The 197,648-nt window shown below is 64.8% G+C and carries 168 protein-coding genes, 1 tRNA gene, 2 rRNA genes and 6 pseudogenes (2 of these 177 only partly in view); 93 read left to right on the top strand and 84 right to left on the bottom strand.

The window, feature by feature from the left end; translation table 11 throughout:
- A 23S ribosomal RNA gene (locus tag H7A87_RS18595) occupies positions 1 to 2,547 on the top strand; it begins 334 nt to the left of the window's first position.
- A gap of 127 nt (positions 2,548 to 2,674) precedes the next feature.
- A 5S ribosomal RNA gene (gene rrf / locus H7A87_RS18590) occupies positions 2,675 to 2,789 on the top strand.
- Positions 2,790 to 3,588: 799 nt separating this feature from the next.
- On the opposite strand, the gene putA is transcribed toward rrf, so the two are convergent.
- Positions 3,589 to 6,789, bottom strand: coding sequence for a bifunctional proline dehydrogenase/L-glutamate gamma-semialdehyde dehydrogenase PutA (gene putA / locus H7A87_RS18585; RefSeq protein WP_119128038.1), 3,201 nt, complete (start codon positions 6,787 to 6,789; stop codon positions 3,589 to 3,591).
- Positions 6,790 to 7,078: 289 nt separating this feature from the next.
- On the opposite strand from putA, the gene H7A87_RS18580 reads away from it, so the two are divergent.
- The 6 genes from H7A87_RS18580 to H7A87_RS18555 are packed head-to-tail and all read left to right on the top strand — an operon-like array spanning position 7,079 to position 11,819.
- The gene (locus tag H7A87_RS18580; protein WP_119128039.1) at positions 7,079 to 7,555 is read left to right on the top strand and encodes a DUF2244 domain-containing protein; all 477 of its coding nucleotides are present in this window, start codon (positions 7,079 to 7,081) and stop codon (positions 7,553 to 7,555) included.
- 16 nt (positions 7,556 to 7,571) lie between these two features.
- Positions 7,572 to 8,516, top strand: coding sequence for a cytochrome c oxidase subunit II (coxB, locus tag H7A87_RS18575; RefSeq protein ID WP_119128041.1), 945 nt, complete (start codon positions 7,572 to 7,574; stop codon positions 8,514 to 8,516).
- 39 nt (positions 8,517 to 8,555) lie between these two features.
- On the top strand, positions 8,556 to 10,160 hold the full coding sequence (gene ctaD / locus H7A87_RS18570) for a cytochrome c oxidase subunit I (RefSeq protein ID WP_065032999.1): 1,605 nt from the start codon (positions 8,556 to 8,558) through the stop codon (positions 10,158 to 10,160).
- Positions 10,141 to 10,311, top strand: coding sequence for a hypothetical protein (locus H7A87_RS18565; protein ID WP_104584137.1), 171 nt, complete (start codon positions 10,141 to 10,143; stop codon positions 10,309 to 10,311). The genes ctaD and H7A87_RS18565 overlap by 20 nt, the downstream gene beginning before the upstream one ends.
- Positions 10,308 to 10,904 (top strand): cytochrome c oxidase assembly protein, encoded by a 597-nt coding sequence (locus H7A87_RS18560; protein ID WP_119128042.1) that lies wholly within the window; start codon positions 10,308 to 10,310, stop codon positions 10,902 to 10,904. The genes H7A87_RS18565 and H7A87_RS18560 overlap by 4 nt, the downstream gene beginning before the upstream one ends.
- Before the next feature lie 39 nt (positions 10,905 to 10,943).
- A complete protein-coding gene (locus tag H7A87_RS18555; RefSeq protein WP_104535425.1) occupies positions 10,944 to 11,819 on the top strand; it encodes a cytochrome c oxidase subunit 3 in 876 nt (291 codons plus the stop codon).
- Between the two features lie 89 nt (positions 11,820 to 11,908).
- On the opposite strand, the gene H7A87_RS18550 is transcribed toward H7A87_RS18555, so the two are convergent.
- Positions 11,909 to 12,127 carry a twin transmembrane helix small protein gene (locus H7A87_RS18550; RefSeq protein WP_119128043.1) on the bottom strand — a complete coding sequence of 73 codons (219 nt, stop codon included), beginning with the start codon at positions 12,125 to 12,127 and terminating at the stop codon, positions 11,909 to 11,911.
- Positions 12,128 to 12,187: 60 nt separating this feature from the next.
- Between H7A87_RS18550 and H7A87_RS18545 the strand changes: the two genes are divergently transcribed.
- Genes H7A87_RS18545 through cyoE form a run of 4 tightly spaced genes read left to right on the top strand, consistent with a single transcriptional unit; the run spans position 12,188 to position 15,589 of the window.
- Positions 12,188 to 12,913 carry an SURF1 family protein gene (locus H7A87_RS18545; protein WP_119128045.1) on the top strand — a complete coding sequence of 242 codons (726 nt, stop codon included), beginning with the start codon at positions 12,188 to 12,190 and terminating at the stop codon, positions 12,911 to 12,913.
- Between the two features lie 27 nt (positions 12,914 to 12,940).
- Positions 12,941 to 13,516: a hypothetical protein gene (locus H7A87_RS18540; protein WP_016902808.1), complete on the top strand. Its 576-nt coding sequence runs from the start codon at positions 12,941 to 12,943 to the stop codon at positions 13,514 to 13,516.
- A 10-nt stretch (positions 13,517 to 13,526) separates the two neighbouring features.
- Complete coding sequence (locus H7A87_RS18535; RefSeq protein ID WP_104584132.1) at positions 13,527 to 14,690, top strand: COX15/CtaA family protein; 1,164 nt, start codon at positions 13,527 to 13,529, stop codon at positions 14,688 to 14,690.
- Between the two features lie 2 nt (positions 14,691 to 14,692).
- On the top strand, positions 14,693 to 15,589 hold the full coding sequence (gene cyoE / locus H7A87_RS18530; RefSeq protein WP_104584131.1) for a heme o synthase: 897 nt from the start codon (positions 14,693 to 14,695) through the stop codon (positions 15,587 to 15,589).
- A gap of 218 nt (positions 15,590 to 15,807) precedes the next feature.
- Here cyoE and H7A87_RS18525 read toward each other — a convergent pair whose 3' ends face one another.
- The 6 genes from H7A87_RS18525 to rpsU form a co-directional block, all read right to left on the bottom strand.
- Positions 15,808 to 17,388 (bottom strand): thioredoxin family protein, encoded by a 1,581-nt coding sequence (locus H7A87_RS18525; protein WP_119128046.1) that lies wholly within the window; start codon positions 17,386 to 17,388, stop codon positions 15,808 to 15,810.
- 245 nt (positions 17,389 to 17,633) lie between these two features.
- Positions 17,634 to 18,638: a bile acid:sodium symporter family protein gene (locus H7A87_RS18520; protein WP_164739088.1), complete on the bottom strand. Its 1,005-nt coding sequence runs from the start codon at positions 18,636 to 18,638 to the stop codon at positions 17,634 to 17,636.
- A 217-nt stretch (positions 18,639 to 18,855) separates the two neighbouring features.
- A complete protein-coding gene (dnaG, locus tag H7A87_RS18515) occupies positions 18,856 to 20,604 on the bottom strand; it encodes a DNA primase (RefSeq protein ID WP_119128048.1) in 1,749 nt (582 codons plus the stop codon).
- A 111-nt stretch (positions 20,605 to 20,715) separates the two neighbouring features.
- On the bottom strand, positions 20,716 to 21,666 hold the full coding sequence (locus H7A87_RS18510; RefSeq protein ID WP_119128050.1) for a YihY/virulence factor BrkB family protein: 951 nt from the start codon (positions 21,664 to 21,666) through the stop codon (positions 20,716 to 20,718).
- A gap of 248 nt (positions 21,667 to 21,914) precedes the next feature.
- Positions 21,915 to 22,361 (bottom strand): GatB/YqeY domain-containing protein, encoded by a 447-nt coding sequence (locus H7A87_RS18505; protein ID WP_119128052.1) that lies wholly within the window; start codon positions 22,359 to 22,361, stop codon positions 21,915 to 21,917.
- A 250-nt stretch (positions 22,362 to 22,611) separates the two neighbouring features.
- Positions 22,612 to 22,827 carry a 30S ribosomal protein S21 gene (gene rpsU / locus H7A87_RS18500; RefSeq protein WP_002808376.1) on the bottom strand — a complete coding sequence of 72 codons (216 nt, stop codon included), beginning with the start codon at positions 22,825 to 22,827 and terminating at the stop codon, positions 22,612 to 22,614.
- 279 nt (positions 22,828 to 23,106) lie between these two features.
- On the opposite strand from rpsU, the gene tsaD reads away from it, so the two are divergent.
- The 3 genes from tsaD (at position 23,107) to H7A87_RS18485 (ending at position 27,012) form a co-directional block, all read left to right on the top strand.
- Positions 23,107 to 24,168 (top strand): tRNA (adenosine(37)-N6)-threonylcarbamoyltransferase complex transferase subunit TsaD, encoded by a 1,062-nt coding sequence (gene tsaD / locus H7A87_RS18495; RefSeq protein ID WP_119128054.1) that lies wholly within the window; start codon positions 23,107 to 23,109, stop codon positions 24,166 to 24,168.
- A gap of 85 nt (positions 24,169 to 24,253) precedes the next feature.
- Positions 24,254 to 24,610: a dihydroneopterin aldolase gene (gene folB, locus H7A87_RS18490; RefSeq protein ID WP_024938857.1), complete on the top strand. Its 357-nt coding sequence runs from the start codon at positions 24,254 to 24,256 to the stop codon at positions 24,608 to 24,610.
- Between the two features lie 230 nt (positions 24,611 to 24,840).
- A complete protein-coding gene (locus tag H7A87_RS18485; protein ID WP_119128056.1) occupies positions 24,841 to 27,012 on the top strand; it encodes a glycoside hydrolase family 3 N-terminal domain-containing protein in 2,172 nt (723 codons plus the stop codon).
- A gap of 280 nt (positions 27,013 to 27,292) precedes the next feature.
- On the opposite strand, the gene H7A87_RS18480 is transcribed toward H7A87_RS18485, so the two are convergent.
- From H7A87_RS18480 to H7A87_RS18450, 7 genes are all read right to left on the bottom strand, one after another.
- The gene (locus H7A87_RS18480) at positions 27,293 to 28,471 is read right to left on the bottom strand and encodes a PQQ-dependent sugar dehydrogenase (protein WP_119128057.1); all 1,179 of its coding nucleotides are present in this window, start codon (positions 28,469 to 28,471) and stop codon (positions 27,293 to 27,295) included.
- Positions 28,472 to 28,815: 344 nt separating this feature from the next.
- Entirely contained in the window at positions 28,816 to 29,148 is a 333-nt protein-coding gene (locus tag H7A87_RS18475) for a hypothetical protein (protein WP_104584122.1), read from the bottom strand.
- A gap of 187 nt (positions 29,149 to 29,335) precedes the next feature.
- Complete coding sequence (locus tag H7A87_RS18470; RefSeq protein WP_104584121.1) at positions 29,336 to 29,833, bottom strand: hypothetical protein; 498 nt, start codon at positions 29,831 to 29,833, stop codon at positions 29,336 to 29,338.
- An 88-nt stretch (positions 29,834 to 29,921) separates the two neighbouring features.
- Positions 29,922 to 31,229, bottom strand: a complete 1,308-nt coding sequence (locus tag H7A87_RS18465) for an APC family permease (protein ID WP_104650020.1) — start codon at positions 31,227 to 31,229, stop codon at positions 29,922 to 29,924.
- Positions 31,226 to 32,002, bottom strand: coding sequence for a L,D-transpeptidase family protein (locus H7A87_RS18460; RefSeq protein WP_104650021.1), 777 nt, complete (start codon positions 32,000 to 32,002; stop codon positions 31,226 to 31,228). The genes H7A87_RS18465 and H7A87_RS18460 overlap by 4 nt, the downstream gene beginning before the upstream one ends.
- Before the next feature lie 400 nt (positions 32,003 to 32,402).
- The gene (locus H7A87_RS18455; RefSeq protein WP_119128059.1) at positions 32,403 to 33,500 is read right to left on the bottom strand and encodes a dipeptide epimerase; all 1,098 of its coding nucleotides are present in this window, start codon (positions 33,498 to 33,500) and stop codon (positions 32,403 to 32,405) included.
- Positions 33,497 to 34,909: an SH3 domain-containing protein gene (locus tag H7A87_RS18450; protein ID WP_119128061.1), complete on the bottom strand. Its 1,413-nt coding sequence runs from the start codon at positions 34,907 to 34,909 to the stop codon at positions 33,497 to 33,499. Before H7A87_RS18450 ends, H7A87_RS18455 begins: the two co-directional genes overlap by 4 nt.
- A 310-nt stretch (positions 34,910 to 35,219) precedes the next feature.
- Between H7A87_RS18450 and H7A87_RS18445 the strand changes: the two genes are divergently transcribed.
- The 13 genes from H7A87_RS18445 to H7A87_RS18385 all read left to right on the top strand — a co-directional run bounded on the left by H7A87_RS18445 (position 35,220) and on the right by H7A87_RS18385 (position 47,167).
- Positions 35,220 to 36,023 carry an N-acetylmuramoyl-L-alanine amidase gene (locus tag H7A87_RS18445; RefSeq protein WP_119128332.1) on the top strand — a complete coding sequence of 268 codons (804 nt, stop codon included), beginning with the start codon at positions 35,220 to 35,222 and terminating at the stop codon, positions 36,021 to 36,023.
- 108 nt (positions 36,024 to 36,131) lie between these two features.
- Positions 36,132 to 37,037, top strand: coding sequence for a hypothetical protein (locus tag H7A87_RS18440; protein WP_119128063.1), 906 nt, complete (start codon positions 36,132 to 36,134; stop codon positions 37,035 to 37,037).
- A 397-nt stretch (positions 37,038 to 37,434) separates the two neighbouring features.
- On the top strand, positions 37,435 to 38,217 hold the full coding sequence (locus tag H7A87_RS18435; RefSeq protein ID WP_119128065.1) for a hypothetical protein: 783 nt from the start codon (positions 37,435 to 37,437) through the stop codon (positions 38,215 to 38,217).
- A gap of 130 nt (positions 38,218 to 38,347) precedes the next feature.
- Positions 38,348 to 40,303: a peptidoglycan-binding protein gene (locus H7A87_RS18430; RefSeq protein ID WP_119128066.1), complete on the top strand. Its 1,956-nt coding sequence runs from the start codon at positions 38,348 to 38,350 to the stop codon at positions 40,301 to 40,303.
- 279 nt (positions 40,304 to 40,582) lie between these two features.
- On the top strand, positions 40,583 to 41,290 hold the full coding sequence (locus tag H7A87_RS18425) for a M15 family metallopeptidase (protein ID WP_119128333.1): 708 nt from the start codon (positions 40,583 to 40,585) through the stop codon (positions 41,288 to 41,290).
- 77 nt (positions 41,291 to 41,367) lie between these two features.
- Entirely contained in the window at positions 41,368 to 41,565 is a 198-nt protein-coding gene (locus H7A87_RS18420; protein WP_119128068.1) for a CPXCG motif-containing cysteine-rich protein, read from the top strand.
- Positions 41,566 to 41,702: 137 nt separating this feature from the next.
- Entirely contained in the window at positions 41,703 to 42,080 is a 378-nt protein-coding gene (locus tag H7A87_RS18415; protein ID WP_119128070.1) for a hypothetical protein, read from the top strand.
- 224 nt (positions 42,081 to 42,304) lie between these two features.
- Entirely contained in the window at positions 42,305 to 42,667 is a 363-nt protein-coding gene (locus tag H7A87_RS18410; protein WP_119128071.1) for an EF-hand domain-containing protein, read from the top strand.
- Positions 42,668 to 42,956: 289 nt separating this feature from the next.
- Positions 42,957 to 43,364, top strand: coding sequence for an EF-hand domain-containing protein (locus tag H7A87_RS18405; protein ID WP_180497046.1), 408 nt, complete (start codon positions 42,957 to 42,959; stop codon positions 43,362 to 43,364).
- 37 nt (positions 43,365 to 43,401) lie between these two features.
- Positions 43,402 to 44,160: an HAD family hydrolase gene (locus tag H7A87_RS18400; protein WP_104584110.1), complete on the top strand. Its 759-nt coding sequence runs from the start codon at positions 43,402 to 43,404 to the stop codon at positions 44,158 to 44,160.
- Between the two features lie 257 nt (positions 44,161 to 44,417).
- The gene (locus H7A87_RS18395) at positions 44,418 to 44,993 is read left to right on the top strand and encodes a hypothetical protein (RefSeq protein WP_119128075.1); all 576 of its coding nucleotides are present in this window, start codon (positions 44,418 to 44,420) and stop codon (positions 44,991 to 44,993) included.
- Positions 44,994 to 45,022: 29 nt separating this feature from the next.
- A complete protein-coding gene (locus H7A87_RS18390) occupies positions 45,023 to 45,640 on the top strand; it encodes a hypothetical protein (RefSeq protein WP_104650075.1) in 618 nt (205 codons plus the stop codon).
- A 159-nt stretch (positions 45,641 to 45,799) separates the two neighbouring features.
- Positions 45,800 to 47,167: a VOC family protein gene (locus tag H7A87_RS18385; protein ID WP_119128077.1), complete on the top strand. Its 1,368-nt coding sequence runs from the start codon at positions 45,800 to 45,802 to the stop codon at positions 47,165 to 47,167.
- Between the two features lie 987 nt (positions 47,168 to 48,154).
- Here the strand turns inward: H7A87_RS18385 and H7A87_RS18380 are convergent.
- From H7A87_RS18380 to H7A87_RS18370, 3 genes are all read right to left on the bottom strand, one after another.
- A complete protein-coding gene (locus H7A87_RS18380; protein ID WP_119128079.1) occupies positions 48,155 to 51,295 on the bottom strand; it encodes an efflux RND transporter permease subunit in 3,141 nt (1,046 codons plus the stop codon).
- Between the two features lie 133 nt (positions 51,296 to 51,428).
- Positions 51,429 to 54,677: an efflux RND transporter permease subunit gene (locus H7A87_RS18375; protein ID WP_119128081.1), complete on the bottom strand. Its 3,249-nt coding sequence runs from the start codon at positions 54,675 to 54,677 to the stop codon at positions 51,429 to 51,431.
- A gap of 93 nt (positions 54,678 to 54,770) precedes the next feature.
- Positions 54,771 to 56,012: an efflux RND transporter periplasmic adaptor subunit gene (locus H7A87_RS18370; RefSeq protein WP_104584104.1), complete on the bottom strand. Its 1,242-nt coding sequence runs from the start codon at positions 56,010 to 56,012 to the stop codon at positions 54,771 to 54,773.
- A 256-nt stretch (positions 56,013 to 56,268) separates the two neighbouring features.
- Here H7A87_RS18370 and H7A87_RS18365 point away from each other — a divergent pair, with 256 nt between their 5' ends.
- From H7A87_RS18365 to aceK, 6 genes are all read left to right on the top strand, one after another.
- Positions 56,269 to 57,585 carry a M20 family metallopeptidase gene (locus H7A87_RS18365; protein ID WP_104650034.1) on the top strand — a complete coding sequence of 439 codons (1,317 nt, stop codon included), beginning with the start codon at positions 56,269 to 56,271 and terminating at the stop codon, positions 57,583 to 57,585.
- A 169-nt stretch (positions 57,586 to 57,754) separates the two neighbouring features.
- A complete protein-coding gene (queF, locus tag H7A87_RS18360; protein ID WP_115677790.1) occupies positions 57,755 to 58,570 on the top strand; it encodes an NADPH-dependent 7-cyano-7-deazaguanine reductase QueF in 816 nt (271 codons plus the stop codon).
- A gap of 102 nt (positions 58,571 to 58,672) precedes the next feature.
- Positions 58,673 to 58,966 (top strand): LysM peptidoglycan-binding domain-containing protein, encoded by a 294-nt coding sequence (locus H7A87_RS18355; RefSeq protein WP_119128083.1) that lies wholly within the window; start codon positions 58,673 to 58,675, stop codon positions 58,964 to 58,966.
- Positions 58,967 to 59,039: 73 nt separating this feature from the next.
- Entirely contained in the window at positions 59,040 to 59,597 is a 558-nt protein-coding gene (locus H7A87_RS18350; protein WP_104584100.1) for a hypothetical protein, read from the top strand.
- Between the two features lie 388 nt (positions 59,598 to 59,985).
- A complete protein-coding gene (locus H7A87_RS18345; protein ID WP_119128085.1) occupies positions 59,986 to 62,217 on the top strand; it encodes an NADP-dependent isocitrate dehydrogenase in 2,232 nt (743 codons plus the stop codon).
- 266 nt (positions 62,218 to 62,483) lie between these two features.
- Complete coding sequence (gene aceK, locus H7A87_RS18340) at positions 62,484 to 64,223, top strand: bifunctional isocitrate dehydrogenase kinase/phosphatase (RefSeq protein ID WP_119128087.1); 1,740 nt, start codon at positions 62,484 to 62,486, stop codon at positions 64,221 to 64,223.
- 117 nt (positions 64,224 to 64,340) lie between these two features.
- On the opposite strand, the gene rho is transcribed toward aceK, so the two are convergent.
- Positions 64,341 to 66,245 (bottom strand): transcription termination factor Rho, encoded by a 1,905-nt coding sequence (gene rho / locus H7A87_RS18335; protein ID WP_180496794.1) that lies wholly within the window; start codon positions 66,243 to 66,245, stop codon positions 64,341 to 64,343.
- Between the two features lie 217 nt (positions 66,246 to 66,462).
- Positions 66,463 to 66,804 carry a thioredoxin TrxA gene (trxA, locus tag H7A87_RS18330; protein ID WP_005923050.1) on the bottom strand — a complete coding sequence of 114 codons (342 nt, stop codon included), beginning with the start codon at positions 66,802 to 66,804 and terminating at the stop codon, positions 66,463 to 66,465.
- A gap of 198 nt (positions 66,805 to 67,002) precedes the next feature.
- Here trxA and rhlB point away from each other — a divergent pair, with 198 nt between their 5' ends.
- From rhlB to rpoH, 6 genes are all read left to right on the top strand, one after another.
- A complete protein-coding gene (gene rhlB / locus H7A87_RS18325; protein WP_119128089.1) occupies positions 67,003 to 68,721 on the top strand; it encodes an ATP-dependent RNA helicase RhlB in 1,719 nt (572 codons plus the stop codon).
- 75 nt (positions 68,722 to 68,796) lie between these two features.
- Positions 68,797 to 69,483: a cell division ATP-binding protein FtsE gene (gene ftsE / locus H7A87_RS18320; protein WP_104584147.1), complete on the top strand. Its 687-nt coding sequence runs from the start codon at positions 68,797 to 68,799 to the stop codon at positions 69,481 to 69,483.
- Positions 69,480 to 70,430 (top strand): permease-like cell division protein FtsX, encoded by a 951-nt coding sequence (ftsX, locus tag H7A87_RS18315; protein ID WP_119128091.1) that lies wholly within the window; start codon positions 69,480 to 69,482, stop codon positions 70,428 to 70,430. The genes ftsE and ftsX overlap by 4 nt, the downstream gene beginning before the upstream one ends.
- 8 nt (positions 70,431 to 70,438) lie before the next feature.
- Complete coding sequence (locus H7A87_RS18310) at positions 70,439 to 71,281, top strand: response regulator (protein ID WP_164739090.1); 843 nt, start codon at positions 70,439 to 70,441, stop codon at positions 71,279 to 71,281.
- 5 nt (positions 71,282 to 71,286) lie between these two features.
- Positions 71,287 to 72,012, top strand: coding sequence for a uracil-DNA glycosylase (gene ung / locus H7A87_RS18305; RefSeq protein ID WP_115677953.1), 726 nt, complete (start codon positions 71,287 to 71,289; stop codon positions 72,010 to 72,012).
- Between the two features lie 199 nt (positions 72,013 to 72,211).
- Positions 72,212 to 73,087, top strand: a complete 876-nt coding sequence (gene rpoH, locus H7A87_RS18300; RefSeq protein ID WP_024938885.1) for an RNA polymerase sigma factor RpoH — start codon at positions 72,212 to 72,214, stop codon at positions 73,085 to 73,087.
- 137 nt (positions 73,088 to 73,224) lie between these two features.
- Here the strand turns inward: rpoH and H7A87_RS18295 are convergent, their stop codons facing one another.
- The gene (locus H7A87_RS18295; RefSeq protein ID WP_104584094.1) at positions 73,225 to 73,839 is read right to left on the bottom strand and encodes a trimeric intracellular cation channel family protein; all 615 of its coding nucleotides are present in this window, start codon (positions 73,837 to 73,839) and stop codon (positions 73,225 to 73,227) included.
- A gap of 52 nt (positions 73,840 to 73,891) precedes the next feature.
- Positions 73,892 to 75,184 carry an NAD(P)/FAD-dependent oxidoreductase gene (locus tag H7A87_RS18290; RefSeq protein ID WP_115677795.1) on the bottom strand — a complete coding sequence of 431 codons (1,293 nt, stop codon included), beginning with the start codon at positions 75,182 to 75,184 and terminating at the stop codon, positions 73,892 to 73,894.
- 118 nt (positions 75,185 to 75,302) lie between these two features.
- On the opposite strand from H7A87_RS18290, the gene H7A87_RS18285 reads away from it, so the two are divergent.
- The 3 genes from H7A87_RS18285 to H7A87_RS18275 are packed head-to-tail and all read left to right on the top strand — an operon-like array spanning position 75,303 to position 77,316.
- Positions 75,303 to 75,830 carry a hypothetical protein gene (locus tag H7A87_RS18285; RefSeq protein ID WP_119128093.1) on the top strand — a complete coding sequence of 176 codons (528 nt, stop codon included), beginning with the start codon at positions 75,303 to 75,305 and terminating at the stop codon, positions 75,828 to 75,830.
- Complete coding sequence (locus tag H7A87_RS18280) at positions 75,827 to 76,657, top strand: NYN domain-containing protein (protein ID WP_164739091.1); 831 nt, start codon at positions 75,827 to 75,829, stop codon at positions 76,655 to 76,657. Before H7A87_RS18285 ends, H7A87_RS18280 begins: the two co-directional genes overlap by 4 nt.
- Entirely contained in the window at positions 76,654 to 77,316 is a 663-nt protein-coding gene (locus tag H7A87_RS18275) for a glutathione S-transferase (RefSeq protein WP_119128094.1), read from the top strand. The genes H7A87_RS18280 and H7A87_RS18275 overlap by 4 nt, the downstream gene beginning before the upstream one ends.
- 358 nt (positions 77,317 to 77,674) lie before the next feature.
- On the opposite strand, the gene H7A87_RS18270 is transcribed toward H7A87_RS18275, so the two are convergent.
- The gene (locus H7A87_RS18270) at positions 77,675 to 79,897 is read right to left on the bottom strand and encodes a primosomal protein N' (RefSeq protein ID WP_119128096.1); all 2,223 of its coding nucleotides are present in this window, start codon (positions 79,895 to 79,897) and stop codon (positions 77,675 to 77,677) included.
- Positions 79,898 to 80,366: 469 nt separating this feature from the next.
- On the opposite strand from H7A87_RS18270, the gene H7A87_RS18265 reads away from it, so the two are divergent.
- The 4 genes from H7A87_RS18265 to sppA all read left to right on the top strand — a co-directional run bounded on the left by H7A87_RS18265 (position 80,367) and on the right by sppA (position 85,738).
- A complete protein-coding gene (locus tag H7A87_RS18265) occupies positions 80,367 to 81,410 on the top strand; it encodes a hypothetical protein (RefSeq protein WP_104650045.1) in 1,044 nt (347 codons plus the stop codon).
- Complete coding sequence (locus H7A87_RS18260) at positions 81,397 to 81,987, top strand: DUF3106 domain-containing protein (RefSeq protein ID WP_180496793.1); 591 nt, start codon at positions 81,397 to 81,399, stop codon at positions 81,985 to 81,987. Before H7A87_RS18265 ends, H7A87_RS18260 begins: the two co-directional genes overlap by 14 nt.
- A 388-nt stretch (positions 81,988 to 82,375) precedes the next feature.
- Positions 82,376 to 83,752 carry an MATE family efflux transporter gene (locus H7A87_RS18255; protein ID WP_104650046.1) on the top strand — a complete coding sequence of 459 codons (1,377 nt, stop codon included), beginning with the start codon at positions 82,376 to 82,378 and terminating at the stop codon, positions 83,750 to 83,752.
- 84 nt (positions 83,753 to 83,836) lie between these two features.
- On the top strand, positions 83,837 to 85,738 hold the full coding sequence (sppA, locus tag H7A87_RS18250) for a signal peptide peptidase SppA (protein ID WP_104650047.1): 1,902 nt from the start codon (positions 83,837 to 83,839) through the stop codon (positions 85,736 to 85,738).
- A 254-nt stretch (positions 85,739 to 85,992) separates the two neighbouring features.
- Here sppA and H7A87_RS18245 read toward each other — a convergent pair whose 3' ends face one another.
- Positions 85,993 to 86,208 (bottom strand): hypothetical protein, encoded by a 216-nt coding sequence (locus H7A87_RS18245; protein ID WP_047127474.1) that lies wholly within the window; start codon positions 86,206 to 86,208, stop codon positions 85,993 to 85,995.
- A gap of 106 nt (positions 86,209 to 86,314) precedes the next feature.
- Between H7A87_RS18245 and H7A87_RS18240 the strand changes: the two genes are divergently transcribed.
- Entirely contained in the window at positions 86,315 to 87,091 is a 777-nt protein-coding gene (locus tag H7A87_RS18240) for an SDR family oxidoreductase (protein ID WP_104650048.1), read from the top strand.
- 276 nt (positions 87,092 to 87,367) lie between these two features.
- Here H7A87_RS18240 and H7A87_RS18235 read toward each other — a convergent pair whose 3' ends face one another.
- From H7A87_RS18235 to H7A87_RS18195, 9 genes are all read right to left on the bottom strand, one after another.
- Positions 87,368 to 88,036, bottom strand: a complete 669-nt coding sequence (locus tag H7A87_RS18235; RefSeq protein WP_119128098.1) for a DUF4124 domain-containing protein — start codon at positions 88,034 to 88,036, stop codon at positions 87,368 to 87,370.
- Entirely contained in the window at positions 88,033 to 88,800 is a 768-nt protein-coding gene (locus H7A87_RS18230) for a DUF4124 domain-containing protein (RefSeq protein ID WP_119128100.1), read from the bottom strand. Before H7A87_RS18230 ends, H7A87_RS18235 begins: the two co-directional genes overlap by 4 nt.
- Positions 88,801 to 88,889: 89 nt before the next feature.
- On the bottom strand, positions 88,890 to 89,453 hold the full coding sequence (locus H7A87_RS18225; protein WP_119128101.1) for a Sua5/YciO/YrdC/YwlC family protein: 564 nt from the start codon (positions 89,451 to 89,453) through the stop codon (positions 88,890 to 88,892).
- A 9-nt stretch (positions 89,454 to 89,462) separates the two neighbouring features.
- Positions 89,463 to 91,958 (bottom strand): DNA topoisomerase I, encoded by a 2,496-nt coding sequence (locus tag H7A87_RS18220; protein WP_104584082.1) that lies wholly within the window; start codon positions 91,956 to 91,958, stop codon positions 89,463 to 89,465.
- 182 nt (positions 91,959 to 92,140) lie between these two features.
- Positions 92,141 to 93,382: an RDD family protein gene (locus tag H7A87_RS18215; RefSeq protein WP_119128103.1), complete on the bottom strand. Its 1,242-nt coding sequence runs from the start codon at positions 93,380 to 93,382 to the stop codon at positions 92,141 to 92,143.
- A gap of 27 nt (positions 93,383 to 93,409) precedes the next feature.
- Complete coding sequence (locus H7A87_RS18210) at positions 93,410 to 94,144, bottom strand: pilin (protein ID WP_119128105.1); 735 nt, start codon at positions 94,142 to 94,144, stop codon at positions 93,410 to 93,412.
- Positions 94,145 to 94,181: 37 nt separating this feature from the next.
- Positions 94,182 to 94,655: a DUF494 family protein gene (locus H7A87_RS18205; RefSeq protein WP_003484452.1), complete on the bottom strand. Its 474-nt coding sequence runs from the start codon at positions 94,653 to 94,655 to the stop codon at positions 94,182 to 94,184.
- A 43-nt stretch (positions 94,656 to 94,698) separates the two neighbouring features.
- On the bottom strand, positions 94,699 to 95,835 hold the full coding sequence (dprA, locus tag H7A87_RS18200) for a DNA-processing protein DprA (protein WP_119128107.1): 1,137 nt from the start codon (positions 95,833 to 95,835) through the stop codon (positions 94,699 to 94,701).
- Positions 95,836 to 95,906: 71 nt separating this feature from the next.
- Complete coding sequence (locus tag H7A87_RS18195; protein ID WP_104584069.1) at positions 95,907 to 97,043, bottom strand: LysM peptidoglycan-binding domain-containing protein; 1,137 nt, start codon at positions 97,041 to 97,043, stop codon at positions 95,907 to 95,909.
- A 131-nt stretch (positions 97,044 to 97,174) separates the two neighbouring features.
- Here H7A87_RS18195 and def point away from each other — a divergent pair, with 131 nt between their 5' ends.
- From def to H7A87_RS18170, 5 genes are all read left to right on the top strand, one after another.
- Entirely contained in the window at positions 97,175 to 97,687 is a 513-nt protein-coding gene (gene def / locus H7A87_RS18190) for a peptide deformylase (RefSeq protein ID WP_119128109.1), read from the top strand.
- Positions 97,688 to 97,795: 108 nt separating this feature from the next.
- Positions 97,796 to 98,719, top strand: a complete 924-nt coding sequence (gene fmt / locus H7A87_RS18185) for a methionyl-tRNA formyltransferase (RefSeq protein WP_119128111.1) — start codon at positions 97,796 to 97,798, stop codon at positions 98,717 to 98,719.
- The gene (rsmB, locus tag H7A87_RS18180; RefSeq protein WP_119128112.1) at positions 98,719 to 100,029 is read left to right on the top strand and encodes a 16S rRNA (cytosine(967)-C(5))-methyltransferase RsmB; all 1,311 of its coding nucleotides are present in this window, start codon (positions 98,719 to 98,721) and stop codon (positions 100,027 to 100,029) included. Before fmt ends, rsmB begins: the two co-directional genes overlap by 1 nt.
- Positions 100,030 to 100,076: 47 nt before the next feature.
- Positions 100,077 to 101,798 (top strand): glycosyltransferase family 39 protein, encoded by a 1,722-nt coding sequence (locus tag H7A87_RS18175; protein ID WP_119128114.1) that lies wholly within the window; start codon positions 100,077 to 100,079, stop codon positions 101,796 to 101,798.
- Positions 101,799 to 101,950: 152 nt separating this feature from the next.
- Entirely contained in the window at positions 101,951 to 103,228 is a 1,278-nt protein-coding gene (locus H7A87_RS18170; RefSeq protein WP_119128116.1) for an O-antigen ligase, read from the top strand.
- A 120-nt stretch (positions 103,229 to 103,348) separates the two neighbouring features.
- On the opposite strand, the gene H7A87_RS18165 is transcribed toward H7A87_RS18170, so the two are convergent.
- Positions 103,349 to 104,173 (bottom strand): glycosyltransferase family 2 protein, encoded by an 825-nt coding sequence (locus H7A87_RS18165; protein ID WP_104650058.1) that lies wholly within the window; start codon positions 104,171 to 104,173, stop codon positions 103,349 to 103,351.
- On the opposite strand from H7A87_RS18165, the gene H7A87_RS18160 reads away from it, so the two are divergent.
- Positions 104,174 to 105,232 carry a CDP-glycerol glycerophosphotransferase family protein gene (locus H7A87_RS18160; protein ID WP_119128117.1) on the top strand — a complete coding sequence of 353 codons (1,059 nt, stop codon included), beginning with the start codon at positions 104,174 to 104,176 and terminating at the stop codon, positions 105,230 to 105,232. It abuts the gene before it with no gap.
- A gap of 90 nt (positions 105,233 to 105,322) precedes the next feature.
- Here the strand turns inward: H7A87_RS18160 and H7A87_RS18155 are convergent, their stop codons facing one another.
- From H7A87_RS18155 to ribA, 3 genes are all read right to left on the bottom strand, one after another.
- Entirely contained in the window at positions 105,323 to 106,828 is a 1,506-nt protein-coding gene (locus H7A87_RS18155; RefSeq protein ID WP_119128119.1) for a PH domain-containing protein, read from the bottom strand.
- Positions 106,825 to 107,301: a PH domain-containing protein gene (locus tag H7A87_RS18150; RefSeq protein WP_104650080.1), complete on the bottom strand. Its 477-nt coding sequence runs from the start codon at positions 107,299 to 107,301 to the stop codon at positions 106,825 to 106,827. Before H7A87_RS18150 ends, H7A87_RS18155 begins: the two co-directional genes overlap by 4 nt.
- A 139-nt stretch (positions 107,302 to 107,440) precedes the next feature.
- On the bottom strand, positions 107,441 to 108,574 hold the full coding sequence (gene ribA, locus H7A87_RS18145; RefSeq protein ID WP_119128120.1) for a GTP cyclohydrolase II RibA: 1,134 nt from the start codon (positions 108,572 to 108,574) through the stop codon (positions 107,441 to 107,443).
- Between the two features lie 244 nt (positions 108,575 to 108,818).
- Here ribA and H7A87_RS18140 point away from each other — a divergent pair, with 244 nt between their 5' ends.
- On the top strand, positions 108,819 to 109,340 hold the full coding sequence (locus H7A87_RS18140; protein WP_115677809.1) for a GNAT family N-acetyltransferase: 522 nt from the start codon (positions 108,819 to 108,821) through the stop codon (positions 109,338 to 109,340).
- A gap of 76 nt (positions 109,341 to 109,416) precedes the next feature.
- Here the strand turns inward: H7A87_RS18140 and H7A87_RS18135 are convergent, their stop codons facing one another.
- Positions 109,417 to 110,433, bottom strand: a complete 1,017-nt coding sequence (locus tag H7A87_RS18135) for a lauroyl acyltransferase (protein ID WP_180496792.1) — start codon at positions 110,431 to 110,433, stop codon at positions 109,417 to 109,419.
- Between H7A87_RS18135 and dtd the strand changes: the two genes are divergently transcribed.
- From dtd to H7A87_RS18110, 5 genes and pseudogenes are all read left to right on the top strand, one after another.
- Positions 110,432 to 110,872: a D-aminoacyl-tRNA deacylase gene (gene dtd, locus H7A87_RS18130; protein WP_104584080.1), complete on the top strand. Its 441-nt coding sequence runs from the start codon at positions 110,432 to 110,434 to the stop codon at positions 110,870 to 110,872. The two genes, H7A87_RS18135 and dtd, sit on opposite strands and share 2 nt — an antisense overlap.
- A 107-nt stretch (positions 110,873 to 110,979) precedes the next feature.
- Entirely contained in the window at positions 110,980 to 112,854 is a 1,875-nt protein-coding gene (gene rpoD / locus H7A87_RS18125) for an RNA polymerase sigma factor RpoD (RefSeq protein WP_016902493.1), read from the top strand.
- Between the two features lie 185 nt (positions 112,855 to 113,039).
- A pseudogene (locus tag H7A87_RS18120) lies at positions 113,040 to 113,353 on the top strand (hypothetical protein).
- A 287-nt stretch (positions 113,354 to 113,640) separates the two neighbouring features.
- Positions 113,641 to 113,716: transfer RNA gene (locus H7A87_RS18115), tRNA-Ile, on the top strand.
- A 176-nt stretch (positions 113,717 to 113,892) separates the two neighbouring features.
- Complete coding sequence (locus H7A87_RS18110; protein WP_119128124.1) at positions 113,893 to 115,074, top strand: integrase arm-type DNA-binding domain-containing protein; 1,182 nt, start codon at positions 113,893 to 113,895, stop codon at positions 115,072 to 115,074.
- 370 nt (positions 115,075 to 115,444) lie between these two features.
- On the opposite strand, the gene H7A87_RS18105 is transcribed toward H7A87_RS18110, so the two are convergent.
- The 10 genes and pseudogenes from H7A87_RS18105 to H7A87_RS18060 form a co-directional block, all read right to left on the bottom strand.
- Positions 115,445 to 116,173, bottom strand: coding sequence for a hypothetical protein (locus tag H7A87_RS18105; protein ID WP_147421070.1), 729 nt, complete (start codon positions 116,171 to 116,173; stop codon positions 115,445 to 115,447).
- The gene (locus tag H7A87_RS18100; protein WP_119128335.1) at positions 116,170 to 117,879 is read right to left on the bottom strand and encodes a phosphoethanolamine--lipid A transferase; all 1,710 of its coding nucleotides are present in this window, start codon (positions 117,877 to 117,879) and stop codon (positions 116,170 to 116,172) included. Before H7A87_RS18100 ends, H7A87_RS18105 begins: the two co-directional genes overlap by 4 nt.
- Entirely contained in the window at positions 117,863 to 118,771 is a 909-nt protein-coding gene (locus H7A87_RS18095) for a cation diffusion facilitator family transporter (RefSeq protein WP_119128126.1), read from the bottom strand. Before H7A87_RS18095 ends, H7A87_RS18100 begins: the two co-directional genes overlap by 17 nt.
- A gap of 89 nt (positions 118,772 to 118,860) precedes the next feature.
- Positions 118,861 to 122,025 (bottom strand): CusA/CzcA family heavy metal efflux RND transporter, encoded by a 3,165-nt coding sequence (locus H7A87_RS18090; RefSeq protein ID WP_119128128.1) that lies wholly within the window; start codon positions 122,023 to 122,025, stop codon positions 118,861 to 118,863.
- Positions 122,026 to 122,036: 11 nt separating this feature from the next.
- Positions 122,037 to 123,020: an efflux RND transporter periplasmic adaptor subunit gene (locus H7A87_RS18085; protein WP_119128130.1), complete on the bottom strand. Its 984-nt coding sequence runs from the start codon at positions 123,018 to 123,020 to the stop codon at positions 122,037 to 122,039.
- Complete coding sequence (locus tag H7A87_RS18080; protein ID WP_119128132.1) at positions 123,017 to 124,300, bottom strand: TolC family protein; 1,284 nt, start codon at positions 124,298 to 124,300, stop codon at positions 123,017 to 123,019. Before H7A87_RS18080 ends, H7A87_RS18085 begins: the two co-directional genes overlap by 4 nt.
- Before the next feature lie 53 nt (positions 124,301 to 124,353).
- Positions 124,354 to 124,686, bottom strand: a complete 333-nt coding sequence (locus tag H7A87_RS18075) for a hypothetical protein (RefSeq protein WP_147421071.1) — start codon at positions 124,684 to 124,686, stop codon at positions 124,354 to 124,356.
- A 219-nt stretch (positions 124,687 to 124,905) separates the two neighbouring features.
- Positions 124,906 to 125,792: pseudogene (locus H7A87_RS18070) on the bottom strand (baseplate J/gp47 family protein).
- Positions 125,793 to 125,924: 132 nt separating this feature from the next.
- Positions 125,925 to 126,860 carry a diguanylate cyclase gene (locus tag H7A87_RS18065; protein WP_119128136.1) on the bottom strand — a complete coding sequence of 312 codons (936 nt, stop codon included), beginning with the start codon at positions 126,858 to 126,860 and terminating at the stop codon, positions 125,925 to 125,927.
- Positions 126,861 to 127,010: 150 nt separating this feature from the next.
- Positions 127,011 to 127,385, bottom strand: a complete 375-nt coding sequence (locus H7A87_RS18060; protein WP_119128138.1) for a response regulator — start codon at positions 127,383 to 127,385, stop codon at positions 127,011 to 127,013.
- A 52-nt stretch (positions 127,386 to 127,437) separates the two neighbouring features.
- Here H7A87_RS18060 and H7A87_RS18055 point away from each other — a divergent pair, with 52 nt between their 5' ends.
- Positions 127,438 to 128,763 carry a PAS domain-containing sensor histidine kinase gene (locus H7A87_RS18055; protein WP_232087884.1) on the top strand — a complete coding sequence of 442 codons (1,326 nt, stop codon included), beginning with the start codon at positions 127,438 to 127,440 and terminating at the stop codon, positions 128,761 to 128,763.
- 28 nt (positions 128,764 to 128,791) lie between these two features.
- Here H7A87_RS18055 and H7A87_RS18050 read toward each other — a convergent pair whose 3' ends face one another.
- From H7A87_RS18050 to H7A87_RS18005, 10 genes and pseudogenes are all read right to left on the bottom strand, one after another.
- The gene (locus H7A87_RS18050; protein ID WP_119128140.1) at positions 128,792 to 129,241 is read right to left on the bottom strand and encodes a phage virion morphogenesis protein; all 450 of its coding nucleotides are present in this window, start codon (positions 129,239 to 129,241) and stop codon (positions 128,792 to 128,794) included.
- Positions 129,229 to 129,648: a phage tail protein gene (locus tag H7A87_RS18045; RefSeq protein WP_119128142.1), complete on the bottom strand. Its 420-nt coding sequence runs from the start codon at positions 129,646 to 129,648 to the stop codon at positions 129,229 to 129,231. The genes H7A87_RS18050 and H7A87_RS18045 overlap by 13 nt, the downstream gene beginning before the upstream one ends.
- Positions 129,645 to 130,127: a hypothetical protein gene (locus H7A87_RS18040; protein WP_119128144.1), complete on the bottom strand. Its 483-nt coding sequence runs from the start codon at positions 130,125 to 130,127 to the stop codon at positions 129,645 to 129,647. The genes H7A87_RS18045 and H7A87_RS18040 overlap by 4 nt, the downstream gene beginning before the upstream one ends.
- Positions 130,127 to 130,734 (bottom strand): annotated as a pseudogene (locus H7A87_RS18035) (glycoside hydrolase family 19 protein). The gene H7A87_RS18040 and the pseudogene H7A87_RS18035 overlap by 1 nt, the downstream one beginning before the upstream one ends.
- A gap of 71 nt (positions 130,735 to 130,805) precedes the next feature.
- Positions 130,806 to 131,009 carry a phage holin family protein gene (locus H7A87_RS18030; RefSeq protein WP_119128337.1) on the bottom strand — a complete coding sequence of 68 codons (204 nt, stop codon included), beginning with the start codon at positions 131,007 to 131,009 and terminating at the stop codon, positions 130,806 to 130,808.
- A 13-nt stretch (positions 131,010 to 131,022) separates the two neighbouring features.
- On the bottom strand, positions 131,023 to 131,784 hold the full coding sequence (locus H7A87_RS18025) for a sulfite exporter TauE/SafE family protein (RefSeq protein ID WP_119128338.1): 762 nt from the start codon (positions 131,782 to 131,784) through the stop codon (positions 131,023 to 131,025).
- 24 nt (positions 131,785 to 131,808) lie between these two features.
- Positions 131,809 to 132,249 carry a TIGR01244 family sulfur transferase gene (locus H7A87_RS18020; protein ID WP_119128339.1) on the bottom strand — a complete coding sequence of 147 codons (441 nt, stop codon included), beginning with the start codon at positions 132,247 to 132,249 and terminating at the stop codon, positions 131,809 to 131,811.
- A gap of 18 nt (positions 132,250 to 132,267) precedes the next feature.
- Positions 132,268 to 132,675, bottom strand: a pseudogene (locus H7A87_RS18015) (DUF6691 family protein); the annotation flags it as partial.
- A complete protein-coding gene (locus H7A87_RS18010) occupies positions 132,672 to 133,112 on the bottom strand; it encodes a YeeE/YedE thiosulfate transporter family protein (protein WP_119128146.1) in 441 nt (146 codons plus the stop codon). The gene H7A87_RS18010 and the pseudogene H7A87_RS18015, both read right to left, overlap by 4 nt.
- Positions 133,109 to 133,990, bottom strand: a complete 882-nt coding sequence (locus H7A87_RS18005) for an MBL fold metallo-hydrolase (RefSeq protein WP_119128340.1) — start codon at positions 133,988 to 133,990, stop codon at positions 133,109 to 133,111. The genes H7A87_RS18010 and H7A87_RS18005 overlap by 4 nt, the downstream gene beginning before the upstream one ends.
- Positions 133,991 to 134,235: 245 nt before the next feature.
- On the opposite strand from H7A87_RS18005, the gene H7A87_RS18000 reads away from it, so the two are divergent.
- Positions 134,236 to 134,526 (top strand): metalloregulator ArsR/SmtB family transcription factor, encoded by a 291-nt coding sequence (locus H7A87_RS18000; protein ID WP_119128341.1) that lies wholly within the window; start codon positions 134,236 to 134,238, stop codon positions 134,524 to 134,526.
- Positions 134,527 to 135,423: 897 nt separating this feature from the next.
- Positions 135,424 to 135,648, top strand: a complete 225-nt coding sequence (locus tag H7A87_RS17995) for a hypothetical protein (protein WP_147421072.1) — start codon at positions 135,424 to 135,426, stop codon at positions 135,646 to 135,648.
- 208 nt (positions 135,649 to 135,856) lie between these two features.
- On the opposite strand, the gene H7A87_RS17990 is transcribed toward H7A87_RS17995, so the two are convergent.
- From H7A87_RS17990 to H7A87_RS17935, 12 genes are all read right to left on the bottom strand, one after another.
- On the bottom strand, positions 135,857 to 136,762 hold the full coding sequence (locus H7A87_RS17990) for an MlaA family lipoprotein (protein ID WP_119128148.1): 906 nt from the start codon (positions 136,760 to 136,762) through the stop codon (positions 135,857 to 135,859).
- A gap of 27 nt (positions 136,763 to 136,789) precedes the next feature.
- Complete coding sequence (locus H7A87_RS17985) at positions 136,790 to 137,578, bottom strand: MipA/OmpV family protein (RefSeq protein ID WP_232087883.1); 789 nt, start codon at positions 137,576 to 137,578, stop codon at positions 136,790 to 136,792.
- A gap of 119 nt (positions 137,579 to 137,697) precedes the next feature.
- Positions 137,698 to 140,787 carry an efflux RND transporter permease subunit gene (locus H7A87_RS17980; RefSeq protein WP_119128152.1) on the bottom strand — a complete coding sequence of 1,030 codons (3,090 nt, stop codon included), beginning with the start codon at positions 140,785 to 140,787 and terminating at the stop codon, positions 137,698 to 137,700.
- Positions 140,784 to 141,965, bottom strand: a complete 1,182-nt coding sequence (locus H7A87_RS17975) for an efflux RND transporter periplasmic adaptor subunit (RefSeq protein ID WP_119128154.1) — start codon at positions 141,963 to 141,965, stop codon at positions 140,784 to 140,786. Before H7A87_RS17975 ends, H7A87_RS17980 begins: the two co-directional genes overlap by 4 nt.
- An 8-nt stretch (positions 141,966 to 141,973) precedes the next feature.
- Positions 141,974 to 143,389, bottom strand: a complete 1,416-nt coding sequence (locus H7A87_RS17970) for an efflux transporter outer membrane subunit (RefSeq protein WP_119128342.1) — start codon at positions 143,387 to 143,389, stop codon at positions 141,974 to 141,976.
- A 418-nt stretch (positions 143,390 to 143,807) separates the two neighbouring features.
- Complete coding sequence (locus H7A87_RS17965; RefSeq protein WP_119128156.1) at positions 143,808 to 145,184, bottom strand: ATP-binding protein; 1,377 nt, start codon at positions 145,182 to 145,184, stop codon at positions 143,808 to 143,810.
- On the bottom strand, positions 145,181 to 145,846 hold the full coding sequence (locus H7A87_RS17960; RefSeq protein WP_119128343.1) for a response regulator transcription factor: 666 nt from the start codon (positions 145,844 to 145,846) through the stop codon (positions 145,181 to 145,183). The genes H7A87_RS17965 and H7A87_RS17960 overlap by 4 nt, the downstream gene beginning before the upstream one ends.
- A 208-nt stretch (positions 145,847 to 146,054) precedes the next feature.
- Positions 146,055 to 146,732, bottom strand: coding sequence for a phospholipase (locus H7A87_RS17955; RefSeq protein ID WP_119128157.1), 678 nt, complete (start codon positions 146,730 to 146,732; stop codon positions 146,055 to 146,057).
- Positions 146,729 to 147,532 (bottom strand): class III extradiol ring-cleavage dioxygenase, encoded by an 804-nt coding sequence (locus H7A87_RS17950; protein WP_119128158.1) that lies wholly within the window; start codon positions 147,530 to 147,532, stop codon positions 146,729 to 146,731. The genes H7A87_RS17955 and H7A87_RS17950 overlap by 4 nt, the downstream gene beginning before the upstream one ends.
- A 73-nt stretch (positions 147,533 to 147,605) precedes the next feature.
- Positions 147,606 to 148,001, bottom strand: a complete 396-nt coding sequence (locus H7A87_RS17945; protein WP_104535250.1) for a DoxX family protein — start codon at positions 147,999 to 148,001, stop codon at positions 147,606 to 147,608.
- Positions 148,002 to 148,105: 104 nt separating this feature from the next.
- Entirely contained in the window at positions 148,106 to 148,897 is a 792-nt protein-coding gene (locus H7A87_RS17940; RefSeq protein ID WP_119128159.1) for an isochorismatase family protein, read from the bottom strand.
- 30 nt (positions 148,898 to 148,927) lie between these two features.
- Positions 148,928 to 149,560 carry an NADPH-dependent F420 reductase gene (locus H7A87_RS17935; RefSeq protein WP_104535248.1) on the bottom strand — a complete coding sequence of 211 codons (633 nt, stop codon included), beginning with the start codon at positions 149,558 to 149,560 and terminating at the stop codon, positions 148,928 to 148,930.
- Positions 149,561 to 149,713: 153 nt separating this feature from the next.
- On the opposite strand from H7A87_RS17935, the gene H7A87_RS17930 reads away from it, so the two are divergent.
- The 8 genes from H7A87_RS17930 (at position 149,714) to H7A87_RS17895 (ending at position 160,413) form a co-directional block, all read left to right on the top strand.
- Positions 149,714 to 150,613, top strand: a complete 900-nt coding sequence (locus tag H7A87_RS17930) for a LysR family transcriptional regulator (protein ID WP_119128160.1) — start codon at positions 149,714 to 149,716, stop codon at positions 150,611 to 150,613.
- Positions 150,614 to 151,026: 413 nt separating this feature from the next.
- A complete protein-coding gene (gene exbB, locus H7A87_RS17925; RefSeq protein WP_147421073.1) occupies positions 151,027 to 151,806 on the top strand; it encodes a tonB-system energizer ExbB in 780 nt (259 codons plus the stop codon).
- Positions 151,796 to 152,218, top strand: a complete 423-nt coding sequence (gene exbD / locus H7A87_RS17920) for a TonB system transport protein ExbD (RefSeq protein WP_119128162.1) — start codon at positions 151,796 to 151,798, stop codon at positions 152,216 to 152,218. Before exbB ends, exbD begins: the two co-directional genes overlap by 11 nt.
- Before the next feature lie 5 nt (positions 152,219 to 152,223).
- On the top strand, positions 152,224 to 152,991 hold the full coding sequence (locus H7A87_RS17915) for an energy transducer TonB (protein ID WP_119128163.1): 768 nt from the start codon (positions 152,224 to 152,226) through the stop codon (positions 152,989 to 152,991).
- Complete coding sequence (locus tag H7A87_RS17910) at positions 152,988 to 153,548, top strand: sigma-70 family RNA polymerase sigma factor (protein WP_104535243.1); 561 nt, start codon at positions 152,988 to 152,990, stop codon at positions 153,546 to 153,548. The genes H7A87_RS17915 and H7A87_RS17910 overlap by 4 nt, the downstream gene beginning before the upstream one ends.
- A gap of 58 nt (positions 153,549 to 153,606) precedes the next feature.
- A complete protein-coding gene (locus H7A87_RS17905; protein WP_119128164.1) occupies positions 153,607 to 154,602 on the top strand; it encodes a FecR domain-containing protein in 996 nt (331 codons plus the stop codon).
- 309 nt (positions 154,603 to 154,911) lie between these two features.
- Positions 154,912 to 157,548: a TonB-dependent receptor gene (locus H7A87_RS17900; RefSeq protein ID WP_180496790.1), complete on the top strand. Its 2,637-nt coding sequence runs from the start codon at positions 154,912 to 154,914 to the stop codon at positions 157,546 to 157,548.
- A gap of 93 nt (positions 157,549 to 157,641) precedes the next feature.
- Positions 157,642 to 160,413 (top strand): pitrilysin family protein, encoded by a 2,772-nt coding sequence (locus H7A87_RS17895; RefSeq protein ID WP_180496789.1) that lies wholly within the window; start codon positions 157,642 to 157,644, stop codon positions 160,411 to 160,413.
- A 153-nt stretch (positions 160,414 to 160,566) separates the two neighbouring features.
- Here H7A87_RS17895 and H7A87_RS17890 read toward each other — a convergent pair whose 3' ends face one another.
- The 4 genes from H7A87_RS17890 to H7A87_RS17875 all read right to left on the bottom strand — a co-directional run bounded on the left by H7A87_RS17890 (position 160,567) and on the right by H7A87_RS17875 (position 163,987).
- A complete protein-coding gene (locus H7A87_RS17890; RefSeq protein WP_232087882.1) occupies positions 160,567 to 161,787 on the bottom strand; it encodes an MFS transporter in 1,221 nt (406 codons plus the stop codon).
- 293 nt (positions 161,788 to 162,080) lie between these two features.
- A complete protein-coding gene (locus tag H7A87_RS17885) occupies positions 162,081 to 162,440 on the bottom strand; it encodes a hypothetical protein (protein WP_016901165.1) in 360 nt (119 codons plus the stop codon).
- Between the two features lie 89 nt (positions 162,441 to 162,529).
- A complete protein-coding gene (locus H7A87_RS17880) occupies positions 162,530 to 162,979 on the bottom strand; it encodes a cupin domain-containing protein (RefSeq protein WP_232087881.1) in 450 nt (149 codons plus the stop codon).
- Between the two features lie 126 nt (positions 162,980 to 163,105).
- Positions 163,106 to 163,987: a LysR family transcriptional regulator gene (locus tag H7A87_RS17875; RefSeq protein WP_102597112.1), complete on the bottom strand. Its 882-nt coding sequence runs from the start codon at positions 163,985 to 163,987 to the stop codon at positions 163,106 to 163,108.
- Between the two features lie 94 nt (positions 163,988 to 164,081).
- Between H7A87_RS17875 and H7A87_RS17870 the strand changes: the two genes are divergently transcribed.
- The 4 genes from H7A87_RS17870 (at position 164,082) to H7A87_RS17855 (ending at position 166,969) form a co-directional block, all read left to right on the top strand.
- Positions 164,082 to 164,759: an NAD(P)-binding domain-containing protein gene (locus tag H7A87_RS17870; RefSeq protein WP_119128168.1), complete on the top strand. Its 678-nt coding sequence runs from the start codon at positions 164,082 to 164,084 to the stop codon at positions 164,757 to 164,759.
- Positions 164,756 to 165,754: an alpha/beta hydrolase gene (locus H7A87_RS17865; protein WP_119128169.1), complete on the top strand. Its 999-nt coding sequence runs from the start codon at positions 164,756 to 164,758 to the stop codon at positions 165,752 to 165,754. Before H7A87_RS17870 ends, H7A87_RS17865 begins: the two co-directional genes overlap by 4 nt.
- Positions 165,755 to 165,865: 111 nt before the next feature.
- A complete protein-coding gene (locus H7A87_RS17860) occupies positions 165,866 to 166,057 on the top strand; it encodes a tautomerase family protein (protein WP_119128170.1) in 192 nt (63 codons plus the stop codon).
- Between the two features lie 369 nt (positions 166,058 to 166,426).
- Complete coding sequence (locus H7A87_RS17855; protein WP_147421075.1) at positions 166,427 to 166,969, top strand: hypothetical protein; 543 nt, start codon at positions 166,427 to 166,429, stop codon at positions 166,967 to 166,969.
- 78 nt (positions 166,970 to 167,047) lie between these two features.
- Here the strand turns inward: H7A87_RS17855 and H7A87_RS17850 are convergent, their stop codons facing one another.
- Complete coding sequence (locus tag H7A87_RS17850) at positions 167,048 to 167,989, bottom strand: LysR family transcriptional regulator (RefSeq protein ID WP_119128172.1); 942 nt, start codon at positions 167,987 to 167,989, stop codon at positions 167,048 to 167,050.
- Positions 167,990 to 168,202: 213 nt separating this feature from the next.
- On the opposite strand from H7A87_RS17850, the gene H7A87_RS17845 reads away from it, so the two are divergent.
- Entirely contained in the window at positions 168,203 to 169,312 is a 1,110-nt protein-coding gene (locus H7A87_RS17845; protein ID WP_119128173.1) for an S-(hydroxymethyl)glutathione dehydrogenase/class III alcohol dehydrogenase, read from the top strand.
- A 61-nt stretch (positions 169,313 to 169,373) separates the two neighbouring features.
- Positions 169,374 to 169,946: an S-(hydroxymethyl)glutathione synthase gene (gfa, locus tag H7A87_RS17840; RefSeq protein WP_119128174.1), complete on the top strand. Its 573-nt coding sequence runs from the start codon at positions 169,374 to 169,376 to the stop codon at positions 169,944 to 169,946.
- Between the two features lie 432 nt (positions 169,947 to 170,378).
- Here gfa and H7A87_RS17835 read toward each other — a convergent pair whose 3' ends face one another.
- The 4 genes from H7A87_RS17835 to H7A87_RS17820 form a co-directional block, all read right to left on the bottom strand.
- Positions 170,379 to 171,884 carry a family 1 glycosylhydrolase gene (locus H7A87_RS17835; protein ID WP_197942521.1) on the bottom strand — a complete coding sequence of 502 codons (1,506 nt, stop codon included), beginning with the start codon at positions 171,882 to 171,884 and terminating at the stop codon, positions 170,379 to 170,381.
- Positions 171,885 to 172,037: 153 nt separating this feature from the next.
- Positions 172,038 to 173,567 (bottom strand): carboxylesterase family protein, encoded by a 1,530-nt coding sequence (locus H7A87_RS17830; protein ID WP_180496788.1) that lies wholly within the window; start codon positions 173,565 to 173,567, stop codon positions 172,038 to 172,040.
- A 95-nt stretch (positions 173,568 to 173,662) separates the two neighbouring features.
- Positions 173,663 to 174,397: an SDR family oxidoreductase gene (locus H7A87_RS17825; RefSeq protein ID WP_119128178.1), complete on the bottom strand. Its 735-nt coding sequence runs from the start codon at positions 174,395 to 174,397 to the stop codon at positions 173,663 to 173,665.
- 287 nt (positions 174,398 to 174,684) lie between these two features.
- Complete coding sequence (locus H7A87_RS17820) at positions 174,685 to 175,620, bottom strand: LysR family transcriptional regulator (RefSeq protein ID WP_232087880.1); 936 nt, start codon at positions 175,618 to 175,620, stop codon at positions 174,685 to 174,687.
- 233 nt (positions 175,621 to 175,853) lie between these two features.
- Between H7A87_RS17820 and H7A87_RS17815 the strand changes: the two genes are divergently transcribed.
- The 16 genes and pseudogenes from H7A87_RS17815 to H7A87_RS17740 form a co-directional block, all read left to right on the top strand.
- On the top strand, positions 175,854 to 176,987 hold the full coding sequence (locus H7A87_RS17815; RefSeq protein ID WP_119128179.1) for an NAD(P)-dependent alcohol dehydrogenase: 1,134 nt from the start codon (positions 175,854 to 175,856) through the stop codon (positions 176,985 to 176,987).
- A 46-nt stretch (positions 176,988 to 177,033) separates the two neighbouring features.
- Complete coding sequence (locus H7A87_RS17810) at positions 177,034 to 178,485, top strand: aldehyde dehydrogenase (RefSeq protein ID WP_119128180.1); 1,452 nt, start codon at positions 177,034 to 177,036, stop codon at positions 178,483 to 178,485.
- 111 nt (positions 178,486 to 178,596) lie between these two features.
- Positions 178,597 to 179,517, top strand: coding sequence for a transporter (locus H7A87_RS17805; RefSeq protein WP_119128181.1), 921 nt, complete (start codon positions 178,597 to 178,599; stop codon positions 179,515 to 179,517).
- Entirely contained in the window at positions 179,442 to 180,692 is a 1,251-nt protein-coding gene (locus H7A87_RS17800) for a muconate/chloromuconate family cycloisomerase (protein WP_280518826.1), read from the top strand. The genes H7A87_RS17805 and H7A87_RS17800 overlap by 76 nt, the downstream gene beginning before the upstream one ends.
- Before the next feature lie 20 nt (positions 180,693 to 180,712).
- Positions 180,713 to 181,003, top strand: a complete 291-nt coding sequence (gene catC, locus H7A87_RS17795) for a muconolactone Delta-isomerase (protein WP_119128183.1) — start codon at positions 180,713 to 180,715, stop codon at positions 181,001 to 181,003.
- A gap of 77 nt (positions 181,004 to 181,080) precedes the next feature.
- Positions 181,081 to 182,010, top strand: coding sequence for a catechol 1,2-dioxygenase (gene catA, locus H7A87_RS17790; RefSeq protein WP_119128184.1), 930 nt, complete (start codon positions 181,081 to 181,083; stop codon positions 182,008 to 182,010).
- A gap of 152 nt (positions 182,011 to 182,162) precedes the next feature.
- Positions 182,163 to 183,440, top strand: coding sequence for a salicylate 1-monooxygenase (gene salA, locus H7A87_RS17785; RefSeq protein WP_119128185.1), 1,278 nt, complete (start codon positions 182,163 to 182,165; stop codon positions 183,438 to 183,440).
- A 33-nt stretch (positions 183,441 to 183,473) separates the two neighbouring features.
- Entirely contained in the window at positions 183,474 to 184,145 is a 672-nt protein-coding gene (locus tag H7A87_RS17780; protein WP_119128186.1) for a 3-oxoacid CoA-transferase subunit A, read from the top strand.
- Positions 184,142 to 184,786 (top strand): 3-oxoacid CoA-transferase subunit B, encoded by a 645-nt coding sequence (locus H7A87_RS17775; RefSeq protein ID WP_119128187.1) that lies wholly within the window; start codon positions 184,142 to 184,144, stop codon positions 184,784 to 184,786. Before H7A87_RS17780 ends, H7A87_RS17775 begins: the two co-directional genes overlap by 4 nt.
- 11 nt (positions 184,787 to 184,797) lie before the next feature.
- Positions 184,798 to 186,003: a 3-oxoadipyl-CoA thiolase gene (gene pcaF, locus H7A87_RS17770; protein WP_119128188.1), complete on the top strand. Its 1,206-nt coding sequence runs from the start codon at positions 184,798 to 184,800 to the stop codon at positions 186,001 to 186,003.
- Between the two features lies 1 nt (position 186,004).
- Positions 186,005 to 186,787 carry a 3-oxoadipate enol-lactonase gene (gene pcaD / locus H7A87_RS17765; RefSeq protein WP_119128189.1) on the top strand — a complete coding sequence of 261 codons (783 nt, stop codon included), beginning with the start codon at positions 186,005 to 186,007 and terminating at the stop codon, positions 186,785 to 186,787.
- A gap of 41 nt (positions 186,788 to 186,828) precedes the next feature.
- Positions 186,829 to 187,674, top strand: coding sequence for a GTPase domain-containing protein (locus H7A87_RS17760; RefSeq protein WP_119128190.1), 846 nt, complete (start codon positions 186,829 to 186,831; stop codon positions 187,672 to 187,674).
- Positions 187,665 to 188,081 (top strand): hypothetical protein, encoded by a 417-nt coding sequence (locus tag H7A87_RS17755; RefSeq protein WP_119128191.1) that lies wholly within the window; start codon positions 187,665 to 187,667, stop codon positions 188,079 to 188,081. The genes H7A87_RS17760 and H7A87_RS17755 overlap by 10 nt, the downstream gene beginning before the upstream one ends.
- A 119-nt stretch (positions 188,082 to 188,200) precedes the next feature.
- The gene (locus H7A87_RS17750; protein ID WP_119128192.1) at positions 188,201 to 189,640 is read left to right on the top strand and encodes a dynamin family protein; all 1,440 of its coding nucleotides are present in this window, start codon (positions 188,201 to 188,203) and stop codon (positions 189,638 to 189,640) included.
- A gap of 263 nt (positions 189,641 to 189,903) precedes the next feature.
- Positions 189,904 to 191,109 (top strand): MFS transporter, encoded by a 1,206-nt coding sequence (locus H7A87_RS17745; protein WP_197942520.1) that lies wholly within the window; start codon positions 189,904 to 189,906, stop codon positions 191,107 to 191,109.
- 720 nt (positions 191,110 to 191,829) lie between these two features.
- Positions 191,830 to 192,301 (top strand): annotated as a pseudogene (locus tag H7A87_RS17740) (transposase); the annotation flags it as partial.
- Between the two features lie 229 nt (positions 192,302 to 192,530).
- Here H7A87_RS17740 and H7A87_RS17735 read toward each other — a convergent pair.
- From H7A87_RS17735 to H7A87_RS20730, 5 genes and pseudogenes are all read right to left on the bottom strand, one after another.
- Positions 192,531 to 192,806: a hypothetical protein gene (locus tag H7A87_RS17735; protein ID WP_119128193.1), complete on the bottom strand. Its 276-nt coding sequence runs from the start codon at positions 192,804 to 192,806 to the stop codon at positions 192,531 to 192,533.
- Positions 192,807 to 193,065: 259 nt separating this feature from the next.
- Positions 193,066 to 193,197, bottom strand: a pseudogene (locus tag H7A87_RS17730) (integrase core domain-containing protein); the annotation flags it as partial.
- A 401-nt stretch (positions 193,198 to 193,598) separates the two neighbouring features.
- Entirely contained in the window at positions 193,599 to 193,721 is a 123-nt protein-coding gene (locus H7A87_RS20940; RefSeq protein WP_255437911.1) for a hypothetical protein, read from the bottom strand.
- A gap of 943 nt (positions 193,722 to 194,664) precedes the next feature.
- Complete coding sequence (locus H7A87_RS17725) at positions 194,665 to 195,450, bottom strand: hypothetical protein (RefSeq protein WP_119128197.1); 786 nt, start codon at positions 195,448 to 195,450, stop codon at positions 194,665 to 194,667.
- A 259-nt stretch (positions 195,451 to 195,709) separates the two neighbouring features.
- Positions 195,710 to 197,648: the 3' portion of an alpha/beta fold hydrolase gene (locus tag H7A87_RS20730; RefSeq protein ID WP_197942519.1), read on the bottom strand. The gene runs 518 nt beyond the window's last position; 1,939 of the gene's 2,457 nt are visible here — the last part of the coding sequence; the start codon falls outside the window, past its right edge; the stop codon is at positions 195,710 to 195,712.

Here is a 197,648-nt window from a genome sequence, read left to right as displayed (position 1 = left end):
AAGGGCCACTCCAGTGAAGACGAGTAGGGCGGGGCACGTGAAACCCTGTCTGAATATGGGGGGACCATCCTCCAAGGCTAAATACTCCTGACCGACCGATAGTGAACCAGTACCGTGAGGGAAAGGCGAAAAGAACCCCGGAGAGGGGAGTGAAATAGATCCTGAAACCGTGTGCGTACAAGCAGTAGGAGCTCGCAAGAGTGACTGCGTACCTTTTGTATAATGGGTCAGCGACTTACTGTTCGTGGCAAGCTTAACCGTATAGGGGAGGCGAAGGGAAACCGAGTCTGATAAGGGCGCATAGTCGCGGGCAGTAGACCCGAAACCGGGTGATCTAGTCATGGCCAGGGTGAAGGTGCCGTAACAGGTACTGGAGGCCCGAACCCACGTCTGTTGCAAAAGACGGGGATGAGCTGTGATTAGGAGTGAAAAGCTAATCGAACCCGGAGATAGCTGGTTCTCCTCGAAAGCTATTTAGGTAGCGCCTCGGACGAATACTACTGGGGGTAGAGCACTGTTATGGCTAGGGGGTCATCGCGACTTACCAAACCATTGCAAACTCCGAATACCAGTACGTACTATCCGGGAGACACACGGCGGGTGCTAACGTCCGTCGTGAAAAGGGAAACAACCCAGACCCACAGCTAAGGTCCCAAATTCACTGCTAAGTGGAAAACGATGTGGAAAGGCATAGACAGCCAGGAGGTTGGCTTAGAAGCAGCCACCCTTTAAAGAAAGCGTAATAGCTCACTGGTCGAGTCGGTCTGCGCGGAAGATTTAACGGGGCTAAGCAGTGAACCGAAGCTTGGGGTGCATAAAACTTGTTTTATGCGCGGTAGAGGAGCGTTCCGTAAGCCTGCGAAGGTGGATTGAGAAGTCTGCTGGAGGTATCGGAAGTGCGAATGCTGACATGAGTAACGATAATGCGGGTGAAAAGCCCGCACGCCGAAAGCCCAAGGTTTCCTTGCGCAACGTTAATCGACGCAGGGTTAGTCGGTCCCTAAGGCGAGGGCGAAAGCCGTAGTCGATGGGAAGCAGGTTAATATTCCTGCACCTCGCGTGAGTGCGATGGAGGGACGGAGAAGGTTAGGTGTACCGGGCGTTGGTTGTCCCGGGGAAAGGCGGTAGGTTTGGATCTTTGGCAAATCCGGGATCCTTTAAGACCGAGCACCGAGACGAGCCTTTATGGCAAAGTCACTGATACCACGCTTCCAGGAAAAGCTCCTAAGCTTCAGCTCACGAAGACCGTACCGTAAACCGACACAGGTGGGTAGGATGAGAATTCTCAGGCGCTTGAGAGAACTCGGGTGAAGGAACTAGGCAACATGGCACCGTAACTTCGGGAGAAGGTGCACCCTTTTTGGTGGCTCATGCGAGCTATAGCTGAAGAGGGTCGCAGAAACCAGGCCGCTGCGACTGTTTATCAAAAACACAGCACTCTGCAAACACGAAAGTGGACGTATAGGGTGTGACGCCTGCCCGGTGCTGGAAGGTTAATTGATGGGGTCAGCCGCAAGGCGAAGCTCTTGATCGAAGCCCCAGTAAACGGCGGCCGTAACTATAACGGTCCTAAGGTAGCGAAATTCCTTGTCGGGTAAGTTCCGACCTGCACGAATGGCGTAACGACAGCGGCGCTGTCTCCACCCGAGACTCAGTGAAATTGAAATCGCTGTGAAGATGCAGCGTTCCCGTGGCAAGACGGAAAGACCCCGTGAACCTTTACTATAGCTTTACACTGAACGTTGAGTTCGTCTGTGTAGGATAGGTGGGAGGCTATGAAACTGTGGCGCTAGCTGCAGTGGAGCCATCCTTGAAATACCACCCTGTCGTGCTTGACGTTCTAACCTAGATCCGTTATCCGGATCAGGGACCGTGTATGGTGGGTAGTTTGACTGGGGCGGTCTCCTCCTAAAGAGTAACGGAGGAGCACGAAGGTACGCTCAGCGCGGTCGGACATCGCGCACTGTGTGCAAAGGCATAAGCGTGCTTGACTGCAAGATCGACGGATCAAGCAGGTACGAAAGTAGGTCTTAGTGATCCGGTGGTTCTGTATGGAAGGGCCATCGCTCAACGGATAAAAGGTACTCCGGGGATAACAGGCTGATACCGCCCAAGAGTTCATATCGACGGCGGTGTTTGGCACCTCGATGTCGGCTCATCACATCCTGGGGCTGTAGTCGGTCCCAAGGGTATGGCTGTTCGCCATTTAAAGTGGTACGCGAGCTGGGTTCAGAACGTCGTGAGACAGTTCGGTCCCTATCTGCCATGGGCGTTGGAAGTTTGAGAGGGGCTGCTCCTAGTACGAGAGGACCGGAGTGGACGAACCTCTGGTGTTCCGGTTGTCACGCCAGTGGCATTGCCGGGTAGCTATGTTCGGAAGCGATAACCGCTGAAAGCATCTAAGCGGGAAGCGCGCCTCAAGATGAGACTTCCCGGGGCACAAGCCCCCTAAAGGAACCATATAGACTATGTGGTTGATAGGTCAGGTGTGTAAGTACAGCAATGTATTGAGCTAACTGATACTAATGATCCGTGCGGCTTGACCATATAACCTCAAGTTGCCTTGGTCCCAACGAACGTTGGTAGATCATCAAACGCAAGCTACGTCACAAGTTAACTATGCGAGACTGGGCGCCTTAATCCGTTTCTTGGATGGCGACGCTCCAACCGTCTCCCTGGTGAAATTAGCGCTGTGGAACCACCCGATCCCATCCCGAACTCGGAAGTGAAACGCAGCTGCGCCGATGGTAGTGTGGCTCAAGCCATGCGAGAGTAGGTCATCGCCAGGGGCTTTACCCGAAACCCTCAGTCCATCAGGACTGGGGGTTTCTTTTTGTCCAAAAATCCGCAATGCAACCGCCAAAAACACCGCGCGAGGACGCACGCTGACCACCGCGTCCGCGTCCGCAGGCTCGACGCTCAGGCTGAGACAGGCACTGGTGGCACGACACGCGCCTGGCGCTTGTGCTCAAGCAGGACGCGCTAGCAAGGCCGAAGGGTCTGAATGTCACTGCAGAACCCGGACCGGCAAGGCGCACTCGGAGCAGGGCACCGATACCAGGACACGTACCAGGACACGTGCTTGACGCTGGGTGCCCACTTCCTGGTACTACAGCGGCATCCATCTTGCCCCGATGACCGCAAAGGCATCTGTTTATCGATCGATTGGTAGATGGTCAAAGAACCGACCAGTCAGTGCGTCCGCCAGTGAAAGCACCTGAAAATACCTGTGATAGTGCTGGCTTCCCGCTTATAGATAGGCACGAGGAGCCCGGTCGCCGGCCAGTGCCGGCAAATGGGGGCTGGTTGCAGTCCACAAGCGCCAGACTCCTGGGATCATCAGGAGCCCTGGGGACCATCAGGGCTATGCAATTCATCAAGATCGAAGTGACTCGGTGACTCGGTGACTGGCCTATTCTTGGCCGCCATGCTGCTCACCGAGACTGCATCCGATACGCATGTGCTTGGCCACATCACTTATCGCCGTCGCATGAGGCATTAGCAGGGCACAAGCCAACAAAAAACCCCGCGTGAGCGGGGTTTTTTGGTCCAATCGACTGCACTATGACGCCTGCATCGAGGCGAGGATCAATCGCCCAAGGTCAGCAGAGAGGCATTGCCGCCTGCGGCGGTCGTGTTGACGGTGACGACCTTCTCGGTAGCGAAGCGCAGCAGGTAATGTGGACCCCCGGCTTTCGGGCCGGTGCCCGACAGGCCCTGGCCGCCGAAGGGTTGTACGCCGACGACCGCGCCGATCTGGTTACGGTTGACGTAGACATTGCCCACCGCAACGCGTGCGGTGATGCGATCGATGGTCTCGTCGATGCGCGAATGCACGCCCAGGGTCAGGCCATAGCCAGTGGCGTTGATCTGGTCGATGACGGCGTCGAGCTGGTCGGCCTTCCAACGAATGACGTGCAGCACAGGTCCGAAAACCTCGCGCTGCAGCTGCGCCAGCGAGGTCAGCTCGTACGCACGTGGGGCGAAAAAACTCCCGTTAGCGGCGGCCGGATCCAGGGTGGTGGAGCCGATCAGGCGGGCTTCGCGATCCATGCGCGCTGCATGATCATCGAGGATCTTGAGTGCATCTGCATCGATGACGGGACCAACGTCGGTGGACAGGAGCGCAGGATCGCCGATCTTCAATTCCCCCATGGCGCCGGCCAGCATGGTCATGACCTTGTCGGCGATGTCGTCCTGCACGAACAGCACACGGGCCGCCGAGCAGCGTTGGCCGGCGGACATGAAGGCGCTGGAGATCGCGTCCTTGACGACGGCTTCCGGCAACGAGGACGAGTCGGCGATGAAGGCGTTCTGGCCACCGGTTTCGGCAATCAGCACACCGATTGCGGCGTCGCGCGCAGCCAGGGTGCGGTTGATGACGCGTGCGGTCTCGGTGGAGCCAGTGAAGGCAACGCCCGCCACGCGCGGGTCATTGGTCAGCGCCGCGCCGACGGTGGCGCCGTCGCCCGGCAGGAACTGCACGACCGCCTCGGGGATGCCCGCTTCGTGCAGTAGCTTCACTGCGGCGTAGCCGATCAGGTTGGTCTGCTCTGCGGGCTTGGCGATGACGCTGTTGCCGGCGGCCAATGCGGCGGCGACCTGGCCGAGGAAGATGGCGAGCGGGAAGTTCCAGGGACTGATGCAGACGAATACGCCGCGGCCATGCAACTGCAGTTCGTTGGATTCACCGGTCGGTCCGGGCAGGCGTTCGGGTGCACCGAACTGGGCGCGTGCCTGGCCGGCGTAGTAACGCAGGAAGTCGACCGCCTCGCGCACCTCGGCCACGGCGTCGGGCAGGGTCTTGCCGGCCTCCTTGACGCAGATGGCCATGAACTCGGGCATGCGCGCTTCGAGCAGGTCGGCCGCATGCTCCAGGATGGTGGCGCGGCTGGCGGCAGGCGTGCGGTTCCAGGCTGGCTGCGCGGCAGTCGCGGTCGCCAACGCCGTCTGTACGGTGGCCGGATCGGCTGGCTGCCACTGGCCGACCGTGTCGCGGCGGTCTGCCGGGTTGAGCACGGCCTGGCTGGGCGTGCTGATCACCGCGCCGGGCACCAGCGGGCCGGCCTTCCAAGGCTTGATGGCGGCATTGAGTTGCTCGGCCAGCTGCCGCAGATCGTTGTCGTTGGCGAGATTGGCGCCCATGGAATTTTTCCTGTGTTGGTTCTGGCTGCGCAGCAGATCGGTCGGCAGCGGAATCTTGGGATGCGGAATGGAGCCGAACGAGGACACTGCTTCGACCGGATCACGGATCAGCTCTTCGATGGCGACGTCCTCGTCGGTGATGCGATTGACGAAGCTGGAATTGGCGCCGTTTTCGAGCAGGCGTCGCACCAGGTACGGCAGCAGATCCTCGTGCGAGCCAACCGGTGCGTACACGCGGCAGGGCAGCCCCAGGCGATCGGCCGGAATCACTTCGGCATACAGGTCATCGCCCATGCCGTGCAGTTTCTGGTGTTCGTACACCTTGCCGCCGGAGATCGCGCGGACCGCCGCGATGGTCTGCGCGTTGTGCGTGGCGAACATCGGGTACAGCGCATCGCTGTGCGCGAACATGCGACGTGTGCAGGCCAGGTACGACACGTCGGTATTCTGCTTGCGGGTAAATACCGGATAGCCTGGGTGACCTTCGATCTGTGCACGCTTGATCTCCGCGTCCCAGTACGCGCCCTTGACCAGACGCACCGGAATCCGACGGCCGACGCGGCGTGCCAGGTCGGCCAGGAAATCGATCGTGTACGGCGTGCGCTTCTGGTAGGCCTGCACCGCCAGGCCATAGCCTTCCCATCCATCCAGCGACGGGTCGGAGAACGTGGCCTCGATGATGTCCAGCGACAGTTCCAGGCGGTCGGCTTCTTCGGCATCGACGGTGTAGCCGATGCCATAGGACTTGGCCAGTTGCGCCAGCTCGAGCACGCCCGGGACCAGCTCGGCCATCACGCGCGCACGCTTGGCATGTTCGTAGCGCGGATACAGTGCGGACAATTTGATCGAGATGCTGGGCGCTGCGAATACATCGGTGCCGACGAAACTGCCGCTGCGGCCGATCGCGTGGATGGCATCGCGGTATGCCTGCAAATAGCGCTGCGCATCCTTCATGGTCAATGCGCCTTCGCCGAGCATGTCGAACGAATAGCGGTAATCGGCGTTGTCGCCCTTGCGCGAGCGCGAGAGGGCTTCACCGATGGTGCGGCCCATGACGAACTGGTGGCCCATGATCTTCATCGCCTGGCGCACGGCCAGGCGAATCACCGGCTCGCCGACGCGGCCGATCAGACGCTTGAATGCGCCGGGCACGTCGGCACGGGTGAGGTCGTTGAGCTGCACCAGCTTGCCGGTGAGCATCAGGCCCCAGGTCGATGCGTTGACCAGCACCGAGTCGCTGCCGCCGACGTGCTTCTTCCAGTCGGCATCGCCGAGCTTGTCGCGGATCAGCTTGTCTGCGGTGTCCTGGTCGGGAATGCGCAACAGTGCCTCGGCCACGCACATCAGCAGCACGCCTTCTTCGCTGCCCAGGTCGTACTGGCGCATGAAGGCTTCGATCGCGCCCTGGTCCTGCGCACGTGCTCGGACGCGGGTGACCAGGTCGGCGGCAAGCGCCTGCACCTTGGCCTGTTCGGCGGCGGGCAGACGCGCCTGGTCGAGCAGTTCGCGTACGTGCTCGGTTTCGTCCTTGAGCCATGCGGCCGTGATCGCCGCACGCAATGCGCCGGGTGCGGCAGGCAGCTCGGGCGCCAGCAGCGGGCGCGCAACTGAGGGAGAGGCAAGCGGGTCGAGCTGAGCGTTCATGCGTAGGGCGCCTGGGAATCCGTGCTCATTCTAGAGAGCCGCGGGCTCCGCGCACTTGTGTGGAAGCGGCAGCTTTTCCGCCGTTTTGTGCACGTGGCCAGCGCAGGCCCAAGCGGGCTCGATCGTTGCCGGCCACGGGCACGGGGATCGCTGCCGGCATCGGGAAGTGATTGATTTACGCGTGTTTTTAGCTGCACTGCAGCAATTCGATGATTGCCGGAAACGCTTGCCGCCTGCGTTCGTGCGGGTCTACCATCGGGCCATTCCCGCAGTGCGCTGCGTGTTGCCAATGATCGAAGTACTGCCGTTGATGTCCGAAGGGGTCGGGACGCAGTTGCGGTTGCGGCCTCCGCGGGCATTGTCGGCCAGGCAGTTCGTGCAGTTGTTCGCAGTATTGGCGGGAACGATGTGGGTATTTGCGGGCCTGGGGTGGTGGACCGGCAATGCATTCGCGCCGGTGTTCGCCCTGTTGCACAGTGGTGTGGTGGCGCTGGCGCTGCGGCAGTTGTGGCGAAGTGGCGAGCGCGAAGAAGCGATCCGGGTGGGAGACACCGTCGTCGAGGTGTTTGCGTCCGGGCATGCGCCACCAGCGTTTCAGGCACATCCGCATTGGGTGCGGTTATCCATGGAACGCGACGACAGGGTGGTGCTGGTCAGCAGCGGCAAGCAGATCGAGATCGGAAGTTTTCTCGGGCCGGCCGAACGTGTGGAACTGGCAACTACGCTGAAACGCTTGCTCGCGGCCGCCAATGGCCGTCACCGATGACGTAAGGGTCTAGGCAATGACGCAACGCAGCAGCTGGAAGGCGACGTATTCGAAGATGGCTTTGGCGATGGCGGCGCTGCTGGGCGCACCGGCTGCCTGGGCGCAATCGGCCGACCCGAAGGAATGGCAGCTCAACATGGGCCGCGGGGTCACTCAGACCGCGCGCATGGCCTACGAGGCGCATATGGTGGCGCTGTGGGTCTGCGTGGTGATCGGCGCGCTGGTGTTCGGTGCCATGGGCTATGCGATCTTCAAGTTCCGCAAGTCCAAGGGCGCTGTGGCTGCGCAGTTCAGTCACAACACCACGGCCGAGGTGTTGTGGACGGTGATTCCGGTGCTGGTGCTGATTGCGATGGCCTGGCCGGCAACGGCCAAGCTGATCGCGATGTACGACACCCGCGAGTCGGAAATGACCGTCAAGGTCACCGGCTACCAGTGGATGTGGAAATACGAGTATCTGGGCCAGGGCGTGGAATTCACCAGCCGGCTGGCGCGCGAGTCCGATCGCATCCGCCAGAGTGGCGAGCGTCCGACCGCTGCCTCGCAACCGCATTACCTGCTGGATGTGGACAACCGCCTGGTGCTGCCGGTCGGGACCAAGATCCGTTTCGTGATCACCGCCGACGACGTGATCCATGCGTGGTGGGTGCCGGCCCTGGGCTGGAAGCAGGACGCCATCCCCGGCATCGTCAACGAGGCATGGACCAACATCGAGCAGCCGGGCGTGTATCGGGGCCAGTGCGCCGAATTGTGCGGCAAGGACCATGGCTTCATGCCGATCGTGGTGGAGGCGCTGCCCAAGGCCGAATTCCAGCGCTGGCTGGCCGCGCGTCGCAGTGCCAATGCATCGCCTGCTGCACCGGCGGGCGCCCCCGCACCGGCGCCGGTGTCCACCCCTGCAGCAACGCCTGCCGGCGAGGCTGCGCCTGCTCCGGCCGCCGCGCCGACTGCCGCTCTTTAATCGCCCGCAACCGCATCGCTTCGTAGAGGTCGTTCCGTCATGGCGCATACCGCAGTCGATCACCACGGACACCACCAGCCCGGTTTCGTCGAGCGCTGGTTCTTCTCGACCAATCACAAGGACATCGGCACGCTGTACCTGCTGTTTTCCTTCGTGATGTTCATCATCGGCGCGGCGATGAGCGTGGTGATCCGCGCCGAACTGATGCAGCCCGGGCTGCAGTTCGTCAAACCCGAATTCTTCAACCAGATGACCACCGTGCATGCACTGGTGATGATCTTCGGCGGCGTGATGCCGGCCTTCGTCGGCCTGGCCAACTGGATGATTCCACTGCAGATCGGCGCGCCGGACATGGCGTTGCCGCGCATGAACAACTGGTCGTTCTGGTTGCTGCCGGTGGCCTTCACCCTGCTGCTGCTGACGTTGTTCCTGCCCGGCGGTGCGCCGGCTGGTGGCTGGACGCTGTATCCGCCGCTGTCGCTGCAGGGCGGCTACAACGTGGCCTTCAGCGTGTTTGCAATTCACGTGGCCGGCGTCAGTTCGATCATGGGCGCGATCAACATCATCGCCACCGTGCTCAACATGCGCGCGCCCGGCATCGATCTGTTGAAGATGCCGATCTTCTGCTGGGCCTGGCTGATCACCGCCTTCCTGCTGATCGCGGTGATGCCGGTGCTGGCCGGTGCAGTGACCATGCTGCTGACCGACAAGTTCTTCGGCACCAGCTTCTTCAATGCGGCCGGCGGCGGCGACCCGGTGATGTACCAGCACATCTTCTGGTTCTTCGGGCACCCGGAGGTCTACATCATGATCCTGCCGGCGTTCGGCGTGGTCAGCGAGATCATCCCGACCTTCAGCCGCAAGCCGCTGTTCGGGTATCAGGCGATGGTGTATGCGATCGCGGCGATCGCGTTCCTGAGCTTCATCGTGTGGGCGCACCACATGTTCACCGTGGGCATGCCGCTCGGTGGCGAAATCTACTTCATGTTCGCCACGATGCTGATCTCCATCCCGACCGGGGTGAAGGTGTTCAACTGGGTCAGCACGATGTGGAAGGGCTCGCTGACGTTCGAATCGCCGATGCTGTGGGCGGTGGCCTTCGTGATCCTTTTCAGCATCGGTGGATTCTCGGGCCTGATGCTGGCGATCGTGCCGGCGGATTTCCAGTACCACGACACGTATTTTGTGGTCGCGCATTTCCATTACGTGCTGGTCACCGGAGCGGTGTTCGCGTTGATCGCGGCGGTCTACTACTGGTGGCCGAAATGGACCGGGCGGATGTACAACGAAACCTGGGCCAAGTTTCATTTCTGGTGGACGATGGTGTTCGTCAACCTGCTGTTCTTCCCGCAGCACTTCCTCGGCCTGGCCGGCATGCCACGGCGGATTCCCGACTACAACGTGGTGTTCGCCGACTGGAACCTGATCAGCTCGATCGGCGCGTTCGGCATGTTCGCCACGCCGTTCCTGATGGCCGGCATCCTGCTCGCCTCGTTACGCAGTGGCGCCAAGGCCGACGCACGGGCCTGGGAAGGCGCCAGGGGACTGGAGTGGACGGTGCCGTCGCCGGCACCGGCGCATACCTTCACCGTACCACCGGTGATCAAGCCTGGAGATCTTGCGCATGAAGACATCGGTCACTGAGTCGGCGCCGGCAGCGGTGGCGCGCCTGCTCTCGGCTGCCGAACGGCAGGCGCAACAGCGTCGCGCGGTGCGCCGCACGGCGATCACCGTCGGCATCATCGCGTTGCTGATCTACGCGGGTTTCATCGCGTCGGGAGTCATCGGGCGGTGAACGCGCGGGCGCCCGCACCTGCACCGACGGCCGGCTTGTTCAAGCTGCTGGGCGTGGTGCTGGGCGTGTTCGTGCTGACCTTTTCGCTGGTGCCGCTGTATCGCATCGCGTGCGAAAAAGTCTTCGGCATCCGCATGGAGCGCGCACCGGGCAGCACGCGTGCCAATGGCGCTGCGATTGCAGGGCCTGGCAGACGCACGGTGCGGGTGGAGTTCGATGCCGGGGTCAATTCCAAGCTGCCGTGGACCTTCCATCCCGAGCAGATGACGATGGATGTGGTGCCGGGCGAACTCAACGAGGCGCTGTATTTTGCGCGCAACGACAGCGCGCGTGCGGTGGTCGGCAGTGCGGTGCCATCGGTCGCACCGGCGCGCGCGTCCGGATACTTCAACAAGACCGAATGTTTCTGTTTTACCGCGCAGACCTTGCAGGCCGGCGAAACGCGCGACATGCCGCTGCGTTTCATCGTCGACCCTGCGCTGCCGCCGGAAGTCACCACGATCACCCTGTCCTATACATTTTATCGCAACGACACCCTGACCTCGGAGCTGCAGGGCGGTGGCGCATCCAGCGCGCCGCGCGCCGCGCCGTAATCCCTCATCCACACGCAGCACCGACACGGAAGCAACGCCATGGCCGACCACAGTCCCAATGCCGATGCGTATTTCGTCCCGAGCCAGAGCAAGTGGCCCTTTGTCGGGTCGATTGCGATGTTCGTGATGATGATCGGCGTGGCCAGCTGGCTCAACGATGCGGCATGGGGACGCTGGACGTTCTTCGTCGGCATGGCGATGCTGCTGGCGACCTTGTTCATGTGGTTTGGCGATGTCATCCGCGAATCCAATGCCGGGCACTACAACCGCCAAGTGGACGGCTCCTTCCGCATGGGGATGGTGTGGTTCATCTTTTCCGAGGTGATGTTCTTCGGCGCCTTCTTCGGTGCGCTGTTCTACACGCGCGTGCTGACGCTGCCCTGGCTGGGCGGCGAAGGCGATGGCGTCATGACCAACGAACTGTTGTGGAACGGTTATTCCGCTGCGTGGCCGACCAATGGCCCCGGCACGATCGGTGGGCAATTCCAGACCATTCCGGCCTGGGGCCTGCCGCTGATCAATACGCTGATCCTGCTCAGCTCCGGCGTGACCCTGACCATTGCCCACCACGCACTCAAGGGCGGTCGTCGCGGCGCGCTATTGCTGTGGCTGGGGCTGACCGTGCTGCTGGGCTGCGTGTTCCTGTTCCTGCAGGCGGAGGAATACATCCACGCCTACACCGAGCTCAATCTTACGCTGGGATCGGGCATCTACGGCTCGACCTTCTTCATGCTCACCGGCTTCCACGGCATGCACGTGCTGCTGGGCACGATCATGCTGGCGGTGATGTGGCTGCGTGTCGCGCGTGGGCACTTCACCCGCGACAACCACTTCGCCTTCGAAGCGGCCGCCTGGTACTGGCACTTCGTCGACGTGGTGTGGCTGGCGTTGTTCCTGTTCGTATATGTACTTTGAGAATCGGGAATCGGGAATCGGGAATCGCAAGAGCGAGCCCCTTTTTGCTTTTACGATTCCCCATTCCCCATTCCCCATTCCCAGCCGCGTCAGCGGCCGAGCCCATGCGGCTTGATCCAGCCGGTATAGATGCCCAGGATCACCACGGCGATCAGTGCGACTGAGAGGCTGATGCGCCAGGTCAGTGCGTTGACGGTACGCTTGGTTTCGCCACGGTCGGTGAGCAGGTAGTACAGGCCTGCGCCCAGGTTCCACAGGATCACGATCAGGAAGGCGACAATCAGCAACGTCTTGAGCGAATCGTTCACAACAGCCCCGGTGGTCGTCGGCGTGGTAGCGGCATTGCACGCCTTTTTGCGTCGCTTGTCATGATGCGCAAGCACACGGCGGTGCTGGGATGGTGCCTGGCCGTGCTGGTCAGCGCGGGTTTTGTGGCGCTTGGACAGTGGCAGCTGCAGCGCATGCACGACAAACAGGCGTTGCTGGAACGCGCGGCGCAGGTGCGGCAGACGCCGTTGACCCTGGTGCAGGCCCTGGCCACGCCGCACGCGCTGGCCTGGGTGAGCGGACAGGTGCGGTTTCTGCCGCAGCAGGTGCTGCTGGACAACCAGCTGCATGCCGGGCGCGCCGGCGTGCGGATCTATCAGCTTGCCGCCCCGCAGGGCAGCCCCGTCACGCTGCTGGTCGATCTGGGCTGGCTGCCGTTGCCGGCCAATCGGCAATTGCCGAGGATCACGCCGCTGCAAGGGACCCATACGCTGCAGGGGTTGCTGGGTGCGCCGCCCTCGGCGGGGCTTGCGATGGGGCCGGCGTTGTCGGCTGCCGATGCGCCGCAGACCTGGCTGGCCACGCGTCTGGATCCCAGCGCCCTGCGCAGCGCGCTTGGCAGGCGCGACATTTCGTCGCAGGTCCTGCGCCTGGATCCGGCCCTGCCGGTTGGTTACGCACGCGACCTGGAGATGCTGCCGAATACGCTTCCGCCCGCGCGGCACTTGGGTTATGCGGTGCAATGGTTCGGTCTGGCCGCAGCCGTGCTGGTCACCGCGACGCTGCTGACGTGGCGTGCGCGTCGCCGCCGTCGACGCGGGCACTGACGCCTGCGGCATGAGAAAATCGCCGGCATGACCTCCTCCACATCGGCCACGCCGCATTCGGTCAAACGCGGCCGCAGGATGCTGATTGCCCTGGCGGTGCTGTTCTTCGGCTCGATGTTGCTGGCCGGCGTGCTGCGCTTCTCCGGATGGCAGCCGGCATCGATGCGCAATCACGGCGAGTTGCTCCAGCCGCCCGCCGACCTGCGCGGGTTGGTGCCGGTGCGCGCGGACGGGCAGCCGTATGCCTGGACGCCTGCCGAACGCGTGTGGCGGATTGCGCTCGCACCGCCGGCCAGTTGCACGCAGCAATGCGTGACGCTGGCGGCCGAACTGGACAAGGTATGGCAACTGCTCGGGCATCGCGCCGACAAGGTGGAGGTGTTGTGGATCGGCACCCCGCCGGCCGGCTTGCCGCCGATGCCGGCCCTGCGTGTGCTGCGCGACGACGCGCGGCTGCGGCAGGGCTTGCCGCGTGCCGACGATGCCGCCGGCGTGCCGGTGTATGTGATCGACCCCAACGGCTTCGTGATCCTGCGCTATGCCCCGGGCTTCGACCCGGCCGGCCTGCGTGCCGATCTGGTCAAGCTGCTGAAACTGATGTGAGCCCGTTTCGATGAATCTGTTTGCGCCACCGGCATTGTTCCGCCACTTCCATCGCATGGCCTGGCTGGCTGCGCTGTTCACTGCGAGCACGATCCTGTTTGGGTCGTTCGTGCGGCTGTCCGATGCCGGCATGAGCTGCCCGGACTGGCCGACCTGCTATGGCCGCGTCACCTGGCCACAGACCAGCGACGAAGCCAACGCGCATGTGGCCAGCAAGATCCGGCCGCTGGAATCGCACAAGGCCTGGCGCGAGCAGGTGCACCGCTTCCTGGCCGGGGCGCTCGGGGTGGAGGTGCTGGTGCTGTCCTTGCTGGCGGTGCGCCGCCGCCGCATGGGCATCGCCCAGGTGGTCGCTGCCGCAGTGCTGGTGGCGTTGTCCATTCCGCTGTACATGTCCGGCTGGCACACGCTGGCGTTCGGCGTGGCGATCGCGGGCGAGGCCATCCTGCTGCTGGCGGCGCTGCGCTGGAGCAATATCGATCTGGCGCGTGCGGCGGTGCTGACCCTGGCAGTGGTGATCTTCCAGGCGCTGCTGGGCATGTGGACGGTGACGTTGCTGCTCAAGCCCATCGTGGTGATGGGCCATCTGCTCGGCGGCATGCTGATGTTCTCGCTGCTGGTATGGATGGCCTGGCGCGCGACCCACTTGCCGATCACGCTGGCCGATGCCTCGCGGCTCACGTGGCTGTTGCGCGCGGGCGTGGCGGTGCTGGGCCTGCAGATCGCGCTTGGCGGCTGGGTCAGTGCCAATTACGCGGCGCTGGCCTGTGGCGGTGGCAGCTGGTCGGCCGACAATTTCCCGCGTTGCGTCAGCCAGTGGTGGCCGCCGCACGACTTCCGCGAAGGCTTCACGCTGTGGCGCGGGATCGGAGTGGATTACGAAGGCGGTGTGCTCGATGGCGCAGCGCGTATCGCCATCCAGATGGCGCACCGGTTGTGGGCCATTGCGACGGCGCTGTATCTGTGGTGGCTGGCCTGGCGTCTGTCGCGCTCGCCGGGCATGCGCGTGTGGGCCGGTGCGCTGGCGGTGCTGGTGGCGGTGCAGGTGACGCTGGGCATGCTCAACGTCAAGTTGGCCCTGCCGCTGGAAGTGTCGGTGCTGCATAACGGCGGCGCAGTTGCGCTCCTGTTCGTGCTGGTCTCGCTGCTGGCGCGGCTGCGCGCGCCGGAGTGAGCATGGCCGTCAGCGCACGCGACTACTGGGATCTGACCAAACCCAAGGTGGTGGCACTGATCGTGTTCACCGCCTTGGTGGGCATGTTCCTGGCCATCCCGGATGTCCCGACGTGGCTGCAGGTGCGCACCGGTGCATTGGGCTTTCTGGGCATCTGGCTGGCGGCATCGGCTGCGGCGGCGATCAACCAGTTGCTGGATGCCAAGATCGACGCGCAGATGGCACGCACCTCATGGCGGCCGCTGGTGGTGGGCAAGGTGCGGCCGTGGCAGGTGCTGCTGTTTGCCAGCGTGCTGATCGTGATCTCCATGACCATCCTGGTGGTCTGGGTGAACGTGATCACCGCGGTGCTGACGTTTGCGTCGCTGATCGGTTACGCGGTGATCTACACCGTGTACCTGAAGCGGGCGACCTCGCAGAACATCGTGATCGGTGGCCTGGCAGGCGCCACGCCGCCGATGCTGGGCTGGGCCGCAGTGACCGGCTTGCCGACCAGCGCCGACTGGATCAATGCCTCGCTGCTGGTGCTGATCATCTTCATCTGGACGCCGCCGCATTTCTGGGCGCTGGCGATCTTCCGGCGTGCCGATTACGCCAAGGCGGCGATCCCGATGCTGCCGGTCACCCACGGTGTGCCGCATACGCGCAAGCAGATCCTGGTGTACACGGTGCTGCTGGCGATCGTGACCCTGCTGCCGGTGGCGGTGGGCATGAGCGGGCTGTTCTACCTGGGCGGCGCGGTGGTGCTCAACGTGGTGTTCCTCTGGTACGCCTGGCGCATGCTCGACCCGCCGGACGAGCTGTTCTCGATGAAGATGTTCGGCTACTCCATCGTGTATCTGATGGCGCTGTTCGCGTTCCTGATGGTGGATCACCTGCTGTTGCCGTGGGTGCGCTAGCGGCAGCGCAGTGAAGCCCGTCACCGCCAGCAGCCATCGCTAGACCTGCCAGGGCTGTTGGCGGAGTGAGATGGCCGGTGGCTGCAACCGGCCCATCTCGCTGGTACCCGCCGGGTGCGCGCGTGGTCGGGCATCCTGCGGCCAACCGCCAAACCGCCGCTGCGATGGTGTCAGCGTGGCCACACTCGCGGTGCGGATGGCTGCGCCGCCATGCCGGCTCAGCCCAACCAGCTGGCACATTCGCCGGTGTTCTTGCTGCCGCAGCTGCTCTGCATCTTCTGCTGCAGACGCGCCAGCACCGCATTGCCGTCCTGGTGATGCTGCTTGCTCCAGGTCTTCAAGGCAGCGCCCAGCGTGGCAAAGCGCTGCCGGGTACGTTGGCGGTAGCCATCGGGTTGCCCGGCCAGTTCGCCGATCACCTGCGTGGCAGCGGCTTCGATGCCGGCGGTGTCGTCCGGGCTGAGCCGGATCAGCCCATCCACGTACATCACGCCCCACTGCACGCGGGTGGCCGGTCCTTGCGCGCTTTCGTACGCCTTCCTGAGCCAGGACAGCGCGGTCTTCTTATCGCCGCGTTGTTCGGCCAGGTCGGCCAGTTCGGGCATGTAGTAGTAGGGCGTCTTGCTGCGCGTCAACTCGGCCAGCAGCAACTGTTCGGCGCCGCTGTTGTCGCCCACCTCGCCGAGCAACGCTGCGGCGGTGCTGATGGTGGACTGGCGTTCCTCATCGGTCCTGGCGGTGTCGGTGGCCCATCGTACGCGTTGCTGCACGGTGTCGACCACGGCCTTGGGCAGCGGCGGTTGCGCGCCCTTGGCCTCGGTCTCGGTGGGCTGACCTTGCGCCAGGCGGGCCAGCTGGATCCGTGCGTACGCGGTGCCGAGCCGGTCGGCGATCGGCAATGCGGGGTCGGCATAGATCTTGTCCAGCGCCAGATTCAGCGCGTTGGACAAGGTGGTGCGCTCGCCGGCATCGCTGCTGGCAGCGGCGACCAGCCGTGCGGGCATATAGCTCAGCGTGCCGAGATTGGCACGCACCTCTGCCGGGTCGGCCAGCACGGCTTCCAGCAAGCTGCGCGACGCCGCGCTGGCGGCCGGTGGGTGCTTGGCTGCGGTAATCGCTGCCAGGGCGAAGCTGCGTTGCAGGGCCGGCTGCGGCGCCGACCTGGACAGGCGCGTGAGCACATCGACGGCCTGTTCCGGCTTGACCAGCCGGTCATCGGTGCCCCATGCGTAGTTGCCGAGCACGGCCCAGTCGTCCGCGCTGAGTTGCTGCGGGCGCTGCAATGCGGTGTCGAGCAGTTGCCTGACGGTGCTGGTGCTCTTGGCGGCCACGCGCAATACATCGGCCAGCCGCGCGTTGTCGGCATCGCCGGCCAGGCGGGTGATCTCGCTGCGATCCGGGCGCAGCACGATGATGGTCGGATAGCCCTTAATGCCGAAGCGCTCGCCCCAGGCCTGCGCGCCCTCCGAATCGCCATCCAGATGCACCGCCACGAATTGCTGGGTGCGGGCGATGAAGGTAGGGTCCTTGAACAAGGTGGCTTTCAGGCGATTGCAGGGCGGGCACCAGGCCGCACCCCAGTACAACAGGATCGGCTTGCCGCTTTCCCTGGCCTCGGCGAAGGCATCGTCGACATCGCCCTCGCGCCAGGCAATGCTGGACGCGGGCGCCGGCGTGGTCGCTGCCCCGGTCTGCGCGGGGGCGGCCGGCGTGGCGGGCTTGTTGCAGGCGGTGAGCGTGGCCAGTGCCGCCAGCAGCGCGATCAAGGGCGGGGCAGGGCGTCGGAACGACAGCGTCATGGCAATCACCGATGGGCGTGGCAGGCAGGTGGATCGAACACTCTAGCGAGCGGCACCGTGCCAGCGGCGGAGTGCGTCATGACCGTTGTATATCTGCTTACAACCCGCAACGACACGCAGCGCGAACCGGTGTCGCGCCGGGCGTAGCGGCCTGGCGAATCCGGCGCAGGCAACCCACCGGTGGCAAGCAGCCTTTCTTGGCAGGACACGCAGCGCGGGAGGCGCCGGGTGTCATCGTGTCAGGTTCAATGCCCGCCGGCATCGGCCGGCGTCTCGCCCGGTGCGGTGCGTGCATAACGCGCGGCCACGAAGGCGCAGACAATCAGCTGCAGCTGGTGATACAGCATGATCGGCAACACGATCGCGCCCAGGCCACCGCCGGCAAACATCACCTTGGCCATCGGCACGCCGGTGGCCAGGCTCTTCTTCGAACCGCAGAAGACGATCGCGATCTCGTCGGCGCGGTTGAAGCGCAGGCGCCGCGCGATGAAGGTGATCGAGAGCATCGCCACCGCCAGCAACAGCGCGGCCGCACCGAGCACCGCGAGCAAGGCCGGCAACGGCGTCTTCTGCCACAGGCCTTCGTTCACCGATGCGCTGAAGGCGGTGTAGACCACCAGCAGGATGGTGCCCTGGTCGGTGTAACGCAGCACCGCGCGATGCCGTTCGACCCAGCCGCCGATCCACGGGCGCATGAAATGGCCAGCCAGGAACGGCACCAGCAACTGCAGCAGGATCTTGCCGATCGCCTCAGCCGGGTGCGCCATCGCGCCCTGACTGCCGACCAGGGCGCCCATCAGCAACGGTGTGAAGAACACCCCCAGCAGGCTGGAAAGCGAGGCGGCGCAGACAGCCGCCGGCACGTTGCCGCGCGCCATCGAGGTGAAAGCGATCGACGATTGCACCGTGGACGGCAGCGCGCACAGGAACAGCACGCCGATATACAGCTCCGGTGTCAGTGCAAGATGCGCGAGCGGTTTGAACAACAGCCCGAGCAATGGGAACAGCACGAAGGTGCAGGCCAGGATCAGCAGATGCAGGCGCCAATGCAGCGCGCCGGCCTTGACCGCCTCGCGCGACAGGCGCGCGCCGTGCAGGAAGAACAGCGCAGCAATCGCCACGTCGGTGACATCGTCCATGATCGCGGCGGCGGTGCCCGAGACCGGCAGGAACGAGGCGAGCGTGACCGTGCACAGCAGCGCGAGGGTGAATGGATCGATGCGCAGCCGCGCCAGCCAGTGTTTGATCATCGTGCGTATTGAGGGGGGAGCTGTCTGCAGAGTGCCATTGTAGAGGCCCGTGTGCCGCCTGCGAGTCGGATCGGCCCACACCCGGGACAGGAGTGAAGCAGTCAGCGCGGCGCTCGGCCCGATGGCCAGGATCTTGTTCAGGCGGCCATGAGCGCGTGCCTGCATGGCTGACCGGCTACGTCGGCAACAGGTGGTCTGCTCCGATTGCCCCCACGCGCTACAACGCGGCGAGCGCCTTGAACAATTCGCGCAGCTCGTACTTGTCGGTGTCGTCCAGGCCCTGCGCGCGCTGCTTGTCCTGCAGTTCGTCCAGGCGCTGCCGCAGCAATTGCTTGTCCAGTTGCGCGACCACGTCATGCAGCTCCATCGCCCAGCTGTGTTCGTCGCCGGGCAGTGCCTGGGCGGCCAGCTTCTGCAGCGCCACCAGTTCTTCGCGTTCGGCGAAGTGCTCCAGCAGCGCGCCGGTGCTGATTTCCGGGCGTTGCCGCACCAGCGCCAGCAGTTCCATCAACAGGTCGATGCCGGGCAGGCGCAGGCCGGAAAAATCTTGGTCGCCCTCCAGGCTCATCGCCAGCGACGGCCGCTGCAGCAGGATCGCGATCGAGGCGCGTACCAGGCTGCGTTTTTGCGTGGGCGCGCCCATGCGTGCAGGTGGCCGTCCTTGCGGTGCGGACGCCTGTGTCGCGCTGGTGGCGCCCACGCCGGTCAGGCGCGACAGTTCCTGCTTCATCAGATCGCCGAACGCACCTTCGGGAATCTGTGCCAGCATCGGCTTTGCGCGTTCGGCCAGCCGCGCCTTGCCATCGAGCGTGTGCAGATTGATCTCGCGTGACATCTCGTCGAAGAAGAACTGCGACAGCGGCGTGGCCTGCTTCAGGCGCTGGTCGAAGGCCTGCGCGCCTTCCTTGCGCACGATGGTGTCCGGGTCCTCGCCGTCGGGCAGGAACAGGAAGAACGCCTGGCGGCCGTCCTTCATGCGCGGCAGCACCGATTCCAGTGCACGCCAGCCCGCCTTGCGGCCGGCGTTGTCGCCGTCGAAGCAGAAATACACATCCGGCGCGTTGCGGAACAGCAGTTCGGCATGTTCGGGCGTGGTCGCGGTGCCCAGCGTGGCCACCGCCTGGGTGACGCCGAACTGGAACAGCGAGACCACGTCCATATAGCCTTCCACCACGATCAGCCGCTCGATCTTCTGATTGGCTTGGCGCACCTGCCACAGGCCGTACAACTCGCGGCCCTTGTGGAACAGCGCGGTTTCCGGCGAATTGAGGTACTTCGGCCCCGGGTCGCGGCCATCTGCCGGCGCGCCCATGATGCGGCCGCCGAAGGCGATCACGCGGCCGCGGCGGTCGAAGATAGGGAACATCACCCGGTCGCGGAACTTGTCGTAGACATGGCCGCGATCGTTCTTGGAAAACAGCCCGGCGCGTTCGAGCACGCTCATGCGGCGCGCATCGGTGCCCAGCGTGTCCTTCAACGCGCTGTAGCCATCGGGGGCGTAACCGATCTGGAAGCGCGCGCGGTTGTCGGCATCCACGCCGCGGCCGTCCAGATAGTCGCGGGCGCGTTCGCTGCCCTCGAGCTGGCGCTGGAAGAACTTGGTCGCCGCTTCCAGTGCCGAATACAGCTCGCGGCTGTCGTCCTGCTGCTGCGGGCTGCGTTGCTGGGTCTCGCGTGGGATGTCCATGCCGGCGCGCTTGGCCAGCTCGTCGACCGCATCGAGGAATTCGAGGCGGTCGTAATTCATCAGAAAGCTAATCGCGGTGCCATGCGCGCCGCAGCCGAAGCAGTGATAGAACTGCTTGGTCGGCGAGACCGTGAACGATGCCGAGCGCTCGTCGTGGAACGGGCAGCGCGCCGAATATTCCTTGCCCTGACGCTTGAGCGGCACCCGGCCGCCCACCACCTCGACGATGTCGGTGCGGGCAAGCAGTTCGTCGATGAACGCGTCGGGGATGCGGGCCATCCCGCTAGGATATCCCAGCCGCCGGCGCCCGCCGGTGTCAGTGAGCGACGGACCTCAGCGAAGCGGAGCCTGCTGCCTGCGTACGCGTGGTAGCAGGCTCCGTATGCGCCATCAACTGCGCGTCGGGGTAGCCGGCGGCTGCGGCGTGGCGCCTGGGTCGGCAGCGACCGGGGGCAGGTTCTCCGTATCCACGCCGGCCTCGCGCAGCTTGCGATGCGAGCGCACGCGCTCGTCGATCACCGCCGTCAGCAGGGCGCCGACAAAGAACACCACCGAGGCGTAGTACATCCACACCAGCAGGATCACCAGGGTGCCCATCGATCCGTACGCGCTGCCAGGGGCGGCCCTGGCGATGTACAGGCCGATGCCGTAGCGACCCAGCGCGAACAGCAGCGCAGTGATCACGCCGCCGACAAAGGCCTGCCGCCAGTTGACGGTGCGGTCGGGCAGATAGCGATACAGGAAGGCGAAGGCGAGCGAATACAGCGCCAGGGTGGTGATGTAGCCGATCGCCGGCAGCACCGACGGCAAGCGTGCGAACACCACCTGCAACGCGGTGGTGGCAATCATCGACACGATCAACAAAAAGCCCAGTGCCAGGATCACGCCGAAGGAGAACACGCGCTTCTTCAGCCACGCCATCAGCCCTTCCAGGCGCTGCTTGTCGGTGCGGAAGATCAGGTTCAGCGCGTTCTGCAACTGCGCGAACACCGCAGTGGCACCGATGAACAGCAGCAGCGTGCTCCACAGTCCGGCCAGCGAACCCACGCCGGGTTGATCGGTGGCGTTGCGGATCACCGTATCGGCCACCTCCGCCGCGCTGCCGCCAGCCAGTTGCGCGATCTGCTGCACCAGCGCTTCCTGTGCAGGCGGATACAGCGAGGCGGTCAGCCACAGCAGCAGTACCAGCAACGGTGCCAGCGACAGCAAGGCGTAGAACGACAGCGAAGCGGCCTGCGTCATCACGTCGATCTCGAGAAAGCGATTGAGCAGTGCCATCGGCAGGCTGCGCTGCAGGCGGCTCAGGTGCTTTTGCAGGTGTTCGGTTGAGAGCTTCGTCACCGGCGTGGGAATCCTTGGGCATACCGTTGTGTGCGCAGGCGTCGTGAGGCGAAGCCGGCATGCGGAATGCTTCACCCGGGCCTGTGCTGGCGAAGGTGTTCTAACAGGGCGTGTTCAAAGATCGGGTGAAAGCGGGCGCTGGATGTTGCGCGTGTGCTGCCGTTGAAACGGCGCTGCAGCCAGCCGCACGCAGGCGGCTGGTTGCGGTGCCCTGGCCATCGGGCACAGGGCGCTGCGCAGGCGAAGACTCAGCCTGCCAGATGCTGCTTGACCAGCGTGGAGACCAGGCCCATGTCGGCCTGACCGGCCAGCTTGGGCTTGAGCGCGCCCATCAACTTGCCGATATCGGCCGGGCTGCTGGCACCGGTCTGCGCGATGGCTGCCTGGATGGCAGCGACGATCTCGGCTTCGCCCATCTTGGCCGGCAGGTAGCGCTCGATCACCACGATCTCCTCGCGCTCGATCTGCGCCAGGTCGTCGCGTGCGGCGGCTTCGTACTGGGTGACCGAGTCCTTGCGCTGCTTGACCATCTTGTCGAGCACGGCGATCACGGCGGCATCGTCCATCTCGATGCGCTCATCCACTTCCTTCTGCTTGATCGCGGCATTGATCAGCCGGATCACGCCCAGGCTGTGCTTGTCGCCGGACTTCATGGCGGCTTTCATGTCATCGGTGAGCTGTTGCTTGAGGGGCATGGTGTAACTCCTGGGAGTGCGTGTGACAGATGTGCCGATGCGCCATGACAGGCGCAGTGCATCGGCAGGAAGTGGGGCCTGAGCGGCGCGGACGACCGCGGGCACTGCCGGTCGTCTTTGCAGTTGTGCAGCGCTCGCCTGGCATCGGACCAATACAAAAAGCCGGCGACGCTTGCGCGTGCCGGCTCTTGGGTTCCACCCGGTGGGCCGCGCCTTCAGCGCATGCCCCTCGGCAGGGAACCGCGTTCGATCAGTACAAGCGCTGGCGCTTGGTGACGTCGCGCGAGGAACGACGCAACTGACGCTTCACAGCAGCGGCAGCCTTGCGCTTGCGCTCCTGGGTCGGCTTTTCATAGAACTCGCGCTTGCGGGTTTCGGCCAGCACGCCGGCCTTTTCGCAGGTGCGCTTGAAACGGCGGAGCGCAAATTCGAAGGGCTCGTTCTCGCGGACTTTAACGCTGGGCATGGGTTCTCCAGATAATGGGATTTCCGTCCGGGAGCCCCGGGCGGGTGCGAGCGGACTCGCGTGACGGAATTTCCGGGTTGCCCCGGCGAGCCGCGCATTATAACGACTTGCAGGCGGCCTGCAAGCCCCCTGCAGCATGGGCGCGTGCAGGCCTGCTAAACCCTGCGCTGGCGCGGGATCGGTGGCGATCGCCCGGCTGCGCAGCAGATCGCCCCTGGCCGATCTGCGCAGGGCAAAAGCTGCGAAAATAGGCCGCATGTGCCTGCCTGCCGAGTTGCCGTGAAAGTTCTTGGGATCGAATCATCATGCGATGAGACCGGTGTGGCGGTCTACGACACCGCGCTGTCCGGGGTGCCGGCGCTGCGCGCCCACGCGGTCTACAGCCAGATCGCGCTGCATGCCGAATACGGCGGGGTGGTGCCGGAGCTGGCCAGTCGCGACCATGTGCGCAAGCTGCTGCCGCTGATCCGCCAGACCCTGGACGAGGCCGGACTGGGGATCGATGAACTCGATGGGGTGGCCTATACCGCCGGCCCGGGCCTGGTCGGCGCACTCCTTGTCGGTGCCGGCGTGGCGCGATCGCTGGCCTGGGCGCTGGATGTGCCGGCGATCGGCGTGCATCACATGGAAGGCCATCTGCTGGCGCCATTGATGGAAGACGACCCGCCGCAGCCGCCGTTCGTGGCGCTGCTGGTCTCCGGCGGGCACACCCAGCTGGTGTCGGTGAAGGCCCTGGGCCAGTACGCCGTGCTTGGCGAGACGCTGGACGATGCGGCCGGCGAGGCCTTCGACAAGACTGCCAAGATGATGGGCCTGCCGTATCCGGGCGGTCCGCAGCTGGCCGCCCTGGCCGAAACCGGCACCCCGGGGCGCTACAAATTCGCCCGGCCGATGACCGACCGGCCCGGGCTGGATTTCAGTTTCAGCGGGCTCAAGACCCAGGTGCTGCTGGCCTGGCGCGGCAGCGACCAGTCCGACACCACGCGGGCGGACATCGCGCGCGGGTTCGAGGATGCGGTGGTGGAGACGCTGGCGATCAAATGCCTGCGCGCGCTGGATGCGGCCGATTGCAACACCCTGGTGGTGGCCGGTGGCGTCGGCGCCAACAAGCGCCTGCGTGCACGCCTGCAGGAGGCGGCGCAGCGGCGCGGTGGCCGGGTGTGCTTCCCGCGGCCGGCCCTGTGCACCGACAACGGCGCGATGATCGCCTTCGCCGGCGCGCTGCGGCTGGAGGCCGGCGAGCGCGCCGACGCGGCGGTGCATGTGACGCCGCGTTGGGATATGGCTGGCTTGCCGCCGCTGGCGGCGGGGGAATCGGGAATCGGGAATAGGGAATCGTAGAGCGCTATTTCGATTCCGTTCGCGCTGCCTTGTTGTTGCTTGTGCTTCTCACCATTCCCTAATCCCCATTCCCGATTCCCCACCTATGGACAAAGTTTTTATCGAAGGCCTGGAAATCGATGCGCTGATCGGCATCTACGACTGGGAGCGGCGCATCCGCCAGACGCTGCGGTTCGATCTGGAAATGGGGTTCGACAACCGCATTCCGGCCGCCAGCGACGATATCGCCGATACCTTGAACTACAAGGCGGTGAGCAAGCGGCTGATCGAATTCGTGCAGGCATCGGACTTCGGGCTGGTCGAGACCCTGGCCGAGCGCTGCGCGGCGATCGTGCTGGACGAATTCGGCGTGCACTGGCTGCGGTTGAAGCTGAGCAAGCCCGGTGCGGTGCGCGGCGCGCAGGCGGTGGGGGTGATCATCGAGCGCGAGCGGGCCCGCTGACGGCCACCGAGTGCTGCATCGGGCGGCGCCTTCGAGCCATGCCGAGCCCCGGAGATCCACCCGGCACCGGACCAGCGGTCCACGACCACGCGACCGATCCACAGCGCCAACGCGCGGTTCAACCGGCCCCTGCAAATCCCGGATCCCGCATTCCAAATCCTGACACTTGCCCCCTCGCGGTCGCGTCAGGCTAGAATTGACGGCCATGTAAACGTTTTCTCAAGGATCTCATGGCTGCTGATCGTATCGAAACCCTGATTGCCCAGATGACCGTCGAAGAGAAGGTCGGACAGTTGGGTGTGTTCGCCGACATGGTGCGGCCGTTCGCACCGGACGTGAATCCCGAAGCCAACGTGCTCAACGCCGACGAGGTGCTGCAGCAGGTGCGCGCGGGTCGGGTCGGCTCGCTGTTCAACGGCGTCGGCGCTGCGCTGGGCGCACAGATCCAGAAGGTGGCGGTGGAAGAAAGCCGCCTGGGCATCCCGGTGATCCTGGCGGCGGATGTGATCCACGGCATGCGCACGGTGTTCCCGATTCCGCTGGGCGAAGCGGCCAGCTTCGAACCCGAACTGGCCGAGCGCACCGCGCGCGCCACCGCGATCGAAGCGACCGCCGCCGGCCTGCACTGGACCTACGCACCGGCCGTGGACATCGCGCGCGACCAGCGCTGGGGCCGTGGCGCGGAAGGCGCCGGCGAAGACGTGGTGCTGGGCGCGGCGTTTGCCGCCGCCCGCGTGCGCGGCTTCCAGGGCAGCGATCTGAAGGCCGACGACTGCCTGCTGGCCACGCCCAAGCACTTCGCCGCCTACGGTGCGGTGGCGGCGGGCATGGAATACAACACCGTGGACATCGCACCGCAGACCCTGCGCGATGTGCACCTGCCGCCGTTCAAGGCCGCCTTCGATGCCGGCGCATTGACCGTGATGTCCTCGTTCAACGACATCAACGGCGTGCCGGCCAGCGCCAACCACGAATTGCTGACCGAGATCCTGCGCGGTGAATGGCAGTTCCCCGGCGTGGTGATTTCCGATTACACCGCCGACATGGAACTGATTGCGCACGGCTATGCGGCCGATGAGCGCGATGCGACCAAGAAGGCGTTCCTGGCCGGCCTGGATCTGAGCATGCAGAGCGGTTTCTATGCCGCGCACCTGCCGTCGCTGGTGGAAAGTGGCGAGGTGCCGATGGCCACGCTGGATGCCAGCGTCCGCCGCATGCTGCAGCTGAAGGAAGCGATCGGGCTGTTCGACAACCCGTACCGCTCGCTGGATCCGGCACGCGAAGCCGATACCACGCATCTGCCCGCGCACGATGCGCTGTCGCGCGATGCGGCGCGGCGTTCGATCGTGTTGCTGAAGAACGACGGCGACCTGTTGCCGCTGAAGAAAAGCGGCCAGCGCATCGCGCTGATCGGGCCGTTCGTGCAGGACCGCGAGAATATCGAGGGTTGCTGGACGCTGTTCGGCGACAAGGACCGCTACGTGACCCTGGAGCAGGGCGTGCGTGCGGTGGTCGGCAGCGAGCATCTGACGGTGGTGCCGGGCTGCGGCCTGGAAGAGGCGCTGCCGGACGGTATTTCCGCCGCCATCGATGCGGCGCAGGCCGCCGACGTGGTGGTGCTGGCGCTGGGCGAGCCGCAGCGGTTCAGTGGCGAGGCGCAGTCGCGCACCGAGATCGTGTTGCCGCCGGCGCAGCAGGCATTGGCCGAAGCCATCGCCGCCACCGGCACGCCGATGGTGGTGTTGCTGCGCAATGGCCGCGCGCTGGCCCTGAGCGGTGCAGTGCGCGATGCCGATGCGATTGCAGTGACCTGGTACCTGGGCACGCAGACCGGTACCGGCGTGGCCGATGTGTTGTTCGGCGACTACAACCCGTCCGCGCGTCTGCCGATCAGTTTTCCGCAGGTGACCGGGCAACAGCCGTATTTCTACAACCATCTGCGCACCGGTCGCCCGGAACTGCCGACGCTGTCCGAGTACAAGGCGCGCTGGCGCGAGATGCCCAACGAGCCGCTGTATCCGTTTGGCCATGGCCTGAGTTACACCACCTTTGCCTATGCGCAGCCGCAATTGAGCAGCGCGCAGCTTGGCTGGGACCAGACGCTGACCATCACCACGCGCGTCACCAACACCGGCCGCGTGGCCGGCGAGGAAGTGGTGCAGCTGTATGTGCACGATCGGGTGGCCAGCCGGGTGCGCCCGGTGCGGGAACTCAAGGGCTTCCGCAAGGTGTTGTTGCAGCCCGGCGAAAGCGCGGACGTGACCTTCACCCTGGCGCGCGATGCGCTGGCCTTCACCAATCACAGGAACGTGTTTGGTGCCGAGCCGGGGGTGTTCGATGTATGGGTGTGCGCATCGGCCAAGAGTGGCGAGGCAGTGACATTCGAGTTGCTGGACGCCTGAGCACACCCGGGCGTGGTGCGCGCGCTTGCGTAGTAAGCAGCGCGTGCGGCTATTGCACCAGATAAACGATGACGGACGTGGCCGAAGGGCGCGCCGTCATCGGGTGACGGGTGACGCAGGCGCGTGACTGATCGGTGTTGCCACGGTGCGTGAATTCTGCGTGTGCCGCGCCATGCACCGCACCGGATCGAACGTGGCTTGGCCGCGAAAATCGTGGCCACCGCCAGCACGCGGTTGACGTGTGGCGGTGGCACGATCCCCTGGACGCACTTCCGCGCAATTACGCGTCGTTCTCGACCGCCGCCTTGCTCTTGGGCGTCAGCTTGAGCAGGCGCCCGGTGCTGCCGCTGGCTTCGTCTTCCAGCAACCACAGCGCGCCGTCCGGACCCTGTTCCACTTCGCGAATGCGCGCGCCCATGTCGTAGCGGGCCAGCTCACGCGGCTGATCGCCAAGGGACACCTGCACTAGCGCCATCGACGACAAGCCGCCGATGAAGCCGTTGCCGCGCCATGCAGAAAACTGCTTGCCGCTGTAGATCACAAAGCCGGCCGGCGAGATCACCGGAGTCCAGCTGATCTTGGGCGCGGCAAATTCCGGGCGGGTATTGTGGTCCGGGATCGGGGTGCCGTCGTAGTTGTCTCCGTTGGAGACGACCGGGTAACCGTAGTTGGCGCCGCGCTGGATCAGGTTCAGCTCATCGCCGCCAAGCGGACCCATTTCGTGTTCCCACAGGCGCCCCTTGCCGTCGAAGGCCAGGCCGAGAATATTGCGGTGACCCAGCGACCACACCTGCGCGGCAACGCCGCCCTGTGCAGCGAACGGGTTGTCGGCCGGCACGCTGCCGTCATCATTGAGACGGATCAGCTTGCCGAGATTGGCTTGCATGTCCTGGGCCGGGGTGAACTTCTGGCGCTCGCTGGAGCTGATCCACAGCTTGCCATCCGGGCCGAAGGCCAGCCGATGCCCGAAGTGACCGTTGCCGGTGACCTTGGGATCCTGGCGCCAGATCACCTTCAAATCCGACAGCGTGCCGCCGCCGGTGCCATCCAGCGTGAGCTTGGCCCTTGCCACCGCAGCGCCGCGCGTATCGCCCTGCCCGGGTTCGGCGTAGCTGACATAGACCAGGCCATTCTTGGCAAAGCGCGGATGCGCCAGTACATCGCCGAAGCCGCCCTGGCCGCCGTAGGCCACTGCCGGAATGCCGGTAATGGCGCTCTTGCGTTTGGTCTTGAGGTCAAGCCGCATCAGCGCACCGCGTTTTTCGCTGACCAGCAGGCTGCCATCCGGCAGGAAGGTCATCGCCCAGGGCTCGTCAAAATCGGCAACGGTGGTGGCCTGGAACGGCCACTGCGCCTTGGGAATGGCGGCAGCCGGCGCGATGGCAGGCGCAGCACATGCAGCAGTGGTGGTAAACAAGCTGGCCGAGCAGGCCAGGGCAAGCAGACGTCGGACAGACATGAGGTCCTCCAGGGGATGGGCGCAGTGACGTTGCAGCCCTCCCGCAACGTGTCCTGCGTTGGGTTTTCAACACCTTACACGACGCCGTCGGGGCCGCCCTTGTCGTAGATCACTCTCTGCGGAACGCGCTTATCCCGAATCGTTGTTTCACCATGAAGCGAGTTTCGGTGGCTGCATCGCATTAGGGCAGCCCGTCCGGTGCGATCGCGTGCGAAAGGACAGGCCCGATGCGGTGGGACCGACGATGCATCGCACCGTACCGCCAGCATTGGAAAGGCATCCGCCGACACTGCTGCGCGAGCTGGTGATACAACAACGCCACCTCGACGGTGGCGTTGTTGTGTTCAGGGCTTGGACTTGTTGTCGCCGGCGACGAAGTCTGCCGCATTTTCCCAGGCGCGCTTGACTGCGTGACGCGCCTTGCTCCAACTCAGGCCATCGGTGCCGCGGTTGGCTTCCCAGTCGCGGTGCAACTCCGCTTCCACCTGGTCGTAGGCACGCGCGTTTTCGCGGATACGCGCCTCGTGCCCGGCAAGGTAGGCGCCCTCGTAATCCTCGTAGCGGTCCCCTTCGGTGTAATACGATTCTTCGGTGAAGCGTTCGCGCCAATAGTTGGATACGTTCTGGCTGCGGTCTTCGTCCGGCGCACGGCCTGGAATCTGATACGGCACGTTCATGCTCGTCTCCGTAGTGAATGTGCGCCCTAACCTAGGCGGGCGGGTGTTAAATCCGTTGCCATGGCGGGTGAGGAGGGCATCAAGACATGTCGACGTCTGACAACCGCTTGCCGGCCGCGCTGTATGGCGCGCCGCGTCGTCGATGCCGCACGCGGCGCATACAAGGCTACCAGTGCGTCCACACGCATCACGTCGCAGCCGATGCGGCCTCATACGGCAGCGGCGTGGCGCCGGCGGCATTGAGGCTGGCCTCTGCGTGCTGCAGCGATGGCTCGTCGGCATCGATGATCACCAGCACGCGCCCTGCCTGGATTTCGTCCTCGAATTGACGGCGTACCGGGTCGGGCACGGTGGCGCCGATCAACGCAGATGACCAGGTGCCGACCAGAGCCCCTGCCAGCGCCATGACGCCTGCCCCGGCAATGGTGAGCCCGATCGGAGGCACGGCGATCGCGACCAGCCCGGCCACCAGGCCCGCAGCGCCACCGGTCGCGGCGCCGCGCGCTGCGGCGGGGAGAAAATCCGTCTTGGCATCCTTGCGCTCGTCGGGAATGCCTTCGAGTTCGATATCCGAACGGGCGATCAACGACAGCGCATCGTTGTCGATGCCGGCGCTGCGTGCGGCCTGCATGACGCGTTGCGCACTCTCGATATCGGGCGTGCTGTAGACACGGCGCAGTTTCATCGCAAGCTCCCATGCAGGTCAGGGCTGCAGCGTTGGACGCGCGCGGTTAGTCGTACGTGAGCGTTGCGCGAGCGTCCTGCGAAAGTGGCTATGCAGGCTTGCGCGGGAACAGGTAAATCACCCAGCCCACCAGCAGCGCCACACCGGCGGCCGCCAGGTTCTGCCAGCTGGCGCTGGCGAGCAGGCCCAGCGACAGCAGCAGCGCGGCGATGGGAATGGCCGGCCCGCCGGGCAGGCGCAAGGTGTCGGTGCGTTGCCGGTAGCGACGCGCCAGCACGATCACTGCCGCGGCCGTGCCGATATAGGCAAACAGCCGGGTGACCATCGACAGCAATGCCAGCTGCGTGAACGAGCCCGACACCGCCAGCGCCAGCGACAGCACGCCCTGGGTCAGCACCGCCGCTGCCGGGGTGTGGAAGCGCGGATGCACACGTGCCAGAAATGCCGGGCCGTAGCCGTCTTGCGCCAGCGCGAACAGAAAACGCGGCCCGAGCATGACCGTGTTGCTGGTGGTGCCGAGGATGGAAATGGTGGCGCCGACAGTGAGGATCAGTGCCAGCGCTTCGCCGCCGAAACGGCTTGCGGCATCGGCCAGGGGCGTGGGCGAGGCGGCGAGATTGGGCAGCGTGCCCTGTGCCACGACCTGGACCGCCGCATAGATCAAGGTGACGGTGACGATCATGGTGATCAGCGCAAATGGCACATCGCGACGCGGGTTGCGGTATTCGCCAGCGGCCGCAGGGATGTTTTCGAAGCCGGCATAGGCGAACAGCAGCAGCAAGGCCGCTTCGCCGAGATTGCCCAGATCGCGCAGGTCCGGTGTGGTGCCGGCAAAGGCCCACGACCAGTCCACGTAGAACACGCCGATTGCCACGAACAGCAGCAACGGCACCAGCTTGCCGATCACCAGCGCAATGCCGGTACGCGCAGCCGATTTCACCCCGATCACGTTGATGGCGGTGAGCACACCCAAAGAACCGACGACCACCAGCAGGCGCGCCCAGTGATCGGTTGCCACGGTCGGCCAGAACCGCGCGACCGCGTCAGCCAGGCCGTTGCTCAATGCCGCTGCCGAACTGATGCGGGTGAGCCAGATCATCCAGCCGATCTGAAAGCCGACAAACGGGCCGAACGCCTCACGCGTGTACAGATAACTGCCGCCCGGGGTGTCGAAATAGCTCGCCGCCTGCGCGTAGCACAACACCAGCAGTGCCACTGCCAGACCGGCCAGCAGCACTGCCCACAGGCTCATCGGCCCGAGCAGCGCAGCGGTGGCCGCCGGCAGCAGGTAGATGCCGCTGCCGATGACATCGTTGATGGACAAGCCGACGATCTGCCAGCGGCTGACCACGCGGACCAGGCCAGTGGGGTCGGGTGCGGGAGCCGCGCTGCTCATCGGCCCACCTCCTTCAACTCGGGCAACTGCCACTGGGCCTGCAGGCGTGCGTATTCGGCACGCGGCAACAGCACGAACAGCGGTGTGTCGTCGGGCTTCAACCAGGCCAGCAGGCGTTGCATATCGGCTGGCGCCATCGCAGTGCAGCCGGCGGTGAACTGGCCCGGCGTGCGCCATAGATGCGCGAAGATGCAGCTGCCGTGCCCGGGCACCGCATCGGGATTGTGCGCGATCACAAAGCCCTCGCTGTAGCGCGCATCGCCGGGATGTTGCAGGTCCAGGCGCATCGGTTCGCTCGACCCGGCCACTGCGGCCTCCCCAACCTGCGCGGCGTCGACGATACGGTTGTACAGCGGCGAGCTCGGCACATCCATGCAGTAGTGGGTGGCGCTCATCGCCTGGTACGGCATGGCGCTGTCGATCTGTTGGGCGTAACCGAAGGCCGGGCCGATCGCGAACACACCGGCCGGGCTGCGGCCGTCGCCTTCGCGCTTCTGCGGGCCTTGCGTCTGCTTTGGATGCAGGCCATCGCCCCAGGCGCTGCCGTGGCGCCCGAGCGCGACCGTAAAGCCCGGTGCGGCCGGTTGCCAGTGACCGTCCACACGGGCGAATGTCTGCAGGCGTGCCTGGGTGCTGTCCCAATCCGGCGTGGTCACCACGACCAGTGCGCGCGCCTGATTCAAGGCGTCGATTGGGCCGGCAGCGACGGCAAGGCTGCTGCAGCTTGCCAGCGCCAGCAGCGCAACGGATCGAAACACGGTGGCAAGGCGCATGCAGGCTCCGGGGGAATGGGTCTGGCAGGGTGAGCTGCGTTGAGTCGATCGGCTGTTGGCGGCGACAGTGCGGTGCCTCGACACTGCATTGCTGACCAACACCTTATCGCTACTGTACCCAGCAACGCAGCTGTGTAGTGCATGCATGCGCGATGTTCGTGTGCGTGCCTGGCGGGCCTTGGAGCGGCTGAGACCATTGGAGAGTGCGGGTATGCATGGTTTCAGTAGGGCAACCGACGAACTCTCTGGTGCGGTGCCCTCGCCGCTCGCAGGACACGCCGTGAATCCGTCCGTGGAGGCTCGTTGGCGGCATCCATGCCGCCACACGGTCCCGCAAACGGCGAGGGCACCGCGCGCTCGACCGACCGACCGACGCGGCTTGGAAATATCCAATGGCGCGTTAGCCCGGCAACAGCTCCAGCCCGCGGATGCGGCGGATCCCCAGGCCTGGCGAGTCGTCGATATGGATCCGGGCATCGTCGAAATGCACGCCGCCCTCGGTGGGATCGAACTGCCCGAGTGCAGGCGCATCCAGATCCGCCAGGGTGATGCTGTCGGCCTTGGCCACGGCCAGATGCACTGCCGCGGCCACGCTGATGCTGGATTCGATCATGCAGCCGATCATGCACGGCACGCCGTACACGGCCGCGATATCGGCAATGCGGATCGCATTGGATAGCCCGCCGGTCTTCATCAGCTTGATGTTGACGATATCGGCGGCGCGGCGCTGGATGAGGTCGATCACCTGGACCGGCGAGAACACGCTTTCGTCGGCCATCACCGGCGTGTCGATCCGTGCGCTGACAAACGCCAGCCCGTCGATGTCCGCGGCCCTGACCGGCTGTTCCACCAGTTCCATCACGACGCCGGCGTGTTCCAGCGTGCGCATGGTGCGCACCGCCTGTTTGGGCGTCCAGCCCTGGTTGGCATCCAGGCGCAGCGATGCGCGACCAGCGACAGCGGCATGCATCGCCATGATCCGTTCGACGTCCGAGTCGCTGTCCTTGCCGACCTTGATCTTCAGCGACCGATAGCCGCGTGCGAGCGCCGAGTGCGCCTGCGCCACCATCACCTCGATGGTATCGACGCTGATGGTGATGTCGGTGGTGATGCGCGGCGTGCCGCCGCCAAGCGCCTGGTAGAGCGGGGTGCCGAAGCCCTGCGCCCACAGGTCGTAGAGCGCGATCTCCACCGCCGCCTTGGCGCTGGTGTTGCGCTCCAGCGCGTGTTGCACCAGCACGCATAGCCGGTTGAGATCGGCCACGTCCTGGCCGATCAACGCCGGGCCGATGCAATGGCTGATGGCGGCGATGATGGCGCCGTGCGTATCGCCGGTGATCGGCGCGGTGGCCGGCGCGGCGCCATAGCCGATATGGCCGCTATCGGTCTGCAGCAGCACCACCACGTCCTCGATCGCCTGCACGGTGCGGACCGCTGTCTTGAACGGGGTCTTCAATGGCACGCGCAGCATGCCGAGGCGAAAGCCGGTGATCTTCATGGGGAGCCAATCGGTGCGATGCGTTGGATGCGGGTGATGTGATCGACGAACGGCGTGCCGTCGCTGGCGAGCAAGGGCAGCAGCGGCGTCACCGACACGCCGTTCAAGCGCGAGCGCTGCACGCTGCCGGCCGCGTCGCGGTAATGGGCACCGGCCACATCATGGATCACCCATGGTGCGCCGTGCTCGTGTCCGATCACCAGCATCACATGACCGGGGATATAGATCAGATCGCCGACCTGCAGCCGTGCAAGTTGCTGCAGGCGCTGCGGCAGTGGCGCCTGCGTCTGGAACGGAACGCCGAGCAGTGCCGGACTGCGTGCCTGGTCGCCGGTATTGCGTGGCAATGCGATGCCCAGGCTGCGATACACATCCAGCACGAACCCACTGCAGTCGCGCGCATCGTAGTCGTTGCCCCAGCCATAGCGTTCGCCGAGGAACTTGAACGCCTGCTGCAGCAATGCCGCAGGCGTGGCCGGCAGCGGGCCAAGGCGCACGTCGGCGCCGCGCGGAATCAGTGCCGGCACCAGCTGCAAACGCCCGTCGCTGCCGCGCAGCGGCAACTGCACGACGTAGGCAGCCTGCGGCAGCTGCCCGTTGACCGGCTGTTGCGGCGGCCAGTCGCCGAGCAGCGGCACGCTGGTGCCCATGTCCAGCGTCAGTGCGGAGACGGCCGGCACGTCCGGGGTGTAGGCGCTCTGCACGCGTGCGCCGGTGACCAGCAGCTGCGGGCGGCGGCGTGCGTAGCCCAGCACCTCGCGACGCGTGCCCAGGGCAATCCGGTCGGCAGCAATCCAGGCCGCATAGTTGGCCGCCAGCACGAAGTGCCATGCACCATCGGCGCTGGTATGCAGCACTGCCACCGGCGTGCCGGGGTAGAGCGCCGATTCCTGGAAGCGGTCGATATCGTGGTCGTCGGTGGTGCTGAACACGCGCTGCGCGGTGGGGAAGGTGCGCAGTGCCGCGCGCTGCACCACCAGTGCGAACCGTGGCGCGACCTGTGCGGGCAGCGCCTCCAGTGCCAGGGCCTGGCGCAGCGTCGCAAGGTGCGAGGCATCGATGCTGCGCCCATTGCTGTCGTAGAGCGCACGCGTCGGTGTGGCCGACCGTGCTTCGATGCGCGCGCGCACCTCGGCCGCGGGTAGCACCTCGGCCAGCTGCGACAGGTCGTGCATGGAGCCATCGTCGCGCAGCAAGCGCGCATTGAGGCTGGCAATCTGCGCGGCCGTCATGCGCAGCGTCTGCGCGTTGCGACTGCGCTGGATCCAGTAGTCGGCCCCCAACTGCGCATCGCTGGCCGCAAATGGCGCGGTGTGCGGCGTTGGGGTGGCAGGGTTTGCCGCAGCGGCACCGCAGGGCAGGCCGATGACCAGCAGCAACAACGTCAGCAGGCAGCGCGACAATGGCATGAAGAAGACTCTTGAGGGGTGCAGCGACTGGCGAGAAATCTATGCAAGGAACCACGGCCGCAAGCGCCGTGTGGAGGTGCGAGGGCTGCGCCGGTTTGTAGTGTACGCATGCACACGTATCCCTGGCGCGGCTTGCATGGTGCGGGGCGCTGGCCGGGTTCGGAGGTGCCCGCGCAGCCGCCTGCCTGTCGCCTGCCGCAGCGGCGTGACGCACGCCATCGCCCGCCGGCAGATAATGGGCGCCTCGCATGCGCGGCCCATCGGGGCGCAGGTACAGCGCAGGCCCTTGTCGTTTCGCCAGGAGAATCCGATGTCATCTGCTTCCACGCCATCGCCATCGTCGTGGCTACGCGCCGCGCTGTGTCTGGTGGTGCTGTCATTGGGCGCGTGTGCGCACGCGCCGCAGCGCAATCCGCTGGCCCGGTGGGTGCCTTCGCCCAATTACGACGCACGGCGGCCGATCCTGATCGTGCTGCACTTCACCGACCAGCAGTCGGTGCCGCAGAGCCTGGGCACGCTGCGCGGGCGCAATAGCGGCGGTCGGGTCAGTGCGCACTATCTGATTGGCGAAGATGGCACACGCTATCAACTGGTCAGCGACGACCAGCGCGCCTGGCACGGCGGTGCCGGGCGCTGGGGCACCATCACCGACATCAACTCCGCCTCGATCGGCATCGAGCTGGACAACGACGGCAGCGAGCCGTTCGCGCCCGCCCAGATCGACAGCCTGCTGGTGCTGCTGGAGGACCTGTGCACCCGCCTGCGCATCCCGCGCACCCAGATCGTCGGCCACGAAGACGTGGCCCCGACCCGCAAGAACGACCCCGGCCCGTTGTTTCCGTGGAAACGCCTGGCCGACGCCGGCTTCGGCCGCTGGCCTGCCGCCGATGCCCCCGCCGCGCCGGCAGGTTTCGATCCCTGGCAGGCGCTCGCCTTGCTCGGCTACAGCCTCGACGATCCCGCCGCCACCCTGCAGGCGTTTCATCATCACTACCGCAGCAGCGACGCCCGCACGCTGGATGCCGAGGATGTGCGCATCCTGCATGCGTTGACCGGGCCAGCGCTGCGGCAATTGCAGCTTCCGTCGGTGCCCATCGAACCGGATGCGCCGTAGCAATCCAGCGTGATCATTTTCCGTCGCCCTTACGAGCGCTGCGTGTACTGGATCCCGACCCTATTCTTGGTAGCATCCGCTCGCCCAACCCTTGAAGGACGTCGTGTGATGAGGCTAGGAAAGACCGCCCTGTGGGCCGCCACGATCCTGATGGTCGGCGGCTGCACCAAGACACCCGACGCAACGCCCGGAGACGTGCAGGCACCGCCCTCGCAGAGCGCTCCTGCTGCTGTGCCAGCGGCGGCGAGTCCTGCCACGGTAGACGCCGAGGTGCCGGCGCCCGGGCATGTGCTTGCCGATATCTATGGGATGAAGGGCGACGGATCGGAGTCGTACACCATCGACAACGGCGCCTTGGCCAGCTTCTGGTACGGCTACCGCTTCGACCTTGGCGGCAAGCAGTACTACACCGGCTTCGCCAACGCGGGCCCCGGCAAGTACAGCAAATCCGAGGAAGAGGACTCTCCGGACCCTGCCGTCGGCGTCAGCATCAGCCAGGCGACCTATGTGCTGGACGATGCCGGTGGCAAACCGGCATGGGTGCTGTTCCATGCGCAGCAATGGGCCGGCGATTTCGGCGGCAACGAGAAGGCCGACACGCTTGACCAGAAGCGCAAGCCGCAGCGCACCGAGACCAAGGATGGCCACCTGCTGCTGGCGCTGCCGACCACGCGCTTCGCCAATGGCGTCAGCAGCTTGGGTTTTGCGCTGTTTTCCTTCGATCCGAACAAGAACGACATGGGCGACTACAAGGGCTGGGTTTATCTGGGCACCGTGGCCACCGGCGAAGACAACAGCGCGGCCTGCGACGATGAGGGCAACATGAAGTGCGCGTCCAGCACCGGCACGCTGAGCTTCGAACCCGGCGGTGGGTCGATGCCGACTCTGCGTGTGGCCATGAGTGGCACCGCCATTGCCGGCCCCGGTAAGGTCCGCAGCCTCGGCGCCGCCGACGTGGTCACCTATACCTACGACGCCGCCAAGCACCAGTACACACCGCCGCTGGATCGCTGAGCCTTCTCGCGTGCCGATCTATTACGGCATGCGGGATGCGGAATGGCCGGCAGGGCCGGCTGGTTTCGGGTGCGGGAACTGGATAGATTCGCCCACGGGGCCTGATGATCAGGCGAGTCATTCGCGAGCGGCAATGGATGCTGCACTCGCCCGAAATGCCGGAGCGGATCGCCGGCTTGCGGTTTGCCATGCGCGAATCGCCATCACCGCCCCTGCCTTGGGGCCGGATCGCAATTCACCGTTTTCTGTCCGAAGCCGCGTCTGCGACAGCTGCGTCTCTGTAGGGCGGGCCATGTCCGTGATGCGTAGCAGGGCGGCTTTCCGGATAACGCGGCATGGTGTGTCGGGATTGCACTTGTGTTTCCGGCCTCTTCAACACTTACAGGATGTTCTGCACATGTCCAACGACACTCAAGTAGCCGTCACGACCGTGGCACCACCCTATCCGGGCAGCGTGCTCTACCTGATTTATGGGATGGATGGGGACGGCGCGCTTTCGTACGAGATCGATAACGGCGCTGTTGCCAGTTTCTGGCATGGCCAGCATTTCGATCTAGGCGGCAAGCATTACTACACCGGTTTCGCCTATGCCACGCCCAACAAGTACGGCAACGACGAAGCCGAGACCGTTCCGGATCCGGGCGAAGGCGTGTCGATCAGCCAGGCCACGTTTCTGTTGACCGCGCCGGACAACGAGCGGCCATGGATGCTGTTCCACGCGCAACAGTACGTGGGGCGTTTCGGCGGCTACGAGCGCGCCGACGCGGTCGACGAAACGCGCAAGCCGCTGCAGTACATCCTGGACAACGGGCACCTGCTATTGGCATTGCCGACCTCCAACTTCGACAATGGCGTCACCAGTTTCGGCTTTGCGCTCTTTACCTTCGATCCGCACAAGAACGACCTGGGCGACTACCAAGGCTGGATCTACCGTGGAACGGTTGCGGCCGGCGAAGACAACGAGGTCAGCAGCGACGAGGAAGGCATCGTTCCGCACGTCTCCAGCATCGGCACATTGAGCTTCCAGCCGGTGCCCGGCGAGCGGATGCCTGCCGTGCAGGTGGCGTTGCAGGGCACCGTCATTTCCGGCCCTGGCCGGGCGCGCTTGCTCGATGCATCCGACGCGGTGGTCTACGTGCATGACCAGGCGAGTGGCCAGTATCTGCCGAGAGCAGTCTAGCGAACAGCAAGAACCCGCGACCTGCAACACCGAACAGTCTTGTTGACCGTACACTAATTAGCTCATGGACGAGCTCGGTTGACCTTGTCGGCGCCCAGCGCCGTATATCAACCTCAAGGAGTAACACGAGATGGCACGCGATTACACGAAGGCCGAGAACCTCGACATCATCGAGCGTGAGGCCAGGGAACGGCATATTCCGGTCGACGATTTCATGCGTTTCGCCTATATCGAAACTGGCGGCAGGTTCGACGAGCAGGCCAGCCGTGGCCCGAACAGCGCCAAGGGCCTGTTCCAGTTCACTCCGGGTACCGCTGCGGCCTACGGCATCAGCGGCCGCGAACTGGATGCGGTGGCCAATACCGATGCCGCGGCGCGTTTATATCAGGACAATGCGAGGTCGCTGACCCGCCAACACGACAAAGACAATCGTCCGTACCTGTCCGGCAAGCCGCAGCCCGACGGGCTGGATATGTACATGGCGCACCAGCAGGGTGCTGCTGGTTATCGGTCGATCCAGGAGGCGGTTGCCAACGGCAGCTTCGCACGCGGAGACACGCGCGCGAACATCATCAATAACGTGCCGCGCGAAAAGGATGCGGCGGGTGCCAAACAGTTCGAGGCTTACACCGGCAGCTCGCTGGCCGAGTTCAAGAAGCTGTCCGATCAGGACATGGCCAAGACCTTTCTGAAGTATTGGGACACCAAGTTCGACCACATCGCCATCCCGGAAAAGGGCATCAAGCCGGTTGCCGAGGGCCAGTCCCAACAGCCGGCTGCGCCGGCCCGCGTGCAGTCGCATCCGGCTGCAGCGGCCGGGCAGGACAATCAAGACGCAATCAAGCTCACCGCCGCGTATGAGATGGGCATCAAGTACGACGATGTGAAGTACGCGATCAATATCAAGGGCCACAGGCTCTCCCACCCCGGCGTGGACGGCAAGCACCTGGAGCAGGGCTACATCGACTGCTCCGGCTGGGTGTCTGAGTTGCAGAACGCCACGATGCGGGAGATCAATCAGAAGGCCGGTCGCGATGTCTTCGGCCGCCAGGACATGCTGGTGCAAGGAATGACTGGCTCCGGCGGCATTGTCAAGAAAGCGTTTGATAATTCCGGCGTGCTGCTACAAGGCCAGGACGTCTTCAAGCCCGGTGCGCTGAAGGAAGGCATGGTCATCGGGGTGGATGCCAGCCGGAATTCGGGGCATGACCACTGGAAGGGCATCGACCACATCCTGATGGTGGTGCGCGACCCGAAGAGTGGCGAGCTGCAGGTCAGCCAGTCCAGCGGCACAAAGGGCGTCAATACCATGCCGTTGGACAAGTACCTGGCCGACAACCAGAGCGCCAGGTTGTTTGCATCCGATCCATTCGCCAAGGCGCGCGACCTGCTACAGGACAGGCAACAGACACAGTCACAGAATCAGGACCATCAAACGCGCACATCGTTGCGACCGGGCGAGCAAGGTGCGGATGTAAAGGCAATGCAGCAGGCCCTGATCGAACTTGGGATGAAGGACAACAGTGGCAAGTTGCTGTCCGGCACCGGCTTTTACGGCGACAAGACCAAGGAAGTGGTGGCAAACCTGCAGCGCGAGAAGGGTCTGGATCCAACCGGTATTGCCGACAAGGCCACGCTCGAAGCGCTGGGCAAGCAACAGGGCCAGACTCGGAATAGCGGCGAGGCCAAGCTCCCCGCTTCTGCCGCTGTCGAAGCGCAACGTCCAGTAGATCCTTTGGTCAAGCAGGCAATGGACCATCTTCAGAAGCATGGGTCGAATGGCGGCTTCAATAGTCGGGACGAAATGCAGCGTGCCGCCGGTCAAATCGCATTCGAAGCCAAGGTCAGTGGGATGTCGCGTATCGACGAGTTGGTGCCTAGCACCAATGGCAAGGGATTGATCGCGGTGGAGCGCAATCCCAACAACCCGCTCGATGTGAATCGTGCCTACGTGGACAAGCAGCAGGCCGCATTGGTGCCGCTGGAGCAGAGCCAGCAACAGCTCACAGCGGAGACGCAGCGGCAGAGTCAGGAGGATCAGCAGCGCACGCAGACCACCCACACGCAGTCGGGTCCTGCGCGCTAGGTACGTCTAGTCAGGTTGCGAGTCCGTGAGATAGCGATCGCCAGCCCGGCATTCGACCGGGCTGGCGATCACGCAGGAGGTTGAATCTCGTGTGGACGTGCTGATGGCTGGTGCAGCAATCCTGTATGTCGGTCCCGAGCCGTTGTTCGTAAAGCGACCCATACGCTTTGCTTGTTCGAGCGCTTCTGTGCAGGCACTTTGCCTGTCGTGGCTTATGCTTGGCGCATGACGCAAGCACGATCCCCTGTTGACCTCATATCGCACCACCTTGCATGCACCCTGCAGCGCATCAGATGGCAGGTGCCCGCGCTGCTTCTTCTCTGCGCAGTCCCCAACGTGCAAGCGGCTCCCATCCTCTCGCCGGCAACGACCGCCGCACAAGCCGGTCTGGTCAATGTGCAAGACCTCGCGCCGGAAATCGTGGTGGACATGCGTTATGCGGGCAGCAACAACTTCACCGGGCGCGTGGTGCCGGGGTATCTGGCGCCCACCTGCTATTTGCTGCGTCCGGCCGCGGAGGCCCTGGCGCGGGTGGCGCGGTCGCTCAAGCCCCAGGGCTATCGACTGCAGGTGTTCGATTGCTACCGGCCGGTGCGGGCGGTGCAGGCATTCGTGGCCTGGGCTGCGGATCTGCAGGGCCAGTCGACCAAGGCGCAGCACTACCCGCGCGTGGACAAACGCGCGCTGCTGGGGGACTACATCGCCGAGACCTCCGGGCATAGCCGCGGCGCAACGCTGGACCTGGGGCTGCTGGACTGCCGGCACGGCCCATGCCAGCCGGTGGAGATGGGCACCGAGTTCGATTTCTTCGATGCGCGTGCGCATACCGATGCGCGCGACATCAGCCCGGCACAGCGTGCCCACCGCCAGCAGCTGTTGCATGCGATGGCGGCGGAGGGGTTTGCCAATTATCCGATGGAGTGGTGGCACTTCACGTTCCGCCCCGAGCCGATGCCGGAGACCGCGTTCGATGTGCCGGTCAACTGAATGACGCGCCGCAGGCGGTGACGCGGCATCGCACTATCCCTGTTGTCCATTACTCCAAGCCGCTGCAAGGAATTGCCATGTCCGACCCGGAACGCTTTGTCGATATCGCCTGCCCGTATTGCGGGGAGTGGATCACCCTGACGCTGGATCTGACCGGCGGCGACCAGCATTACATCGAAGATTGCCAGGTGTGCTGCAAGCCGATCTCGGTCAGCGTGCAATGGGACGAAGAAGGCGAAGCGCAGCTGCGTGCGCGCGGGCAGGACGATGCGTGAGCACGGCGTGTCGCGGGATCGGGCAGCTGGATCACCCGGCCCAGCCTCGTTCGCATCACCGCTCGCGCCTGCGGCTCTGGCCGGGATCCATCCCCCGCAACCGCTAGACTGATGCGCCTGCTGCCTGGATCGTCACGATGAATCTGCCTCTGCACTTCGGTCTGCTCGGTTCATTGGAGGCTGGCCTGATCGCGTTGGTGCTGGGCGTGCTGGTCTTCGCAGCGGTCGAGCACCTCGGCCGGCGTCTGCACTTCAGCCACGGGCACACGCTGGGCATTGCCTGTCTGCTCGCGGTCGCCATCGGCGGCGGTTATGACATCTGGAATCTCGTCTATACCAGCATCGTGCGGCTGGAGTCGCCGCTCTACGCGCGTCTGGCACTGGCCAGGATCCACGATCCGAATGAATTGGGATCGCGCGTGGTGCTAGAAGTGGCCGGGGCGATCGCGGGCGTCGTGGTGGGTTGGAAACTGTTCAGCTCCGGCAGCTGGGACGACGAGGCGCCGCCTACGTAAAACCACGCGCTGAAATGCGGCGTGGTTCGCATATTTCCATGCATTGAATGCGGTGCTTCTGTTTGGCTCACCGATGTCTAACAGACGGCTAGACGCAAACATTCGGCGGGTGGTTAAGAGGATGTTTTGCAGGAAATTGCGGCGGGTTTTACGTTCATTCGGGCTGGGTAAGGTGGGGCCATGTGCGGCGACACCGCGCATTCCCAAGCCAAGGAGACCACCCAATGAAGAATCGCAACCGCACCTCGCTGCTCGCCGCCACCGCCGCTCTTGCCGCCGCCCTGGCGCTGCCGGCCATGGCGCAGAGTACGCAGCAGGATGCCGCCGCGACGTCGGCCCAGTCGGGAAGTTCTGCCACCACTGCAGCGCAGCCTGCGCAATCCGGCGGCGGCCAGACCTGGGCGAGTGTCGACACCGACAGCGACGGCGCCATCAGCGCGCAAGAGGCCCAGGTCAACGCCGGGCTTGCGCAGATCTTCAATGACGCCGATTCGGACAAGAACGGCAAACTGACCCCAGATGAATACAAGGCCTTTGTCGTCAAGCAGCAGGGCGGCGCCGCGGCAAGCGGGTCGCAAGGCAACTGAGGGAGGAGTACGCACGCAGTGAGTTCGTTTGCTGACAGTTCTTTCGATATCAGGAGGCAGCTTCCGCAGTCGCAGTTGTTTGATCAATGGTTCGATCCGCAGCATTGCTGTCAGATGCCCGGCTCGAGCATGTACTTGAGCAAATAACAGCATGACCAGGTAACAGGATGGACACGCGGGAGCGATCTGCCAGGGTCGCTCCCGTTTTCTTTACGTGCGCCGCGCTACATTCGCCGGCCCGTCTCCTTGGCACATGCCCATGCTGCCGCGCATTGCCCTGTTAATCGGCCTGTCGAACCCATTGGGGGCCCTGGCGGCGCCGCCAGAGTTGCCGCCCGCCAACCCGCCGCGTGCGGGGTCTTCCAGCGCAGGACCGGCAGCACCGGTAATGGCGCCGTTGCCGATCGACCCACCGTCGCCTGCCACCACGCCCTTGCTACCGGCCGACGCTGCGGCGCCATCGGCTGCCAAGGGTGGGGCAGAGGCCGCGCTGGTGCCGCAAGCCGGCACGCTGGCGCCACGCACCTTCCGCAGCCTGGACAGCGATGCCGATGGTGCATTGACCCCGGCCGAAGCAGGCGCCGACCCCGTCCTGCGCGAGAATTTCGCCGGCTTCGACAGCAATGGCGATGGGCGCCTGTCGCGCGACGAATTTGCCAGCTACCAGCCCGGCCCGGGCGATGCCGCAGGGGATTGATCGCAGCAGCGCTCCAGTGCGCTGCTAAACTGTCGCGATGAGCTCTCTTGCACAGCGCGACGGCCAGGCGATCCAACTGGTCGGCTTCGACGGCGACGATACCCTCTGGAAAAGCGAGGACTATTACCGCACTGCCGAGGCGGATTTCGAAGCGATCCTGGCTGCGTATCTGGATCTGGGCGACAGCCGCATGCAGCAGCATCTGCTGGCGGTGGAACGGCGCAATCTCAAGGTGTTCGGCTACGGCGCCAAGGGCATGACGCTGTCGATGATCGAGACAGCGATCGAACTGACACAGGCGCGCATCGATGCACGCGACATCCAGCGCATCGTCGAAATCGGCCGGGCCACGCTGCAGCACCCGGTGGAGGTGATTGCCGGCGTGCGCGAGGCGGTGAGCGCGATTGCCGCCGACTATGCGGTGGTGCTGATCACCAAGGGCGACCTGTTCCATCAGGAGCAGAAGATCGAGCAGTCCGGTCTGGCCGATCTGTTTCCGCGCGTGGAGGTGGTGTCCGAAAAGGATCCCCACACCTATGCGCGCGTGCTGGGCGAGTTCGACCTGCCGGCGCAGCGCTTTGTGATGATCGGCAATTCCCTGCGCTCGGACGTGGAGCCGGTGCTGGCCATCGGCGGCTGGGGGATCTACACCCCGTACGCGGTGACCTGGGCGCACGAGCAGGAGCACGGGGTGGCCGCCGACGAACCGCGCATGCGCGAAGTGCCCGACGCCGCCGGCTGGCCGGCGGCGGTGCACGGCCTGGATGCACTGGCCAGGCAGCACGCGCTAAGCTGAGCACCGCGGCACGCGTCTGCGGGTATGGGGAGCGGCCGCGGCCGCTTGGGATACCTGCTCCGTATCGACTCGCCTTAGGTCGTCGCACCGCCGTGGTAGTGGCTGGATTTTCCACGTCGGCTGCAGGAGCCAGGGGCGGGCGTGACCGAGGCGCCGGTTTGCAGATGCTATGAATCAACATGCGGGCGTATCGCAGTGCCCGCCAACAGGACGTTCCGGCCACCAGGCGTGCGTGGCCGACCTTGGAGGGATTGCCCATGAACATGTTGTCCGTCATCCATCATGCAGTGCTGGCCGTTGCGCTGGGGCTGCTTGTGGGCGCCACGCCGCTTGCGGCGGCCGAGCTGGAAGAAGAAATCATCAACCCGAGCGAGGTGATCTTTCGCGACGGGCAGCCGTACTACGACGATGCGGGCGACTATGTGCGTCTTCGCACGCGCAAGGTGGGTGGGGAGACCGTGTATTTCCGCATCGTCCGCTTCGACCGAGAGCAAGGCTATGTGGATGCGCACGGCCAGAGCATCGCGACATTGCAGTCCCGCCCGACTGCGGGCGATCGCGCTTCCGCGTTTTCGGCCGATCGATATTCCGATGCCCGATACGGCGGTGCCTATAGCGGTTATGGCTATGGCCGTGAGCTACGGTTTGGTGCATCGCGCAACCGTCCGTATGGGCAGATCTACTACGGCAACGGCCTGTACGGGCCGGACCCGTACAGCAGCCCGCACAACCGCGATGCGCGTCAGCGTTACATCGGTCCCGGTTACGTGGGCTCCTGCGACCTGAGCGGCTGCCGCGAAGTGCATTCCATCGGCTTTTACGATCTGCGCTGACACGCGTGTGGCCTGACACCGGCGCGTGCATGCGGCATCATCGGGGCATGCCTGCCTTCCGCTCACCTCGGTTGCGATCGCTGCCACTGCTGGCTGCCCTTCTGGCTCCGGCGCTGGCAATGGCACAGGGCGTACCGGCGCCGGCTGCCGGCATCCCGGCGCAAGAGGCTGCGCCGGCGGTGATGCCCGGCACCGGCGATGCGTGGGTGGACCAGCATCTTGCCGATATGGGCAGCTATGCGCAGCGCTATCCCGACAGTTTCATCGATGAGGTTGCCCGCTATACCGAGACCCCGCGCGGCTATGTGCAGGCGCTGTTGCAGGTGCATGGCTGGCATGCCGGCGACATCTACTTCGCCTGCGCGTGGGCGCACACGGTGCAGCTGTCGTGCCGCGAAAGCGTGCGCGCCTACACGCGCGACCATCATGACGGCTGGGAGGGCGTGATCACGCGGCTGTCGGTGGCACCGGATAACGCGCATCTGCGCGCGCTGCGGCATGCCATCGTCGCCAGCTACGACCGCTGGGAACGGCCGATCACCCTCGACGCACTCCTCCGTCGCCAGCTCGGCGATCATGCGCAGCGGCTGGAGGCTGCGCGCGAGGCCAGCGAGGCGGCCGACGCCGCAGCGCAGGCGGGGTTGTAACGCGGCGCAAGGCGCTTCGCCGGAGGCGGGCGTGCTACGGCCGCGGCTGTCTGCGCGGCAACGCGCGGGCGCGATGCTGCCGTGCAGCTGGTCGCCGTGGGGCGCGGTCGGCGAGAATGCGGCAACGCCGGCGTTGGCCGGCACTGCCAAGACCAGCCCATGCGCGATACCGTGTTTGTCTCCCCCGATCACATCCGCAGCCTGTTCGCGCAGGCGATGTCGGACATGTATCGCGCCGAGGTGCCGTTGTACGGCGACCTGATGGCGCTGGTGGCGCAGGTCAACGCCGACACCCTGAGCGCCGATCCGGCCCTGGCCGCGCGCCTGCAGCGCAATGACGAGCGTGCACGCCTGGATCTGGAACGGCATGGCGCCATCCGGGTCGGCACGGCGCAGGAACTGGCCACGCTGCGGCGGCTGTTTGCGGTGATGGGCATGCATCCGGTGGGGTATTACGATTTGTCGGTAGCGGGCGTGCCGGTGCATTCCACCGCGTTCCGCCCGATCGACGAGGCGGCGCTGTCGGCCAATCCATTCCGCGTGTTCACCTCCTTGCTGCGGCTGGAATTGATCGAAGACGCCGCACTGCGTGCGCAGGCGGCGCAAATCCTGGAGCAGCGGCAGATCTTCACTGCCGCTACGCTGGAGCTGATCGACCAGCATGAGCGTCACGGTGGACTGGAGGCGGCGCAGGCGCAGCAGTTCGTGGCCGAAGCGCTGGAAACCTTCCGCTGGCATGGCGATGCCACGGTCTCGCTGCCGACCTACCGCGCGTTGAGCCAGGCGCACAAGCTGATCGCCGACGTGGTGAGTTTCCACGGCCCGCATATCAATCACCTGACGCCGCGCACGCTGGATATCGATGCGGCGCAGGCGCAGATGCAGCGCGCCGGTATCGATGCCAAGGCGGTGATCGAGGGGCCGCCGCGTCGGCGTGTGCCGATCCTGCTGCGCCAGACCAGCTTCAAGGCCCTGGAGGAGCCGGTGCGCTTTGTCGGCGACAGTGGGCAGGCCGAGCACGGCACGCATACCGCACGCTTCGGCGAGATCGAACAGCGCGGACTCGCACTGACCCCCAAGGGCCGCGCGCTGTACGACGCGCTCTTGGCGCAGGCCCGCGACAGCGATGGCGCGGGCAGCACCGGCACCGATTACGCCACGCGCCTGCAGACCGCGTTCGTGGCGTTTCCCGACGACGAAGCCGTGCTGCGTCAGGAAGGCCTGGGCTATTTCCGCTACGCGCTGACCGAGGCCGGACGTGCCGACCCCGCGCAAGTGGCGGCACTGCCGGCAGAAACCGCGATTGCGCTCGGTCTGCTCAGCGCCGATCCGATCATCTATGAAGACTTCCTGCCGGTGAGTGCGGCCGGCATCTTCCAGTCCAATCTCGGGGGCGCCGAGCAACGCGCCTACGCCGCCCATTCGAGCAAGCGCAGCTTCGAACAGGCGCTGGGCGCGCAGGTACACGATGAGTGCGCGTTGTACGCACAGCTGGAACGGGCGTCGCTGCAGGCGTTGCTGGTGTAGCGGTCCCGCCGCGGCGCGTGCATGTGCAGGCCTGCGATCTGCCGGCCCTGTCGCGCGTGGCGTGGGGTGATCGCGCGGTGCACATTGCAAGGATGTGCGCCGCTGCGGATTCGGATGGCGCACTCCCGACGTCAGGCCAGGAAAGCAGATGAGATTCCGCTCAGCAGCGGCGTCTGGATGCGGTCAGGTGGGCTCAGGCCAAAAGCTTGGTGAGTCGAGGGCGCGATGCCCTCACCACGCCGCAAGTACGTCCATGTAGGCGCGGTGGCGGCATCCATGCCGCCACACGGTCCCGCAAGCGGCGAGGGCACCGCACCAGGACGTCGGTCGGTTGTCGGGTCAAAAAAAGCCATCGCAACGCCTGCTCTGGGAACGCCGAGACGGTTGCCGTCGACGTGTTGAAACCTCGCGTCTGCTCTGCCCGTCTTGGGAGGCTGAGTGGGCGCGCCGTTACCGAACAATGCGCGTCATGCATTGCCTGCACCATGCGCACCGACCATCTCGATGGGTCCTTGCCCGCGCACCGTCGCGGGACCTTACGCGGCATGGATGCCGCGTAAGAGCCTACAGGGACGTACTTGCGGCGTGTCCTGCGATGGTGGGCGGGCAAGGGCCCCGCAGCCAACCCACAGATCAGCCACTCTAGGACTGATCCATCAGTACTGCCCAATCACACCAAGACATCCAAAAATTCGACTCTTAGCATCGTTTGAGTTCAGTCAACGCCGAGCACGTCGAGGGCGAGGTGTCCTCAGCACTTGCGGAACACGCCGCAAGTACGTCCATGTAGGCGCGGTGGCGGCATCCATGCCGCCACACGGTCCCGCAAGCGGCGAGGGCACCGCACCTGCCAACGTGGTCGTGTACCGATGGGAACCAGAAAGCCTACGCCATCCATATGGCGGTGAGCTTAGTAAAAAAACAGCCCGATCTGTTACCCAAACAAAGACCGCACGCGTCTGGCGGGGTGCGGTCTTTTGAGCAGGCTCAGTGCGCCGAGGTTGCCGGGCGCCGTGCCGCCGCGCGCTCGGCGCGGCGTGCACGCGCGCGTACGCGCCGCGCCTTCCAGCGTTCGCTCAGGCAGGAGAAGATCACGTACAGCGCCGGGGTGCTGAGCAGGGTCAGGCCCTGCGAGAAGATCAGCCCGCCGATCATCGCGATGCCCAGCGGGCGGCGCAGTTCCGAGCCTTCGCCCAGGCCCACCGCCAGCGGGACTGCGGCCAGGATCGCCACCATCGTGGTCATCATGATCGGGCGGAAGCGCACGATCGAGGCTTCGCGCGCAGCCGCGCGCGCATCCATGCCGTGCACGCGCTGCGCCACCAGCGCGAAGTCGATCATCATGATCGCGTTCTTCTTGACGATGCCGATCAGCAGCACCAACGCGATCATCGAGATCACCGACAACTCCGTGTTGGTGAGGAACAACGCCAGCAGCGCGCCGACGCCGGCGGCCGGCAGCGTGGACAGGATGGTCACCGGGTGGATCAGGCTCTCGTACAGCATGCCCAGCACGATGTAGACGGTGAGCACCGCGGCCAGCAGCAACACGCCCATCGAGTTGGGGCTGAGCTGCACGTTGAAGCTGTCGTCGCCGCTGAGGCGGATGCCGTCGGGCATGCGCAAGCCCTCCACGGTGGACTTGATGATCAGGTCCGCCTCGCCGGTGCTCACGCCCGGTGCGAGGTTGTAGCTCAGATCCATCGTGGTGTACTGGTTTTCGTGGACGATCTGCGGCGGCGCCAGCCCGGGCACCTGGGTGGCGACGGAGGTGATCGGCACCATCAGGCCGGCGCGGTTGGGCACGGACACCTGATCCAGCGCCTTGGGCGTTGCCGTCTGCGAGGGCAGTGCGTTGACCACCACGCTGTACTGGTTGAGATCCGAATAGATGGTGGAAATGGAGCGCTGACCGAACGCGCCATACAGCGCGCCATCGATGGCACCGACCGAAATGCCCAGGCGCGCGGCCTTGGCCCGGTCGATCACGATGTTCTGGCGCAGGCCCGAGGTATCCACGTCGGTACCGACATCGCGCAGGCGCGGATTCTTCTTCAACGCGGCCTGCAGTTTGGGCAACCATTCCTGCAGCTGGGCCAGGTCGTTGCCCTGCAGCGAGACACGGTACTGCGCGCCCTGGCTGGTGCCGCCACCGCCGTCGCTGGGCAGGTCCTGGATCGCGCGCAGACGCAGATCCAGATCCGGGTAACGGTCGGCCTTGGCGCTCAGGCGCGCGACCACTTGCGCGGTGGTCTCGCGGCGGCCTTCGTCGCGCTTCTTCAATTCGATGTTGAACGACGCACTGGAACCCTGGCGACCGGAACCCAGCCGTGCACCGACGGTCTTCACCGCCGGGTCGGCCATCAACATGTCGGTGATGCGGCGCTGGCGGCTGACCATGTCGGCAAACGACACCGTCGCGCTGGAATTGGCGCGGCCCCAGATCAGGCCGGTGTCCTGCGCCGGGAACGAGCCCTTCTTGACCGCACCGCCGAGGAAGACGGTGGCGGCGATCAGCAGCAGCGGCGTCAGCGACAGCAGCAAGGCGTGCCGCAGCGAGAAATCTAGCGCCACCGTGTACACCGCGAGCATGCGCTCGTGCAAGCGGTCCAGCCAGGCGCCGAAACGGCTAGGTTTTTCCGGTTCGGTGTGCGCGGACAGAAAGCGGCTGCACAACGCCGGCGTCAGGGTCAGCGACACCAGCATCGACACCACGATCGCCGCCACCAGGGTCACGGTGAACTCGCGGAAGAACGCGCCGATCATGCCGCTGGCAAACAGCATCGGAATGAACACCGCCACCAGCGAGGCAGTGATCGACACGATGGTGAAGCCGATCTCGCGCGCACCGGCCAATGCGGCATCCAGGCGTGGCATGCCTTCGTCCAGATGCCGCATGATGTTTTCGATCACCACGATCGCATCGTCGACCACAAAGCCAATGGCGATCACCAGCGCCAGCAGGCTGAGGTTGTTCAAGGTGAAGCCCAGTACGTACATCACCAGCGCCGAGCCGGCCAGCGACAGCGGCACGGTGACCGCCGCGATCAGCGTCGGGGCCAGGCGGCGCAGAAACAGTGCCATGGTCAGGATCACCATCACCAGGCTGATCATCAGCGTGGCCTGCACCTCGTGCAGCGAGGCGCGGATGGTCGGGGTGCGGTCGAAGTAGGGCGTCAGCGTGGTGCCGGGCTGCAGGTAGGCGCGCAGCTCGGGAATCTGCGCCTTTACCTGGTCCACGGTTTCGACGATGTTGGCGCCGGCGCGGGTGAAGGCATACATCACCACCGCCGGCTTGCCGTCGAACCAGGCCGCCTGGTAGGCGTCCTGCTGGCCGTCGTAGACGGTGGCCACATCGCCCAGCCGCACGATGCGCCCGTTGGACTGGGTGGAGATTGCCAGCTGCGCGAAGTCGGCGGCCTTGGACACCGAATCGTTGGCCACGATCGCCATGGTGGTGTTGCCGTCGGACAGAAACCCGGTCGGCGAGGTGACGTTGGCCGCGCGCACCGCATTGCGCAGGTCGTCCGGGGTCAGGCCCAGCGCATTGAGCGCACGCAGGTCCACGTCCACGCGTACTGCCGGCGTGGAGGCGCCTGCGATGTCGACCGAACTGATGCCGGTGATCTGGCGCAGCCGTTGCGCCAGCAGCGAGTCGGCAACGTTGTAGAGCTCATCGGCCGATTGCGTGTCCGAGGTCAGCGCGATGGCGATGACCGGGTCGTCGTTCGGATTGGCTTTCGAATAGATCGGCGTGCCGAGCCCGGACGGCAGGTCCGACTGCGAGGAGTTGATCGCGGTCTGCACGTCCTGCGCGGCCGAATCGATGTTGCGATTGCTCTGGAACACCAGCACCACCAGGCTGCTGCTCTCCGAACTGGAGGAGCGCATGCGGTCGATGCCGGGCAACTGGCCCAGGTGGCGTTCCAGTGGCGCGGTGACGGTGGAGGCCATGGTGCTGGCATCGGCGCCGGACTGCGTGGCGTGCACGAAGATCACCGGAATCTGGATGTTCGGCAACGCCGCCACGCCCAGCCGCAGGTAGCACATCAATCCGATCACGAACAAACCGATCGCCAGCAGCGCGGTGCCGATCGGGCGCTTGATGAAGGGCGCGGAGATGTTCATGGGGTGACTGCCGGGAATCGGGAATCGGGATTCGGGAATCGGGAAAGGCAACAGCCAGCGCGGTTGCCATACGCGCGTGCGGCAAGGCGGTGCCGTGGGCAGGCAGACCGATCAGCGATGACGCCATCGGTCATCATGCCGGGCGCTCCGAGGTGGAGGCCGGGGGCACGCCGTCGCGGCGGGCGGCACGCCGTGCGCGCCAATCGCGTAGCCGCTCGCCGGCACGTTCCATGTACAGATAGATCACCGGCGTGGTGTACAGCGTCACCAGCTGCGACAGCAGCAGGCCACCGACGATGGCGATGCCGAGCGGACGGCGCAGTTCCGAGCCGATGCCGGTGCCCAGCGCCAGCGGCAGCGCGCCCAGCATCGCCGCGGCGGTGGTCATCATGATGGGGCGGAAGCGCAGCAGGCAGGCGCGGCGGATCGCCTCGTGCGCGTTGGCGCCTTCGCGGCAGGCGTCGATGGCGAAGTCGATCATCATGATCGCGTTCTTCTTGACGATGCCGATCAGCAGCACGATGCCGACGATGCCGTCCACCGACAGGCTCAACCCGCACAGCATGAGTGCCAGCAGCGCGCCGACGCCGGCCGGCGGCAGCGTGGAGATGATCGTCAGCGGATGGATGTAGCTCTCGTACAGCACGCCCAGCACGATGTAGATCACCACGATCGAGGCCAGCAGCAGCCAGACGATGTCGGTCTGGCTGCCGGTGAATTCAGCCGCCTTGCCGACGAACTGCGCGTGCACCTGGGTCGGGATCTTCAGGTCCTGGCGCGCCTGCTCGATCGCCGCCACTGCCTGCGACAACGAATGCCCCGGTGCCAGATTGAACGAGATGGTGACCGCCGGCAGCTGCTGCTGGTGGCTGACCACCAGCGGCGTGTTGGTGACCCTGGCCTCGGCCAGTGCGGCCAGCGGAATGATGCTGCCGGCACCGACCACGATGCCGGTGTTCTGCGCGCCCACGCCGGTGGCGGTGGACGAATTGGACGAGGTCAGCTGGCCGAAGCTGGTCGCATTGGTGCCGGTCAGCGCGCCGCTGCCGTTGCTGGCCACCGCCAGCTGATTCATCAATGCGGTGCTGCTGCGGAATTCCGGCGCCACTTCCAGCACCACCCGGTACTGATTGAGCTCGGTGAAGATGGTGGAGATCTGGCGTTGCCCGAAGGCGTCGTACAGCGTGTCGTCGATGGTCTGCATCGGCACGCCGAGCATGCTGGCCTTGTCGCGGTCGATGCTCAGTTCCAGCGCACGGCCCTGGTTGGCCAGGTTGTTGTCCACGTCGGCCAGCTCGGGCAGCTTGCGCATCGCCTCGGTCATGCGCCCGGCCCAGGTGGCCAGCTCGCTGCTGTCCACGTCCGATATCGAATACTGGTATTCGGTGGCGGCCACGCGGGTGTCCAGGGTGACGTCCTGCACCGGCTTGAGGAACAGCGCCACGCCCGGAATGCCGGCCACCGCCTTTTGCAGGCGCGGCAGCACCTCGTCCAGGCCCTCGCGGTCGCCGCGCGTCTTCAGCACGATTGCCAGCTGGCCCTGGTTGATGGTGGGGTTCATGGTGCCGGCGCCGATGAAGGCGGCCACGCCGGTCACCGCCGGGTCCTTCTGCAGCGCCGCGGCGACCGCCTGGGTGCGCTGCTCCATCTGCGGGAACGCCACGTTCTGGTCGGCCTGCACCACGCCGGTGATCAGGCCGGTGTCCTGCTCGGGCAGCAGGCCCTTGGGGATCGCCACGTACAGCACCACGGTCAGCGCCACTGCGCCGATCGCCACCGCCAGGGTCAGCGGCTGGTGCGCCAGCACCCAGTCCAGGCTGCGTTCGTAGGCGCCCACGGTGCGCGTCCACAGGTTGGTCTTGCCGGCGGCGGCGGCGCGTTCGTGCGCGTCCTCGCCTTCGGGCAGGGCGTCGGGCTTGAGCAGGTAGGCGCACATCATCGGCGTCAGCGTCAGCGACACCAGCATCGAGATCACCACCGCAATCGACAGCACCCACGCAAACTCATGGAACAGGCGCCCGGTCACGCCCGGCATCAGCAGCAGCGGCAGGAACACCGCCACCAGCGACACGGTCAGCGACAGCACGGTGAAGCCGATCTGCCTGGCGCCTTCTTCGGCCGCTTCCCGCCCGCTCTTGCCCTGTTCGATGTAGCGCACGATGTTCTCGATCATCACGATCGCATCGTCGACCACGAAACCGGTCGCCACCACCAGCGCCATCAGCGACAGGTTGTCCAGCGACATGCCGGCAAACGCCATCACCCCGAAGGTGCCGGCCAGCGACAGCGGCACCGCCACCGAGGGAATGATGGTGGCCCACAGCCGGCGCAGGAACACGAAGATCACCCCCACCACCAGCGCGATGGTCAGCACCAGGGTGAACTTCACCTCGTGCACCGAGGCGCGGATGGTTTCGGTGCGGTCGGAGAACACCTCCAGGTGGACGTCGGCCGGCAGCACCGACTGCAGCTGCGGCAGGATGCCGCGGATCTGCTCCACCGTCTGCACGATGTTGGCGCCGGGCTGGCGCCGGATTTCCAGCAGCACCGCCGGCTTGCCGTCGGCCCAGGCGGCGAGCTGGTCGTTCTCCACGCCGTCGACCACGTTGGCCACATCGGCCAGCCGCACCGGGCGGCCGTTGCTGTAGCTGATGATGGTTTCGCGGTATTGCGCCGCGTCGGTGAGCTGGTCGTTGGTGCCGATGCTGTAGGACTGGGTCTTGCCGTTGAGCGACCCCTTCGGCGCGCTGACATTGGTCTGGGTCAGCGCGCTGCGCAGCGACTCCATGGTCAGGCCCATGTTCGACAGCTGCGCCGGATTGACCTGGATGCGCACCGCCGGGCGCACGTTGCCGGCGATCGACACCAGCCCCACGCCCGGCACCTGCGACAGGCGCTGGGCCAGGATCGCATCGGCATAGCGGTTGACCTCGCGCAGCGGCAGCGAGTCGGAGGTGAGCTTGAGGGTCAGGATCGCCGCGTCGGCCGGATTGACCCGGTTGTAGACCGGTTGATACGGCAATGACGAGGGCAGGGTGGCCTGACGGATCGCCGCCTGCACATCCTGCGCGGCGATGTCGATGTCGCGGTCCATCGAGAACTGCAGGATGATCGTGGACAGGCCTGCCGACGAATCGGAGGTCATCATCTGCAGCCCGGAAATCTGCCCGAACTGGCGCTCCAGCGGCGTGGTCACCAGCGAGGCCATGGTGGTCGCGTTGGCGCCGGGATACTGGGTGGTGACCACCAGGCTGGGTGCATCGATTTCCGGCAGCGCCGAGACCGGCAATTGCCGGTAGCCCAGGATGCCCAGCAGCAGGATGCCCGCCATCAACAACGAGGTGGCGATGGGACGGCGGATGAAGATGGTCGAAAAGCCCACGGGGGGTGTCCTTGCTGAAGACGTCAATCGATGCCGGCGCGCATGGCGCCGATGCGCACCGGTGACGGAAGTCCCGTCGCCGGTGCGCGCGAGTTAGCGCGGACCGCCGCCGCCGCGTCGGCCACCGGCGCCGCCATGGCTCTTGTCCTGCGCGGCCTTGAGTTCGGCCTCGGTCGGCTCCGGCGGGGTCTCGCCGGGCTTGAGCGCACTGACCTTGCTGCCCGGCTTGAGCCGGAACTGGCCTTCGGTGACTACCCGCTCGCCCGGCTTGAGCCCCTTGGTGACCTGCACATGGCTGTCGTCCACTTCCACGCCCTGCACCACGGTGCGCATCTGCGCGGTGTTGTCGCTGCCGACCACGTAGACGTAATCGCCGTCCGGGCCGCGCTGTACGGCCTGGGTCGGCACCACGGTGCCGCCGGAGATGGTGCGCAGCTGCAGGCGCACGTTGACGAACTGGCCCGGCCACAACGCGTTGTCGGTGTTGGCGAAGATCGCACGCGCACCGAAGGTGCCGCTGTCGGCGGCGATGCGGTTGTCGATCACCTCCAGCTTGCCGTCGCCGCTGATCACGTGCGCATCGCCGCGATCCAGCGCCGCCACGTCCAGCGGGGCAGCCGCCTGGCCGCTGCGCACCGCCTGCAACTCGCGCTCGGGCAGGTTGAAGGACACGTAGATCGGGCGGATCTGGGTCAGGGTGACGATGGTGGAGCTGGCGCTGACGATATTGCCCACGTCCACGCCGCGGATGCCGGCAATCCCGTCGATCGGCGCGGTCACGCGGGTGAACTGCAACTGCACCTGCGCCGAGCGCATCTGCGCATCGTTGGCCGCCACCGCCGCCTCGTACTGCGCCACCTGGTTACGCTGGGTATCCAGGTCTGTGCGCGAGACGTACTGCTTGTAGGCCGGGTCGTTGGAGCGCTGGTAGTTCACCCGCGAGGTCGCCAGCAGCGCCTGGTTCTGGCGCTTGGCCGCCAGTGCCTGGTCGTAGCTGGCCTGCAGGGTGCGCGGGTCGATCTGCGCCAGCAGCTCGCCCTTCTTCACTTCCTGGCCTTCCTTGAAGTTGAGGCTCATCAGCTGGCCGCCGACCTGCGGGCTGACCGTGACCGTATTGAGCGCGGTCACCGTGCCCAGCGCGCTGGCGTAGACCGGCACATCCTGGGTGGTGGCGGCCACGACCGTGACCGGCACCGGGCCGCTGTTCTCGGTGCCATTGCCGTCCGGCGCGTCCGCCCGCTTGCCGTGGTTGCCCCCGCCGAACATCCGCATGGCGACGAACACCACGACGAGCACCGCTACGACCAGCAGTGTGATCTTCCAAAAACGCGACATGCGACAACTCCTGATGGCGGGCCGGGCGCTGGTGCGACCGTGGGGCGGCTGTGCGCAGCATATCGTTGCGGTCAGGCAATTGAGCGTTACTGAAGTAACGGCTCGCCGGGCGAAACGACCGCAGCGTTCACGGATGCAGTGCAGCGGCAACGCGCCAGGGCCGATGCGGTTGACCGCAGGACTGAATCGAGCCCCACTGCCGCCCGCCGGGCACGCGCCTGCACTACATTAAGCAACCATCTTCAGAGGATTGCCGATGCGCCACTCCCGCCTGCTGACCAGCGCCTTGCTGCTGGCCCTGCCCACCCTGGCCGCCGCCCAGGCTGCGCCCCGGCCCGAGGTGCAGGCCGCTGCCGCGCCGTTGCAGACCAAGCTGGTGCAGTGGCGCCGCGACTTCCATCAGCACCCGGAACTGTCCAACCGCGAGGAACGCACCGCCGCCACCGTGGCCGCGCAGCTGCGCAAGCTCGGCCTCAAGCCGCGCACCGGCATCGCCCATCACGGCGTGGTGGCCATCATCAAGGGCGGCAAGCCGGGTCCGAAGATCGCCTTGCGCGCCGACATGGATGCCTTGCCGGTCAAGGAGCAGACCGGCCTGCCGTTCGCCTCCAAGGCCACTGCCGAGTACCGCGGCGAGCAGGTCGGGGTGATGCACGCCTGCGGCCACGACGCCCACACCGCGATCCTGCTCGGGGTGGCCGAGGCGCTGGTGGGCATGCGCGAGCAGCTGCCGGGCGAAGTGATGCTGATCTTCCAGCCCTCCGAGGAAGGCGCGCCGGGCAACGAGGAGGGTGGCGCGTCGCTGATGCTCAAGGAAGGCCTGTTTGCCGACTTCAAGCCACAGGCGGTGTTCGGCCTGCATGTGTTCTCCAGCGTGCAGGCCGGCAAGATCGCCGTGCGCAGTGGCCCGCTGATGGCGGCCTCGGACCGCTTCGCGATCAAGATGATCGGCCGCCAGACGCATGGCTCGGCACCGTGGAACGGCATCGATCCGATCGTGGCCAGTGCCGACATGATCGGCGCTGCGCAGACCGTGGTCAGCCGCCGCGCCAACCTGTCCAAGCAGCCGGCGGTGCTGAGCTTTGGCGCGATCAAGGGCGGCATCCGCTACAACATCATCCCCGACGACGTGGACATGGTCGGCACCATCCGCACCTTCGACGAAGGCATGCGCCAGCAGATCTTCGCCGATCTCAAGACGGTGGCCGAGCACACCGCCGCCGCCCACGGCGCCACCGTCCAGGCGCAGGTACCGGACCAGCCCGGCAATCCGGCCACCGTCAACGACCCGGCGCTGACTGCGAAGATGCTGCCCAGCCTGCAGGCCGTGGTCGGCGCCGACAATGTCTACGAACCGCCGTTGCAGATGGGCGCCGAAGACTTCTCGTTCTACGCCCAGCAGGTGCCGTCGATGTTCTTCTTCGTCGGCTCCACCGCCAAGGGCATCGACCCGGCCACCGCACCCAGCAACCATTCGCCGCAGTTCCTGCTCGACGAATCGTCGCTGGATGTGGGCTTGCGGGCGCTGTTGCAGGTGTCGCTGGATTACCTGCATCAGGGGCAGGCGGGCTGAATCGGAGTGGGAATCGGGAATCGGGAATCGTGTGCAGTTGCACGGTTCCCGTTGACCGGTGGCGATCCATTGGGCGGCGGGCTGCTCGGAGCGGCCTGCTGCTGTCGCCAGCGCGCTCCCGCGTCTGCCATATACCTCACGGCCAGCCCGCCCGGCCTAAAATGGCACGATGAATACCCCAGAAGATTCCACCCTCGGCCGTGAGGTTGCCTACCCCAGCGGCTACGATCCGTCGCTGCTGTTTCCGATTCCGCGCGCGGCCGGGCGCGAGGCGATCGGCCTGCGCGGGGCCTTGCCCTTCATCGGGCGTGACCGCTGGCATGCCTATGAACTGAGCTGGCTCGATGCGCAGGGCAAGCCGTGCGTGGCCACTGCCACCTTGCACGTGCCCTGCGATTCGCCGTCATTGATCGAATCCAAGTCGCTCAAGCTGTATCTCAATTCGCTCAACGCCACCCGCTTCAATAGCGCTGAAGCGGTGCGCACGCGCATCGCCACCGACCTGTCCACGCGCGCCGGTGCCGACGTAGCGGTGGAATTCGGCCTGCCGCCGATCGATGCGGTCGGCGAGGGCGAATCGATCGACACGCTGGACGTCAGCATCGACGACTATGGCCCGCCCAATGCCGCGTATCTGTCGGCGCACGCGCAACCGGTCGCCGAAGAAGTGCTGACCTCGGCCCTGCTCAAATCCAATTGCCCGGTCACCGGTCAACCGGATTGGGCCAGCGTCACGCTGCGCTACCGCGGCGCGCCGATCGACCGCGAAGGCCTGCTGCGCTATCTGGTGAGTTTCCGCGACCACGCCGAGTTTCATGAGCAATGCGTGGAGCGGATCTTCCATGACGTGCTGCTCCGCTGCGCGCCCGAGTGGCTGGTGGTCGAAGCGCGTTACACCCGACGTGGCGGGCTGGACATCAATCCCTTGCGCAGCTCACCCAGCGTGCCGACACCGCTGTCGATCTTCCGCGACCTGCGCCAGTAATCGCCGCCACTGCAGGATCGCGCCAGCTTCACGGTGGCGCGATCCACGCTTAACAGCGCACCGCGCACCCTTCAGGCATCGTGATGCAAAGGGACTGCGGCAATGAATGTCGACAAGAAAGCAGATTTCTCCAACGTGACCTCCTCGGTCGACAGCACCGCGGAGGTTGCGCCTGCGGCGGATTTTTCCAACGTCCGCACCAGCGTGCAGAGCACCGCGCAGCTGGTTGGCGAATCGGTCACCGTGCAGGCGGGCGACAGTCTGTCCAGCATTGCCAAGCGCCATTACGGCGACGGCAACCTGTGGCCGCGTATTTTCGAGGCCAACCGCGAAACGCTCAAGGATCCGGACAAGATCTTTCCCGGCCAGGTCCTGCGGTTGCCGCCGAAGGCCTAGGCGCTCCGCGCACCCACTTCTCGAATCCACTTTTCGAAACCCACTTTTAGCTTGATCTTCCGGAGATTGATCCATGCGTACCAAATCCGTTTCCAGCACCCTCGCCATCGCGCTGGCCGGCGTGCTTGCCTTGTCGGGTTGCAGCAAGAAGGCCGACGACGACAGCGTGTCCAAGGATCCGACTTCCGGCGCCGCTACCGAAGCGATGCCGGGCCCGGCCGCAACACCGCCGGCAAGTGACCAGGCCGGCCAGAGCACCGCGACCGGCGCCGCCAGCACCGACAGCGCCGCCACGGCTGGATCGGCAGTCGCGGTGTCCAGCGTGGTGGTCGGCACCGAGGCCGCTGCCGACAAGAGCGTGACACCGTCGGCCAGCATCGGGGCCAAGAGCACCATCATCGTGTCGATCAAGACCGACGGCAGCGCCAGCAACGTGCCGGTGTCGGCCAAGATGACCTACCAGGACGGCCAGGTTGCCGGCGAACAGACCGCCACGCTCAATACCAGCGGAGCCGAGACCACCAACCTGAGCTTCAGCAAGCCCGATGGCTGGCCGGCTGGCACCTATACCGTGCAGGCGATGGTGGATGGCAAGCCGGCCGGTACGCCGCAGACCATTACGGTGAAGTAAGCGCGCCGACAGGCGGGCATCTGGCACATCGCTGGCAGCGACGGCCCGCAAGGCAATTCTTGCGGCTGTTTGATGAGGCGGGAGATGGCGCGCAGCATGCTTGACTCGCTACATGACGCAGCAGGGCGCGATCGCAAGGTCGCGCCCTTTTGCATGGATGGCCTGTTCGTTACAGCTGCATCCATTGCATTGGCCGGGTGGCGGGACGGAGCATCCGCCTGTGGTCGCTTTACCCGGGCGCGGCTCAGACGCGACAATGCCATGCTGATCCATTGCCGCGTTCCGCGCGCAGGCCGATCGGCGTGCCATCAGCGACCTGCTTCGCGCACGCCAACGCCGGTGCCGTGAACACTGGCGCTCCTTCCGACCACACGAGCCCTCGCACCTTATGTCGAAGACACCGAAGATCATCTACACGCTCACCGACGAAGCACCGTATCTGGCCACGCAGTCGCTGCTGCCGATCATCGATGCCTACACCAATACTGCCGGCATCGTGGTCGAAACCCGCGATATCTCGCTGGCTGGCCGCATCCTGTCGCTGTTTCCCGAACACCTGACCGACGCGCAGAAGATCGCCGACGACCTCGGTGAGCTGGGCGCGCTGGCCACCACGCCGGAAGCCAACATCATCAAGCTGCCCAACATCAGCGCCTCGGTGCCGCAGCTCAAGGCCGCCATCGCCGAACTGCAGGGCCAGGGCTATGCGCTGCCGGCGTATCCGGACACGCCCAAGGACGATGCCGAAAAGGACATCAAGGCGCGCTACGACAAGGTCAAGGGCAGCGCGGTCAATCCGGTACTGCGCGAAGGCAATTCCGACCGCCGCGCACCGCTGTCGGTGAAGAATTACGCGCGCAAGCATCCGCACCGCATGGGCAAGTGGAGCAGCGATTCGAAGTCGCACGTGGCGCACATGGACGAGGGCGACTTCTTTGGCAGCGAGCAGTCCACCACCGTGGCCGCTGCCGGCGCGTTGAAGATCGCGTTCGTCGGCAACGACGGCAGCAGCAGCGTGTTGAAGGAAAAAGTCGCGGTCAAGGCCGGTGAAATCGTCGATGCCGCCGTCTTGAGCAAGCGCGCGCTGGCCAGCTTCATCGACGCGCAGATTGCCGATGCCAAGGCCAAGGATGTGCTGTTCTCGGTGCATCTGAAAGCCACCATGATGAAGGTCTCCGACCCGGTGCTGTTCGGCGTGGTGGTCGGCGAGTTCTACAAGGACACGTTGAGCAAGCATGCCGATGCGCTCGCGTCGGTCGGCTTCGATCCCAACAACGGCATCGGCGACCTGTATGCACGCATCGCCACGCTGCCGGAAGCGCAGCAGGCGCAGATCAAGGCCGATATCCAGGCCGAATACGCGCAGCGTCCGGCCCTGGCGATGGTCAACTCCGACAAGGGCATCACCAACCTGCATGTGCCCAGCGACGTGATCGTCGATGCATCCATGCCGGCAATGATTCGCGACTCCGGTCAGATGTGGAATGCCGAAGGCAAGCTGCAGGACACCAAGGCGGTGATCCCGGATCGCTGCTACGCCGATGTCTACCAGGCGGTGATCGATGACTGCAAGGCGCATGGCGCATTCGATCCGTCCACCATGGGCTCGGTGCCCAACGTCGGCCTGATGGCGCAGAAGGCCGAGGAATACGGCTCGCACGACAAGACCTTCCAGCTTGCCGCCGCCGGCACCGTCAAGGTCACCGACGACACCGGCGCTACTGTCTTCGAACATGCGGTGGAAGCCGGCGACCTGTGGCGCATGTGCCAGGTCAAGGACGCGCCGATCCAGGACTGGGTCAAGCTGGCCGTCGAACGTGCGCGCCTGAGCGAGACGCCTGCGGTGTTCTGGCTGGACAAGGCCCGCGCGCACGATGCGCAGGTCATCGCCAAGGTTGAAACCTATCTGAAGGATCACGACACCAACGGCCTGGATATCCGCATCCTGCCGCCGGTGGAAGCGACCACCTTCTCGCTGGAGCGCATCCGCAAGGGCCAGGACACCATCTCGGTCACCGGCAACGTGCTGCGCGATTACCTCACCGACCTGTTCCCGATCCTGGAGCTGGGCACCAGCGCCAAGATGCTGTCGATCGTGCCGCTGATGGCCGGTGGCGGCCTGTTCGAGACCGGTGCCGGTGGCTCGGCGCCCAAGCACGTGCAGCAGTTCGTCGAACAGAACAGCCTGCGCTGGGATTCGCTGGGCGAGTTCCTGGCCCTGGCCGCCTCGCTGGAACATCTGGGCAACCGTTACGACAACCCGTCGGCCACGGTGCTGGCCAAGGCGCTGGACGTGGCCAACGGCCAGTTCCTGGACAACAACAAGTCGCCGGCGCGCAAGGTCGGTGAACTGGACAACCGCGGCAGCCACTTCTATCTGGCGATGTACTGGGCGCAGGCCCTGGCTGCGCAGACCGAGGACACCGCCCTGCAGGCCAAGTTCGCACCGCTGGCCAAGGCCCTGACCGAGAACGAAGCCACCATCGTGGCCGAGCTCAACGGCGCCCAGGGCAAGCCGGTCGAGATCGGTGGCTACTACCACCCGGACCTGGCCAAGGTCAGCGAGGCGATGCGCCCGAGCAAGACCTTCAACGACGTGTTGGCCACGCTGAAGGCCTGATCCGGCGCACCTGTCGGCGGTGTGTGCAGCGATGCGACAGGCAGGGCCCGCCTCGATGAGAGGCGGGCCTTGTCGTTTCCGGCGTTTGCGTGCAACCGCGAGAACGCGGTCGTTGCGTGCCAGGTCTCACGACCTGGCAATGCCTTGCCTGCGAGGGGTCCTGCGCCTCGTTGCGAGCGGCCTGGGCATTTGGCCCACTGTGCGCCTGTTCGATTGATCCTTGCTCTCGGCTGCACGCCGCAACATGCGCTGGGTACACTGCGGCCATGAGCCAGCTCCCGTTACCGCCGCAGTCCGAGCGCCGTGCGCTGGCGATCGCCCATGCCGTGTACGACGCCTTCGAGGACTACCACGCCCGGTTTGCCGAGATCACCGCACGCGCCAAACAGCGCTTCGAAACGCGCGACTGGAGCGGCGCACGTGATGACGCGGTGGCGCGGATCGCGCTGTACGACCAGTACATCAGCGAATGCATGCTGCGCCTGCGCGCGGTACTGCTGGGGCAGGCGCACGATCGCGCGCTGTGGATGCGCGCACGCGTGCATTACGCCGCGCTGCTGCGCGGGCTGATCGATCAGGAGTTGTACAAGACCTTCTACAACACCCTGACCCGGCGTTACTTCGGCACCCACGGCGTGGATGCCGATATCGAATTCATCGCGCTGGATATCGAGCCGACCGATGCGATCACCGTGCCGGTGGCGCGGCATACGTATGCGGTCTCGCCCGGCCGGCTGACCGACATGCTGGTGCGCGTGCTCGGCGATTATTCCTTCAACGTGCCGTATGCGCATCGCACCCGCTGCGCGGCGGCGATCGCGGTGCGCCTGCTAGACGATCTCGCGCACTGGGGCGAGCACCCGGTGCGCAGTGTGGAACTGCTGGAGACGGTGTTCTATCGCGAGCGCCGCGCCTACTTGGTGGGCCGGGTGTTCGGCGAACATCGCTTCTCGCCCTGCGTCATCGCCCTGGTCAACGACGCCGCCGGCCTGCGCGCCGAAGCGGTGCTGACCCGGCGCAGCGATGTCGCGCAATTGTTCAGCAACTCGCGAAGTTACTTCCAGGCCAATCTGTCCACCGTCGGCGATGCGGTAGTGTTCTTGCGCAGCCTGCTCACCCACAAGCCGGTCGACGAGCTGTACACGATGCTCGGGCGCGCCAAGCAGGGCAAGACCGAACGCTATCGCACGTTTTTCAGCCATTTCCAGGCACATCCGTCCGAGCAGCTGGTGCATGCCGACGGCACGCCCGGCATGGTCATGGTGGTATTTACGCTGCCCAGCTATCCGCTGGTGTTCAAACTGATTCGCGACCGCTTTGCCTATCCCAAGACCATGAGCCGCGCGCAGGTCGAAGGCAAATACGAGCTGGTGTTCCAGCTCGATCGCATCGGTCGCTTGCTGGACGCGCAGCCGTATCGTTTCCTGCGGTTTCCCAAATCACGTTTCTCGCCAGCGTTGCTGGAAGAGCTGCAAACCAGCTGTGCGACGAGCCTGAGCGAAGATGGCCAGGACGTGCTGATCGCGCTGTGCTACGTGCAGCGCCGCCTGCGCCCGCTCAATCTCTACCTGCGCGAACAGCTGCCCGAAGCCGCGCATGCGGCCGCGCTGGACTACGGCCAGGCGATCAAGGACATGGCGCGCAACAACATCTTTCCCGGCGACATGCTGCTGAAGAACTTCGGCATCACCCGCCATCAGCGCGCGGTGTTCTACGACTACGACGAGCTGTGCCTGATCACCGAATGCACCTTCCGCGACTGGCCCACGCCCACCACCTACGAAGAACAGATGGCCGCCGAGCCCTGGTTCCATGTCGGCCCGCGCGACGTGTTTCCCGAGCGCTTCGCGCTGTTCATGGGCCTGCCGCCCTCGCAGCTGGAAGCGGTCAAGCACCTGCACCCGGAGCTGTTCGACCCGCAATGGTGGCGCGACCTGCAAACCCGGCTGCGCGAGGATGATTATCCGGACACGCCGCCCTACGCGGACTCGCGTCGTCTGGCGTAGCCGCCCGATGTCGACCTGCAAGGCATGGGCCATGCGAAGTGCCTGCCCGTACAAACCCCGTACCCACAAAAAAGCCCCGCAATGCGGGGCTTTTTTGTATCGAGAATGCCGACCGGATCAGCGCTTCATCGAACTGAAGAACTCGTCGTTGGACTTGGTGGTCTTCATCTTGTCCAGCAGGAATTCCATCGCCGCGATTTCGTCCATCGGGTGCAGCAGCTTGCGCAGGATCCAGATCTTCTGCAGCAGCTCCGGCTCGATCAGCAGATCTTCGCGACGCGTGCCCGAGCGGTTGATGTCGATCGCCGGGTACACGCGCTTTTCGGTGATGCGACGATTCAGGTGCACTTCGCTGTTGCCGGTGCCCTTGAACTCTTCGTAGATCACCTCGTCCATCTTGCTGCCGGTTTCCACCAGCGCCGTGGCGATGATGGTCAGCGAGCCGCCTTCTTCGACGTTACGGGCCGCACCAAAGAAGCGCTTGGGACGGTGCAGGGCATTGGCATCCACACCGCCGGTGAGCACCTTGCCGGAGCTGGGCACCACGTTGTTGTAGGCGCGTGCCAGGCGGGTGATCGAGTCGAGCAGGATCACCACATCCTTCTTGTGCTCGACCAGGCGCTTGGCGCGCTCGATCACCATCTCGGCGACCTGCACGTGACGCGCGGCCGGTTCGTCGAAAGTGGAGGAGATGACCTCGCCGCGCACGGTGCGCTGCATTTCGGTCACTTCTTCCGGGCGCTCGTCGATCAGCAGCACGATCATGTGCACTTCGGGATGATTGCTGGTGATGGCCGTGGCCACCTGCTGCATCATCATCGTCTTGCCGGCCTTGGGCGGGGAGACGATCAGCGCGCGCTGACCTTTACCCTGCGGCGCCATCAGATCCAGGATGCGGCCGGTGATGTCCTCGGTGGACCCATCGCCACGCTCCAGCCGGAAGCGCCGACGTGGAAACAGCGGGGTCAGGTTCTCGAACAGCACCTTGTTCTTGCTGGCTTCCAGCGGCTCGCCATTGATGGTGTCGACGATCGACAGCGCGAAATAGCGTTCGCCGTCCTTCGGGAAGCGGATGCGGCCGGACAGGTGATCGCCGGTGCGCAGGTTGAAGCGACGGATCTGGCTGGGCGAGATATAGGTATCGTCCGGGCCGGCCAGGTAGCTGGCTTCTGCGGCACGCAGGAAGCCGAAGCCGTCGGGCAGGATTTCCAGCACGCCGTCGGCGGCAACGCCCTCGCCGTGGCGGGTCAGCACCTTGAGCAGGGCAAAGATCACGTCCTGCTTGCGCGCGCGCGCCACGCCTTCCTGGATGTTGAGCTGATCGGCGATATCCAGCAGCTTCTGCGCCGGCATCCGCTTGAGATCGCTCAGCGAATAGACCGGGAAGCCTTCCGGCACGGCCGGGTGCGGGCGCGCGACGAACGGCTCGTTGCTGCCATCCGACGAGGGCATGCCGCCGCCACCTTCGTTGCCGAAGCGGTCGCGCCCACGGTCACGGCGGTTGCGGAAGCGGTCACGGCGGTTGCCCTGCTGGTTCTGGCCCTGGCCTTGCGGGTTCTGGCCGCCATTCTGACCCTGGTCCTGGCCCTGACTTTGCGCCTGGGGCTGACCCTGGTTCTGGCCCTGGCCCCGGTGTTGCGCCTGATTCTGGTTCTGCTGCTGCTGCGCCTGATTGAAGCGCTGCTGCTGCGTCTGGCCACCCTCGCGGGAGTCGCCATGGGTGTTGTCGTTGCCCTGGTTGCCCTGGTTGCCCTGGTTGCCCTGGCTGGCGCTGGGGGCGTTACCGGCGTAGGAGGCGCCATCGCCGGACGTCTGCGCCGGTGCCGGGTCGGCAGCGTGCGACGGTGCCTGCGGGGCACGTGGGGTCTCGGGTGCGGGGCTGGCGGGCAAGGGCAGGTTGGGCTGCTGCGCGCCACCATCGTCGGTGGCAGCGGCGGTCTTGCTCACGCGCGGCTTGCGCACGCGCTTCTCGACAGGAGCGTCGACGCTGCTCCCGGTATCGGAGGAAGGATGATCGGACAAGTGCGTGATTCCTCGCTAAGAGTGCGAGCGCCCGGCTGGGGGGCGAACTTTAGGTGATGGGAGTCTAGAAGAGGTTTCTAGAGGGGTACGTCGGCGCACGAACGTGCTCCGGATCGACTGACACTATCACCGCTGCGCGCAACCGCGCAAGCGCCTGCCTCAGCAGGATTTAACTGCTGGCGCATCACGGGGCGCCCATCGCTGGACGCCCACTCGCTCAGGCGGCCGCGCCGCCCAGGGTCTTGTCGATCATCTGGGTCAGCTGGCCCTTGCCAACCGCACCGATCTGGGTGGCCTGCACCTGCCCGTCCTTGAACAGCAACAGCATCGGGATCGAGCGCACGTGGTACTTGATGGCTAGGGCGCGGTTCTGGTCCACATTGACCTTGGCAACCTTCAGTCTGCCCTGGTATGTATCGGCCAGATCGTCCAGCACCGGGGCGATCATCTTGCAGGGTCCGCACCACTCGGCCCAGAAATCCACCAGTACCGGTTCGCCGGATTGCAGTACAGCTGTATCGAAGTCGGCATCGCCGACATGTTGAACCTTATCGCTCACGTTGGGTCTCCTGGAAACCAAAACGGCCCGCCCGAACGGGCAGGCCGCTACATTGCGTTAAACTGGGGCATTGCGCGACTGAATCAAGTGTCAGTCCTGAAGCCGCGCTGTCCGCCACAACAGCCGCAGTTTGCGACGCTGTCGGCATCGATGCAAGCCGCGCCCGGGCTGCCCAGGGCGCCTCACGAAGACGGAATAATGAGCGACAAACCGCTGACCGATTTGACTTTTTCCACGTTCGACCTGCATCCGGCGCTGATCACCGGGCTGGAGAGCGCCGGGTTCACCCGCTGTACCCCGATCCAGGCGCTGACCCTGCCGGTCGCGCTGCCGGGCGGCGATGTCGCCGGCCAGGCCCAGACCGGCACCGGCAAGACCCTGGCGTTCCTGGTGGCAGTGATGAACCGCCTGCTGATCCGCCCGGCGCTGGCCGACCGCAAGCCGGAAGACCCGCGCGCGCTGATCCTGGCGCCCACCCGCGAGCTGGCGATCCAGATCCACAAGGATGCGGTCAAGTTCGGCGCCGATCTGGGCCTGCGCTTTGCACTGGTCTACGGCGGAGTGGACTACGACAAGCAGCGCGAGCTGCTGCAGCAGGGCGTGGACGTGATCATCGCCACCCCGGGCCGGCTGATCGACTACGTCAAGCAGCACAAGGTGGTCTCGCTGCACGCCTGCGAGATCTGCGTGCTGGACGAAGCCGACCGCATGTTCGACCTGGGCTTCATCAAGGACATCCGCTTCCTGCTGCGGCGCATGCCCGAGCGCGGCACCCGGCAGACCCTGCTGTTCTCGGCCACGCTCAGCCATCGCGTGCTCGAGCTCGCCTACGAGCACATGAACGAGCCGGAAAAGCTGGTGGTCGAAACCGAGACCATCACCGCCGCACGGGTGCGCCAGCGCATCTATTTCCCGTCCGACGAAGAAAAGCAGACCTTGCTGCTGGGCTTGCTGTCGCGTAGCGAAGGCGCGCGCACCATGGTGTTCGTCAATACCAAGGCGTTCGTCGAGCGCGTGGCGCGCACGCTGGAGCGGCATGGCTACCGGGTCGGCGTGCTGTCGGGCGATGTGCCGCAGAAGAAGCGCGAGTCGCTGCTCAACCGCTTCCAGAAGGGCCAGCTCGAGATCCTGGTCGCCACCGACGTGGCCGCGCGCGGCCTGCACATCGACGGCGTCAAGTACGTCTACAACTACGACCTGCCGTTCGATGCGGAAGATTACGTGCACCGCATCGGCCGCACCGCGCGGCTGGGCGAAGAAGGCGATGCGATCAGCTTCGCCTGCGAGCGCTATGCGATGAGCCTGCCGGACATCGAGGCCTATATCGAGCAGAAGATCCCGGTCGAGCCGGTGACCGCCGAGCTGCTGACGCCGCTGCCGCGCACCGCGCGCGCGCCGGTGGAAGGCGAGGAGGCCGATGACGACGCTGGCGACAGCGTGGGTACGATCTTCCGCGAGGCGCGCGAGCAGCGGGCCGCCGAAGAGCAGCGTCGCGGCGGTGGTCGCAGCGGCCCGGGCGGCGCATCGCGCAGCGGCAGTGGCGGCGGTCGTCGCGACGGCGGCAGTGCCGATGGCAAGCCGCGTCCGCGTCGCAAGCCGCGAGTGGAGGGCGAAGCCCCGGCAGCGGCCGCGCCGGGCGAAACGCCGGTGGTTGCCGCCGCGTCGGTCGAGGCACCGTCCACCATCGTGGCCGATGCCGAGCGCGCGCCGCGCAAGCGGCGCCGTCGTCGCAACGGCCGCCCGGTCGAAGGGGCCGAGCCGGCAGTGGCTTCCACACCGGTCGCCGCACCTGCGGCACCGCGCAAGCCCACCCAGGTGGTCGCCAAGCCGGTGCGCAGCGCCGCCAAGCCGTCCGGCAGCCCGTCGCTCCTGAGCCGCATCGGTCGTCGCCTGCGTTCGCTGGTCTCCGGCAACTGATTGCTTGCGGCTTCAATCGCATCGCCGGGCTCCGGCGATGCGACGCAAGCGCTGGCGCTCCGGCATAATCGCTGGATGACCGTTCTGCGTTTCGACAACGTCAGCAAGCACTACGCCGGTGGCCACCAGGCGCTGACCGATGTCAGCTTCGAAGTGGCCGATGGCGAGATGCTGTTCGTGACCGGCCACTCCGGCGCCGGCAAAAGTACCCTGCTCAAATTGATCCATCTCAGCGAGCGGCCCAGCCAGGGCACGGTGCTGCTGGGCGAGCGCAACCTGCTCAAGGTACGCGGCCGGCAGATTCCACTGCATCGTCGTCAGGTGGGTGCGGTCTACCAGGACCATCGCCTGCTCAACGACCGCAGCATCGCCGAGAACGTGGCCTTGCCGTTGATCCTGCGCGGCACCCGCCGTGCCGAGATCGGCAAGCGCGTGCGTTCGGCATTGGAGCGGATCGGGCTGGCCCATCGCGAGAAGGCGCTGCCGTCGCAGTTGTCGGCCGGCGAGCAGCAACGCGTGGGCATTGCCCGCGCCATCGTCGGCGAGCCGCGCCTGCTGGTGGCCGATGAGCCCACCGGCAATCTCGACCCGGCACTGGCTGCCGAAATCATGCAGTTGTTCGCCGAGCTGCCGGCACGCGGTACCAGCGTGCTGGTGGTCAGTCACGACCTGGCCCTGCTCAAGCAGATGCGCAAGCGCGTGCTGATCCTGGACCACGGCCGGCTGGTCGACGACATCTCGCCGCAGGATCTGGCCGAATGAGCAAGCCCGCCAATACCGAAGCCGTCGCCCCCTCGCGGTTCGGCGTGTGGATCGACCACCATCTGCACAGCATCGCCTTCAGCCTGGGGCGGGCCATGCGCAAGCCCTGGGCCACCTTGCTGACCATCGTGGTGATGGCGCTGGCGCTGGCCTTGCCGCTGGGGCTGTCGATCGCGCTGGACAACGTCAAGTTACTGGCCGGCAGCGTGCAGCAGTCGCGCGAGATCAATCTGTTCCTGAAGGTCGAGATCGGTGCCGAGGCCGCGCAGGCGCTGGCCGGTGAACTGCGTGGCCGCCCGGACGTTGCCCAGGTCACGTTGCGCACGCCGGCGCAGGGGCTGGCCGAGCTGCGCGAGAGCGCCAAGCTCGACGAGGCGATCGACGCACTCGGCGACAACCCGCTGCCCACGCTGTTGATCGTCACGCCCACCGAGACGGCCGACGATGCGCAACTGGCCGGCGCACTGCACGCCTTGCCGCAGGCCGACCAGGTGCAGCACGACGCGCTGTGGCGCAAGCGCCTGGATGGCTGGCTGCATTTCGGCGAGCGGCTGGTGCAGGTGCTGTCGGCACTGCTGGGGATCGGCGCGGTGCTGGTGGTCGGCAACACGGTGCGGCTGGATATCCAGTCGCGGCGCGAGGAAATCGGCGTGCTGCAGTTGCTGGGCGCCAGCGATGGCTTCATCCGGCGCCCGTTCCTGTATCTGGGTGCCTGGTACGGGCTCGGTGCCGGCGCCGTGGCGCTGGCGCTGATCGCCGCCTCCGGGCTGGCGCTGCGCGCGCCGTTGGCGAGCCTGGCCGACAGTTACGGCAGCTCCTTTACCCTGCACGGGCTGGATCTGCTGCATTCTGCGATGGTGCTGGTCGGCACCCTGGTCCTGGGCTGGCTGGGCGCCTGGCTGGTCACCGGTCATTTCCTTCGCCAGACCCGTCCCACCGAGACCTGAGGCCTGCCATGCATCCACCAGATCTCAAGCATCTGATCAGCGACGCGCCGCGCGTGATGGTGGTCGATGGCTCCAAGCTGGTGCGCAAGCTGATCGCCGATGTGCTGCAGCGGGATCTGCCCAACGTGCAGGTGATCGGCTGCTCCAGCATCGCCGAAGCGCGCCAGGCGCTGGAAGCCGGTGCGGTGGATCTGGTCACCACCTCGCTGTCGCTGCCCGACGGTGACGGCCTGACGCTGGCGCGCAGCGTGCGCGAGGCGGCCGGCCAGGCCTATGTGCCGGTGATCGTGGTCTCCGGCGACGCGCAGCAGCATCTGGTGGAGCGTCGCTTCACCGAGTACGTCACCGACTACTTCGACAAGGCGCTGGGCCACGAAGCCCTGGCGACCTTCATCCGCGGCTATGTGCAGCCCGAGCCGGTGGTCGGCGCGACCGTGCTGTACATCGAGGACAGCCGGGTGGTGGCCGAGGCGACCAAGCGCATGCTCGAGCGGCAGAGCCTGAAGGTCATCCACGTACTCACCGCCGAGGACGCCTTTGCGCTGCTGACCGCCGAATCGCTGGGCCGCACCGAACGCCGCATCGACGTGGTGCTGACCGACGTCACCCTGAAGGGCGAGCTCAACGGCCGTGACGTGGTCGAGCGCATCCGCATCGATTTCGCCTACGGCAAGCGCCGCCTGCCGGTGCTGGTGATGACCGGCGACACCAATCCGCGCAACCAGTCAGAACTGCTGCGCGCCGGCGCCAACGATCTGGTGCAAAAACCCATCGAAGAACGTCTGCTGGTGACCAAGGTGCTGTTCCAGCTGCGCCTGGCACGGCTCGAGGACCAGGCCGTCACGCTATGACCGAAGTGGCAGAAGTGGAAGCGCGTATCCAGCTGGAACCGTCATGGAAGGCGCGGGTGGGCGATTGGCTGCTGCGCCCGGAGATGCAGGCGCTGTCTGCATTCCTGCGCCAGCGCAAGGCGGCCGGGGCGCGGGTGTTCCCGCCGGGTCCGCAGATCTTTGCCGCCTTCGACGCCACCCCGTTCGAGCAGGTCAAGGTGGTGATCCTGGGCCAGGACCCGTATCACGGCGAAGGCCAGGCGCATGGGCTGTGCTTTTCGGTGCTGCCTGGCGTGCCGGTGCCGCCGTCGCTGCTCAACATCTACAAGGAGATCCAGGACGACCTGGGGATTGCGCGGCCGGACCATGGCTATCTGATGCCGTGGGCGCGCCAGGGCGTGCTGCTGCTCAATGCGGTGCTGACGGTGGAGCAGGGCCGGGCCGGCGCGCACCAGAACAAGGGCTGGGAAGGCTTTACCGACCACGTCGTGGAGACCCTCAACCGCGAGCGCGAAGGCCTGGTGTTCCTGCTCTGGGGCAGCTATGCGCAGTCCAAGGGCAAGGTCATCGACCAGGCGCGCCATCGCGTGTTCAAGGCCCCGCATCCGTCGCCGTTGTCGGCGCATCGCGGCTTTCTGGGCTGCCAGCACTTTTCCAAGACCAACGAACACCTGCAGCGCCGCGGGCTGGGCCCGATCGACTGGTCGCTGCCGCCGCGCAACACGCTGGACACCACTTCGGCCAGCGGCTGAACGGCGCTGGCGCCGTTGCATTTCGCGACGTGGTTGTCACGGTCTGCGCAGGGCGGCGGTGGTAGCGTAGGAGCCAGAATTCGGAAACTGCGCCGTAGAACGACGGCGATGCCAAAAGCCCGAACGTCCTATAAATGGAACGCTGGGAACTCTTCCTGTACCCGGCAGTCCAATAGTTCGACTGCTAAGATGGTGCCCTATGAACCAGATTACCTCGACTGCCCTTGTGGCAAACAATCTCCCGATTCCCAGTGCGCTCGGTTCGCTGGACGCCTACATCGGTGCCGTGCACCAGATCCCGGTGCTGTCGGTCGATGAGGAACAGAATCTTGCCCGTCGCTTCCGTGACGAGCTGGATCTGGATGCCGCGCGCGAACTGGTCCATTCCCACCTGCGCTTCGTGGTGCACGTCGCTCGCGGCTACAACGGCTACGGCCTGCCACTGGGCGACCTGATCCAGGAAGGCAATATCGGCCTGATGAAGGCGGTCAAGCGCTTCGACCCGGAAATGGGCGTGCGCCTGGTCAGCTTCGCAGTGCACTGGATCCGTGCTGAGATGCACGAGTTCATCCTGAAGAACTGGCGCATCGTCAAGGTCGCCACGACCAAGGCGCAGCGCAAGCTGTTCTTCAACCTGCGCAAGTCCAAGACCCGCCTGGGCTGGCTCAATGCCTCCGAAGTGACGGCCGTCGCCAAGGACCTGAACGTCTCCGAGCGCGAAGTGATGGAGATGGAGTCGCGTCTGTCCGGTCGCGATATCGGCTTCGATGCCTCGTCCGACGAAGACGACGATCACGGCCCGCCGTCGCCGGTGAGCTACCTGGTGGCCAACGACGAAGATCCGTCGCAGGCCTACGAGCGTCACGACAGCGAAGACAATCAGCTGCAGTTGCTGCGCGAAGGCATGGCCGGCCTGGACACGCGCTCGCGCGACATCGTCAAGCGTCGCTGGCTGGATTCCGACTCCAAGGTGACGCTGCAGGAGCTGGCCGACGAGTACGGCGTGTCGGCCGAGCGTATCCGCCAGATCGAGGCGAACGCGCTGAAGAAGATGAAGGCACTGTTCGTGGCCTGATCCTTCGATCATGCCCCAGGTGTTGCACAAACGGCCCGGTTTTCCGGGCCGTTTGCATGTGTGGTGCTGGCGATACATCGCGTGCGAAGACACGTGGTTGTCCACTGCTGATCGACCACGCACTGCGGCCGCCCGCATCACTCCGGCAGGCGCGCCACCGGCAGGTGCCAGCCGTAGCGGATGGCCATGAAACGCAGCCCGAAACAGACCAGCGCGCCGGTCGCCAGCGACCAGGCCTGCGGCACCTCAAGCACGTGCCCGATCGCGACCAGGCCGCCGCCGGCCAGCGCGGCGACGGCGTACAGCTCGGCCTGCAGCACCACCGGCGTACGCGCCACCAGCAGATCGCGGGCGATGCCGCCGCCGATGCCGCTGAGCATGCCCAGCAAGGTCGCGCTGAGCGGGCTGAGCTGGTAGTCGAGCGCCTTGCTGGTGCCGTAGACCGCAAACAGCGCCAGCCCGGCCGCGTCGAACAGCTGCACCGGGTTGCGCAGCCGTTCCACCGCCGCATGCCAGTAGAAACCGGCCACGCCGGCCAGGCAGGCGACCAGCAGGTACTGCGGATGCACCAGCGCCGCTGGCGGGGTGGCGCCGATCAGCACATCGCGCACGATGCCGCCGGACACCGCCGCCGCGCATGACAGCACCAGCACGCCGAACAGATCCAGGCGATTGCGCACCGCCACGGTGGCGCCGCTGAGGGCGAACACGAAGGTACCGAGCAGATCCAGCAGGAACAGGAGAGTGGCCACGATCAGACCGTCGCATCAGGCCGCACAGCATCGCGTACGGCCCGTAGCGCTGTCATCCGTCCTTGCTGCTGGGCGGCGGGTCGTCGGTGGCGCCGCCGAAGATGATGCGCGCGGCACGCTGGTAGCTCCAGTACGCCATCGCCCAGTTCACCAGCACCACGAAGCGGTTGCGGAAGCCGATCAGGAAGTACACGTGCGCGGCCAGCCAGAACCACCAGGCCACGATGCCGGAGAGCTTGAGCTTGCCGACATGCACGATGGCGGCCATGCGGCCGATCGTGGCCAGGTTGCCGTAGTCCTGATAGCGGAAAGCCGGCGCAGGCTGGCCGCGATGGCGGGCGCGGATCGCCTTGGCGATGTGCTTGCCCATCTGCTTTGCCGCCGGTGCCACGCCCGGCACCGGGCGGCCGTCCTGCTGGACCGCGGCCAGGTCGCCGCCGACAAAGATCTCCGGGTGGCCGGGCACGCTCAGGTCCGGCTGCACCAGCACGCGGCCGGCGCGGTCCAGCGGCACGCCGAGCGTGCGCGCCAGCGGCGATGCGGCCACGCCGGCGGCCCACACCACCGTGCGTGCAGGCACGAAGGTGTCGCCCAACTGGTAGCCCAGCGCATCGATATGGGTGACCGGCGTGCCGGTGTGCACTTCCACCCCCAGGCGCTCGAGCTGCTTGCGCGCCTTGGCGGTGAGATCGTCCGGGAACGAGGGCAGCACGCGTGGGCCAGCTTCGACCAGGCGCACGCGTGCCTGTTGCGGGTCGATATGGCGGAACTCGTTCTTGAGCGTGTGGCGGGCGATCTCGGCCAGCGTGCCGGCCAGCTCGACGCCGGTCGGGCCGCCGCCGACCACGGCAAAACTCAGCCAGGCCGCGCGTGCGGCCGGGTCGGATTCGGCTTCGGCACGCTCGAAGGCGAGCAGCAACTTGCGCCGCAACACCAGCGCGTCGTACAGCGTCTTCAGGCCGGGCGCGTGCTCGGCCCATTGATCGTTGCCGAAGTAGGCATGGGTGGCGCCGGTAGCCAGCAGCAGCATGTCGTAGCCGAGCGCGTTGCCATCGGCGAGCACCACTTCGCGGCGGGCCGGTGCGATTTCGGCAACGTCGCCGAGCAGCACCTCGACGTTGCGCTGTTCGCGCAGGATGTGGCGCAGCGGCGCGGCAATATCCGGTGCCGACAGGCCGGCGGTGGCGACCTGATACAACAGCGGCTGGAACAAATGGTGGTTCTGGCGGTCGATCAGGGTGATGCGGATGCCAGGATCGTCGAGCGCGCGGGTGGCCCATAAGCCGGCAAAACCGCCACCGACCACCACCAGGTGCAGCGGAGCTTGGGAGGGGGAAGTAGTCATCGTCAGGTCTGATGGAATGCGACGCGGGCGCATCAGCATGCCGCATCGGCAATGAACATGACGCCTGAAGGCGTCCCGCCTGCGGCATCATGTCGCATCTCATCGACCTGGTGACCGCATGCCGGCATTACCCCCACCGTTGCCACCACCACCTTCTTCGCCCGCGATGGCAGCGGCTGCCGCGCGGACGCCCGGAAAGCAGGTCAGTGGCGTCACGATCGGGCTGATCGGGCTGGGGGCCTGCGTGGTGCTGTTCGGCATGGTGGTGCTGGGCGCGCTGGGCTGGCTGATCGTCTTCGGCTGGTCGCTGTTCGCGGATCAGGCACGCGCCGCACTGCAGGACGATGCGGTGGTGCAGGAACAGATCGGCCGGATCCACACGATGCGGGTGGATCTGGTGCGCACCGGTCTGGCGCCGGGCGCCGACGATTTCGTGTTCACCGTGGAGGGCGATCGCGGCCGCGGCCGCGTGCATGCCACCTGGGTCAGCGGCGGGGCCGAGCGCGAGATCCTGAGCGATGGCGTGCTGACCATGCACGATGGCAGCCAATACACGCTGCCATCGGCCGATGCCGACGCCACCGAAACGGACGACGCAAGCGACACCGCCAGCGACACCGACTCTGCCGACACCTTCGAGGAATGACCATGATCGACAATCCCGACAAACGCATCGCCCTGCTGATCGATGCCGACAACGCGCCGGCCGGCAAGATCGACGTGGTGCTGGCCGAAGTGGCGCGCTATGGCGTGGCCAACGTGCGCCGCGCCTACGGCAACTGGAAGAGTCCGCACCTGAAGAACTGGGAAGCGGCGCTGCACGAATATGCGATCCGGCCGATCCAGCAATTTGCCTACAGCTCGGGCAAGAACGCCTCGGACATGGCGATGGTGATCGATGCGATGGACCTGTTGTATGCGCGCAACCTGGATGGCTTTGCGATCGTCTCCAGCGATGCGGACTTCACTCCGCTGGTGATGCGGCTGCTCACCGATGGCATGAAGGTGTATGGCTTCGGCGAAAAGAAAACCCCGGCGCCGTTCGTCAATGCCTGTTCCAAGTTCACCTATGTCGAAGCGCTGGGCGAGCAGGCGGCAGCGGCCAGCGACACCGCCGCCGGCCGCAAGGACGCCACCGCGCTGCGCGGCGACACCCGGCTGGTGCAGATGCTGCGCAATGCGATCGACAGTGCCTGCGAAGACGATGGCTGGGCGCATCTGGGTGCGGTGGGCAAGCAGGTGGCCAACCAGGCCTCGTTCGACCCACGCAACTACGGCTATCGCAAGCTCAGCGACCTGGTGCGCGCGATCGGCTTGTTCGACATCAAGCAGGACGAGCAGGCCCTGTGGGTGCGCGATGCGCCCAAGGGCGGGCGGGCGAAAACAGCGCAGCCAGCGGCCGCTCTCGCCACGCAGGCGACTTCCACAAAGCGCCCGGCGCGCACCACGCCCAAGCCGGCAGCGGGGAAATGACCATGGCTGACGCTGCAACGCCATCGGCTGCAGGGAACGGCCCGATCACGCTATGGGGGCGGCGTAATTCCAGCAATGTGCGCAAGGTGCTGTGGTGCGCCGAAGAAGCCGGGCTGTCGTATACCTCCATCGAAGTCGGCGGTGCGTTTGGTCATAACGACACGCCCGCCTATCGCGCGTTGAATCCCAACGGCCTGGTGCCGACGCTGCAGGATGGTGAGTTGGTGCTGTGGGAGTCCAACGCGATCGTGCGTTACCTGGCCGCGCAATATGCGCCGGCCCTGTATCCGCAGGCGCCGGCCGAACGCGCGCTGGGCGATCGCTGGATGGACTGGACCACCTCGACGTTTGCCGGCGTGTTTCGCGACCTGTTCTGGGGCGTGCTGCGCACACCGGAGGCCGAGCGTGATCCTGCGCGCATCGCCGCGGCGCTGGCGCGCTCGGGCGAACTGCTGGCACGCGCCGATGCGGCCCTGGCGCAGCAGCCGTATCTGTCCGGCGTGCAGTTTGCGATGGGCGATATTCCGCTCGGCAGCTTCATCTACGCCTGGTTCGAAATGCCGATCGAGCGCCCCGCGCTGCCGCATCTGCAGGCGTGGTATCAGCGCTTGCGCGCGCGGCCTGCCTACCAGCGTGGCGTGATGACCGCGCTGACCTGAGTGTCGGGTCTGCGCGCAAGCCAGCGCGGTGCATGGCAGGCAGCACGCGTGCCGCCGACCTCACACGCTGCTGCAAGGCAGTCGGCCCCGTGCACCGCGCGTCCCGGCAGCTCACGTTGTCTGTAGGAGCGCACCCGGGCGCGACGGCATCGCCGGTAACGCCGCGTCGCGCCCGGGTGCGCTCCTACAACGCACGATCCCACCGCGCGGCTTGCTGGCCTCGCGTTGTGTGTAGGAGCGCACCTGGGCGCGAGGGCATTGCCGGTAACGCCGTCGCGCCCGGGTGCGCTCCTACGGAGCGTGGGCGCATTGGCTAGAACGTGAGTCTAGTAGCAGCGCGGTGCGCGATACGCCTGCACTAGTACAGATCGATCGGATCCACATCCAGCGACCAGCGCACGCGCCGCGCCTGCGGTAGCGCATGGATCGCCGGCAGCTGCGCGTCCAGCAGACGATGCAGCGCCGAACGCTGTTGCGCGGACAACAGCAACTGGGTGCGCTGGAAACCGGCGCGGCGCGGCATCGGTGCCGGCATCGGGCCGTAGCATTCCACTGCGGCAAACGCGGGCGACTGCGTGGTGGTGTCCGCCGTGGTCAGGCCACGCACCGCCAGCAGGAACTGGTTGGCCGCTGCCACATCCTTGGCTTCGGCGCGGAACAGCGCCAGATGCGCGAATGGCGGAAATCCCGCAGCCTGGCGCTGCTGCAGTTCGGCATCGGCAAAGGCGTGGTAGCCGCCGTTGACCAGGGTCTGCAGCAAGGGATGTTCGGGGTGGTGGGTTTGCAGCCAGACCTCGCCGGGACGGTCGGCGCGTCCGGCGCGTCCGGCCACCTGGATCAGCTGCTGGGAGAGTTTCTCGGCGGCACGGAAGTCGGCCGAGAACAGGCCTTCGTCGATGCCGACCACCACCACCATGGTCAGCCGTGGCAGGTCGTGGCCCTTGGCCAGGATCTGGGTGCCGACCAGGATGCCGGCGGCGCTGCCCAGGCGCGCCAGCTGGGTTTCCAGCGCGTCGCGGCGCTGGGTGGTGCTGCGGTCGATGCGCACCACCGGAAAGTCCGGGAACGCCTCGGTCAGGCGTTCTTCCAGCCGCTCGGTGCCGATGCCTTGCGGCTGCAGCGCCAGGCTGGCGCAGGCCGGGCAGGCCAGCGGTGCGGGCTGGCGCGCGCCGCAGTGGTGGCATTGCAGGCGCCGGCCACCGGCGTGCACGGTCATCGGGGTCTGGTGCAGCGGCGTGCTGCAGCGCTGGCAGGCGGCGGTCCAGCCGCAGTCGTGGCACAGCAGCACCGGCGCATAGCCGCGGCGGTTCTTGAACACCAGCACCTGCTCGCCGCGCGCCAGGGTGGCGCCAATGCCGGCCAGCACTTCCGGCGACAGGCCGTCCTTGAGCGGGCGCTTGCGCACGTCGAGCACGCGCACGCGCGGCGGACGCGCCTCGCCGGCCCGACGCGACAGGCGCAGATGCTGGTAGCGGCCGGAATAGGCGTTGTGCAGGCTTTCCAGTGATGGCGTGGCGCTGCCCAGGATCACCGGCACATCCAGCGCCTTGCCGCGCACCAGCGCGAAGTCGCGGGCGTGATAGCGAATGCCGTCCTGCTGCTTGTAGCTGCCGTCGTGTTCTTCGTCGATCACGATCAGCCCGGCATTGGGCAGCGGGGTGAACACCGCCGAGCGCGTGCCGACGATCAGCTTGGCTTCGCCGCGCCAGGCTGCCGCCCACACCCGCGCGCGCTCGCCATCGGACAGCCCCGAATGCAGCGCGTGCACCGGCACGCCCAGGCGGGCGCGGAAGCGGCCCAGCGTCTGCGGGGTCAGGCCGATCTCCGGCACCAGCACCAGCGCCTGGCGACCGGCCGCCAGGCAGTCGGCGATTGCCTGCAGGTAGACCTCGGTCTTGCCGCTGCCGGTGACGCCGTCGAGCAGATAGGTGGCAAAACCGCGCTGCGCACGGATGGCGTCGGCGGCGGCCTGTTGTTCGTCGTTGAGCTGCGGGCCGCTGCCGGGGCGGGGCGGGATGCTGTCGGCCGGCACCGCCACGCGCGCGGCATAGTCGCGTTTGGCCAGGCTGCGTGCGGCCTCGCGCCATTGCGGCAGCAACGGGTCCAGCTGTTCTTCGCCCAGCGCACCGGGCAGCAGCAGGGCGGCCAGCAAGGCGGGGCGGCTGCCGGCGCGCAGGCTGGCGGCGCCGGTGCGCCCGGCCTCGGTCAGTTGCCAGGCCCAGGCATGGGTCTCGGCCAGCGGCTCGCCGCGGCGCAACGGGCCGGGCAGGGCGCTGGACTGGGCCTCGCCCAGCGGGGCGTGGGTATAGCGCGCCAGCCATTGCAGTGAACGGGCCAGCTCGTCAACCAGCAGCGGAGCGTCGTCGCACCATGCCAGCGCCGCGCGCAGCCCCTCGGCGGAGGCCAACTGCCCGATCTCCACCACCACCCCGACCAGCTCGCGTGGCCCGAACGGCACCCGCACCCGGCAGCCGACTCGCGCCGGGTCGGTCAGCGGGGCCTCGGCCGGGGGCAGATAGTCGAACAGTTGGGGCAGCGGCACCGGCAAGGCGACGCGCAGGGTGGCGACGGTCGAAGACATCCGGCCAGTCTACCGACCCTGTCCAGTACCCGGCACGGGCCTGCCGATGGCGCCGGATCGGTGCGCGGGCTTACAACGTGTTTGTGTGACCGAAGTGATAAATCCGACGTAAACCTATGTGAGGGTTAAGGAAACGGGTTTATCCACACTGCCTGTGGATAAGCCTGTGAATTAGTCTCGTGCTCCACGCTGTGAAGGCGGATTCACTAGCCTCTGCAACCTGTTGGACATTTTTTAGCCAATCGGCTTAAAGCCATCAGGATCAATAACTTAGGCGTGAAACACGAATGCAACAAAGAAAAATCAACAGTTGACAGACGCCTGCGTATCGGCATGTCTGCCGCTGTGCACAACCCGCGTCGATGACGGCGGTCGGCGGCAGCGGAGCGCAGCGTAGCCGGGTCGATCTGTCAAGCCATCGGCGGGGGCCGATTGCGTCGGTATCATGCCGGCCGATGCTGGAGTTCTCATGACCGTAGTCCCCGACGCCCCTGTCACCCCTGCCGCGTTGTCAGCGTTTTTGCGCGGTGTCGAACGCCGGGGTCTGGTGCTCGCACAACTACAATGTGGCGATGGCGCGGCGGCCGAGCGGGCCTTGGCGGCTGCGTTGCGGGCGTTCAGCAGCCAGGCGGCGGGTCGCCCGATGGCCGGCTGGCCGATGCGCTTCTGGAGCCTGCTGGCAACCGCCCCGCCGCTGCGACGCGAGCCCATGCCGGGGACCTGGTTGCCTCCGTTCACCGCACTGGGGCGGATGCAGACCACCGACCGCCTGGCGCTCCTGCTGCGTATCGTCGCCGGGCTGGAAGAAGAACCCGCCAGCGAGGTGCAAGGCATCGAGGTGGGGGCCTATCGACAGTCCCTGGCCCGCGCCTGCCCGCGCGATGCGGCCGGCAACCCGGACGCGCAGGCCTGGCGGGTGCTGGCCGAGGCGGCGCAGCAGGAGTTGCGCGACCTCGGCCCGGCCCAGGTGAGCCGGCTGGCACAGCTGCGTGAGTCGGCCCTGGCCGGCATGCCGTTGCAGCCTGCCGCGGCCGCGCCCGTGGCTGCCACCGCCGAGGCGCGGCGCCCGGCCGCACCGCGCGCCCGGCCTGCCCGCCAATGGCATTGGCCACGGATCGACCGCCGCCACGCCGGCATCGTGCTGGCTGTGCTGGCATTGGCGCTGCTGCTCGCGGCGCTGGGCTGGTGGTGGACGCATCGCCGGCCGGCGCTGCCGCCCGAGCCGGTCTCGCAGGCCCCGGCCGGCGTGCTGCACGTCACCGATGCCGCGCCGGTGCTGGTGGAAGACCTTCCCGCCGCCGACCTGCCGGACGCGGTGGCAAACCCCGGCCTGGATCCGCGCGACCAGGCGATGCTGGCCGATCCGGACCTGGAACTGGCGCGTTCGGCCGATTTCTACGCCTGGTACGCGGCCGGGCATCCGGTGCCGGCCGACGAATCCGGCGCGCATGCCACTGCCGCCACTGCCCAGCCTGCCGCCGCCGCCCTGGAGACCGTCGATGCCGACAATTAAGTGGTGCGGCCTGCTGGCGTTGGCCGCGGTCGGCATGGCCGCAGCGCAAACCCTGCCGGCGCCGTTGGAAGAAGGCAGCGCGCGCGCGCCGGCGCCCGCGGCCTCCACGCCCGCAACCCCGAGCGCCGCGCAGCAACGCGCGCGCTGGGACGCATTGACGCCTGCGCAGCGGTCCGAGCTGCGCGCCCGCTATGCGGCCTGGAAGGGGCTCACCGCCACCGACCGGGTGGTAGTGCGGCAGGCACGCGAGCGTCTGCATGGCTTGCCCGACGACCAGCAGCGCGCGCTGCGCACGCAGTTCACCGCGATGGATCGCCTGCATCGCGATGGCTGGCGCCTGGGCTCGCAGCTGGGCGCGTTCTATCCGCAGTTGCAGCCCTTGATCGGCTATGTGCCACCAGCGCAGCGCGACACGTTGCTGGCGGCGCTGCGCAGCCTGGATGCCGGGCAGCTGGAGCAGTTGGCGGTGCTGGCACAACGCACGCCGCCGCAGGAGCGCGATGCCCTGCGCGACGCCCTGCTTGCGCAGGCACCGGCAACGCGCAGCGCCTGGTTGAAGCGCCAGCTGGCGCGCTAAGCGGCAGCGGCGGGACGGCGCCGGCGCACCGGCCCCCGCGCTGGCGTCGTCTCCACGCGTGCTCGGTGCCCATCCTCGATGCCGCGCACCGAGGCGGATACGGCGTGGAGGGCATGCAGGGCTGCCGTCTTCGGCAGTGCAGTTGCCCAGGGGGCGATCGTCACGCCGCAGGACATCGACTCCGCTCGTGCCTGGGCATCCGGGTCCGGGGGGCCGGCCACCACGTCCGCCTGACGTGGCGCATCTGCCGGCCCGTGTGTTCCCGGCGTGGCGTGGTCTTTCCGGCGACCAACTGCCCATCCCGGAAGTCCGGGTAAGATAGCGGCCCCACGCGACCCGGTGCCAGCGCCTCCCGGCACGGCCGTAGTCAGCGCAGCGATCGGTTTTCATGTCTGTCTCTTCTGCACCCACCTCCGCGACGCCGCGCTTCGCCGCGGAAGTGCGCACCACCGGCCTGCTCGCATTGCCGCTGGTGCTCGGCCACGTCTCCACCGGCCTGATCGGGTTTGTCGACAACGTCATCGCCGGCCACCACGGCACCGCCACGCTGGCGGCGGTCACCATCGGCACCTCGCTGCTGTGGCTGCCGATGCTGGTGCCGATCGGCACGCTGATCTCGTTGACCGCCTCGGTCTCGCAGCTGCGCGGTGCCGGCCGCGAGCACGAGATCGGCCCGCTGTTCCGCCAGGCCCTGTGGCTGTCGCTGGGACTGGGTGCGGTGATGTTCGCGTTCCTGAGCGCGGTGCCGCCGCTGCTGCCCACCTTCGGGATTGCGCCGGACATCGTGCCGGGCGCAACCGACTTCCTGCACGCGGTGCGCTGGGGCGGGCCGGCGCTGACGTTCTACTTCTGCATGCGCTACCTCAGCGAGGGCATGCACTGGACCCTGCCGACCATGCTGCTGGGCTTTGGCGGCCTGCTGGTGCTGGCGCCGCTGGGCTATGCATTGACCTATGGCAGATTCGGCTTCGCCGAGCACGGTGCGCAAGGCCTGGGCATGGCCTCGGCGATCACCATGTGGGTGCAGGCCAGCGTGTTTGCGCTGTATCTGTGGCGCTCGCGTCGCTTTGCGCATCTGCAGTTGTTCGCCCATCTCGAGGGGCCGCGCTGGCGCGCGATTGGCGACCTGTTGCGCACCGGTCTGCCGATCGGCATCACCGTGCTGATGGAGGGCGGCCTGTTCATCGTCACCGCCCTGTTGATCGGCCGGCTCGGCTCCACCGAAGCGGCCGCGCACCAGATTGCGATCAACGTCGCGCAGCTGTGTTTCATGATTCCGATGGGCGTGGCCGAGGCCACCACCGTGCGGGTCGGGCATGCGGTCGGGCGCGGCGATCCGCTGGGCATGCGGCGCGCGGCCTGGGCCGGCTACGCCATCGTGCTGGGCACCCAGGCCTTGTCGGCCAGCGTGCTGTTGCTGGGCCACGATGCCATCGTGAGCGTCTATACCGATGACGTGGCGGTGGCGGCGCTGGCGTCGGTGCTGCTGCTGTTTGCCGCCACGTTCCAGTTTCCCGATGGCATCCAGGTGCTGTCCAGCGGCGCGCTGCGCGGGCTCAAGGACACCCGCGTGCCGATGTTCCTGGCGATGTTCTCGTACTGGGGTGTCGGCATGCCGATCGGCGCCGGGCTCGGCCTGGGGCTGGGCTGGGGACCGCAAGGCATGTGGATCGGCCTGATCCTGGGCCTGACCGTGGCGTCGGTCCTGATGGGCTTGCGCTTCCGGCAGACCAGCCGGCGACTGACTGCCGGCACGACCCCCTGACTTCCAGCGCATGCCGCGCGCGCCACGCAGCCGGTATGCTGGACACCATTGAATTGCATGCAGCGTCTTTCGACGGAGTTTTCCATGAACCACCCCGTGCGTCGCAGTCCCATCGCCAGTTTCTTCGTCGGCCTTTGGGATGTGATGAATTTCACCCGGCGCCTGATCTTCAACCTGGTGTTCTTCGGTTTTCTGTTCCTGATGCTGCTGCTGTTCGTGGTGGCGATCGCGCGGGGCGACGGCACCAAGCCGCTGGCCGAGCGCACCACCCTGGTGATCAACCCCGAGGGCACGCTGGTCGAGCAGTTCAGCGCCGATCCGGTGAGCCGCTCGCTGGCCAAGGCGGTCGGCGACAAGAGCGCCGAGGAAGTGCAGCTGCGCGATCTGGTGCGGGTGATCGAGGCGGCCGGCAAGGACCGCAAGATCGAGCGGGTGGTGTTGAACCTGGACAAGTTCCAGCCGGCCGGTTTCGCCTCGCAGCGTGAAGTGGCCGCGGCGCTGCAGAAGCTGCGCACCTCCGGCAAGCAGATCGTCGCCTTCAGCGAGAGCATGAGCCAGGGCCAGTACCTGCTGGCCGCGCAGGCCAACGAGGTCTATCTCGACCCGATGGGCAGCGTGCTGCTGGAAGGACTTGGCCGCTACCGGCAGTACTTCCGCGAAGGCCTGCAGGACAAGCTCGGCGTGGACGTGCATCTGTTCCGTGTGGGCGAGTACAAGTCCGCCGCCGAGCCGTACATCCTCGATGCCGCGTCGGCCGACGCCAAGGAAGCGGACCTGTTCTGGATGAATGACGTCTGGCAGCGCTACCTGGCCGATGTCGGCACCGCGCGCAAGCTCAGCCCGGCGCAGCTGAGCGCCGGCATCGATACGCTGCCCGAGGGCGTGACCGCCGCCGGTGGCGACCTGGCCAAGTTCGCGCTGCAGCAGAAGCTGGTCGACGGGCTCAAGACCCGCGAGGAAGTCGATGCGCTGCTGACCAAGCGCGGCGTGGCCGACAGCGATGCCGACAGCGGCTTCCGCAACATCGGCTTCAACGACTATCTGAGCCAGCTGCAGGCGCAGCGTTCGGCGATGGACAGCCGCCCGCAGGTGGCCGTGGTGGTGGCCGCCGGCGAGATCAGCGGCGGCGAGCAGCCGGCCGGCCGCATCGGTGGCGAGTCCACCGCCGCGTTACTGCGCCAGGCGCGCGACGACGACGAGGTCAAGGCGGTGGTGCTGCGCGTGGATTCGCCCGGCGGCGAGGTGTTTGCTTCCGAGCAGATCCGCCGCGAGGTGGTCGCGCTCAAGCAGTCCGGCAAGCCGGTGGTGGTGTCGATGGGCGATCTGGCCGCCTCGGGCGGCTACTGGATCAGCATGAACGCCGATCGCATCTATGCCGACCCGTCGACCATCAGCGGCTCGATCGGCATCTTCGGCATGGTGCCCAACCTGACCCGCGCGCTGGACAAGATCGGCGTGCACACCGATGGCGTGGGCACCACGCGGTTTGCCGGCGCCTTCGACATCACCCGTCCGCTGGACCCGGCCGCCGGCCAGGTGATCCAGGCGGTGATCAACAAGGGCTACGCCGACTTCACCGGCAAGGTGGCGCAGGCGCGCCACCAGTCGGTGGACGCCATCGACAAGGTCGCACGCGGCCGTGTGTGGAGCGGTGCGCAGGCCAGGCAGCATGGTCTGGTGGACGCGTTCGGCGGCATGTCCGAAGCGGTGGCCGATGCGGCCAACCGCGCCAAGCTGAGCCGCGGCAAGTTCCGCGTGCGCTACGTGGAAAAGCCGGCCACGCCGTTCTCGCAGTTCATGAGCGGATTTGCCGGCAGCCGCATGGGTGCCTGGATGCTGGGCGATTCGGGCATGGCACGTGCATTGCTGGCGCGCTCGCTGCCGGAAGTGGACACGCAGCTGCGCTTCGTCGAAGACGCCGTGCACGACAGCAAGGCGGGCGGCACCCCGGTCAAGTCGCTGGCGTACTGCTTCTGCGGGTTCTGACGCGGCACGATGCCAGCTGACACGACAACGCCGGCCACGTGCCGGCGTTGTCGTGTCAGCGCTCAGGCGACGCGCGATGCGGGCGCGCCAACGACGCAAAAAACAGATGGCAGAACGCATGGCGCCACGGTCGAGCGAACTTATGCGTGTTGGCCGTGCGCACAGGTGCAGTGCTCGCCTGGCGCGCAATCGCCTGCGCGCACGTGCATTGCTGCTTGGACACAAACGCGCGTGTGTCAGGCAGCAGGCTTCGGTTACTGCGTGGCCGCGTCGATCGCCTTGCGTTGATCGTCTGCGGCCTGGTCGCTTGCTGCCTGCACCGCATGTGCCTTGTTCAACGGCTGCTGGATGTGGTCGCGCAGGGCGGTGGCCTGTGGCTCGGGCTTCTGCTCGGTGGGCGCAGGTTGCGGTCGCTGACACGCGCCCAGCAGCAGCATCAGGCTGGTGGCAAGAATCCAATGCCGTTTCATCGTCGTGACCTCGCTCGGGGTGGCGGTATCCTAACGCCGGGGCCATCGTTGCGCGTCAACTGCGCTGCGGCGGCCGTTTCCTGCGTCTTGAAAGAGGATCACCCACGTGACAACCCATCGTTGGCGGCTGGATGGACAGACCGCGCTCATCACCGGTGCCAGCGCCGGCATTGGCTTTGCCATCGCGCGCGAATTGCTGGGCTTCGGCGCGGATCTGCTGATGGTGGCGCGCGATGCCGATGCCCTGGCGCAGGCACGCGACGAGTTGGCCGAGGAATTTCCCGAACGCGAGCTGCATGGGCTGGCCGCCGATGTGGCCGACGATGAAGAGCGTCGCGCGATTCTGGACTGGGTGGAAGACCACGCCGATGGCCTGCATCTGTTGATCAACAATGCCGGCGGCAACATCACCCGCGCGGCGATCGATTACACCGAGGACCAATGGCGCGGCATCTTCGAAACCAACGTGTTCGCCGCGTTCGAGTTGTCGCGTTATGCGCACCCGTTGCTGACCCGCCACGCAGCATCGGCGATCGTCAACGTCGGCAGCGTCTCCGGCATCACCCATGTGCGCAGCGGCGCGCCCTACGGCATGACCAAGGCCGCGTTGCAGCAGATGACCCGCAACCTGGCGGTGGAATGGGCCGAAGACGGCATCCGCGTCAACGCGGTGGCGCCGTGGTACATCCGCACCCGTCGCACCTCCGGGCCGTTGTCGGACCCGGATTACTACGAGCAGGTCATCGAACGCACCCCGATGCGCCGCATCGGCGAACCGGAAGAAGTGGCCGCCGCCGTCGGCTTCCTCTGCCTGCCGGCAGCCAGCTACATCACCGGCGAATGCATCGCAGTGGATGGCGGCTTCCTGCGCTACGGGTTCTGACACGTCTGCATGCATGGTCACGCGGACAGTGCCCATGCATGGCATCGGAAGATGCGCAGACATGCGCCGGCCCGTCGGCGCGCCACTCCTCTAGGTTTTTGCCAGCCGCGCCTGCACGCTAGGCTGGCGACAGCGAGGATGCCCGCGTGCGCCGCGGCGCAATGCACCGCGCCTGCCAACTGGTGATGGTGACGGTTGCCGGTGGCTTGAAGAATCAGCCCGGTCAGCGCAGTGCCGGTACATCGACTGACCTGCGCCGGAGCGCCGCTGCCGGCATCACGGCGTGGCGGATGGATGCGCGCAGCGGCTTTCGTCCAGCACCCGGCGCATCTGCACGTAGCGTTGCTTGCGCTCGGCCGATTGCGCCTCGTCGGAGAAACGCCAGGTGGATTCGGCCTGCTCGGCACGCTGGCGCCAGGCCTCGCACAGGCGCTGGTCCGGCACCGGCGCGCAGCGATCGGTGACCACCTCGCAGGCGCTGCCGCCGCCGGTCGCCGGACCGCCGGCCAGGTTGGTGGTCTGCATCGGCAGGCAGCGCGTGGCCGGCTCGCGGTCTTCGGTGAAATAGCGCCCGTTGTCGTGTGCGGTGCATTCGAACAGGGGCGGGGGTGGCAGCGTGGATGTCGAGGGCGCGGCAGGTGGCGTCGCTGCCACCGGTGCTGGCGTCGCAGCCGGGGCGGAGGCAGGGGCCTCGGTCTTGGGGGTGGCCTGCGGCTGCGCAGCGGGCGCTGTACGCGCCGGCGCCGCTGCGCCCGATCCCCCCTGCGTGAACGGCACTGCGGCCGGTACCGTCATCAGCTTCTTCTGCTGCTGCATGCCTTTCGGGCACGGCATGTTCTGCACGGTGAGCGCGCCGGCCGGATCGGTGCAGCGGTAGATCGCCACTTCCTGTGCGTTGGCCAACTCGGCGCTCGCCAGCAGTGCCACCCACAGCCAGCGCCTCATGCGCCGCCGCAGTCGCGCTGCAGACGCGCGTCGATGCCGCGCTGCTCGCGGCTCAGATCCTGGCGTTCGCTCTGCAGGGCGTTGTTGTAGCGGCGGATCAGTTCCCAGCGACGGTCGGCCAGGCGCGCGCAGACTTCCTGTTCGGGCAGGGCATGGCATTCGTCGCGGATCTGCACGTTGCCGTAGGGCACGATCACCGTGCCGCCGTGGCCGCCGCCGTTGTAACCGCCGTGGTAGCCGCCGCCTCCGAAGCTTGCGCTGCCACGCAGGCTTCCCCCCCGTCCGGAGCTTCCCTGCACCGCACCCGCCGGGCGTGGGCTGACCGAGATCGGCGGACGCTGGATGCCGCCGCCGCTGACCGGCGGGCCAATGCCATTGCCCACATAGGCCGGGCCCCAGGTGGGCACCCAGCGCGGATTGCCTTCCGGGCTGTCGCTGGTATAGCGCTCGCCCTCTTCGGTGGTGCACTCGTACATCGGCTGCGGCGGCTGCACGGTGATGATGCGCACCTCGCGCGGCGGCTGCGTGGCGACGGCGGCCGGGGCGGCGTCGGCGCGCTGCGGTCGCGGCGGCGGATCCTGCGGGCGCTGCAGGTCCATTACCTGCTGGCGCCCGCTGCTGCACGGCGCATCCTGCAGGGCGACGGTGCCGGTGCTGCTGACGCAGCGGTAGATCCGCACATTCGGATCCGGTTTGCTGGCGGTGCTGGCCGCCGACGCAGGCAGCGTGGTGGCCAGCAACAGAAGGGTCAGGACGGTACGCATGGCCGCAGTGTGCGCGTCTGCCGGGCTATGGGCAAAGGGTGGAGGCGGTGTGCAGGCAAGCGCGCCGACAGGCGGCACGTGTTCACTGCTCAGTCGCGCAGGATCTGTCCGCTGCGGGCATCGCGGATCTGGGTCGGTTGCGCCAACGCGCCCACCTCGCCATCCATCACCCCGTCGATGCTGGCCAGCAGGGCCGGGTCCAGCGCCTGGCGGCTGCGCGCGGGCGGTTCGCCAGCCAGGTTGGCGCTGGTGGAGACCAACGGGCCGCCCCAGGCCGCACAGAGCGCGGCGACCAGCGGATGCGCGCTGATGCGCACCGCCAGCCCGTCGTGCGCGCCGGTCACCCAGCGTGGCGCCTGGGCGGTGATCGGCAGGATCCAGGTATGCGGCCCCGGCCAGCTGGCCAGCACCTCCTGCCTGCGGGCCGGCGCCAGCGCGTCCATATCCACCCACGCGTGCAGCACATCCACGCTGGCAGCGACCACGATCACGCCCTTGTCGACCGGACGACGCTTGATCTCCAGCAGCCGCAGCACCGCGGCCTGCTGGCGCGGGTCGCAGCCCAGTCCCCACACCGCTTCGGTGGGATAGGCGATCACGCCGCCCCGGGTCAGGGTGGCGACGGCGCTGTCCAGGCTGAGCATGTGCTGCATGCGGCGCCCTTAGCCTGCGGCCTTGCTCACGGTCTTCTTGACCACGCGCTTGGTGGCCTTCTTGGCAGCGGCCTTCTTGGCCGGCGCCTTCTTCGCCGCCGTCTTGGTGGCGGTTTTCTTGACCGCGGTCTTCTTGGCGGCGTCCTTGGCCTCCTTGGCCGAATCCTTCACCGCGTTCTTCTTGAGCGTGGCCTTCTTGGCGCCGAAGCCCTTGCGCACCGGCTTGCCGGTATCGGCCAGCAACTGCTGCACTTCTTCGAACGTCAGCGTGGCCGGCTCGCGATCCTTGGGGATCTTGCCATTGAGCTTGCCATCGCTGATGTACGGGCCGAAGCGGCCATTGAGCACCTGGATGTCGCTGCCTTCGAAGTCCTTGATCACGCGGTTGCGCGCGATCTCTTCCTTCTCCTCGATCAGGAACACCGCGCGCGCCAGGTCGATGGTGTACGGGTCGTCTTCCTTCTTCAGCGAGGCATAGACGCTGCCGCGGCGCGCAAACGGGCCGAAGCGGCCGATGCCGACGCTGACGTCCTGGTCCTTGTCCTGGCCCAGCGCGCGCGGCATCTTGAACAGTTCCAGCGCGTCTTCGATGGAGATCGAATAGATGCTCTGGCCCGGCCGCAGCGAGGCGAAGGTGGGCTTCTCCTCGTCTTCGACGGTGCCGATCTGCACCATCGGGCCGAACCGGCCGATGCGCGCGCTGACTTCCTTGCCGCTGACCGGGTCGGTGCCCAGCACGCGCACGCTGCCGGCGTCGGTCTTGTCCAGCGAATCCTTCTTGTCCTCGACCAGTTCCTTGAACGGGCCCCAGAACTTCTCCATCAACGGGATCCACTCTTCCTCGCCGCGCGAGACCGCATCCAGGTCGTCTTCGAGCTTGGCGGTGAAGTCGTAATCCACGTAGCGGGTAAAATGCCCGGACAGGAACTTGGAGACGGCGCGGCCCACGTCGGTGGGACGGAAGCTGCGGCCTTCCATTTCCACGTACTTGCGGAACTGCAGGGTCTGGATGATCGAGGCGTAGGTCGACGGCCGGCCGATGCCGTATTCCTCCAGCGCCTTGACCAGCGCCGCTTCGGTGAAGCGCGGCGGCGGCTGGGTAAAGTGCTGGTCGGTGACGATGCGGTCCAGCGGGATGTTGTCGCCGGCCTTCATCAGCGGCAGCTTGCGGCCTTCGTCCTCGTCCTCGCTGCTCTTGGTGTCCTTGCCTTCTTCGTAGACCGCCAGGAAGCCCGCCACCACCACGGTGGTGCCGCTGGCGCGGAACACGTGCTCGCTGCCGGCCGACAGATCGACGCTGACGGTGTTGAGCGTGGCCGGGATCATCTGGCAGGCCACTGCGCGGCGCCAGATCAACTCGTACAGGCGACGCTCGTCATCGGACAGGAAGCGCGCCACCTGCGCCGGGGTGCGCAGCGCCGAGGTCGGACGCACCGCCTCATGCGCTTCCTGCGCGTTCTTGGATTTGGTGGTGTAGGCGTTGGGCTGGTCCGGCAACGAGGCGGTGCCGAAATCGCGCGCGATCACATCGCGGATTTCCGCCAGCGCGTCCTGCGACAGGTTCACCGAGTCGGTACGCATATAGCTGATCAGACCGACCGAGCCTTCGTCGCCCAGCGCCACGCCTTCATACAGTTTCTGCGCCACCTGCATGGTCTTGCGGGTGGTGAAGCCGAGCTTGCGCGAGGCTTCCTGCTGCAGCGTGGAGGTGGTGAATGGCGGGGCAGGGCGACGCTTGCGCTCCTTGCTGGCCACATCGGTGACATGCAGCACGCCTTGGGCGGCCTGCTGGATGCGCAGCCGCGCCGCTTCTGCGGTATCGCCGTCGGTGACGGTGAACTGCTCGAACTTCTGCCCGTCCAGCTTGATCAGGCGCGCATTGAACGGCTGCGACGGATGCCGGCAATGCGCATCGATGGACCAGTATTCGCGTGCGATGAAGGCTTCGATCTCTTCCTCGCGCTCCACGATCATGCGCAGCGCCGGCGACTGCACGCGGCCGGCCGACAGCCCGCGCTGCACCTTGCGCCACAGCACCGGCGACAGGTTGAAGCCGACCAGATAGTCGAGCGCGCGGCGGGCCTGCTGCGCATCGACCAGATCGGCCGCGATCGCGCGCGGCTTGAGCATGGCTTCCTTGATCGCGCGCGGGGTGATTTCGGTGAACACCACCCGCTGCATCGTCTTGTCCTTGAGCAGCCCGCGCTCTTTCAGGATCTCGGCGATGTGCCAGCTGATCGCCTCGCCCTCGCGGTCCGGGTCGGTGGCCAGATAGATGTCGTCGGCGCTCTTGGCGGCGCGCGCAATGGCTTCGACATGCTTCTCGTTCTTCTCGATCAGGTCGTAGCGCATCGCAAAGCCATTGTCCGGATCGACCGCGCCCTCCTTGGGGACGAGATCGCGCACGTGCCCATACGAGGCCAGGACGGTGAAGTCCTTGCCGAGGTATTTATTGATCGTCTTGGCCTTGGCAGGCGATTCGACGATGAGCAGGTGCTTGGGCATGGTGGCGAATTCTTTGGGCAGGGCCCGGGGGGCGGGTAGCGTGGCCTAATTGGCCGGTGGAGGGAAGCAGATCGCCTGTTTCCCACACGTCAACGCCCGGGAAACGAGCCCGGGCGTTCAGTTCTCTTATTAGAAAGATCACGGCGGACGCCGCCGTGTCAAGCGGCCAGTGCCGCGAACTGCTAGTTCTGGCTCATTCCGATGGCGGTCAGCAGGAAGGCCAGCGCCACGACCGAGAACACCAGCAGCACCGCATAAATGGCCAGGACCACGATGGTGACCGTATCCAGCCCCCTGGATTGCCGCTCCGGGTGATCGGTGAAGGCCCAGCGGTCCACCACCAGGGTGTCGCAGACCTTGTCGTGCGGGGCCTGCTTGCGCGCGGTCATGCCGGCCATGAACGCCGCCACGATCGCGCCGATGCCCAGGGTGAGCACGCTGATCAGCATGTAGGCCAGATAGCGCAGCACGTTGCGCCAGAAACCGACCCGGCCGCCGTCGCCGTCGGCGCGCACCAGCTTGATGCCGCAGGCGAGCTTGCCCAGGCTGGCCTGATGCCGGCTGGACTGCATCCAGGCGAAATACAGCGTCGGGATCGCCAGGCCGATGCCATAGGACAGCACCAGGATGGCGGTGCCGAGTGCGCTGCCGTCGTCCAGCGCCGAGCCGGAATCGCCCCGGGTGGTCGCCAGCGCCACGACGAACACCAACGGAATCACGATCAGGTACACCGCAAAGCTGGTGATCAGGCTGTCCAGGATGCTGGCGGCCACGCGCCGCCACAGTCCGGCGTAGACAACCGGGGCCTCATGCAAGGCAACGGTGGCTGCAGGCGCGGCGGCAGAGCCCCAGGCATCCGGAACCGGCCCGCCGGCGGATGGATGCGACGAGGTAGAGGCCGGCGTAGGCGCGTTAGCGGTGGTGGTCAGGATCGGGTCTGGGGCCGCTGGAGTTGTGGCCGCGTCTGCCGGCGTGGTGGCCCACGCCACTGGATCGACCGGTGCAGCATCTGCCGGTGCAGCGTGCTCGCGCGCCGGAAGCTGCTGGTGATCGGCCACCGCATGCTGATCGGCAAGGCCGGGTTCGATCTGCCCAGGCGCAGCGTCCGCAGTGCGGGCGGCAAATGACGCGGCTGCGGCAGGCGTACCGCCCGCCGCGCCGCTGGCCGGGTCAACCGTCGCCTGCGGCGCGCTGCGCGGAACGTCCGGGTCCGCATCGGCGGTCGGCGCGGGATGCATCGGCACCGCGGTGGCGACGTCCAGCTCGGCCGCGACCTCGCCAAGTGTTACCCACTGCGGCAAGCCTTCGCGCCAGACCAGGCTGGATGCATCGATCAGGCCGTCGGACAGGCGCGCGCGAAGCGTGTCCGTGTCCACCGGCCCCTGGCGCTCGCGTTGTGCGTCGGCGTAGTACCACTGCGTCATTGAAGTCCCCTTGGGTAAAGCGATTGACTAGCCGCGGCAGTCCGGCGGCAGTTGGTCGTCGTCGATCTCGGAGCTGCACTGCCAGGTGCCGGCGTCCGCGTCGAAATCCAGCCACAGCGCCTTGCCGTCGATCCTGGTCATTGTCGGCGCATGCAGCAGCGCCTCGACGCCGCATTCGGTGGTGTCGAAACGGCCGATCTGCACGCTGGTCAGCACCTCGTTTGCATACCGCTCGGGCGCGAGGAAGCCGGCATCGCCATTGACCGGGCAACGGCCTTGCTGGGCGAGAAACCCGGCGATCTGCGGCTTCAAGGGCGCCAGCGCCGTAATCGCCCGGGTGACCTTGCTACGCGCGGTGTAGTCCTGATACGCCGGCAGCGCGATCGCAGCCAGGATGCCGATCACCGCCACCAGCACGAACAGGCCCACCACCGCGCCTAGCACCAGCGCCAGCGGCCAACCGGGCCCATTGCCGGGTAGGCGCTGCGCTGACGACGGGGACGAACTGGCGGCTGCGGCGTGAACAGCCGCAGGCGGAACCGGCGGCAGCGGCGGCGGCAGCACTGCGGTGCGCATGGCGGTGGAAATCGGGGGGCCGAGCTCGTCGGCGCATGCTGACAGCGGCACCCATCGGGCAAATCCTGCGCGCCAGACCAGGGTGTCCAGTGCGATCGCGTGATCGCGATACAGCGCCAGCAAGGCCTCGCCGGCCACCGGGCCACGCCGATGGCGGTTGCCCTCGGCGTAATACCAACTGCTCATTGCCGTCCCCTCGCACGCTTCCGTTGCGGCTTCCGCTTCAGTGTACGGGTTCAGGCTCGTCCAGGAACATCTGCGTTTCCATCCAGGCATAGGCCGCCTCGGCGCCCGGCTGGTTGAACAGCACCATCAAGACCACCCATTTGAGGTCGTCCAGGTCCAGTTCGTCCTGATCCAGCGCCATGGCGCGGTCCAGCACCAGCTCGCGCTGGTCGGCGTCCAGGATGCGGTGTTGTTCCAGGAACAGCAGAAATCCACGGCAGTCCACATCGAGCTTGTCCAGCTCCGGGCCGTGATAGATGCGTACAGGTCCATCGACATGCGGGCGCGCGACACTGGGCCGCTGCTCGGAGAGCGCGTCCAGCCAGTCGAAGGCTTTGCTGATTTCTGCGGGACTGAAACCGGCCTGGATCAGGCCATTCTGAAGCGAGTCACGGTCGCGGACCAGGTCCGCATCTTCGCTGAAATAATGTTCGAAGAGGTACAGCAGTACATCAAGAATGCTCTCTTTCATTGCCCCTCGGCCTGCGTCGCGCGACGCTGTGGAGGTGAAGAAACTAGGGATTGCGGGTATAGCGACCGTGCTCGGCGACCACGTCTCCCTCCAGTTCCATGATGAGCAGCATGGAGGACAGCGCGGCGGCCGTCAATCCGGTGCGTTCGACCAGGGAATCCATAGGGGTTGGGTCGTGGCCCAGCGCCTGCCACAAGCGCTGGTAGTCCGGATCCGAGCGCGCCGTGCCGGCTTGCGGTGGTGTCCTGGCCTGATCAGTGGGGGCGGCCAGGCGCTGGCGCAAGGCGTCTGCCAGTTCGCCCGACAGCAGGCGCAGGCCGTCGATGATCTGGGCCGGCTCCTGCGCCAGGGTGGCGCCCTGCCGGATCAGGTGATGGCAGCCGCGCGCGAGCGGATTGTGCAGCGAGCCGGGCAGGGCGAACACCTCGCGCCCGGCCTCCGCCGCCAGCCGCGCGGTGATCAGCGCACCCGAGCGCATGGCTGCTTCCACCACCAGGGTGCCCAGGGCCAGCCCGGCGATGATCCGGTTGCGGGCCGGGAAGTGTCCCGCGACCGCCCCGGTGCCGGGCAGGTACTCGCTGACCACCGCACCACGCGCGGCGATGCGATCGCGCAGGCACTGGTGATGCGCGGGATAGGCCACATCCGTGCCGGTGCCCACCACCGCCACGGTGATGGCGTCGCTGCGGGCAAGCGCGGCCTCGTGTGCGATCGCATCCACGCCGGCGGCCATGCCGCTGACGATGGCCAGGCCGGCGCCGGCCAGGCTGGATGCGAATGCGCGGGTGTGGTCGCGGCCGCCGGCGGTGGCGGAGCGGCTGCCGACCACGGCCACGCCCGGGTGCCAGAGCGCGTTCGGGTCGCCGTCCACGAACAGGGCCAGCGGCGGGTTGACGATGTGGCGCAGCAGGGCGGGGTAGTCGGGGTCGTTGAGGCCGATCAGGTGATGGCCGGGCTGCTCGCACCAGTGCAGGGCGGCGTCCAGGACGCGCGCATCGGGCGCCTGCAGGCGAGCCGCTTGCAGATCGTCGCAGCCGGCGGCACGCCAGGCCTCGTGCCCGGCGACCAGTATCTCTGCCGGGCTGCCAAAACAACGCAGCAGTGCGCTGCGCGGCGGGCTGCGGCCACCCGCCATGAGCAGGATCAGGACTGCGCGCAGGTCGGGAGTGGTGAGAGCCATGCCTCAAGCCTGGACCGCAAACGACGACGGCGCCCTCGGGCGCCGTCGCATTACCGCATCGGAATTTTCGCTTACTGCGCGTCGGGATGCTTGACGAAGTAGCCCAGGCCGGTCGGCTTGACGCTTTCCATCACCAGCGCATAGCTGACCTTGTCGAAGGTGCGGAACACCATCGCGTGCGAGGCGTATTCGTCGGGCAGGCCGACGGTGGAGCCGGCCGGGCCGCTGAAGTCGTCGTCGGTCCGCGAGAAGCGCGAATGCTTGACGCGGTCGCTGACCGTGCGGCCCTTGCGCCAGATCGAGAACACCGTGCCGTTGTTGATGCCTTCGCGGGCGCCGCCGGAGATGGCGATCACATCGCGGGTACCGCCGACGATGAAGGCATCGGAGATGGCCAGCACCCGCAATTCGGTCTGCAGCGCCTGTTCCGACGGCGGATGCGGGATGAACTGCAGGTCGTACGGCTGCGCTTCGACGGCAACGATGCGATCGCCGGCGCGCACTTCGCGGCCGCTGTCCTGCAGCAGCAGGGTGGCCGCCTTGGAATTGCCGCCCGCCGCGCTGCGCGTGATGGTGCCGACGTTGACCTGTGCCAATTCGTAGCCCAGGAACTCGCGGCGCGTGCTCGGCGCGATGTAGTTCTTCCAGATGTTGCCGGCGCCCGCGGTGATGTTGCCGGCCGCATCGAGGTCTTCGTTGTGCTTGGGCAGGCTGAACTTCACGGTCGGGCGCACCACCGCAAAGCGCTGGCCCGGCTGTGCATCGTCCAGGCCGACCACATAGGCCACCTGGCCGGTGGTGGCGCGCGCGCGGCCGCCTTCCAGGCCCACCACGTACGGCAGTTGGTCGAAGTCATCGGTGACGCGCAGGTTCTTCAGGAACGGCTCGACCTCCGCCAGCGGAATCGCGTTGATCGGCGCTTCCTGGCGCGGGCCGGGCTGGACGGTGCCCTTGGCGACGCGATCCAGGTAGGCCAGGCTGATCACGTCGCCGGGGTAGATCAGGTGCGGATTCTGGATCTGCGGGTTGGCCTGCCAGATTTCCGGCCACAACCACGGCTTCTGCAGGAAACGTCCAGCAATGTCCCACAGGGTATCGCCCTTGCGGACCACGTAGGTGTCTGGATGTTCGCCCACCGCTTGCGCGGCAGCGTAGGTCGCGACGGTCAGCATCGCCGCAGCGACGACCGTACGAAGTCGGTTCAACATGAGTGCCTTCTTGCCTGATTCCCCAACAGGTCCGCGCACTATAGTCCAGAAACCGGGGCGTCACGCAAGCATTGCGCTAGAATGACAGCGTCTTGCCGGCGCAGCGCCGGTGTTCCCAGACGGGTAATCCCATGGCTTTGCTCCCTATCCTCGAATTCCCCGACCCGCGGCTGCGCACCAAGGCCGTGCCGGTCGATGCTGCCGAGCTCACCAGCCCGGCATTCCAGGCCCTGCTCGACGACATGTTCCAGACCATGTACGAGGCGCCCGGCATCGGCCTGGCCGCCAGTCAGGTGGACGTGCACAAGCGTTTCATGGTGATCGACGTCAGCGAGGAGAAGAATCTCCCGCAGGTGTTCGTCAACCCGGAAATCGTGAGCAGGCAGGGCGAGCAGGTGTATCAGGAAGGCTGCCTGTCGGTACCGGGCATCTATGCCGATGTCGCCCGCGCCGATGCGATCACCGTGCGCTATCTCGACCGCCAGGGCAAGGCGCAGGAATTGAGCACCGATGGCCTGCTGGCGGTGTGCATCCAGCACGAGATGGACCATCTGGACGGCAAGCTGTTCGTCGATTACCTGTCGCCGCTCAAGCGCGAGATGGTGCGCAAGAAGCTGGCCAAGCAGCGTAAACACGTGGCCTGACGGCCGGGATTTGGGACTTGGGAGTCGGGATTCGCAAAGCCGGTTCTCTCACCGATTGCCGAATCCGCCGTTGCGACTCCCCAATCCCCACTCCCGAACCCCCGCCCTATGAGAATTGTATTCGCCGGTACGCCGGATTTTGCCGTCGCCTCGTTGCGCGCCGCCGCGCAGCGGCATGAAGTGGTGGCGGTCTATACCCAGCCGGATCGGCCTGCCGGCCGTGGCCGTGGGTTGACGCCCTCGCCGGTCAAGCTGGAGGCGATCGCGCGCGGCATTCCGGTGTTGCAGCCGCAGACATTACGTTCGCCCGAGGCACTGGCCACGCTGCGCGCGCTCGATGCCGACCTGATGGTGGTGGTGGCCTACGGCCTGATCCTGCCCAAGGCGGTGCTGGCCGCGCCGACCCACGGCTGCTGGAACGTGCATGCCTCGTTGCTGCCGCGCTGGCGTGGCGCCGCGCCGATCCAGCGCGCGATCGAGGCCGGCGATACCGAAACCGGCGTCTGCCTGATGCAGATGGAAGCCGGGCTGGATACCGGCCCGGTGCTGCTGTCGCAGCGCATCGCAATCGGCGAGCAGGAAACCGGCGGGCAGTTGCACGACCGCCTGGCCGCGCTGGGCGCGCAGGTGCTGTCCGATGGCCTGGGCCTGCTGCGTGCCGGTATCCGTCCGGTGGCGCAACCGCAGCCGGACGAGGGCGTGACCTACGCGCTCAAGCTGGACAAGGCGCAGGCGCGGCTGGACTGGGCGCAGCCGGCGCAGGAACTGGCGCGGCGCGTACGCGCGTTCAATCCATGGCCGGTGGCCGAGGCGCTGCTGGCCGGCGAGCGCGTGCGCCTGCATGGCGCGGTGGCGCTGGAGCTGGCGCATCAGCAGGCGCCGGGCACCCTGCTCGCCGCCAGCAAGCAAGGCATCGACATCGCCTGCGGGCAGGGCGCGCTGCGGGTGCGCGTGCTGCAGCGCGAGGGCGGCAAGGCGATCACCGCTGCCGACTACCTCAACGCACGCCGCGACCTGCCGGCGCTGCGCTGATGCCGGCAGAGACCGCAATGGCGGGCGTGGGCTCGCGTCTGGCCGCGGCACGGGTGCTGACGGCCGTGTTCGACCAGGGCCGCTCGCTCAAGGCCGAACTGGCCGCGACCTTGCCCGGTCTTGATGATCCACGCGACCGCGCGCTGGTGGAGGCGATCTGCTTTGCGGTGCTGCGCCGCCGCCCGGCCTACGACGTGGCATTGCGGCAATGGCTGGAACGCCCGTTGCCGCCGCGCGATGCCGAACTGAAGGCGCTGCTGATGGCCGGCTTCGCCCAGCTCGACGTGCTGCAGCTGCCCGCGCATGCGGCCTTGTCGGCCACCGTGGACGCGTGCCGCGCGCTGGGCCGGCCGCGTCAGGCCGGCATGGTCAACGCAATCCTGCGGCGCGCCCAGCGCGAGGGGTTTCCAGCGGTATCCGCCGATGCGGGCTGGCCATCCTGGCTGCGCAAGCAACTGCGCGCCGATTGGGGCGACCAGGCCGAGACCATTTTCGAGGCAAGCGCGCAGATGGCGCCGATGTGGCTGCGCGTGCAGCGCTCGCGGATCGACCCGGCCGGCTATGTCGCAGGCCTGGCCGCGCTGGGCATCGCCGCCGAAACGGACGCGGTGTTGCCGGATGCGGTGCGTCTGCACGGCGCGGTGCCGGTGAGCCAGTTGCCGGGCTTTGCCGAGGGCGATGTCTCGGTGCAGGACGGCTCCGCGCAGCAGGTCGCCGATGCGCTGGTGCTGGCGCCGTCTGCGCGTGTGCTCGATGCCTGCGCCGCGCCCGGTGGCAAGGCCGCGCATCTGCTGGAGCGCCATCGCGGCCTGCAGCTCACCGCGCTGGATGTGGATGCGCGCCGGCTGGAGCGGGTGCAGCAGACCCTGCAGCGCACCGTGCCGGGCGCGCAGGTGACCCTGCACGCGGCCGATGCGGCCGAGACCGCCGCATGGTGGGACGGCCAGCCGTTCGATGCGGTGCTGCTGGATGCGCCGTGTTCGGCCACCGGCGTGGTGCGCCGTCAGCCGGACGTGCTGTTGCATCGCCGTGCCGACGATATCGACGCCTTGTGCGCATTGCAGGCGCGTCTGCTCGATGCCAGCTGGCGCACGCTGCGACCGGGTGGGCAGCTGCTCTACACCACCTGTTCCCTGCTTGCGCGCGAGAACCAGGTGCAGGTGGATGCCTTCCTGCAACGCACTGCCGACGCACGGGCGCAGCCGCTGGGTGCGCAATTCGGGCATGCGGCCGGTGCCGGACGGCAGCGTTTCCCCGGCGAGCGGCACTGCGACGGTTTTTTCTACGCGCTTTTGCTAAAAGCGTCCTGACCGCGCGCCGAACCCGGCGCTCCACCTCCGCACCCACGCCATCCGTCATGCTCAAGACTCGTGCTTCCAAGGATTTCTGGCTGCTGGCCATCACGGCTGTGCTGGTGATCGGTGCCGGCCTGGGACTGCGCGACCCCTGGCCGTCGGACGAGCCGCGGTTTGCGCTGGTTGCCAAGCAGATGGTGATGAGCGGCGATTGGTTGTTCCCGCATCGCGGCAACGAGCTGTACTCGGACAAGCCGCCGATGCTGATGTGGCTGCAGGCGCTGTTCTACACGCTGCTGGGCAACTGGCGGGTGGCGTTCCTGCTGCCGTCGCTCCTGGCGGCGCTGGGCACGCTGGCCTGCGTGTACGACCTCGGGCGGCGGCTATGGACGCGGCGCGTGGGGGCCTATGCGGCCTGGATGCTGCTGTTCACGCTGCACTTCACCTTCCAGGCCAAGAAGGCGCAGATCGATCCGCTGGTGGTGTTCTGGATCACCCTGGCCAATTACGGATTGCTGCGCCATCTGTTGCTGGGGCCGGACTGGCGCTGGTGGACGCTGGGCTGGTTCGCCGCCGGGCTGGGCGTGATCACCAAGGGGGTCGGCATCATCGCCCTGCTGATGCTGATCCCGGCCGGCATTGCGGCGGCGCGCGGCTGGCCGGGCGTGCGCGTGCATGTGCGCGATCGGCGTTTCTGGCTGGGGCCGCTGTTCTTCTTCATCGCGATCCTGTTGTGGTTCGTGCCGATGATGGTGACCGCGCTGACTGCCGGCCAGCCCGAGTACCGCGTCTATCTCAACGACATCCTGCTGCGCCAGACCGCCAAGCGTTACGCCAATTCCTGGGATCACGCGCAGCCGGTCTGGTACCACTTCAAGGGCATGGCCACGATGTGGCTGCCCACCATCCTGTTGCTGCCCTGGGCGATCCCGGCCTGGTGGCGCCGGCTCAAGCGACGCGATGCGCGCTATCTGTTGCCGCTGGCCTGGTGGCTGCTGGTGCTGGTGTTCTTCACCATTCCCAGCGGCAAGCGCGATGTGTACATCCTGCCGGCGCTGCCGATGTTCTGCCTGGCCCTGGCGCCGCTGGCGGCAGGCCTGCTGCGCCGTGCCGGGGTGCAGCGGCTGCTGTTCGGATTCGTGGTGCTGCTGACGGTGGCCTTCGTTGCCGGCGGTGCGGCGATGCTGATCGGGCACCCGGGGTTCGAGCAGAAGATCATGGACAGCCGCGGAGTCGGCAGCGAGGCCACCGACCCGCTCGGCTGGCTGCTGCTGGCGGTGGGCCTGTGGGGCGTGGCCAGCCTGTTGCTGCTGCGGGTGCGCCGTTCCGCGCTTGCCGCCGCATCGCTGCTGGGCGCGTGGTGGGTGGCGTTCGGGTTGGTCTGCTATCCGATCTTCAACGATTCCAGTTCGGCGGGCGCGGTGATGCGCGAGGCCGGGCGCCGGATCGGCCCGGATGCGCAGCTCGGGCTGGTGGCCTGGAAGGAGCAGAACCTGCTGATGGCCGACCGCCCCGCGCAGACCTTCGGCTTCAAGGTGCCGTGGGAGCAGCAACTGCAGCGTGCGGTGGCCTGGCAGGCACAAGACCCGGAGCAACGCTGGCTGATGGCGCAGGAGACCGCGCTGCTGGCCTGCGTGGACCGCAGCCGCAGCCAGATGGTGGGCGTGGCCAACCGCCGTCGCTGGTGGCTGGTACCGGCCGATGCCGTGCACGGCAGCTGCGTGGCAAGTGCCGAGCAGCGGGCAGTGGAAGCGCAGGAGCAGGGCAACCTGGACACCGAATGAGCCGGCGCAGCACAGGTTCCGGCCACGATCGGCGGCGCGTCAACGCCGCCGCCGGCCGTCGTCTAGCATGGATTCATGCGGGACACCGTTAGCTTGGCCGGCGTCGCTGACGCGTGCCGCCCGATTCACCCCCATTCGCCACCGATGTCTGAATGAATTCCTTGCCCACCCAGCCCGCTGCACTTTCCTCCTCGGCCCCCATTGCATCACCGGCAGGTGTGGGCATTGCCGAACTGGGTGTCTTTGCGTTGACCGCGCTGGTGGTCAACATGCCGAGCGGCTTGCTGCCCTTCGGGCTGTGCCTGCTGCTTGGCTCGCTGGTGGGCTGGCGCAGCCTGCGCGCAGGCGTTGCCATGCGCCCCTGGTCGCTGCGCGCGCTGGGGTGGTTGGCCGCAGCGGTGATCGCGATGTCGCTGCTGTCGATCGTGCTGTTCGAACACGGGCTGCGCGATGTCGACAACCGCTCGCGCTTTCTGGTGCTGCCGTGGGCGGCGGTGTGGGCGTACGCACTGCAGCCGCGCCAGATCTGGCTATGGCGCGGCGCATTGGCCGGCGTGTTCGCGGCAATGGTGATCGCCATGTTGCAGGTGATGAACGGGGCCCCCCGCGCCGAAGGCTGGACCAATGCGATCGTGTTTGCCGATATCGCGCTGATGCTGCTGGTGGTGGCGGTGTTCTGCCGTCCGGTTGGCCACGTGCGCTGGCTGGTGGGCGCGGCCATCGCCACGGTGGTGGTGATCGTGCTCAGCGGCAGTCGCGGGGTGTGGTTGTCGTTGCTGGTGACCCTGGGCGTGCTGATCTGGGGCGCGCCCTGGCATAGCGCACGCCTGCGCTTGCTGACCTTCGTCGGCGGTGCGGTGCTGGCGGTGGGCGTGGTGCTCAGCGTGCCGGCCTTGACCGAGCAGATGCGCCTGGGCGAGTTGCAGAGCGACCTGCGGCGCTACGAGGTCGGCGACAGCGACTCGTCTGCCGGTGCCCGTATCGAGCGGCTGCACGTGGCCTGGGATACCTTGCGCGCGCATCCGCTGACCGGCATCGGCGTCGGGCGCTTCGACGATGCGATGCGCGAGCTGCCGGTGTGCGCCGGCGACACCTGGCTGCTGCGCTGTCATCTGGGCCATGCGCACAACGATCTGGCCGAGTGGGGCGCCACCCAGGGGGTTCCGGGGCTGTTGTTGTTGTTTGCGGTCTACGGCGTGCCGTTGTGGATCTTCGTGCGGCTGCATCGACGCAGCGGCCAGCGCCAGTTCCGCGGGCCGGCAGCGGCCGGTGTGATGATCGTGGTGAGCTATGCCCTGTGCGGACTGACTCAGTCGATGTTTGCGCACCAGGTGTCGGCCAGCTTCTACACGGCGATGGTCGGTGTGCTGGTCGGCCTGGCAGCGCGCCAGGCGCAGGCATACTCGGTGCGAGCGGCCGACAAGGCCTAGCGAGCGGCCTTGCGGTGGGTGATGGGCTGGGCCCCATCATCGGATAGATGACTGTTGGCTCGAAGCGCCGACCTGGCGGCGGGCGCAGCCGTCGCGGCGGTCGCATGCGGGTCGCTGGGTTCAGCCGTCGCGGCGATCGTCCACGCGCGGCGGATCCTGCACCGGTTGGTTGTGCTGCAGCAGCCATAACATGATGGTCTTCTGGCGCACGTAGTTGGCGCGGACATAGGCGTAGATCAAGCCGTGCCAGCCATCGCGAAACCCGCCACGCAGCAGGTAGCCGCGCCAGAAGCGCCAGGCCGGTGCCAGCACCAGCTTGCTCCAGGTCGCACGCTTGCCGCGCGCGTAGTCGTGCTCGGCCATCATCTGCGCGTAGCGCTGGGTCTTGGCCAGTTGCTGCGCCAGCGAGCGGTAGGGGTAGTGGATCAGGTCGCCCGCCAGGGTCATGACCGCCCCGTCGACACTGGCCGCTTCGTGGATCTCGCGCTTGCCGCGCCAGCCGCCGCGGCGTCGATCGAACAGGCGCAGCACCCGATCCGGATACGCATTGCCATGGCGCAGGAACCGGCCGAAATAATCCGACAGCCGTGCGAAGCGATAGCCGGCCGCACCGGCAAAACCGCCATCGCGCGCGGCAATGATCGATGCCCGCAAGCCATCGCTGACGCGTTCGTCGGCATCCAGGCACAGCACCCAGTCATGGCTGGCCTGCGCCACGCAGAACGCCTTCTGGCTGCGATAGCCATCGAAGGTACGTTGCAGGACGCGTGCGCCATGTGCGGTGGCCAGCGTCACGGTGGCATCGGTGGAGCCGGAGTCCACCACCACGACCTCGTCGCAGAACGCCAGCGAGCGCAGGCAGTCGCGTAGGCGATCGGCCTCGTTGAACGCGATAATGCAGGCGCTGATGCGCGGCCGTTCGTCGGGTGCGGTCGAAGAGGACATGTGATGGCTCAATACCTGCTGTTCGCAACGGAGCGTTACGCGTTGCCTATTCTGGCGCCATTGGCGCAGGCATTACAGGCCCGCGGGCACGCCGTGTCGGCCTGGTTCGAGGGTGGCGCGCGCGGGCTGGTGCTGCCGGATGTGCGCCAGGTCGGCCTGCGCGAGGCGCTGGCATTGCGCCCGCAGGCGGTATTCAGCGCGGCCAACTGGGTGCCGCCGTTCATTGCCGGTGCCAAGGTGCAGCTGTTCCATGGTTTCAACGTGCAGAAACGCGAAGACAACCGTGGGCACTTCCGCGTGCGTGGACTGTTCGATCTGTATTGCACCCAGGGCCCGGCCACCACGGCGCCGTTTCGCGCACTCGCCGCGCGCGAAGGGCATTTTGCGGTGGTCGAAACCGGCTGGCCCAAGCTCGACCCGGTGTTTCGCGACGATGGCGGACGCAGCGCGGCACTGCGCGCGCCCGCCAACGGGCGGCCGGTGATCCTGTTCGGCTCCACGTTTACCGAGCGCTTGAGCGCCGCGCCCGCGCTCTACGAGCAGATCGCCGCCGATATCGCGCGCGGTGCGCATTACTGGCTGCTGACCCTGCACCCGAAGTGCGCGCCGGAGCTGTTCGATCGCTATCGCGCGCTGGCCGGGCCGCATGCATGCTTTGTCGAACCCGAACAGGTCATGGCCGCGCAGCGTGCGGCCGATGTGCTGGTGTCGGATACCTCATCGATCGTGTCCGAGTTCGTGGTGCAGCACAAACCGGTGGTGACCTTCCGCAACCGCGTGCCGCAGCCGCATATGCTGGACTTCCAGCAGCCCGGGCAATTACCGCAGCAGCTGGCGCGCGCGTTGGCGCCGGATGCGTCGCTGCGCGATGCGCTCGCCCGTTATGCCGATGCGATCCATCCGTACCGCGACGGGCAGTCGTCGGAGCGGGTGATTGCAGCGACCGAGGACTTCATCGCGGGCAAGCTCGGTCCACTGCGGCGCAAGCCGCTGGGCGCGGTGTGGCGCGGCCTGCAGATCCGCCGCGAGCTCGGATACTGGGGTCCGTCCCGGCGCTGAAACCGGGGTTTGATCAGTGGCTCCAAGTGGCTGCCTATCAGCAGTCTTCAACCAATCCCGAATCCCCAATCCCGATTCCCGATTCCCAACTCACCAACGCAACCTGCGCCGCGTCAACGCGGCACCCAACCGGGCCTGCAGCGCCTGCGCCTGTGCCAATGGCACAAAGCGCAGGCGCAACCCCGGGCCGGTCGGGCTGGCGCCGGCTGTGTCCAGCCACAGCGTTGCGGTGCCGGACAGGCGATCCAGCGGCGAGCGTTGCAGTTGCAGCGCCTGCAGCTTGTCCAGCTCGGCCAGCCGCCACCAGCGTTTCCACCAGCCGCCGCGCACGGCGACAAACCGCGCATCCACCGCATAGCCCATGCGGTGCACCTGGCGATGCGCCTTGAACGCACTCCACGGCAACCACAGCAGCAACCACGCCGCCTGGTTGCCGAATTGCCAGGCCAGGCCACCCGCCAGCGGCAGCAGCACCAACAGCGTGGGCAGGCTCAATCGCCACCAGCAATGCGTGGCGATCGCCTGCCACTGCGCAGGCGGCCAGGCAATCCCCGGCAGCAGGCGCTGCAACAAGGCATCGCAGCGCTGCGGCTCGGCGATCGGCGCAAGCTCCTTCAATGCGCTGCCTTCGCTGTCGGCGGTGCCGGCCACGGCGGTCTCCACCCGCAACTGGCGACGGCCGAACAGGCGATGCAGGCGGCTTTCATACAACGTCCACGACTGGATGCGCCGCAGTGCCACACTGCTGCGGATGCGCGTCAGCAGGCCGCGCTCCACGGTCAGGCGGCGCTCGGATTGGCTGAGATGAAAGCCGTGGTACTGCGCCACCGCCAGGGCCACCGACAAGGCGCGCATCGCGATCAGCACGGCCAGGGTGCCGAGCACCACCAGGGTCGCGGCGACGGCCGTCCCCGGATGGACCTGGCTGACATAGCGGTACGCCAGCTCGCCGTTGTGCTCGACGAAGTTGGACACCGTGCGGCGCGGGATCATCTGGTAGATCACGCCGAAGCTGGCAGCCACCACCACCATGCCGCGATTGGAGATCAGCCCCAGCCGGATCACTTCGCCCAACGGCAGGCGCAGCAAGCTGTTGCTGTCGGCCTCGGGCTGCGGCGTACTGGCGTCGGCATCATGTGTGCGGCGACGGATCAGGTCTTCCAGCGCCAGCGCCTGGTCCAGCCGCAGCACGCGCATTTCCGCTTCGGGCTTGTGGCCACCGGCCGATTCCAGGCGCACTTCGGCCACCCCGGCCAGCCGGTGCAGCAGCGATTGATGCACCACCACGTTGTGGATGCGCGCGAACGGGATATCGCGCCGGCTGCGTTCCAGCAGCCCGCTGCGGATCGCCACGCCATCGGTGCCGATGCGGTAGCGGTAGGTGAAATAGCGCAGCACCGAGATCGCCACCAGCACCGCCATCACCACGCCGGTGGCGATGTGGTCGGCCGAGTCGCGGCTGCCATCGCGGCTGCCGAACAGGATCAACGCCGCCAGCGGAATCAGGAACTGGCGGATCTGCTGCAACAGCACGAACACCCACGACAACGGATGCAGGCGCTGCTCGTCCTGGCCGGGATGTTCGATGGCACTCACAGCGCGTCGTCGTCGTGATCGAGCTGGCGGGCGAGGCGGTCGCGCAGGCGTTCGGCATCGCCCTGATCCAGGCCGGACAACGCCACCGCGTTGAGCCGGCTGCCGGCGGTATGCACCACCAGCGTGGTCAGCCCGGTGGCGCGTTCGATCGGGCCGCGGCGCAGGTCCACGTGCTGCACGCGCGAAATCGGAATGCGCGTGTCGCTCTGCCAGAGATGACCGCGTTGCAGCGCCAGCCCGTGGTGGTCGAGTTTCCAGTGGGTGAGCCGATGCCGCTTGACCGCGAACCACGCGCCCAGCAGCGCGGCAACCGCGGTCAGGCCCAGCACCAGCGGCCAGTGATGCCAGGCGTGCAACCCCGTGGCGGTCACGCCGGCCGCGATCAGCCCGGCACATCCGCCGCCCAGTGCGCCGTTGACGCCGGCCACATAGGCCCCGCGCTGCGGTAGCGGTTGCCACTGCGTGTGGTCCACGGCCGGACCCTCTGCCGGCGCGGCGGTGACGATGACCTCGGGGTGCGGCGGTGGAGCGTCGTGCACAAGGCTGGCCTGCAGAAGCGGTGCGCAAGCATAGCCGGGCGCCGAGGGCGGGCGCATCCGGCGCTGGCGGCGCTTACTGCGCGGCCAGGATCAGCGCGTCCACATCCAGCGCATGCCCGGCGCGCGCGGCCTTGGTGCGCAGGTACTGCTCGTTTTCCGCAGTGATGTCGCCGGTCACCGGGATGCGGTCTTCGACCGCGATACCGGCCGCGCGCAGGCGCTCGGCCTTGGCGGGATTGTTGGTCAGCAGCCGGATCCGGCCGATGCCCAGGCCGCGCAGCATCGCCACCGCGCTGCTGTAGCGGCGCTCGTCCGGGCCAAAGCCCAGTTGCGCGTCGGCGTCGATGGTGTCCAGGCCGGCATGCTGGTAGCCGTACGCGCGCATCTTGGCGGCGATGCCGGTGCCGCGGCCTTCCTGGTCCAGATACAGCAGCACGCCGCCGCCGAGGTCCTTCAGCTTGGCCAGGCCATGGCGCAGCTGGTCGCCGCAATCGCATTTGAGCGAGCCGAACAGATCGCCGGTCAGGCAGGAGGAATGCACGCGCACCGGCACTGCGGCCGACAGGTCGGGCTGGCCGACCACGATCGCCACCTGGTCGCGCTGCGCCACCCCGCCGCGAAACACCACGAACTCGCTCATCCCCAGCCCGCGCAACGGCACCGGCGTGCGGGTGACCAACTCGTAGCCGGCAGCGGCGGATGTAGCGCAACCGCTGGCCAGATCGTCCAGTGCCAGCGACTGGCAGCCGGCGAAGGCGGCCTGGTCATCCGCGTCGTGCAGCTCCACCGCCAGCATCGCCGGCAGCAGCAGTCCCAGCCGCGCGATCTCCACCGCGCCTGCGTCCAGCGCATCGCCCGCGGTCCACTGCGTCGGGACCGGGGTGTCGCGCAGGTAGGCCAGGGCCGCGAGCTGGTCGTAGTCGTGCTCGGCCAGTGCCACGCGTGCGCCCTGCGGGGCGTTCAGGCCCAGCACCTGGGCACGGGTCGGGGTGACGAACAGATAGTGCCGCCGCTGCGCCGCACGTGCGAAGGCCGCATACGACTGCGCGGTGCTGCTGTCCAATGCCAGTACCGCGCGTGCCTGCCCGTTGGCCGCGGTCAGCAGCACCGGGCGGCCGGCGCGCAGCTCGGAGGCGGCGCGCTCGCAGCGAATCGCCGCCGGATCACCGAAGGCCTGTGCGCTGGGGGAGGGGACGGGGCTGCTCATGCACGACTCCAGATGGGGATTGCCACGGCCGCTTCAAGGCGGACGCTGCCGCGGCCACTGCCTGCCGCATGCAGCCATTGTCGCGTGGTTCGCAATCGCCAGTCGCCACGGCCGGGTGGAACGCTGCATCCAGCGCCCGCCGTTTGAGTTGCACGGCAGGCGTGGATTGGTTGCATGCCGGCTGCGTTGTTCATCGCCGGGCAATGCCTTTTAATCCCCAGACCCCCTGCCCGTATCGGATCCCATGTCTCTTATCGACTGCAGCGAAGACCGCCACGCCAGCGCCATCCTGGACATCTTCAACGACGCCATCGCCACCTCCACCGCGTTGTACGACTACAAGCCGCGGCCGCCGGAAAGCATGGTCGGCTGGTTTGCCACCAAGCGTGCAGGCGGCTTTCCGGTGATCGGGGTGGAAGCGGCCGACGGCAGCCTGATGGGCTTTGCCAGCTACGGCACCTTCCGCGCCTGGCCGGCGTTCAAGTACAGCGTCGAGCATTCGGTCTACGTGCACCGCGACCATCGCGGCAAGGGCCTGGGACGCCTGCTGTTGCAGGGTGTGATCGCGGCGGCAGAACAGCGCGGCGTGCATGTGCTGGTCGGCGGCATCGATGCCAGCAATCAGGCCAGCATCGCCTTGCACGAACAATTCGGCTTCACCCACGCCGGCACCGTGCGCGAGGCCGGTTTCAAGTTCGGGCGCTGGCTGGACCTGGCGTTCTATCAGCGCATCCTGGCCACCCCGGCCGATCCGCACGACGATTGAGCCTGTGGCGGTGGTTGCCGACGCCGCAACGGCGGCGGTGCTTTGCGCAAGCGGATCTGTCTGCAGCCCGCCGCGGTCAGTGCGGATGCCGCTCGGTCGCATATGGATTGGCCTCGCCGCTGCCCGGCGGGCGTAGCGTGTAGCGCTTGTAGGTCCATTGGTACTGCGCCGGGTCGCGCCGGGCGATCTGTTCGATGCCTGCGTTGAGCGCGCTGGCGGCGCGCACCGGGTCGGCGTCGGCCACTGCCGGGTCAGCCGGCTGCACATGCAACGCGAATTGCAGGTCGCCACCGGCGCGTTCGCACCAGCCATACAGCACGATCGCGCCGGTGCGCTCGGCAAGCCGGTTGACCAGGGTCATGGTCAGGGCGGGGATGCCGAAGAACGGCGCAAACACGCCATCGCCCATTTTTGGCTGCTGGTCGGGCAGGATGCCGACCGCACCGCCGTCCTTGAGCACCTTGAACAACTGCCGCACTGCCGGGCCTTCGGCACGCACCTGGCGCACGTTGTCGCCGCCACGGGCCAGTTGCAGGAAGCCGTCCACCGTGTTCGATTCCGGCGGGCGGTAGACGATGGCGATCGGCCCGCGTTCGGACAGCCACTGGTTGAGCAGCTCCCAGTTGCCGAAGTGCGGTGCGGCCACGATGACGCCGCGCCCGGAGGCCAGCGCCGCGTCGTAGAGTTCCTGGCCATTGCGCTGCAGCCGCGCCAGGTTCTCGGCCGGCGGGCGGGTCCAGGTACGCAGCACTTCCAGCGTCTGCCGCGCGGTCGACCGCAGCACCTGCGCATGCAGCTGCGCGCGCTGGCCGGCATCCAGTTCCGGGTACGCCAGCTCCAGGTTGCGGCGTGTCACGCGGGCCTCGCGTGCATCGAGCTTGCGCCAGCTCCAGGCCAGCGCATCGGCCACACGTTTGAGCAGCGGCCACGGCAGGCGGCCCACGGTGGCGGCGGTGGCGTAGAGCAGGCGGGCACGGACATCGGGTTTCATCTGCGCAATTCTAAACAGCGCGGCCGGCCAAGGCCCGCGCGTGACAGCACGGGCGGCGCTGGGCATGCTGCGCGGCACGGTTTGCTGCCTGAGAGTGCCCATGCTTGCGCTGATCCAACGTGTCACCCGCGCCGCAGTCACGGTCGATGCGCAGACCGTCGGGCAGATCGGTCCCGGGCTGCTGGCGCTGGTCGGGGTCGAGCCCGGCGACAGCGACGCGCAGATCCGGCGACTGGCCGAGCGCCTGCTCGGCTACCGCGTGTTCGCCGACGACACCGGCAAGATGAACCACTCACTCGCCGACACCGGCGGCGGCCTGCTGCTGGTCAGCCAGTTCACCCTGGCCGCGGACACCCGTTCCGGCAATCGCCCCGGCTTCAGCACGGCGGCGCCGCCTCTGGAGGCTGAACGGGCGTTCAATCAATTGGTGGCGATCTGCCGGCAAAAACATCGCGGCGGGGTGGAAACCGGGCGCTTCGGAGCCCATATGGTTGTCGACCTGGTCAACGATGGCCCGGTGACCTTCCTTCTCAGACCCTAGAAACCCACGTCCACCAGCGGTCCTGTCTTGAATCCGGCAGACCGGGCTTCACGCTGGTATAATGCTAGGTTCTCTTTCCAATCTCAAAGCCGGTGGCGCGAGCACTCATGGCCAACGAACGTCCTGCCCAGCAATCCGACATCAAGCTACTGATCAGCAAGGGCCTGGAACAGGGCTATCTGACCTACGCCGAAGTCAATGACCACCTGCCCGACGACCTGGTCGACCCGGAGCAGATCGAAGACATCATCAGCATGATCAACGGCATGGGCATCGATGTCCATGAAGTTGCGCCCGATGCTGAAACCCTGTTGCTCAACGATGGCAACACCGGCAACCGCGAGGTTGACGACACCGCAGCCGAAGAGGCTGCCGCCGCGCTGACCGCGCTCGACACCGAAGGTGGCCGCACCACCGACCCAGTGCGCATGTACATGCGCGAAATGGGCACGGTCGAGCTGCTGACCCGCGAAGGCGAAATCGCCATTGCCAAGCGTATCGAAGAAGGCCTGAGCCAGGTCCAGGCAGCACTGGGCGTGTTCCCGCTGTCGACCGAAATGCTGCTGGCCGATTACGAAGCGCACAAGGAAGGCAAGAAGCGTCTGGCCGAGATCGTGGTCGGCTTCAACGACCTGATCGAAGAAGCCGACGCCGCCGCTGCCGCGCTGGCCGCCGCCGGCCCCGTCGCCGTCGACGAAGACGCGGTCGATGAAGACGACGACGAAGATGGCGATGACGACGCTGCCGAGGAAGAGGCCGGCCCGACCGGTCCGGACCCGGTGGAAGTGGCCACGCGCATGGAGAACCTGGCCAACGAATACGCCAAGTTCAAGAAGATCTATGCCAAGAACGGCGCCGAGCACAAGCTGGTGGTCAAGGCCCGCGAGGACATGGCCGCCATCTTCACCACGCTCAAGCTGCCGCTGCCGCTGACCGATGCGCTGGTCACCCAGCTGCGTGGCGTGGTCAACGGCATCAAGGACCACGAACGCAAGGTGCTGCACCTGGCCACCACCGTGGCACGCATGCCGCGCAAGGATTTCATCCGCTCCTGGGAAGGCAACCAGACCAACCTGGAATGGGTGGAAGACGCACTCAAGCGCAAGCAGAAGTGGTCGTCGGCGCTGCGCGACGTCAAGGACCAGATCGTCTCCGAGCAGCAGGGCTCGATCGAGATGGAGAAGGCCAACTACCTGACCCTGGGCGAGATCAAGGAGATCAGCCGTGCAATGGCCTATGGCGAAGCCAAGGCACGCAAGGCCAAGAAGGAAATGGTCGAGGCCAACCTGCGCCTGGTCATCTCCATCGCCAAGAAGTACACCAACCGCGGCCTGCAGTTCCTCGACCTGATCCAGGAAGGCAACATCGGCCTGATGAAGGCCGTGGACAAGTTCGAATACCGTCGCGGTTACAAGTTCTCGACCTATGCAACGTGGTGGATCCGTCAGGCCATCACCCGTTCGATCGCCGATCAGGCGCGCACCATCCGTATTCCGGTGCACATGATCGAAACGATCAACAAGTTGAACCGCATTTCCCGCCAGATGCTCCAGCAGTTCGGCCGCGAGGCCACGCCGGAGGAGCTGGCCAAGGAAATGGACATGCCCGAGGACAAGATCCGCAAGGTGATGAAGATCGCCAAGGAGCCGATCTCGATGGAAACCCCGATCGGCGACGACGAGGATTCGCATCTGGGCGACTTCATCGAGGACACCAACGTGGAGTCCCCGATCGACAACACCACCAACATCAATCTCTCCGAGACGGTGCGTGACGTGTTGGCCGGGCTGACCCCGCGCGAGGCCAAGGTGCTGCGGATGCGCTTCGGTATCGACATGAATACCGATCACACGTTGGAAGAAGTCGGCAAGCAGTTCGACGTCACCCGCGAGCGGATTCGTCAGATAGAGGCCAAGGCGTTGCGCAAGCTGCGTCACCCGAGCCGTTCGGAGCAGCTGCGCTCGTTCCTGGACATCGACTGATCCAGTCGTCGTACCGGTGCAGTGATCACACAACAGCCCCGCACTTGCGGGGCTGTTGCGTTGTGGGGCGTATGGCAGGCTATGCTTGTTGGGTGGACGTTTGCCGAACCAAGGTGCGTCGGGGAGGGCGCAGCTGACGTTCACGCCTCGGCGACGAAGCCAGACAGCGGCGCAACATGAAGCCGATGTTTGTTCCAGGCTCACGTGACGTTCTAGCCGTGGCTTCTAAGTTGATGGACGAATGGAACGAGGCCGTCGTATGAGCAGGCAAAGCCGGTTTGAAACCACCACATACCGCGAGCACGAGATTCGCGTACGCGCCGAGCAGGCGTCCCCTGGCGCCAGGTGGACGCTGTGGGTCGACGTGTATGCATTGGGCGGCAAACGCCAGCCACGCATCAGCGGCCGGGAAGCGGGCTGGGAGACCTACCAGGAAGCCATCGCGCAGGGATTCCGCGCGGGCCGGCAGTTGGTCGATGCGCAGCTTGAGGTGGCTTAGAGGCTGAGATTGGGGAGTGGGGATTCGGGGAGTGCTGGGGTGCTGATTGCTGGGTGCCTGTAGCTACCGGATCTTGCACTGCCAATGGTGGGCAACGCCCACTGACCGCGTCCAGATTCAAGAGCCCGGCTTGCGCCGGGCTTTTTTGTGCGGGCAAGCGCAGGTGGGTGCCGGCGCTTGTCCCTCATCGACGCCGGATGTCAGCAGACAGCGACGCGCGCGGACAGGTAAACTTTCGCCTCAGCTGGACGGTCCGACATGCTCCGCATCTCGCCACCCACCCTGCCGGGCCTATAGCTCAACGGTTAGAGCAGAGGACTCATAATCCTTTGGTTGAAGGTTCGAATCCTTCTGGGCCCACCAAATTTCAGTTCAGGAACGTCCGGCGTAGTCCAGAAAGTTCACTAGATCCAATGAAATCGCTGGAATTTTGTCTTGCGAGGTCCAGCTGCATCCAGTTGCATCCATACGTGAAGTGAGTCAAGCTGTGAGTCGTCTTATTGCGTTTTGCCTGCCCGACTCACAGGTGCTTGACTCACATGCTGACAGATACAAAGCTTCGCGCGCTGAAACCTAGGGATGCTGCCTTTCGGGTGGCCGACTCAAACGGCTTGTGTATTGAGGTGCGTCCCACTGGTGCAAAAGTTTGGCGGTATCGCTTCCGTTATGCAGGCAAGCCAAGCATGGTGACCATCGACGAGTACCCGGCGCTCTCACTGATGCAGGCCCGTGCAGAGCGCGACAAGCTACGCATGCTGCTAAAGGGCGGGGCCAATCCAGCCCATGTCGCTCGAGTTGAGCGAGCCGTGCAAGCAGAGCGTGTAAACACTACATTCGGAGCCATTGCGCTTGAGCTACTGGCCAAGCGAGCTAAGGAGGGTTTGGGGCCAGGTTCGGTAAAGCGAGAGCGCCGTTTGATCGAAAAGGATTTGGCTTTTATTGCTGACATGCCTATCACTGACGTCAGTGCTCCTGTTCTTCTGACTGCTCTAAGGAAGTTGGAGCAGAGGGGTGTGGTGGAGACTGCCCACCGGGCACGGTCTCATGCAGGACGAGTTTTCCGGTACGCGATTGTGACGGGCAGGGCTCAGCGAAATCCTGCTGAAGATCTTGTGGGTGCATTGGAGCAGCCGCAAACCAAGCACTTCGCAAGCCTGACCGAGCCTGCGCGAATTGGCGAACTTATGCGCGCGCTGTGGGCCTATCGGGGCTCGCCTGTGACCTGTGCGGCCCTCAAGCTGGCTCCCATGCTTTTTGTGCGCCCTGGCGAACTGCGGCAGGCCAAGTGGGCGGATATTGACCTGGAAGCCGGTGAGTGGCGCTATGTCACTAGCAAGACCAAGACCGCGCACGTTGTTCCTTTGTCTGCGCAAGCAGTGGAAGTGCTTAAGGAACTGTGGCCACTAACCAAGCGCAGCGACTATGTGTTTCCCGGCGTACGTAGCGTCGATCGCCCCATGAGCGAGAACACGGTCAATGCAGCACTTCGCAACTTGGGTTTCGATGGCGAAACCATCGTCGGCCACGGCTTCCGTGCGATGGCGCGCACCGTGCTTGATGAAGTTCTGGGGTTTCGCCCAGACTATATCGAGCACCAGCTCGCGCATGCCGTGCGTGATCCATTGGGGAGAGCCTACAACCGCACGGCGCACCTGCCAGAGCGCAAGAAGATGATGCAGGCTTGGGCGGATTACTTGGACAGTATTAAAGCATCCATCTAGCCCGCTTTTATTCCAACGTTAACGTCTTTCGAGGTAACTGCTGCAAGACTTTTAACACTGCAGCTTATATAGCAGTAAAAATCAACGATTTCATAGCGCTATCCAGGGGGGGGCTTGTAACGCGCCGTAACTCGTGTATCACCCACCTCGTTCCCTGGCTAGGTGGGCCATGTTGAGCCACTCACTTAATACCGACTAGGCGGCGCGTGGGCCTGCAGTTTTGACCGGCCTTCCCACATCACTCTACCAGCTTATCTCCTAGACACTATGTCAAACTCCAGGCCAGCCCGATAAATGCCGCGCCGAGTACTTTCTAATACCCTTGGCAATCTAAGCATTCGTATTGAGTCATAAATTTGGTAAGAGAGGGTCAGTGATGGCGCTTTCTTGAATTATTTTTGGAGTGGGGCGATGGCTTATATGGAAGATTTATTTTCCTATTCGCCACGAGTGGAGCGTAGCCTTTGTGGAGATCGGTGATGATCTTTGCGGCTGAAGGTGATGTGTGTAAATTTCCTATAGTAAAAATATAGGTGAGTTGCCTAGTTCCCGCATACATCGAAATCGCGGCAGCAACCATTGTTATGTAAAACCAGATTGACTCGGCTAAATTTAGTCCACCAATTGCGATTTGCATTGTTGTAAAAAAAACATACCAAAGTGTAGCTCCGCAAGAAAAAAACGTAGCAAGAGCGAACCCGCATTTCGTTCGTGTTTCTGTCTTATAGACCAGCAAGAATGCAAGTCTAACCGCGCAAATCAGAAGAGCTATCGAAAACCATGCGGTGAGCTGTACAGTCGCAATTGGAGAAGTGAAATTATATCTCCTGATCAGAAAAATAGCTGCAAGCGCAACAATAAAGGTTGCTACGTCAGCCCAGAATCGACTATAAACCATTCGCAAATACCCCAGCTTGCCGCGCCTCCATAATGTAATGGCGTCCGCCATATGGACCGTAATAAGGCTCCAAAAGATGCCCCCCATCAGGACAGAAGTGAATACCCAAAGTAGATGTACATTGTGCGCAGTTACCAACGGTGTAAAAGATGCAAATCCCCAGAGGCTTGAAATAACAAGCGTGATAAAAGCCGCTCTCATGGCTGATCCTTGCCAGTGTAGGTGCGTGATGCGCATCCTCCGAACAGGTCAAGCTCCTTGGAATAGGCACTCGTAGACACATCCATGAGTCCCAGCGCCGAGTGAAAGAGGTTATCGTGAGTGGCAGGCTGTAACGCCCGTTGCCGCACGCACTGCATGTTCAAGCCCCGCCATTGAACCATTCCTGGTGACAACCAGGCCACCATCGGAACTTTCATCTGCGTGTCTGGTGCGATGGCGTAAGGCAGTCCATGCAGATACAGGTTGCTTTCGCCAAGTGATTCTCCGTGATCGGAGACATACAGCAATGCGCTGTCGACCGTATCGATTGAAGCAAGCATCTTTATCGCGCGGGAAACTAGTTCATCCGTCGCCAAAATTGCGTTGTCGTAAGCGTTGATAACCTCTGGACGTGTGCAGTCTCCGAGATCGGCACTTCTGCAGTCGGGCTTGAACCGGCGTAGTCGCTCCGGATAGCGCAAGTAGTAGCTTGGGCCGTGGTTACCTAGTTGATGCAATACGATCACCATGTCTTCCTGGCTTGAACGCACGCGCTTTTCAAGACCGTCAAGAAGTGCCAGATCACCGCAGTCATCATTCGGGCAAGCAGCTATTTGGTTTCTTGGTGTTACCTTTTCAAACGGCAAACCATCGCAGACCCCTTTGCATCCGCCTTGATTGTCTCTCCAGAGCGTTTGGATACCAGCTCTCGATAAGATATGCAGTAGGGAGTCCGAACGCTTTATCTCATCTTCGTTATAGCTTGCCCTCCCTTTAGCCGAGAACATGCATGGCAATGAGACCTCGGTGCTTGAGCCACATGCGCGCACATCTGGATAGTTGACGACATCGAGTTTGGCAAGTTCCGGAGTCGTTTGACGCGCATATCCATTCAGACCCCAATTGGAAGCACGCACGGTCTCCCCGACCACCAGCACAAGCACGTGTGGCTTCGGCTCAGGGTCATGGCCAACCAGATGAGCATCCGGTGCCACAACACGCCTCGGGCCAGTGTCAACAGAGAGTTCCTTTGCTGCAATGCGTATGCTGGAGACAGCAACGTTCGCAGGAGCCACCAGATGGCGGAGCTCCCGATTGTTTCGCATCAGCGCGCTGACGTCTTTGAAGCTAATCAATGCGGCAATGATGACCAGCATGAGCGCCACTGCAATCGACCCGAACATGGCAACGGTCGATCGCAGAATCGATAGCCCTCTTAGACGTGTCGACCAGATAAATACGAGTGGAGCTATTGCATAGGTGATGACATGCAGAAGCAGGGAAGATGTGATCAGGTCACCAGCTTCAGCTGCGTTTGTCTTGAGGATGTTGCGTACCATGCTGACGTCAAAATAGATCGAATAGCGATCAGAGAAGAAAGACGTAAAGACAGCGGCCAATAAAAAAACAGTTAACACAGGCTTGGTTGCGCCCTTCCAGCACAGTGGACGAACTAGAAGCACATTGATGCCCACCAGGATCAAGGCTAGGCTAAGCGCACTTTCCCATCCTCCATGATCAGAAAACGCGCCTGTGGCTGCGGTGGCTCGCCAGAATGCTTGATTGAGTGCCGCTGCCGTGTACATAGCAACGGCCCAGACAAGCCAGTCCGCCGAGAGCAATGGACGCCAGCTAGACGTTGCTTCTGTGTTGATCCTGTTTCTGGTGCGTAGTCGTTGAAGGACGGAACTAAAAATTGCTGTCATGACGTGCTCCTGAGCCATCACATGCCACACATTCGACTTGTAGGGTCAGCTCGTAGACGCCGAGAACAGAGCGGACGATGCCTGCCACTTCGCAACGAACTCGGTCCAAGGCATTGACATCTTCTTTGACGACAACATGCGCGGTCACCACAGTCTGGCGAGAAGCCAACGACCAGATATGCAGGTTGTGAATAGAGTCGACATCGGCATGTGCCTGCATCGCTCTTTCCAAGGCCGTGATGTCGACATCAACAGGCACGCTCTGCATCAGAACGCGTCCGGCCGCGCTTATGAGCGTCCAGGTTCTCGGCAACACCCACAATCCGATGAGCACCGCAATGATGGGATCGATAAGTGTCCAGTTGGTCCAACGAATGACGAGCGCACCGATGATGACGCCCACCGATCCAAGCATGTCGCTCCAGACCTCAAGATACGCACTCTTTAGATTTAGCGAGCTGCCACTTCCTGACTTGAGCAGACGCATCGCGATGAGGTTAACGATAAGCCCGCTGATGGCGACGAAAAGCATGCCGGTGGATGCGACATGTGGTGGTTGTCTGAAACGAGTGATTGCTTCCCAAAGAATGTAGCCCGCAACCAGGAAGAGTAGGGAGCCGTTGACCAGCGCGCCCAGCGACTCTACGCGACCGTAGCCATAGCTTCGCTTCTTGTCAGCTGGCCGCCTGGAGATACGCAGAGCGAAAAGGGACACGGCAAGCGCAATCGTGTCGGTCAGCATATGCGCAGCATCGGAAATCAACGCAAGACTGTTGGTTAAAAGACCACCTACTATTTCGGCAGCAAGAAATAGCGATGTGAGTCCGAGCGCCCACCATAGCGGCTTCTCGAAGCGGACTTCGGAGCCTGCGTGGTCGTGATTGCCACTCATGAGTATTCTCCTGGACGCCTAGGTGGCGTTTGCTTTGGGTATGGCAGAGCACCCATCGCGGAAATCGCGATGGGTTAGGACACTGCTGATTAGACTTCCGCTGCCTTTTCTCTTGTGGCGCGGCTGTGTACCCACCGATACAGAATAGGCAGGACGACCAGCGTTAGCAGCGTCGAAGATACGATTCCGCCGATCACCACAGTGGCAAGTGGTCGCTGAACTTCCGAACCGGCGCCGACGTTGAGTGCCATCGGCACAAACCCAAGTGATGCCACCAGCGCTGTCATCAATACGGGCCTTAGCCGACTCAGCGCCCCGTCGCGGACCGCAACGGGCAACGGATCGCCTTTTTCCCGCAGTCCTCGAATAAAACTGATGAGTACCAAGCCATTGAGAACCGCTACACCCGACAGTGCAATGAACCCGATGCCTGCGGAGATGGACAACGGAATTCCACGCAAACTGAGCGCAATGATTCCACCCGTAAGCGCTAGCGGAACGCCGCTAAAGACGATTGCGGAGTCTTTGACCGAGCGAAATGCCCAGAAAAGCAAGGCAAAGATGATGACGAGTGTGACTGGGACAACGATCGCCAATCGCTTACTTGCCGAACTCAACTGCTCGAAACTGCCCCCGTATTCGATCCAATAGCCCGTCGGCGTCTTGACTTGGGCATCAACCACATCTTGAAGCTCGGTGACAAACCCACCTAGATCACGGTCGCGGACATTCGCAGTGACCGCAATTCGCCGCTTACCGTTATACCGATTGATCTGGTTTGCGCCCTCGCTTCGAATGACCTTGGCAACTGCCGCAAGTGGAATGGTCTGGGGTCCGCTAGATTCCGAGCCTGACAGGGCATCCTTATAGGCCTTGAGTGGAATGGGCAACGACTCGATGGCACTGGGGTCTTGCCGTAACGCTTCCGGCAAACGGACAACAATGTCGAATCGGCGATCGCCTTCGAAGAGTTGTCCGGCGACTTGGCCGCCTACTGCTGTCGCAACGGTTTTTTGAATATCGTCGGCACTGAGTCCGTAGCTCGCCAGTGCCATGCGGTTAGGAATAATCGATAGCAGCGGCAGTCCGCTGGCTTGCTCCACACGAACATCTGCAGCACCCGGAACATTTTTTGCGACCGCTTCCACTTGCTGCCCGATCTTGAGCAGCGTGTCTAGGTCATCTCCATAGATGTTGATGGCCACGTCCGACCTGACTCCCGAAATGAGTTCATTCGTGCGCATCTGGATCGGTTGCGAGAACTCGTAATTGTTGCCGGGGATGCTATCCACCAGTTGCTCGACCTGTGCGACGAGATCGGCCTTGGGCTTGTCCGGGTTAGGCCACTGGTCACGTGGCTTCACCATCACAAAGGTATCGGCGACCGAGGGCGGCATCGGGTCAGACGCCACTTCTGCAGTGCCAATCTTCGAGAACACCCGGTCGATTTCAGGCACTTTCAGAAGTCGTTGCTCCAGTTGTCGCTGCATGCCCACCGATTGCGTGAGGCTAGTCCCCGGGATGCGCATGGCTTGCAGAGCAAAGTCGCCCTCATCCAGGCTTGGGACGAACTCGCTCCCTAGCCTGGTTACAAGTAAGCCGCTGCACACGAGCAGGGCAATGGCTCCAACGGCCACCCACTTTCCACTGCGCAGGCTGAGATCAAGCAGGGGTTCGTATCCTTTGCGGAAGCGTGCCATCAGCCAGTTTTCTTTCTCCTCCACCTTACCGCCCAGTGCCAACGCAATGGCAGCAGGAACGAAAGTAAGCGCAAGGACCATGGCGCCCGTCAATGCCAACACCACCGTGATCGCCATGGGATGGAACATCTTTCCTTCCACACCTGTTAGCGCAAAGATCGGTAGATAGACGGCGGTGATGATGCCGAGCCCGAACAAGCTGGGCCTGATGACTTCTGCTGTGGCGCTGGCGGTAATCTCAAAACGCTCGGCGAGATCCATTTGCCGTCCGAGCTGGTGTTGACGCTCGCCAAAGCGGCTCAGGCAGTTCTCGATGATGATCACGGCGCCGTCAACGATCAAACCAAAGTCAAGCGCACCCAAACTCATGAGATTGGCCGAGATCCCGCCGCGCGCCATGCCGGTTAGGGTGAAGAGCATCGCCAGTGGGATCACTAGAGCGGTGATCAACGCGGCGCGAAAATTCCCGAGCAATAGAAACAAGATGACGATGACCAACACAGCGCCTTCGGTCAAATTCTTGGTCACGGTTCCGATGGTGCGATCAACCAGGGCTGTGCGATCGTAGACGGGTGTCGCTTTGACGCCATCAGGCAAGCTTTTCTCGGCATCCTTGAGCTTGGCTGCCGCTGCTTGCGCGACGTCACGGCTGTTAGCACCGATCAGCATCACGGCGGTGCCGAGCACGACTTCATGGCCATTTTGCGTTGCCGCACCCGTGCGTAGTTCGGCGCCGTCTGCAACTTGCGCCACATTTCGCACACGAATGACCGCACCGTCTCTCTTTGCGACCGCGATCTGCTCGATGTCACGGATGTCCGCAACTTGGGCGGGAATACGCACCAAGAACTGCTCACCATTGCGCTCGATGTAGCCTGCGCCAACGTTTTGATTGTTGAGCTGCAGAGAGTTGACGACGTCGTCGAGCGTTAAACCAAGAGACCTGAGGCGAGCGGGGTCTGGCGTGATGTGAACTTCACGTTTGTATCCGCCAAGTGTATTGATCTCGGTTACACCGGGGATGTTGCGCAGTTGCGGGCGGATGATCCAGTCTTGGAGCGTCCGTAGATCGGTGGCGGTGTAAGGCTTCCCGTCAGGCTTTCTCGCCTTCGGGTCGGCGTCGACGGTGTAGGAGAAGATTTCTCCCATGCCGGTTGCGATCGGGCCTAGTGTTGGCTCGATGCCGGCTGGAATTTGCGACTTCACCTGTTGCAATCGTTCGGACACCTGTTGCCTGGCGAAATAGATGTCCGTGCCGTCTTTGAAGACCACTGTGATCTGAGACAGACCATAGCGGGAAATGGATCGAAAATGATCCATCTCAGGAAGGCCCGCCATTGCGGTCTCGATGGGGTAGGTCACCCGCTGTTCGGCTTCCAAAGGCGAGTAGCCAGGTGCAGCCGTATTGACTTGCACCTGGACGTTGGTGATGTCTGGTGTGGCATCAATCGGTAGTTGACTGAAACTCCACACACCGATGGCAATCAGCAGCACCGTCATGGCCATGACGAGCCAGCGCTGACTGATCGAGATTCGAATGATTCGTTCGAGCATGTCAGTTCTCCTCAATGCTCGTGCGATGCGCCGGACTTCTCGATGTCAGCCTTGACGAGATAGCTCTGTTCGACCACGACCTGATCGCCAGCCTTGAGTCCTTCAAGCACCTCCACCTGTTCGGTATCGCCTTCGCCGAGCCTGACCGCATGTGCCGTGTAGGTGTCCCCGGTTCGCACGAACACTGCCTGGCCACCATCCAGCGTTTGCATCGCCGAACGCGGCACCATCAACGCGACATTACGGTTGCTGATCGCGATTTTTGCAGTCACGGCAACGCCAGGCCGCCACTGCCCGTCCAGGTTCTGCAGCGTTGCACGGGCGGTGGAGCTTTGACTTGCAGCGCTTGCTCCTGGCAGCACCCCATCGATCGTTGCTTGTGCACTCGTGCCGTCATATAAGCGCGTAACTACGACGCTTGATCCAGGCACCACCGAAGCCATTTGCGCACCGAACACGCTGAGATCTGCCCAGACCTCGCTCAGATCGGCAACATCGAACAGTACCTGTCCTTCCGCTGCGCCACCGCCGACCTGCGCCTGGCGCGTCAGCACAACACCACTGATTGGTGCGGATACGGAATAGGTGGAAAGGCTGAGGTTGCTTTCGATGCTTGCCATGGACTGCCCCGCTCTGACACGGTCACCCACATTTGCGCGCAGTGATCTGATGCGCCCCGGATAGCTCGCCGTGACTTTCGCATCGCTGCCATCGATTGCCGCGATCTGACCCTGCACTTCGAGTTCGATCGCAATGGCACCTGGCCCGGCCGCGACAACTCTGATGCCGTTTGCATCAGCCTCTTTACGAGCAATGCGTGTGGACTTGGGCGCTTCGTCCTGACCTTCTTCTTCGCCATGCGCCTCTTTTGCTTGTGGCTTGCTGTCAGCGGCTTCTTTATCGTCCTTTGCCTGTGGTCCGCCGCAGCCGGTCAACTGGGCGGCGATTGCGAACAAGAGCATGAGCGTGAAGGTATTCTTTCTGACCGGTTTCATGGCTGCGAGGTTTCCTTGGCGTTGGCGCCTGCTGTCGCCATTAATGGCTGACCAGTCAGTCGCTGAATTTCGATGAGAGAGGATTGGGCGGAAATGGCTGCCTGCAGCTGACGTCTACGTGCTTCGATACGTCTGTCTTGCAGCATTCCCCACTCCATGTAGCTGATCGCTCCGGCCCGCCATGCGCGATCTGCCGCTTTCTCAGCTTCCGCAAGGCGAGGAAGAACATCGGTGTCGAGCCGATTGACCTCCAGGCGCGCGATTGAGTAGTCGCCATGGGCAGCGGACAATGTAGAGAGCAGGCGAACCAGTAGCGCTTCACGCTCGACATCATTGAGGGCCAGCTCTGCTTCAGCCGAGCGAATTGCTGGCTGTGCACGGTGACCGGTTCCAATGGGGATACTCAGCCCCGCAATGACACCCACCGCGCTATCGCCTCGGAGTGCGCGTGCACCGATTTGCCATTGCGCGTCAGGACTGGCCTCGGTTCGAGCCAGGCGCACCTGAGCTTCAAGAATCCGTTCTTCACCTGCTACTTGAGCAAGTTCGGGATTGGAGGTCAGATAGTCGCTCAGTTGCTTGAAGTCACTCAGGGCAGGCAGTCGCATTGGATCGCCGGACACCAGGCCGGCCGCCGCTTCTCGCTGATTCCACAGAGCCGCGAGATTTTGTCGCGCCCAGCGCTCGGCTTGCGCTGCCCGATCACGATCAAGCTCTGCTTCTGCAAGGGCCGCCTTTGCTGTCAACACGACCGACTCGGGCGATGCACCTGCCTCCAAACGACGGCGTGCCGCATCGACGGTTCGCCTGCGCTGCTCGATGTCCAGATCAGCGATTTCTCGCTGTCGGATGGCTGCGGTGATCGCGAGGTAGCGGCGTGCCGTTTCTGCCAACAGGTCCAGGCGTGCGATTTCACGCTGAGGAGCTAACGCATCAATGCGTGCTATTGCCAGGGTCCGGCGGGCATCGAGCTTGCCGCCACGCTCCAAGATGCCCGAAAGCGTAACGGTCAGCTCTGCTCGACCAAACGTCCGGTAGGGGCCGGTGCCCAAGACATTTTCAAGCGTTGCACCCAGCATCATTTGTGGACGTTGGCCTGCGCGTTCGGCATCCGCAGTCAGGACATCACGTTGTCCATCGACCAGGCGTAGGTCGGGGTGGGTCTTGGCAACGCGCTGAACCGCGTCGTCAAGTGTCAAATCTTGGGACAGCGATCGATCCTGCGCATATAGCGCAGGCACGACCGCTAAGGCGGCTACTGCCGCCAATCGCAACCACATAGGAACTCTCCGATAGCGAAATGTAACGAAACCGCCAAAGGGCGGCGCAGTCGTTACAGCGCTATTGGGGGACGAATATCCGAGGAGGCTGGAAACGACACAGCCAGAGTCTTTATGGTTTGAGGCTGGACCGCAGGCACCTGCATGGCATGCAAAATCAGCATCGCCGGCGTCACCGCAGTCAGATGGCCACAGCAGTGTGAGGCATGCATGAGTGCGTCAAGCAAATCGCCTGCCTGTGGATCGCCAATAGGAGATGTTTCACCTTCGCTGCCTTGAGTGCTGGGGCTATACAAATGGTCCCCAGATACAAGGAAAGCTTGGTGCAAGTCTGCCACCGCAGCGAGGACCGGATTGGACAGCACAGCGATCAGCAGCAAAGCCATGGCTGGGAGGCGGAGCAATCGACCAAGGCGGTGAAGCATACGGTTCATATTTCGATGACCATACGGGTTAATAACGCCGTTACACAATCTCAACCGGCTACGCATACATCGTCGATTAATCTTGAGATGTTCAGGGTCGAGCTGGTGCTGTGCTTACAATCGACCAGCGTGTGAGCCTGTCTTATCGCGGAGGTCCTGTTTTAGCTTTTAACGGTATTTTCAAAGCGCTCGACAGCGCTTTGATGCAACATGCCGACCGATCCAAGTTGTCGATAGTCTGATCCGGATGTCCGATGCAGGGGAGTTCAGCTCAACACGCTGCACGCCATCGGCGAACAGCTTGGCCTTGATCGCTGACTCGGGCACGTCACGGCCGATGCGGTGAGCTTCGTCCAGATACGCCTGCAGGCTGCGCATTGCCTCGCGCATGACGACTGCCGAGTCGGGCCGGCGTAGGTGTAGACGCGCCCACGAATGGCGTACGGGACAATCTGAGCGGTCTGGACCGTGACACTGTCGGTCAGCGGGCGCACGTCATCGTTGGTGAGAATCGAAGTGACCTTCTCCGACAACGCCTGTGGAGCCGTGCCATCGCCGGTGCGCGATTGGACCGTGACCAGGACTTGGCCAAGCGCGGGGCTTGTGGCGCTGGCGTCCATGACATCGGCCGCTGCGCTGAGTGCGTGATAGATGTAGGCGCCCTCGGGGCCGGCAACGCTGAAGCCCTCCGGCGCAAGCTGGATCCGGCGGCGGAAGTCCACGTCCGACTCGTAGGTCGGTGTAATGCCGTTCTCCGGTTGGCCCGGATCAAGCATCAGGCGCGCAACACCGAGTAGCGCTCCCAGGTGATCGAGGTTGGTGCCGGTGGCGAAGGCAAGCATGGTCTGCTGGGCCTTGTCGTTGGCGCGCTGGCGAATTAATAGCTCGCGGGCCGCGAACAGCTGCAGGAGCTTATAGACAGGGTCGGCTTCGGTGAGCGCAGAAAATTCTGGAAGCAGCTTGCGGAATTGCGCGAGCGCCTCGGCAAAAATCGTCTCAAAGCTTAGCGTTTCGACCAGATCTGGAGCTTGGAGCTTTGAGAGATCAACTGCTGTAAAAGAAGCCATGAGAAGAGTACTGGCGGGCTTGGATCAATCCTCCCCGGGCGCCGTACTTCTTCTCATTGCAATAGCATGTACATAGGTGAATTACAAAACAGCGCGACCTATGACGATGCAAACAGCAACTGCCAGATAAGCTTAGACTGAAATTTCTTCTGCTGATGTAATTCCGCTGCTTTGCGAGCTTGCTCGTTTGAGTGCGCCGTCTAAGCTGTCGAGTTGGTCCATATCCTTGAACCAACTTGCGCCCCACTTTGATTTGAGCCCGCTCGCAATCAGAGAGGAGCGGATACGTCGAGCAACCGATAGTAAACCTGCCTCGCTGATGCCGGGCAGGTAGATCGCAAATTCCCCCGGCGCCAGATGCCCAAGGCCATCTTGTGGACGCGTTGCCGCTTGTAGGAGTCGAGTAGCAATTTCGATCTCTTTCCTCGTGCCTACGTCATTGCCTGCGCTACTGACATCCAGATCGAAAAGTAAGATGCCACCTTGTTCGTTGCGATGATGTTCTGCGGCACTCTGTAGCAGGACCTGGAAAGAATTCAAGTCGTAGAGGCCACTCAGCATGTCAACCTTTTTTTCATCGCTCACAAGGGCGGTAGGTTGTTCTTCTGACAGGTGCTGCGCCCAGGAGCTGGCAAGTACACGCCCGAAGGTCTCAGCCACCGGTAAAAAATGCACGAGCTCATCGTCGGCAATGTGCTTGTCGATGCCACACAGCATGCCTTCCATCTTTCCAGGAATTCTGATCGGCACGCCAAGGTAGCTTGCAATACCAAGCTCGATAGCAATCGGCGCTTCGGCAAGGTAGGTGAGCTTTCCCAGATCGGGCGCACATTGGGGCCCTCCCATACTGATGACCCTTCGGCACACCGATTCCGACCACGTCAGAAATTGATCAACTTTCAATCCAAAGCTTGCGTCAGTGCACGCCCGGATGATCCAGTAGTCGTTCTTGACCTCTGCGAACAACCAAGTTTTTAGCGGGGTGAGCCGAGCAAGACAATCTAAGAGATCGCCGATCGTCTCACTGGTGGAGGTGAACGGAAGCTGCGTTTTGAGAGAGCCGGGCATGCGTGTGCTCCAGAAGATCCCCTCTTATCGGCGAGCTTCGTCAATTCTGCAGGCACGGAGTGCGACGCCCACTCAAGCGGACGCGACCGCCGTCAGTGCCGCGCTCTCCGTACGATGGTTTCATTGGCTACGTCGCAAGTTGTCCAGCAGTCAGTGAAATGGAGCCTGCATCGCATGTTGGATTCCGTTTAGCAGGACCTCACGCGAGTAAGGCTTTCGCAGAAATTGTGTGCGATCGGGCAGCTTCTGCGGACAAACTGCTCCGGAGGTGAGGATGGCTGGCGTTAGTACGCCACATGCTCGAAGGTAGGCAACCAGGCCATATCCATCCAATTCTCCGGGCATTTGGATGTCGCTAAAAATCAATTTGATTCCAGGCTCGCTATGCAGTCGCTCCAAAGCCTGTGAGGGATCACAGGCAGTAACGGCTGAGTACCCCATATCCATAACTAGTAGCGCGGCAAGCTCGAGCAAAACGGGATCGTCGTCCACGATCAAAATTAACAATTTATTCTTGGTGGGCATGCAACTCGAGCTCCGTGATTGTGTGTTGATGTCCCGAAGCGACCGGCGCACAATGAGCCGACTTCACGCCTATCTCACAACTATGAATTCGTTAATTCCTGATAGGCAAGACTGGTGCCGAAAGGTTGTTGAGCTTTCGGCGGATTCCATCAAGTGTTTGTCGCTGTCTGGAGAGGTGCTTTACGCCAACTCTCACGGCATGGCTCGGATGAGTAACGTAGTCGCCGAGCCAGGGATTGGTACGCAATGGACTTCGCTATGGTCAGCAGAAGTGCAACCACTTGTACTTAATGCGCTTGAGTCTGCCAGAAAAGGCAAGTCTTGTGATTTCGAGGTCCAATGCGTTAATGCTCATGATCGGCATCAATATTGGCATGTCTCAACGAGTCCACTGTGTGACGATGGAGGTGAGATTAATGCTGTGCTTGTTGTCAATCGTGATATCACAGCGCGTCGCTTAGCGGAATTTGCGTTGGAAACCCTAAAAAATAGCCTCCGCGACTCAAATCGGCAGATGCCCGCACGGCTTAACGATGACCGACAAAGCTTCGATGGAGTTGAGTTTCCTGCGAGCTCTACAGCGCCAGGAGAGGAGACCGAGCCCAAGGGCGATAACCTGGCTGAGCTTGATATCGCTAAAGCTGCGCGACGAGTTGCTGAATCGGTTGCCGAGCAGGCTCAGAAAGGCGAAGCCATTGGGCAGTTGCTCGCGGGAGTTGTGCACGATTTGAACAATGTTTTACATGCATCGCGCAGCGCGATAGGGCTTGTCACCAGTCGAAGGAAAATTGGAAGCCGCGATATGCAGCTTTTAAGCATGGCGGAGAAAGCGTTAGATCATGGCGCGGCGATGTCTAAACGCTTATTGAGCTTCGCCGCGAATCATCCATATGTGGTTGAGCAAACAGATCTTGGTGCCTTGACGGCGCAGATGATGCCCCTGCTTACACAAGCAGTGGGCTCTGGTGTCAAGTTGGAACTTTTGCCCTGTACCGAGACATGCATCGCTTTGATGGATCCTCACCTGGTGGAACGTGCCCTCATGAATCTTGTCATCAATGCAAGGGACGCCTGTGGGGATGTTGGTCTCATCTGGGTCGTTGTCTCGACCAGCTCTGTTTCAGAAACTGACGCGAATCTCCATCGTGCTGCAGGGGACTACATAAGCGTTTCGGTTCGTGACAATGGCGAAGGCATCGCACCTGCGGTGCGAGCCAGATTGTTTGAGGCGTACTTCTCCACCAAACCCAGCGGAAAAGGAACAGGTTTAGGGTTGGCGCAGGTCTATGGTGCGGTCCGCCAAGCTAATGGTCATGTCGACGTACAATCTGAACCTGGCCATGGTGCCTGCTTCACCATGAGTTTTCCTAGGCTATAACGGTCGCATTGCAATGCGAGTGCGGTTCTCACTTTGTTAGATGTTCGGTTAATAGATCACCGATAAGTGAGCGGTCGCTTGGTGCAAGCCCGAGTAATTGCCGCCGCGGATAAGTCACCCTTGGCCCGCCTAATCGGATTTGATCCGTTAACCCATCTTGGTGCACACGTGCGATGCGCGCCACGCGTCCGACAAGCCCCACACTCACAGCGTTGGGGCTGGCGCTGACTTTGAAGAACTTGGCTTGCCGCAGCTTGGCAAACATCTTGGCGCGTTTGACGCGCCCGTACTTGTCACGTAGCTGCTGCTTGCGCGGCGCGTACGGCGAGCCATCCGGCGCCTGCTGCTTGCCAATGCGCTGGCTCTGCGAACGCCGAAGTTCCGCTCCGATCTTACGAGCCAGCGTGCGACGTTCGCCCGGCTGCAGGTGTGCCAGCAGCGGCGCGGCCCAGTCCTCCAGTGCGGTCAGCTCATCCATGTCGGATCGAGCTGCGGCTCAGGCGCATGCGTCATGTCGTAGCCGCCACCGTCCTTCGCGGTCACGACCACTCGTTCGGTCAGCGGCAGCTTGATCGACAGATCCACCGCGTCGTTGGCGAGGATGTCGGCCTCGAAGGCAATCTCGCCACGGCGCGACGAGTTGGACAGCAACTCAGATTGATTGACCTGCACCCATTCCAGCAGCGGCAGCATCACGCTGTCGGGATGGCCGGCATAGTCGGTCAGGATCAGGTTAAGCGTGTACTGGTACTCGAACGACAGCCCGGGCTGGAACGTGCTGACCAGGCTGCCGGCGTCGATGAATACCAGCAGCCGATCCGCATCGCGCGCCAGGTCCGGCAGTGCCGCGACCAGATGCGCGCGCAGGCTGGCAGGCTTGATCACGGCGCCGGCTCCGGTGCGTGCAGGTCGATCCAGCCCTGCAGCGCGCTCAGCTGCGTGGCAGTGGCGTGGCAGCTGTAGTTGTCTGCAACGGTACCGGCAATGCCAGAGAGCGTAATGCCTTCGGCCGGCGCATCAGGATCTCCGGTGGGCGGCCCGGCAGGGTTGCCCGTGGCGGCGTCGTGCAGCCGCACAAAGCCAGCAGGGATAGCGCAAGCAGCATCGGCGTTCTGGGTGACATAGATCGGAACCTCGCGGGTGATGGTGGCGCCTACCTCGTGCACGACTTGCACGCGATCAACGAACCTGGTCACAGTTCGGACTGAATTTTTTTTGCTGTCGCGTTCGGCAATGGCTGAATTTTTTTCAGCTAGAGCTTGGTCGCGTGCTATCTCTGCGGCACTGACACGCCGCTCCTGCCACACGCAGCCACCGACGAGCAGCGCAATCAGCGCTAGCAGGATGATCAGGCGCGTGACCATCAGCTCACGCCCAGGATTTGCAGGGCGCGCTGCGTGCGCGTGACGCGATCGCTGTGGCCTTCGGGCAAGCGCTTGGCGCGTGCGTTGCCCAGGTTGATCTTGCGGCCCAGGCCCAGCACATCGCCGGCATCGGCCAGGACGTTCAGCCCGTTGTCTTGCCGGTACGCCGCCGCACCCAACGCGCTTGGCTCGATCTGCAGCAACAGGTCGGGTTGGTCTTCGACGGGCAGGCCTATCAGCTCACCGATACGGCGGTAGTTGCCACGGAAGGTGTGCTGCATCGGGCCACGGCCCGGTAGCGGTGACCGTCGCCGCTGGCGGCATTGCCGTTGCCCAGGCGGTCGGCGTAAACGAAGTTGGCCAGGCCGGCAGGATTGCGCAGGAACTTGGGCGCTTGCGCCGACGTGATGCGTGCGACGGAGACTTCCAGCAGCCGGGTGCTGGTCGTGTAGGTCAGGCCTTCTTCCATGCGCGGCAGGCTTAGGCTTTCGTGGCCGACCTGGCCGAGCCAATGCGCGGCGCGACGCTTGGTGGTGATGCCAAAGCGGTTGGCAGCGGCAAGCAGTGGGCCGTGCCAGCGCTGTGCGCGTTGCGTGGAGCACTGCATGATCGAGGCGAGCTAGGTATCGGTAAACATCAATCGACCTTCAGGATGCGCGCCACATTGCCCTGGGCGCGTTAGGTGAGCACCGCCAGCACGATCAACGTGCCCAGGTGCCAAAGACTGACTTGCGAGCCGGCGCCGGCCAGCAGGATGTGCAGCGCCTGGCCACCACTGCTGGCGATCAGCAACCACGCGCACCAGCCCGCGCCGCGTCGATGGCGCGCATCGACGGGCCGGTGGTAGGTAAGCGGGCGGACGCAGATGGCGAGCCGCGGCAGGTCCGCTGCGGTGTCAGAGCACCCGCCAGAGCATGTAGCCTGCAGTGATGAAGATGAGGAGTGCAAATGCGTTGTTGAGTGATCCTCGGTATGCGGCCAGTGCCGTAGCTGCGCGTGCTCCTGCGACGCCTCCTGCGCTGCCGGCGACGATCAATGCTGCAGCGAGTGACCAGTTCACCAGCCCGGAGTGCGCGTAGTTCAGCGCGGTGGTCAGACCGAAGGCGGAGACAGCCACGAGCGAGCTGCCTACCGCTGCCAGCATTGGCATGCCGGTGGCGGTCATCAGGCCTGGCACGATAAGGAACCCTCCACCGATGCCAAAGAAGCCGGAAAACCCGCCGGCGATCGTCCCCAGCCCGATCAGCGCGGGCGCATTGCCCTTGCCGAGTCGGGCATTCGCATCCTCCTGTATGTTGCGCCTGCGCAGCATGCGCAAGCCGATCACCACCATCAGCACTGCGAACAGGGCCAGCAGTCGCTGTCCGTCGAAGGCCTTGCCCAGGGTCGAGCCGAGGTAGGCGCCGGCGACGCCGGCCAGGGCGAAGACCCAGGCACACGGCCACCTGACGTTGCCATGGCGGGCATGCACGAACAGGTTGGAAAGCGCGTTGGCCGCAACCGCCAGCGCGCTCGTCCCGATGGCCACATGCGGATTATCGACACCGACCAGGTAGAGCATCAACGGGACAGCGAGAATGGAGCCTCCGCCGCCGACCAGCCCCAGCACGAAACCGATCAGAATTCCGGAGAGCCCGCCCAGCGCCAGCTGCAGCAGTGAAAGGGTCTGCATGGTCAATGGCTACTCAGGGCTGGACGACGCGTCGCAACGAAGGCGCGGAGTGAGGGCGGAAAGGTCGTAACCTGCGCCGTAGGCGACGGACAGGACCTGGTCGGTCGTAAGTCCGGCAGTGCGTACCTGCCCAAGAGCCCACAACGACGTCGAGCGCGTACCGGTCCTGCAATAGGCGGTAACCGGAGCTGGCAGCTGCTGCAGCAACTCACAGAACTCCCGCACCTGGCAATCAGAAATGGCGCCAGCCACGACGGGCAGATAGGCGAAGCTCATACCTGCGCGCGTGCAGGCTGCCTGCATGGCCAGGTGATCGGGTTGGTTCGGCTGCTCGCCGTCTGGCCTGTTGCAGACAACGCTTGCGACACCCTGTCTGGCCAGCGCGGGGAGATCGGCAGGACGCAACTGATCGGTCACGAGCAGATCGGGTGAGAGCGATCGAAGTTTCATGGGGGGGCCTTTCCTGCGCGTGCGGTGGAGGAGTGCGTGGAGAAGTACTCCGGCCACCAGGGACGCAACAAAGACCAGTGCGAACGCCTGGCCGGTCGCCAGCAGTGCGATGGCCGGGCCCGGGCAGAGCCCGGCCAATCCCCAGCCGATGCCGAACAGCGCTGCACCGATAACCAGCCTGCGGTCGATCTGCCGTTGCCGCGGCAGCTGCAGTGCCGCAGCAAGCACGGGGATGCTGCGTGCGCGCACCCATCGATAGGCGATGGCCGACGGGATCAATGCGCCCGCCATCACCAGCGCCAGTGACCAATCCCAGGCGCCGAAGACATCAAGGAAGGCAAGCACGCGCGCAGGATTGGCCATGTCCGACACCACCAAGCCCAGTCCGAACAACGCCCCGCAGAGAAAGGCGGTCAAACGGATCATGCGCCGGTTCCGGCGGCGAGCCGCACGACCGTCACCGTTGCCATACCCAGCAGCATGAACACGGTAGTGGCGACGATGGAGCGCGGCGACAGTCTTGCCAGTCCGCTTACCCCGTGCCCGCTAGTGCAGCCAGCACCCAGGCGGGTTCCATAGCCAACTAGCAGGCCAGCTAGGATCAGCACCGGTGCGCCGGCGCCAGTCAAAGACGCAAGCGCAACTGGCTTGATCGCCAATGCCACACTTGCGCTGGTCAGAAGCCCGGCCAGGAACAGGGCGGACAGCGAACGCGCGCCGCCAGCCTGCAAGCCGAGCGCGTCGGCGAGCAGACCGGAGATGCCAGCGATACGGCCAACGAGCAGTAGATAGGCGCCCGAGGCGATACCGATCATCAGGCCGCCGATCAGGGGCAAGTACCATGCAAGCGGGGGCAGAGTCATAGCAGGTCCAACGGCAGCTTCAGGTAACGCACACCGTTGTCGTCCGGCGCGGGCATATGGCCGGCACGCATGTTGACCTGCACCGACGGAAGGAGCAGTCGCGGCATGGGGAGGGTGGCGTCGCGCTTCTCCCGCATCTCGACGAACATGTCCTCGGAGACCCCCTCATGCACATGCACATTTGCACTGCGTTGAGCGCCGATCGTAGTTTCCCAAGCAAACCGGTCCCGGCCGGCGGCCTTGTAGTCGTGGCACACGAAGACACGGGTAGCGTCCGGCAGACCCAGCAACCGCTGGATGGAGCGATAGAGCTGGCGGGCTGAGCCACCCGGAAAATCGCAGCGGGCAGTGCCGTAGTCCGGCATGAACAAGGTATCGCCCGGAAACACTGCATCGCCGATGACGTAGGCCATGCACGCTGGCGTGTGGCCAGGAACATGCAGAGCCACCGCCTGCAGATTTCCTATGGCGAATGCTGCACCGTCGGCAAACAGATGGTCGAACTGACTGCCATCGCGATTGAAATCCGCACCAGCGTTGAAAATGTTGCCGAAGGTGTCCTGCACGCGTGTGATGTGCGCGCCGACAGCAAGCTGTCCGCCCACCTGTTGCTGCAGCCACGGCGCAGCCGACAGATGGTCGGCGTGTGCATGCGTTTCGAGCAGCCACTGCACCTGCAGGCCCTCGTCACGTACGTATTGCACGAGTGCCGCAGCGGAGTCGGTTGCCGTTCGGCCGGAAGCCATGTCGAAGTCGAGTACGGTGTCGATGATCGCGCAGGCCGACGAGCGAGGATCTCGGACCACATGGCTAGCGGTAAAGGTCGCAGGGTCAAAGAACGTCCTCACCTGCGGTGCGGGTGCGTCGCCGGTGAGGATGCCGCCGACGAGGGCACCAGCCGTTTCCAATGAGGCATCTGGTACGGAAGACCTACTCACGTTTAAAGCACCAAATAGATATGAGATAATAGTTTCATACTTTCACTAACATTGCAACTATTGTGTGTTTGCGTCTTCGTTCGTTCAGTCGCCGCAGAGCTTAGCTATTACCCTAGTGCACCCTGATCTGCATTGCTCCGCGACTCGTGACCGAAACCACTCTTACCGTCAGTGATCTTGCCGCCATGAAGGAGCGCGTGCCGGAAGTGGCCGAGCTGCTACGCTTCATTGCCACGCCGTCACGCCTGTTGCTGCTTTGCCAGTTGTCCCAGGCCGAATCCACCGTCAGCGGCCTGGAAGCGACAACGGGCATACGGCAGCCTGCGCTGTCACAGCAACTGGCTGACCTGCGGCAGCGGAAATTAGTCCTTACTCGGCGCGAGTCCAGATCCATCATCTACCGCTTGGCCGACCCAAAGGTGGCTGCATTGTTGAGCGCCATGCATGCAATCTTCTGTGCGGACACTGACCAGTAGGATCATCGCTCTAGAAAATTGCAGTCCAACATTTTGACTGCAAGACGTAGCTTCCGGCACCTGCGGCCCAAAGCACGTCTGCGCTTCGAAAAGAGAGTGCTACTCGTAGAACCCATCTCTGGTACGCCTTTTTCTAGAGCATCAGAGCGCCTCCCGGGCAATGACATCAATCAATATGGCGTTTGGGGTTGTCTCACTATATTGGAAACTTCCGTGAAAGAGTCATGGCTATGGGTAAGCTACTACAGTTGTGGGAGCGATTAAGACTCCGGCGTCGGCTGTTTTTGTTGTAGCATCAACTTGTCGCGGTGATGGCTAGTGCCGTAGATGCAATTGCCAGACTCTAGAGTATTGCGCGACAACTGCAGGTATGTAGTATCGAATACTCTTGCCTAAAGATCGCCGTAGTAGAAAATTTTTACATTTAGAAATTTAAATTTTTGCAGAGTATGCTTTTCTGCAGTCCGGGGGCTGCAGGTCTTATCTACTTGTTTAAAATTTGTAAAATGCATTCCTGTAGTAGCGGGAATAATAAAAAAATCATTCCGGTGCCCGCAACACACGCCAGCCAGCGCAGATGGATTAGGCGCCTGCGTCGAGAGTTGTAGTGGCAGAGGTCTGGTAAATCATGCCAAGCCTGGTGATTTTTAGCGAAATTAATTCTCACCGATGGTTTAATATATTTTTTTGACGGCATGGTGCGCTCCAGTCAATGCAAAGCAATGACGCAGTAGTCAATTGGATGCCAAGTATTCCGGATGGGCGTGTACAAGTGCAGATTTCTGTAGGGCATGTAGGGACGATCTTACAGTGCGCGATATGCCTATGTTTTAAGGGTTTTTTGGTTTGGTCTTGGCAATAGGTGTCTGTTCAGGATCGGTAGGAAATTAATCGCATATGCGCAAGTTTATTTCTTCGCGCCAGACGCATGTGCCGCTGTTCGGCATTTCATATTGTCGTGCGCGAGTCGGTCCATTTTTGCCTTTGCTGACCTGGAATCGGCTTTTTATTACTGCGCTAGAAAAATTCCATAAATACCGTCGCCTTGCTCCTGGCTTCAGGTATTTGCCGCAACCTGAAGTCGTAAATGATAAGTTTTTAACTTATTCTGCCGAGCTCTAAGGCGTGTCGTGTAAGTTGACCAGCCAGTCAGCTAACGAAATATGAGATGGGTTGCTGGCGCGTACTGGCAGGTGTCTTTAGTAATGCCATTCTGACCAGCCAAAATACATACTGCTGCATCTCTGAACGAATGTAGACAGCCGATTGTCGCGCCCCTCAAAATGAAGGGCGCGACAAACACGGTGCTTCCGGTCTACGCCAGTCTCGATTAATCGACGCGCTTGCCCCTTAGATCCTGCTCAATCTGATGATTACGCCGTTGCGCCCAGGTGTCACGTACGAAGGCATAGTCATCTGTTGCTTCCCGGCGCATTTTGTCCATCGGGAGCAGCTGCGCACGCACGTCCACTAGCTGCATGATCTGCAATTTGTCTGCGACGCTTGGATTGTCGATCTGGTTGATAACGGAGAGTTGCTGGTCCCCGAGGCCGCCGAAGGCATCACGCACCGTGCGCGGCCCCATAATCGGCATCACAAGATAGCGTGAGTTCCGCCACCCCCAAGTAGCGAGGGTCTGACCGAGATCCTCGCCATCAGGCTTGGGCAAGCCGATGCGTCGCGCTGGATCAAACACGCCGCCGATACCTGCGGTTGAGTTGACGACGAATCGTCCAAGCGATTGGCCGGCTTCGCCTGGGCGGCCCTGCAGTAGTTGATTCAAAGCGGTGGTAGGGAGACGAAGGTTTCCAAAAAGCCGCGACACGCCTGCCTGCACTGGATCCGGCGTGATCTTGTCGTAGCCGATCGCTACGGGCCGGAAGACGAACTTGTCAACCACGCTGTTAAAGCCATGCATTTTGCGGTTAAAGCCTTCCCATGGATCGCGCACTGGCTGGCTGTACAGCGTCTCAGCGTCCTGTTCGGCTTGCGTGATTATTTCGGGACCACTGCCGACCGTTGGTGGCGGCGTCGGCTGGGCAGCGGCGTCCACAGCGCTCAGTGCAGCGCTCCCCTGCATCTCTTCGTGGCGCTCCTGTAGGGTGTGATCCTGGGGGGCAATCGGCATCGCCGTGTTGTCCGGTACGCTTTCAATTGTCTGCTTGCCTGTATTGCCCGCATGGGCACCTGTGCAGAACGCAATCGCTACGAGTAGTAGGGGTTGAAGGTTTTTCATTACAATCTCCTTGGGGAAATTATTTTGTTAAAAGCGGTACGCGTAACCGAGGGCGATCGTCGTACTGGTAGTCTTGTCCACTAGCGGGCTGTCCTCGATGGTGCTGCCTACGCGTGTGGCGCCAAGATCGATGAACATGGCGTGGTGGCGTGATGGAAGGTAATCCATGCGTAGGCCGAACTGAATATTGGTTGTTGCTGTGCCTTCGTAAAATGGCCGCCCAGCCAGCGCTTCGGATTGCCGAACGCCGTAGTAGTAGTCAACGAATTTGTCATCAACCCATTCGGCAGCGAGGCGCGGCGTCAAGCCGAACTTGCCAGCCGAAAATCGCCGATCTATTTGAACTTTTGCCCGCGCGCCCTTGCTATTGCCCATGGTATCGGCGAGGACCTCAGCACTGAGATTGGCAAGCTCGGTTTTCCAGATAAGTGCTCCGCCGGCCCATAAACTACGGCTGCGGTCATCCATTCCCGTCATAAAGGGTGAATCATCAGCGTTATAACCGTCACCGGATAAGCGAACGCGGGCACGCAGTGAAAGGTTATCAGTCGAGAAAAACTTGAAATCTAAGACCGGGACCGTTGCACTGATCCACTTGCTTTCGTAAGAGATAATGGGAAGGGGAAATATCTCGCGATCAAAGTCGCGATAGGGCTGGTCTAGAACGACGGCTCCTATGCCCGCTGACCACCGAGCACCTTCTCGGGTATCTTGTGCGAGAGCGGAGGGCACCCAGGCAGTGGCGAGCGCTGTGGCGGCGATGAAACTCCGCGTCCACAATGCATGTTGGCGACGCGAAAACTGATGATGAGACATGGTCTGCTCCTTTCTGTGGCGGTTTGGGGGGATATCGCGGTGAAGCGGGGCCGCTTGGCTCCGAAGAACGTGTGCGAGGTGTTCGCCTGTTAGGTATGTCATCAAAGCGTGCCGCAGACTCATGGACGCCCCCCAGAGATCGAGCCTTCCGACGCTGGTAAGCCGTCAGTCGCGGATGGCTTTAAGCGATGGGCGAGCCAGCTCTCAAGGTCGTGGATGTAGCTGAAAACTGCGGGCACTATCACTAGGCTCAACAAGGTGGAGGTGATCAGGCCGCCGATCACCGCGATTGCCATGGGCTGGCGGAAGCTGGCATCCGAACCTAAGCCGAGCGCGATCGGCAACATGCCGGCGATCATCGCGACCGTTGTCATGACGATGGGGCGGGCGCGTTTGTGGCAGGCGTCGAGTAACGCATCGATCAGCGGAAGGCCATGCTCATTGCGCGCGAGTACCGCGTACTCGACCAGCAGGATCGAGTTCTTGGTGACGATGCCCATCAGCATCACCAGGCCGATCATCGAAGGCACGTCGAGCTCGCTGCCCACCAGCAATAGAGCGATGAACGCGCCGCCCAGAGATAGCGGGATCGCCGAGAGTATCGTGACGGGCTGGAAGAAGTCTTTGAACAGCAGGATCAACACGCAGTACATGCACAGGGTGCCGGTCACGATCGCCCATACCAGGCCGGATGACAGTTCCGCAGCTACTTCGGCATCGCCCGTCTGCATCAGCGAGACGTTTGAGGTCATGTTACGCACGGAGGGCATTGCATTGGCGATGGCGATGGCCTCACCCAGAGAATGGTTGCCCAGTTCAGCGGTCACGGTGACATAGCGCTTGCGGTCGTAGCGGTCGATCTGTGCCGGCCCACTTTCCATGGCGAGAGTAGCCACGCTGGAGAGCGGGACCAGACCATCACGCGAGACCACGCGCAAGGCAGACAGTGCGGCGATGTCCTGGCGCACGGCGTCGGGGACGCGCACCCGGATGCCTATCTGGCGGTTGTCCAGATTGAGCTTGGACAATTGGGAGTCGAAGTCGCCGCTGGTGGCCGTACGCATCAGTTCGCCGATGGCGGCACTGCTCACGCCGTGTTCGGCTGCCCGGTTGAGATCCGGCCGTACCACGATCTCGGGGCGCTCCAGGCTGGCCGTGCTGCGCACACCGGACAGACCGGCTGCCCGGAGTTCCCGGGTGAACGTGTCCACGGTGGTGCTGAGCGCGCCGGCGTCATCGCTGGCGAGGATCATCTGCAATTGCTCGCCAGAGCCGCCGCCGACTGTGAAGCGCGCACCGGGGACGTTCTCCAGTGCATCCCGCACGGCCCGTTCGATCTCGGACTGGATGGCGCGCTCTTGGCGAGCGGTCAGCACCAGCGTGAGCTCGCCCTTGCGCACGTCGCTCACCTGCGTATCGCTTCCGCTCTCGGCGGCCCCGACAGTGGTGAAGACGCTCTGGACGCCGTGCAACTGGCCAACCGCAGCGCGTACCCGCTCGGCAGTGGCCACGGTGTCATTGAGCGCACTGCCCGGTGCCAGCTCCAGCGTCACCGTGGTGAAGCCCCGGTCCGACGGGGGTACCAGCCCCGTGGGGATGAAGGGCAGCAGCGCCATCGAGCCGACGAAGAAGGCCGCGGCCGCGGCCATGGTCTTGCCACGATGGTGCAGGCTCCAGTCCACCACCTGCAGGTAACGGCTCATTAGCGGGCCGTCATGCTTGTTGGCCGCGTGCATGCCGGGCTTGAGCAGCTTGGCGGCCATGATGGGGGTGATCAGGCGCGCCACCATTAGCGAGGCGAGCACAGCGATGACCGCTGTCCAGCCGAACTGCTTGAAGAATAGGCCCGGCACGCCACCCATGAGCGTTGTGGGCACGAACACCACCACCAGGGTCGCCGTGGTGGCGATCACTGCCAGCGCGATCTCGTTAACCGCGTCGGCCGTGGCCTGCATGGTCGGCTTGCGCATGCGCCGGTGGCGCTCGATGTTCTCGACTTCGACGATCGCGTCGTCTACCAGAATGCCGACGACCACCGCCAGTGCCAGCAGCGTGAGGGTGTTGAGCGAGTAGCCCAGCCACCACATCGCAGCGAACGCGGGCAGGATCGACAGCGGCAGCGCCGAGGCAGCAACCAGCGTGGCGCGCCAGTCGCGCAGGAACAGCCAGACCACCAGCACGGCCAGGAGCGCCCCCTCGTAGAGCATCGCCATCGAACCCTTGAACTGTTCGAGGGTGTAGGCCACGCTGCCTGAGACCGGGGTGATCCGCAGGGATGTGTGCTGGGCCTGAAGCTGCTGCAGTGCTTCGGCCACCCCTTCGGCGATGCGGGTTTCGTCGAAGCCCTTGGTGCGCTGGATGCTGAAGCCGATGACGGGCTTGCCGTCCAGAAGCGCCGCCTGGCTGCGTTCGGCGGCGGTGTCACGCACCGAGCCCACCTGATCCAGGCGAACCTTGCCGCCGGTGGCGAGAATGACCGGCATAGCGCGCAGTTCGTCCGCCTGCCGCACCGTGGCCACTGTGCGCAGCGACTGCTCTTCGCCGCCCAGTTGGCCGCGTCCGCCAGAGGAGTCCTGCTGGGTGCGGCGCAACGCGCGCGAGACATCGGCTGCGGTGACGCCAAGCGCATTCATCTGCACCGGGTCGACGTCGACGCGGATCTCGCGCTGCACGCCGCCCAGCCGCTTGACTCCGCCCACGCCCGGCACATTGAACAAGGTCTTGCTCAGCGTGTCGTCCACGAACCAGGACAGCGCGACCTCGTCCATGGTTTCGGAACCGACCGAATAGGTCAGGATGGGCCTGCTGCTGACCGTCTGGGCACTGACGGCCGGCTGTAGCAGATCCGTTGGCAGGTCCGAGCGCACCCGGTCGACGGCATCCTTGGTCTCGATCAGCGCGTCGGACAGCGGCTTCTCCAGCTCGAATTCGGCCTGGAGATGGACTTGGCCCTCGGTGATTGTGGTCCGCGTGTGGCGTAGTCCGCTGAGCGTGGCGATGGAGTCCTCCACCTTGCGCGCAACTTCCGTTTCAAGCTGGGCGGGTGCCGCACCGGGTTGGGAGAGCGTCACATTGATCGAGGGCAGATCCATGTCGGGTAGCGCCTGGATCGGCAACTGGTGGAAGCCGTACAGGCCCGCCAGCGTCAGCAGCATGAACAACAGGACGGCCGGGATGGGGTTGCGTAGGGACCATGTCGCGAAGTTCATCGCAGAGCTCCCGATGCGGCCGAGCCGGCAGTATTGGCCGCGTCGGATCCGACCCGCACCGTGTCGCCGTCGGCCAGCAGCCCGGCGCCCTGGGCAACGATGCGTTCGTCGGCCGCGAGCGGATCCAGGATCTCGACCTCGGCCCCCTGGCGGCGGCCAATGGTGACCGGCCGCGCCTCGACTTTGGATTCGTCGCCCGTTCCGGCCAGGCGGAAGACGATGCTGCGGCCGTCACGCACCACCACGCTCGTTGCCGGCAGCACCTGCGCCGCGCTGGGCGCGAGCGCGATACGACCGTTAACGTACATACCGCCGCGCGCCAGGCTGCCCGGCTCGATGTCCGCATAGACCAGGCCCAGCCGCGAGCGCGTGTCCAGCAGCGGCGCGATTTGACGTACGCGCGCCTTGGCGGACCGGCTCTGTGGCAGTTGCAGCGTCACGTCCTGGCCGACGGCGATGCTGGCGATCTGCGTGGGGGTGAACTCGCCCCGCCATTCGAGCCTTCTCTGGCGCACCAGGCGGAACAGCTCCTGGCCATTGTTGGCGACCGCACCCAGCGTGGCGATACGGTCGCTGATCACGCCATCGTCCGGCGCTACCACGTCTGCTTGGCGCAACTGCACGCGCTTGCCCTCCAGTTGGGCCCGCGCGGTGATGACCTGGGCCATGGCAGTATTGGCCTCGGTGACGTAGCGCTGCACCTCCTGATCGCTGATGCCACCGCTGCCTTTGAGTTGCAGCGCACGGGTGCGGTTGGCATCGGCCTGCGTCGCCACGCCTTGTGCCTGGGCCAACGCGGCCTGCAGTTGCGCCTCCTCGGCGCGGAGCGTGGCCGTGTCGAATCGTGCCAGGAGTTGGCCGCGACGCACCACGTCACCGACCGCGACCTCGAGCCGGTCAATCCTCAGGCCGGACGTCTGCGCGCCGATGATGGCTTCCTGCCAGGGGGCGATTACGCCGCTGGCTTCTATTGCGCTGGCCCACTGCACCCTGCGGGGAAGTGTGGCCGTCACCGACAGCGAAGCCTGGCTGTGAGCCGGGGCCGGCGGAGCGGCGCGCGACATGACACCCCAGGCGGTGGCACCGAGCAGCACCAGGGCGGCACCGGCAACGGCGGCCCATATAAGCCGGCGGCGGCGTGATGCCGCCGCGGCTATGATGGGCTTAGGAGATGGCATGGACGTAGTCATGACAGCGCGCCGCTCGGCGTGGCCGCCGTGGCGTGGCCCGAGGCGCGGACCAGCGCGATCCAGGCGCGGTTGCTGTCGTATGCAGCAGCGATGGCGCTGTCCTGGGCGTCGGCGAGCTGGCGGCGCGCATCTTCAACCTCGAACAGGCTCACGGCACCGGCGTTCCAGCGCGCCTGCGTCGCGTCAAGCACGCGCTGTGCGGCGGTGACGGCATCCAGCGTGCTGCGTCGGCGCGCGGCGGCTGATTCGATCGCGGCCATGGCGTTCTCGACGTCCTGTGCGGCGGCGCGCACCACCAGACGCAGATTGGCCTCGGCCGCACGATGGCGGGCTTGGGCAGCAGAGACATTGGCCGCGCCGCGGCCTCCATCGAAGACTGGTGCAGCAAGCGTCGGGCCGAGCGACCAGACGGTCTCTCTCACGGACTGCCCTGCGGCCCGCAACCATTGCCCACTGAGCGCAGCCGCCAGATTGAGCCGGGGAAGGCGCTCGGCGCGCGCGACCGCGATCTCCGACCATGCCGCAGCCGCTTCGCGTTCGGCAGTGACAACGGCCGGGTGGGCCGCGAGTATGGTGGCCGGCATGGCCAGTTGGACGACAGGAGTCGGCGGGATGGCCGTCACCAGTTGTGCCACGCCGGCCGCCTGAGTGTCCATGGTAACCACCCCTTGCACTGTGGCGCGTGGCTGACCGGTGATGGCGACCAGTGCATTGATGTGACGTGCGCAGGTTTCCTGGCGCGTGGCCACCGTCGTGCGCGCGCTGGCCAGACCGCTTTGCGCCCGAGCCTCTTCAATGGGCGCGACGAAGCCGGTATCCAGCCGCTGGCGGGTCAGTGCCAGGGTCTTTTCGCGCGAGTCGATTTCCTCGTGCAGCACGGCAATGGACAACTCGCAGGCGCGCAAGTCCAGCACCAGGTCGCCGATCTGTGAGGTCAGGGCCAGCCTGGCCGCCTTAGCATCGGCATCGCGTGCCTGGATCCTCAGTCTGCCGGCCTCCACTGAGTTGCGCACCCGGCCGAAAAGGTCGATTTCCCAGGACAGCCCGGGGCCGACCCCGCTCTGCGTGCTGAGGATTGTGCCGCCTGATGCACTGTTGATGTTTAGGCTGCGGCCCCGGGTGGTGTTGCCGTTGACATCCACCGAAGGTATCCGTTGCCCTGAGGTTGTCCCGAGCAGGGCACGGGCCTCGTCGACCCTGGCAATGGCTTGCGCAACGCTAGGACTGTCGTTGAGAGCAGCTTCTGCCAAGAAATCAACCGCCGGATCCTTAAGTTGGCGCCACCATGCTTCATCGCTGGGCATGGGTATTGCCGCCTCCGGAGCGGGCATTGTCCAAGCCTCGGGCGCCTCCAAACGCGTCGACTGATAGGATCCCTGGGTCGTACACCCCGTCAGTAGAGCCAGCAGCATCACCGTGCCCCGTGACCTACCGCGGAGCAGAGCGTGGCCGTCGGAGAGCCCCGTCCGACAACGCAGGTCCTGCGACGCGGTGAAACTCGGTTTCTGGAGATGCGAGCGGGGCGAGAAGACAAACTCCCGTCGCGTGAGGCAACTCAGGTGCGTCCGCCTGCCTGGGCTTAGTCTGCAATCCAGCATGAACCTTCCGATTTCTTGGCGCGTCAAGGCGGTGTGCCGTAAGACGTATGGTGCCCAAGCGGAATTAGGAGGTTTTTATAGTTATTAAGAATTTTTTAAAAATCAGGTCATTTAACGCACGGGGGGCAAGCTAAAGTCGCATCCTTGATTCGAGGCAGGATTTCCATTGGGCCATGGTGGACAACGTTCCACCAATCGCGGCTGGGGCTGCTGGATCAGCTGAGCCCGGAACCTAGACGATGCTCGGGAAAATGACACGCACCGTGAGCCCCCGGTCTTCCAGGCCGGTGTCGGTGCGGATTACAGCGTTGTGAGACTCTGCAATACCTGCCACGAGTGATAGGCCGATACCGCTACCCCGCACAGGTGTACCCGCGACCCGGTAGAAGCGTTCGAAGATGGCCTCGTGTTGCTCGGGCGGAACGCCCGGGCCGTCATCTGCAACTTCCAGATAGACCATCGAGTGCTCCGAGTCGCGACCATCCGGCGCTTGGTTGCCGCAGCGCACGAGCACATTGCCGCCTTCGCTGGTGTAGCGCATGGCGTTGTGCATCAGATTACGTAGCAATATTCCGATTTCATCGATGTCGCAGGAAATTCTGCAGGGTTCAACAGCGAGGAACAGCGAGCGCCGATTCTGGCTCGCATAGATCTCGAACTCTCGAGCAACGTGGTGTACTAGCTTATCCAGATCCGCCGGAAGGTGTTTGGGAGCCTTGGCACCGGCGTTGATGCTTGCAAGATCGAGCAGCTGCTCGCTCAGTCGAGTGCTACGGCTGGCAACTATCAGCAGTTTTCTTAGTGCTGCATCCTTGTGTTGAGGGTCGGTGGCTCGCAGCGCAATCTCTGCCTGGGCCTGCAAGGCTGACAGCGGCGTGCGAAGCTCATGAGCCGCATCTCCAATAAAGCGCCGTTCCCCTTCGATAGCCTCGTCGAGTTGCTCGAGCACATGATTAAAAGAATCGACCAATGGATGCAGTTCCCTTGGCAATCGATCTAGCGGTAAGGCGGTGAAATCGAAGCGACGACGATGACGCATCGCAGCGCCTAGCGCTCGTACGGGTCTGAGCGCTGACTGGCTCACGAACCACATGACGACACCCGCTATGACAAGCAGGACCGTTGCGAGGGCTAATGCGTGAGCTGCTTCATGGCGCATGTCCGCATCTACGATGCTCTGTAGATTCCCCACCTGTACAGTCACGCGTCCGGTGCTATCGGATGCGGAATACACGCGCCATTCGTGGTTCTCGACGCGGGTAGAGGCCGCACCATCAGAGAAGTCGGGTTTAAGGGGCAACTCTGGGGAGCCGGGCGTGTTGGCGACCATTCGATTACGATCAATCCAAATTTGAAACACCAACTGTTCGTGTTCGGCACCGGAAATTTCTTTCAATTTGAGGCCTGGCCTACCTCTTCCGTTGAAATTACTGTCTGCGGGAATTGTCACCAAAAGTTGGGTGGCAATCGCACGGAGCTTCTCATCCCACGTGCTGGTACGGTTAAGTGAGAGCTGCGTGAGCACGACTCCGAGCACTATCGTCCAGCACAGCGCGATAACCGCGAAAATCACGAGAATGAGCTGTGCGTTGAAAGAGCGCGACTTCAAGCGGTCGGCTGCCCGATGACGTAGCCAAGTCCGTGGACGGTGCGGATTAGATTTTCTCCAAGCTTACGTCTTAGCTGATGGATGAAAACGGCGATTGTGTTGCTCTCGACATTGCTCGATGTTCCATAGACGACGTCGTGAAGTTGATCGCGGGTGAGAACATGTCCAGGCCGCTCGATCAGAGCAAGTAGGGTGCGGTACTCGTGGGCGCTGAGAACGACTTCGGTGTTAGCCTTGGTGACGACGCGTTTGCTACGATCAATACAGATGTCGCCGTGAGTGAATACAGGCACGACACGCCCCTGACTACGACGAATGACAGAGCGCACGCGCGCCCAAAGTTCATCAAATTGAAATGGTTTGACTAAGTAGTCGTCGGCGCCGGCGTCTAGGCCAACGATGCGCTCGCTTAGCTGACCGCGTGCGGTAAGGATCAGCACCGGCGTGGTGTCATAACGCCCTCGCATAGCGCGCAGTACAGATAGACCAGAATCGCCTGGTAGACCAATGTCCAGTAGCACAGCTGCATAGGCGTGATCCACCAGCGCGCTGCGCGCTGAATGTGCGTTGACGACATGGTCGATGTTCCATCCGCTCTGGCGCGCAGCATCGCAAATAGACTCTCCCAGCATTTCATCATCTTCGATCAGGAGGAGGTTCATGCAATAAACATTCATTTTGGCGGCGGCCTTTTTTGCAATCATGTAGTGAATTTGTTAATAATTTTTTAAAGTCTCTCAAGTTTCCACGTTGTGTGTTCGATTTATCAATGCATGTGCAAGTTGTTTTTGTTTCGCGAGGCGAGATCAGGTTCGCTTGCTGCAACTCGATGAGCCGAATGCTTACCGCATGGCCGAGAGGACGTTATCGCTACCCAAGGATGCGGTCCACCCAGTTAAGGAAATCGCGCTGCATAGGAGCCGGGATGCCATGGTCGCCTGTATATAGGCTGATCTCATGTCTCACTCCGACCTCGTCGAGCAGCACGTCGGCCTTGTAAGCCCAGTCCACGCTTAGTTTGGTGTCGTCGCGGCTATGTCCGATGAATGCCTGGACGGCCGACAGCGCGCCGCGATCAGCGATTTGGGGCCTGATTTCGGGGAGAATGCGGCCAGACAGGATGCCGAAGCCCCTAAGCAACCTGGGCTCGGTCAGGCCAACGCTTGCGCTCATGATACCGCCTTGGCTGAAGCCGGCCACCACGGTCTGCGCCGGTGCCATTGCATATACCGCCTGCACCTGCGCAATAAAGTTCGCTAGCAGTTTACGGCTTGCTTCGGCGGCCTCCAGATCCGGGCGCGGTCCCTGCGGCCCGAACGACACTTGGAACCAGCCGTGTTGGTTCGTACCCAAGGTCAGGGGGCCACGGACCAAGACGACGAGCGTATCAGTGGCCAGCTCCGCACCAAGCGGCGCCAGGTTGGTTTCGTTGCCGCCCACGCCATGGGCCAGGATCAGCAGGCGCTTGGCGGGCGCGTTTTTTACGACGCTGGCTCGGAACGGCAGCGCCAAATCGGTACGCAGATCGGACCAAGTGATGTTGCTCATGCGGCATCCTCCATTGCGTCGGTGTGAACCCCGAATCCGAAGGAATCCATCGACAGGACGCCGTAGGTCATTCCGCCCCGGATCAGGCTGCGGGATTCATTGGGGACGCTTGCACCCACTGCCACCAGCAGCGGCAGGTAATGCTCCTGGGTGGGATGCGCACGTCCTGCGTGTGGTGCCTGTGTGCGGTAACGCAACAGTGCCGCGTCATCGCCTCGCGCGATGGCCGCCGCGATCCAGTCCGCAAATTCCTGGGCGTATTCCGGATCCCGCACATCGCTGCGGAACTCGTACAGGTTGTGGGTGAGGCTGCCGGAGCCAACGATCAGGACACCTCTGTCCCGTAAAGGTGCCAGGGTCCGGCCCAATCGTAATGCGCCCTCGGCGTCCATAGTGCGGGGCAGCGAGACCTGCAGGACCGGCACGTCTGCATCAGGCTTCAAATAGCGCAGCGGTACCCAGGCGCCGTGGTCCAGGCCGCGCTGCGAGTCGATCGTTGCCGGCAGGCCTGCCTGGATGAGTAGGTCGACAATGTCGGCGGCAAGATCCGGCGCGCCGGGCGGCTCGTACTTGAGCGCATAAAGGGGCGCCGGGAATCCGCCGAAGTCGTGGATGGTCGCCGGCCTGGCCCCTCCTGCGACACGGATGCCGATGGTCTGCCAATGGGGGGATACCACCACGATCGCGGACAGATCGCGCAGCGATGTGCCGAGCTGCTGGAGATTGGGGCCGAGCACACCCGGTTCGATGGCGAACATCGGTGAGCCGTGGGAGATGAAGAGCGAGGGAGCTCGTGTCATGGGGATGCTCCAAGATTGGCGGGCGCCTGGAGCGCCCGCACGCTGCATGAGGGTGTGTTCCGGATCGAGCGTCTTACGACGCCTGACCGTTGCGGCGGCTTCTCATGCCGTCGATGCTGAACTCGCCTGCGCCATTGGCGGCCAGCAGCAGGAAGCCGCCGGCCATCGCGATGTTCTTCCAGAAGCTGATGGCCTGCATCGCATCGCCGAAGTCGGCATGGAAGACCGCTGCGGTCGCTACCGAGAAGACCGCCAGGGCGATGGCGATCCAGCGCGTGAATAGGCCTGCGGCGATGGCGAGGCCGCCACCAAGCTCCAGCAGGATGACTAGCGGCAGCAGCGCGCCCGGCACGCCCATTGTTTCCATGTACTGCTGGGTACCGGCGTAGCCGGTGATCTTTCCCCAGCCGGAGATGACGAAGAGCAGCGAGAGGCCAATGCGGCCCAGCAGCGAAAGGGGGGCGTTCATTTCAGTGTCCTTGAGATGTGGCGTGCTGGCGAAGGTCAGAGCAGTTCATGCCTTCGCCAAACGCGGTGGTGAAGGTCCGCGCCGGCGGACGCGGACGCATTGCCTTACTTGATCATGCCGAACGGATCGGGCACCGGACGCTTCGCCGGATCGGCGTTGTTCCAGAACTGCTGGACGATCCAGCCGTACTCGGGCAATCCGTCGATGAACGGCGGCAGCATGTCGTTGCCCGAGGGCAGCTTCCAGTCGGCTTGCAGTTCGGCGCCCAGGGCGTAGACGGTATTGAGCTGCGCGCCGGCAGCCGTCATCCGATGCATCGCGGCCTCGGCCTCATACTTGCTCCAGGCCCCGGAGGCATCGACCACCGGATGCACCAGGTAGCCGTCGTTGACCATCGACAGGGTCGGCAAAGTCACGCAGGTTCCGAGCGTCACTCCCGAGATGATGATGTGGCGGCGCCCGGTCCGAGCAACCAGGTCCTCCAGCGCAGCACGGAAGGTCGGGTCTTCGTAGGCGTTGATGATTCCTGTGCGGCGATAGATCGGCTGGTCGTGGAGGAGCTCCTTCAGCTCCGGCAGTAGATCGCCGTTCTGCCACTGAGCATTGGACGAAGACAGCAGCGTTGGGATCTTCAACGCCCTGGCCATCTGTGCCAGCGCCAGCACATTGGCCTTGTAGCCGGACGCTTGCGCAAAGTCGCGGACGCTGGCCATGAGGCCGATCTGGTGATCGATGAACAGCATGATGCTGTTGTCCGGAGCGGGCTTTTCGTAGACGGCGCGTCCGGCCTTGAGGGCATCGGCCGCACTTGTCCTGAGCGGCAGCACCTGGTCGCTGATGGGGCTCACGATGTCGGCGGGACGCTGTTGAACGGTGGTCTGTGCCGGTTCGTTCATGGTCTTCTCCAGAGTGAAGGTCGTTCCGAATCAGTTGCGATGGATCCAAGTGGGCGCGATCTGCGTGCCCTGACCAGCGCCATAGGCGAAGTAGATATTCAGCCCGGCCAGCGGTTCCAGGTACCGCGCGTTCTTCAGTCCGCCAGCGTCGACCGGCTGGAAGCCGATGCTTTCGGCAAGTGCCCGCACGGTCTGCTTTGCGCGCTCATCGTCACCGGCGTAGAAGACCGGCACGGTCTGACCCGCTGCGAAGACCGGGCCTTCGGCCAGTACCTGGGCAAGCACGGTATTGAACGCCTTGACCACGTGGGCATCCGGCAGCGCCTTGGCAATTTCTTCGGCAGCCGAGCTGTCGTAGCCCAGGGTCAGGCCCATGTAGTCGGCCGTCAACGGGTTGGTAATGTCGATCACGACGCGGCCTTCCAGCGATCCGAGCGCTTGCAGCGCCGGGACGGCATCGGCGTAGCCGGTGGCGACGATGACGACCTGGGAGTCGCCCAGTGCGTCGGCGGGTGCCAACGCGGTTGCGCCGGGATGCGCGGCGGCCACTGCCTGAGCCTTGCTCAGGTCGCGTGCGGCGATACGGACCTGATGGCCTGCGGCGGTGAGCTGCTTGACGAAGCCTGCGCCCATATTGCCGGCACCGATGAGAGTGATGTTCATAGTGATCGTCCTGTCGAGAGAGAGAAACAGAGGGCTCGGGATTGCTTGGTCCCCAGCAGCCGACAGCGGTATCGGCTTGAGACGAACTATATTGGCGGCGTCAAATGAGATAAATTGCTATTCGATAGATAAATTGTTCCGAATAAAGAGACTATGGATCTGCTCCAAGCCATGAAGACCTTCACCGCGGTGGTAGAGGCCGGTAGCTTCGTGCGGGCTATGGAGGTGGTAGGGCTGTCCAAGCCGGCGGTGTCCCGTCACGTCAATGAATTGGAAGGGCATCTAGGCACGCGCCTGCTGCAGCGGACGACGCGCCGCCTGTCGCTGACGGGGGAAGGCCAGGCCTACTACCAACGCTGCAAGGACATCCTGCTTGCTGTCCAGGAAGCCGAGGCCGAGGTAGGGGCCAGTGCGCTGCAGGCGCAGGGTCGGTTGCGGATTGGCGCGCCGCAGACCTTCGGGGCGCTACATCTGGCCGCGCTATGGGGCCGATTCGCCGCACGCAATCCGCAGGTCACGCTGGATATCGTGTTGTCCGACCGCGTGATAGATCTTGTCGAGGAAGGCTATGACCTTGCGGTGCGCATTGCGCGATTGTCCGACTCAAGCTTAGTCAGCAGGCGCCTTGCTCGAACGCGTATGGTGCTGTGTGCTTCGCCGGATTATCTCGCCGAGCGAGGAACGCCGCAGCATCCGCACGAGCTCGCCCGGCACGATGTGATCTCCTACACGTACTGGTCGTCCGGCGACATCTGGAGCTTTCAGGGGCCCCAGGGCGAGGAGACGGTGCGCACGCATTCGCGTATCCACGCCAACAACGGCGATACCTGCCGGGCGGCGGCCTTGGCGCATCAGGGGATCATCCTGCAGCCGGACTTCCTGGTGTATGCAGACCTAGACAGTGGTGCGTTGGTCGAGTTGATGCCCGAGTTCCGCGCGGCGGAACTGGGCATTTTTGCCGTCTACCCCACGCGCAAGCAATTGCCGTTGAAGGTGCGACGGCTGGTAGATTTTCTGGTCGACGCATTACGCGCGCCGCCTTGGACGCATTGATCGTGCAGGACCCATGCGCCTCCACAGCGTATGCAGTGCTGGCGAGATGGAACCGGGGCTGCCGCGATTGCTTGCGGGAGGTGCATGAGAATTCCTCGATGTCCGCAGGTGCATCGGCCATTGTCGAGCAAAAGCCGGCACGCCGATACGGTGGTGATCCGGCTGGTCATGAGCCTGTCCGATCTCCAGGACACCGGCGCGTCGTTGACCCGGTCGCACGTCGAGCATCCACTGTCTCAAATTTGAATGAGATTTTAGATCTTGTGCGAAATATCTCGTACTCGATTGTCAATACGCAGCCGTTCAAGCATTACGGTTAGGAACAGGTCGCATGACGCAGCCGGCGGCGAGCGAGCACCGGCGCGGCTTGCGGGGCGCGTGCAGCGTACGCAGACATCAGCCAGGAGTAAGCCTTGAAGCACAGTCGTGTCGTAGTCCCACTGCTATTGGGCTGGTTGGCCTCGCCGGCCTCGGCAGCGGTCAGGCCTGGACTGACGCACGATCTGACGGTCGCCGCGATGTTCCAGCAGGCGGACTGGGTGGTGAAGACAGTCATGGGTGTGCTCGTGTTGGCTTCGGTCGCCACGCTGAGCATCTGGATCTACAAGACCTGGGAGATCGTCGCCTGTCGCCGGACCATCGCCACGGCATTGAAGTCCCTGTCGAGTTACGGCGAGCTGGCCAGCTTCGCGCAACTTCCGGACCCGGTCGCCGCTGCGATGGTGCAGGTCGCCATCGGCGAGCTGGAACGATATCCGGCCGGGCGGCGGCATGTGTTCGCAGAAGGCATCAAGGAGCGCACGGCCGCCCGGATCCAGCGCGTGGAAGCCGGCCAGCAGCGCAGGCTGTCGCGCGGTGCCAGCGTGCTGGGCAGCATCGGCGCTGCGGCGCCGTTCATTGGCCTGTTCGGTACCGTGTGGGGCATCATGAACGCTTTCATCGGCATTGCGCACTCGCAGACCACCAACCTTGCGGTAGTTGCGCCTGGTATCGCCGAGGCGCTGCTGACAACGGCTTTCGGCCTGGTGGCGGCGATCCCGGCAGTCCTGGTTTACAACGCAGTAACGCGTGCCATCGCCGGCTACCGCGTACGGATGAATGATGCTGCGACACACGTCATGTGCTTGCTGAGCCGGGAGCTGGACAGCGAACTGGACGCGCGACGCACGCCGGGGCCAGGCCATGTCATTTAAGCTTGATTCCGGAGACGAGCACGACACCGGCCTGCACGAAATCAACGTCACGCCCTTCATCGACGTGATGCTGGTGCTGCTGATCATCTTCATGGTGGCTGCGCCGCTGGCAACGGTGAACGTGCCTTTGGAGCTTCCGGTGTCCAGCGCCCAGGCGCAGCAGGAACCGCAGGAGCCTGTGGTGGTGAGCCTGAAATCGGACCTGCGCGTGTACGTAGGCGAGACCGAGGTGGAGCGGTCGGCACTGGGCGCAGCACTACATACCCTGCTTGGAAGCGATCGCGATGCGCGCGTGTTCCTGCGTGCCGACAAGACGGTCCCATACGGCGATTTGATGCGCCTGATGAATGTGTTGCGTGAGCAGGGCTACCAGAAAGTGGCCTTGGTCACTCTGGACCAGACGGAGATCTAGGCACGATGCGCCAGCGTGGGGTTTCCGATTCGACCCGCTGGGCGGGCAGCATCGCCAGTGCGTTGCTGCTGCACGGCGGCGTAGCGGCGCTGATGTTGCTCGATTTCGTCGCGCAGCCCCCTGCACCTGTCGCAGCGCCGTTGGCGGCGATGACGGTGGAGCTTGCGCCATTGCCTGCGGCACGGGAGCACCAGCTCACCGAGAAGCCGCCTGGACCGGAGCAGATCGAGTCGCGGGTGCAGCCCAAGCCGCAGCCGCGTGCGTTCGATCCGCCGCCGGAGGTCAAGACACATCCGCCTCCGGATGCATTGGCGGCCAAGCTCGAAGACAAGCCGGAAGCCGAGCAGGTGACGGGGGCTGACCGCACTACCGCCGTGCCGTCGAGCGTGGCCCCGGCCGTGGCCGATGCTGCGCTCCAGGCGCCGGTTCAGGGCGTGGCCAGCGAGAACGCCACGGCCGTCATCCAGAGCTGGGAGAACCGGCTGCTGACCCACCTTGAGCAGCACAAGCGCTATCCCGGTGCCGCGCAGCGGCGCCGGCAGGAAGATACGGTCTATCTGCGCTTCACGATGGACCGCAGCGGCAACGTGCTGCAGTGGACCATCTGGCGCAGCCGCGGCTATGCGTTGCTGGATGCGGAAGTAGATGCGCTGATCCGGCGCGCCGCGCCGCTGCCGCCGCCGCCGCCGGAGATGACCGGCAACACCGTCGAGATGATCGTGCCCGTGGAGTTCTTCCTGCGCCGCCAGCTCGCCCAGGGACGGGGTCCATGAAATGGCGACGCGCCGAGCCGGCGGCGGCCGCAGCGAGCGAGGCGGTGTTGGCCGGTGCGTTGACGACCGAGGAGCTGACGCGGATCTTCATCGAGATCCGGCCGAGCCTGGAAAGGGTCATCGAGCGCCGCATCCTTGACCGCCATACCGCACAGGATCTGGCGCAGGACATCTATCTCCGCCTCGGGCGGGTTTCCAGCCTGCTGTCGAGTGAAGAGGCGGCGCGAAGGTATCTGATGCGCATGGCCGTGCACGCGGCGCTGTACCACATGCGCAGCGAAACCAATCGGGTGAAACTGCTCGCGGGCGCGTTGACGTTGTTCGAAGGGCATGTCGAAGAACCTGAAGAACACGCGCATGCGCGCGACCAGATGAATCTGATCGAGGCCACGCTTGCCGAGCTTCCGGCAAAGTGTCGCGACGTGCTGTACCTGACCCGCATCGAAGGCCTGCCGCGCGAAGAGGTTGCCGCCCGGTTGGATGTTTCGCTGAGTTTGGTAAACAAGTACGTGCTGCTTGCTCTGAAGGCCTGCGCACAGAAGCTGGGCGAGAGATGAACGGACACAGGCCCCTCTTGTCAGTTTCGGGCTCGCTGGGCGTTAGAGGAACAGGCAGATGAGTAACGACGACACAATGCGGACGAAGATGGAGTTGGGTGCCAGCGATCCGATGGATCAGGCGCTCGCGTGGGTTTCACGTATTGCCACGGGCGAGGTCGACGCCGATGCACTGGCCGAGTTCGAGCGATGGCGCGATTCGGACGCCAGTCACGAGAAGGCGCTGAACAAGGCTCGGCACTTGTGGCTGATGATCGGAGAGCCCTTGGAGGCGCAGTACGCGCCGGTGATGGCGAGTCTTCCTGCCTCCGCAGCGCAACGGCGCCAGGTCCGGACGCGACGCCGTTGGCGCCGTCCGGCGCTGGCGACTGCGGCAGCATTGCTGCTGGTCGCAACGCTGGGGGGGCAGTGGCAGCGGGACTGGCGATTCGACCAGACCACCGGCATCGGCGAGCAGCGGACCCTTGCCCTGGCCGATGGCAGCACCATGTGGTTGAACACCGGCAGTGCCGCCGACGTGCGTGTCGATGGGAATCGGCGCCATATCGACTTGGCACGCGGCGAAGCCTACTTCGACGTGGCCCACGATCCGCAGCATCCGTTCACCGTGGATGCCGGCGGCGGCCAGGTCACGGTGCTGGGCACGGCCTTCGGCGTTCGCCGCGAAGGCAGAGAGGTCGTGGTGACTGTGCAGCGAGGCAAGGTGCGAGTCGCCAGGGAGGGGGGCGGCGCCGTGTTCGTCACCGCGGACGAGCGCGTTCGCGTCCATTCCGGCGAATCGGCGCCGCACATCGAAGCGGTCAACGCGGAACAGGCGCTGTCCTGGCGCACTGGACGCCTGCAGTTCGAGAATCGCCGTATCGGCGAGGTGCTGGACGACCTCAAGCGCTACGACCGGCGTCTGGTGCTGGTCAGCTATCCGCACGCCAAGCAGCAGCGCGTGAGTTCGATCGTGGACCTGGCGCGCCTTGACGAGTGGTACGACACGCTGGAGCAGTCCTTGCCCATCAAGGTGACCCGCATCGGGCCGATCGTCTGGATCCACACATCCTGACGCACGCGCTCGGGTCCGCGCGGCCACGCTGAGCGACCGGTCCGTTCGCCGGAATTTCAGGTCGGCGCGCCCACCAGGCAGCGCCCCGGGTCGAGCGCGATCGCGGTTGCCTCACCGTTGTCCAATTGTCAACTTCGGCCTTCTCAAGCATTACCCCTTTAAGAGATCCGGCCGCGCGTGTGAGGCGCACGGATCGGGCTCGGGTTCGTCCGGATGGCACTACCGGAGCGTGATCGACGATAACCATGGGGAAAAGGGATGAGGCAAAGAGCTTTCAGCGCTTCACAGGCTTGGGTTTTCGAATGGATGGTGCAGCGATGCGCGAAGGGCACGCTGGTGGCAGTTGCAGCGGCAGTGGGTGCCTTCACCTGGGGCGTGGCGCCGGTGGCTAGCGCTCAGGAGACACTCGCGCAGCAAGGGCAGACGCGCGATTTCGATGTGCCTGCCGGACCGCTCAGCAACGCCTTGCTGCGCTTCGGCACCCAGTCCGGCCTTCAATTCAACGTCGACAGTCGGTTGACCGACGGCAAGCGCACCGAGGGCCTGCAGGGCAGCTACTCCATCGAGGGGGGCCTGACCCGGTTGCTGACGGGAAGCGGCATGACCTTCCGGTTCGCCGGCCCGCGCACGGTGGTCATCGAGGAGATCCCAGACGCCGGCAGCACGCGCATGCTCGGCCCGCTGCGTGTGGAGGGCGATGGCAGCAGCCGGGCCATGGCTGGCATCAATGGAAGCACGGACGTGACCGCCACCGAGGGCAGCGGCAGCTACACCAGCGACGCGCTGGGCATCGCCAGCAAGATCCCGCTGTCGATCAAGGACACGCCGCAATCGGTCAGCGTGGTCACGCACGAGCGCATCGTCGAGCAGAACCTCACCGATTTCTCCGCGCTGATGGCCCAGAGCGCGGGCGTGAGCACCATCACCGGCAGCAACGGCCCGCTGGAGGCGGAGTTCTATTCGCGGGGCTTTCGCATCCAGCGCCTGCAGATCGATGGCGGCGCGCCGCTGGACATCGCCTCCACCACCAGCTTCGGCATGGTGCCGCAGTTGGACATGGCGCTGTACGACCATGCCGAGATCCTGCGCGGCGCCGATGGCCTGTTCAACGGGTACGGTGCGCCGGGCGGGGTGATCAGCCTGCTACGCAAGCGCCCGCTCGACCATCGCCAGGTGGTCGTGGAAGCCCAGGCGGGAAGCTGGAGCAACTACCGCACGACGCTGGATGCGACCGGTCCGCTGGGGCTGGACGGAAAGCTGCGTGGACGCGGCATCCTCGTCTGGCAGGACCAGAACTACTTCTACGACATCGCACGCAACGAGAAGACGGTGGTCAACGGCGTGCTGGAGTACGACCTGACGCCGTCCACGCTGGTCAGCGTCGGCGCCAGCCGTAGCTGGCAGGACGCACTGCCGTTCGCCGGCGGCCTGCCGCGCTACGTGGACGGCAGCGACCTGGGCCTGTCGCCAAAGACCTGCTTCTGCTTTCCCTGGAACAGCTACGAGTTCGACACCACCGAGCTCTATGGTCAGGTGGAACAGGCACTGGGCCAGCACTGGGGCCTGAAGCTGAACGTCACGCGGACCAAGCAGGAGCGGACCTGGACCTACGGCGTGGTCGGCGGCGCGGTCAATCCGGGGGTGCTGACGGGCCCGCAGATGGATCAGATCAAGGAGGACGGCGCCAGCGAGCAGATCGCTGCCGACCTCACGCTCAATGGCACCTTCAAGCTGTTCGGCCACGAGCAGCAACTGGCCGTCGGCGCCAACTACATGAAAGCCGATGGTGCCGGGTTGACCCGTTACGTCCCCTTGGATTCCGACAGCGTTCCGGTCAACGTCTTCGGCTTCGATCCTTACGACCCGGCCTACGCGCAGGCCGGCGCGATGGCCGCGTATCAGCGCTATCCAACCTACCTGAGCCGCCAGACCGGCGCCTACGCCAACCTGCGCCTGACGTTCTGGGGGCCGCTGCACCTGAACATCGGCATGCGCTACAGCACCCTCGAGTCCCGGGAGGTGCTGGACAGCATCTGCCAGGATCCGTCGGGGTGCATGGACTGGCTCGGCGACGATATCTGGGCGTTCGGGCAGGTCTACGACACGTATCCTTTCGAGTACTCCACCAACAACATTAGCTGGCCTCCGAACGTTTCGCTGAGCTACGACGTGACCGACGACGTCACGGCCTACGTCGGCTACAGCGACATCTATGTCGAGCAGTCGCTGCTGCTGGGCCACGACGGCAAAACGGTCGATCCGATCACCGGCAGCAATATCGAGGCAGGCGTCAAGTGGGCAGCGCGCGATGGCCGGTTGAACGCCACGCTGGCAGCCTATCGTATCGAGCAGAAGGACTTCGCCTCCCTGGACGGTGACCTGAGCACGCCCGACGGCGGTACCCATTTTTGCTGCTACATCACCAACACCGATCTTAAGCGGGTGAGCCGCGGCGTGGATATGGAAGTCACTGGCGAGATCCTGCCTGGCTGGCAAGTCGCTGCCAGTTACACGCGCAACGAGAACGAGGAAACCGGTGAGCTTTCGACTCAGAACGGATTGCCGCTGCAGAGCCGGCTGCCCAAGCACCTGCTCAAGCTCTGGACCAGCTACCAATTCCAGGGTGGCGGCTGGCTGGGCCGGCTCAACGTCGGCGGCGGCGTGAACGCGCAGAGCCGCGGCTACTACAGCGGGGTGGCATGCCTGGCGGTGGACCGGGTGACCGGGGCGTGCACGGGTGGAACTGCGGCGTTCGATTTCCAGCAGCCTGGCTACGCCGTGGTCTCCACGCGCGCGGCCTTGCAGCTCGACGAGCGTTGGACGGTCGCGCTCAACATCAACAACCTGTTCGACCGGACCTACTACCAGACGGTCAGCAATTCCTCGGGCGGCAACTGGTACGGCGAGCCCCGCAACTTCACCGTGTCCCTGCGCGGAAGCTTCTGACGCAGTTCCCCCCTTAGGCCTGCCTTCCGCGCTTACCGAACGCAGGTCACTTTTCAACGATTGGCCCTGATGCGGCCGTGGAGTCCTATGCCGATGTCTCGTTGTTCCCTGCTGCTTGCCTGCTTTTTGTTTTTGTCCACCGACGCGGGTGCGACCACACCCGACAGCGTGCGTACTGCGCTGCCTCCAGGGGTGACCACGGGAGCCAGCGTTGAGGGCATCAGCGAGTACCACCTGGCCAACGGCCTAACGGTCCTGCTGTTTCCCGATGCCAGCGCTTCATCGACGCTGGTCAATGTCACCTACGCGGTGGGTGCGGCACATGAGAACTCTGGCGAAAGCGGCATGGCACATCTGCTCGAGCACCTGCTGTTCAAGGGCACACCCACCGTCGCCAACATCGCTGCGGAATTCAAGCGCCGGGGCATCACCTTCAACGGCACCACCGGGCAGGACCGTACCAACTACTATGGCTGGTTCTCTGCCAACGAGCAGACGCTGGACTGGCTGTTGATGGCGGAAGCCGATCGCATGGTCAACGCCAACGTTGCGCGGGAGCAGCTGGATAGCGAGATGACCGTCGTCCGCAACGAGTTGGAGATCGGCGAGAACAAGCCCACGAGCCTGCTGCTGCAGCGCATGACCTCCCAGGCCTTCCTGTGGCACGCCTACGGCAAGAGCGTGATCGGCAATCGCGCCGACGTGGAGAACGTACCGATTGAGCGGCTGCAGGCCTTCTACCGCACCTGGTACCAGCCCGACACGGCCACCGTGATCGTGGCCGGCCGATTCGACCCGCAGCGCGTCCTTGCCACGGTGCAGCGCACCTTCGGTGCCGTGCCACGCCCGAGCCGGACACTGCCGGTCCGGTACACCGTCGAGCCGGCACAGGACGGCGAGCGCGAGATCACCGTCAGGCGGGTCGGGGAACTGCACCTGATCGCCCTGGGGTACCACACACCGGCAATGGCGCACCCGGACGCCGCAGCGCTCAGGGTGCTGACCAACATCATGGGCGCCGTGCCCGGTGGTCGCCTGCACAAGGCGCTGGTGGTTCCCAAGCTGGCGGTCAACAGCGACAGTGCAGTGGACAGTTTCCTGGAGCCGGGACTGGCCGGCTTCTATGCCACGCCCATGCTCGGCAGCGACCCGGCACAGGTGGAGCGTGTGCTGCTCGATCAGGTCGAGGGACTGGCGGCACATCCCTTCAAGGAGGAGGAAGTCGCAGCAGCGAAGCAGAGACTCGGCAACATGTACGATCGTGCCAGGGACAGCAACGTACTGGGCGTGGCGAACGCGCTTTCAGAGTCCATCGCCGCGGGCGACTGGAGGCTTGGATTCGTGTATCGCGATGCCATTGCCAAGGTCACCGTCGTCGATGTCAACCGAGTGGCCCGAAAATACCTGGTACCGGCCAACCGCACCCTGGCGCGCTTCATCCCGAGCCCACAACCCGAGCGCGTCGAGATCCCTGCCGCTCCCGACGTCGCGAGCCTTGTCTCGCGCTACAAGGGACGGCCTGCGGTGGCCGCCGGCGAGGTATTCGACAATTCTCCGGAGCATATCCAAGCCCGGACACGCACAATGACACTGGGCAAGGGGTTGAAGGTCGCGCTCCTGCCCAAGCAGTCCCGCGGCAATCGCGTTTCGGCCGAGCTGATGTTCCACTTCGGCGACGAACGGTCCATCGCCGGGCGCCAGGACGCTGCCAGCTTCGCCGGCAATCTGCTGATGCGCGGCACGCGCACGATGACCCGCGAGCAGATCTCCCAGCGCTTCGACGACCTGAAGGCGCGGGTTTCCGTGCTCGGTGCCGGCCAGATGGCGTACATCGGCATCGATACCGACCGTGACAACCTGCTGCCGGCCCTGCGGCTGGCGGCAGAGATCCTGCGTACGCCGTCTTTCCCGGAGGATGAATTCGAGCAGATCCGCTCGCAATCGATCACCGGAATGGAGGATCGCAAGCGCGAGCCGGGTCAGATCGTCGACTATGCCATGCGCAAGTATTTCGATCCCTGGCCGTCCGGGCATCCGCGCGCTGTGCGCTCGCTGGATGACGAGCTGGCGGGCGTCAAATCGGTGAAGCTGGAGGACGTGAGGGCTTTCCATCGCGACTTCTATGGAACCGCCGACGGCGAGGTCGTCGTGGTGGGCGACTTCGACGAGGCGCAACTGCGACGGGAACTCGATGCGCTATTCACCGGCTGGACCTCGCCCAGGCCGTTCGTTCGTACACGCGAACCGTATTTCCAGCCCAGCAAGGCCGTCCGCGAGATGTTCGAAACCCCGGACAAGGCCAACGCGGTGATCGTCTCGCGCAGCAATTTCCCGATCCAGGTCGACGATCCCGACCACCCTGCGCTGCTGGTCGCCGCCCGCGTCTTCGGCGGCGGCGCCAAGGCCTCGCGCCTGGGCGACCGCATCCGCGAGCAGGACGGCCTGAGCTACTACGTCGGCAGCGGGGTGATCGTCAGTCCGGAGGACGACAACGGCGTGTTCTACATGCAGGCCACTTCGGCCCCGGAAAACATGCGCCGGGTCGAGGGGGCGATGCACGAGGAGCTGCTTCGTTTCATCCGTGAGGGTGTGACCGAGCAGGAACTGGCCGACGCCAAGGCCGCCCTGCTGTCGTCCTACCTGGAGGCTCGCGCCACCGATGGCAGCATCGCCTCCGGGCTGCGCCTGAATCTCTACCTCGGCCGCACCATGCGATGGGACGCGGACTTCGAGCGCACCATCGCCGGGCTGACCGTCGAGCAGGTCAACGCTGCGATCCGGCGGCGCCTTCACCCCGAGGCGATGAGTACGTTCGTGGCCGGCGACTTCGCGGGTGCGAAGCGACGCATGGCCGGCGCAAAATAGCCGCGTGCGGCGTGCCTTCGAGCGGTGTGCGCCACGGTCTCCGGTGGCAGTCTGGCAGCATCGGCCGGGCGGGTCGGCTTGCCGCCGGTCGACCGGTGGACGTTCCGTCGCGATGGAGAGGGGCGCGCCCAGATGGTCGAACCGCCCTGGGCCTCATTGGGCCCGCTTGAGTCGGGCCGGGGCCAGGGACCAGAGGAGCAGTGCGACCAGCGCCAGGGTGGCCCCCACCAGGCCGGTCGAGGCCCAGCCCAGCCCGGCCGAGACCGCCAGCCCTCCGCACCAGGGGCCCAGTGCGTTGGCGACGTTGAAGGCGGCCTGGTTGGCGGCCGATGCCAGCCCCTGCGCGCCGCGCGCGACGTCGAGCAGATGGATCTGCAGGATCGGGACCAGGGTCCCCATCGTGCCCACCAGCACGATTCCGGGGATGACCGAAAGCGGGGACCTGACTGCCAGGGCATAGATCAGCATGGCCGCGATCGCGCCTATCAGGCTCATCGTCGCCGCGCGGCTGCCGTGTCTGTCGAACATCCAGCCGCCAAGCTGGGCGCCGATCATCGAGCCGGCACCGAAGGCGGCGATGCCGAACGGAATCCAATGGTCGGAAACCCCGGTGACTTGGAGCATCGTCGGCGCCATATAGCCGAAGACGCAGAACATCCCGGCGAATCCCACCGCACCGATGCACAGGGTCAGCCAAACCGCGGGCCTGTTGAAGTCGCGCATTTCCGCCAGCGCACCGGCCTGCGGCCGCTGCTGGCCGTCGCGCGGGAGCGCCCAGGCCAGCAGCGCAATCGTGATGAGCGCGCCGCCAGCGACCATGTAGAACGCATAGCGCCAACTCAGCGCCTGGCCGATGGCCACCGCCAGCGGATTGCCGACGAGCAGCGCCAGGGTGATGCCCAGCATCACGCGTGCCACGGCGGCACCGCGCTGCTGGGGACGGCTGACGGAGGCTGCCACCAGCGCCGCCAGGCCGAAGAAGGCGCCGTGCGGAAGTCCGGAGACAAAGCGGAAGAACACCATCCAGCGATAGCTGGGCGAAAGGCCGCTGAGCAGGTTGGCCGCCGCATAGGCCGCCATGAGCACGATCAGCATCGTCTTGCGACTGACCCGGCCTGCGATCAGCGCCAGCGTCGGCGCACCGACGACGACGCCGAGGGCATAGATGCTGATCAGGTGGCCGACCGTCTGCTCGGCGATGCCGAACTCGCGCGCGACATTCGGCATCAGCCCCATGATGGCGAACTCGCTGATGCCGATCACGAAGCCGCCGACGGCAAGTGCGGAGATGATTGCCGCATATTTACCGTGGCCAGGGACGGCGGAATCGCCGTTTGTATTGGAAGTGGGAGCTGGAGGGAACTGCGATTGCAAGGACAACGTCCTCACCGAAAAAGGGGCGCAGGCGGCTAGGCGCAACGCTCGTTGCGACGTGGCAGCACCCGTCCTTGGTGGTGCATTCACGTCCCGATAAAACTGTCGCGTTACCGCAGTTGTTTGATCAGGGGGAGCTCATGTCGCGGCGGAGGGGCGGCTTTCCTGTGCACCAACGCGGGCAGCCGCGAAAATGGGGGGGCGAAGCGAATTCCGGCAGCAGGCACGTCGCCTGATAGCGGCGGTTGAACGCGGCTAACCTTCCAGGGGGCGGACGAGTTGCATCTGTGCCGTCAATCGAAGCGATCAAAGCCTGCGAAAGGCTTCATGTAGACGGCGCCGAAGGCATCCAGCCGCTTGCGGATCTCGGCGTCGGGCTCACCGTAGACGGTCAGACGTGCGAATTGCACGTGCTCGACGAACGGCTGCGCAAACGGTGCGAAGGTGATGTCGACGTGGGGCACCACGGCTGCGGCATGGTAACGCTCGACGATATGGGCCACCGTTCCATCGTCGCTGAAGCTGTACTCGTACAAGAGCGTCCCCGGGTCGGCCTGGGTGGCGGCGACGGCTCTGCTGACGATGTCCTTGAAGCCTTCCAGCTTGCCAGGGAGGATGTTGAGTTCGAATACGCAGGTGATTTGGTCTTTCACGTCGATGGATCCAGCTGAGCGCCGTGCCAGGCACGCATGGTCACTGGCAGAGCGAAGGCAACATAAAGGGGTAGAGCGGCCAGGCGCGCCTACTTGGAGAATTCGGGCTCGCCGCCTTCGACTGGGATCGACAGCGGCGTGTCCTTCGTTCCCGCATAGGTCACGATGACCTCGGCGGGCGCTTCCTCGGTCAGTCCTCGATGGACGACACCAACGGCTTCGGGGAACGCTTGGCCTGCATTGATCCGGTACTTCTTGCCCGTGGCCTGATCCTCGATCAGCATGTGTCCAGAGACCACGTAGGCAGCATTCGGCACCACGTGCGTATGCCAGGGCAAGGTGGCATGCGCGGGGAACTTGATCCGCAATACGGTCAGTTGCGGGCGCCCTTGTGGATAGCTGGCATAAGGCGCGCCGGTGATGCCCTTATCCGATTGGATGAGCTGCTCCGACTGGGGTTTGGCGTTTTCCGCCATGGCCGACGGTGCGACAACCATGCTGACGGCGCCCAGCATCGCCAGCGAGTTAAAAATTTTCACGGCAGATCCCTGCTTTAATTAAAGTGTGCAGGTACGGTATGACCCGGTGGCCTGAAGATAAACAGCAGAGCCAACCCATGACTTGAAACGAAACGACTGCAATAAAGGGCGCAAAAGCGTGCGCGCTCAGCCGAAAGCCTCTACTGCGAAGTCCAGGAAGCTGCGCAGCTTCGGTGTGATGCGCCTATCAGGCGCATAGAGCACGTGGAGGGGCCGCGTAGGGACCCTGTAATCAGGCAGCAGTTCGATGAGCCGACCGTCCGCCAGCGCCTCGCGCACCAGCTCCAACGGCTGCAGCAGGACGCCCAGCTCTGCCAGCGCTGCGCACAGTAGCGGTTCGCCATGGTCGACCATGAGGCGGCTGGCAATAGGAATACTGACGTGACCATCAGGACCGTCGAAGGCCCAATGGGTACGCAGCTCGGTATGCGAAAAGCCGAGGCAATCGTGCTGTTGCAGATCCCACGGCGTTACCAATGGCGCATGTGACGCCAGGTAACCCGGCGACGCGCATAGCACTAGCCGATAAGGCGCCAGTTGCCGGGCGATCAAGCCGCTGTCGGACAGGGTGCCGACCCGGAACACGGCGTCGTATCCCTCGTCGATCAGGTCGACCGCACGGTTGCTGAGCGTCAGGTCCACCTCGACCTGCGGGTGCATCTTCATGTAATCGGGCAGGCGAGTCGCCAGCGTACGCATGCCGAAACTGACCGGTGCATTGATGCGCAGCTTGCCGATCGGCAGCGCCCGGGTCTCTGCGGCCAGATTTTCGGCGGCATCCACCTCGGCAAGGATGATGCGCGCGCGTTCGTAGAACGTGCGGCCAAAGTCGGTGAGGCTTTGACGACGGGTCGTCCGCGACAGCAGGCGCACGCCCAGGCGCGATTCCAGCCCCTGCACATGCTTGCCTACCAGTTGCGACGACATCTGCAGGGACGCACCGGCTGCGCTGAACGAGCCCAAGTCCACGGCTTTGACGAAGACAGCAAGACTGGTCAGGCGATCCATTGGAAAAAAAAAGTTTCAAATGATGGTGCATCTTAGTCATTTATCGCGTTGTTGGTCAGGGTCACGATAGCGCTCCATATTTGTCGGAGGACGTATGAAGTACGCCGTCATCGGAACCGGCAGCATCGGAACCGCCTACGCCCATGTCATGGCCGACGCCGGATTGGAGGTGGTCATTGGTGACCACCAGCCAGAAATGGCTGCAGCGCTCGCCAGGCAGATCGGTCGTGAGAGCGAGGGGGGTGGCATCGCCGCAGCGGTGAAAATTGCCGATCTGGTGCTGCTCGCGCTGCCGTATCCGGCGACCATCGCGGCGCTTGCCAACCTCGGCGACTTGGCCGGCAAGGTTCTCGTTGATCTCTGCAACCCGATCAGCTCCGACAGCCAGGATCTGCTGATTGGCTTGACCGACTCGGCGGCCGAGGCGTTGCAGGCGGCCAAGCCACGGGCCTTCGTAGTCAAGGCCTTCAACACGATAGCCGCGCAGTTGGTTCCTGTACCGGCGCGCAGTAGCAGGAAGCTGCAGGTCTTCGTCGCCGCCGACAATCCCGGCGCCAGGGCGGAGGTTCAGCACCTGGCGTCGCTGCTGGGATTTCTCCCTGTCAACGCCGGCGGGCTGCGCAACAGCCGGCTGCTGGAGTCGATAGGGCTGCTGAACGTTCAGCTTGGACATGTGCTGGATGGCGGGACGGGCTCCGCCCCGGTGTGGACCAGCGCCTTGCCAATTCCTCGATCTTATTCATCAACTCGCATAGAGGTATCACCACCATGAATCGACCGCTACTTGCCGGTGTCTGCGCGGCAGTGCTCGCCTTTGCATGCGGCAGCGCGTCCGCCGCGCCGGCATTGCAGGTCCTCGGCAAGGACTACACGTTCCCGAACCAGCTCGACGGCGTGCCGCACAAGCTGTCCGATTTCCCCGGCCTGCAGATCAACGACTTCACAACATCCGACGGCGTCAGAATCAATTATTGGGAGGCGGGCAGCGGCAAGCCGCTGATATTCATTCCCGGTTGGTCTGCGAATGGTGCCGAGTACATCAACGTGATGTACCTGCTAAGCAAGCATTACCATGTTTACGTGATCGATCCTCGCAACCAGGGGCTTTCGCAACGGGCGGAATACGGCGGCCGGATCTCCCGTTTCGCGATGGACCTCAAGGAGTTGTCCGACCACCTCCATTTGAAGAAAGCAGATTACGCCGGCTGGTCGATGGGTGCTTCTGTGCTGTGGAGCTACATCGACCTGTTCGGTACCGGCAGCATCCGCAAGGCCGTGTTCGTCGACGAGCCGATTTCAATCTATTCGCATGCCGATTGGTCCGAACAGCAGCGCCTTGAGGCCGGTGGCACCACTACCGACCCGGAGCGTATGGTGGCGGGCTTCACCACAGGCGCTCCGCTCAACAGTCTGGTCACCGACCTGCGCCCCTGGGAGCGCGCGATGGCCAAGGATTCGCCTTATTACGTCAATTCCGAGGGGTTCTCCGCCGCTTTTATCAAGAATGATCCACAGGCGATCAGCAGGGTGCTGTTCGACCACGTCACCAACGACTGGCGTGACGTGATCCAGCACAAGATCGATGTGCCGGTGGCAATCTTTTCAGGCGAATACAGCAACAATTTGCCGAGCCAGCGCTGGATGCATGGTGTCATCCCGGGTTCGGAGTTGTTCGTCTATACCAAGGAAGAGCAGGGCGATCACTTCTTGATGTTCAAGAATCCCATCAAGTTCACTCAGGATCTGAGTGCATTCCTGGATCGCTGACATCCCTGGCCGGACGCGCCGCTGTGGTGCGTCCGGCCGAAAGAGTGCAGCCGGGTGCCAACTGGGTGCGCCATCTGCAGGTCCTTCCACCCAGTCAAAAGGAGTCATGTCATGCCCGTCGCACGTATCACCTGGTTTGAAGGCAAGGACCACAAGGCCAAGGCCGCTGTGGCCGCCGATGTCACAGAAAGCATCGTCAAGCACACCGGTACCGATCCGAGGTACATCTACGTAATCTTCGAAGACGTCAAGCCGTCCGACTGGGCGGGCGAGGGTAAGCTGTTCGGCGGCGAGCCCGGCTGATCGGTTACGGCCCCGCAACGGTGCGGGGCTCGGCGTTGGGGCGCCCGGTGTATCAAGCGCCGGGCATCCTCCTGGCAAGTCCCACGGGCACCGGGTGGCCACGGCTGGAGAGGAACTGCGCCAGTACGGTTTTTAGTGCGTCCATTTCCGCCGACTGATCGTCGTCGCGTTGGTACAGCCCGCGCTGCAATGGCGCTCCGGAGTACGTCCGGCTGGTTGCCATCGCCGGCGCGGCGCTGCTGGTGCTGCTGATCTACCAGCAAACCATCCATGGGAAGCCGAACGCCGAGGCATGAGGCGCGGCGACAAACTTGATCACGGCGGCTACGCGTCCGTGTACATTCTCTGCGACATCCGGATCGTAGACCTTTGACCATGGCCACCCGCCACCCCATCGCCGATGTCGACCCCGCCCTGGTGCAGGTACAGCAAGATGCCGGCCCGGATGAGGGCGCGGTGCTGCTACGGATCGGATCGGCAACCAGCGAATTGCTGGTCGGTTGCCGGGGGCGTGTCGAGGGAAGATTGCTGCAGGTTGGTGTCCAGACTTTGATCGATGGCTGCTTCAACGGAACGTTTCCGAACGCATCGGCACTGGAAGTGGCGATCGCCACCGTCGAGGACGAGGTCATGAAGGACTGGGGACTGCCGCCCCTGGCCGACCACCTGTTGTATGCCGATGAAGCGCTTTTGGAGGTGGTGCTGGCATCGGGGTTCCGGATGGTGGCGGGCCGGGTCGAACTGGATCTGCAGGCCGTGGAAGGGTTGTTCGGACGCCTGGCCGCCGTCAGCTACGGCAGTACCGCCCGCCAGCAGGGCCTGCCACACGACGCCGATTTTGCGGCAAGGCTATTGATCCTGCGCGAGATCCTTCACCACATGCGGTTCATCGGCGTTGCGCTGTCGTGCTAACCGGCATTACACGCCACCTCGTCCCGCTGCTATGCCGACCGCTGTGGGCGCGGCGGGTCCGTTGACGCTGCCGGACATCTAGGTGCCGGTGTCCGCCGTAGGGGGAGCTTCACGTTTTTCCAGCGACGGCAATGTGGCAACCGCGGCGTGCAGCTCGTCGAACACTGCGCGGATCCGCGCCGGCACCGGCCCACGCTGGGGGCGGTAGACATACAACCCCCAGGCCGCCGGCTCCACGTCCCGCAAGACCCGTACCAGCCGGCCCTCGGCGATGTAGGGGACGGCCATGTAATCGGCGAGCTGGCCAAAGGCGATGCCGGCCAGCACGGCGCCCATTTCCATATCCGCGTCATCGGCAGTGAAGGCCGGGGAGGTCGGGCTCCACTGTCGCCCAGCCTTGAAGTACCAAGGCCACGGACGCCCGGTGTTGATGTCCAGCGAGGCGGTGATGGGCAACGCGCCCAGCGCATCGATATCGGCCGGTTCGCCGAGGCGCGCGAGCAGCTCCGGCGCTGCCACCGTGTACAGCGACATGTTGGCGGCCTGGCGCGCGACGAAGCGGCTGTCGTGCATGAAGCCGACCCGCACGCCCACATCGATGCCCTCGTCGACCGCATCGCTGATTCGGTCCGAAAGCCGCACATCCAGGGTGATCGCGGGGTGGCGTCGGGCGACGCGCTGCAGCGCCGGCAGCACTGCCCGCGTGCCGAGGCTGTGCGGTGCGCTGACCCGGACGATGCCGGTGACCGCTTCGTCACGGTCGGGGCGGCTTGGCTGCCAGAGCTGCTCGAACTGATCGAGGGTCGGCCGGATCCGCTTCAGCAGCGCTTCGCCGAACGCGGTGATCCGCACCTGGCGCGTACTGCGGTGGAACAGTACTTCGTCATAGTGCTTCTCCAGGACCTTGATGGCCCGAGTCACGCCCTGCGGCGAGGAGCCCAGCCGGACCGCCGCATCGCGGAAGCTGGTCGACTCAGCGGCGCTGCGGAAGATGCGCAGCAGTTCGAGCTCATTTTGCATGGGCGGACCGGGGAGTGGTTCTAAGGAGTTCCATTTTGTGGAATTTTGAAATCTAGTTAATTCCATATGCGAGCACTTTCCGATTCCGGATACTGGCACCCGTTCCGATCGCCCCCATGTCGTCAGCCCACGCGCCCGCGACGGACGCTTCAACGACTTCGATCCAGACACTCTGGATCCTACAGGCCCAGCACCCCCCACAGGAGATGGCTAATGAAATCACGTGCCGCAGTTGCGTTTGGACCGGGCGAGCCGCTCAAGATCGTCGAGATCGACGTCGCCCCGCCGAGGAAGGGCGAAGTGCTGGTGAAGATCACCAGCACCGGCGTTTGCCATACCGATGCGTTCACCCTGTCAGGTGACGACCCGGAAGGTCTCTTTCCGGTCGTGCTCGGCCATGAAGGTGCCGGCGTGGTGGTCGAGGTCGGCGAGGATGTCACCTCGGTCAAGCCTGGCGACCATGTCATCCCGCTGTACACCGCCGAGTGCGGCGAGTGCGAGTTCTGCAAGTCCGGCAAGACCAACCTGTGCGTGGCGGTGCGCGCCACCCAGGGGAAGGGCCTGATGCCGGACGGCACCACGCGCTTCTCCTACAACGGCGAGCCGATCTACCACTACATGGGCTGCTCGACGTTCAGTGAGTACACCGTGGTGGCCGAGGTTTCGCTGGCCAAGATCAACCCGGAAGCGAATCCGGAGCATGTCTGCCTACTCGGCTGCGGCGTGACGACCGGCATTGGCGCGGTGCACAACACCGCCAAGGTGCAGGAAGGCGACTCGGTCGCAGTGTTCGGCCTTGGCGGCATCGGCCTGGCGGTGATCCAGGGCGCGCGCCAGGCCAAGGCAGGCCGCATCATCGCCGTAGACACCAACCCGGCCAAGTTCGAACTCGCCAAGCAGTTCGGCGCAACCGACTTCGTTAACCCAAAGGACTTCGACAAGCCGATCCAGCAAGTGATCATCGAGATGACGGGCTGGGGCGTGGACCATTCGTTCGAGTGCATCGGCAACGTCAACGTGATGCGCGCGGCGCTGGAATGCGCGCACCGCGGCTGGGGCCAGAGCGTGGTGATCGGCGTCGCCAGCGCCGGCCAGGAGATCTCCACCCGTCCGTTCCAGCTGGTCACCGGCCGTCGCTGGATCGGTAGCGCATTCGGTGGAGTCAAGGGCCGCACCCAGCTGCCGGGCATGGTGGAAGACGCCATGCGCGGCGAGATCGATCTGGCGCCGTTCGTCACCCACACCATGGGGCTGGAAGCCATCAACGAAGCGTTCGAACTGATGCACGAAGGCAAGTCGATCCGCTCCGTTATCAATTACTGAATCCCGTACAGCTTTCGCCTGCCCCCCGGGGGCTGAAGCAACCCACAGCGAGGAAATAAACATGGCTACATCCATCCATCCGTCCGTCGACACCGGCGTTGTTGCAGGTCGCTCCGGTTTCAACGGTGGAACGCTCCGCTGCCTGTGCGCGCAGGACGCCGTCGAGGTCAAGGTCGACACCAACGTCGCCCACAACCATGTCTGTGGCTGCACCAAGTGCTGGAAGCCTGAAGGAGCGGTGTTCTCGCTGGTCGGCGTGGTGGCACGCGACAAGGTGAGCGTCACCGCGAACGCCGACAAGCTGGAAATCGTCGACGAGACCGCGACCATCCAGCGTCATCGCTGCAACGCCTGCGGCGTGCACATGTACGGCCGCATCGAAAATACCGAGCACGCGTTTCATGGCCTGGACTTCATCCACGTCGAGCGCTCGACCGAGGATGGCTGGGAGGAGCCGCGCTTTGCCGCATTCGTTTCGTCGATCATTGAGGGCGGCGGCGCCCGCCCGGAGCAGATGGATGGCATACGTGCCCGCCTCGACGAGCTCGGCCTGCCACCGTACGACGTGCTCAACCCGCCGCTGATGGATACGTTGTCCGCGCATACCGCGCGTCGTAACGGCGTCCTTGTCTAAGCGCGCGAGTCCCCCGCGGCAGCGTGATGCCGTCGCGGGATATTCTGCGGCAATCGCCAGTACCAGGTAGCCGTGCAATCCATGCGTGCATTCAAAGCAGAGGATGAAAAGGACCGTAATCGGCAACTCGATCGGGTGTACGCAAGCAGTCGTCAACATCCACGCGGGCTCGTCCAGCAGCGCGGTTAAGAACGCGGTCGTATCGAGTGGCATCGTGATGGCTGCGGAGATTGTTGGCGCCGTCGAGCTGGACTCGATGGCGCTGCTCGCTGGCAGCGGGCCATGAGCTCTCACATCTTCGTACTCGGTTTAGCACTATGCGCACAGACCTTTTGCGCAACGCCACGCCGAGGACCCGCAGTTCAGTTTCGGCACCTGGAAGGGCGCCTGTGGTGGGACCGCCACCATAGGCCGCCGTCGTGGTGCCAGGGCTCAGTCTTCCGGGCAACTCATGCCTGTCGGCGAGCCGGCCTGGATGATGCGCGCATATGTCTTTGCGCTTTCCTTGGAGATCCGCGCCTGGGAATCGAAATCGACGTAAATCATGCCGAAGCGGCTGCCGTAGCCGGACAGCCATTCGAGGTTGTCGTGGCTCGACCAGACGTGATAGCCGCGTACGTCCGCGCCCTTGGCCATTGCCTTTTGCATCGCGGCGACGTGGTCGACGATGTAACGACAGCGGCGGACATCGTTGATCACGCCGTTCTTCAGAACATCGTCGCCGGGAAATCCCGCGCCATTCTCGGTGATGTAGACCGCCGGATTCGCGTACTCGATGCGTATGCGGTCGAGCACGGCGGTGAATTGGTCCGGGCGTACCGGGCCATTGAAGGCGGCGTCGGTTAACGGCGGGATGAAGCTCTCCGCGCCGTATCCCTGCGTACCGGCGCGCTGCCGCACGAACAGCGGCGCGTAATAGTTGATGCCCAGGAAGTCGAGCCCAGCTGCGGTCACCTGCGCGGCATCGCCGGGATGCACGTCGATGTCGAGCTTCATGTCCGAGGCCAGCTTGAGGACGTCGGCGGGATAGGCTCCCTTGTACAGGCCGTCGAGAAACCAGCGGTTGACGATACCATCGGCCAAGGTAGCGGCTTGCGCATCGGCTCGGGTCGCGCCCTTGTCGGTGAGGATCGGAAACAGCGGTAGCGCAACGCCTAGCCTGCCATGGTAGCCGGCCTGGTTGAACTCGCCCTTGGCCGCGGCCGCGGCCAGCAGGATGTGGTTGAAGCGACGGAGCGACACCTGCAGGTGGTCAGCGTCCGGCACGAGCAGAAACGGCCCCGGCCTGCCGGCCAAGCGCTCGGCGACCGTATTAGTGTAGGCGCTCTCGACCAGTGGCTCGTTGACGAGTACGTAGAGGTTGACCTTGTCGTGGAAGTTGTCGAAGACCACCTTGGCATAGTGCGCATACCAGTCGATTGACTCCCGATTGTCCCAGCCGCCGGCCTTGGCTAGCGACTCGGGCATGTCCCAGTGGTAAAGGGTCAGCATGGGTTCGATGCCTGCTGCGCGCAGGTCATCGATGAAACGTCGATAGTGCGCGACAGCCCGCATGTTCACCTTGCCGGTGCCATCGGGAATGATGCGCGGCCAAGCGACGGAAAACCGGTAGCTGGTCAGGCCCATCCTCCTGAATAGCTCGATGTCCTTCAGGTATTGGCGGCGATCGTAGAAGTTGATCGCGGTCCTGCCTGAGGCGTTGTTCTGGCCGAGATGTTCATCATCCAGGTAGACGTCCCATATCGACTTGCCGCGGCCTTCGGCCGACGTGGCGCCTTCGACCTGGAACGCGGCCGATGAGGCGCCCCAGAGGAAGGGCGCGCTGCCTGGGTGCTCGGCGTCGCCGGTGTGTTCGGCCGCTGCCGCCGGACCGGCGGTACTCGCTGCCAGCCCTGAGGTGGCAATGATGCCGGCGGCTAGGAGAATCATGTTTCGCATGAGGTGGTCTGTCCTTGTCCGATTCTAGTCGGTCTTCTCAACACGGGGAGCGATGATTGCTGCATGCGTGCCGCTCAGACGACAAGTCGCATCTGGGAACATCGCTTGGCGCAACATCCCGGCATGCGTGGTGGCCTGGTGCTGGGTGCTGGCTCAGAACAGCGTCAACTGCACGCCGCCTTCGATCACGCCCTCGTAGAACGCGCGCTTTTCCGGCGTGAGCATCGGCGCCATGTGCGAGTCCGTCCCGATCACCATCATCGAAGGCGCTGAGTCCCGATAGGCCTGCCACTTTAGAAGGTCGCCGCCATTGGGGTCGCCGTGCTTGACGAAATTGATCCAATAGCTGGACATCTGCGCAGACAATGCCTTGTCGTTGGCGGCGAAGTCGCGGCCAGGCGATCGATCGAGCGTTGCCAACGCGTAGGGGACTTCCGAAGTGTGAAAGCTCCGCCATGGGCCGGAACCCGGCTCGACGTGGTTGAACAGATACATGAAGATCGGGTGCTGGCTGGTCGCGGCGCGTCGGCGGGTCCAGGCCCACGTGGAGGCCAGGCCACGCTCGCGCCGGATCAGGCGATCCAGGTCCTTGAGGTCGCCAGGCTGGTCGACGAGATAGACTGCCTTGGCCTTCGCCGCCATCGGGCCGAACAGCTGGTCGATGTCCGATTGCAGTTTTTCGGGGGTGTCGACAGGCAGGCTGAAGGCCTCGTCGGCGTTCATGCCCGCCAGGATCGGCGTATCGAGATAGGTGTCAGCGGCGCTGCCGTAGGGATCGACCGGGATGAAGCCGCCATCGATCACCGGCGCGAACCGCAGCATGCTCGCGGCCGGGCCGAGCCTCTTCTCGGCGTCCACTAGCTTCTGCGCCGGAAGTGCGCGCAGCTGCTCAATGCTGGTGACACCGGCGGCCGCGGCCAGCCGCACGCCCACGTCTTCGGCCTGCTTCAACGGCTCGGGCGGACGCCCCATGCCCGGACCGCTTTCGGAGATCACCCGCGCAAACAGGCCTTTCGCGGCCGGACTCACCATCAGGTCGTGGATGGCCATGGAGCCGGCCGACTGGCCGGCGAGAGTGATCTGCTCGGGATCACCACCCAGCGCCGCAGCATTGTCGCGTACCCACTTCAGTGCGGCCACGATGTCGCCAAGGCCATAGTTGCCGGAGCCGATGCCCTCCTGCGACAGTGCGGGATGGGCGAGAAAGCCGAACATGCCGACGCGATAGTTGATGTTGACAAAGATGACGCCCTTGGCCGCCACCGCTGCGCCATCATAGATCGGCACCGCGCCGGATCCGGAGCTGAAGCCGCCACCATGGATCCAGACCATGATCGGCAGCTTGCCGGCCTGGGGCCGGGAGGGACGCCATACATTGAGGTAGAGGCAATCCTCGCTGACCTTGCCGCTCACCTGGTACTCGGAACTCCACGGCCCGAAGCCACCGGAAATTTCCTGCTGGCAGCTGGCGCCGAAGCGCGTGGCCGCGCGGACGCCTTTCCATGCGGGTGCCGGCGCAGGCATGCGCCAGCGATTGGCGCCCACCGGCGGAGCGGCGTAAGGGACGCCCAGATAGGCGTCGACTCCGTTGGAGCGTGTCCCGTGCAACGCCCCCTGCGCCACGTGCAGTGTCGCCGCATGGGACGCGTGCGCACCAAGCAGCGCGCACAGGAAAAGCAGCATCGACGCTGCGAGCCGTGTTGCCGTCATGGGTCATCTCTGTTCGGCTGGCGGTGAATCACAGGAATCCGGCCTCGCAGCCGGAGTCTTGCAATGGATTACCAAGGCAGCGTCTTGCCCAGATGGGTGAAGGTGCCGGTCGGGCCGTCCGCGTCCAACAGGGCCATGTCTACGCTGCTCTTGGCGCCGGTGGGGATGTCGATCTCGCCCTGGCCGCCGTTCATGTCTGTCTGCACGTAGCCCGGGTGCACCGCATTGACCTTGATCGGGGTGTCGCGCAGCTCGTAGGCTAAGTGCACGGTCCAGGCGTTGACCACGCTCTTGGACGCGTTGTAGGCCGGGATCTTGAAGTTGTAGATGCCCGAGGCCGGATCGGTATGCAGTCCAAACGAGCCGAGCTGGCTGGACAGATTGACGATGCGCGCCGCCGGGGCGGCCCTGAGCAGCGGCAGAAATGCCTGGGTCACTTCGACCACGGCGAATACGTTTGTGTCGAAGGTTTCCCGCCAGCAGGCCAAGGTCTGCTGAGACGGCGCCTTGTCCGGGGCATCGAGCAATACGCCGGCATTGTTCACCAGGATGTCGAGCTTGCCGAAGCGCGCGGTGACGGCGGCGACGGCGGACTGGATGCTTGCGGTCTGGGTGACGTCGAGTGCGATCGGCTCGACCGACAGGCCTTCTGCCTTCAGCGTGTCCGCGGCGGTGGCGGCGCGTTCCAGGCTGCGTCCGGCTAGCAGAACCAGGACACCGGCCTGGGCGAGCTGGCGGCTGGTTTCCAGGCCGATGCCGCGGGTGGCGCCGGTGACCAGCGCGATCTTCTGATGGGTTGTCATCGCAATTCCTGTCTAAGAGGGTGTGCACGTCCCCGGCAACTGCGCTTGGGTCGAACGACCAGTGCTACGGGGAACAGCGTCAGGCGTGAGCCAAGCGCCTCACTGTAGGGCAGCGGTCCTCCCGAATAAATTGCCGTGACCCTCAGGAGCTGAAACCGCCCGTTTGCAATTGCAGTGTTGAGCGAGGGTCTGCTTCCCGCAGCGTGGGGCCTGCCCAGATTCTCTCCGAGGCCGGGCCAAGCGGCCGCTTTCTACTGCTGTCCCAGGATCGGCTTTCCGAGGCAACACTAGAAATCCGGGATGACGTTGTAGGCGGGCTCGAGCCAGTCGGGACGTTCCTGGTAGAGCGATCGGGTCACATCCTTGATGACCGCGATGACCGGATCCTCGTCGCGGCTGCGGTAGTTCATAACGATGGGACTCATCGCGTCGGCGTCCGCCACCGGCCGGTAGACCAGCGACGGCCTCAGGTGGCGGGCGGTGGCTGGGATCAGGCAGGCGCCGCTGCCCGCGGTGACGAGAGCCAGGGCCGTTTGCAGCTCCTTGACCTCGTGCACTTCCTGGGGACGCGCGCCATGTTCGCGCAGCAGCGACAGCACCTGGTCGGCGTAACTCGGTCGTGGCTGGCTTGGATAGACGATGATGTCCGAGCCATCCAGCTCCAGCAGCCGGACCGGCCCGGATTTCCGTGCGAGCCGGTGCTCCGGGGGCAGGGCCAGGAACAGCCGCTCCTGACGCAGGACGACTCGCGTCACCGATGCATCGCCGGTGATGATCCTTCCGAAGCCCACGTCGATGATCCCGCGGCGCAGCGCATCCTGCTGCTCCACCGAGGTCATCTCTAGCCAGCGCACTTCCACGTCCTCGCGTCGTTCCATGAGCCGTCTCATGACGGTTGGCAAGCCGCCGTAGAGGGCGGAGGCGACGAAGCCGACATTGAAGATGCGCTTGCCACCCAGTCCCAGGCGCCGGGCAGTCTGTTCCATCTGTTCGACCCGGTCCAGCACGGCCAGCGCATCCTCGTAGAAACGCCGGCCCGCCTCGGTCAACCGGATGGGGCGGCTGTCTCGCTGGAACAGGCGGGCACCCAGCCGTTCCTCCAGCTGCTGAATCTGCTTGCTCAGCGACGGCTGGGTCATGTGCAGCAGCCCGGCCGCCTGGGTGAAGTTGCGCGTCTTCGCCACGGCCACGAACTTCTTGATCTGTCGGATGTCGATGCTCATCGGTTCAGCGTGGCACTAGTCGATAAAGTGAATGTTGCAGCGCAACAAATATATTAAATCAATGGGATGTGGGCATTTAATAGCCTGGAAGGCATGGTATCAGGGCGTATCTTATCTTGGACAGCGGGGTGGTGCAGGCGCAACTATCCGATTCCATCTGCAAGCGCGCCTGCGCATAGACAGGCGCGGACTGCGGCTCCAACCCGAATTAAGTCCCTGGGAGTGCATCGGAAATGTCACAGCTGAGCGAAAACAATCTCTCCTCGACCGTGGCGGTCGTACGCGAGGCCGGCGCGGCGCTGAGCATCGAGCAGGCCGAAGTGCTGGTCCCCGGTCCGAGGGAGGTACTGGTGCGTGTCGTGGCATCGGGCGTGTGCCATACCGACATGGTCTTCCGCGACCAGTTCTTCCCGTCTCCGCTGCCGATCGTGCTCGGCCACGAGGGCGCCGGCGTGGTCGAAGCGGTCGGAGCGGACGTCACCGCCGTCGCTCCCGGCGACCATGTCGTGATGACCTACATGTCGTGCGGTCTGTGCGCGCCCTGCGAGACGGGGCATCCGGCGCACTGCTCCAACATGGCCGCGCTCAACTTCGGCGGCGGCCGTAGCGATGGCAGCACCGGCCTGCGCGATGCCCAGGGCCACGTCCTGCACGACCACTTCTTCGGGCAGTCGTCCTTCTCGAACTATTCGATCGCCAACGAGCGCAACGTCGTCAAGGTGCACAAGGACGCGCCGCTGGAGCTGCTGGGCCCGCTTGGCTGCGGCATCCAGACCGGCGCCGGCGCGGTGCTGAAGGCGTTAGCCGTGCGGGCGGGCAACAGTTTCGCCGCCTTCGGCACCGGCGCGGTGGGACTGGCGGCGATCATGGCGGCGCGCGTGGCCGGCGCCACCACGATCATCGCCGTGGACGTGGTTCCGCAACGGCTGGAACTGGCCCTGGAGTTGGGCGCCACGCACGCGATCAACAGCCGCGAGCAGGATCCGGTCGAGGCGATCCGCCAGATCACCGGCGGCGGCTGCGACTTCAGCCTGGAATGCTCGGGCCGCGCCGAGGTACTGCGGCAGGCCATCGACGCCGTGGGGATCCTCGGCACCTGCGGCATCGTCGGCGCGACCAAGATGGGCACCGAAGCCGCCTTCAACGTCAACGACGTGATGATCCCGGGCAAGCGCGTCATGGGCATCGTGCAGGGCGACGTGGTCGCCACCACCTTCATCCCGGTCCTGGTCGACCTCTACATGCAGGGGCGCTTCCCGTTCGACAGGCTCTGTCGCTTTTACGCGTTCGACCAGGTCAACGAGGCGATGGAGGACAGCGAGAGCGGACGGACCATCAAGCCGATCCTGCGCATCTCTGCAGTCTGATCCGCATTTCCGCCTCGTTGCCGCACTGAAAGGTGAGCCAGGACTTATGAACATTGAACTCGTCATCGACAACCGCAAGCAGGCCGGCGCCTCCGGCCAGTCGTACCAGCGCCTCAATCCGCTGTCCCAGCAGGTGGTCTCCACCGCCAGCGCCGCCACGGCCGAGGATGCGGTCCGGGCGGCCGACTCCAGCGCCCGGGCCTTCGCCGCGTGGTCGAAGGTCGGACCGGGCGAGCGCCGCCGGCTGCTGCTCGCCGCCGCCAATGCGCTCGAGGCGAAGACCGACGAACTGTGCCGGGTCATGGCACAGGAAATCGGCGCCTCGGCGCTGTGGGCCGGTTTCAACGTGGCCGCCTCGGTCGCGCTGATCCGCGAGGCCGCCGGCCTCACCACCCAGGCCAAGGGCGAGACGATTCCGACCGACCGACCCGGCACGCTGTCCATGACCCTGCGCCAACCGGTCGGTGCCGTGCTCAGCATCGTGCCCTGGAACGGCCCGGTGATCCTCGGCGCGCGCGCCATCGCCTATCCGCTGGCCTTCGGCAACACGGTGATCCTGAAAGGGTCCGAGCAGAGCCCGGCCACGCATGCGCTGTTGGCCGAGGCGTTCTACGAGGCGGGGCTGCCGAAGGGCGTGCTCAACTTCCTCACCACCACGCCCGAGCATGCGGCCGAAGTTACCAATGCGCTGATCGCGCACAAGGCGGTACGCCGCGTGAACTTCACCGGCTCGACCAAGGTGGGCCGGGTGATCGCCGAGGAATGCGCCAGGCACTTCAAGCGCTGCCTGCTGGAGCTCGGCGGCAAGGCGCCATTCGTGGTGCTCGACGATGCGGATATCGACGGTGCGGTCAATGCCGCAGTGTTCGGCGCCTTCCTCTACCAGGGCCAGATCTGCATGTCCACCGAGCGTTTCGTGGTGGACGAGGCGGTCGCCGACGGCTTTGTCGAGAAGTTTGCCGCGCGCGCGCGCGCGCTGCCGGCACGCGATCCCGCCCAGGATCCGGGTTGCGTGGTGGGGCCGATGATCCATCCATCGTCTGCCGAGCGGATCAACCGAATGCTCGACGATGCCGTGGGCAAGGGCGCCCGGATCGTGGCGGGAGGACGTGCCGAGGGCGCGGTCATGCCCGCCACCATCGTCGATGGCGTACGTCCGGGCATGGACATCTACGACGAGGAAACCTTCGCCCCGGTCACCACCATCGTGCGCGTGCGCGGCGCCGAGGAGGCAGTGCGCATTGCCAACGACACTGCCTACGGCCTGTCGGCGGCGGTCTTCGGCCGGGACGTGTCGCGGGCCCTGCAGGTCGCCGCGAGCATCGATTCGGGCAGTGTCCACGTCAACGGTGCCACCGTGCAGAACGAGCCGCAAGCCCCATACGGCGGCATGAAGAACAGTGGCTACGGGCGCTTCGATGGTTCGGCGGTGATCGAGGAATTCACCGAGATCAAGTGGGTCACGATCGAGCCGTCGGATCAGCCCTATCCCTTCTGAGCGGTACGCGCCGTCACTGCGGTGCGCGTCCCCGCATAGGGAGATGCGTTCGCGGCGCTGTTCAATCTCCCGCGCTGGCGTCAGCGCCCACCCTTTGATCGAGGTCGTCCGATGAAGCATGCATCCTGTTTGATGGCGGGCGCACTCCTGGCCGCGGGATTCGCGGCGCAGGCCAAGGAGGGCGGCGACCAATATCCGAACGGCGTCGAAAACTGGGCCGCTGGCGCCTTGCCGCCGCCCGGTGACTATTTCTTGAACTATTTCGGCTATTGGAGCGGCGAGCTTCGCGACGGCAGCGGCGGCAAGGTCGATTTCGGCGGCGGTTCGCGCGCCACGTTGAACGCGACCTACGATGCCATGCGCTGGGTGCACGTCACCCGGCGGAAGATCCTCGGCGCCGACTATGCATTCCACGTCATCGTGCCGGTGGTGAACCTGTCCATCGACCATCCGGGACTGGGCGGGCGCGACAGCCGCCTGGGCATCGGCGACATCACCGTCGATCCGTTAGTGCTCGGGTGGCACCGTGGCGACTGGCACACCACGGTCGGCATCGATGTGATGTTGCCCACGGGGCACTACGACCAGGACGATCCGCGCGTGAGCATCGGCGCCAACTACGTCTCCTTCGAACAGGTGCTGGCCATGTCCTGGCTGCCCACCAGCGGTTGGGAGGCCTCCGCCAAGGTCATGTACAACCTCAAGACCGAGAACGACGACACCCGCTACCGGTCCGGCGACGAGCTCCATGTGGACTGGCTGCTGGGCCGGACCGCGGGCCGGTGGGGCCTGGGCCTGGCGGGGTATTACCTGAAGCAGACCAGCAGCGACGAAATCGACGGCGCCAGGGTTGCGGCCCTGCCCGGCGTCTGGAGTGCGGGCCGCCGTGGCGAGGTGTTCGCCTATGGTCCCAGCGTCAAGTACGCCACCGCCAGCGGGGTCGTGTTAATAGGCCAGTGGGCCCGCGAGTCGGGCGTCCGCAACCGTTTCGGCGGAGACAAGTTCCTTTTCAAAGCCATCGTTCCCTTCTGAGCATGACATTTCCCATGAAGGCATTTCCGGGCGCGGACAGCGCCCCCTCCATACGCATCGAGCGCATCGAGACCATCCTGGTCGACCTGCCCACCATCCGGCCGCACAAGCTCGCCGTGGCGACCATGGACGGCCAGACCCTGATGCTGGTGCGCATCCATTGCAGCGACGGCATCGTCGGCATCGGCGAAGGCGCCACCATCGGCGGGATGGCCTACGGTCCGGAGAGCCCCGAGGCGATGAAGCTGGCCATCGACCGCTATTTCGCGCCGGCCATGGTCGGCCGGGACCCGACCCGGGTGCAGGCGCTGATGGCCCATCTGGGCAAGCTCGTCAAGGCCAGCCACTTCAGCAAGAGTGCTCTGGAAACCGCCCTGCTGGATGCGCACGGCAAGCGCCTGGGCGTGTCGGTCGGCGAACTGCTGGGCGGCCGCCGCCGCGACCGCCTGCCGGTGGCGTGGACCTTGGCCTCGGGCGATACCAGCAAGGACATCGCCGAGGCTGAAGCGATGCTCGACGCGCGCCGGCACCGGATCTTCAAGCTGAAGATCGGTGCGCGCGCTGTCGAGGAGGACATCCGGCACGTGGCGCGGATCAAGAAGGTCCTGGGCGACCGCGCTGCGGTGCGGGTGGACGTCAACATGGCCTGGAGCGAGACCCAGGCGGCCCGGGCGATCCCTGCGCTGGCGGAGGCCGGCTGCGAACTGGTCGAGCAGCCGGTGGCCTCAGTGGCCGCGCTGGCGCGGTTGATGCGGCGCTTCCCGGTTGCACTGATGGCCGACGAGGTGCTGCAGGGACCGGAGAGCGCGTTTGAGATCGCCAGGCAGCAGGGCGCGGACGTGTTCGCGATCAAGATCGAACAAGCCGGGGGACTGTTCGCCGCGCAGCGGATGGCCGCGATCGCCGACGCGGCCGGCATCGAGCTGTACGGCGGCACCATGCTCGAAGGTGCGTTCTCCACCATCGCCAGCGCCCACCTGTTCTCGACCTTCCAGAATCTGCAGTGGGGCACCGAGTTGTTCGGGCCGCTGCTGCTCACCGAGGAAATCCTTGCCGCGCCGCTGGAATACCGCGACTTCGAGCTGGCCGTGCCCGAAGGCGCCGGTCTCGGCATCGCGCTGGACGAGGACAAGGTCAGGCGCTTTTCCCGCGATGGCCTGGACCGATCCCGATAGCACGCACAGAGGAGTACGACATGCTGTTTCAAGTACGGATGGACGTCAGCATCCCGCAGGGTCTGGACCCGCAGGTCCGGGCCGAGACGCTGGCCAAGGAGAGGGCGTATTCGCAGGAACTCCAACGCAAGGGCAAGTGGCGGCACATCTGGCGCATCGCTGGCGAGTACGCCAACTACAGCGTCTTCGACGTCGACAGCAACGAAGAACTGCACGAGATCCTGTTCGGCCTGCCGCTTTTCCCTTACATGCGGATCACGGTGACGCCGCTGCTGCGGCATCCCTCCTCGATCCGCGACGACGATACCTGAAGCAGGCCAGCGGCCGTCGGCTCCATCGCGGAGCGCCGCGGCCGCCATTCAACGCGAGCAACCAGCAGGAGCAAGCCATGAGCGTCAAGCTATTCGAAAGCAAGCAGGTGCAGGATTTCCTGCGCACCGTCGTCAACCTCGACCAGGCCGAGGGCAACCCGCGCCTCAAGCAGGTGCTGCACCGCATTCTCTCCGACCTGTTCAGGACCATCGAGGACCTAGACCTGACCCCGGACGAGATCTGGGCCGGCGTGAACTACCTCAACAAGCTCGGCCAGGACGGCGAGGCCGCGCTGCTGGCCGCCGGGATCGGCCTGGAGCACTACATCGACCTACGCCTGGACGAAGAGGACCGGCTGGCCGGGGTGACCGGCGGCACACCGCGCACTATCGAAGGACCGCTGTACGTGGCCGGCGCCCCGGTGAGCGAGGGCAATGCGCGCATCGACAAGGACCCCGATCCGGATACCGAGCCGTTGCACATTCTGGGTACGGTGAGCGGGCCGGACGGAAAGCCGGTAGCCGGGGCGCTGGTCGAGATCTGGCACGCCAACTCGAAGGGCTTCTACTCGCACTTCGATCCCACCGGCGCGCAGACTGCGTTCAACCTGCGCGGGGCGATCAGGACCGGTGTCGATGGCCGCTACGACGTGCTGACGAAGATGCCGGTCGGCTACGGGTGCCCCCCGCAGGGCGCGACCCAGCAACTACTGGACCAGCTCGCGCGCCATGGCAACCGCCCCGCGCACGTCCACTACTTCGTCACCGCCGCCACGTGCCGCAAGCTCACCACCCAGTTCAACGTCGAGGGCGATCCGCTGACCTGGGACGACTTCGCCTATGCCACCCGCGACGGCCTGGTGCCGCATGTGGTGGACAAGACCGGCGGCGAAACGCTGGGCCTGGACCAGGACGCCTACAAGGAGATCCGGTTTGACCTCGTGCTGACCGGCCTGGTCGATGGCAAGGACGACCAGAAGGTCGAACGGCCCCGGGCACAGGCCTGATCGGCCCTGTCGCGCCGTCCCTAGGTGGGCGCACGCGCCCTGCCGACCGCGGGCAGACGAGGCGCGCGCCGGTCCTCCTTCCCGACCGCAGGCCCTGTCGCGAGGCGCATTCCGCTTTCCCCTGCTCCCATCAGCTGCGAGGTATTTCCTTCATGAAATCTGACTCCGACCCGCGCCTGCGCATCGGGATCGTCGGCGGCGGCATCGCCGGCGTCGGCCTGGCGCTGGGACTTTGCCGCCATCCCCATCTGGAGGTGCAGCTGTTCGAGTCGGCCGCGGCCTTCGGCGAGATCGGCGCCGGGGTCTCCTTCGGCGCCAACGCGGTGCGCGCGATCACCGGGCTCGGCATGGGCGAGGCCTATGCGGCCCTGGCCGACCGCACGTCCCCCCCGTGGCAGGACATCTGGTTCGAATGGCGACGCGGCAGCGACGCCGGCTACATCGGCGCGAGCATCGCGCCGAGCGTGGGGCAGTCCTCGGTGCATCGCGCCGATTTCCTCGATGCGCTGGCTACCCGGCTGCCCCCCGGGCTGGCCCGCTTCGGCAAACGGGCCTGTGCGGTCGAGCAGGATGACAGTGGCGTGCGCGTGCGTTTCGACGATGGCAGCGGATACGAGGGTGACGCGCTCATCGCCGCCGACGGCATCAAGTCCGCGTTGCGCGCCCCCGTCCTGCAGGCCCTGGGTCACGATCCTGTCGCACCTCGCTTCACCGGTACGTGCGCATATCGGGGCATGATCGACAGCGGCCGCCTGCGCGACGCGTTCGCTGCCGAAGGCGTGGACACGCACCTGGTGGACGTGCCGCAGATGTACCTGGGACCCGATGCCCACATCCTGACCTTTCCGGTCAAGCAGGGGCGCATCATCAACGTGGTGGCCTTCGTCACCGAGCGTGCCGCCTTGCCGCCGCAATGGCCGCAGGACCAGCCGTGGGTGCGCGAGGTGAGCCAGCACGAGATGCTCGCCGCCTTCGCCCACTGGGGGGGGGCCGCGCGGACCTTGCTCGCATGCATCGACAGGCCGACCTATTGGGCGTTACACGACCTGGCGCAGCTTCCCGGCTATGTGCACGGGCGGGTCGCCCTGATCGGCGATGCAGCGCACGCGATGCTGCCGCACCAGGGCGCGGGTGCCGGCCAGGGCTTGGAGGACGCTTACTTCCTCGCCAGGCTGCTGGGCGAGCCGAGGCTCACGCGCGCGGCATTGCCGCAGGTGCTGGCCATCTACGATCGGATTCGCCGGCCACGTGCCTGCCGTGTGCAGCAGACCTCGTGGGACGCGGGCGAGCTGTACGAGTTCCGGGACCCCGACATCGGCAGCGAAGACGCCGCGCTGGGCAAACGCCTGGCCGAGCGCTTCGACTGGATATGGAACCACGATCTCGACGGGGAAGTCGTCCAGGCCCGCCGCGCCCTGGGCTGGGCCTGAACCGGATTGGACTGGAAGAGGAATGCAAGCCAGATGATCGACAAGACCCTGACTACCTGCGCCGAGGCGGTGGCCGACATCGGCGACGGCGCCACGGTGATGATCGGCGGCTTCGGCACCGCGGGCATGCCCGATGAGCTGATCGACGCGCTGATCGCCCACGGCGCCAAGGAGCTGACCATCGTCAACAACAATGCCGGCAATGGCGACAGCGGCCTTGCCGCGCTGATCGCGAACAAGCGGGTGAAGCGAATCGTCTGCTCGTTCCCGCGGCAGAGCGATTCGTGGCATTTCGATGCCGCCTACAAGGCCGGCGAGATCGAACTGGAGCTGGTGCCTCAGGGCAACCTGGCCGCACGCATCCATGCCGCCGGCAACGGCCTGGGGGCGATCTTCACCCCGACTGGCCATGGCACCGAACTGGCCGAAGGCAAGGAAACCCGGCAGATCGACGGCAGGCATTACGTGCTCGAGTACCCGATCCGCGCCGATTTCGCCCTGATCAAGGCCAGCAAGGGCGACCGCTGGGGCAACCTGGTGTACCGCAAGACCGCGCGCAACTTCGGCCCGATCATGGCGATGGCCGCGGCGACCACGATCGCGCAGGTGGGCGAGGTGGTCCAATTGGGAGCGCTGGACCCCGAACACATCGTCACCCCTGGCATCTTCGTGCAGCGCGTGGTGGCCGTGGGAGAACCGAAATGACCGATCTGTGGAGCCGTGACCGACTGGCCGCGCGGGTGGCCCGCGACATCCCCGAGGGGGCCTACGTCAACCTCGGCATCGGCCTGCCGACGACCGTGGCCAACTACCTGCCCGGCGACAAGGAGATATTCCTGCAGAGCGAGAACGGTCTGCTCGGCATGGGACCGGCGCCGACGCCGGGGCAGGAAGACCCGGATCTCATCAACGCCGGCAAGCAGCCGGTGACGCTGCGGACTGGCGGTGCGTACTTCCACCACGCCGACAGCTTCGCGATGATGCGCGGCGGTCACCTGGACATCTGCGTGCTGGGGGCGTTCCAAGTCGGCAGCAACGGTGACCTGGCCAACTGGAGCACCGGCGCGGCCGATGCGATCCCAGCCGTCGGCGGGGCGATGGACCTGGCCATCGGCGCCAAGCAGGTGTTCGTGATGATGGACCTGCTGACGAGGAACGGCGAATGCAAGCTGGTCGAGCGGGTCACCTACCCGGTGACGGGACTGGGCTGCGTGTCGCGGGTTTACACCGACCATGGCGTGTTCGGGGTTGGCGCGGCCGGGACGACGGTGATCGAGACGGTCGACGGCCTTGGCCTGGACGAACTGCGCCGGATCACCGGCCTGCCGCTGGAGCCGGCCGCATGAAGGGGACAGACATGAATCAGGCTTTCATCTGCGATACGGTGCGTACCCCGGTCGGCCGCTATGGCGGTACCCTCGCCGGCATCCGTACCGACGACCTGGGCGCGGTGCCGATCCGGGCGCTGCTGCAGCGCAACCCGGGCCTGGACCCGCAGGCGATTGAGGAGGTGTTCTACGGCTGCGCCAACCAAGCCGGCGAGGACAACCGCAACGTGGCGCGGATGAGCGCGCTGCTGGCCGGGCTGCCAGTGACAGTGCCCGGCGTCACCCTGAACCGGCTGTGCGCCTCGGGGCTGGAAGCGGTGGGGCAGGCGGCGCGGGCGATCAGAACCGGCGAACTGGAGCTGGCCATCGCCGGCGGCGTGGAGTCGATGACCCGCGCCCCGTTCGTAATCGGCAAGCCGGACGCAGCTTACGGCCGCGACCAGCGGATGGAGGACACCACCATGGGCTGGCGCTTCGTCAACGCGCGGCTGCATGAACTGTACGGCACCGACACGATGCCGCAGACCGGCGAGAACGTGGCCCGCGACCACAGCATCGGCCGCCAGGACCAGGACCTGTTCGCGCTGCGCAGCCAGCAGCGCACGGCGGCGGCAAAGCAGCGCGGCTTCCATGCCGAGGAGATCGTCAAGGTGCGGGTGCCGGGGCGGAGGAAGGGCGAGTTCGTCGAGGTGGATAGCGATGAACACCCGCGCGCGGACACGACACTGGAAGTGCTGCAGAAACTCAGGCCCTTGTTCGCCGACGGCACCGTCACCGCCGGCAACGCCAGCGGCATCAACGATGGCGCGGCGGCCATGATCGTTGCCAGCGAGGCGGCGGTTGAGCGCTTCGGCCTGGTCCCGCGCGCGCGCATCCTGGGCATGGCGGCGGCGGGCGTGGAGCCGCGGGTGATGGGAGTCGGCCCGGTGCCGGCCACGCGCAAGCTGCTGCAGCGGCTGGGACTGGGAATCGGCGACTTCGACGCGATCGAGTTGAACGAGGCCTTCGCCAGCCAGTCGCTGGCGGTGCTGCGCGCGCTCGGCTTGCCGGACGACGCGGCGCACGTGAACGCCAACGGCGGCGCGATCGCGCTGGGCCACCCGCTGGGAATGAGCGGGGCGCGGCTGGCGCTGACGCTGGTGCATCAGCTGGAGAAGAGCGGCGGCCGGCGCGGCCTGGCGACCCTGTGCATCGGCGTGGGCATGGGCCTGGCGCTTGCGGTGGAGCGGGTCTGACATGGCCTTTCTCGAACTGCCCTCGCATCGGATGCACTACCGTGTCGATGGTGCCGGCGACGGCGCACCGTGGCTGTTGCTGTGTAACTCGCTGGGCACCGACCTGTACATGTGGGACCGCCAGGCCGACGTGCTGTCGCGGCATTTTCGCGTATTGCGCTACGACCGCCGCGGCCACGGCCGATCGAGCGCCGCGCCGCCGCCGTACTCGCTGGCCGACCTCGGCGGCGATGCGATTGCCCTGCTCGATGCGCTGCGGATCGAACGTGCGCATTTCTGTGGCCTAAGCATCGGTGGCCTGGTCGGACAATGGCTGGGCATCAACGTCGGCCATCGCCTCGACAGGCTGGTGGTCTGCGCGAGTGCGGCGAAGATCGGCACGGCCGAGAGCTGGAGTTCGCGCACCGAGGCGGTGAAGAACCAGGGCCTGGCTGCGCTGACCGTGGCGACGGCCGAGCGCTGGTTCACGCCGGCCTTCAATGCCGGACATGCCGAAGAGGTGGCCGACATCCTTCGCACCTTCGCTGCGGTCGATCCGGACGGCTACAACGGCTGCTGCGCGGCCCTGGCCGGTGCGGACCTGCGCGGGCAGATCGGCCGCATCGCCAACCCGCTGCTGGCCATCTCCGGCGACAACGACGCGGTGTGCCCGCCGGCCGATCTGCAGTTCATCGCCGACGGCGTGCAGCACGGCCGCCATGTCTCGCTGCCGGGCCGGCACATCGTCAATGTCGAATCGGCGGCGGCCTTTAACGCGGTGCTGCTGGAATTCCTGCACGCATAGCCACTCCGGTCCCTGACGACCCGAAACACAGGAGTAGTTCCATGAGCCGCATCCGCACACGCGTAGAACAGGAGGTGCTGACCGTCGTGCCTGATCACGCCGCCGACCTTGCACGCTTGCGGATGCTGGCGCAGGGCGGGCCGCCCACCGTCACCGTGATCGGCAAATACAACCACGGAAAGAGCCGCTTGCTCAACGAGCTGATCGGCGACGATGCCTTCGTGGTGGCCGATCAGCGCCAGACGGTCGCGCTTTCGGAGCGAGGCCATGCGGGGATCCGCTGGCTAGACGCGCCGGGACTGGATGCGGACGTCACCTGCGGAGATGATCGTGATGCTTGGCTGGCCGCGTGGGTGCAGTCGGATGTCCGCTTGTTCGTGCATGCGGCCAGGGAGGGCGAGCTGGATGCGGCGGAGTGCGCCGTGCTGGACCGGTTGCGTCGCGACGACGCCGCTAGCGGACGCCAGACCCTGTTCGTACTCTCGCAGGTAGACCAGCTGGGCGGTGACCATGCCCAGGAGACGGTGAAGGCTGCCATCGCGCGCCAGGTCCCGGGCCTGATCCCCTGCGAGGTGTCCGCCACGCGCCATCGCCAGGGTCTGGAAACGGGCAAGAGGCTTCTGGTGCAGAAAAGCGGGATCCCGGACCTGCGGGCGCGGCTGCAAGCGGCCTGTGCCCAGGTGCCGGCCGCACGCGTCCATGAGACCCGGTGGTTGTTCGAGCGGATCCTGGCGGAGCTGAAGCGGGTATTGGCCGATCGCCGGGGGGCGCGCGACAGGATGCAGCAGGCCCGGCACCGGCAGCGGCAGGCCTTCGAGCAGGGCCTGGCTTCGGTGCTGGAGAAGGTCCGCGACGATCTGCAGAGGGAGGCACCGCCATGTGGCTGAGCCATGAACACAGCTCTGCGGCCACGGCGGGCAGCGCCGAGGAGCGGGCGGCCGAAAAGGTCCGCTACGCACGCCGCCACCTCGCGCTGACACGTGCCTGCGTGGAGATCGACGGTTTCCTGAAGGGAATGGGCGTCATCGGCCTGCTGCGCGGCGAACGCGAGCACAGCACCCTGAATTCCGCCCTGGTCGCGGTGCTCGGCCTGGCGGTGAAGAAGCAGGACGTCGGCTACGGTCTGTTCACCACGCCAGCCGGACACGCGCACCTGAAGCGCGAGTTCACGCGCTATTTCGAGCTGTCGCCGGACCGCACCGAGTCGGCGGCGGCCGTCGCCGCGGCCGACGCCGCGGTCGTTTCGGCGGAGCGGGCGCTGGCCCGCTGGACGCGCCTCGAGCCGGCCTCGTGAGCGCGCCGCGGTCCAGCGAGACTCGGTGGGTCGATGCGGTCGCGGGAGGGGGGCAGGGCGCCCACGACCTCGGCAGATGCACGGCGCGACTGGAGGGGTGGCTCGACCACCTCGCGGATATGCTCAATGCCCAGCGTCCGGCGCTGCATGGCCTCGCACCGGACCATGCACTGGCGGTGCAGGTGCAGGCCGTGCGGGCGTTGCTGGATGCGCAGACCCGTCGCTGGCCGCAGCAGCGTACGCAGCGTGCGCCCGCGCGGGCGCTGGCCGACCGGTTCGGCGACATGGCGGTGCTGCTGGTGTTCGGCAAGATCAACGCGGGCAAGAGCGCGTTCTGCAACCTGCTGGCCGAACGCTTCATCGCCCATGGGGCCACGGCGCGCTACTTCCGCCTCGAGGCCGGCTGTGTTGTCGACATGCCGGAGCCGTTCGAGGAGGGCGCCACCGAGACCACCTCGCGCATCCAGGGGGTGCTGCTCGGCGAAAGGCTGGCGTTGCTGGATACGCCCGGACTGCACTCGGTGAGCGAGGAGAATGCCGAGCTGACCCTGTGCTACACCGAAAGCGCCGATGGCGTGCTGTGGCTGAGCAGCTCGACCGCGCCGGGGCAGGTGCAGGAGCTCGACCAGCTGCGCCGCGAGCTGCAGCGGCGCAAGCCGCTGCTTCCGGTGATCACCCGCAGCGACGTGTACGAAGAGGACGAGGTTGACGGCCAGATCCGCAAGGTGCTGCGCAACAAGAGCGACTCCAACCGTGCACAACAGGAAGGCGACGTCGAAGCGCGCGCGAGGCAGAAGCTGCAGTCGTCCGGGCTCGATCCGGCCCTCGTGCTTTCCCCGGTATCGGTGTCCGTCTATGCCGCGCGCGAACATGGCGCGTGCGCCGAAGCCATGGCCGCGGCTGGATTCGAGCGCCTGTATCGGGCATTGCTGGGCATCCTCGAGCCGGCGCTGGCATACAAGCGACGCAAGCCGGCCGAACTGCTGCTGCACCACTTGCAGGAGGACGTGCTGGACGCGCTGCAGTCTCACGGCCTGCGGGCGCTGGATCAACTGGACAGCGCGCTGCAGGAAGCGCTATCCCGGCTCGAGCAGAGCGCGTCCCGGATCGTCCGTGCGGCCGGACGCACGCTGACGTCGGGCCTGCCGGCCTTGTTGGAGGAACATGCGTCCTCGCGCGACGTGAGCGGGATGTGGCGTACGTTGACAGGCCGGATCCTCGACGCCTTCCGCGGCGAGGCGCAGGTCGCGCTGGCCGGCTACGGACAGGTATTGGACCGGTTGCCCGCGCTGGTCGAGGCGTATGACGGACCAGCCTACGAGCAGCACGTGATCCATGCCGAGGGCGGTGACGTGGTGGTCGGGGTGAGCTACGAGCGGCTGCATGCCGCGCTGGAAGCGGCGATTTACCGGGATCTGTCGCGCCTGGCGGAGCATGTGGTCGAACGGTGCAGGGCGACCGTCCGCCGGCTGATGCAGGAGAGCGCATGCCTGCGGGCCGGCCTGGCCGCCGCCGCGGACGAGCTGGCGGCGCTGGAGCGGGAGATCCGCCAGCCGTAGGGACTTCTTGCCGATGGCGGCCCATGGCCCGGTCCGGCGCGGACGGAACTGCACGGTGCGGGTGTCGGCCAGACTGGCCCGGCTGCGTCACTGTCCTCTCACCGGCCCGATCCGCGGCAATCGCTTGACCATGCCGTGCCGCCTTTGTGAGAATCGGTGGCATACGAACCCGGTGCAAGGCCGGGACTCGCGTAAGCGTTAACGTCAACCAACGCGCTTGATGTCCATTGCCCGGCAATGGACTCCAAACGCGCGAGGTTTTCGTGGCACATTCGGATCGTTCCCCCGGCACGCACCCTTCCACCGAAGCAGGCGCCGGGCTGGCATTTGCGCTCATCCTGATCGGAGCCAACCTGCGTGCGCCGATCACCGCCCTGGGCCCGGTGCTGCCCGACATCCAGCGCGACCTTCGCCTCGACGGCCTCGGCGCCGGGCTCCTGAACGCGCTGCCGCTGCTGGCATTCGGCGCATTGTCTCTGGTGGCGCCGGGCGTTGGCAGGCGCTACGGCCTCGAGCGTACCCTGGGTGTCGCCCTGCTTTGCATTTTCGTCGGTACGGTGCTGCGGTCCTTGCCGGGGCCTGGATGGGTCTGGGCCGGTACCCTCGTGCTCAGTGCCGGCATCGCATTCGGCAATGTGTTGCTACCCGGCCTGGTGAAGCGCGATTTCCCGCATCAGGCGGCCAGGATCATCGGCTTCTACGCGGCCGCCATGGCCGGCATGGCCGGGGTGGCCGTGGGGCTGGCAGTGCCGATCGCGCATGTCGGCGGATCCAGCTGGCGCTGGTCGATCGGCGGCTGGGCGCTGCTGGCCCTTGCGACCATGCTGGTTTGGATACCTCATTGGAAGCGCTCGCGGCAGCCGCTGCCGGGAGCGGCCGATGCCGTCCGAACGCAGCGGCGCTCGCCGTGGCGGCATCCCATCGGATGGCAGGTCTCGCTGTTCTTCGCGGCGCACTCGCTGGTCTTCTATGCGTTGATCGACTGGTACGCCTCGTATGCCGCCTCCCGGGGCGTCGCTGCCGGGACGTCCGGCGTCTATCTGCTGGTCTACCAGGTTGTCGCCGTCGCGACGAACCTCGCCAGCGCATCGCTGATCGGGCGGTTCCAAGACCAGACGAGGCTCGGACTGGCCTGTGGCCTCACCCTGGTTGTCGGTACGCTCGGACTGCTGCTCGCGCCTGACTATTCCCTGCTCTGGCTGGTCTGTGCAGGTCTTGGAGCAGGCATCGCCATGGTCACCAGCCTGTCGCTGTTCGCGCTGCGGACCCGCGATCACCACCAGGCTGCCGCACTGTCGGGTATGGCGCAGTGCATCGGCTACCTGGGTGCCGCGACAGGGCCGCTGATCGTCGGAGTGCTCCACGATCTCACCCGCGGATGGACCTTGCCCCTACTGTTCCTGGTTCTGGCCAGCGTGCTGGTAACGTTGTTCGCGACGCTGGCTGGGCGCGATCGGGTCATTGATTGAAGGCTGCCGCGACCGTCCATCGTCCTCTGCTTCGTGGCGCTGTCGCGTGCCACCGCTAACGGGTTCAACGCCCCGCACTCAGGCCTACCCACTTTTCGACGCCACGCAGCGATGTCTGGTCGCTCTCCATAAAGTAGAGCCTACTTCAGACTAGTTGAGGCGGTGAGCAGGTCATTGGCGTGCTCGTACGTGCTCATGGTCACCTATGCCAACCAGACAAAGGGATTGCCATCTAGCCTCGCCAGCGCCAATAGGACGGTCAGCTTGCGCCTGCTATGCATAACCTAAAGCTGCCGGACATACCTGACCAGGATTGCCCGAAGACCATCTGAGTAGTGTCGGCAAAAGACGTCGCACTGAACGCGACGGAGCAACTCCAAGATCTGTTCACGAAGATCCCCCGCCAAGCCCGGCACATCGGTAAAAAAACGCGTCCTCCAAATGCATCAGGAACCTGTCACACATGGGATGTACGGACTGTAGGTTGAGGAGCCGCTGATAGCCCATGGCCAGTGGAGGGAGGGGCACAGCACCACCGAAGCCTGACGTCGAGGCGGCTCCTCGTTGTCTTCGGCCGCCATGCCGAGGAAGAAGATGCGCTCACGAGGGCTCAGGTTTTCCCGAGGGCAAGGTAAGGGATATTTCCCTTAACGAGGCGCAGCCGTACTGTTTGCATTGAGCGTGTTACGAACTTTAGCCTAGTCACGCTAACGTATACGGATGAAGCCTCGTAAGCCATATCCGACCGATATCTCTGACGAAGAATGGGCCTTTGCTGCGCCGTATCTGACACTGGTGGATGTGCAGGCGCTGCAGCGCAAGTACGCGCTACGCGCGATGTTCAGCGCATTGCGCTGGATCGTACGCTCAGGTACACCGTGGTGATTGCTTCTAACGATTTCCCGCCTTGGGAAAAGGTGTATCAGCAAACGCAGCGTGGCTGCAGGCTGGCTGCTTTGAAGCCATGGTCAGCGATCTGCGGCTCACTATTGCGTGTGGCACAAGGGAAAAAGGCCAGCCGAGCGCAATCATTTTCGACGGTAGGATGCTGCAATCCACCTGTGAAAGCGGATCACGCGCCGGATGCGACGGTTATAAACGCAAGAAAGGTAGCAAGGTGCGTATGGCGGTAGATACGCTAGGACATCTACTTGCCGTCCAGGTAACGCCAGCCAATGAGCAGGAGCGCGCAAGTCCGCTTGCGGCCCACGCCGCTGCTGTGGGGCCCAGTGCTTTCCGGAGATTCTGGTATCGAGATCTCACGGCTTAACCCTACGTTACTATCAACTGCCGGCATCAGGATTTGCAATATACGTGGAAGCGGTAGCGCATGCCCGACGTGAATTGGAATCGTGCGCGGTGTCGAGCACTGGAGCCCGGTTAATTGGCCTTGGTTCGCCCCGTGTCTTAGCGTCCCTGCATTAGTCTTGGCCATCCGCTGGCTCAATGTAGGTTTGTCTGGAAGTGCGCACCGTTTCGTCGATCAACCGATCTAGCTGTTCCATTGATGCACGCCGACCTGCTGTTTCTGCCAGAGCCTCTGTGGAAAAAAACTGAGTCAATGTGTTTCCTTTTAGCGTCTTGTTTGACTGCCTCATATCATCGATGCGCCAAGACACCGTCCACCGGATGCCTGTCCCCAACGGTTCGCTGAGAGTTGCCACGTAAACCGCAAATCGATCAATCATGAACAACATAGGAACTCCAATCGAATGAACCCACTAAGCAGCCTTTGCCTGCGGACGTCCCAGTTACTAATGAAGGTGGTTCGACACCGGTCAGTGGCGCATTGACGTCCTCGACACACCCCGTCCTAAGTAGCGCTCGGGTTTTAGAGTCCTGACCTGATTGACCCGCTCCCGACTAGAGGGCCATCACTGGTAAAGATTATGAGTTTTTTGGTATTTTCGTATTCGCTTCCGATCAATGTTCTCGGGCAAATTCGCAGGGGGTTTTTCATGCTAATCCACTGTCGGGAAGTTCTTCGTTGCAGGAGCAACGCCACGCTTCAATTTTGCTCCGTGCATCGGCCAGGGACAAGAACCAATGCTCGTTTAGGAACTCCCGTCGCAGCCAGCCATTGAAGCTTGACTGACAAAGTCCATGCTCGAGAGCGAGTCGGGCGCCGCCGTGATCTTGATCGATTGTCGGCAACGGCTGCTGCGACTACGACGCCGACAATGCCTTAAAGGCAAGCCCTCTTTTTGTAGATGCGATGGACCCGCTTATGGCTGTCACGCCAGCCTTTGCGACGCAGCATCACCAACACCCGCTCGCGGCCGTAACGTATCCGCGTCTGCGTAATCTCGTGCATCCGAAGGCGGATGGCGCTGCAGTCGCGGGCTTTGGCTTTGGCCTTGAACGAGAGCGCCGAGCGCGACATCCCAATTATCCGCGGCGCACCCGCTCACTTACCCCGAAGCGCTCACGTAACTGGCTTACCCAGGTTCGTCGCTGGGCAGGCCTTAGAGCTTTTTCGTGACCACCTCCTACAGCATCGCCTTATCCATGCTCAGATCGGCCACTAGCTGCTTGAGCTTGCGGTTTTTCTCTTCCAGCACCCGTAAGCGCTTCAGCTCAGACGGGCCGAATTCCTGTACTTCTTGCTTCACAAGTAAAACGTTGCTCCGGCGATGCGCATCTCCGGCACACCTCGCCAACTGCATTCTCAGCTTAACCTGCTTGAGCGCGTAGGCAGTCTGCTTCTCGGTAAAACGTGACTTCTTTATCGCTTGGCACCTCGTGATGACGGGGCCCCTACCGGCGAAGTCTCTACTTTACGATGGCCCAGTTTTGTGGGTTGGCTTAGTTGAAGACAGTGAGTTGGTTCGGTACACCGTATGTATCAGCGGTGCGCCTAGTCGGACGCAGCGAAAGGCCCGTTCCACGCGGCGCTGTCCTTCAACGTGGTTGGGGATGAATAAAACGGCGGCCCTAGCGCTTTCCTCTTTGACGACCCGCATGCCAGCCGGTTTCCGACGCTCCGGCCCGTTGATGCTGGGATAGGCCAGCCAATCGGAAGGTTGGGCCTAATCAGACGCCGGCGGCGCGGCCTAGCGATCGAGGTGCCTGGTAGCCGACCGAGTTGCTAAGCCGTCAGCAATCGCTCAAACAGCAACACCACGGGGCAACCGACAGGCATCCGAGCTTTCAAGGGACATTACATTGCATCGAACTTTCTCATTCATTAGTCCTCCCGCAATGGCGCAGGCACTGCTAGCGCTTCTATTCTCGACCACACCCTCTCGAAGAGCGCTCTTTTTTGCTCCGAGGCGACGCCGCGGCAGAGTGATTGCCGGGCGACGAAAGCGGCTCTCAGCTCTTCCGGAGAGCATCGGGGCCGATTGATCAGGAGACTGTAGATCTCGACATAAAGAGGCCACGCCCTCTCGGGCGTTAGTTCCCTGAGCAGAGAGGGTAGGGGCGCATGGGTTTGCCAAAAAGCGCGCTCCTTTTCAAGATCAATGACAACGTCCGTGTTGTCCGGGGGCAAAGCTTCCTGATTCTTCTTACGCTTCATCCTGTGTTTTCGCGCCTACGCTCACTGAATAGTGCTCAGAACGCGAACGTCAGTCCGACCACCGGGCCTTTGAACTCCTGCTTCAAACCGATCGTGGTAGCCGACTCGGCGCGGGTGTCCGTATCACGTTCGACATCGAGCTTGAACCAGTCGTAGCCAGCGAACACTCCGAAATTCCTGCTGAAACGATACTCAACGGTTGTATTGGCTCGGCTCAGGTCGCCCTTGTACTTCTCAAAATTGCCCCAGTCAGTATTGAGGTACTGCCCCTGCACGCTGAAGAGCCAATGCTCGCCGCCGTGAGCGGTAAAACGGATGCCGACAACCGGCGCGGCGCCATCTGCGCTTTCATCGAGGATCTCACCGGTATAGAGCGCGCCCAGGTCGGCATAAGCATTGGTATCAATCTTGAGGTACTCCGCGCCGAGCTGAAGTCCTAGGTTGTAGGTCGGGGTATCGATCACAGCGTAGTCGTAGACCAAGCTGGCCACCTGATACTTCAGTTCGCCCTTGATGAAGCTGCCGGCTGGTACGGTGGTCCCACCCAGGCTGACTTCCTCGCTCAGAGCCTCGCGGCGGTCCTTATCGTATTTGAAGTAATCGAAGATCAGACGCTGCCGGTTGCTCAGACGGAAGACGCCGTCGACCCGCGGTTCCCATTCCTTGCCGCCGAAATCGAAATCCTGCGTGCCCGAGAGGATGCTGCCATTGACGGTGGTGGTGCCACGCAAATTGCTGTTGTTATCGATGTTCATGGCGCCAAGGCGCAATTGAAATCGATCGTCTGTGTTGGCCGCATGAGCAGGTAGAGCCCAGGCCATTGCCAGCGTGCAGGGGAGGATTGCTTTAGAAATGTTGTTCACTATGTAACTCCGAGAGGTTTGGTGAAAGGGGCGTGTTCGCAGGGCGCGATTGAGCGAACCCTTGGCGGGGACTTGGTTTAGGGAAATTCGAGCGCAGCAGAAGGACAATGCAGACTAGGGATGTCTGGTCCGCAGTTCGCACATCGGGGTTCGCGTCAGGCCCAGGATCATCTGAGCAAAGGCGGTCGTCTCGCGATGCAGCCTTTCGTAGTTGACCTTATCGGCCGTGGTGACGGTGGGACCCCAATCGAGAAGGTAGTAGGGCCAGGTGATGTAGTTGACGGTGGGGATCCTGGCCTGGCCCCAAAAGTACTGTCCCTCGCCCGGCCACACGGGAGCGATTGCAGTGCCGCGCGCGCGGCGTCAGGGGTGCCAGCACAGCGCCAGGTGCGGCATCGGGGGCGGCGAGCCACTTTTTTTTGGCGTCGAGAAGTGCCGGGATCTTGGGCATGAAGAAAATGCCGAGCTCGTCCTGACCGGTGGGCACGAGCAAGCCTTCGGCGTCGGGCAGCCATTCGCGCGCGCCCATATGCTCGATGGTGACGACGGTGCCGATGCGATCGAGCCACCCGTCGTTTGCGTGCTGGCGCAGCAATCCTTCGATGCGGACCCCTGCCGCCATGTGCCCGGAGGAAAGAATGATCAGCACGCCGCGTGGCAGGGCCGCACGCGGCAGCCGGGTCAGATACTGCGCGATGTCGACGATCGCATTGGGACCGTTATCCTCAATTCCGTTGGTCCCGTCTGTATGGCTGTTGAGAGCGATCAGCTCGGGCGATGCGCCGGTGACAACGCCCAGCAGGTTGCGCGTCTGGGCCCTGCCCACCTCGGCCGGCAGGATCAGACGCACATGCCCGCGCTGGACGACCAGCGCCTTGAGCGGCTCCGCGTCGGCCGTCCCGACATAGAGCCCGGGGAGGTGGCGGATGATGCGATCATACGGCCGATAGGCGTTCGGTCGGTCGGTCACCACGATCATGCCCGCCGCGCCCACTTTCTCCAGCCCTTCCTGCAGCTGGCTGACCTTTTCCAGATACATGAAAGGACGTTGGTAACGCGCACGCAACCTCATCTGGCGGTGGGGATCATAGCTGTGCTGTGCGACCAGCTTGATCATTCCCTTGGTCAGAGGGCCTGAGGACGGCACCTCCACCATCACGATCTTGCCGGCAAGATGACTGCTCGGCCTAGCGCCCCAGCGCAGCCGGACGACGGGCGCGGTAATCCCTTCCGCAGGCGTGATCCCCGAGTAAGGAAGGTAGGACGCCGCTGGAAGCGGTGGGAGCCGGTTGCCCTCGACCGCGGCCAAGGACCAGGTCTCGGTGGTCCAGCGCTCCAGGGTGACACTTTCGTAATGCAGGTCCTGTACGCCGGCCGATTTCAGGCGTGCGTATAGCGCGTCGACGTAGGCTTCATGAGCGGGGCTGCCGGTCGCTCTCAGGCCGCGTCGGTCCAGATCATCCTGCCACGCCTGTGCCTGCCCGGTGGTTACGAATTGATGGGGCCGGGCGGTGGACGCGTCGGCGGCCGACAGGCGCTGGATCGGCCAAGCGACCTGCGCCTCCGCCAGGGCCGCGGCGGCGAGCGGCGCACTGGCCATGGCGCAAAGAGCTGCCACGCAGTGCAATCCAGGACAAAGCAAACCGAAAGAGGAGGCAAAGGTCATGGGGGGGCTCGAAGGGACGCTACGGGTCATGGGGGCGCAGGGAGCGCCAAACGCACGGGTGCGTGCATCGATCCACGACAGGATGGCTTCGAGCGTGCAATCCCGATCGGTGTCGTCCAGCAGAGCGTGTCGTCCTCCCGGCACCGACAGCAGCGTTTTGTCGGAGGAGGCTACGAGCGCGATCAGGGCGCGGCTGCCTGCAGGGTCGGTGCTGGTATCGGCAGTGCCATGGACCGCGAGCAGCGGCGTGCGTAACGCGTGGTAGGCCGGCCAGTTGCGACGCGACTGGCGAAGGCCTCCGGCTGCGGTCAGGAAGCGCAGGGGTCCCGGATAGAACACCTTGTCGGCGCGCAACGTGCGGGCCACCGACGCGTCCGCGACCAGCTCGCCCACATCGGCCTGAGAGCCCGGCACGGCGGCGGACGGAAACAACGCTGCCCCTGTGAATGCAATCCACCTAAGGGGCGCGGGAGTGTCGTACTTGTTCGCG

It is taken from the genome of Xanthomonas sp. CPBF 426 (assembly GCF_903989465.1).
Lineage (GTDB): Bacteria > Pseudomonadota > Gammaproteobacteria > Xanthomonadales > Xanthomonadaceae > Xanthomonas > Xanthomonas euroxanthea.
The sequence above is the reverse complement of the archived record's forward strand: the minus strand, read 5'-3'. Positions and strand labels throughout refer to the sequence as shown.

Bases quoted from the DNA above. Each gene is read 5' to 3' on its own strand.
- putA (WP_119128038.1), bottom strand. From the start codon at position 6,789: ATGAACGCTCAGCTCGACCCGCTTGCCTCTCCCTCAGTTGCGCGCCCG.
- H7A87_RS18580 (WP_119128039.1), top strand. From the start codon at position 7,079: ATGATCGAAGTACTGCCGTTGATGTCCGAAGGGGTCGGGACGCAGTTG.
- coxB (WP_119128041.1), top strand. From the start codon at position 7,572: ATGACGCAACGCAGCAGCTGGAAGGCGACGTATTCGAAGATGGCTTTG.
- ctaD (WP_065032999.1), top strand. From the start codon at position 8,556: ATGGCGCATACCGCAGTCGATCACCACGGACACCACCAGCCCGGTTTC.
- H7A87_RS18565 (WP_104584137.1), top strand. From the start codon at position 10,141: ATGAAGACATCGGTCACTGAGTCGGCGCCGGCAGCGGTGGCGCGCCTG.
- H7A87_RS18555 (WP_104535425.1), top strand. From the start codon at position 10,944: ATGGCCGACCACAGTCCCAATGCCGATGCGTATTTCGTCCCGAGCCAG.
- H7A87_RS18545 (WP_119128045.1), top strand. From the start codon at position 12,188: ATGATGCGCAAGCACACGGCGGTGCTGGGATGGTGCCTGGCCGTGCTG.
- H7A87_RS18540 (WP_016902808.1), top strand. From the start codon at position 12,941: ATGACCTCCTCCACATCGGCCACGCCGCATTCGGTCAAACGCGGCCGC.
- H7A87_RS18535 (WP_104584132.1), top strand. From the start codon at position 13,527: ATGAATCTGTTTGCGCCACCGGCATTGTTCCGCCACTTCCATCGCATG.
- cyoE (WP_104584131.1), top strand. From the start codon at position 14,693: ATGGCCGTCAGCGCACGCGACTACTGGGATCTGACCAAACCCAAGGTG.
- H7A87_RS18525 (WP_119128046.1), bottom strand. From the start codon at position 17,388: ATGACGCTGTCGTTCCGACGCCCTGCCCCGCCCTTGATCGCGCTGCTG.
- H7A87_RS18520 (WP_164739088.1), bottom strand. From the start codon at position 18,638: ATGATCAAACACTGGCTGGCGCGGCTGCGCATCGATCCATTCACCCTC.
- dnaG (WP_119128048.1), bottom strand. From the start codon at position 20,604: ATGGCCCGCATCCCCGACGCGTTCATCGACGAACTGCTTGCCCGCACC.
- H7A87_RS18505 (WP_119128052.1), bottom strand. From the start codon at position 22,361: ATGCCCCTCAAGCAACAGCTCACCGATGACATGAAAGCCGCCATGAAG.
- rpsU (WP_002808376.1), bottom strand. From the start codon at position 22,827: ATGCCCAGCGTTAAAGTCCGCGAGAACGAGCCCTTCGAATTTGCGCTC.
- folB (WP_024938857.1), top strand. From the start codon at position 24,254: ATGGACAAAGTTTTTATCGAAGGCCTGGAAATCGATGCGCTGATCGGC.
- H7A87_RS18485 (WP_119128056.1), top strand. From the start codon at position 24,841: ATGGCTGCTGATCGTATCGAAACCCTGATTGCCCAGATGACCGTCGAA.
- H7A87_RS18480 (WP_119128057.1), bottom strand. From the start codon at position 28,471: ATGTCTGTCCGACGTCTGCTTGCCCTGGCCTGCTCGGCCAGCTTGTTT.
- H7A87_RS18475 (WP_104584122.1), bottom strand. From the start codon at position 29,148: ATGAACGTGCCGTATCAGATTCCAGGCCGTGCGCCGGACGAAGACCGC.
- H7A87_RS18470 (WP_104584121.1), bottom strand. From the start codon at position 29,833: ATGAAACTGCGCCGTGTCTACAGCACGCCCGATATCGAGAGTGCGCAA.
- H7A87_RS18465 (WP_104650020.1), bottom strand. From the start codon at position 31,229: ATGAGCAGCGCGGCTCCCGCACCCGACCCCACTGGCCTGGTCCGCGTG.
- H7A87_RS18460 (WP_104650021.1), bottom strand. From the start codon at position 32,002: ATGCGCCTTGCCACCGTGTTTCGATCCGTTGCGCTGCTGGCGCTGGCA.
- H7A87_RS18455 (WP_119128059.1), bottom strand. From the start codon at position 33,500: ATGAAGATCACCGGCTTTCGCCTCGGCATGCTGCGCGTGCCATTGAAG.
- H7A87_RS18450 (WP_119128061.1), bottom strand. From the start codon at position 34,909: ATGCCATTGTCGCGCTGCCTGCTGACGTTGTTGCTGCTGGTCATCGGC.
- H7A87_RS18445 (WP_119128332.1), top strand. From the start codon at position 35,220: ATGTCATCTGCTTCCACGCCATCGCCATCGTCGTGGCTACGCGCCGCG.
- H7A87_RS18440 (WP_119128063.1), top strand. From the start codon at position 36,132: ATGAGGCTAGGAAAGACCGCCCTGTGGGCCGCCACGATCCTGATGGTC.
- H7A87_RS18435 (WP_119128065.1), top strand. From the start codon at position 37,435: ATGTCCAACGACACTCAAGTAGCCGTCACGACCGTGGCACCACCCTAT.
- H7A87_RS18430 (WP_119128066.1), top strand. From the start codon at position 38,348: ATGGCACGCGATTACACGAAGGCCGAGAACCTCGACATCATCGAGCGT.
- H7A87_RS18420 (WP_119128068.1), top strand. From the start codon at position 41,368: ATGTCCGACCCGGAACGCTTTGTCGATATCGCCTGCCCGTATTGCGGG.
- H7A87_RS18415 (WP_119128070.1), top strand. From the start codon at position 41,703: ATGAATCTGCCTCTGCACTTCGGTCTGCTCGGTTCATTGGAGGCTGGC.
- H7A87_RS18410 (WP_119128071.1), top strand. From the start codon at position 42,305: ATGAAGAATCGCAACCGCACCTCGCTGCTCGCCGCCACCGCCGCTCTT.
- H7A87_RS18400 (WP_104584110.1), top strand. From the start codon at position 43,402: ATGAGCTCTCTTGCACAGCGCGACGGCCAGGCGATCCAACTGGTCGGC.
- H7A87_RS18395 (WP_119128075.1), top strand. From the start codon at position 44,418: ATGAACATGTTGTCCGTCATCCATCATGCAGTGCTGGCCGTTGCGCTG.
- H7A87_RS18390 (WP_104650075.1), top strand. From the start codon at position 45,023: ATGCGGCATCATCGGGGCATGCCTGCCTTCCGCTCACCTCGGTTGCGA.
- H7A87_RS18385 (WP_119128077.1), top strand. From the start codon at position 45,800: ATGCGCGATACCGTGTTTGTCTCCCCCGATCACATCCGCAGCCTGTTC.
- H7A87_RS18380 (WP_119128079.1), bottom strand. From the start codon at position 51,295: ATGAACATCTCCGCGCCCTTCATCAAGCGCCCGATCGGCACCGCGCTG.
- H7A87_RS18370 (WP_104584104.1), bottom strand. From the start codon at position 56,012: ATGTCGCGTTTTTGGAAGATCACACTGCTGGTCGTAGCGGTGCTCGTC.
- H7A87_RS18365 (WP_104650034.1), top strand. From the start codon at position 56,269: ATGCGCCACTCCCGCCTGCTGACCAGCGCCTTGCTGCTGGCCCTGCCC.
- queF (WP_115677790.1), top strand. From the start codon at position 57,755: ATGAATACCCCAGAAGATTCCACCCTCGGCCGTGAGGTTGCCTACCCC.
- H7A87_RS18355 (WP_119128083.1), top strand. From the start codon at position 58,673: ATGAATGTCGACAAGAAAGCAGATTTCTCCAACGTGACCTCCTCGGTC.
- H7A87_RS18350 (WP_104584100.1), top strand. From the start codon at position 59,040: ATGCGTACCAAATCCGTTTCCAGCACCCTCGCCATCGCGCTGGCCGGC.
- H7A87_RS18345 (WP_119128085.1), top strand. From the start codon at position 59,986: ATGTCGAAGACACCGAAGATCATCTACACGCTCACCGACGAAGCACCG.
- aceK (WP_119128087.1), top strand. From the start codon at position 62,484: ATGAGCCAGCTCCCGTTACCGCCGCAGTCCGAGCGCCGTGCGCTGGCG.
- rhlB (WP_119128089.1), top strand. From the start codon at position 67,003: ATGAGCGACAAACCGCTGACCGATTTGACTTTTTCCACGTTCGACCTG.
- ftsE (WP_104584147.1), top strand. From the start codon at position 68,797: ATGACCGTTCTGCGTTTCGACAACGTCAGCAAGCACTACGCCGGTGGC.
- ftsX (WP_119128091.1), top strand. From the start codon at position 69,480: ATGAGCAAGCCCGCCAATACCGAAGCCGTCGCCCCCTCGCGGTTCGGC.
- H7A87_RS18310 (WP_164739090.1), top strand. From the start codon at position 70,439: ATGCATCCACCAGATCTCAAGCATCTGATCAGCGACGCGCCGCGCGTG.
- rpoH (WP_024938885.1), top strand. From the start codon at position 72,212: ATGAACCAGATTACCTCGACTGCCCTTGTGGCAAACAATCTCCCGATT.
- H7A87_RS18290 (WP_115677795.1), bottom strand. From the start codon at position 75,184: ATGACTACTTCCCCCTCCCAAGCTCCGCTGCACCTGGTGGTGGTCGGT.
- H7A87_RS18285 (WP_119128093.1), top strand. From the start codon at position 75,303: ATGCCGGCATTACCCCCACCGTTGCCACCACCACCTTCTTCGCCCGCG.
- H7A87_RS18280 (WP_164739091.1), top strand. From the start codon at position 75,827: ATGACCATGATCGACAATCCCGACAAACGCATCGCCCTGCTGATCGAT.
- H7A87_RS18275 (WP_119128094.1), top strand. From the start codon at position 76,654: ATGACCATGGCTGACGCTGCAACGCCATCGGCTGCAGGGAACGGCCCG.
- H7A87_RS18270 (WP_119128096.1), bottom strand. From the start codon at position 79,897: ATGTCTTCGACCGTCGCCACCCTGCGCGTCGCCTTGCCGGTGCCGCTG.
- H7A87_RS18265 (WP_104650045.1), top strand. From the start codon at position 80,367: ATGACCGTAGTCCCCGACGCCCCTGTCACCCCTGCCGCGTTGTCAGCG.
- H7A87_RS18260 (WP_180496793.1), top strand. From the start codon at position 81,397: ATGCCGACAATTAAGTGGTGCGGCCTGCTGGCGTTGGCCGCGGTCGGC.
- H7A87_RS18255 (WP_104650046.1), top strand. From the start codon at position 82,376: ATGTCTGTCTCTTCTGCACCCACCTCCGCGACGCCGCGCTTCGCCGCG.
- sppA (WP_104650047.1), top strand. From the start codon at position 83,837: ATGAACCACCCCGTGCGTCGCAGTCCCATCGCCAGTTTCTTCGTCGGC.
- H7A87_RS18245 (WP_047127474.1), bottom strand. From the start codon at position 86,208: ATGAAACGGCATTGGATTCTTGCCACCAGCCTGATGCTGCTGCTGGGC.
- H7A87_RS18235 (WP_119128098.1), bottom strand. From the start codon at position 88,036: ATGAGGCGCTGGCTGTGGGTGGCACTGCTGGCGAGCGCCGAGTTGGCC.
- H7A87_RS18230 (WP_119128100.1), bottom strand. From the start codon at position 88,800: ATGCGTACCGTCCTGACCCTTCTGTTGCTGGCCACCACGCTGCCTGCG.
- H7A87_RS18225 (WP_119128101.1), bottom strand. From the start codon at position 89,453: ATGCAGCACATGCTCAGCCTGGACAGCGCCGTCGCCACCCTGACCCGG.
- H7A87_RS18220 (WP_104584082.1), bottom strand. From the start codon at position 91,958: ATGCCCAAGCACCTGCTCATCGTCGAATCGCCTGCCAAGGCCAAGACG.
- H7A87_RS18215 (WP_119128103.1), bottom strand. From the start codon at position 93,382: ATGACGCAGTGGTACTACGCCGACGCACAACGCGAGCGCCAGGGGCCG.
- H7A87_RS18210 (WP_119128105.1), bottom strand. From the start codon at position 94,144: ATGAGCAGTTGGTATTACGCCGAGGGCAACCGCCATCGGCGTGGCCCG.
- H7A87_RS18205 (WP_003484452.1), bottom strand. From the start codon at position 94,655: ATGAAAGAGAGCATTCTTGATGTACTGCTGTACCTCTTCGAACATTAT.
- dprA (WP_119128107.1), bottom strand. From the start codon at position 95,835: ATGGCTCTCACCACTCCCGACCTGCGCGCAGTCCTGATCCTGCTCATG.
- H7A87_RS18195 (WP_104584069.1), bottom strand. From the start codon at position 97,043: ATGTTGAACCGACTTCGTACGGTCGTCGCTGCGGCGATGCTGACCGTC.
- def (WP_119128109.1), top strand. From the start codon at position 97,175: ATGGCTTTGCTCCCTATCCTCGAATTCCCCGACCCGCGGCTGCGCACC.
- fmt (WP_119128111.1), top strand. From the start codon at position 97,796: ATGAGAATTGTATTCGCCGGTACGCCGGATTTTGCCGTCGCCTCGTTG.
- rsmB (WP_119128112.1), top strand. From the start codon at position 98,719: ATGCCGGCAGAGACCGCAATGGCGGGCGTGGGCTCGCGTCTGGCCGCG.
- H7A87_RS18175 (WP_119128114.1), top strand. From the start codon at position 100,077: ATGCTCAAGACTCGTGCTTCCAAGGATTTCTGGCTGCTGGCCATCACG.
- H7A87_RS18170 (WP_119128116.1), top strand. From the start codon at position 101,951: ATGAATTCCTTGCCCACCCAGCCCGCTGCACTTTCCTCCTCGGCCCCC.
- H7A87_RS18165 (WP_104650058.1), bottom strand. From the start codon at position 104,173: ATGTCCTCTTCGACCGCACCCGACGAACGGCCGCGCATCAGCGCCTGC.
- ribA (WP_119128120.1), bottom strand. From the start codon at position 108,574: ATGAGCAGCCCCGTCCCCTCCCCCAGCGCACAGGCCTTCGGTGATCCG.
- H7A87_RS18140 (WP_115677809.1), top strand. From the start codon at position 108,819: ATGTCTCTTATCGACTGCAGCGAAGACCGCCACGCCAGCGCCATCCTG.
- dtd (WP_104584080.1), top strand. From the start codon at position 110,432: ATGCTTGCGCTGATCCAACGTGTCACCCGCGCCGCAGTCACGGTCGAT.
- H7A87_RS18135 (WP_180496792.1), bottom strand. From the start codon at position 110,433: ATGGGCACTCTCAGGCAGCAAACCGTGCCGCGCAGCATGCCCAGCGCC.
- rpoD (WP_016902493.1), top strand. From the start codon at position 110,980: ATGGCCAACGAACGTCCTGCCCAGCAATCCGACATCAAGCTACTGATC.
- H7A87_RS18110 (WP_119128124.1), top strand. From the start codon at position 113,893: ATGCTGACAGATACAAAGCTTCGCGCGCTGAAACCTAGGGATGCTGCC.
- H7A87_RS18105 (WP_147421070.1), bottom strand. From the start codon at position 116,173: ATGAGAGCGGCTTTTATCACGCTTGTTATTTCAAGCCTCTGGGGATTT.
- H7A87_RS18100 (WP_119128335.1), bottom strand. From the start codon at position 117,879: ATGACAGCAATTTTTAGTTCCGTCCTTCAACGACTACGCACCAGAAAC.
- H7A87_RS18095 (WP_119128126.1), bottom strand. From the start codon at position 118,771: ATGAGTGGCAATCACGACCACGCAGGCTCCGAAGTCCGCTTCGAGAAG.
- H7A87_RS18090 (WP_119128128.1), bottom strand. From the start codon at position 122,025: ATGCTCGAACGAATCATTCGAATCTCGATCAGTCAGCGCTGGCTCGTC.
- H7A87_RS18085 (WP_119128130.1), bottom strand. From the start codon at position 123,020: ATGAAACCGGTCAGAAAGAATACCTTCACGCTCATGCTCTTGTTCGCA.
- H7A87_RS18080 (WP_119128132.1), bottom strand. From the start codon at position 124,300: ATGTGGTTGCGATTGGCGGCAGTAGCCGCCTTAGCGGTCGTGCCTGCG.
- H7A87_RS18075 (WP_147421071.1), bottom strand. From the start codon at position 124,686: ATGGCTTTGCTGCTGATCGCTGTGCTGTCCAATCCGGTCCTCGCTGCG.
- H7A87_RS18065 (WP_119128136.1), bottom strand. From the start codon at position 126,860: ATGCCCGGCTCTCTCAAAACGCAGCTTCCGTTCACCTCCACCAGTGAG.
- H7A87_RS18060 (WP_119128138.1), bottom strand. From the start codon at position 127,385: ATGCCCACCAAGAATAAATTGTTAATTTTGATCGTGGACGACGATCCC.
- H7A87_RS18055 (WP_232087884.1), top strand. From the start codon at position 127,438: ATGAGCCGACTTCACGCCTATCTCACAACTATGAATTCGTTAATTCCT.
- H7A87_RS18050 (WP_119128140.1), bottom strand. From the start codon at position 129,241: ATGGATGAGCTGACCGCACTGGAGGACTGGGCCGCGCCGCTGCTGGCA.
- H7A87_RS18040 (WP_119128144.1), bottom strand. From the start codon at position 130,127: ATGGTCACGCGCCTGATCATCCTGCTAGCGCTGATTGCGCTGCTCGTC.
- H7A87_RS18020 (WP_119128339.1), bottom strand. From the start codon at position 132,249: ATGAAACTTCGATCGCTCTCACCCGATCTGCTCGTGACCGATCAGTTG.
- H7A87_RS18010 (WP_119128146.1), bottom strand. From the start codon at position 133,112: ATGACTCTGCCCCCGCTTGCATGGTACTTGCCCCTGATCGGCGGCCTG.
- H7A87_RS18000 (WP_119128341.1), top strand. From the start codon at position 134,236: ATGAAGGAGCGCGTGCCGGAAGTGGCCGAGCTGCTACGCTTCATTGCC.
- H7A87_RS17995 (WP_147421072.1), top strand. From the start codon at position 135,424: ATGCGCAAGTTTATTTCTTCGCGCCAGACGCATGTGCCGCTGTTCGGC.
- H7A87_RS17990 (WP_119128148.1), bottom strand. From the start codon at position 136,762: ATGAAAAACCTTCAACCCCTACTACTCGTAGCGATTGCGTTCTGCACA.
- H7A87_RS17985 (WP_232087883.1), bottom strand. From the start codon at position 137,578: ATGTCTCATCATCAGTTTTCGCGTCGCCAACATGCATTGTGGACGCGG.
- H7A87_RS17980 (WP_119128152.1), bottom strand. From the start codon at position 140,787: ATGAACTTCGCGACATGGTCCCTACGCAACCCCATCCCGGCCGTCCTG.
- H7A87_RS17975 (WP_119128154.1), bottom strand. From the start codon at position 141,965: ATGCCATCTCCTAAGCCCATCATAGCCGCGGCGGCATCACGCCGCCGC.
- H7A87_RS17970 (WP_119128342.1), bottom strand. From the start codon at position 143,389: ATGCTGCTGGCTCTACTGACGGGGTGTACGACCCAGGGATCCTATCAG.
- H7A87_RS17960 (WP_119128343.1), bottom strand. From the start codon at position 145,846: ATGAACCTCCTCCTGATCGAAGATGATGAAATGCTGGGAGAGTCTATT.
- H7A87_RS17955 (WP_119128157.1), bottom strand. From the start codon at position 146,732: ATGAGCAACATCACTTGGTCCGATCTGCGTACCGATTTGGCGCTGCCG.
- H7A87_RS17950 (WP_119128158.1), bottom strand. From the start codon at position 147,532: ATGACACGAGCTCCCTCGCTCTTCATCTCCCACGGCTCACCGATGTTC.
- H7A87_RS17945 (WP_104535250.1), bottom strand. From the start codon at position 148,001: ATGAACGCCCCCCTTTCGCTGCTGGGCCGCATTGGCCTCTCGCTGCTC.
- H7A87_RS17940 (WP_119128159.1), bottom strand. From the start codon at position 148,897: ATGAACGAACCGGCACAGACCACCGTTCAACAGCGTCCCGCCGACATC.
- H7A87_RS17935 (WP_104535248.1), bottom strand. From the start codon at position 149,560: ATGAACATCACTCTCATCGGTGCCGGCAATATGGGCGCAGGCTTCGTC.
- H7A87_RS17930 (WP_119128160.1), top strand. From the start codon at position 149,714: ATGGATCTGCTCCAAGCCATGAAGACCTTCACCGCGGTGGTAGAGGCC.
- exbD (WP_119128162.1), top strand. From the start codon at position 151,796: ATGTCATTTAAGCTTGATTCCGGAGACGAGCACGACACCGGCCTGCAC.
- H7A87_RS17915 (WP_119128163.1), top strand. From the start codon at position 152,224: ATGCGCCAGCGTGGGGTTTCCGATTCGACCCGCTGGGCGGGCAGCATC.
- H7A87_RS17910 (WP_104535243.1), top strand. From the start codon at position 152,988: ATGAAATGGCGACGCGCCGAGCCGGCGGCGGCCGCAGCGAGCGAGGCG.
- H7A87_RS17905 (WP_119128164.1), top strand. From the start codon at position 153,607: ATGAGTAACGACGACACAATGCGGACGAAGATGGAGTTGGGTGCCAGC.
- H7A87_RS17895 (WP_180496789.1), top strand. From the start codon at position 157,642: ATGTCTCGTTGTTCCCTGCTGCTTGCCTGCTTTTTGTTTTTGTCCACC.
- H7A87_RS17875 (WP_102597112.1), bottom strand. From the start codon at position 163,987: ATGGATCGCCTGACCAGTCTTGCTGTCTTCGTCAAAGCCGTGGACTTG.
- H7A87_RS17870 (WP_119128168.1), top strand. From the start codon at position 164,082: ATGAAGTACGCCGTCATCGGAACCGGCAGCATCGGAACCGCCTACGCC.
- H7A87_RS17865 (WP_119128169.1), top strand. From the start codon at position 164,756: ATGAATCGACCGCTACTTGCCGGTGTCTGCGCGGCAGTGCTCGCCTTT.
- H7A87_RS17860 (WP_119128170.1), top strand. From the start codon at position 165,866: ATGCCCGTCGCACGTATCACCTGGTTTGAAGGCAAGGACCACAAGGCC.
- H7A87_RS17850 (WP_119128172.1), bottom strand. From the start codon at position 167,989: ATGCAAAATGAGCTCGAACTGCTGCGCATCTTCCGCAGCGCCGCTGAG.
- H7A87_RS17845 (WP_119128173.1), top strand. From the start codon at position 168,203: ATGAAATCACGTGCCGCAGTTGCGTTTGGACCGGGCGAGCCGCTCAAG.
- gfa (WP_119128174.1), top strand. From the start codon at position 169,374: ATGGCTACATCCATCCATCCGTCCGTCGACACCGGCGTTGTTGCAGGT.
- H7A87_RS17835 (WP_197942521.1), bottom strand. From the start codon at position 171,884: ATGCGAAACATGATTCTCCTAGCCGCCGGCATCATTGCCACCTCAGGG.
- H7A87_RS17830 (WP_180496788.1), bottom strand. From the start codon at position 173,567: ATGCTGCTTTTCCTGTGCGCGCTGCTTGGTGCGCACGCGTCCCATGCG.
- H7A87_RS17825 (WP_119128178.1), bottom strand. From the start codon at position 174,397: ATGACAACCCATCAGAAGATCGCGCTGGTCACCGGCGCCACCCGCGGC.
- H7A87_RS17820 (WP_232087880.1), bottom strand. From the start codon at position 175,620: ATGAGCATCGACATCCGACAGATCAAGAAGTTCGTGGCCGTGGCGAAG.
- H7A87_RS17815 (WP_119128179.1), top strand. From the start codon at position 175,854: ATGTCACAGCTGAGCGAAAACAATCTCTCCTCGACCGTGGCGGTCGTA.
- H7A87_RS17810 (WP_119128180.1), top strand. From the start codon at position 177,034: ATGAACATTGAACTCGTCATCGACAACCGCAAGCAGGCCGGCGCCTCC.
- H7A87_RS17805 (WP_119128181.1), top strand. From the start codon at position 178,597: ATGAAGCATGCATCCTGTTTGATGGCGGGCGCACTCCTGGCCGCGGGA.
- catC (WP_119128183.1), top strand. From the start codon at position 180,713: ATGCTGTTTCAAGTACGGATGGACGTCAGCATCCCGCAGGGTCTGGAC.
- catA (WP_119128184.1), top strand. From the start codon at position 181,081: ATGAGCGTCAAGCTATTCGAAAGCAAGCAGGTGCAGGATTTCCTGCGC.
- salA (WP_119128185.1), top strand. From the start codon at position 182,163: ATGAAATCTGACTCCGACCCGCGCCTGCGCATCGGGATCGTCGGCGGC.
- H7A87_RS17780 (WP_119128186.1), top strand. From the start codon at position 183,474: ATGATCGACAAGACCCTGACTACCTGCGCCGAGGCGGTGGCCGACATC.
- H7A87_RS17775 (WP_119128187.1), top strand. From the start codon at position 184,142: ATGACCGATCTGTGGAGCCGTGACCGACTGGCCGCGCGGGTGGCCCGC.
- pcaF (WP_119128188.1), top strand. From the start codon at position 184,798: ATGAATCAGGCTTTCATCTGCGATACGGTGCGTACCCCGGTCGGCCGC.
- pcaD (WP_119128189.1), top strand. From the start codon at position 186,005: ATGGCCTTTCTCGAACTGCCCTCGCATCGGATGCACTACCGTGTCGAT.
- H7A87_RS17760 (WP_119128190.1), top strand. From the start codon at position 186,829: ATGAGCCGCATCCGCACACGCGTAGAACAGGAGGTGCTGACCGTCGTG.
- H7A87_RS17755 (WP_119128191.1), top strand. From the start codon at position 187,665: ATGTGGCTGAGCCATGAACACAGCTCTGCGGCCACGGCGGGCAGCGCC.
- H7A87_RS17750 (WP_119128192.1), top strand. From the start codon at position 188,201: ATGCTCAATGCCCAGCGTCCGGCGCTGCATGGCCTCGCACCGGACCAT.
- H7A87_RS17735 (WP_119128193.1), bottom strand. From the start codon at position 192,806: ATGTTGTTCATGATTGATCGATTTGCGGTTTACGTGGCAACTCTCAGC.
- H7A87_RS17725 (WP_119128197.1), bottom strand. From the start codon at position 195,450: ATGGCCTGGGCTCTACCTGCTCATGCGGCCAACACAGACGATCGATTT.